Origin of the sequence: Bradyrhizobium sp. 155 (assembly GCF_023101105.1) — a bacterium.
GTDB lineage: Bacteria > Pseudomonadota > Alphaproteobacteria > Rhizobiales > Xanthobacteraceae > Bradyrhizobium > Bradyrhizobium canariense_D.
Map to the genome: position 1 here is coordinate 1312573 of NZ_CP064704.1, position 223624 is coordinate 1536196.

General features: G+C 63.4%; 226 protein-coding genes, 1 tRNA gene and 8 pseudogenes (1 of these 235 cut by a window edge). 144 read left to right on the top strand and 91 right to left on the bottom strand.

All coding sequences use genetic code 11. From position 1 onward, the window contains the following. Positions 1 to 1138 precede the first annotated feature (1138 nt). On the bottom strand, positions 1139 to 1339 hold the full coding sequence (locus IVA93_RS06395; protein WP_039798712.1) for a hypothetical protein: 201 nt from the start codon (positions 1337 to 1339) through the stop codon (positions 1139 to 1141). Between IVA93_RS06395 and IVA93_RS41110 the strand changes: the two genes are divergently transcribed. From IVA93_RS41110 to IVA93_RS06425, 7 genes are all read left to right on the top strand, one after another. After that, positions 1286 to 1429 (top strand): hypothetical protein, encoded by a 144-nt coding sequence (locus IVA93_RS41110; RefSeq protein WP_198293341.1) that lies wholly within the window; start codon positions 1286 to 1288, stop codon positions 1427 to 1429. The genes IVA93_RS06395 and IVA93_RS41110 overlap by 54 nt on opposite strands. A gap of 337 nt (positions 1430 to 1766) precedes the next feature. Further along, positions 1767 to 2252: a hypothetical protein gene (locus tag IVA93_RS06400; protein ID WP_247361062.1), complete on the top strand. Its 486-nt coding sequence runs from the start codon at positions 1767 to 1769 to the stop codon at positions 2250 to 2252. 49 nt (positions 2253 to 2301) lie between these two features. Then, positions 2302 to 4305, top strand: coding sequence for a caspase family protein (locus IVA93_RS06405; RefSeq protein ID WP_247789715.1), 2004 nt, complete (start codon positions 2302 to 2304; stop codon positions 4303 to 4305). Between the two features lie 506 nt (positions 4306 to 4811). Next, positions 4812 to 5204 carry a YbgC/FadM family acyl-CoA thioesterase gene (locus tag IVA93_RS06410; protein ID WP_247789716.1) on the top strand — a complete coding sequence of 131 codons (393 nt, stop codon included), beginning with the start codon at positions 4812 to 4814 and terminating at the stop codon, positions 5202 to 5204. Between the two features lie 43 nt (positions 5205 to 5247). Beyond that, positions 5248 to 5706, top strand: coding sequence for a YbgC/FadM family acyl-CoA thioesterase (locus IVA93_RS06415; protein ID WP_247367512.1), 459 nt, complete (start codon positions 5248 to 5250; stop codon positions 5704 to 5706). Positions 5707 to 5783: 77 nt separating this feature from the next. Beyond that, entirely contained in the window at positions 5784 to 6251 is a 468-nt protein-coding gene (locus IVA93_RS06420; protein WP_018453738.1) for a nuclear transport factor 2 family protein, read from the top strand. A gap of 323 nt (positions 6252 to 6574) precedes the next feature. Next, positions 6575 to 7783 (top strand): site-specific integrase, encoded by a 1209-nt coding sequence (locus IVA93_RS06425; protein ID WP_247789717.1) that lies wholly within the window; start codon positions 6575 to 6577, stop codon positions 7781 to 7783. A 33-nt stretch (positions 7784 to 7816) separates the two neighbouring features. Here IVA93_RS06425 and IVA93_RS06430 read toward each other — a convergent pair whose 3' ends face one another. Both IVA93_RS06430 and IVA93_RS06435 read right to left on the bottom strand, forming a co-directional pair. Further along, the gene (locus IVA93_RS06430) at positions 7817 to 8794 is read right to left on the bottom strand and encodes a ParB/RepB/Spo0J family partition protein (RefSeq protein ID WP_247789718.1); all 978 of its coding nucleotides are present in this window, start codon (positions 8792 to 8794) and stop codon (positions 7817 to 7819) included. Positions 8795 to 8797: 3 nt separating this feature from the next. Next, the gene (locus IVA93_RS06435; protein ID WP_247789719.1) at positions 8798 to 9112 is read right to left on the bottom strand and encodes a hypothetical protein; all 315 of its coding nucleotides are present in this window, start codon (positions 9110 to 9112) and stop codon (positions 8798 to 8800) included. Between the two features lie 285 nt (positions 9113 to 9397). On the opposite strand from IVA93_RS06435, the gene IVA93_RS06440 reads away from it, so the two are divergent. Next, entirely contained in the window at positions 9398 to 9814 is a 417-nt protein-coding gene (locus IVA93_RS06440) for a hypothetical protein (RefSeq protein WP_247789948.1), read from the top strand. Between the two features lie 55 nt (positions 9815 to 9869). Here the strand turns inward: IVA93_RS06440 and IVA93_RS40895 are convergent. The 3 genes and pseudogenes from IVA93_RS40895 to IVA93_RS06455 all read right to left on the bottom strand — a co-directional run. After that, a pseudogene (locus tag IVA93_RS40895) lies at positions 9870 to 10268 on the bottom strand (hypothetical protein); the annotation flags it as partial. Further along, on the bottom strand, positions 10261 to 11673 hold the full coding sequence (locus IVA93_RS06450; RefSeq protein ID WP_247789720.1) for an AAA family ATPase: 1413 nt from the start codon (positions 11671 to 11673) through the stop codon (positions 10261 to 10263). The gene IVA93_RS06450 and the pseudogene IVA93_RS40895, both read right to left, overlap by 8 nt. A 2-nt stretch (positions 11674 to 11675) precedes the next feature. After that, positions 11676 to 12122, bottom strand: coding sequence for a hypothetical protein (locus IVA93_RS06455; protein ID WP_247789721.1), 447 nt, complete (start codon positions 12120 to 12122; stop codon positions 11676 to 11678). Between the two features lie 244 nt (positions 12123 to 12366). Here IVA93_RS06455 and IVA93_RS06460 point away from each other — a divergent pair, with 244 nt between their 5' ends. From IVA93_RS06460 to IVA93_RS06480, 5 genes are all read left to right on the top strand, one after another. Next, the gene (locus tag IVA93_RS06460) at positions 12367 to 13107 is read left to right on the top strand and encodes a hypothetical protein (RefSeq protein ID WP_247789722.1); all 741 of its coding nucleotides are present in this window, start codon (positions 12367 to 12369) and stop codon (positions 13105 to 13107) included. A 177-nt stretch (positions 13108 to 13284) separates the two neighbouring features. Continuing rightward, the gene (locus IVA93_RS06465; protein ID WP_247789723.1) at positions 13285 to 13530 is read left to right on the top strand and encodes a hypothetical protein; all 246 of its coding nucleotides are present in this window, start codon (positions 13285 to 13287) and stop codon (positions 13528 to 13530) included. A 51-nt stretch (positions 13531 to 13581) separates the two neighbouring features. After that, positions 13582 to 13848 (top strand): hypothetical protein, encoded by a 267-nt coding sequence (locus IVA93_RS06470; protein WP_247336604.1) that lies wholly within the window; start codon positions 13582 to 13584, stop codon positions 13846 to 13848. Continuing rightward, a complete protein-coding gene (locus tag IVA93_RS06475; protein WP_247789724.1) occupies positions 13849 to 14193 on the top strand; it encodes a hypothetical protein in 345 nt (114 codons plus the stop codon). It abuts the gene before it with no gap. After that, positions 14190 to 14420, top strand: coding sequence for a hypothetical protein (locus IVA93_RS06480; RefSeq protein ID WP_247363418.1), 231 nt, complete (start codon positions 14190 to 14192; stop codon positions 14418 to 14420). The genes IVA93_RS06475 and IVA93_RS06480 overlap by 4 nt, the downstream gene beginning before the upstream one ends. 95 nt (positions 14421 to 14515) lie before the next feature. Here IVA93_RS06480 and IVA93_RS06485 read toward each other — a convergent pair whose 3' ends face one another. Continuing rightward, positions 14516 to 14749 (bottom strand): hypothetical protein, encoded by a 234-nt coding sequence (locus tag IVA93_RS06485; protein ID WP_247789725.1) that lies wholly within the window; start codon positions 14747 to 14749, stop codon positions 14516 to 14518. Positions 14750 to 15183: 434 nt separating this feature from the next. Here IVA93_RS06485 and IVA93_RS06490 point away from each other — a divergent pair, with 434 nt between their 5' ends. Then, complete coding sequence (locus tag IVA93_RS06490; RefSeq protein WP_247565824.1) at positions 15184 to 15912, top strand: Crp/Fnr family transcriptional regulator; 729 nt, start codon at positions 15184 to 15186, stop codon at positions 15910 to 15912. A gap of 599 nt (positions 15913 to 16511) precedes the next feature. Here the strand turns inward: IVA93_RS06490 and IVA93_RS06495 are convergent. From IVA93_RS06495 to IVA93_RS06520, 5 genes and pseudogenes are all read right to left on the bottom strand, one after another. Further along, positions 16512 to 16781, bottom strand: coding sequence for a DUF1488 family protein (locus IVA93_RS06495; protein ID WP_247565826.1), 270 nt, complete (start codon positions 16779 to 16781; stop codon positions 16512 to 16514). 607 nt (positions 16782 to 17388) lie between these two features. Beyond that, positions 17389 to 17637, bottom strand: a complete 249-nt coding sequence (locus IVA93_RS40900) for a hypothetical protein (RefSeq protein WP_346771678.1) — start codon at positions 17635 to 17637, stop codon at positions 17389 to 17391. Positions 17638 to 17675: 38 nt separating this feature from the next. Continuing rightward, positions 17676 to 17846 (bottom strand): hypothetical protein, encoded by a 171-nt coding sequence (locus tag IVA93_RS06505; protein ID WP_198293343.1) that lies wholly within the window; start codon positions 17844 to 17846, stop codon positions 17676 to 17678. Between the two features lie 175 nt (positions 17847 to 18021). After that, a pseudogene (locus IVA93_RS06515) lies at positions 18022 to 18389 on the bottom strand (response regulator transcription factor). Between the two features lie 746 nt (positions 18390 to 19135). Continuing rightward, on the bottom strand, positions 19136 to 19345 hold the full coding sequence (locus IVA93_RS06520) for a hypothetical protein (RefSeq protein ID WP_247789727.1): 210 nt from the start codon (positions 19343 to 19345) through the stop codon (positions 19136 to 19138). A 330-nt stretch (positions 19346 to 19675) separates the two neighbouring features. Here IVA93_RS06520 and IVA93_RS06525 point away from each other — a divergent pair, with 330 nt between their 5' ends. The 3 genes from IVA93_RS06525 to IVA93_RS06535 all read left to right on the top strand — a co-directional run bounded on the left by IVA93_RS06525 (position 19676) and on the right by IVA93_RS06535 (position 23021). Continuing rightward, positions 19676 to 19933 (top strand): PepSY domain-containing protein, encoded by a 258-nt coding sequence (locus tag IVA93_RS06525; RefSeq protein WP_247294906.1) that lies wholly within the window; start codon positions 19676 to 19678, stop codon positions 19931 to 19933. Positions 19934 to 21604: 1671 nt separating this feature from the next. Next, positions 21605 to 21820, top strand: a complete 216-nt coding sequence (locus IVA93_RS06530; protein ID WP_247336637.1) for a hypothetical protein — start codon at positions 21605 to 21607, stop codon at positions 21818 to 21820. A gap of 955 nt (positions 21821 to 22775) precedes the next feature. Further along, complete coding sequence (locus IVA93_RS06535; RefSeq protein ID WP_247336640.1) at positions 22776 to 23021, top strand: hypothetical protein; 246 nt, start codon at positions 22776 to 22778, stop codon at positions 23019 to 23021. A gap of 158 nt (positions 23022 to 23179) precedes the next feature. Here IVA93_RS06535 and IVA93_RS06540 read toward each other — a convergent pair. After that, a pseudogene (locus tag IVA93_RS06540) lies at positions 23180 to 23595 on the bottom strand (hypothetical protein). A 170-nt stretch (positions 23596 to 23765) separates the two neighbouring features. Between IVA93_RS06540 and IVA93_RS06545 the strand changes: the two are divergent. Beyond that, on the top strand, positions 23766 to 24491 hold the full coding sequence (locus tag IVA93_RS06545; protein ID WP_247789728.1) for an AbiU2 domain-containing protein: 726 nt from the start codon (positions 23766 to 23768) through the stop codon (positions 24489 to 24491). Positions 24492 to 24654: 163 nt separating this feature from the next. Further along, positions 24655 to 24900, top strand: a complete 246-nt coding sequence (locus IVA93_RS06550; RefSeq protein WP_247789729.1) for a hypothetical protein — start codon at positions 24655 to 24657, stop codon at positions 24898 to 24900. A gap of 390 nt (positions 24901 to 25290) precedes the next feature. Here IVA93_RS06550 and IVA93_RS06555 read toward each other — a convergent pair whose 3' ends face one another. Together IVA93_RS06555 and IVA93_RS06560 are read right to left on the bottom strand one after the other, a co-directional pair. Then, entirely contained in the window at positions 25291 to 26004 is a 714-nt protein-coding gene (locus tag IVA93_RS06555) for a type 1 glutamine amidotransferase (RefSeq protein ID WP_018453739.1), read from the bottom strand. A gap of 23 nt (positions 26005 to 26027) precedes the next feature. Then, positions 26028 to 26954: a LysR family transcriptional regulator gene (locus IVA93_RS06560; RefSeq protein WP_018453740.1), complete on the bottom strand. Its 927-nt coding sequence runs from the start codon at positions 26952 to 26954 to the stop codon at positions 26028 to 26030. A gap of 151 nt (positions 26955 to 27105) precedes the next feature. On the opposite strand from IVA93_RS06560, the gene IVA93_RS06565 reads away from it, so the two are divergent. From IVA93_RS06565 to IVA93_RS06605, 9 genes are read left to right on the top strand one after another with little or no spacing between them, the layout of a single operon-like run. Continuing rightward, positions 27106 to 28062 (top strand): N-carbamoyl-D-amino-acid hydrolase, encoded by a 957-nt coding sequence (locus IVA93_RS06565; protein ID WP_083926347.1) that lies wholly within the window; start codon positions 27106 to 27108, stop codon positions 28060 to 28062. A 35-nt stretch (positions 28063 to 28097) separates the two neighbouring features. Beyond that, positions 28098 to 28922: an ABC transporter substrate-binding protein gene (locus IVA93_RS06570; RefSeq protein ID WP_247294020.1), complete on the top strand. Its 825-nt coding sequence runs from the start codon at positions 28098 to 28100 to the stop codon at positions 28920 to 28922. Next, the gene (locus tag IVA93_RS06575) at positions 28919 to 29776 is read left to right on the top strand and encodes an amino acid ABC transporter permease (RefSeq protein ID WP_018453743.1); all 858 of its coding nucleotides are present in this window, start codon (positions 28919 to 28921) and stop codon (positions 29774 to 29776) included. Before IVA93_RS06570 ends, IVA93_RS06575 begins: the two co-directional genes overlap by 4 nt. Further along, entirely contained in the window at positions 29773 to 30537 is a 765-nt protein-coding gene (locus tag IVA93_RS06580) for an amino acid ABC transporter ATP-binding protein (protein WP_018453744.1), read from the top strand. The genes IVA93_RS06575 and IVA93_RS06580 overlap by 4 nt, the downstream gene beginning before the upstream one ends. 14 nt (positions 30538 to 30551) lie before the next feature. After that, positions 30552 to 31367 carry an ABC transporter substrate-binding protein gene (locus tag IVA93_RS06585; protein ID WP_026232589.1) on the top strand — a complete coding sequence of 272 codons (816 nt, stop codon included), beginning with the start codon at positions 30552 to 30554 and terminating at the stop codon, positions 31365 to 31367. Continuing rightward, complete coding sequence (locus IVA93_RS06590) at positions 31354 to 32238, top strand: polysaccharide deacetylase family protein (RefSeq protein ID WP_018453746.1); 885 nt, start codon at positions 31354 to 31356, stop codon at positions 32236 to 32238. The genes IVA93_RS06585 and IVA93_RS06590 overlap by 14 nt, the downstream gene beginning before the upstream one ends. Positions 32239 to 32246: 8 nt before the next feature. Next, the gene (locus IVA93_RS06595) at positions 32247 to 32897 is read left to right on the top strand and encodes an aspartate/glutamate racemase family protein (RefSeq protein WP_247294022.1); all 651 of its coding nucleotides are present in this window, start codon (positions 32247 to 32249) and stop codon (positions 32895 to 32897) included. A 22-nt stretch (positions 32898 to 32919) separates the two neighbouring features. Continuing rightward, positions 32920 to 34503 (top strand): ABC transporter substrate-binding protein, encoded by a 1584-nt coding sequence (locus IVA93_RS06600; protein WP_018453748.1) that lies wholly within the window; start codon positions 32920 to 32922, stop codon positions 34501 to 34503. Continuing rightward, positions 34500 to 35873, top strand: coding sequence for an amidohydrolase family protein (locus IVA93_RS06605; RefSeq protein ID WP_018453749.1), 1374 nt, complete (start codon positions 34500 to 34502; stop codon positions 35871 to 35873). Before IVA93_RS06600 ends, IVA93_RS06605 begins: the two co-directional genes overlap by 4 nt. Here the strand turns inward: IVA93_RS06605 and IVA93_RS06610 are convergent. Then, positions 35863 to 36777, bottom strand: a complete 915-nt coding sequence (locus IVA93_RS06610) for a LysR substrate-binding domain-containing protein (protein WP_018453750.1) — start codon at positions 36775 to 36777, stop codon at positions 35863 to 35865. The genes IVA93_RS06605 and IVA93_RS06610 overlap by 11 nt on opposite strands. 272 nt (positions 36778 to 37049) lie before the next feature. Between IVA93_RS06610 and IVA93_RS06615 the strand changes: the two genes are divergently transcribed. From IVA93_RS06615 to IVA93_RS06660, 10 genes are all read left to right on the top strand, one after another. Beyond that, positions 37050 to 38084, top strand: a complete 1035-nt coding sequence (locus IVA93_RS06615; protein ID WP_018453751.1) for an ABC transporter substrate-binding protein — start codon at positions 37050 to 37052, stop codon at positions 38082 to 38084. Between the two features lie 23 nt (positions 38085 to 38107). Continuing rightward, on the top strand, positions 38108 to 39142 hold the full coding sequence (locus tag IVA93_RS06620) for an ABC transporter ATP-binding protein (protein WP_026232591.1): 1035 nt from the start codon (positions 38108 to 38110) through the stop codon (positions 39140 to 39142). Continuing rightward, entirely contained in the window at positions 39139 to 40014 is an 876-nt protein-coding gene (locus tag IVA93_RS06625) for an ABC transporter permease (RefSeq protein ID WP_018453753.1), read from the top strand. Before IVA93_RS06620 ends, IVA93_RS06625 begins: the two co-directional genes overlap by 4 nt. Further along, positions 40011 to 40817, top strand: coding sequence for an ABC transporter permease (locus IVA93_RS06630; protein WP_018453754.1), 807 nt, complete (start codon positions 40011 to 40013; stop codon positions 40815 to 40817). The genes IVA93_RS06625 and IVA93_RS06630 overlap by 4 nt, the downstream gene beginning before the upstream one ends. Before the next feature lie 8 nt (positions 40818 to 40825). Further along, the gene (locus IVA93_RS06635; protein WP_018453755.1) at positions 40826 to 41962 is read left to right on the top strand and encodes an NAD(P)/FAD-dependent oxidoreductase; all 1137 of its coding nucleotides are present in this window, start codon (positions 40826 to 40828) and stop codon (positions 41960 to 41962) included. Positions 41963 to 41981: 19 nt separating this feature from the next. After that, complete coding sequence (locus IVA93_RS06640) at positions 41982 to 42278, top strand: (2Fe-2S)-binding protein (protein ID WP_018453756.1); 297 nt, start codon at positions 41982 to 41984, stop codon at positions 42276 to 42278. Further along, positions 42275 to 43693, top strand: a complete 1419-nt coding sequence (locus tag IVA93_RS06645; protein ID WP_018453757.1) for an FAD/NAD(P)-dependent oxidoreductase — start codon at positions 42275 to 42277, stop codon at positions 43691 to 43693. The genes IVA93_RS06640 and IVA93_RS06645 overlap by 4 nt, the downstream gene beginning before the upstream one ends. Then, entirely contained in the window at positions 43690 to 44811 is a 1122-nt protein-coding gene (locus IVA93_RS06650) for an NAD(P)/FAD-dependent oxidoreductase (RefSeq protein WP_018453758.1), read from the top strand. The genes IVA93_RS06645 and IVA93_RS06650 overlap by 4 nt, the downstream gene beginning before the upstream one ends. Before the next feature lie 14 nt (positions 44812 to 44825). Continuing rightward, a complete protein-coding gene (locus IVA93_RS06655) occupies positions 44826 to 45173 on the top strand; it encodes a RidA family protein (protein ID WP_007596366.1) in 348 nt (115 codons plus the stop codon). A gap of 171 nt (positions 45174 to 45344) precedes the next feature. Then, complete coding sequence (locus IVA93_RS06660; RefSeq protein WP_018453759.1) at positions 45345 to 46958, top strand: ABC-F family ATP-binding cassette domain-containing protein; 1614 nt, start codon at positions 45345 to 45347, stop codon at positions 46956 to 46958. 187 nt (positions 46959 to 47145) lie between these two features. On the opposite strand, the gene IVA93_RS06665 is transcribed toward IVA93_RS06660, so the two are convergent. Beyond that, positions 47146 to 48480: a dicarboxylate/amino acid:cation symporter gene (locus IVA93_RS06665; RefSeq protein WP_018453760.1), complete on the bottom strand. Its 1335-nt coding sequence runs from the start codon at positions 48478 to 48480 to the stop codon at positions 47146 to 47148. Positions 48481 to 48604: 124 nt separating this feature from the next. On the opposite strand from IVA93_RS06665, the gene IVA93_RS06670 reads away from it, so the two are divergent. From IVA93_RS06670 to IVA93_RS06705, 8 genes are all read left to right on the top strand, one after another. Beyond that, a complete protein-coding gene (locus tag IVA93_RS06670; protein ID WP_018453761.1) occupies positions 48605 to 49918 on the top strand; it encodes a solute carrier family 23 protein in 1314 nt (437 codons plus the stop codon). Positions 49919 to 49998: 80 nt separating this feature from the next. Then, a complete protein-coding gene (locus tag IVA93_RS06675; RefSeq protein WP_018453762.1) occupies positions 49999 to 50835 on the top strand; it encodes an SDR family oxidoreductase in 837 nt (278 codons plus the stop codon). 52 nt (positions 50836 to 50887) lie between these two features. Continuing rightward, positions 50888 to 51694, top strand: coding sequence for an NAD-dependent protein deacetylase (locus IVA93_RS06680; protein ID WP_018453763.1), 807 nt, complete (start codon positions 50888 to 50890; stop codon positions 51692 to 51694). 141 nt (positions 51695 to 51835) lie between these two features. Beyond that, positions 51836 to 53920, top strand: a complete 2085-nt coding sequence (locus IVA93_RS06685) for a hydantoinase/oxoprolinase family protein (protein ID WP_018453764.1) — start codon at positions 51836 to 51838, stop codon at positions 53918 to 53920. Between the two features lie 2 nt (positions 53921 to 53922). Beyond that, a complete protein-coding gene (locus IVA93_RS06690; RefSeq protein WP_247789730.1) occupies positions 53923 to 55581 on the top strand; it encodes a hydantoinase B/oxoprolinase family protein in 1659 nt (552 codons plus the stop codon). A gap of 39 nt (positions 55582 to 55620) precedes the next feature. Further along, positions 55621 to 56619 (top strand): TRAP transporter substrate-binding protein, encoded by a 999-nt coding sequence (locus IVA93_RS06695; protein WP_018453766.1) that lies wholly within the window; start codon positions 55621 to 55623, stop codon positions 56617 to 56619. Between the two features lie 9 nt (positions 56620 to 56628). After that, on the top strand, positions 56629 to 57222 hold the full coding sequence (locus IVA93_RS06700) for a TRAP transporter small permease subunit (protein ID WP_018453767.1): 594 nt from the start codon (positions 56629 to 56631) through the stop codon (positions 57220 to 57222). A 34-nt stretch (positions 57223 to 57256) separates the two neighbouring features. Next, complete coding sequence (locus IVA93_RS06705) at positions 57257 to 58561, top strand: TRAP transporter large permease (protein ID WP_018453768.1); 1305 nt, start codon at positions 57257 to 57259, stop codon at positions 58559 to 58561. A gap of 52 nt (positions 58562 to 58613) precedes the next feature. Here the strand turns inward: IVA93_RS06705 and IVA93_RS06710 are convergent, their stop codons facing one another. Further along, positions 58614 to 59258, bottom strand: coding sequence for a glutathione binding-like protein (locus IVA93_RS06710; protein ID WP_018453769.1), 645 nt, complete (start codon positions 59256 to 59258; stop codon positions 58614 to 58616). Between the two features lie 116 nt (positions 59259 to 59374). On the opposite strand from IVA93_RS06710, the gene IVA93_RS06715 reads away from it, so the two are divergent. Beyond that, entirely contained in the window at positions 59375 to 60019 is a 645-nt protein-coding gene (locus tag IVA93_RS06715; protein WP_018453770.1) for a TetR/AcrR family transcriptional regulator, read from the top strand. A gap of 121 nt (positions 60020 to 60140) precedes the next feature. Here the strand turns inward: IVA93_RS06715 and IVA93_RS06720 are convergent, their stop codons facing one another. Further along, positions 60141 to 62108, bottom strand: a complete 1968-nt coding sequence (locus IVA93_RS06720) for a methyl-accepting chemotaxis protein (RefSeq protein WP_018453771.1) — start codon at positions 62106 to 62108, stop codon at positions 60141 to 60143. 190 nt (positions 62109 to 62298) lie between these two features. Beyond that, positions 62299 to 63264, bottom strand: a complete 966-nt coding sequence (locus IVA93_RS06725) for a 2-hydroxyacid dehydrogenase (RefSeq protein ID WP_018453772.1) — start codon at positions 63262 to 63264, stop codon at positions 62299 to 62301. Between the two features lie 144 nt (positions 63265 to 63408). Between IVA93_RS06725 and IVA93_RS06730 the strand changes: the two genes are divergently transcribed. The 4 genes from IVA93_RS06730 (at position 63409) to IVA93_RS06745 (ending at position 66174) form a co-directional block, all read left to right on the top strand. Then, the gene (locus tag IVA93_RS06730; RefSeq protein ID WP_026232592.1) at positions 63409 to 63777 is read left to right on the top strand and encodes a YciI family protein; all 369 of its coding nucleotides are present in this window, start codon (positions 63409 to 63411) and stop codon (positions 63775 to 63777) included. Then, a complete protein-coding gene (locus tag IVA93_RS06735) occupies positions 63774 to 65090 on the top strand; it encodes an RNA polymerase sigma factor (RefSeq protein ID WP_018453774.1) in 1317 nt (438 codons plus the stop codon). The genes IVA93_RS06730 and IVA93_RS06735 overlap by 4 nt, the downstream gene beginning before the upstream one ends. A 95-nt stretch (positions 65091 to 65185) precedes the next feature. Continuing rightward, entirely contained in the window at positions 65186 to 65722 is a 537-nt protein-coding gene (locus IVA93_RS06740) for an SRPBCC family protein (RefSeq protein ID WP_018453775.1), read from the top strand. 38 nt (positions 65723 to 65760) lie between these two features. Beyond that, entirely contained in the window at positions 65761 to 66174 is a 414-nt protein-coding gene (locus IVA93_RS06745; protein ID WP_204512222.1) for a VOC family protein, read from the top strand. A 96-nt stretch (positions 66175 to 66270) separates the two neighbouring features. On the opposite strand, the gene IVA93_RS06750 is transcribed toward IVA93_RS06745, so the two are convergent. From IVA93_RS06750 to IVA93_RS06760, 3 genes are all read right to left on the bottom strand, one after another. Next, on the bottom strand, positions 66271 to 66624 hold the full coding sequence (locus IVA93_RS06750; protein WP_018453777.1) for a hypothetical protein: 354 nt from the start codon (positions 66622 to 66624) through the stop codon (positions 66271 to 66273). Positions 66625 to 67058: 434 nt separating this feature from the next. Beyond that, entirely contained in the window at positions 67059 to 67496 is a 438-nt protein-coding gene (locus tag IVA93_RS06755) for a hypothetical protein (protein ID WP_018453779.1), read from the bottom strand. A gap of 81 nt (positions 67497 to 67577) precedes the next feature. Beyond that, complete coding sequence (locus IVA93_RS06760; RefSeq protein WP_018453780.1) at positions 67578 to 68366, bottom strand: SDR family NAD(P)-dependent oxidoreductase; 789 nt, start codon at positions 68364 to 68366, stop codon at positions 67578 to 67580. Between the two features lie 157 nt (positions 68367 to 68523). On the opposite strand from IVA93_RS06760, the pseudogene IVA93_RS06765 reads away from it, so the two are divergent. From IVA93_RS06765 to IVA93_RS06785, 5 genes and pseudogenes are all read left to right on the top strand, one after another. After that, positions 68524 to 68887, top strand: a pseudogene (locus IVA93_RS06765) (nuclear transport factor 2 family protein). 159 nt (positions 68888 to 69046) lie between these two features. Continuing rightward, complete coding sequence (locus IVA93_RS06770; RefSeq protein ID WP_247294054.1) at positions 69047 to 69448, top strand: YciI family protein; 402 nt, start codon at positions 69047 to 69049, stop codon at positions 69446 to 69448. 38 nt (positions 69449 to 69486) lie between these two features. Continuing rightward, complete coding sequence (locus IVA93_RS06775) at positions 69487 to 69849, top strand: YciI family protein (protein WP_018453783.1); 363 nt, start codon at positions 69487 to 69489, stop codon at positions 69847 to 69849. Positions 69850 to 69945: 96 nt separating this feature from the next. Beyond that, complete coding sequence (locus tag IVA93_RS06780; RefSeq protein WP_085348908.1) at positions 69946 to 70686, top strand: TetR/AcrR family transcriptional regulator; 741 nt, start codon at positions 69946 to 69948, stop codon at positions 70684 to 70686. A gap of 120 nt (positions 70687 to 70806) precedes the next feature. Then, positions 70807 to 71292, top strand: coding sequence for a DUF2852 domain-containing protein (locus IVA93_RS06785; protein ID WP_018453785.1), 486 nt, complete (start codon positions 70807 to 70809; stop codon positions 71290 to 71292). Positions 71293 to 71496: 204 nt separating this feature from the next. Here IVA93_RS06785 and IVA93_RS06790 read toward each other — a convergent pair whose 3' ends face one another. Continuing rightward, on the bottom strand, positions 71497 to 72660 hold the full coding sequence (locus IVA93_RS06790; protein WP_018453786.1) for an acyl-CoA desaturase: 1164 nt from the start codon (positions 72658 to 72660) through the stop codon (positions 71497 to 71499). Positions 72661 to 72974: 314 nt separating this feature from the next. Between IVA93_RS06790 and IVA93_RS06795 the strand changes: the two genes are divergently transcribed. Beyond that, on the top strand, positions 72975 to 73742 hold the full coding sequence (locus tag IVA93_RS06795; protein ID WP_247294056.1) for a serine acetyltransferase domain-containing protein: 768 nt from the start codon (positions 72975 to 72977) through the stop codon (positions 73740 to 73742). Between the two features lie 35 nt (positions 73743 to 73777). Here IVA93_RS06795 and IVA93_RS06800 read toward each other — a convergent pair whose 3' ends face one another. Next, positions 73778 to 74296, bottom strand: coding sequence for a DUF2231 domain-containing protein (locus IVA93_RS06800; RefSeq protein WP_018453788.1), 519 nt, complete (start codon positions 74294 to 74296; stop codon positions 73778 to 73780). A 496-nt stretch (positions 74297 to 74792) separates the two neighbouring features. Between IVA93_RS06800 and tolQ the strand changes: the two genes are divergently transcribed. From tolQ to ftsH, 10 genes are all read left to right on the top strand, one after another. Next, a complete protein-coding gene (gene tolQ / locus IVA93_RS06805; protein ID WP_007596319.1) occupies positions 74793 to 75509 on the top strand; it encodes a protein TolQ in 717 nt (238 codons plus the stop codon). 43 nt (positions 75510 to 75552) lie between these two features. Further along, a complete protein-coding gene (gene tolR, locus IVA93_RS06810) occupies positions 75553 to 76002 on the top strand; it encodes a protein TolR (RefSeq protein WP_018453789.1) in 450 nt (149 codons plus the stop codon). 3 nt (positions 76003 to 76005) lie between these two features. After that, a complete protein-coding gene (tolA, locus tag IVA93_RS06815) occupies positions 76006 to 76968 on the top strand; it encodes a cell envelope integrity protein TolA (protein ID WP_018453790.1) in 963 nt (320 codons plus the stop codon). A gap of 41 nt (positions 76969 to 77009) precedes the next feature. Then, the gene (gene tolB, locus IVA93_RS06820; protein ID WP_026232593.1) at positions 77010 to 78356 is read left to right on the top strand and encodes a Tol-Pal system beta propeller repeat protein TolB; all 1347 of its coding nucleotides are present in this window, start codon (positions 77010 to 77012) and stop codon (positions 78354 to 78356) included. Between the two features lie 242 nt (positions 78357 to 78598). Beyond that, positions 78599 to 80929: a putative bifunctional diguanylate cyclase/phosphodiesterase gene (locus tag IVA93_RS06825; protein ID WP_018453792.1), complete on the top strand. Its 2331-nt coding sequence runs from the start codon at positions 78599 to 78601 to the stop codon at positions 80927 to 80929. A 162-nt stretch (positions 80930 to 81091) separates the two neighbouring features. Next, complete coding sequence (locus tag IVA93_RS06830) at positions 81092 to 81856, top strand: N-acyl amino acid synthase FeeM domain-containing protein (RefSeq protein WP_026232594.1); 765 nt, start codon at positions 81092 to 81094, stop codon at positions 81854 to 81856. Between the two features lie 236 nt (positions 81857 to 82092). Then, the gene (gene pal / locus IVA93_RS06835) at positions 82093 to 82581 is read left to right on the top strand and encodes a peptidoglycan-associated lipoprotein Pal (protein WP_026232595.1); all 489 of its coding nucleotides are present in this window, start codon (positions 82093 to 82095) and stop codon (positions 82579 to 82581) included. Between the two features lie 187 nt (positions 82582 to 82768). Next, a complete protein-coding gene (gene ybgF / locus IVA93_RS06840; protein WP_018453795.1) occupies positions 82769 to 83827 on the top strand; it encodes a tol-pal system protein YbgF in 1059 nt (352 codons plus the stop codon). A 74-nt stretch (positions 83828 to 83901) separates the two neighbouring features. Continuing rightward, positions 83902 to 85017 carry a tRNA lysidine(34) synthetase TilS gene (gene tilS, locus IVA93_RS06845; RefSeq protein WP_018453796.1) on the top strand — a complete coding sequence of 372 codons (1116 nt, stop codon included), beginning with the start codon at positions 83902 to 83904 and terminating at the stop codon, positions 85015 to 85017. Positions 85018 to 85231: 214 nt separating this feature from the next. Next, positions 85232 to 87154, top strand: coding sequence for an ATP-dependent zinc metalloprotease FtsH (gene ftsH, locus IVA93_RS06850; RefSeq protein ID WP_007596301.1), 1923 nt, complete (start codon positions 85232 to 85234; stop codon positions 87152 to 87154). A gap of 330 nt (positions 87155 to 87484) precedes the next feature. Here ftsH and IVA93_RS06855 read toward each other — a convergent pair whose 3' ends face one another. Both IVA93_RS06855 and IVA93_RS06860 read right to left on the bottom strand, forming a co-directional pair. Further along, on the bottom strand, positions 87485 to 88669 hold the full coding sequence (locus IVA93_RS06855) for a glycosyltransferase family 87 protein (protein ID WP_018453798.1): 1185 nt from the start codon (positions 88667 to 88669) through the stop codon (positions 87485 to 87487). 62 nt (positions 88670 to 88731) lie between these two features. Continuing rightward, positions 88732 to 90246 carry a hypothetical protein gene (locus IVA93_RS06860; RefSeq protein WP_204512217.1) on the bottom strand — a complete coding sequence of 505 codons (1515 nt, stop codon included), beginning with the start codon at positions 90244 to 90246 and terminating at the stop codon, positions 88732 to 88734. A gap of 298 nt (positions 90247 to 90544) precedes the next feature. On the opposite strand from IVA93_RS06860, the gene IVA93_RS06865 reads away from it, so the two are divergent. Beyond that, on the top strand, positions 90545 to 90709 hold the full coding sequence (locus IVA93_RS06865) for a Flp family type IVb pilin (protein WP_007614256.1): 165 nt from the start codon (positions 90545 to 90547) through the stop codon (positions 90707 to 90709). Between the two features lie 229 nt (positions 90710 to 90938). Here IVA93_RS06865 and IVA93_RS06870 read toward each other — a convergent pair whose 3' ends face one another. After that, entirely contained in the window at positions 90939 to 91922 is a 984-nt protein-coding gene (locus tag IVA93_RS06870) for a phosphatase PAP2 family protein (RefSeq protein WP_018453800.1), read from the bottom strand. Positions 91923 to 92190: 268 nt separating this feature from the next. On the opposite strand from IVA93_RS06870, the gene IVA93_RS06875 reads away from it, so the two are divergent. Further along, entirely contained in the window at positions 92191 to 92871 is a 681-nt protein-coding gene (locus tag IVA93_RS06875; RefSeq protein WP_026232596.1) for a helix-turn-helix domain-containing protein, read from the top strand. Positions 92872 to 93022: 151 nt separating this feature from the next. Here the strand turns inward: IVA93_RS06875 and pyk are convergent, their stop codons facing one another. Both pyk and IVA93_RS06885 read right to left on the bottom strand, forming a co-directional pair. Then, a complete protein-coding gene (pyk, locus tag IVA93_RS06880) occupies positions 93023 to 94459 on the bottom strand; it encodes a pyruvate kinase (RefSeq protein ID WP_026232597.1) in 1437 nt (478 codons plus the stop codon). Next, a complete protein-coding gene (locus IVA93_RS06885; protein ID WP_018453803.1) occupies positions 94456 to 95049 on the bottom strand; it encodes a DUF1036 domain-containing protein in 594 nt (197 codons plus the stop codon). Before IVA93_RS06885 ends, pyk begins: the two co-directional genes overlap by 4 nt. A 177-nt stretch (positions 95050 to 95226) precedes the next feature. Between IVA93_RS06885 and IVA93_RS06890 the strand changes: the two genes are divergently transcribed. The 3 genes and pseudogenes from IVA93_RS06890 to IVA93_RS06900 all read left to right on the top strand — a co-directional run. Then, positions 95227 to 95529, top strand: coding sequence for a DUF1244 domain-containing protein (locus IVA93_RS06890; RefSeq protein WP_007596287.1), 303 nt, complete (start codon positions 95227 to 95229; stop codon positions 95527 to 95529). A 209-nt stretch (positions 95530 to 95738) separates the two neighbouring features. Then, on the top strand, positions 95739 to 96011 hold the full coding sequence (locus IVA93_RS06895) for a DUF2312 domain-containing protein (RefSeq protein WP_018453804.1): 273 nt from the start codon (positions 95739 to 95741) through the stop codon (positions 96009 to 96011). Positions 96012 to 96071: 60 nt separating this feature from the next. Beyond that, positions 96072 to 96479: pseudogene (locus IVA93_RS06900) on the top strand (DUF1801 domain-containing protein); the annotation flags it as partial. 26 nt (positions 96480 to 96505) lie between these two features. Here the strand turns inward: IVA93_RS06900 and IVA93_RS06905 are convergent. From IVA93_RS06905 to IVA93_RS06915, 3 genes are all read right to left on the bottom strand, one after another. Next, positions 96506 to 98128: a peptidoglycan L,D-endopeptidase MepK gene (locus tag IVA93_RS06905; protein WP_371258498.1), complete on the bottom strand. Its 1623-nt coding sequence runs from the start codon at positions 98126 to 98128 to the stop codon at positions 96506 to 96508. 287 nt (positions 98129 to 98415) lie between these two features. Continuing rightward, positions 98416 to 100596: a L,D-transpeptidase scaffold domain-containing protein gene (locus IVA93_RS06910; RefSeq protein WP_026232599.1), complete on the bottom strand. Its 2181-nt coding sequence runs from the start codon at positions 100594 to 100596 to the stop codon at positions 98416 to 98418. 362 nt (positions 100597 to 100958) lie between these two features. Beyond that, positions 100959 to 102452: a sigma-54-dependent transcriptional regulator gene (locus tag IVA93_RS06915; protein ID WP_018453808.1), complete on the bottom strand. Its 1494-nt coding sequence runs from the start codon at positions 102450 to 102452 to the stop codon at positions 100959 to 100961. A gap of 127 nt (positions 102453 to 102579) precedes the next feature. On the opposite strand from IVA93_RS06915, the gene IVA93_RS06920 reads away from it, so the two are divergent. From IVA93_RS06920 to IVA93_RS06970, 11 genes and pseudogenes are all read left to right on the top strand, one after another. After that, a complete protein-coding gene (locus IVA93_RS06920) occupies positions 102580 to 104487 on the top strand; it encodes a M3 family oligoendopeptidase (protein WP_018453809.1) in 1908 nt (635 codons plus the stop codon). Positions 104488 to 104697: 210 nt separating this feature from the next. Then, positions 104698 to 107583, top strand: a complete 2886-nt coding sequence (locus IVA93_RS06925) for a patatin-like phospholipase domain-containing protein (RefSeq protein ID WP_247789732.1) — start codon at positions 104698 to 104700, stop codon at positions 107581 to 107583. A 185-nt stretch (positions 107584 to 107768) separates the two neighbouring features. Further along, positions 107769 to 107921: an aa3-type cytochrome c oxidase subunit IV gene (locus tag IVA93_RS06930; protein WP_007596280.1), complete on the top strand. Its 153-nt coding sequence runs from the start codon at positions 107769 to 107771 to the stop codon at positions 107919 to 107921. 137 nt (positions 107922 to 108058) lie between these two features. Then, on the top strand, positions 108059 to 109186 hold the full coding sequence (locus IVA93_RS06935; RefSeq protein ID WP_018453811.1) for a Re/Si-specific NAD(P)(+) transhydrogenase subunit alpha: 1128 nt from the start codon (positions 108059 to 108061) through the stop codon (positions 109184 to 109186). An 11-nt stretch (positions 109187 to 109197) separates the two neighbouring features. Then, a complete protein-coding gene (locus IVA93_RS06940; RefSeq protein WP_018453812.1) occupies positions 109198 to 109515 on the top strand; it encodes a proton-translocating transhydrogenase family protein in 318 nt (105 codons plus the stop codon). A 42-nt stretch (positions 109516 to 109557) separates the two neighbouring features. Then, entirely contained in the window at positions 109558 to 110955 is a 1398-nt protein-coding gene (locus IVA93_RS06945) for an NAD(P)(+) transhydrogenase (Re/Si-specific) subunit beta (protein WP_018453813.1), read from the top strand. Between the two features lie 170 nt (positions 110956 to 111125). Then, positions 111126 to 111923: an alpha/beta hydrolase gene (locus IVA93_RS06950; RefSeq protein ID WP_018453814.1), complete on the top strand. Its 798-nt coding sequence runs from the start codon at positions 111126 to 111128 to the stop codon at positions 111921 to 111923. Continuing rightward, positions 111877 to 113358 (top strand): sodium:proton antiporter, encoded by a 1482-nt coding sequence (locus tag IVA93_RS06955; RefSeq protein ID WP_026232601.1) that lies wholly within the window; start codon positions 111877 to 111879, stop codon positions 113356 to 113358. The genes IVA93_RS06950 and IVA93_RS06955 overlap by 47 nt, the downstream gene beginning before the upstream one ends. A gap of 110 nt (positions 113359 to 113468) precedes the next feature. Next, positions 113469 to 113724, top strand: a pseudogene (locus tag IVA93_RS06960) (ionic transporter y4hA); the annotation flags it as partial. Between the two features lie 34 nt (positions 113725 to 113758). Beyond that, positions 113759 to 114043 carry a cupin domain-containing protein gene (locus IVA93_RS06965; protein WP_018453817.1) on the top strand — a complete coding sequence of 95 codons (285 nt, stop codon included), beginning with the start codon at positions 113759 to 113761 and terminating at the stop codon, positions 114041 to 114043. Positions 114044 to 114135: 92 nt separating this feature from the next. Continuing rightward, positions 114136 to 115098 (top strand): hypothetical protein, encoded by a 963-nt coding sequence (locus tag IVA93_RS06970; protein ID WP_247789733.1) that lies wholly within the window; start codon positions 114136 to 114138, stop codon positions 115096 to 115098. A 27-nt stretch (positions 115099 to 115125) separates the two neighbouring features. Here IVA93_RS06970 and IVA93_RS06975 read toward each other — a convergent pair whose 3' ends face one another. Together IVA93_RS06975 and rpsU are read right to left on the bottom strand one after the other, a co-directional pair. Further along, positions 115126 to 115776, bottom strand: coding sequence for a tetratricopeptide repeat protein (locus IVA93_RS06975; RefSeq protein ID WP_026232602.1), 651 nt, complete (start codon positions 115774 to 115776; stop codon positions 115126 to 115128). 125 nt (positions 115777 to 115901) lie between these two features. After that, positions 115902 to 116216: a 30S ribosomal protein S21 gene (gene rpsU / locus IVA93_RS06980; protein ID WP_007614218.1), complete on the bottom strand. Its 315-nt coding sequence runs from the start codon at positions 116214 to 116216 to the stop codon at positions 115902 to 115904. A 260-nt stretch (positions 116217 to 116476) separates the two neighbouring features. On the opposite strand from rpsU, the gene aqpZ reads away from it, so the two are divergent. Continuing rightward, entirely contained in the window at positions 116477 to 117199 is a 723-nt protein-coding gene (gene aqpZ, locus IVA93_RS06985; protein WP_018453820.1) for an aquaporin Z, read from the top strand. Between the two features lie 36 nt (positions 117200 to 117235). On the opposite strand, the gene IVA93_RS06990 is transcribed toward aqpZ, so the two are convergent. Further along, the gene (locus tag IVA93_RS06990; RefSeq protein ID WP_018453821.1) at positions 117236 to 118342 is read right to left on the bottom strand and encodes a 5-(carboxyamino)imidazole ribonucleotide synthase; all 1107 of its coding nucleotides are present in this window, start codon (positions 118340 to 118342) and stop codon (positions 117236 to 117238) included. Then, positions 118339 to 118827, bottom strand: a complete 489-nt coding sequence (gene purE, locus IVA93_RS06995) for a 5-(carboxyamino)imidazole ribonucleotide mutase (RefSeq protein ID WP_007614214.1) — start codon at positions 118825 to 118827, stop codon at positions 118339 to 118341. The genes IVA93_RS06990 and purE overlap by 4 nt, the downstream gene beginning before the upstream one ends. 141 nt (positions 118828 to 118968) lie before the next feature. On the opposite strand from purE, the gene IVA93_RS07000 reads away from it, so the two are divergent. Then, on the top strand, positions 118969 to 119730 hold the full coding sequence (locus IVA93_RS07000) for a GGDEF domain-containing protein (RefSeq protein WP_018453822.1): 762 nt from the start codon (positions 118969 to 118971) through the stop codon (positions 119728 to 119730). Here IVA93_RS07000 and IVA93_RS07005 read toward each other — a convergent pair whose 3' ends face one another. From IVA93_RS07005 to IVA93_RS07015, 3 genes are all read right to left on the bottom strand, one after another. Next, a complete protein-coding gene (locus IVA93_RS07005; RefSeq protein ID WP_007614211.1) occupies positions 119731 to 119982 on the bottom strand; it encodes a hypothetical protein in 252 nt (83 codons plus the stop codon). Between the two features lie 22 nt (positions 119983 to 120004). Beyond that, positions 120005 to 120223: a hypothetical protein gene (locus tag IVA93_RS07010; RefSeq protein ID WP_007614210.1), complete on the bottom strand. Its 219-nt coding sequence runs from the start codon at positions 120221 to 120223 to the stop codon at positions 120005 to 120007. A gap of 118 nt (positions 120224 to 120341) precedes the next feature. Then, positions 120342 to 120548, bottom strand: a complete 207-nt coding sequence (locus tag IVA93_RS07015; protein WP_007596255.1) for a YdcH family protein — start codon at positions 120546 to 120548, stop codon at positions 120342 to 120344. Between the two features lie 69 nt (positions 120549 to 120617). On the opposite strand from IVA93_RS07015, the gene IVA93_RS07020 reads away from it, so the two are divergent. Continuing rightward, entirely contained in the window at positions 120618 to 120764 is a 147-nt protein-coding gene (locus tag IVA93_RS07020) for a hypothetical protein (protein ID WP_240543946.1), read from the top strand. A gap of 111 nt (positions 120765 to 120875) precedes the next feature. Next, positions 120876 to 121055 carry a YdcH family protein gene (locus IVA93_RS07025; RefSeq protein ID WP_007596254.1) on the top strand — a complete coding sequence of 60 codons (180 nt, stop codon included), beginning with the start codon at positions 120876 to 120878 and terminating at the stop codon, positions 121053 to 121055. Between the two features lie 167 nt (positions 121056 to 121222). On the opposite strand, the gene IVA93_RS07030 is transcribed toward IVA93_RS07025, so the two are convergent. Beyond that, on the bottom strand, positions 121223 to 122326 hold the full coding sequence (locus tag IVA93_RS07030) for an NAD(P)/FAD-dependent oxidoreductase (protein ID WP_018453826.1): 1104 nt from the start codon (positions 122324 to 122326) through the stop codon (positions 121223 to 121225). A 202-nt stretch (positions 122327 to 122528) separates the two neighbouring features. On the opposite strand from IVA93_RS07030, the gene IVA93_RS07035 reads away from it, so the two are divergent. The 6 genes from IVA93_RS07035 (at position 122529) to IVA93_RS07060 (ending at position 130318) form a co-directional block, all read left to right on the top strand. Continuing rightward, positions 122529 to 125216 (top strand): sensor domain-containing protein, encoded by a 2688-nt coding sequence (locus tag IVA93_RS07035; protein ID WP_018453827.1) that lies wholly within the window; start codon positions 122529 to 122531, stop codon positions 125214 to 125216. Between the two features lie 137 nt (positions 125217 to 125353). Then, on the top strand, positions 125354 to 126811 hold the full coding sequence (locus tag IVA93_RS07040; protein WP_026232603.1) for a glycerol-3-phosphate dehydrogenase: 1458 nt from the start codon (positions 125354 to 125356) through the stop codon (positions 126809 to 126811). A gap of 75 nt (positions 126812 to 126886) precedes the next feature. Next, entirely contained in the window at positions 126887 to 128056 is a 1170-nt protein-coding gene (locus IVA93_RS07045; RefSeq protein ID WP_026232604.1) for an ABC transporter ATP-binding protein, read from the top strand. Further along, entirely contained in the window at positions 128053 to 128967 is a 915-nt protein-coding gene (locus IVA93_RS07050) for an ABC transporter permease (protein ID WP_018453830.1), read from the top strand. Before IVA93_RS07045 ends, IVA93_RS07050 begins: the two co-directional genes overlap by 4 nt. Before the next feature lie 4 nt (positions 128968 to 128971). After that, entirely contained in the window at positions 128972 to 129784 is an 813-nt protein-coding gene (locus IVA93_RS07055) for an ABC transporter permease (RefSeq protein WP_018453831.1), read from the top strand. A 12-nt stretch (positions 129785 to 129796) separates the two neighbouring features. Continuing rightward, entirely contained in the window at positions 129797 to 130318 is a 522-nt protein-coding gene (locus IVA93_RS07060; protein ID WP_018453832.1) for a DUF6622 family protein, read from the top strand. Here IVA93_RS07060 and IVA93_RS07065 read toward each other — a convergent pair. The 4 genes from IVA93_RS07065 to IVA93_RS07080 all read right to left on the bottom strand — a co-directional run bounded on the left by IVA93_RS07065 (position 130293) and on the right by IVA93_RS07080 (position 135612). After that, positions 130293 to 131144 (bottom strand): carbohydrate ABC transporter permease, encoded by an 852-nt coding sequence (locus tag IVA93_RS07065; RefSeq protein WP_018453833.1) that lies wholly within the window; start codon positions 131142 to 131144, stop codon positions 130293 to 130295. The two genes, IVA93_RS07060 and IVA93_RS07065, sit on opposite strands and share 26 nt — an antisense overlap. Continuing rightward, the gene (locus IVA93_RS07070) at positions 131141 to 132013 is read right to left on the bottom strand and encodes a carbohydrate ABC transporter permease (protein WP_018453834.1); all 873 of its coding nucleotides are present in this window, start codon (positions 132011 to 132013) and stop codon (positions 131141 to 131143) included. Before IVA93_RS07070 ends, IVA93_RS07065 begins: the two co-directional genes overlap by 4 nt. A 76-nt stretch (positions 132014 to 132089) precedes the next feature. Continuing rightward, positions 132090 to 133475 carry an ABC transporter substrate-binding protein gene (locus tag IVA93_RS07075; RefSeq protein WP_018453835.1) on the bottom strand — a complete coding sequence of 462 codons (1386 nt, stop codon included), beginning with the start codon at positions 133473 to 133475 and terminating at the stop codon, positions 132090 to 132092. Positions 133476 to 133683: 208 nt separating this feature from the next. Then, positions 133684 to 135612 (bottom strand): AsmA family protein, encoded by a 1929-nt coding sequence (locus IVA93_RS07080; protein ID WP_026232605.1) that lies wholly within the window; start codon positions 135610 to 135612, stop codon positions 133684 to 133686. 289 nt (positions 135613 to 135901) lie between these two features. Between IVA93_RS07080 and IVA93_RS07085 the strand changes: the two genes are divergently transcribed. The 3 genes from IVA93_RS07085 to IVA93_RS07095 are packed head-to-tail and all read left to right on the top strand — an operon-like array spanning position 135902 to position 137933. Then, positions 135902 to 136609 (top strand): CoA transferase subunit A, encoded by a 708-nt coding sequence (locus tag IVA93_RS07085; RefSeq protein WP_018453837.1) that lies wholly within the window; start codon positions 135902 to 135904, stop codon positions 136607 to 136609. A 15-nt stretch (positions 136610 to 136624) separates the two neighbouring features. Continuing rightward, positions 136625 to 137275 (top strand): CoA transferase subunit B, encoded by a 651-nt coding sequence (locus tag IVA93_RS07090; RefSeq protein ID WP_007596236.1) that lies wholly within the window; start codon positions 136625 to 136627, stop codon positions 137273 to 137275. A gap of 22 nt (positions 137276 to 137297) precedes the next feature. Further along, positions 137298 to 137933 (top strand): GNAT family N-acetyltransferase, encoded by a 636-nt coding sequence (locus IVA93_RS07095; RefSeq protein ID WP_018453839.1) that lies wholly within the window; start codon positions 137298 to 137300, stop codon positions 137931 to 137933. A 13-nt stretch (positions 137934 to 137946) separates the two neighbouring features. On the opposite strand, the gene IVA93_RS07100 is transcribed toward IVA93_RS07095, so the two are convergent. After that, positions 137947 to 138963 carry an AraC family transcriptional regulator gene (locus IVA93_RS07100; protein WP_018453840.1) on the bottom strand — a complete coding sequence of 339 codons (1017 nt, stop codon included), beginning with the start codon at positions 138961 to 138963 and terminating at the stop codon, positions 137947 to 137949. Positions 138964 to 139165: 202 nt separating this feature from the next. Here IVA93_RS07100 and IVA93_RS07105 point away from each other — a divergent pair, with 202 nt between their 5' ends. Further along, positions 139166 to 139786, top strand: coding sequence for a response regulator transcription factor (locus IVA93_RS07105; RefSeq protein ID WP_026232606.1), 621 nt, complete (start codon positions 139166 to 139168; stop codon positions 139784 to 139786). A gap of 150 nt (positions 139787 to 139936) precedes the next feature. Further along, positions 139937 to 141613: a mucoidy inhibitor MuiA family protein gene (locus IVA93_RS07110; RefSeq protein WP_018453842.1), complete on the top strand. Its 1677-nt coding sequence runs from the start codon at positions 139937 to 139939 to the stop codon at positions 141611 to 141613. 192 nt (positions 141614 to 141805) lie between these two features. Here IVA93_RS07110 and IVA93_RS07115 read toward each other — a convergent pair whose 3' ends face one another. The 5 genes from IVA93_RS07115 to IVA93_RS07135 form a co-directional block, all read right to left on the bottom strand. Next, a complete protein-coding gene (locus IVA93_RS07115; RefSeq protein WP_247789734.1) occupies positions 141806 to 143161 on the bottom strand; it encodes an esterase-like activity of phytase family protein in 1356 nt (451 codons plus the stop codon). A gap of 84 nt (positions 143162 to 143245) precedes the next feature. Next, positions 143246 to 144142, bottom strand: coding sequence for a carbohydrate ABC transporter permease (locus IVA93_RS07120; protein ID WP_018453844.1), 897 nt, complete (start codon positions 144140 to 144142; stop codon positions 143246 to 143248). Further along, positions 144135 to 145091 carry a carbohydrate ABC transporter permease gene (locus IVA93_RS07125; protein ID WP_018453845.1) on the bottom strand — a complete coding sequence of 319 codons (957 nt, stop codon included), beginning with the start codon at positions 145089 to 145091 and terminating at the stop codon, positions 144135 to 144137. The genes IVA93_RS07120 and IVA93_RS07125 overlap by 8 nt, the downstream gene beginning before the upstream one ends. 167 nt (positions 145092 to 145258) lie before the next feature. Then, positions 145259 to 146602, bottom strand: a complete 1344-nt coding sequence (locus IVA93_RS07130; protein WP_018453846.1) for an ABC transporter substrate-binding protein — start codon at positions 146600 to 146602, stop codon at positions 145259 to 145261. An 88-nt stretch (positions 146603 to 146690) separates the two neighbouring features. Further along, the gene (locus IVA93_RS07135; RefSeq protein WP_026232607.1) at positions 146691 to 147734 is read right to left on the bottom strand and encodes a C-terminal binding protein; all 1044 of its coding nucleotides are present in this window, start codon (positions 147732 to 147734) and stop codon (positions 146691 to 146693) included. 252 nt (positions 147735 to 147986) lie between these two features. On the opposite strand from IVA93_RS07135, the gene IVA93_RS07140 reads away from it, so the two are divergent. Then, complete coding sequence (locus IVA93_RS07140) at positions 147987 to 149672, top strand: methyl-accepting chemotaxis protein (protein ID WP_026232608.1); 1686 nt, start codon at positions 147987 to 147989, stop codon at positions 149670 to 149672. 156 nt (positions 149673 to 149828) lie between these two features. Here IVA93_RS07140 and IVA93_RS07145 read toward each other — a convergent pair whose 3' ends face one another. Both IVA93_RS07145 and IVA93_RS07150 read right to left on the bottom strand, forming a co-directional pair. Then, positions 149829 to 150806: a Bug family tripartite tricarboxylate transporter substrate binding protein gene (locus IVA93_RS07145; RefSeq protein ID WP_018453849.1), complete on the bottom strand. Its 978-nt coding sequence runs from the start codon at positions 150804 to 150806 to the stop codon at positions 149829 to 149831. A gap of 97 nt (positions 150807 to 150903) precedes the next feature. Beyond that, positions 150904 to 151839 (bottom strand): DMT family transporter, encoded by a 936-nt coding sequence (locus tag IVA93_RS07150; RefSeq protein ID WP_007614154.1) that lies wholly within the window; start codon positions 151837 to 151839, stop codon positions 150904 to 150906. 105 nt (positions 151840 to 151944) lie between these two features. Here IVA93_RS07150 and IVA93_RS07155 point away from each other — a divergent pair, with 105 nt between their 5' ends. Then, positions 151945 to 152334, top strand: a complete 390-nt coding sequence (locus IVA93_RS07155) for a hypothetical protein (RefSeq protein ID WP_018453850.1) — start codon at positions 151945 to 151947, stop codon at positions 152332 to 152334. Positions 152335 to 152351: 17 nt separating this feature from the next. Here the strand turns inward: IVA93_RS07155 and IVA93_RS07160 are convergent, their stop codons facing one another. Next, positions 152352 to 152957 carry a TetR/AcrR family transcriptional regulator gene (locus IVA93_RS07160; protein ID WP_018453851.1) on the bottom strand — a complete coding sequence of 202 codons (606 nt, stop codon included), beginning with the start codon at positions 152955 to 152957 and terminating at the stop codon, positions 152352 to 152354. A 73-nt stretch (positions 152958 to 153030) separates the two neighbouring features. Between IVA93_RS07160 and IVA93_RS07165 the strand changes: the two genes are divergently transcribed. Further along, positions 153031 to 153435 carry a hypothetical protein gene (locus tag IVA93_RS07165; protein WP_018453852.1) on the top strand — a complete coding sequence of 135 codons (405 nt, stop codon included), beginning with the start codon at positions 153031 to 153033 and terminating at the stop codon, positions 153433 to 153435. Between the two features lie 86 nt (positions 153436 to 153521). Continuing rightward, positions 153522 to 153926, top strand: a complete 405-nt coding sequence (locus tag IVA93_RS07170) for a VOC family protein (protein ID WP_018453853.1) — start codon at positions 153522 to 153524, stop codon at positions 153924 to 153926. Positions 153927 to 153954: 28 nt separating this feature from the next. Here the strand turns inward: IVA93_RS07170 and IVA93_RS07175 are convergent, their stop codons facing one another. Then, a complete protein-coding gene (locus IVA93_RS07175; protein ID WP_018453854.1) occupies positions 153955 to 154887 on the bottom strand; it encodes a DMT family transporter in 933 nt (310 codons plus the stop codon). 366 nt (positions 154888 to 155253) lie between these two features. Between IVA93_RS07175 and IVA93_RS07180 the strand changes: the two genes are divergently transcribed. Together IVA93_RS07180 and IVA93_RS07185 are read left to right on the top strand one after the other, a co-directional pair. Then, positions 155254 to 156546 carry an adenylosuccinate synthase gene (locus tag IVA93_RS07180; protein ID WP_247789735.1) on the top strand — a complete coding sequence of 431 codons (1293 nt, stop codon included), beginning with the start codon at positions 155254 to 155256 and terminating at the stop codon, positions 156544 to 156546. Positions 156547 to 156583: 37 nt separating this feature from the next. Continuing rightward, positions 156584 to 158209: a hypothetical protein gene (locus tag IVA93_RS07185; protein WP_018453856.1), complete on the top strand. Its 1626-nt coding sequence runs from the start codon at positions 156584 to 156586 to the stop codon at positions 158207 to 158209. 156 nt (positions 158210 to 158365) lie between these two features. Here the strand turns inward: IVA93_RS07185 and IVA93_RS07190 are convergent, their stop codons facing one another. The 3 genes from IVA93_RS07190 to IVA93_RS07200 form a co-directional block, all read right to left on the bottom strand. After that, on the bottom strand, positions 158366 to 158728 hold the full coding sequence (locus IVA93_RS07190; RefSeq protein WP_018453857.1) for a hypothetical protein: 363 nt from the start codon (positions 158726 to 158728) through the stop codon (positions 158366 to 158368). A 173-nt stretch (positions 158729 to 158901) separates the two neighbouring features. Further along, positions 158902 to 159129 carry a hypothetical protein gene (locus IVA93_RS07195; RefSeq protein WP_018453858.1) on the bottom strand — a complete coding sequence of 76 codons (228 nt, stop codon included), beginning with the start codon at positions 159127 to 159129 and terminating at the stop codon, positions 158902 to 158904. Positions 159130 to 159166: 37 nt separating this feature from the next. Then, positions 159167 to 159412 carry a cysteine rich repeat-containing protein gene (locus IVA93_RS07200; RefSeq protein ID WP_026232611.1) on the bottom strand — a complete coding sequence of 82 codons (246 nt, stop codon included), beginning with the start codon at positions 159410 to 159412 and terminating at the stop codon, positions 159167 to 159169. A gap of 132 nt (positions 159413 to 159544) precedes the next feature. Here IVA93_RS07200 and IVA93_RS07205 point away from each other — a divergent pair, with 132 nt between their 5' ends. Continuing rightward, the gene (locus IVA93_RS07205; protein WP_085349175.1) at positions 159545 to 159970 is read left to right on the top strand and encodes a DUF5413 family protein; all 426 of its coding nucleotides are present in this window, start codon (positions 159545 to 159547) and stop codon (positions 159968 to 159970) included. Positions 159971 to 160031: 61 nt separating this feature from the next. After that, positions 160032 to 160589, top strand: coding sequence for a DUF4112 domain-containing protein (locus tag IVA93_RS07210; protein WP_247294068.1), 558 nt, complete (start codon positions 160032 to 160034; stop codon positions 160587 to 160589). 79 nt (positions 160590 to 160668) lie between these two features. Here the strand turns inward: IVA93_RS07210 and IVA93_RS07215 are convergent, their stop codons facing one another. The 4 genes from IVA93_RS07215 to msrA form a co-directional block, all read right to left on the bottom strand. Next, on the bottom strand, positions 160669 to 160962 hold the full coding sequence (locus tag IVA93_RS07215; protein ID WP_007596188.1) for a hypothetical protein: 294 nt from the start codon (positions 160960 to 160962) through the stop codon (positions 160669 to 160671). Positions 160963 to 161173: 211 nt separating this feature from the next. Further along, positions 161174 to 161338: a DUF3309 family protein gene (locus IVA93_RS07220; RefSeq protein WP_083926348.1), complete on the bottom strand. Its 165-nt coding sequence runs from the start codon at positions 161336 to 161338 to the stop codon at positions 161174 to 161176. Between the two features lie 108 nt (positions 161339 to 161446). Beyond that, positions 161447 to 161866, bottom strand: a complete 420-nt coding sequence (msrB, locus tag IVA93_RS07225) for a peptide-methionine (R)-S-oxide reductase MsrB (RefSeq protein WP_018453863.1) — start codon at positions 161864 to 161866, stop codon at positions 161447 to 161449. 15 nt (positions 161867 to 161881) lie between these two features. Further along, entirely contained in the window at positions 161882 to 162586 is a 705-nt protein-coding gene (msrA, locus tag IVA93_RS07230; protein ID WP_018453864.1) for a peptide-methionine (S)-S-oxide reductase MsrA, read from the bottom strand. A 245-nt stretch (positions 162587 to 162831) separates the two neighbouring features. Between msrA and IVA93_RS07235 the strand changes: the two genes are divergently transcribed. Then, a complete protein-coding gene (locus IVA93_RS07235) occupies positions 162832 to 164529 on the top strand; it encodes a caspase family protein (RefSeq protein ID WP_247789736.1) in 1698 nt (565 codons plus the stop codon). A gap of 94 nt (positions 164530 to 164623) precedes the next feature. Here the strand turns inward: IVA93_RS07235 and IVA93_RS07240 are convergent, their stop codons facing one another. The 3 genes and pseudogenes from IVA93_RS07240 to IVA93_RS07250 all read right to left on the bottom strand — a co-directional run. After that, positions 164624 to 165739: an ATP-dependent DNA helicase gene (locus IVA93_RS07240; protein ID WP_018453866.1), complete on the bottom strand. Its 1116-nt coding sequence runs from the start codon at positions 165737 to 165739 to the stop codon at positions 164624 to 164626. Between the two features lie 89 nt (positions 165740 to 165828). Beyond that, on the bottom strand, positions 165829 to 166482 hold the full coding sequence (locus IVA93_RS07245) for a NapC/NirT family cytochrome c (protein ID WP_018453867.1): 654 nt from the start codon (positions 166480 to 166482) through the stop codon (positions 165829 to 165831). Beyond that, positions 166479 to 166787: pseudogene (locus IVA93_RS07250) on the bottom strand (nitrate reductase cytochrome c-type subunit); the annotation flags it as partial. The pseudogene IVA93_RS07250 and the gene IVA93_RS07245, both read right to left, overlap by 4 nt. Positions 166788 to 166809: 22 nt before the next feature. Between IVA93_RS07250 and IVA93_RS07255 the strand changes: the two are divergent. Then, positions 166810 to 167700 carry an acyltransferase family protein gene (locus IVA93_RS07255; protein WP_018453869.1) on the top strand — a complete coding sequence of 297 codons (891 nt, stop codon included), beginning with the start codon at positions 166810 to 166812 and terminating at the stop codon, positions 167698 to 167700. A gap of 98 nt (positions 167701 to 167798) precedes the next feature. Beyond that, complete coding sequence (locus IVA93_RS07260) at positions 167799 to 169004, top strand: LLM class flavin-dependent oxidoreductase (RefSeq protein WP_018453870.1); 1206 nt, start codon at positions 167799 to 167801, stop codon at positions 169002 to 169004. Between the two features lie 28 nt (positions 169005 to 169032). On the opposite strand, the gene IVA93_RS07265 is transcribed toward IVA93_RS07260, so the two are convergent. Continuing rightward, a complete protein-coding gene (locus tag IVA93_RS07265; RefSeq protein WP_018453871.1) occupies positions 169033 to 169614 on the bottom strand; it encodes a hypothetical protein in 582 nt (193 codons plus the stop codon). 320 nt (positions 169615 to 169934) lie between these two features. On the opposite strand from IVA93_RS07265, the pseudogene IVA93_RS07270 reads away from it, so the two are divergent. The 10 genes and pseudogenes from IVA93_RS07270 to IVA93_RS07315 form a co-directional block, all read left to right on the top strand. Further along, positions 169935 to 170282 (top strand): annotated as a pseudogene (locus IVA93_RS07270) (DUF2200 domain-containing protein); the annotation flags it as partial. 122 nt (positions 170283 to 170404) lie between these two features. Beyond that, entirely contained in the window at positions 170405 to 171193 is a 789-nt protein-coding gene (locus IVA93_RS07275) for a helix-turn-helix transcriptional regulator (protein WP_026232612.1), read from the top strand. 77 nt (positions 171194 to 171270) lie between these two features. Further along, positions 171271 to 172437: a cytochrome P450 gene (locus IVA93_RS07280; RefSeq protein WP_247294072.1), complete on the top strand. Its 1167-nt coding sequence runs from the start codon at positions 171271 to 171273 to the stop codon at positions 172435 to 172437. Positions 172438 to 172797: 360 nt separating this feature from the next. After that, a complete protein-coding gene (locus tag IVA93_RS07285; protein WP_247789737.1) occupies positions 172798 to 173757 on the top strand; it encodes a sulfonate ABC transporter substrate-binding protein in 960 nt (319 codons plus the stop codon). 38 nt (positions 173758 to 173795) lie between these two features. After that, positions 173796 to 174749: a sulfonate ABC transporter substrate-binding protein gene (locus IVA93_RS07290; RefSeq protein ID WP_018453876.1), complete on the top strand. Its 954-nt coding sequence runs from the start codon at positions 173796 to 173798 to the stop codon at positions 174747 to 174749. 8 nt (positions 174750 to 174757) lie between these two features. Then, on the top strand, positions 174758 to 175924 hold the full coding sequence (gene ssuD, locus IVA93_RS07295; protein ID WP_245288374.1) for an FMNH2-dependent alkanesulfonate monooxygenase: 1167 nt from the start codon (positions 174758 to 174760) through the stop codon (positions 175922 to 175924). Further along, the gene (ssuC, locus tag IVA93_RS07300; RefSeq protein ID WP_018453878.1) at positions 175921 to 176727 is read left to right on the top strand and encodes an aliphatic sulfonate ABC transporter permease SsuC; all 807 of its coding nucleotides are present in this window, start codon (positions 175921 to 175923) and stop codon (positions 176725 to 176727) included. The genes ssuD and ssuC overlap by 4 nt, the downstream gene beginning before the upstream one ends. 20 nt (positions 176728 to 176747) lie before the next feature. Continuing rightward, the gene (locus IVA93_RS07305) at positions 176748 to 177584 is read left to right on the top strand and encodes an ATP-binding cassette domain-containing protein (protein WP_018453879.1); all 837 of its coding nucleotides are present in this window, start codon (positions 176748 to 176750) and stop codon (positions 177582 to 177584) included. A gap of 31 nt (positions 177585 to 177615) precedes the next feature. After that, entirely contained in the window at positions 177616 to 178197 is a 582-nt protein-coding gene (locus IVA93_RS07310) for a flavin reductase family protein (RefSeq protein WP_026232615.1), read from the top strand. 98 nt (positions 178198 to 178295) lie between these two features. Further along, the gene (locus IVA93_RS07315; protein ID WP_007596165.1) at positions 178296 to 178451 is read left to right on the top strand and encodes a hypothetical protein; all 156 of its coding nucleotides are present in this window, start codon (positions 178296 to 178298) and stop codon (positions 178449 to 178451) included. A gap of 30 nt (positions 178452 to 178481) precedes the next feature. On the opposite strand, the gene IVA93_RS07320 is transcribed toward IVA93_RS07315, so the two are convergent. The 10 genes from IVA93_RS07320 to IVA93_RS07365 form a co-directional block, all read right to left on the bottom strand. Next, complete coding sequence (locus tag IVA93_RS07320) at positions 178482 to 179630, bottom strand: M20 family metallopeptidase (RefSeq protein ID WP_085349193.1); 1149 nt, start codon at positions 179628 to 179630, stop codon at positions 178482 to 178484. A gap of 164 nt (positions 179631 to 179794) precedes the next feature. After that, positions 179795 to 181045: a vanadium-dependent haloperoxidase gene (locus tag IVA93_RS07325; RefSeq protein ID WP_018453883.1), complete on the bottom strand. Its 1251-nt coding sequence runs from the start codon at positions 181043 to 181045 to the stop codon at positions 179795 to 179797. A gap of 290 nt (positions 181046 to 181335) precedes the next feature. Beyond that, on the bottom strand, positions 181336 to 182721 hold the full coding sequence (gene flbD, locus IVA93_RS07330; protein ID WP_026232617.1) for a sigma-54-dependent transcriptional regulator FlbD: 1386 nt from the start codon (positions 182719 to 182721) through the stop codon (positions 181336 to 181338). 44 nt (positions 182722 to 182765) lie between these two features. Beyond that, complete coding sequence (fliN, locus tag IVA93_RS07335) at positions 182766 to 183116, bottom strand: flagellar motor switch protein FliN (RefSeq protein ID WP_007596160.1); 351 nt, start codon at positions 183114 to 183116, stop codon at positions 182766 to 182768. Positions 183117 to 183119: 3 nt separating this feature from the next. After that, a complete protein-coding gene (locus tag IVA93_RS07340) occupies positions 183120 to 183740 on the bottom strand; it encodes a FliH/SctL family protein (protein ID WP_018453885.1) in 621 nt (206 codons plus the stop codon). Next, on the bottom strand, positions 183740 to 184831 hold the full coding sequence (gene fliG / locus IVA93_RS07345; RefSeq protein WP_018453886.1) for a flagellar motor switch protein FliG: 1092 nt from the start codon (positions 184829 to 184831) through the stop codon (positions 183740 to 183742). The genes IVA93_RS07340 and fliG overlap by 1 nt, the downstream gene beginning before the upstream one ends. 17 nt (positions 184832 to 184848) lie before the next feature. Beyond that, on the bottom strand, positions 184849 to 186456 hold the full coding sequence (gene fliF, locus IVA93_RS07350; RefSeq protein ID WP_085349194.1) for a flagellar basal-body MS-ring/collar protein FliF: 1608 nt from the start codon (positions 186454 to 186456) through the stop codon (positions 184849 to 184851). Between the two features lie 192 nt (positions 186457 to 186648). Continuing rightward, positions 186649 to 186924, bottom strand: a complete 276-nt coding sequence (sciP, locus tag IVA93_RS07355; protein ID WP_002714638.1) for a CtrA inhibitor SciP — start codon at positions 186922 to 186924, stop codon at positions 186649 to 186651. Positions 186925 to 187278: 354 nt separating this feature from the next. Further along, positions 187279 to 187986: a flagellar hook assembly protein FlgD gene (locus tag IVA93_RS07360; protein ID WP_018453889.1), complete on the bottom strand. Its 708-nt coding sequence runs from the start codon at positions 187984 to 187986 to the stop codon at positions 187279 to 187281. Positions 187987 to 187999: 13 nt separating this feature from the next. Further along, positions 188000 to 189643, bottom strand: a complete 1644-nt coding sequence (locus IVA93_RS07365) for a flagellar hook-length control protein FliK (RefSeq protein ID WP_026232619.1) — start codon at positions 189641 to 189643, stop codon at positions 188000 to 188002. Positions 189644 to 189990: 347 nt separating this feature from the next. On the opposite strand from IVA93_RS07365, the gene mnmA reads away from it, so the two are divergent. The 4 genes from mnmA (at position 189991) to IVA93_RS07385 (ending at position 192639) form a co-directional block, all read left to right on the top strand. Further along, complete coding sequence (gene mnmA / locus IVA93_RS07370; RefSeq protein ID WP_247542152.1) at positions 189991 to 191172, top strand: tRNA 2-thiouridine(34) synthase MnmA; 1182 nt, start codon at positions 189991 to 189993, stop codon at positions 191170 to 191172. A 42-nt stretch (positions 191173 to 191214) separates the two neighbouring features. Next, a complete protein-coding gene (locus IVA93_RS07375; protein ID WP_018453892.1) occupies positions 191215 to 191853 on the top strand; it encodes a class I SAM-dependent methyltransferase in 639 nt (212 codons plus the stop codon). 44 nt (positions 191854 to 191897) lie between these two features. Further along, the gene (locus IVA93_RS07380) at positions 191898 to 192254 is read left to right on the top strand and encodes a hypothetical protein (protein WP_018453893.1); all 357 of its coding nucleotides are present in this window, start codon (positions 191898 to 191900) and stop codon (positions 192252 to 192254) included. A 308-nt stretch (positions 192255 to 192562) separates the two neighbouring features. Continuing rightward, positions 192563 to 192639, top strand: a tRNA-Met gene (locus IVA93_RS07385). Here IVA93_RS07385 and IVA93_RS07390 read toward each other — a convergent pair. After that, positions 192596 to 194254, bottom strand: a complete 1659-nt coding sequence (locus IVA93_RS07390; protein ID WP_083926350.1) for a recombinase family protein — start codon at positions 194252 to 194254, stop codon at positions 192596 to 192598. The genes IVA93_RS07385 and IVA93_RS07390 overlap by 44 nt on opposite strands. 12 nt (positions 194255 to 194266) lie before the next feature. Further along, entirely contained in the window at positions 194267 to 194596 is a 330-nt protein-coding gene (locus IVA93_RS07395) for a hypothetical protein (RefSeq protein ID WP_157642898.1), read from the bottom strand. Positions 194597 to 194721: 125 nt separating this feature from the next. On the opposite strand from IVA93_RS07395, the gene IVA93_RS07400 reads away from it, so the two are divergent. From IVA93_RS07400 to IVA93_RS07420, 6 genes are all read left to right on the top strand, one after another. Further along, entirely contained in the window at positions 194722 to 194952 is a 231-nt protein-coding gene (locus tag IVA93_RS07400) for a helix-turn-helix transcriptional regulator (protein WP_018453895.1), read from the top strand. Between the two features lie 1282 nt (positions 194953 to 196234). Continuing rightward, positions 196235 to 197623, top strand: coding sequence for a DNA primase family protein (locus IVA93_RS41115; protein WP_371258503.1), 1389 nt, complete (start codon positions 196235 to 196237; stop codon positions 197621 to 197623). 721 nt (positions 197624 to 198344) lie between these two features. Continuing rightward, positions 198345 to 198518: a ParB N-terminal domain-containing protein gene (locus tag IVA93_RS41120; protein ID WP_524536865.1), complete on the top strand. Its 174-nt coding sequence runs from the start codon at positions 198345 to 198347 to the stop codon at positions 198516 to 198518. Between the two features lie 166 nt (positions 198519 to 198684). Continuing rightward, positions 198685 to 198927, top strand: coding sequence for a hypothetical protein (locus tag IVA93_RS07410; protein ID WP_018453897.1), 243 nt, complete (start codon positions 198685 to 198687; stop codon positions 198925 to 198927). 54 nt (positions 198928 to 198981) lie between these two features. Next, on the top strand, positions 198982 to 199251 hold the full coding sequence (locus IVA93_RS07415) for a hypothetical protein (RefSeq protein ID WP_018453898.1): 270 nt from the start codon (positions 198982 to 198984) through the stop codon (positions 199249 to 199251). Positions 199252 to 199546: 295 nt separating this feature from the next. Then, entirely contained in the window at positions 199547 to 199807 is a 261-nt protein-coding gene (locus IVA93_RS07420; protein WP_247486012.1) for a hypothetical protein, read from the top strand. A 271-nt stretch (positions 199808 to 200078) separates the two neighbouring features. Here the strand turns inward: IVA93_RS07420 and IVA93_RS07425 are convergent, their stop codons facing one another. The 6 genes from IVA93_RS07425 to IVA93_RS07450 all read right to left on the bottom strand — a co-directional run bounded on the left by IVA93_RS07425 (position 200079) and on the right by IVA93_RS07450 (position 203740). Beyond that, positions 200079 to 200450: a hypothetical protein gene (locus IVA93_RS07425; RefSeq protein WP_157642900.1), complete on the bottom strand. Its 372-nt coding sequence runs from the start codon at positions 200448 to 200450 to the stop codon at positions 200079 to 200081. Positions 200451 to 200596: 146 nt separating this feature from the next. Beyond that, a complete protein-coding gene (locus IVA93_RS07430) occupies positions 200597 to 201136 on the bottom strand; it encodes a pilus assembly protein N-terminal domain-containing protein (RefSeq protein ID WP_083926341.1) in 540 nt (179 codons plus the stop codon). Between the two features lie 553 nt (positions 201137 to 201689). After that, on the bottom strand, positions 201690 to 202061 hold the full coding sequence (locus IVA93_RS07435) for a DNA ligase-like domain-containing protein (RefSeq protein WP_346015432.1): 372 nt from the start codon (positions 202059 to 202061) through the stop codon (positions 201690 to 201692). A gap of 9 nt (positions 202062 to 202070) precedes the next feature. Continuing rightward, positions 202071 to 202241, bottom strand: coding sequence for a hypothetical protein (locus IVA93_RS07440; protein WP_198293343.1), 171 nt, complete (start codon positions 202239 to 202241; stop codon positions 202071 to 202073). Between the two features lie 172 nt (positions 202242 to 202413). Beyond that, positions 202414 to 202782: a response regulator transcription factor gene (locus IVA93_RS07445; protein WP_018453903.1), complete on the bottom strand. Its 369-nt coding sequence runs from the start codon at positions 202780 to 202782 to the stop codon at positions 202414 to 202416. Positions 202783 to 203530: 748 nt separating this feature from the next. Further along, on the bottom strand, positions 203531 to 203740 hold the full coding sequence (locus IVA93_RS07450; protein ID WP_247789727.1) for a hypothetical protein: 210 nt from the start codon (positions 203738 to 203740) through the stop codon (positions 203531 to 203533). A 330-nt stretch (positions 203741 to 204070) separates the two neighbouring features. Between IVA93_RS07450 and IVA93_RS07455 the strand changes: the two genes are divergently transcribed. Next, the gene (locus IVA93_RS07455) at positions 204071 to 204328 is read left to right on the top strand and encodes a PepSY domain-containing protein (RefSeq protein ID WP_247294906.1); all 258 of its coding nucleotides are present in this window, start codon (positions 204071 to 204073) and stop codon (positions 204326 to 204328) included. Positions 204329 to 206588: 2260 nt separating this feature from the next. Here IVA93_RS07455 and IVA93_RS07460 read toward each other — a convergent pair. After that, on the bottom strand, positions 206589 to 207629 hold the full coding sequence (locus IVA93_RS07460; RefSeq protein WP_247541965.1) for an AbiJ-NTD4 domain-containing protein: 1041 nt from the start codon (positions 207627 to 207629) through the stop codon (positions 206589 to 206591). Positions 207630 to 207920: 291 nt separating this feature from the next. Here IVA93_RS07460 and IVA93_RS07465 point away from each other — a divergent pair, with 291 nt between their 5' ends. The 5 genes from IVA93_RS07465 (at position 207921) to IVA93_RS07485 (ending at position 211407) form a co-directional block, all read left to right on the top strand. Then, the gene (locus tag IVA93_RS07465; RefSeq protein ID WP_247789738.1) at positions 207921 to 208574 is read left to right on the top strand and encodes a hypothetical protein; all 654 of its coding nucleotides are present in this window, start codon (positions 207921 to 207923) and stop codon (positions 208572 to 208574) included. 183 nt (positions 208575 to 208757) lie between these two features. Further along, entirely contained in the window at positions 208758 to 209150 is a 393-nt protein-coding gene (locus IVA93_RS07470) for a hypothetical protein (protein ID WP_247541968.1), read from the top strand. Positions 209151 to 209173: 23 nt separating this feature from the next. After that, positions 209174 to 209656: a hypothetical protein gene (locus IVA93_RS07475; protein ID WP_247789739.1), complete on the top strand. Its 483-nt coding sequence runs from the start codon at positions 209174 to 209176 to the stop codon at positions 209654 to 209656. Positions 209657 to 209699: 43 nt separating this feature from the next. After that, entirely contained in the window at positions 209700 to 210599 is a 900-nt protein-coding gene (locus IVA93_RS07480) for a DUF5677 domain-containing protein (protein ID WP_247541971.1), read from the top strand. Between the two features lie 538 nt (positions 210600 to 211137). Then, on the top strand, positions 211138 to 211407 hold the full coding sequence (locus tag IVA93_RS07485; RefSeq protein WP_018453910.1) for a hypothetical protein: 270 nt from the start codon (positions 211138 to 211140) through the stop codon (positions 211405 to 211407). Between the two features lie 104 nt (positions 211408 to 211511). Here the strand turns inward: IVA93_RS07485 and IVA93_RS07490 are convergent, their stop codons facing one another. The 4 genes from IVA93_RS07490 to IVA93_RS07505 all read right to left on the bottom strand — a co-directional run bounded on the left by IVA93_RS07490 (position 211512) and on the right by IVA93_RS07505 (position 215801). Continuing rightward, positions 211512 to 212240 carry a DUF72 domain-containing protein gene (locus IVA93_RS07490; RefSeq protein ID WP_018453911.1) on the bottom strand — a complete coding sequence of 243 codons (729 nt, stop codon included), beginning with the start codon at positions 212238 to 212240 and terminating at the stop codon, positions 211512 to 211514. Between the two features lie 45 nt (positions 212241 to 212285). Then, complete coding sequence (gene ku / locus IVA93_RS07495; RefSeq protein ID WP_018453912.1) at positions 212286 to 213215, bottom strand: non-homologous end joining protein Ku; 930 nt, start codon at positions 213213 to 213215, stop codon at positions 212286 to 212288. Between the two features lie 968 nt (positions 213216 to 214183). After that, positions 214184 to 215083 carry an SMP-30/gluconolactonase/LRE family protein gene (locus tag IVA93_RS07500; RefSeq protein ID WP_026232624.1) on the bottom strand — a complete coding sequence of 300 codons (900 nt, stop codon included), beginning with the start codon at positions 215081 to 215083 and terminating at the stop codon, positions 214184 to 214186. Positions 215084 to 215141: 58 nt separating this feature from the next. Next, complete coding sequence (locus tag IVA93_RS07505; protein ID WP_026232625.1) at positions 215142 to 215801, bottom strand: GntR family transcriptional regulator; 660 nt, start codon at positions 215799 to 215801, stop codon at positions 215142 to 215144. A gap of 227 nt (positions 215802 to 216028) precedes the next feature. Between IVA93_RS07505 and IVA93_RS07510 the strand changes: the two genes are divergently transcribed. The 7 genes from IVA93_RS07510 (at position 216029) to IVA93_RS07540 (ending at position 221218) form a co-directional block, all read left to right on the top strand. Next, positions 216029 to 217045: a TRAP transporter substrate-binding protein gene (locus IVA93_RS07510; RefSeq protein WP_018453915.1), complete on the top strand. Its 1017-nt coding sequence runs from the start codon at positions 216029 to 216031 to the stop codon at positions 217043 to 217045. 75 nt (positions 217046 to 217120) lie between these two features. Further along, positions 217121 to 217630, top strand: a complete 510-nt coding sequence (locus IVA93_RS07515; RefSeq protein WP_018453916.1) for a TRAP transporter small permease — start codon at positions 217121 to 217123, stop codon at positions 217628 to 217630. 58 nt (positions 217631 to 217688) lie between these two features. After that, a complete protein-coding gene (locus IVA93_RS07520) occupies positions 217689 to 218969 on the top strand; it encodes a TRAP transporter large permease subunit (RefSeq protein ID WP_018453917.1) in 1281 nt (426 codons plus the stop codon). A gap of 32 nt (positions 218970 to 219001) precedes the next feature. After that, positions 219002 to 219496 (top strand): type II 3-dehydroquinate dehydratase, encoded by a 495-nt coding sequence (locus tag IVA93_RS07525; RefSeq protein WP_026232626.1) that lies wholly within the window; start codon positions 219002 to 219004, stop codon positions 219494 to 219496. A gap of 14 nt (positions 219497 to 219510) precedes the next feature. Further along, entirely contained in the window at positions 219511 to 220167 is a 657-nt protein-coding gene (locus IVA93_RS07530; protein WP_026232627.1) for a hypothetical protein, read from the top strand. Between the two features lie 336 nt (positions 220168 to 220503). Further along, positions 220504 to 220665, top strand: a complete 162-nt coding sequence (locus IVA93_RS07535) for a DUF2934 domain-containing protein (protein ID WP_018453920.1) — start codon at positions 220504 to 220506, stop codon at positions 220663 to 220665. A gap of 268 nt (positions 220666 to 220933) precedes the next feature. Next, positions 220934 to 221218: a DUF2934 domain-containing protein gene (locus tag IVA93_RS07540; protein WP_039798852.1), complete on the top strand. Its 285-nt coding sequence runs from the start codon at positions 220934 to 220936 to the stop codon at positions 221216 to 221218. Between the two features lie 286 nt (positions 221219 to 221504). Here IVA93_RS07540 and IVA93_RS07545 read toward each other — a convergent pair whose 3' ends face one another. Continuing rightward, on the bottom strand, positions 221505 to 222236 hold the full coding sequence (locus IVA93_RS07545; RefSeq protein WP_018453922.1) for a DUF3750 domain-containing protein: 732 nt from the start codon (positions 222234 to 222236) through the stop codon (positions 221505 to 221507). Positions 222237 to 222357: 121 nt separating this feature from the next. On the opposite strand from IVA93_RS07545, the gene IVA93_RS07550 reads away from it, so the two are divergent. Further along, a complete protein-coding gene (locus IVA93_RS07550; protein ID WP_007595982.1) occupies positions 222358 to 222618 on the top strand; it encodes a hypothetical protein in 261 nt (86 codons plus the stop codon). A gap of 159 nt (positions 222619 to 222777) precedes the next feature. Here the strand turns inward: IVA93_RS07550 and IVA93_RS07555 are convergent, their stop codons facing one another. Continuing rightward, positions 222778 to 223008, bottom strand: coding sequence for a hypothetical protein (locus IVA93_RS07555; RefSeq protein ID WP_018453923.1), 231 nt, complete (start codon positions 223006 to 223008; stop codon positions 222778 to 222780). Between IVA93_RS07555 and IVA93_RS07560 the strand changes: the two genes are divergently transcribed. Further along, on the top strand, positions 223007 to 223624 hold the 5' portion of the coding sequence (locus tag IVA93_RS07560) for a DEAD/DEAH box helicase (RefSeq protein ID WP_018453924.1). 2499 nt of this gene lie beyond the right edge of the window; 618 of the gene's 3117 nt are visible here — the first part of the coding sequence; the start codon lies at positions 223007 to 223009; its stop codon lies off the right edge, out of view. The two genes, IVA93_RS07555 and IVA93_RS07560, sit on opposite strands and share 2 nt — an antisense overlap.

Consider the following 223624-nt stretch of genomic DNA (forward strand, 5'->3'; position numbering starts at 1 on the left):
TCGCGAGGGACAGCGCGCGCACGGCCCGGTGGTTCGTCGCCGATCCGGGGCGCCTCGGGCGCGAGCCCGGACACGCGCAGCAACTCCGACATTTGCTCATCGTCGGTCGCGGAGACGTCGCAAGACTCCGCGAAGCTCCTTCCAGCCCTCTTGCATGTCCATGCGCGCGATCGTTCATACGCGTATCTCGCGAGCGAGCAGTAGTCTCTGTTCTCAATCTCCTGCGTCGTCCACGTGGTTGGGGTTGTGGCAGCGATCAGCGAAAGAAAGTTGAGAGTTGCAGTCGAACCCGTGCCGGCCTCATTCCAAGGATCAAGCACGAACACATTCTGTTTAGCGGCGAAAGCCCGATGGAAGAAGGGTCCGGCTGCTTGAGCAATTTCGCCCTCCGGGTCGACAACGACGTCGGCTTGATCATCAAGCCCGCTACCGAAAAGAAACGGCGCAATCGCGTTGGTAAATTTGCCGCCGCCGACGTCACCTACAATGGGCTGACTAAGATCAGCGTTGTATCGGGAAGGGCTCAAAGTCGTTCTTGCTCTCCCACCCGAACCCGACAAACATTCCCGACGACGACAGCAGCTCGGAATCGTCTGCCTCGTCGCGGGTCGCCCATCGGGCTGTCCCATGAACTGACATGCTGAATTCCCCAACCCGCCCAAGGGCGGCCCCACGCAATTGGCATTTAGATTGGCACCGTCATATTCTCACCGCCATAGAAACATCCGCCGGTTGCATAGCGCATTTTTTCATGAGACAGTTGGGTCCGGGTAGCTGAGTATCCTGGAGCCGCCCAATGGCGATCTCCAGCCTCAATCACAGCTTTTTTGGCCGGAGCACCCATGCTGCCGGCTCCGCCAGCTTTTTGCCCGCTACGCCACCGGTCAAGACCGTTGCATGGAAATCATCAGCCGCCGGATGCCTAACGACCGGTCCGGCCTTATGAGGGGGGCTGGATCAGGAAGAGCAGGCCGAGCGCAAGAATGCCTGCGTTATCGACAAGGTGGTGGTGGCCCTTCCCTTAGAGCTGACCCACGATGAAGATGAAAACGTCAGCATTGTATATGCCTTCTGCCACCGAAGGACGGGCCTCCTGGGCGGCCGCCATCCACGCTGGGCCAAAAGACCTCGATAATCCTCACGCCCACATCATTTTCAGGGATCGTGACCGAGAACCGGCAAACGGGTTGTGATGACGACCGAGCGTGGCAGTGCCGAGCGCTTCCAAGAGGGATGAGAGCAGGAAGCCAATATCGTCCTTCAGAGGGCCGGATATGACATAAGGATGGACCGGCGCAGCCTGGCAGATCAAGGCATCGACCGCGAGGCCCAATTGCATGTAGGCCCCGCACGGAGCACTACCGCGAACGATACCAGGAAGCTTATTCCGCGAGCCAGTTGCACGGCCTCGCACGGGTTTTGGCCATGAAAGCGGAGGGCGCCGCGCCGCGACGGATTCGACACGCTCGGAAGCGGCGGATTAAACTTCTTGGCAAGATCTCAGAGTCCCTCGAAAGGCTGTTCGACGGACCTGCAGGACAAAAACGACAGGACGAAGGACGAGAGATGGCAGATGACAGGAAAACAATACCATTCGGCCGGTAGAACAACAGCAGCGCCAGGCAGAGGCCGAGCAAGCGGAATCGCACAAGGCCGAGATGGAGGCCTATTTGGAGCAGCGCTCGTGCGAGCGCGGTGTTGATCGAGTAAGATCGCGATAACTGGCACGCGACACTTTATTGGAGTTAGTTCCTGCGGAGCACGTCATGGTTTATTTGCTGCTTTTTGTGATTTCTGCCGCTCTGACGATTTTTCTGACGTTTCGATCGGAGCTTCCTTTCGTCGGAAAGCTAGGAGTGAACATCGCCATTGCAACTTTTGCATTCTATTGCCTACTTTTTGCGAAAGGCGTCTTCTTCAACCCATTCAATACCGGCGACCCGACCATTCCGTTCGGCGACAAGCTGTCTGACTTCTCACCTTTGCACCTGCTGGCGGCTATCTTTGGTGCGCTCCTTGGCATCGTCGGCAGCGTGTATTTCAAGCTCGGTACCCTTCGTGCTCCTTTGGCTGCATTTGTCCGCCCCGCGTGCTGCGCACCCATGACTCTCATACCGGTCATCAAGCTCGCAGAGTCGGCCAATGACACATCGCTGCTTGGGGTTGCGACTCTTTTCTTGCTGGCCTACCAGACCGGCTTTTTTTGGGAAACGTTGCTTCGCACAACGACGCGAACCAAAGCTAGCAGGTAGTATGCGTCCCCCTCGTTTTCTCACCGCGAGGCTATGGCGACTGCTCGTCATGGCCGCAGCATTGTACTGCGAAAGCGCTCTCGCCTGTCCGCAGGTGCCAGCCGATGCCAGATTCACGGTGGTAAGGTGCGATGATCAACCCGCACCAACTCCTTGGTCCCAGCTTCTCAGGATACTCTTTGGCCTCGACGCCCGCGCAACGCGTCCCCTTAGAGTAGCCGTGGTAGCTGGCATAGACCGCTATCCGCAGATGGCCAAAGAGCCCACGCTTCCACCCGCAGGAAAGGATATAGAGAATCTTATCGATCTCTTCGCGAATTTTCTGGCCTACGATGTAGTGATCGTTTCCAAGAATGAGGCTGTGGAGCCCACTCAATTTGTTCGGCTCTTTTCAGAGTACCTACCATCGATCCTTCAAAATCGTTTTGGTTCACAAGTTGTGTTTGCATACAGCGGACATGGAGGATTCTGGGCCAACGAGTCGTATATTCTTACACAACGTGCCGAACGCTTGATTATTGACAGTCAGAAGAGCGCAGACGACGCTATTTCCATGACCGATTTGCGATCGATGTTGAGGCCAACGATTATTGCGTCACACCAATTCCTTGCCCTGCTGAACTCGTGCGAAGGCGGAGCGTTTCTGCGGGATAGGTTGCGGTTCGGGCAACCGTCTTTCAAGGACGAAGCCGCCGTCGCAGCCACAGCTGGCCGCGAGCAAGACATCGTGTACGCGGGACCTAAGGGGATGGGGAGCGTGTTCTTCGAGACCATCATCTCCATTTTGCGAACGAACAAGCCGCCGGTCTGGATGTCAGCGAGCGGGCAAAATCAGCCACCCCAAGGAAATCCACCAGATCAGCCTGCGGCGACGCCAGATGGGATGATCACGCTGACCGACCTGATGTCCCAAGTACGAGGTTTGGTAAACCGCTATGAAAACTACCGCGTTCTTCCCCAATGGGGCCCGATCCTGGATAGCAGGCGAGAAAGCGACTTCGTCTTTTTTGTCGATGCGCCGAAAGTCAAGGAAGCACTAAAGCGAACACACTTCAAAAGCGCGCGCGCTGTGTTTGGCGTGAACGAAGTGCCGACGCCCCCTGCGTGGCCTCTCACCAATCTGTTCTCGATTGAAGAGGCCCAATCTCTCGCAAAAGAAGGCGATTACGAAGTCCTTGGTATGAAGGCCGGCAGGCGTTCCCAGATTTGCTTTATCGAATCGACGGGCGTTGCATACGGAAATTCATTGTTGGAAAAGAACCAGTTCCGCATGTGGCAGATGCGATTGTTCGGCACAGGGAAGCAGACAAAACTTCGCTACATTCCGTTTCAGGATGCGCTTCCAAACACCGCAGCCGGCTTCTGGTACCTGGTCGATGCGGATGCCCTATCAACACTCCGTCCAGCAACAGGTATCGAATTCGTCGTAGATCGCGCAAGTAATGACAATTCGATGAGGGTGAAGATCGATAAGCCCACAGAACGAATTCAAGAAGGGATTGGCATAGAGCTCAAGTATAGAAATGGGAATCTGTTTGACGAAATCTCGAATGGTCGATGGATTTCGGTTGCGGGGTTTGAGCGAAGCCAGCCCCTCCCGTTAACGCCCACCTTGGTGGAAATGAATCCGAAAACACTTGCCTTCTTGAACAGTCGAATATCCGGATCGATCGCTATAGCCAAGATCCTCGGTGTACAAGAGGACTTCGTCAAGCGTACGGCCGCAATGAAGGATCTGGTCAGGTACGATACCGAGCCAAGCTCCCAAAACGTGTCCGACATTGCCAAACGGGGAGAGTTCAAACAAGATAACCCGTTCACGAGTCGCCACGAAAACGCGGGGTACCAAGCCCTGCCATACGATCAACAGTTGCTCATCCAACGCTTGTCAGAAAAAGATTGGTTGGCAATTCTGTCTGCATATGACGTGGAACGGGAAATCTTCGGTGAGCAAATTAGCCTTTTTGGATTCACACGCGCATTTGCCAAACTCCGTGAGGCATGTGCGCCGAACAATCCTTCTCATTTTCCGCCTCTGCCAAAACGTACATAACGCGACCTAGCAGCCCGAACCGGCGCGCCGCAACCATTGAGTAGTGGGACGGAGCTGCGCCATTCCATATGTACAGGCAGAACGCCCTGGAATCGACAAAGCATCCCTACCACATGCCCGCATGCGTCTTGGGGCTTTGTGCTCAGTCGGGCGATAGCGTACTTTATCTACGCCGCGAGCCGCGGTATCTGCCCTTCGGCCAACCGAAGGAATTGAGTGTTGCAAGCCCGGGATTTGGACTTCCCTGGGAACATTCGAAGCCGCAGTTGGATCGCAGACGTTGCGCTCTTGCCGCTCGGCAAGAGCGTTTGATTTTCAGTCCGGTTGGGTTGGCACGATGGCAGCCCGGCGCCGCTGTAGATCCCCAAAGTGCAGGCAGCATTCACACGGTAGGCGCTGAATTTTCAGATTGCAAGAGCCGAGCCCAAGAGCTTTGACGATTGCTCAGTAAATTGCCTGTATGCAAGACAATTGGTTCTCGGGACCACAATTGGGGGGATCGTACCGTGACAGCTTCTCTTGATGGCGAAATTCGCGGCGGTCACCATCATATGCAGGTCCGCGTCTATTTCGAAGATACGGACTCCGGCCATATTGTTTATCACGCGAATTTCTTGCGCTTCATGGAACGCGGCAGAACAAATTACTTGCGTTTGCTCGGAACGAATCAGCGAGAGCTCCTCAAAGAAGCGCAGAACGATGCGCCAGGCTTTGCCTTTGTGGTCCGTTCGATGACCATCGATTTTCTAAAACCGGCAATCTTGGACGACCTGCTTGAGGTTGTCACAGTTCCAGAAGAGGTGAGGGGCGCATCGATTGCCTTGCTCCAGGAATGTAGGCGCGGAGACGATCTTTTAGTCACGGCCCGCGTACGCGTGGCATTTATCTCGGGCGGATAAGCACAGCGCATCCCGAAGTCACTGCGGCTCGCCATGGAAGGGCATGGATAAATCTACGCTTGTTCACGCTATAGCCCTCCAACGCCCCAATGAAATCAAGGCGCTGTGTTGCGATGTTGGCAAGCCAGAGTTTTCCGGCATCGTCTATCACGCCAACTATCTGCGCTTCATGGAGCGCGGGCGGACCAATCATCTGCGGCTGATGGGCGCCGAGCAGCAGGCATTGTTCGAGCAGGCCGGGGCGGAAGAGGCAAGCTTCGCCTTCGTGGTGCGCTCGATGCATCTCGATTTCCTCAAGCCTGCCCGGATGGACGACGTGCTCGATGTCGTGACCTGGCCGGTCGCCGTGAAGGGCGCCTCCATCATGCTGGCGCAGGAGGTGCGGCGCGGCGAAGTCGTGCTGGTCAAAGCCGAGGTGCAGGTCGCCTTCATCAGCGGCGGACGTGCCCAGCCGATCCCGAAATCGATCCGCGCCTTGATGAAGGCTGATCTGATTTCGTGATCGGGCGATAGCGGACGGCCTCTCGACTCCTCCGCGCGCGGCGATAGATTGCACTCCCGCCAACCGATGAGGCCCTCATGTCGCGCCCGCCGCTCCCGCCCTTTACCCGTGAGACCGCAGCGCAAAAGGCCCGCATGGCCGAGGATGCCTGGAATTCGCGCGACCCGGTGCGCGTCTCGCTCGCCTATACCGAGGACAGCCGCTGGCGCAATCGCTCCGAGGTTTTTCAGGGGCGCGAGGCCATCGTCACGTTCCTCACCCGCAAATGGGAGAAGGAGCACGACTACCGCCTGATCAAGGACCTCTGGGCGTTTGACGAACACCGCATCGCGGTTCGCTTCCAGTACGAATGGCACGATGCGAGCGGCCAGTGGTATCGCTCCTACGGCAACGAGCAGTGGGAGTTCGACGAGCACGGCCTGATGCGGCGCCGCGAGGCCTCGATCAACGACATCGCGATTGCGGAGAAGGACCGGCGGTTTCACTGGCCGGCACCGGGGCCGAGGCCTGCGGATGTGGTGGGGCTGGGGACGGATCCGTTCTGAGGCCTATCAAGACGAGCTTGTCGCTTTCTTCCCTCTCCCCTTGTGGGAGAGGGTGGCTCGCCGCGAAGCGGCGAGACGGGTGAGGGGTCTCCCTCAGCGAGCACCTCTCGCGATTGAATCCGCGGATAGAGACCCCTCATCCGGCGCTTCGCGCCACCTTCTCCCACAAGGGGAATAGTTGACCCTCACCGAGCCGCATCGTATATCACTGCCCAACCATAACCTATTGTAATTCCTTAAGTCTACCTCACTGAGCCTCACCGAGCCGCATTAGGCCACAGTGCCAGTTTAGGGACACTTTGAGGGTCACCGAGGGCAGGATCATGGCGCGCAGCATCTATTCCAACAATCTGAAAAACCGAACCAACCGACTCAAGCTGCCGATCAAAAAGAAGCCGTACAAGGTCCTGATCGCGCCCGGCATCTTCCTTTGCTATCGCAGGAACACAGGTCCCGGCACGTGGAGCGTCGAAGCCGGTTGGTTGAAGCGCTTCGCCATCGCCGACGACTACGAGCCCGCGAACAACGGCAGCGTGCTGACCTTCTGGCAGGCGCAGAAGAAGGCGCTGGCAATGGTCCGTGGCAGCGAGGGCGACAGCGACAAGCCGGTGACGGTCGATGAAGCGCTCACCGCTTACGAGACCGATCTCAAGATTCGTGGCGGCGCGATCTACAATGCGACCTCGGTCCGCAACCATCTGTCCCCGGCGATACTGTCCAAGGTGGTGATGCTGCTCACCGAGATCGAGCTGTTGAACTGGCGCAACGGGCTGGTCACCAAAGGCTTGAAGCTGTCGAGCGCCAACCGCATCGGCAAGAGCTTTAAGGCCGCGCTGGCGCTGGCGGCCAAGCGCGACAGGCGGATCACCAATAGCGCCGCATGGAAGAACGGCCTGAAGCCGCTGAAAGCCAAGGGCGGCAGCAACCCGCCGCGTGACAACTACTATCTGCCGGACTCCGACATCCTCGATGTCGTCCGCGAATGCTATGTGGAAGATGCCGACTTCGGCGCCCTGATCGAAGTGCTGGCGGTGACCGGCACGCGCGAGAGCCAAGCGCTCAAGCTGTGGCCTCATGATATTCGCGACGAAGACGCCGAGAAGCCGCGCCTGATGCTGTGGTGCTCCAACAAAGGCAAGGACCGCGACCCCGAACAGCGGCAGGTCGCGATCACACCGGCTTTGGCCGCGATGCTGCGCAAGCGGGCTGAGGCACGCGGCGCCAAGCAACCGCTGTTCGATCGCATCTGGAATATGGCCGCGCGGTTCCGCGTCGTGCTGGAACGGCTCGACCTCGACCTGACGCTGACGCCGTACACGTTGCGGCATAGCTCGATTATCCGGCAAATCCGCGCCAACACCCCGCTGCGCATGGTCGCCTACGGGCACGATACCTCCGTTGCCGAGATCGAGCGCACCTATGCGAGATACCTTGATGATGTTTCCGACGACCTCACCCGCCGGGGGATGCTCACCGAGCCGGCGAAGCCGGACAACGTCATCCAGCTCGCCGATGTCGTGAAAGCCTCCTAGATCGCGCTGCGCAGTCCGCTGGTGCCATTCTTATCAGCGGTCATCGATGTCCTGAGCTGTCCGCTGCAATCGCATCGACGCCATCTCAAGCGCCTGCACCACACAGCCATGGCACTCCTCGTCGATCTGGTTTGCGGCGTGCCACTGCTTGATGCGCGCGCAGAATTCTTCGGTGTTGTTCATCAACTCGACGTGGAAGTTGCCCGCCTGCTTGATGACGTCCGCATCAGGCTTCGGTGGCCTGCGCGGCGACTCGATGGGGGGCTTCGTGTCCGCCTTTAATTTGCTGAAGAAAAGCTTGCGCTCTGCGGCGGTCATCTGTGCGACAAGGCGAAGCGCCTGCTCGACGATCATGTCGATCTTCAGCGGCTTGCGCGCGCTAACCTTCTCCCCACCCTTCGCGCGCGCTGCCAGATCGCGCTGTTCGGCGACCGGCAACTTCGCCAGCGCATCCAGCTCTGCGCCTTTGTCGAGGCACGTATTGATGATGTCGGGTAACACCTCGATGCGCTTCGCGCGGGTCGCATCGCGTTGCACCGCAGTCTCTGACTTGCCGGTCCTACGCGCGGTGTCGGCGGTGAAACGATCCGTCTTCAAGTTCGCAATTTGAGGACTTGATCCCTTGCGGTCACCGCCGTGCTTCGTTTCCGGATACAGCCGCTCATAGATCGCCTTACGGCGGTCGATATGCAGCGCGCGTTCGGCTGGCGACAGCTCGCTGCGTGTCAGATTCTCGTCGATCTCAATCAACGTCGCTTCGTCTTCAGAGCACTTGTCGAGGATGACGCAGGCGATCTCGCGCCAGCCCAGCTTTTCAGCCGCTGCCAACCGATGAGCGCCCGCGACGATCCAGTAACCGCGACCGGCGCGCTTGCGGAGCGTGACGGGATGGATCAGACCATTCCGCATCATGCTCTCAGCCAGCACGTCGACAGCCTCCTGTCGAAGCGCCCGGAGGCGCTCCGCAGGGACATCGATGCCCGACAACGCGATGGTTGTGCTTTGGATCACAGGCTAGCGCACCTGCGAGCCCTGCTGCTGCTTACGCAACTCGCGCTGCTCCTTGTGCTGCTGCAAGAACTTGTTGAACGCGTCCTGCGTGCTCTGCTGCGAGAACATCACGCGCCATTCAGCGGCGGCCTCCACCGTGATGCGCACGGCGCGACCCAGCCGGATTTCCTTCGGGCCGAGTCCAGCTTCGCGCAGCAGGCGATAGAAGCTCTCCGAAATGTTTTCCATCGCGCAGAACTCCAAGATCGTGAAGCTCGTGCGCGGAATGTTGTTGGCGATGGCGGCGGCGGCGTTCGCGGCCTTGGTTTTGCTTGCCATGGAACTTGCAAATCTCCTCAACGAATGACGCTGAGCAGTTTAGAGCCGCATGGGGTTGCTGGGGAGTCGGTTATCCATCACCACGTGGCCGCAACATGTCTTTTGAAACAGCACGACTACGGAGAAACTACGGGGAACTGCGGCGCCGCTGATAAAGCTGGCGGCGGCAAGAAGACGAAGCCCGCCAACTTGGCGGCCTTCTGATAACACTGCCGCTAAGAGCGGCCACGTAGACTTTCAGGTCGGTAAACTCTACAGCCGGACATGAGACGGCGCGATTGGACCATGACCGTCGAGCTGCGGTGCGGAGTCTCCCGTGCTCGCGCCTCGACATCTGTCCCAAATGGGACGGATGTCGAGGCAACGAGCCTCACCGAGCGCGCCGAAGCGGCGGTTGCCGAGACGCCCGAGGACACGAACGTCGCCATCGCCAAGCGGCTCGGCGTCAGCGAGATGGCCGTGCGTAGCGCGCGGAAAGCCTCGACAACTTCGTCACGTGACGAAATGTCGAGCCGCACCAAGCGCGCCAAAGGTTTTCTGCTTTGGAGCGGCCAAAGCAACTTCGCCAGCTACTACGTTGCGCAAGCCGGTGCGGACCTGGACGCCGGAAGGTCACCGGCCTCATCCACTCCGACCGGATCACCCTCGGCGCCGCCGGCATGGGCGCTGCGGCCAGTTCTGCGGCCCGCTGATCGAAGTTAATCTGGACCGGCTGCCGGGCAGCGGTGGCATCGACCAACGCGTCCAAGGACTCCGCTCGGCGTCCTAGGATACGTTCAAAGCGGCGGCTCGGCTGGCCGCGCTTGTACCGGATCACGCGCCGCTCGCTGGCGAGCTGTTCGAAGTACGGCAGGTGCGGACCTGTCCGCAACTTCGCCATCTGGCGAAGTTGGAGCAGGTTCTTCACGTTTGCCGGCGCCCGACATTCAGATTGTTTCATTCGACCGCCCCATTGCTCCACCTTCTTTTCGACCTCCCCGACTGCTCCGCTCCACCCTGCTCCCCTAAGAAGGGGGGAGCAGGTGGAGCAGAGCGAGGGCATCAGCTTGCTCCACTTTGCTCCGCCTAGGTGGAGCAGGTGGAGCAGATTGGGCTGCTCCAGTTTGCTCCAGCTCGCTCCACTGAAGTGGAGCAAGTGGAGCAGTGTGCTAGTCATCGTCACCCGCGACCTCGACGAACGTCTTCATCTTGCGCCGTTCGTCCGGCTTCCCGACCTCCACCAGGGCGCCGCTCAACAGCCAAATCTTGATCAGTCCGGCGACCTTGGCACGCTCCTGCTTCACTGCGAGGCTGAGGTTGAGCGCCTTGGCGACCGGCAGGCCAACCCAGTCCTTGGCCTGACTATTGGCGCGCCACTGGCCTGCCTTGATCGCGGCAGCGGCCCTCTCGAAGTCGCCGCCGGTGATGCCGTCGAGCGGGTCCGGCCATTCCCATTTCGTCGCGACGCCGACACTATCGCCACCGACGCCGCCGGTCGGATTGTTGCCGAGATCCATCGACACCAACTTGAACCAGTCGCGCTTCTCGGCGGGCGGCGCCATGTTCGGCTTGTCGTCGAGAACAGAAAAATAGGACCGGCGGTTCTCGACGCCGCACTTCTTGGCTTCATCCTCCGTCATCCTGTTGAGCACGCGCGCCGAGCGGCAGGCGTCGGCGAACGATCCGCCGCCGCGCGCGCTTTCGACCGTGACCTGCTGATCACCCTTGCGGACGTGGTGAACCAGTTCAATGGCGCAGTCAGCCCGATCGGCCACCTTACCCCACTCCTTGACCACCATGTCGATCGCACCATTCAGGTTCTCTGGCACCCGGTGGCAACTAACAAAGGGGTCGATGATCACGACATCGATGGCCTTGTCCTTGATCTCCTCGATCAGGGTCTCGACCACGGGCCAGCAGATCGTCGCTTCACCGTCCTCCATCTGGGCGACCATCAGCGGCTGATCCCGGCCGCTGGTCACGAACAGCCGATCGCAGATGTCGTCAGACGTGAGGCCGTAGTGCTGTGCCGCCGCTTGAATGCGTCGCATGATCTCCTCGTAAGGGTCCTCCAAATTAAAATACCAAACGCGCAGTTGTTCGGTCTCGGTGCCGAGCAGCGGGACGCCGGAAACCATCGCCAGAGTCTCGCCGATCAATAGCGACGACTTGCCGACCGCGCCCGGCGCGATGGTGGCGCTGACGAATGGCCGGATCAGGTGACGGCCATAGAGCCAATCGCGCATCGGGATGTTTTCCGGCTCAGTCCACTGATAGGGCACCGCGCGCACATTCACGCCGAAGATGCCGAGGCCATGGGACGGGTCGCTGAGCTTCAGCTTCTTGCGCGCGGCCTTGATGAGTTCCTTGAAATCAGGATCGCCATTGCGGGCATAGGCGATGCAGTAAAGGCCAATCAGATGATCTGACGCATCTTCGCGGATCAGGTCCTCGATGACCTCCGTCATCTTGGCAACCCACTGGCCGGGCTGCTTGCTCTCCTCCAGCAGCCGATGACGCTTTTCCATCTTGATCTTGGCGAGCTTTTCAGCCTCTCGGGCCTTATCATCCACCGTCGCCACGATCACACCTCCTTCATGATGCGTTCAACGTCGCGGATGTTGACACCGATGATCGCGCAGACCGGCTCGAAGTCGTCGTCCTCGTCGCGCGGGCCGATGCCGTAATAGGGTTCGATCGTGATGCCCAGCTCCAGCGCCGCGACGATGACGGCGCCACGACCAACGTATTGTCGTGCCCAACGCTCGATGTCGTGCTTCAGCGTGCCGTTGATCGGACACGTCTTCGGCTGCACTGACTTCATCCGCCGGCACAGGTTCAGGAAGGTCTTGGCGATCTCGACTTGGTCTTGCCGAACCCGCTCGCGGCGACGGACGCCACGGTAATCACGATAGGCGGCCAGCCCGTTCGTGCAGACGGTGAACCCGCCGATGGTGTGCAGCTCGTCGTCGGGCGCCTGCAAAGTGGCAGTAGACACTTCGACCGCAGTCGATGTATGTTCGTCATGCATTCGTCTTTCCTTTCACTTCGGCTTCTGTCCCGCCCCGGTTGCCAGACCGGCGGCGGGATTCTTTCGCTCGCTCAAAGCAGCCCTCACCGAGGTGTTTCTGAACCTCACCGAGCCGCACTGAGCCCCACTGATCCGCCATAAGTTGTTGAAAACATTGGCTAAATCGTCTTGACTATTAGTCGGGCTCGTGGTTTTCCGCAAGAGGCAACTCTGCCTCCGCCGAAGCATTTGGGAAATCCGAACCATGTTTTGCCTCACGCCGATCCCGCCTCACCAATTCGACGTTCTCATCGGCAAGACCGAGCACAACCGCAAAGCCATGAAGAAACGCGGCCAGTTGCAGCCGCTCATCGTGCCGAGCCCGGAGCAGCGCGCGGATGGCCTGTGGCGCGATCAGATTTTCATCGCGGCCGACGCCGTGATCGTCAGCGCGCTTGATCTACTGGTCGATGCCGGTGCTGCCCGCGCTGCGGTCGATCATGCGATGCGCGATCTGGAGTTCGAAATCATCTCGCGGCTGAACGATCTCGACGATGGCAAGCCGGTGCAGCTCTGCTTCGCGCACGACGGCAAGCACTGGGTCGTGCTCTCCGCTGGCACCGTCATCGATGCCATGCAAGCGGTCGCGCAGCACTTCAAGAACGGCGCCGGTGCCGAGCCGCCGAAGGTCAGTTTCTATTGTATCCGCTTGCATGACGCGCTGGCGACCGTGCGCGCTCGCGCCGCGCAACATGAGATCGATTTTCCTGACCGTATCTGGCCGACACCGGAAGAGCTGGACGCTGGCGCGGGCCTGCTCGCGGCTGCGATTGCGCCGCGCATCTCGCCTGTGATTGAGAAGTGGCAGACGATGCGTCAGCGCGACGCGTTTGATCGTCGGTTCAAGCTGGAGCGTCGCGACCTTGTCGATGAGCCAGTAGGCGCCGGCCTTCTCGGCCAGGAATCTGCACTCGTCCCCAATAGCAGGCAGGCAAAGGCCTTCTGAGCCAGCCCGCGCGGAGGGCGTGGTGCGGGGGATCGGAAGCCGGCGACGCGGGGGGGGGAGGTTTAGAAATGGCCCAGCAAAGCCCCGAGAACCGCACCGGCTGGTCCCTATGCAATGGGATCAGATTCCCGGAAGGGGGTTGCCCATCTTGACGGCATTTAGCCCCGGAGGCCCACCGTGAAAACCAAGGCGAAGGCGCACCTTGCACCGACGGCCGCCGCCCTGCGCATGCGGGAACACCGCGCGCGCCAAGCGAAGGGCGCTACGCGAATTGCCATCGATCTCGACTGGAGCGACGTGGATTGGCTTCGCAGCCAGGGCGTGTTGCTGGAATGGGATGAGGGCGATCGGAAAGAACTCTCAAAAGCTTTGAAGCTGGCGCTGCAGAAACTGCACCGCAAGTTACAGCGTAACGAAGGTTGAGGTCGCGATCTGCTATTTGAAGGTCGACTTCGAAATAATGAGGAGACGACAATGGTCGTCAAGTTATCAGCGACGGACCTAGAAACTGGCCGCCGTTTGGTTGCCCGCAAGATGGGGCGCTCGGTGGTTCGCATTTTGCCGGAAGCCGATGATTTGGTTGCCATCAATCGGATAACCAAGCAAATCCGCGAACTGCTCTGGCGCCGCGATAATCCTGGCAACATGCGCGCGTGTCGCGCGCTGGTCCGCGAGCAAGCTCGGCTGTCGCTTGCGTATGAGCGACGCCATGGGAAGGCCCCCAACATCAAGCACGTGTAAATGACGAACGTCCCAACTCTCGAAGAGCGCCTTGCGATCGAAGCGAAGGTTTCGCCCCAGCGGCGAGCCGAGATCGAAGGCCTCGTCAAATCGCTGGCACCGGTGATCGGCGATTTCGTGCTGAAAGCAATCACGCCCTTGAAAGAGCGGCTCAGGGAACTCGAGTCGCGCCCGACACTGCGTTACTTGGGCATTTGGGATGCATCGCGGACGTATCCGCCGGGGTCCTTCGTCACACACGGGGGAAGTGTCTGGCATTCCGACCTTGACTCGACTGGGGTCCGGCCTGGTGAAGGCGGAAACAGAATTTGGAAATTGGCAGTTAAGCGCGGAGGCTCGAAATGACGTTCGAAGAGGCACAGCAATTGTTTATCGATCGTCGGAACGAGGCATTGGTCAAGCATGGAAATTACCTACTGCGCGACAAAGGCATGAGCGTTGATGATGCGGCATTTCGCAAATCGATGCTCCGCTATGCCGGTGATCTCGAAGAGTGGCGCATGTGGGCAACGCAGGAAATCGCCATCCGCGCGTTCGGTGCGACGACGGCGCAATCGACGGAACGACACTAGATGCATCCCTCGCACGTCGTCAGGAACGGCAGCAAAAGCACCGAATGGATGGCGACGGTGGCGGCGGCGTTATCGGTTGTTGCGGCGGCTCTGACTCAGTGGCTTGTCCGGATAGCCAAATGGGATCGGGCTTTTGCTTGCTGTTCGCGGACAACGGCGAAAACACGCAGCCCTGGCACGGAAAGTTGGTTGTTATCGTCTACAAAGCCACGGCGTCGTAGACCCTCAACAACCACCGGATCATCGTATCGCGTTGAGCCGCCGCCGAACAACTTGATCAGCAGCCTTTGTTCAAGCCTATCCAAGTCGTCCCAGTTCGCATCGGCCATAGTAGTCCGCCCTGTCTGTTGGGCTATCCACGCTGCGCGCGAGTCAATGCTTAGTAACGGGACGTGATTCGGGCGGCTTGGTGGCGGGGGCATCGTTTGTCCATTGGTCAACGACGCACCGACCGCATGGGGAGGCCCGCATAGAGATCAAAAAACCGAAAAAGTGGCATCGATGTAGGTGTCGCCTTGTCCCGCGTGCGGTCCTGGCAGTCGGCCTTAGCGATTGATGCAATCTGCGGTACTTTCTTAACCTGGATCAATGGGCTCGCGCTTAACTAACCAAAGCGACTGAAGTCGCAGGACCGGTTTCATTCCTGATAAGTTATTGTCTATGCCCGGCAGATACCATTGGGCGCCGGCGCTGAGAGTTCAAGCGACTCCCGCCTATCAGGCCGGAGTGGCTGTCGTCATTCAGGTCGCATGAGGGTGATCCGATGCCGGCAAATCTTGCGTCAGCGCTCATTACGAAACTCGCTGTATCGAACCACCTGGATGGCGAAGACATCCGCGCCATTCAGAGCCTGCGGATTCGTGAGCGGCATCTTGGCGCCCGTGAAATCATCGTGGCGGACGGCAGTCGTCCCGGCGAGTGCTGTCTGATCGTTGAGGGATTTGCCTCGCGGTCGAAAACCACGGCCGACGGAGAGCGACAGGTCCTGTCCTTGCATATTCCCGGCGACATACCTGACCTTCAAAGCCTTCACCTCGGGATCATGGACCATGATCTGGTCAGCCTCTCGCCTTGCACGCTTGGGTTCATTTCGCATGCCGAGCTGACGGAGGTAACGGCGCGACAGCCGCACCTGGCCGCGGCCTTGTGGCGAGAGACGCTGATCGATGGTTCTATCTTTCGAGAATGGATCGTGAATGTCGGGCGGCGGGCCGCGCTGCAGAGAATGGCTCACCTGTTGATCGAAGTGCACGAGCGGCTTCAAGCAATCGGGCGCACTCGCGGCGGAGAGTTTAGCTTGCCCATCACTCAAGTTGATCTTGGCGATTGCTTGGGGCTTTCAGTGGTCCATACGAACCGTACACTTCAAGCTCTGCGCGGGGAACGGTTGGTCGAAACGGACAAATCCGGCTTCAACTTGCTCGACCAGGAACGCTTGGAAGAGCTGGCAGGGTTCGATCGCACCTATCTCCATCTGACGCCAAGCGGTTAGAAAACTCAGCGCCTCACAGCCTATCAGGCCAATCTGGAAAGTAAGGCCGCCCTCAGTGGGCGACCTCTTCGAAAACTGAAACAAGCGCCGCTCGTGGTCCAATGGGTCGGTTGGCGCACTGCAACGGCAGGTCGTAAGTTCAGGCGGATGCGCTAATTTGCCGTTATGTATCGTTGATACTTCGCGCTGCGGCTGCTGACGCTCCGGTTAGGAACCTGCTCTCAGTAGTTGGTTTGTTGTCTCGCTCGGTCATCCGAGCTGGCGGAGCGGCCCCGGCCTATAACAGCCCCCTGAAGCCGGGGCCGTCTCCGCGCGGTCCGGGTGGGCCTGCTTACGGCCACAGTGGCCTATAAACCGATGGAGCGGTGCCCTGAAGAGCTATCCTGTTGACCCCGGACGTTGGCGGGAATGCGGTGAGGTCGCTTGTCCAGAAAGCTCGATCATGGCCCTGGATGCCGAGGACGAGCTAGAAGCTTTGCGGATTGGGAAAAAATGGCGGCCATGCTCAACAAGGCAATTGCGGCCGACCGCAGGGTATTGGCGAGGCTGCATCCGCCAAGATCGACCATTCGTTGACCTAGACAGGAAGGCCGAACGCGCTAGCGCGGCGTAAGCTGATGCGTTCGCACAACGGGCATCGTTGCGCCGGTGTCGTATTGTTCACTTGCGATCCGCTCAATCGTCGAGCGATGCCTCTTGAACGTCTCGATAACGTCGCTTGGGCTGGTTCCGTCTGCCGCAGCGCGATCCCGCAGGGCGGTTATATCCACTCTACAATCAATGCGGTCGTCGCCCGCGAACATCGCAAAGAACAACGCTTCGTTGTTCGCGGCATCGAACTCGCCAGATGGATCAGAGGTAAGTGGCATCTCGGGAAGTCCGTCGCTCAGTCTTCGATAAATCGCGGCCGAGCTGGGATGAAGCTCACCCTCATCGCAGCTCAGCCTTCAGCACAAAGAACGGCCCCAGGCCAAGGTGGCACGACCTAGGCTGAGGCCGCTCCCGGCTACCGAACCGGTAGCCTCATGCGTCTGAAACGCATGCAGAACCAAGAGTGGCTGATGGGCATCGTTCCTATCGCGGGTTCTCGATCGCTCCGGCCAATGATGCCCGGTCGCTTTCCGAGATGGCCAGTTTAATTTGAGCAGCCGCCTGCCTTGCTGTTTTAAGGTGCATCCGGGAACCTTCCCACTTAACCTGCATTAAGGGCCTGAAACGGCTCATTGAGGGATTGGCCTATGGGCGCGGAGCGTATGCACCCACCGAAATATTGGCTTATGCGTGCGGAGGAGTTCCACACTAAAGCGGATAACTGCCAATATCCGAGCACCAGAGACTCGCTCCGTCAAGCTGCGAAGAACTTCGAGGAGTTGGCTCGCCAAGCGCAGATGATCTTCGATCTCACCACCCAATCGGATGAGCGCGGCCTGGAAGCCCGCCGGGTGGCACAAGAACACGCGGACGATCAGCGCGCAATCACGGACCAGCTACGGCAACGGATGAACTAAGGCCGCCGCAGCGGACGGCCTCTTTCTTTGCCCGCAAGCAAGCGCGAAACAGATCAGGCCCAAGCTCGCCGCGTTCAAAAGGATTGACGAAGACACCTTCAGGACGCCGCGCCAGCAGACGTTCCAAATTTGTCTTCCGCATCGACAGGGGAAGCATGCGCAGGTCGTCACCGCCTTCGGCGAGAACAGGATAAATGAAGCCTGCTTGTGCAACCAATCGCCAAGTATTCTACGGCTGTTCTTCAAGGATCAAGTTCACCGTCTCTTCTTGCCTGCTCGCCTTTTTGACTTCAGAACGTCGGCTTGGCTTTTGAAGGCGCGTGCTAAGGCTTGTAGTTCCTGAGATCCCTCAGCATCTGCGACTGCCTTTGCAGCGCGCGCGGCCTTTTCAGCTTGCTTCCGCAGTTGTTTGATCTCCTTCGCCATCGAACACTCCGTTGCGCATCGGACGTTTAGCCGCAGATAATCATATCATCTCGCCGCCCGTGGATAAGTCGGGTGTCAGGGTTAGACCGGACCCGGGAGAGCGCAAGGTTGGACCGGCCTTTTGGACCCCAAACCGACGTAGCGCCCCCGAACGTTCTTGTTCTGGCTGCGCCTGCTAAGCCTGAGCTTTCGATAGGGCATTCAGCAAGTCATCCTGTGCGAACGGCTTGCGTAAATAGGCGATGCATCCGGCGTCCATCGCCTCATTGCGCGTGGCCTCGTCGTCGCTCGCGGTCATGAAGATGACCGGCCACGTCGATCCCGATGCCGCAAGCCGGCGCTGCAGCGCGATCCCCGAAATTCCCCGAGGTGAATGTCAAGCAGCAAGCAGGTTGCCGTCTGTACGCTGTCGCTCTCAAGCAACGCCTCGGCCGAGGGGAAGGTACGGCTCTCGATGCCGTGGTGCGCTAACAGCCGCGCCACGCTCTTCAGTAGGCCCGGATCGTCATCAACCACGATCACGACTGTCGGCTGCGCCATCATATCCGTGTCCCAGCCCCGAGGGAGAGCATATTGGGCTCCTGGGTTTCGGAAACCCTTGATCTGGATCAACGGAATCTAGTCCGCCCTGAAAACACACGACGAACGGATCGTCGGCTTTAGAAGCACTAGAATAGGACTAGACGCGAACGCAGGAGAGTGGCTTACGCATGTGCACTTCCGGTGATGGCCCATCGCTACCGTTGGGGCGGTGCCGCTACATGTCGGCTCAGAGCGGTAGACCGGAAGTTTGCAGTTGAGCGCTAGACCGACGCTTTTGACCGGCAGCAGTCGCTTGCGGTGCTCATTCACTTGGGATTTCAGCTCTTCGCCCATGCGGACACCCGCGCCCTTGTTCGGTCGGCTGCAATCGCAGTGTCTAAACCTTCGTATGTAGTTCTTTAGTCGGATTTGACGTGCACTGAGAAATCCAAATCGGTAAGCATGCGCTTGGGACATGTGGGCGGGTGCGGATGATCAGGGCAGCACGGCAAAGCTCTGAAGAGTGCCGCAAACTCGCGGCTGAATGTCGAGCACTCGCCAACATTGAAGGTACGACAAAGCGGGTCGCCAACCTGCTTTTAAACGTGTCCCGAACCTACGCTGGCCTTGCCGCCACCCTCGATTTGCTTGAACAGGTCCAGAACGAGGAGGCACATCGGCTCTCGCACCAGCGTAGGTCAGATCCACCGGAACCATAGGTGTGCTATTTGTTCCGCTTCAGCCGGTAAGCCGCGTGGCCGCTCCGCCTATTCCGGCACATCCGCTCTCGGCCTTGCATGCACCCGTTCATTGACCAAAACCTCGGTCATGGCATCTCGGAGGCTGTCGCGATCGAGGATGCGCAGCCGGTCGACGGTGGTCCCGGCATCGCAGTCGCGCGTGAGATAGTCGGCCAACGCGATCATGGCGTCCTCATAGCTCTGCTCGATCTTCTCGGCGGGGGTCAGGCACGCCATGCTCAAGCAACTCCACGTAGTGGAAGCGCCAGTTGGACCGCAAAGGGTCGGCTAGCATTCGCTTCGATGAAGGCCCTCTGTGAGGGCCATCCTTGATGCGACCTCAGCTTGTCGCAAATAGTATTCCGCTGACGGCACGCCGCTATCTCCCAGGCCCGAATGCGGAATGACTCGCGAGAGCGGTATCCGTTCCGTATTTTGTGCAAAGGCACACAGCGGATTGGTTCCGCGCAGCAGAAGCCGAACTGGGCACGGCCACTTTTTGCAGCAAACCGTGAGGCAACGAATATCCGCTCGCCTCGTTGGAGGTGATCCAGATAGGAGATCACTATGCGCAAACTCGCCGCAGCCGCCTTGGCCTCGATCTTGTTGGCTCCGCCATTCGCCTATGCTGATCAGCCTGGGCCAGATTGGATGCCGATGGACCAGGTCATGGCGAAAGTTAAGCAATCTGGCTATTCGCAGGTCACGAAGCTGGAAGCCGATGATGGCCGATGGGAGGGTGAAGGCATCAAGGACGGCAAGAAGATGGATTTCCATGCCGATCCAAGGACTGGTCAGATCACCTCAGAGAAGCAGGACGATTGACGCCGTGACAGGCCGCCAACTCACGGGGCCTTACTCTCTTCGTGCGGGCAGCACGCCAGCGGCTACGGTGGGCTCGCTTCCGGGCCTGACGTCGGCGCCGCGCTGCCCGCATGCCTTGCAGACGAAGCGCGGCTCAAGATCGCAGAGCCTGACTTCGTCTGGCCACTGGCCAGACCGTTCGCAGCGTAAGTCCGCTTGCGCGGGCCTTTGCGCATAGGCATCGCGAAATTAGGGCGGCGGAAATCAGTTCGGAACGGCGCCGAGCTACTGCTGGTCGTGGGTGTGGACAGAGGCGGCCAACTGAGGCGGCCTTAATTCAGCTTGTGGCGGAGTTTCTGCTGTAGCCCGCGTTGATCGTTCGCATATTCCTCAGCCACTAGGCGAGCTTCAGCTGTGCGTCCGATTTGCTCAGCGCTTCGCGCGAGGTCGTCGTAGTTCTTGGCAACACTGCGAAGCGCATCTCGCGTTTCGGGATACTCGCAGTTGTCTGCCTTGGCGCGAAACTCCTCCGCGCGAGCCCGCCGGTATTTGCCGAGTGCATGCGCTCGATGCCCATGGCCAATCCCCTGATATGGTCCTTCCCGGGCAACGGGTTGTAGCGGTCCCGGCCCACTGAGGCGGTCTTACTACTCGATGCGGTTTCTACGCCAGACGTCCCTGATCTCACAGGCGAGGATTATCAATATCGTCAGCACCACGACAGGCGCGGCGAGCGTTGCCATCATCGTAAGCATCTTTGCAGCTTCCCGAGCAACAATGCTCGGAAACATGCAGACCGGCCGTTTGTTCCAAAAATGAAACCCGGTCCCTGCGATCAACCGGCCGGCTAGTTCGGAAACAGGCCAGCCGCCCCCAGTGCGATGAGAACGGAAGCCGAAAACGAATTGGCTGCAAGAGCATGCACCCGGACATCCGACATGCCAATCTGTGCGACCAAGCGTCTTCGAGAGTGTGAGCTGCCTCCTACTGCTGCTACGGGTTGATTGGGAACTCTCCGTGTTCAGATCATGCTCGCACTCCCCGGTCGTCGCGGTCATCCCTTGTTCAGAGAGGAACCTCTACGCTGCCTGCGGAGACTACAGTCAACGGGAGAAACCAGATGAAATTCAGATACGCACTTTTCGCATTGGCCGCCTTAGGTGGCGCAGTGCTTTCGCCCGGAGCCGCTTCAGCAATGCCGCTCGCCCCCTTGGGACAGCTCCAGTCCTCCAACATCGAGAATGTTGCAGTGGTTTGCGGTTCGCGCGGCTGCGTTCGCACAAGGCCCGTGTATCGGCGAGGGGCCTACGTGGTCCGCCGACCCTATGTACGTCGCGGCTACGGATACCATCGGGGCTATCGTCGGTACTGATCTTGAAAGAGGGCTTCGGCCCTCTTTTTCGTCAGGCGAGACGCTCGAAATCCACGCCACGCGCGCTCGCCCATGGGGCATCGATCTAGCACGTCGGCCGGTTAGCTGCTGCCTGGGCGACGGCGGCATGCCCCAGCGCATCAGGGTCATCTCGGTCCCGGCTTCCATGTTGTGGCTAATGTTCCAGTTCAGGAACGAGTAAGAAAAAACGGCATGCCTTTGAATTGTGGGCATGAGTCTCGCAACTGCCTTCATTACTGCTAGCATCCTCGCCGTTCTTGCGATCTACTTTTCGGCGGCTATCCTGCAGGGAGGGAGCGATGTCCTATACGATCGGATTTCTACGTAAGAACGAACGAGATGTTTGGGCGACCGAAACGCCGACAGCTCATCAGGCGGTCGCTATGATTGCGACACTTCAGGAGAGCGCAGAAGAGATCAGGTTCATCAGTTCGCCTCAAGAAGGTGAGATGGGCATCGAGATGCTTCGGCTGTTGGCGAAGGAAGAAGCTGAAGAATTGCCGAAGGGACGCTAACGCCATAGAAGATCGGCTCGAAGCGAGGAGGAAGGCGCGATCGATTGGGCTGCAATCTCTGGCGATGTGGCAAGCTACTGTATGGGCTATCCGCATTTCGAATAAAGATGGGTGGATTGTCCTTGTCATGGCCGCACGTCATAGAGCCTTACCGAATTTCAGCCGTAACGGTGTGGGCAATTCCGCAGATGTTCGAAATCCCCCGCTGTGATCACTGCGAAGACGGGTTCGCCCCAGAAGAGCTAACCATCCTTCTCCGGTGCATGGAAATCATGGTCCGCCGAGCTGTCGCGAAAGCTACCGCTCGGTGGTAACTGATGTCCCAGCGCATCAGCGTTATCTCAGTCTAGGTTTTCGTGTTGGCAGATTACGGGTGCGGGGCTGTCAGGGAAGACGCCGGGCAGGCGGTAGGTTGCCGACGTAGCGCTTGATCACGCGAAACAGCGCGCGGACGGCTTCTTGGTGGTGATCCAATAGAGATTGCACACGCCATCATTTCCCCGCGCCCTGCTTGACCCGAATTAACTTGCGGGGCCGCCCCACAAAGCGCACCCTTTCAGCATCACCGCCTCGACCCCTTGGCTGCGTTCGGTGACTGAGAGTGTTGCGCTCCCGGCCTATAAAGCGGGTGCGTCATGTCCGAGCCTCGAAAACCTATATTGCCGCAGCGGCCGAACCATGAGGCGCAGGTGCTTGCTAGCCAGCTCCAATGCGTATTGCTGCGGCCCGCGCGGGCTTTGAGCACTGGACACTCCGCTGCACAAGCTGCGGTCGCATCGACCAAATGCAGGTGGACACTGACCCGTTGAACTCCGGGGCGCTGGGCTGGATCCAAGGCGAACTGAGGCCACAGCCTAGAATCTGCGATAACCGAATATGAAAAGCAAATGCGAGCGAGTTGCTGACGCGGACGTAGTGGCCGGTCGGCGTAGCAACAGCGTAGCAGGAGGCTCCCATGTCACGATTTGTCGTCTGCTTCATGAAAGACGTGCTTGGCAATAACGGCCGCGAGCGCGAGGTCTGCCAGAGTTCTATCGAGATCGACGCCGCCGACGAGGGGGTGGCCACCGAGACAGCAAAGCGAAAATTCTGCGCCTTGCAGTCTCTGCGCGACTGGTCACTGCATGCCGACCGGATCAAGACGATCTCGGCGGCCGATTTTCTATCTTGGACGTCTGGTATCGACAACCACAAACTGTGATCGCCATCGGCTCGAGTTGATCGGTCGCCGTCTCGCGGCTTAGAAATTCCAGCGTTGAGGAAGTCTGCTGCCAAATAAAAGTGCATGACGCTGCGGAGAAGACGAGCACGCTGTTGGAGAGTCGGCCGGAGTTCAGTAAGACGCCCAATCTAGGCACTTCACCACTCTCCCGGCGACCACGTCGACGGCGGGGTCGCTCGCTGAAATCTTCGTCGGTCGCAGCGCGACGAGATGGCTGCGTTTGCACGGATTAGCGCCGCACCTCCGAACAATCCTTGCACCGCATGTACCGCTCCAGCTCATGAATCGCCGTCGTCTTGGGCCGTCGGACGTCATCCAGCGCGATGGTCTGATGGCTGTCGCAGCCGAGGCAGTTCACTTCAAGATACAGGTAACCGGCGTTGAGCACGTCGCCGAGTGCCGGGGACGGCTGCGCGGGTCCCTGCAAGCCGAGCATGCGTTTATTCCATGCGTCGCAGGCGAGCCGATCCGCTACCTTGCGCGCTTCCGTCGCCCGCTCTGCCGCTGCCCGGATCGATGCGCCGTAGATGGTCTCGCGTGATTTGGTGCCCATGCAACAGGATCGCCGGACGGCGCGCAACAGGCAAGCCGCTACAGATTGGGGTGGATGGCCTGGAAGGCACAACGAGAGCTGGAAAGGCGGGGATAAACTGGTGCCGGTCTGTTGCCAGCCGCCCGCGCTTAGGCCCCCATCGCGCCATGTCGAAGCGTAGTCGGGTTAAGATGAAACAGAAGAAAACGCAGAAGAAGAAGAAGCTACAGATTAAGAACCTTCCGAAACCAGAGCGGATCAGGCTTGCCAAAGCCAAAATGATAAAGGTTCTCGATCACTTGCTCTATGTAGTCGAACTGCACGCCAACAACTCGTTTGTGGTGTTCTCACCGGAGCTTGCTTCTCAAATCACCCGCTCCTATGCAGCGAACGCATTCAATGTGTTCCAGCGCAGCATGTACCAAATCGAGATCGTGCGGCTCTGCGCGGTCTGGGACGGCGTCGATCTCGAAAAGGAGAACATCCCAACCGTCGTCGAACTGATCAACGATGAGGCGATCATCGAAACGCTAATTGACGAAACGCGCAGCCACCATCAAGATCCTAGGGACAAGCAATTCGCAGACGAACGCGCTGCGCTGGCTCGATCTGCATTGCTGCAAGCAATCGCGGGCGTCCGCGCGGTTCTCAGTTCAACGCGACTGGCCTCAATCATGAACATCCGCGACAAACACCTTGCGCATTCGCTGGAAACCACGCGCCGCGAGAAGAACGGATCTATTCAGCCGATGAAGTACGGCGACGAAACGGAGTTGCTGAATGCGACAATCCCAATCGTCGAAGACCTCTACTGCTGGGTAAACGGCACGAGTTTCTCGATAGAGAACTCGCAGGAAATAGATCAGCGCAACGCCGAGGCGCTGTGGACGGGCTGCAAATTTGTGGGCCTCCGGTAAGGTGGGACCTTGAGCGTGCGCGCCCTGTCGACCGTCTTGTCGCTCACGCTCCTAGAACACCACCTTGATACAATCGTAGTTTTTCCCTCGACACGATATCGCGCGTCAACAGCTCGACCGCGTCACGATCGATGCGGTAGGCTCTGGCGCGGGCAATGATCTGATGTTCACAGGTCTGGGGGAACGTCAGGATATGAAGGGCTTTTTTGTGGGGCTATTCTGCGGCGCCATTGCCGTTGCCAGCGTTTGGGCGGCTATCAACTGGTGGAAGCCTCAACGCTTGCCCGCCGACGACGCGCTGTACGATCATTGTCTCGCGGGTAACGGCGGCAACGCGGTCGCCTGCGATGCATTCATGCGGGTGTATGCCCGCGCGAAGGCAAAGGACGCTGCTTTAGAAAAATATTGAAAGAGGGAAGCGCGAAGATGGTTGCCTCTGGGGCTAGCAAGCGAGAGATCGTGGAGTGGGCTATTAAGATCGGGGCGGTTGGCTCGCAAATAAGCGACGCTGCGGGCATAACCCTTCAGGACCTTCAGGCCGACCGATACTAAGTTGCGCGCGCATCGGGGTCGCGTAGGGGGACGCGCGTGGTGCGGTCTGGGCTGTTCGACGCATTCGCGTATAGTCAGCGCTCGAACGCATCAGCGCGCCCCTGCGAACCCCACGCGCAGGGAACACGGTGAAAGGGACACTATTGGGACGCCCGGTTTGGTTTCCCTTGACCGTTCAAGTGGTTACGGAGAGCTTCACTCTCCCACAAGGGGAGAAGGGACGAGTCTGCGTGGCGAGAGCTGCGGACTACGTTGCCGTACGCTTCGCCAGAAACCTTGCAATCGCGCCACCAAGCTTGGCGTGATCCATCGGCTGCGCCAGTGATTCCCTCGCGGTGGCAACGACATCCTCCGGCGCCTTGCCGATGCGCAGCTCGCAGCACACTTGCGCAAACTCCACGTCGAACTCCGGATGCGGCTGCAGGGTGAGCGTCGCGCCGTTGGCGTAGAGCAGGCCGGCATGCGGGGTGAAATCGGAGGAGAGGATCGTCAGCGCATCGTTGGGCGGCTCCATCACCTGGTCCTGATGCGAGCAGGCGATGGCGACCGCTTCGCCGTCAACGACGCCGTTGTCCGGCAGCACCTGATAGACGTGCCGGCCGATGCCCCAGCCCTTCTCCGACTTGCGCACGGTGCCGCCGAGCGCCTGCGCGATCAACTGATGGCCGAAGCAGACGCCGACCATGGGTGTCCTGTTGGCGTAGGCCGTGCGCACGAAATCTTCCAGCGGCGCGATCCAGTCGAGCCCGTCATAGACGCCGGCGGCCGCGCCGGTGATCAGCACCGCCTCCAAATTGCGCGGATCGGGCAGCGCATCGCCGTTCGGGATGCTGACGATTTCGACCGTAGCTGTCGGATCCTCGGCGCGGACCATGCGCTCGAACATGTCCGGGAATGAACCGTGGCGCTCGCAATATTTTTGTGGGACCTGTCCGGTCTCGATGATGGTGATGCGTGCCATGTGCCCTCCGGTAAAGGTCAAGCTCAGTCGCTTCCTGCCCCATGTTGTTGGTGTGGCGCTGTGCGCTCCAGCAGCGCACTCTCTTTCCGGACCTCGTTGAGAAACGCCTTGGCCAGGCGCGACAGCGGCTCGGCTTCCGACCATAGCATATAGGCCACGGCGTGCGTCGTCGGCGCGAACGGCCGTACGGCGAGGCCGGTCCCGCCGTTCTGCCGTGGCGAGAAGGGATCGACCACCGCGGCGCCGACGCCAGCGGCGGCGAGCACGCAGGCCGTGTTGCAGTAGCGCACCTCGACGGTCGGCTGGAACGGCGCGCCGGCGCGTGCGAAACTGTCGCGCACGGCCTCGCCAAGCCGCGTGCCGCGCTCGAGCCCGATGAAGGGCAGGCCGGACAGGTCGGCTGCCGAGATCACCGGCCGGTCGGCGAGCGGGTGCTGCGGCGGCAGCACGCAGACCATCTCGCCGGTGTGCACCACCTCATGGGCGATGCCCGGATGATGTGTCAGCCCGAGCGCGAAGCCGAGCTCGGCGACGCGGTTGAGCACGCCTTCGATGATGCCCTCATAGCGCCGCACGTCGAAGAACACCCGCGTCTCCGGGCGGCGGCGCAGGAAGCCTGACAGCGCCGCGGGGATGATGCTGTAGGCGAGCGGCGGCGTCGCGACCAGCGCGAGATGCCCGGAGCGGTTCTCGCGCAGATCGCGCACGCGGTTCTCGAGCTTTGCGTGCAGCGCGAAGATCGCCTCGCTCTCCTTGTAGAGCGCCATCGCTTCCGTGGTCGGAAACAGCCGGTTGTTGACGCGCTCGAACAGCGCAAAACCCGCCTGCGCCTCCATCGTCTTCAGCGCATTGCTGACGGCAGGCTGCGACAGCGCCAGTTCGTCGGCGGCCGCAACCGTGGTGCGGTGGCGGATGACGGCGCGGAGAATCTCGAGCTGGCGCAGGTTCATATCACTGCCGATTATACTCTGGGCCAAAACATCATAGCAGAACGAATTGATTTTGCAGCCCCGCTTCCGCGTAATGGCCGCGGATTTGCACGTCGCATCAAAGGGTTCATCCGCCCATTGAGGCGCCACTGCGCACAGATTGGAGGCAATCTTGGTTCGTGTCCTTCGCGCTGCCGCCGCACAGATGGGGCCGACGCAAAAAGCCGATCCGCGCGAGCATACGCTGTCGCGGATGCTTGCGCTGCTGGAAGAGGCGGCCGGCCGCGGCGCCAGCCTCGTGGTGTTTCCCGAGCTTGCCTTCACCACATTCTTTCCGCGCTGGTTGCTCGAAGGCGACGCGCTCGACCATTATTTCGAACGCGGAATGCCGAACCCGAACGTCGCCGCCTTGTTTGACCGTGCGCGTGCGCTGCGCGTCGGCTTCTATGTTGGCTATGCCGAGCTGACGCCGGATGGACGCCGCTACAATTGCGCCATCCTGGTTGACCGCGACGGCGAGCTGCTCGGCCGCTATCGCAAGGTGCACCTGCCGGGCTCGGTCGAGCCGCGACAAGGTGCGCGCTACCAGCAGCTTGAGAAACGCTATTTCGACTATGGCGACCTCGGCTTTCCGGCCTTCCGCGCCGGCTCGGCCTGGGCCCACGCCATTATGGGCATGATGATCTGCAACGATCGCCGCTGGCCGGAATCCTGGCGCGTGCTTGGCCTGCAGGGCGTCGAGCTTGTCTGCATCGGCTACAATTCGGCGGCCTATGATCCCAATGGCGGTAGCACGGAAGATGCCTCCTTGCGCACCTTCCACTCCACGCTGGTGACGCAGGCCAACGCCTATATGAACGCGACCTGGGCGATCTCGGTGGCGAAGGCGGGCGAGGAGGACGGCTCCGGGCTGATCGGCGGCTCCTGCATCGTCGATCCCAATGGCCGCATCGTCGCGCAGGCCGCAACGCTGACCGACGAGGTGATCGTCGCCGATATCGATCTGGACCTCTGCCGCCAGGGCAAGGACAAGATGTTCAACTTCGCCGCGCACCGGCGGCCGGAGCAATACAGGGTGATCACCGAACGCGCCGGCGTCATCGAACCCGCGGTTCTCGACGCGGACTGACAGGACGTTCCAGCAACGTTGGCAAAGGAGCCGATATGACGCGCCTCTCGTATTTCCTCGGCATCGCAGCGCTGACGGCCGCCACGTCCGCGCAGGCGGCGGAGCTTCCGGCCGAGATCAAGCAGGCGGGCGCGTTGAAGCTCACGGTCAACTCGACATACGCGCCGATGGAATATCGCGATCCCGCAACGAATGAGCTCGTCGGGCTCGACGTCGATCTGGCGAACGAGCTCGCCAAGCGCCTCGGCGTGAAGATCGTCTGGAGCGAGACGCCGTTCGCCGAATTGATCCCGTCGCTCCAGACCAGGCGCGCCGACTTCATCATCTCCGGCATCTCCGATCGCGCCTCGCGGCGCGAGACCGCAGATTTCGTCGATTATCTCGGGACCGGCCCGCAGTTCTTCGTGATGGCGGAGAACGAAGCCAAGGCTGCGACCGATCTCTGCGGCAAGAAGGTCGGGACCACCCGCAGCACCAGCTTCCCGGTCGAGATCGAGAAGTGGAGCAAGCAGAATTGCGAGCCGGCCGGCAAGCCGGCGATCCAGTACGTGCCGGGCGAGAACTCGATCGACGTTCGCAACCAGCTCAAGCAGGGCCGTATCGACGCCGCCGTACAGGGCAGCGAGACGCTGCCTTATGCGCAGACGCAGGAACCCGGCAAATACCGCGTGATCGGCGAGCCCTTTGCCAAAGGCTATCAGGGCATCATGTTCCGCAAGGACGATGCGGCGCTTCGTGAAGTGGTGACCGAGAAGCTCATCGCGATGATCGCCGACGGTTCCTACAAGGCCGTCCTCGACAAATGGAGCCTTGGCGGCAACGCGGTCGCCCAGCCCATGCTGAACGCGGCGCCGCAATGAAGCCGGCACCGGCACTCGCGGAGGGTTTTCCCGATCTGTCGGGAATGCGGGTCGCGCGCGAGCCGCACTGGTTTCGCTGGCTCAGCGCGGCGCTGATCGTCCTCGTGCTTGCATTGATCGGGCGCGCTTTTGCGGGCGGCCAGATCGAATGGTCTTATGTCGGCCGCTTCCTGACCGCAAAGGTGATCATAGAGGGCATCGTCAACACCATGGTGATGGCGGTGCTGGCGATGGCGCTCGGTATCTTCCTTGGCGTCGTCGTCGCGATCATGCGGCTGTCGCCCAACCCGGTACTGAAGACCGTTGCCGCCGGCTACACTTGGTTGTTCCGCGGCACGCCGCTGATCCTGCAACTGCTGCTGTGGTTCAATCTCGCGCTGGTGTTTCCGACCATCGGCATTCCCGGCCTGTGGAGTGCGCGCGCCGTCGACGTCATGACGCCGTTCCTTGCCGCGCTGCTCGGGCTCGGCATCAACCAGGGTGCCTATACCTCGGAAGTGATGCGCGCCGGCATGCTGTCAGTCGATATCGGGCAATATGAGGCCGCGCAGGCGATTGGCATGGGACGCCTGCGTGCGCTGCGCCGGATCGTGCTGCCGCAGGCGATGCGGGTGGTGATCCCGCCGCTCGGCAACGAGTTCATCGGCATGGTGAAGGCGACCTCGCTCGCCAGCGTCATCCAGTATCCGGAACTGCTGCACAACGCCGAAAACATCTACTACGCCAATTCGCGCGTGATCGAGCTCCTGATCGTGGCCGGGCTCTGGTACCTGCTCGTCGTCTCAATCCTGACGCCGCTCCAGATGCTGCTCGAACGCCGTTTTGCGCGCGGCACATTGCGGCTCGCGCGATGACAAGACCCCTCGTCGCGATTCGCTCCGTCGCCAAGAATTTCGGCGAGTTCCAGGCTCTCAAGAGCGTCACGCTCGACGTCTGGCCCGGCGAGGTGATGTGTCTGATCGGCGCCTCCGGCTCGGGCAAGACCACACTGCTCCGCTGCATCAACCAGCTCGCGGCGATCGACAGCGGCGGCATCTGGCTCGACGGCGAGCTCCTGGGCGTGCGCGAGCAGGGCGGACGACTGCATCGGCTCAGCGAGCGCGAAATCGGGCGGCAACGGCTGAAAACCGGCATGGTGTTCCAGCGCTTCAACCTGTTTCCGCACAAGACCGCGCTCGAAAACATCACAGAGGGTCCGCTCCAGGTTCAAGGCCGAAAATCCGACGAGGTGCGCGCTGAGGCGATCGAGCTGCTGCGGCGCGTCGGATTGTCGGCCAAAGCGGACGCGTATCCCGCCCAGCTCTCCGGCGGCCAGCAGCAGCGGGTCGCGATTGCCCGCGCGCTTGCCATGAAGCCGATGCTGATGCTGTTCGACGAGCCGACCAGCGCGCTCGATCCCGAGCTCGTCGGCGAGGTCTTGGCGGTCATGAAGGAGCTGGCGCGGAGCGGCATGAGCATGATGGTCGTGACGCACGAACTCGGCTTCGCGCGCGAGGCCGCCGACCGCGTCGTCTACATGGACCAGGGCGCGATCATCGAGCACGGGCGCGCATCCGATGTGTTGGGCGCGCCGCGCGAGGAGCGTACCAAGGCATTTCTTTCGGCAGTGATCTGAATGGGGGCGTATCGATGAAGAGACTTCTGGTTACGGCGGCACTCGTTGGCGCCATGAGCGCTCCGGTCATGGCAGTCGAGCTGCCGGCGGAGATCGCCAAGCGCGGCAGCATCAAGGTCGCGCTGGTGCCGAACTATCCACCGATGGAGTTCCGCGATCCCGCCACCAACGCGTTGTCCGGCTTCGACATCGATCTCGGCGAGGCCATCGGCCGCAAGCTCGGCGTCAAGATCGAGTGGCAGGAGACCAGCTTTGCCGAGTTCATGCCGTCGATCTCGACCGGGCGGGTGGACGCCATCCTGTCCGGCTTCACGGACTATGCCAGCCGGCACGAGATCGCGTCCTTCGTCGATTATTTGCGCAGCGGCCCGCAGTTCTTCGTGCAGCAGTCGCGCAAGGCGGAGTTCAAGGACGCAGCCGCGCTCTGTGGCAAGAAGGTCGGCGCCAGCCGCCGCACCATGTTCCCCGCGCAGATCGCGGCCTGGAGCGAGAAGAATTGCGGCACCAATCCGATCCAGTTCGTCGGCACCGACGGCTCGGCCGACGCCCGCACCCAGCTCAGGCAGGGCCGCATCGATGCCGCCGCCCAGGGCAACGAGACGCTGCCCTACATCATGGACCTCGAGCCCGGCACCTATGCGACCGTGGGCGAGCCCATCGCGCAGCAATTCACCGGCATCGCTCTGCCGGTCAAGGAAAAGGCGCTGCAGCAAGCCATGCTCGAGGCGGTCGATGCACTGATCGCGGATGGCACCTATCGCACGCTCCTCGCCAAGTGGAAACTGACCGACAACGCACTCGAAAAGGCGACCATCAATGCTGGACAGTAAGGCACTCCAGAGCATTCCGCTCGTTCCGGCCAACACCGCGGATCCTGCACCGGAATACCCCTGGCCGAAGCCGTACAATTCGGCGATGTTCCTGTCGTTCGACGTGGACGCGGAGAGCGCCTGGACCAGCAAGGACGCGGTGCACGCCCAGCGGCTCATCACCATGAGCTATGGCGGCTATGAGGCGCGCGTCGGCACGCCGAAGCTCCTGGAGCTGCTCGAACAGCTCGATCTCAAGGCGACCTTCTTCGTCACGGGATGGTCGGTCGACGCGCATCCGGCGATGGCCGAGGCCATTCTCAAGGCCGGTCACGAGATCGGCCACCACGGCTATCACCATCTGTTGCCCGATCCCGGCGATCCCTGGATCGAGGAGGAGCTCGAGCGCGGGTTCGAGGCGCTCAAGCGCCGGCTCGGCGTCAGGCCGACCGGCTACCGCGCGCCCTACGGCGAATTCACCGAGGAACTGCGGGTGGCGTTAGTGCGCCACGGCATCGTCTACACCTCCTCGTTCCGCGACGACGTGCGGCCCTATCGCCATCGTCTCGCCGACGGCAAGCCGGGCACGATCGAGCTGCCGGTGACCGCCAGCTATGACGACTGGATGCACGGCCTGTCCGCGCGCTTCAGTCCGCGCTCGATTTTCCCCAAGGAGCATGTGCTCTCGATCTGGAAGGACGAGCTCGACGAAACCAGAGACTGGGGCGCGATGGTGACGACCGTGCTGCATCCACAATGCAGCGGTCGACCGATGCGGCTGCGCCTGCTGCGCGAATTCCTGACCTACGCAAAGTCGTGCCCGGATGTCTGGATCACGACCGGTGAGAAGATCGCGGCCAACTTCCTGCGCCACGAGGCCGGAAAAAGTTGAGCCACGCCATGACCCGTATCCTCGTCATCAACCCCAACTCCTCCGCATCGGTGACGGCGGCGATCGACGACGCCGTCGCGCCGCTACGCATCGCCGGCGGACCCGCAATCGAGGTCGTCGGCCTTGCCGGGGGGCCGCCGGGCATCAGCTCGCAACGCGACGCCGACAGCATGGTGATGCCGCTGGTCAACCGTGTGTCGCGCGCCGATGCGGATGCCTTCGTGCTCGCCTGCTTCAGTGATCCCGGCCTGCATGCGGTGCGCGAGGCGGCCGGCGGGCGCCCGGTGATGGGCATCGCCGAGTGCGGCATCTTTCGCGCAATGATGCTGGGCGAGCGATTTGGCGTCATCGCGCTGTCGCCGTCGAGCATTCGCCGCCAGCAGCGGATGGTGCGGCTGATGGGCATCGACAGCCGCTATGCCGGAAGCTGGTCGGTCGGCGCGAGCGCGGCGGAGACGGCAGGCGCGGACATCCGGGGACGGTTGATTGAAGCCGGCCGCGCGCTGGTCTCGCAATGCCGTGCCGATGTCGTGGTGATGGGCTGCGCCGGCATGGCCTCGCACCGCGCGGCGATTGCGGATGCCATCGGTGTGCCCGTGGTCGAGCCGGCGCAGCAGGCGGTGGCCGCTGCGATCGGCGCGGTCTTGTTGAACACGTAAGATCCTTCAGGAGCCTCTTGCAATGCCCGTCTCCCGCCGTTCGCTCCTCAAGGCCGTAGCCGCGGTGCCGGCGCTGTCATTTCCGGGCATCCTGCGCGCCGAATCCCAGACCACGCTACGCTTCATTCCGGTGATCGACCTCGCCTTCGTCGATCCCATCTATTCGACGGCACAAGTGTCGCGAAACCACGGCTTCATGGTCTACGACACGCTCTACGGCATGAGCTCTTCGCTCCAGGTCTCGCCTCAGATGCTGTCGGGCCATGTCGTCTCCGGCGACCGGCTGCAATGGGACCTCAGCTTGCGCGACGGTCTGTTCTGGCACGATGGCGAGCGCGTGCTCGCCCGCGACTGCGTCGCGAGCATCCGCCGCTGGGCCGCGCGCGACGGCTTTGGCGGCGAGCTGATGGAGGCGACTGACGAGCTGTCGGCCACTGACGACCGCACCATCCGCTTCCGCCTCAAACGTCCATTCCCGCTGTTGCCGCAAGCGCTGGGCAAGGCCGCGATCAACGCGTGCTTCATGATGCCGGAGCGGCTGGCGGGCCAGGATCCGTTCAAGCCGCTCACCGAAGTGATCGGCAGCGGCCCGTTCCGCTATCTCGCCGACGAGCGCGTGCAGGGTGCGCGCAACGCGTATGCCAGGTTCGAGCGCTATCAGCCGCGCACGGACGGCAAACCGGATTGGACAGCGGGCCCGAAGATCGTGCACTACGATCGGGTGGTCTGGACCACCACGCCCGATGCCGGCACCGGCGTCGCCGCGCTGCAGACCGGGGAGCAGGACTGGCAAGAGACCACGCCACACGACCTGCTGCCGATCATCAAGGCGGCCGGCGACATCGAGACGCGGATCCTCGATCCCCGCGGTTACGCCTGCATGCTGCGCCTCAATCATCTTCAGCCACCGTTCGACAATCCTGCCGTTCGCCGCGCGCTCCTGGGGGCCATCGATCAATCCGCCTTCATGACCGCGGTGGCCGGTACCGATCCGAACTTCCAGGTCTCACCGATCGGCTATTTCGCGCCGAATACGCCGATGGCCAGCGATGTCGGCCTCGATGTCTTCCGCGGCCCGCGTGACTACGCCAAAGTGAAGGCCGATCTCAAGGCCGCGGGGTATAATGGCAAGAAGGTCGTGGTGCTCGTGCCCACCAACTCACTGGCGCAGAAGCCGCTTGGCGAGATCGCCGTCGACTCCTTGCGCAAGGCCGGCATGAACGTCGAATATGCCGGGCTCGATTTCGCCGTGGTGCTGCAACGCCAACTCAAGAAGGACCCGATCGGGCAGGGCGGCTGGAGCGCGGCGGTCGGCAACTGGCAGGGCATCGACTGGCTCAATCCGGCCGGCAACACCAATATCCGTGGTGAGGGCAAGGTCGCCGGCTGGTATGCGAGCGAGAAGATGGCCGGGCTCCGCAGCCAGTGGCTGGCGGCCTCCGAGCTCGCGGAGCAGCAGCGCATCTGCCGTGAGATCCAGGCGGTGGCTTTCCAGGAAATCCCCTATATTCCGATTGGCCTGTACAAGCAGCCGACCGCCTATCGCAAAGCCATCACCGGCATTCTCGACGGCACCGCCGTCTTCTGGAACGTACGCCCCGCATGAGCATGATCGCAATCTTCGGCAGCTATGTGCTGTCACGCAAGGACGGCGCGCAGGACGTGTTGCGCGACCATTGGGTTCTGGTCGAAGGCAAGAAGATTGCCGCGGTCACGCGCGACAAGCCGCGGGCGGACGAGGTGCATGACCGTCCCGGCCGCTTCGTTCTGCCGGGCCTGTTGAACCTGCACAATCACTGCTTCTCCGAAGCGCTGGCGCGCAGCCACACCGAGGACGGCAACGGCCGCCGCAACAATCAGAGCATCGTTTACACGGTGCTTTTGCCGCTGACCAAGCGCGGTGCAGATATCTTGTCGGCGGAAGAGCGCATGGCGGTCGCGCGGCTCGGCATCCTCCAACTCCTGAAGGGCGGCGCCACCACGGTGATGGAGCCGTTCCGCAACTCGATCCCGGAGATGTTCGATGCCGCCGAGGAGATGGGCATCCGCTTCTACGGCGCGCCCTATCTGTTCTCGACGTCGGACGCCAAGGCCGGCCCCGACGGCGTGGTGCACTATTCCGGCGATGACGGCACAGCCGACATGGCGACCTGGGATGCACTCTACCAGCGCTGGAATAATCGCGGCGACGGCCGCATCGGCCTTGCGATGAGTCCGCATGCCACCGACACCTGCGGGCCTGATCTGTTGAGGGCCTGTGCCGCGCGGGCACGCGAGCTCGGCGTGCCCGTCACGACGCATATGGCGCAGAGCCGCGCCGAGGTCGAAACCATCGGCAAGCGCTATGGCGGCCGCACGCCGGCGCAATATCTCGACTGGCTCGGCCTGCTGGCGCCCGACCTGATGGCGGCACACTGCATGTTCAGCACCGATGACGATCTCAAGCTGATGGCCGCGCGCGGTATGACGGTTCTCAACTGCCCGCGCGTGTTCGCGCGCGCCGGCGTCACCGCGGCCTTCAGCCAGTTCGCGGAGCACGGCGTGCGCACGGTGGTCGGCACCGACGGCTACAACATGGACCTGCTCGGCGAGCTCAATGCGGCGTCGCTGATCTCCAAGATCACCTCGGCGCGTGCCGATGTCGCGAACGCGCCCGAGTTGATCGAGGCGAACACGGCAATCGCGGCCGATGTCATCAAGCGGCCCGATCTCGGCCGTATCGAGCCGGGCGCGACCGCCGACCTCACGATCGTCGATCTCACCCATCCGCATCTTCAGCCGCTGTTCGACCCGCGCCGCGCGCTGATCGCGCTCGCCAATCGCGCCAATATCGATCAGGTCATGGTCGACGGCCGCATGCTGGTCGATGCCGGCCGCTATCTCGGCGCCGACGAGGCGGCGATCACGGCTGCCGGCACCGCTGCGATTGGCAAGATCTGGGACCTGCCGGAGGCACAGGCGGCGTTCAACGGCTGAGGGGTGGCTCGTCGAATTCGGCGAGCGCCTTGCGTATGGTCTCGACCAGATCGAGCGCTACCGGCGAGGGGCTGCGCTGTGCCGGAAAGACCGCCGAGAATTCGAAGTCGATGCGCGGCAGGAAGCGGCGCACGACGACGCCGCGGGTGGAAAATTCCTGGGCGGTGAAGGGATCGCAGATGGCGACGCCAAGTCCTGACGACACCATGCCGCACATGATCTCCGACAGCGTGGTCTCGACCCTGAGCACGCGGCGGACATCGTGGCGATGGAAGACCTGGTCGACGAGGTGGCGGCTCGACGAGCCCGCCGACAGCGAGATGAAAGTCTCGCCCTCGAAGTCGCGGGGCTCCAGCACTTCCTTTTCCGCGAGGCGGTGACCGGTGGGCAGTACAGCCACACGCGCGGGCGCCGGCAGCTTCTGGCTCGGCAAGCCCGAATGCGCGATGGGCACCTCGGCAAAGCCGACGTCGCACTGATTGTTCAGTACCCAGTCGACCACGATCGGCGAGATCACGCCGAAGAAAGCGAGGTTGAGGTTCGGCCGCTCCCTCAGGAAGTGCCCGGTGAGCCGCGGCAAATAGCCATTCGACAATGCTGGAAGTGCCGCGATCCGCAGTGAGCCGGTGCGGCGGCCGCGGATTTCCTCGGCTGCCGCGGTGATGCGTTCGAGGCCGACGAAGGAGCGCTCGACTTCGGTGTAGAGTGCCATGGCCGCAGCGGTCGGCACGAGGCCGGTGCCGCGCCGTTCGAACAGCTCCATCTTCAACAGCGCCTGGAGGTCGCGCAGCAACCGGGAGACCGCCGGCTGCGTCACGGTCATCAGCGCCGCCGCCTCCGTCACGCTGCCGGTCAGCATCGTCGCCCGGAAAGCCTCCACCTGCCGCGAATTGATCCGGGCCATCCCCATTTCCATTCATAATATTTAGGCATGCAGAGGCTGCCATTATTCATTGGACGATGGAAGCCGGAGTTTGCGATCTTTTTCATCAGTGCTGGAGACGGCCCGCTTTTTCGGCAGATTGGAGGGGTTTAAACCTCCGGATCGCGCCAAAATTCGCCGCGCAAGGGCTGGAGCCCTAGTCGGAGAGGGATCTGCGCGGAAGGAAATGCGGAAGGTTCAGCCAACGAGACTCGTCGGCACGTCACCTCATCCCGGTATGGAGATCGGACCACATGAAGACTTTTCGCCTTCTGACAGCGGTCAGCATCGCGGCCCTCATCGCCGCCCCCTCGGTTGCCACGGCTCAGCAAAAGACGCTCTATGTCGCCGGCTATGGCGGCTCGTTCGAGAAGACCATCCGCGACGAGGTGATCCCGACTTTTGAGAAGGAGAACGGCGTCAAGGTCGAGTACGTCGCCGGCAACTCCACCGACACGCTGGCCAAGCTCCAGGCGCAGAAGGGCAACCAGCAGATCGACGTCGCCATCGTTGACGACGGCCCGATGTACCAGGCGATCCAACTCGGCTTCTGCGGCAAGCTCGATGGCCTGCCGACCGATCTCTACGACACCGCGCGCTTCAAGGACGATCGTGCGGTCGCGATCGGCATCGTCGCGACCGGCCTGATGTACAACACCAAGGTGTTTGCGGAGAAGGGCTGGGCGCCGCCGACCTCCTGGAACGATCTCAAGGACACGAAATACGCCAAGCAGCTCGTGATCCCGCCGATCAACAACACCTATGGCCTCGAAGCGCTGGTGATGCTGTCGAAGATGAATGGCGGCGGCGAGTCCAATGTCGATTCCGGCTTCAAGATCTTCAAGGAGCAGATCAATCCGAACGTGCTCGCCTATGAGCCGTCGCCGGGCAAGATGACCGAGCTGTTCCAGTCCGGGCAGGCTGTGATCGCGGTGTGGGGCACCGGCCGCGTGCAGAGCTTTGCCAATACCGGCTTCCCCGTCGATTTCGTCTATCCGAAGGAGGGCGCCGCGACGTTGCTGACGACCGCCTGTCCGATCACCAAGCCGAACGCCTCGCCGCTTGCGTCTAGCTTCGTCAAGATGCTGCTCGAACCCAAGATCCAGCTCGTGATGCTGAAGGATTACGGCTACGGCCCGGTGCTGAAATCGCTGGTGATCCCGCCCGAGCTCGGCAAGATGGCGCCGATCGGCGAGCGCGCGGCAAAGCTCTATAATCCGGACTGGACCGTCATCAACGAGAAGCGCGAGGAATGGACCAAGCGCTGGAATCGCGAGGTCGAGCGCTGATCGGTCATCCCGGAGACAGTGCGATGGCCTATCTCGAGCTCGAAGGGGTCGCCAAGCAATTCGGAGCGCAGACTGTCGTCGACGACTTCAGTCTCGCGGTCGGGAAGGGGGAGTTCGTCTCCTTTCTCGGCCCCTCCGGCTGCGGCAAGACCACGACCCTGCAGATGATCGCGGGCTTCCTCGATCCCACCCGCGGCGCGATCCGGCTGCAAGGCAAGGATCTGACCGCGATCCATCCGGCCAAACGCGGGCTCGGGATCGTGTTCCAGAGCTACGCGCTGTTTCCGCACATGACCGCGGCCGAGAATGTCGCCTTCGGGCTCGAGATGCGCAATGTGCCGCGCGGCGAACGGACCGAGCGCGTTCGCGCAGCGCTCGCGATGGTCGGGCTTGCCGGCTACGAGGATCGCCATCCGCGTCGCATGTCCGGCGGCCAGCAGCAGCGCGTGGCGCTGGCGCGCGCGCTGGTGATCAAGCCGAGCGTGCTGTTGCTCGACGAGCCGCTATCGAATCTCGACGCCAAGCTGCGCGAGGAGATGCAGATCGAGCTGCGCCAGATCCAGCGTACCATCGGCACCACCACGATCCTCGTCACCCACGACCAGAACGAGGCGATGTCGTTGTCCGACCGCATCGTGGTGATGAGCCAGGGCCGGATCGAGCAGATCGGCACGCCGCAAGAGACTTATGAGAAGCCGGCCTCGGCCTTCGTCTCGCAGTTTTTGGGAAAGACCAACGACTTTGCCGCGACGATCGATCGGACCAGTGCGCCTGGGCGATTGATTGTCGGCTCGTGGAGCGCGCCTGCGCATGTCGGGCGCAGCGGTCCCGTCACCATTAGCATTCGCCCCGAGCGGATCGACTTTGGCGACGCGGGCCTCAGCGCAAAGATCGTCACACGCATCTTCCAGGGCAATCACTGGCTGTTCCAGTGCGAGAGCGAATGCGGCCCGGCGACCGTGATCCGCCAGAATGACGGCCGGTCGCAGCCGGTCGAAGGCGAGGCCGTTCACCTCACCTGGCGGCCCGAGGACATGAGCGTGAGGGGCGTCGCATGAGCGCTTCCGCCGAGGAACGAAACGCACGCACGCCCTGGGCGCTGACGGCGCCCGCTTTGATGCTGTTCGTCGGCGTGCTCCTGATTCCGCTGGCAATGACCGTGATGCTGTCCTTCCATGATTGGGGCCAGTACAAGGGCATCGAGCCGGTCTTCATCCTCAAGAACTGGCATGAGATCGTAACCGATCCCTATTACGCCGAGATGTTCGGGCGGACGTTTCGCATCGCGATCCTGACTACGCTGCTCACCGCCGTGCTCGGTGCACCCGAAGCCTACATCCTCAACCGCATGAGCGGACGCTGGAAGAGCGTTTTTCTCCTGGTCATCCTGGGGCCGTTGCTGATTTCCGTGGTGGCGCGGACGCTCGGCTGGGCGCTGCTGTTCGGCGGCAACAACGGCCTCGTCAATAAGCTGCTGATGTCGGCCGGGCTGATCCGCGCGCCTATCCCCTTCATGTTCACCGAAACCGGCATGGTGGTCGCACTCGCGCACGTGATGATGCCGTTCATGGTGCTGTCGGTGTGGGCGGCGCTGCAGCGGCTCGATCCGCAGATCGAGAATGCCGCGATGTCGCTCGGCGCCGGCCCTGCGACCATCATCCACCGCATCATCATGCCGCAGATCATGCCGGGCGTGCTGTCTGGGGCGATCATCGTGTTCTCGCTCTCGGCCAGCGCGTTTGCGACGCCCGCCATCATCGGCGGCCGTCGACTCAAGGTCGCGGCGACGCTGGCCTATGACGAGTTCCTCAACACGCTGAACTGGCCGCTGGGGGCGGCGGTCGCCACGCTGCTGCTGGCCGCGCTGGTCTTGATCGTCGTCGGCAGCAACGCACTGATCGAGCGCCGTTACGCGGAGGTGTTCCGATGAGCCGGAATGGCCCGCTCGCGCTGATCTTCCACACCATCTTTGTCATCGTCATGGTGGCGCCGATCCTCGTCGTCTGCCTCGTTGCGTTCACGCCTGAAGGCTTCCTGTCGTTGCCGACAAACGGTTTTTCGTTGCGCTGGTTCAGGGCGATCGCCAACTATCCCGAATTCGTCCATGCTTTCTGGGTCAGCCTTGGCCTGGGCGCACTATCGTCGTTCGTCGCGCTATTATTCGCGGTACCGGCGGCGCTCGCGATCGCGCGCTATCGCTTCCGCGGCCGTGATGCGCTCGCGGCCCTCTTTCTCTCGCCGCTGATGATCCCGCATGTCGTGCTCGGCATCGCGTTCCTGCGCTTCTTCACCTCGGCCGGGATGGGCGGCAGCTTCGCCGCGCTGATCATCGCGCATGTCATCATCGTGTTTCCGTTCGCGCTACGGCTGACCCTGGCGGCGGCGACCGGCATGGACCTTTCGGTCGAGATGGCGGCGGTCTCGCTCGGTGCCGGCGGCTGGACGCTATTCCGCCGCGTGACGCTGCCGTTGATCCTGCCCGGCGTCATCAGCGGCTGGGCGCTCGCCTTCATCCAGTCCTTCGACGATCTCACCATGACCGTCTTCCTCGCGGGACCCGGCACCGAAACACTGCCGGTGCGCATGTTCCTCTACATCCAGGACAACATCGATCCGCTGGTGACGTCCGTCTCGGCCTGCGTGATCGCGATCACCATGACCGCCCTCATTCTGCTCGATCGCTTCTACGGGCTCGACCGCGTGCTCGCCGGCAAGGGCGATACAGGGCGATAGGAGAATCCATGCGAACAGATTACGACGTCGCCGTCGTCGGCGGCGGATTGCTCGGCTCCGCCATCGCCTGGGGCCTGGGAAGACTCGGCAAGAAGGTGGCCGTGCTCGACGAAGGCGACATCACCAAGCGCGCCTCACGCGCGAACTTTGCGCTGGTTTGGGTCCAGAGCAAGGGGCTCGGCATGCCAGCCTATACCGTCTGGACGGTGCAGGCGTCACAGGCGTGGAGCAGGCTCGCCTCGGAGCTGAAGCAGCAGACCGGCCTCGATGTCTCGCTTCAGCAGAACGGCGGTTTTCATCTGACGCTTGGCGAGGACGAGTTCGGTCAGCGCGCCGAGCTGGTCAAGCGCATGCACAACCAGACGGGTGCCGCCGATTACAAGATGGAGATGCTGCCGGCATCCGAGGTGAAGAAGGCGCTGCCGCTGATCGGGCCCGAGGTCTCCGGCGGCAGTTATTGTCCACTCGACGGTCACGTCAATTCGCTGCGCACGTTTCGTGCGTTCCACACCGGCTTCAAGGCATTCGGCATCGACTATCTTCCGGAGCGCCCGGTCTCGGCGATCAGCAGGAGCAGCGGCGAATTCTGCCTGACGACGCCGCAGGGCGAGCTCCGTGCCGCCAAGATCGTGCTCGCCGCCGGCAATGCTAACCAGACCCTGGCGCCGATGGTCGGTCTCCACGCCCCGATGGGCCCGACCCGCGGCCAGATCGTGGTGACCGAGCGCACCATGCCCTTTCTGCCGCATCCGCTGACCACGATCCGCCAGACCGACGAGGGCACGGTGATGATCGGCGACAGCAAGGAAGACGAGCTCGACGATCGCGCGCTGAAGCACTCGATCAGCGCCGTGATGACGGATCGCGCCCAGCGCATGTTTCCGCATCTCGCGCGGCTCAACGTGGTCCGGAGCTGGGCCGGCATCCGCGTCATGCCGCAGGACGGCTTTCCGATCTACGACCAGTCGGAGACGCATCCCGGTGCCTTCGTCGCCTGCTGCCACTCCGGGGTGACACTCGCCTCCAACCACGCCTTCGAGATCGCGCGGATGGTTGCGCAAGGCGCGCTCGAGCCCGAGCTGGTCGGCGCGTTCTCGGCCAGCCGTTTTGGCGCCGCCGGTGCCGCGAACAACAGCGGCTACTAGGGACATTGAAGGAGCCAGGATGTTCAAACGATCCGAGCAGGACAAGCGGCCAGCGGTGCAAATCTTCGTCGATGGCGTTGCCGTCGCGGCGCGGCAGGGCGACACCGTCTCCGCCGCGCTGCTGGCCTCGAGCTGCGATGCACGCCGTTCGACCGCAGTCAGCGGGGCGCTGCGTTTGCCCTATTGCATGATGGGCGTGTGCTTCGATTGCCTCGTCACCATCGATGGCGTCGGCAACCGACAGGGCTGCCTGGTGCCGGTCACCGACGGCATGCAGATCGAGATTCAGAAGGGCAAGCGGGAGATCGGGAAATGACTGTGGCTCCCAAGCGCGAAGAATATGACGTCGTGGTGATCGGGGCCGGGCCTGCCGGCCTTGCCGCCGCCGCGACGGCCGCCGAAGCCGGCCTGTCCACGCTGCTGCTCGACGAGAATATCGGCCCCGGAGGCCAGGTGTTTCGTGCCATCGCCTCGACGCCGGTGACCGACCGCAGCCAGCTCGGTGAGGACTATTGGGTCGGTACCGATCTCGTGCAGGCGCTACGCGCAGGCAACGCGGAGGTCATTCAGCGCGCAACGGTCTGGAGCCTCGATCGCAATCTCGATATCGCCGTCTCGGTCGGCGGCGCGTCCGCCTTCGTCAAGGCCAGGCGCGTGATCCTCGCGACCGGCGCGCTGGAGCGGCCGTTTCCGATTCCCGGGTGGACGCTTCCGGGCGTGATGACCGCGGGCGCCGCGCAGACCATGTTGAAAACATCGGCCCTGGTGCCGGATGGCCGCACGGTGATCGCGGGGCAGGGGCCGCTGCTCTGGCTGCTCGCCGCGCAGATCTTGCGTCTCGGCGGTCGCATCGATCGCATTCTCGACACCACCGAGCGCGGAAACTATTTCGCCGCACTCCCCCACGCTTTCGCTTTCCTGACCTCGCCGTATTTCGCCAAGGGCTTGTCGATGATGCGCGAGGTGAAGGCGAAGGTGCAGGTCGTCTCAGGTGTCAGCGAGCTTGCTGCCTCTGGTGACGGCCAACTCGCGAACGTCAGCTATGTCGCCGGCGGCAAACGCGAGACCGTCCTTGCGGATCTCTTGCTGCTGCACCAGGGCGTCGTGCCCAACGTCAATCTGGCGATGGCGGCCGGAATCGAGCATCGCTGGGATGATTTGCAATTGTGCTGGTCTCCGGTGCTGGATGCCAGCGGCAATTCGTCGGTCGCCGGCATTGCGATTGCTGGCGACGGCGCCGGCATCGGCGGGGCGAACGCAGCCGTAGTGCGCGGCCGCATCGCGGCACGCGCGGCAGTGGAGGCGTTGGCGCCTGCGGCTGCAAAAAAATCTGCGCCGATGGCGAGCCTCCGCGCCGATCTCGCCAAGGCCGAACGTGGTCGCGTTTTTCTCGACACGCTGTTCCGGCCGGCGCCGCAGTTTCGCATTCCCGCAGGCGACACCATCGTCTGTCGCTGTGAGGAGGTCACCGCAAAGGATATTCTCGACGCCGTCGCGATCGGCGCGACCGGGCCGAACCAGCTCAAGGCCTACCGCCGCACCGGCATGGGGCCGTGCCAGGGCCGGCTCTGCGGCCTCACCGTCACCGAGCTGATGGCGCAGGCGCGGGGCAAGAGCCCGCAGGAGATTGGCTATTACCGGCTGCGCGCGCCGGTCAAGCCGATCACGCTCGCCGAGCTCGCCGCCGTTCCGAAGAGCGCAGACGACATCAAGGCGGTGGTGCGCGGATGACGAAAAACGTGGATGCGATCGTCGTCGGCGGCGGCATCCACGGGTGCTCGACCGCGCTATATCTGTGTCTCGCCGGCCTCAAGCCGGTGCTGATCGAGAAGGACTATGCCGGCCGGCACGCTTCCGGTGTCAACGCCGGCGGCGTGCGCCAGCTTGCGCGGCACATCCCCGAAATCCCGCTTTCGATCCGCTCGATGGGTATCTGGGAGAAGATCACCGATCTCCTCGACGACGATTGCAGCTTTGAGAGCTATGGCCAGGTCCTCGTCGCCGAGAACGAAGAGGAACTCGCGGTCTGCCGCGCACGTGTGGCCGAGCTCAACGCGCTCGGCTTCACCCACGAAGAGCTGATCGATGCCGCAGAGCTGCGGCGCCTCGTGCCGGCGGTGGCCGAGACCTGTCCCGGCGGCGTGGTCTCGCGCCGCGACGGTGCGGCCAATCCCGCGCAGGCGACGACGGCGTTCCGTCGCAAGGCGGAGCAACTAGGTGCGACCGTGCGCGAGGGCATTGCCGCCACGAATATCCGGCACACCGATGGTCTCTGGCATGTCGATGTCGGCGCCGAGAGCTTTGCCGCGCCGGTGCTCGTCAATGCCGCCGGCGCCTGGGCCGGGACCATCGCAGCCGCGCTCGGTGAGCCCGTTCCGGTCGAGACGGTGGCGCCGATGTTGATGATCACCTCGCGCGTGCCGCATTTCATCGATCCGGTCGTGATCCTGCGCGGCCGCAAGCTGTCCTTCAAGCAATTCAAGAACGGCACGGTGCTGATCGGCGGCGGCCATTTGGCTACGCCCCATCAGGATCGCAACGAGACGGTGTTGGACTGGAAAAGCCTCGCGACCAGCGCCCGCACCGTGTTCGAGCTGTTCCCGGTCATGCGCGACGCGACGATCATGCGGGCCTGGGCCGGCATCGAGGCCAAGACCAAGGACGATCTGCCCGTGTTTGGACCGAGCAGCCGGCACAAGGGCCTCTATCACCAATTCGGTTTTTCGCTGCACGGTTTCCAGCTCGGCCCCGGCGCGGGCGCCGTCATGGCGGAGCTGATCGTCAACGGCGGCACCCAGACCCGCATCGGCGATCTCGGCATCGACCGTTTCCACCCCTCCACGCTCTAGCAAAAGAGGACATCATGAGCATTACCCGCAGCATCCGCACGCCCATCATGCACCGCGCCGTCGAAGCCAACGGCTTCGTCTTCATTGGCGGCACCATCGCCGACGACACCTCTGTGTCGATGGGCGAGCAGACCCGCAACATCCTCGGCAAGATCGCCGGCTATCTGAAGGAAGCGGGCACCGACAAGTCGCGCGTCGTGAGCACCTCGATCTTCGTCACGGACCTTTCCAAGAAGAAGGAGATGGACGCGGTCTGGACCGAGTTCTTCGGCGACAATCTGCCGACCCGCGCCACCGTCGGCGTCGCCGATCTCGGCGGCAGCGCGCTGATCGAGGTCGTGGTCACCGCGCTCAAGGGTTGATCGCGCGGGCCTGCGGCGGACGTCGGCGCTCCGCGCGCCGTCGTTCCTCAGAGCCTCGCCTTGATCTCGCCCTTCGATGGGATTAGTTAGAGAGCCCTCAAACAGGATATTCGAGATCCATGGATTTGACCCCGACCGCAAAGCCGACCTGCCTTGCTCACGGGGAATTCCATGCCTGCTTCCATCATCCTGTCCAACCTGTCGCTGTCCTCGCCTGACGGCCGCTCTCTTTTTTCCAATATCGATCTGACGTTCGGCGCCGAGCGGACCGGCCTCGTCGGCCGCAACGGCGTCGGGAAGACGACGCTGCTTGCGTCGATTTCGCGAGAGCACATTCCTCAATCGGGGCGCGTTGCTATCAACGGAACCGTTGGTCTGTTGCGCCAGGACGTCCAGCCCCTTGCGGGCGCGAAGGTGATCGACCTGTTCGGTGCGCGAGCCGCGCTCGATGTGCTTCGCCGTGCCGAGCGCGGGGATGCCTTGGCCGAGGAGGTTTCCGAGGTCGATTGGACCCTCGAAACACGGCTTACGTCCGCCCTTGCGCGTGTCGGGTTCGACGTCGCTCCGGAGATCGAGCTCGACCGCCTGTCGGGCGGGCAGGTCACGCGGGTTCGTCTGGCCGCGCTGATCTTTGCGGAGCCAGACTTCCTGCTGCTCGACGAGCCCACCAACAATCTCGATCGGGAGGGGCGCAAGGCGGTGATCGATTTCCTTGCGTCTTGGCGCGGTGGGGCGATCGTCGTCAGCCACGATCGGAGCCTGCTCGAAACCATGGATGCGATCGTCGAGCTGACGTCGCTCGGAGCTACGCGATACGGCGGCAATTGGAGCAGTTATTGCGAGCAGAAAGCCGTTGCGCTCGCGGCTGTCAGGCACGACCTCGCGCATGCCCAGAGGCGCCTGTCCGAGATCGACGGGAAAGCGCAGGAGGCCGCGGAGAGGAAAGCGCGCAAGGACGGCGGGGGCAAGAAGAAGCGCGCCAAGGGCGACATGCCGCGCATCCTGGCCGGCGCACGCAAGGACCGTAGCGAAGACACCGGCGGCAAGACCGCGCAGATCGCCGAGCGGCGGCGTGCGGATGCGCTTGAGGCCCTTGATACGGCGCGCCGGCGCATCGAGATTCTTCAGTCGCTGTCGGTGAAGCTGCCCTCGACCCGGCTGCCAGCGGGCAGGGAGGTGGTTTGGCTCGATTGCGTCAGCGCCGGCTATCGGCCGGACCGGGAAGTCTTGCGCGATCTATCGCTCGCGATCGTTGGTCCGGAGCGCCTGGCAATTGTCGGACCCAACGGTTCCGGCAAGACGACGCTGCTGAAACTCGTCGCCGGCGAACTACGTCCGCTCTCCGGCACCATGCGGGTCAGGCCGGATCTTGCGCTGTTCGATCAGAAGGCCAGCCTGCTCGATCCCGCGGTCTCCATCCTGGATAACTTCAGGCGCTTCCATCCGAAGGCGGGTGCAAATGAATGCCATGCGGCGCTGGCCCGGTTCATGTTTCGAGCCGATGCCGCCTTGCAGATTGCGGGACATTTGAGCGGCGGGCAGATGTTTCGTGCAGGCCTTGCCTGCGTGCTGGGCGGAGCGATGCCGCCGTCGCTGCTGATCCTCGACGAGCCGACCAATCATCTGGACATCGAATCCATCGAAGCCGTCGAAGCGGGCTTGAGGGCCTATGACGGCGCGCTGCTCGTCGTCAGTCATGATGAGGCGTTTTTGCAGGCGATCGGGATTACCCGACGGCTCGATCTTGCTGCCCCGAGGCAGCGCGCCGGTTGCAGGATCATTTGATCCCGCTTTGCGGTTCGGCACGACGACAATTTTCAAAAACCCGACGCCCTGCCCCCAGCGCGTCGGGTGGAAAAAGATGAGTATCAATCCGTGATCCCAACGCAGCAGTTGTGACTCGCGTCGCTCCAATTTACCACTCCGGGAAACTACCGCGTTGGAACCGGACGCCGCCCAACCTGCGCGCGGCCTAGGAGGCGGCGCTGCCGCCCGGTTCGAGCGCCTCACCCATCTCCAGCGGATGGGCCATGGTCTCGTGCAGCGCATCGCGGTCGAGCTCGCCTTCGGAGATGCTGATGACGACACAGGCGACGCCGTTGCCGATCAGATTGGTCAGCGCGCGGCACTCGCTCATGAACTTGTCGATGCCGACCAGGATCGCAATCGACTGGATCGGGATGTCGGGCACGATCGAGAGCGTCGCCGCCAGCGTGATGAAGCCCGCCCCCGTCACGCCAGAGGCGCCCTTCGAGGTGATCATGGCGATGCCGAGAATGCCGAGCTCCTGCCAGATGGTCAGATGGGTATTGGTCGCCTGCGCCAGGAACAGCGTTGCCAGCGTCATGTAGATGTTGGTGCCGTCGAGGTTGAAGCTGTAACCGGTCGGAATGACGAGGCCGACCACCGAACGCGAGGCGCCGAGATGCTCCATCTTCTGGATCATCTGCGGCAGCACCGTTTCTGATGACGAGGTGCCGAGCACGATCAGCAGCTCGTCCTTGATGTAGGCGATGAAACGCAAGATCGAGAAGCCGGCGAGCCGCGCGATTGCGCCGAGCACGACCACCACGAACAGGATGCTGGTGAGATAGAACGTGCCGATCAGGGCCGCGAGGTTGAGCAGCGAACCGAGGCCGTAGGCACCGACGGTGAACGCCATCGCGCCGAACGCTCCGATCGGGGCGACGCGCACGATGATGCGGATGATGCCGAAGAACATCTTTGCGGCCTTGTCGATCGCCTCCGCAATGGGCTCGCCGGCCTTGCCGAGGAACGCGATGGCGAAGCCCGACAGGATCGAGATCAGTAGCACCTGCAACAGATCGCCGCGTGCGATGGCGCCCAGATAGCTGTCGGGGATGATCGCCATCAGATGGGCGACGATGCCTTCTTCCTTGGCCTTGGTGACGTAGGTCGCCACCGATTTCGGGTCGATCGTGGCGGGATCGATGTTGAAGCCGTGCCCGGGCTGGAGCACCTCGCCGACCAGCAGGCCGACCGCGAGCGCCACGGTCGAGACCGTCTCGAAATAGATCAGCGACTTCAGCCCGACCCGACCGACGCGCTTGAGGTCGCCCATCGAGGAGATGCCGTGCACCACGGTGCAGAAGATCACCGGCGCGATCATCATCTTGATCAGCGCGATGAAACCGTCGCCGAGCGGCTTCAGGGCCTTGCCGAGATCGGGATAGAAATAGCCGACGAGCACCCCGAGTGCGATCGCGATCAGCACCTGAATGTAGAGGATCTTGTACCAGGGCTGGTGCCGGCGGTGGACGGCTGGCTGGATCGCAATGTGTGTCATAGAATAGGCCCCGGACGTATTGATCTTGTTTGATTTGCATCATGTGATGGCCGCTGCAGAAGCGACAATCACATTTTTATCTGTTCGCACGAAGATCTGTCGCTGCACCGCAACTGGGGGGAACATGCCGATTGCAACGGGCTCCGATGAGCGAGCGCAAGGCTATTTTCCGCGTTGGATTCTGAAGTCCTCCGGCGTGATCATGCCCGAGCAGCGGCTGCCGCTTGGCCAGACCGTCGTCTCCGGTCTCCAGCATTGCGTCGCAATGTCGGGCTCGACGATCATCGCGCCGCTGCTGATGGGGTTCGATCCCAATGTTGCGGTGCTGTTTTCCGGCATCGGCACGCTGATCTTCTTCGTCATCGTCGCGGGGCGCGTGCCGAGCTACCTCGGCTCGAGCTTCGCGTTCATCGCGGTCGTGATCGCCGCCACAGGCTATGCCGGGCACGGGCCGAACCCGAACCTGTCGGTTGCGCTTGGCGGCATCGTAGGAGCCGGCGTCCTCTACGGCCTGATCGCGCTGGTCGTGATGTGGTCGGGGGTTGGCTGGATCGAGAAGCTGTTGCCGCCGGTCGTCACCGGCGCTGTGGTCGCCGCGATCGGCCTCAACCTCGCGCCGGTGGCGGTCAAGGCAGTGAGCGCCAATGCGTTCGACACAGGAATCGGGCTCGCGACCGTTCTGATCATCGGCGTGGTTGCCGTTGGCGCGCCTGGCCTGTGGCGCCGCCTGCCGATCATTCTCGGCGCGATCGGCGGATATCTTTTGTACCTGCTGTTCGCGAACGGCCTCGGCTTCGGCAGGCCGATCGACTTCACGCAAGTTTCGGCTGCGTCGTGGATCGGCCTGCCGAGTCTTACCACGCCGACCTTCCAGGCCGATGCAATCGTCCTGATCGCGCCGGTCGCGATCATTCTCGTCGCCGAGAACCTCGGTCACATCAAGGCCGTCGGCGCCATGACGGGCCGGAGCCTCGATGACTATCTCGGCCGCGCCTTGCTTGCCGACAGCCTCGCGACCATGGTGGCCGCCTGCGGCGGCGGCACCGGCGTCACCACCTATGCCGAAAACATCGGCGTCATGGCGGCGACGAAGGTCTATTCGACCTTGCTGTTTGCCTTCGCGGCGATGGTGTCGATCGTGCTCGGCTTCTCGCCGAAATTCGGCGCGCTGGTCCTGTCGATCCCGGGTCCCGTCATCGGTGGGCTCTCGATCGTGCTGTTCGGGTTGATCGCCGCAATGGCCGGCCGGATCTGGGTCGAGAACAAGGTCGGCTTCTCAAGTCCGGCAAACCTGATCACCGTCGCGGTCGCGCTCACCGCAGGCGCCGGCGACCTCACGCTCAAATTCGGCGCCTTCACGATCGGCGGGATCGGCACCGCAACCTTTGGCGCCATCATCCTGTACCAGATCCTGACTTCGCGACTGGCTCGCCGCTAGGAGTGAATCCCAGCGGTGCGCCGACGGATGGAACAAAACGCCGGTTCCCTCCATGTTGATGTGTCCCCCGGAGAAGAACGATGCCACATATCGACCGCTCGACCACCTTTTCTTCGCGCCTCGTCGGCCAATACGCGCTGGTGACGGGCGCCTCGCAAGGCATCGGCCGCGCCGTCGCCATTCGGCTTGCCCAGGAAGGCGCGACCGTCGCCATCAACTATGTCGATCATCCGGAAAAGGCAGAGGAGGTGCTCGCGTCCGCGCGTACGGCATCGAGCGATCGCCGCCACGGCAAGCTCGACCATATCGTCGTCAGGGCCGACGTCAGCAACGAGCAGGACGTAGCCGCGATGTTCGAGACGATCCTGGCGCGCTGGAAGCGTCTCGACTGCCTGGTCAACAATGCGGGCTTCCAGCGGGAATCGCCGAGCGAGGCGCTCGACATCGACACCTATCGCCGCATCATCGACGTCAATCTCAACGGCGCCGTGCTCTGCGCCCAGAAGGCGCTCGCGCATTTCGTTGCGCGCGGCGCAGGCGGCAGCATCATCAATTGCTCCAGCGTCCACCAGATCATCCCGAAACCCGGCTACCTCGCCTATTCCATCAGCAAGGGCGGCATGGCCAATCTGACACGCACGCTGGCACTCGAATTCGCCGGCCGCGGCATTCGCGTCAATGCGGTCGGTCCAGGCGCGATCGACACCCCAATCAACGCGGCCTGGACCGGCGATCCGGAAAAGCGCGGTGTGGTCACCAGCCACATTCCGCTCGGCCGTGTCGGCACGCCGGAGGAGATCGCCGGCGTGTTCGCCTTCCTCGCCTCGGATGAGGCCAGCTACATCACGGGGCAGACCATCTATGCGTGCGGAGGTCTGACGCTGTTTCCCGAATTCCGCGAGAACTGGGCAAGCTAGCGGGCTTCCTCGCCATCTGGCAAAACCGGCCTGCGCAGACTACATCTGCGTCATGGCAAATCATCCGCTCCGCGATTTCGTCGGACGGCACGAAAATCTGTTCGTGCTGACCGGCGCTGGCTGCAGCACCAATTCGGGCATCCCCGATTATCGCGACAGTCACGGCAACTGGAAGCGGACCCAGCCGGTGAACTTCCAGGCTTTCATGTCGGAAGAGCATACGCGTCGGCGCTATTGGGCGCGCAGCCTGATCGGCTGGCGGCGGTTCGGCCAGGCGAGGCCGAACGATGCGCATCACGCGCTCGCCCGGCTCGAGGCGAGCGGGCGTTGCGGAATGCTGCTGACCCAGAACGTCGACCGGCTGCATCAATCCGCCGGCCACCGCCAGGTGATCGACCTGCACGGCCGGCTCGATCTGGTCCGCTGCATGGGCTGCGGTCAAAAGACCCCGCGGAGCGAATTCCAGAAGACGCTCGGCCACGCCAATGCGGAATGGTTGACGCTCGACGCGGCCGATGCGCCCGACGGCGATGCGGACCTGGAGCATGCGGATTTTTCGTCGTTCAAGGTGCCGGCCTGCGAATCCTGCGGCGGCATCCTCAAGCCCGACGTCGTGTTCTTCGGCGAGACCGTCCCGCGCGACGTGGTCGTGACCGCGCAGGATCATCTGGCGCAGGCGGACGCCATGCTCATCGTCGGCTCGTCACTGATGGTCTATTCCGGTTTCCGCTTTGTGCAGGCGGCCGCGCAACGGCAAATCCCGATCGCTGCGGTCAATCTCGGACGCACCCGCGCCGATGATCTCCTCACGCTGAAGGTCGAGGAGCGCTGCGAAGCGGCGCTTGCATTCCTGCTCTGATCGCGCGGCCTGCGAACACGCCTTGCCTATTGCATGGGTGCCAAGCAGAATAGCTGGACGGCAGCATGTTCCTGTCATCCATGGCATGGAAATTGCTGCGCTTTTGTCCTCGGTCTTGACGATCAGCACGGAGAGTTTGGAATGCTTGAGGGAGCCGAGGTGCGGCTTGCCGTCGATATCGGTGGCACGTTCACCGACATCGTGCTGGACGTGGGCGAGGTGCGCAAGACGCGCAAATTGCTGACGACGCCGCAGCGGCCGGAAGAGGCGGTGCTGGACGGCATGCGGCTCATTCTCGCTGATGCGCGCGCCTATATCAGCGACATCGACGTCTTCATTCACGGCACGACGCTCGCGACCAACGCCATCATCGAGCGTCGCGGCGCCAAGACGGCGTTGATCGCGACCGAGGGCTTTCGCGACGTGCTCGATATCGGCACCGAGAGCCGCTACGACCAGTATGACCTCTCCATCGACAAGCCGAAGCCGCTGGCGCCGCGATCTTTGCGCTTCACCGTGCCCGAGCGCATCGACGCGCATGGCGCCGTCCGCCTCCCGTTGGACGAAGCGGCGGTGCGCGCGCTCGCGCCAAGATTGCGCGCGCTGAACGTCGAGAGCGTCGCAATCGCGTTCCTGCACTCCTACGCCAATCCCGAGCACGAGCGCCGCACGGCCGCGATCATCAGTGAGGAGATGCCCGGCATTTCCGTGACCGTATCGTCCGCGGTGTGCCCGGAGATCCGCGAATATGAGCGCACATCGACTGCAGTGGCCAACGCCTATGTGCAGCCGCTAATCGATGGTTATCTCGCTCGCATGTCCGACGCCTTGCAGGTCGAGCAGTACCGCGGCGCGATCTATCTCGTCACCTCCGGCGGCGGTGTCACCTCGATCGAGACGGCGCGGCGCTTTCCGGTGCGCCTCGTCGAATCCGGTCCTGCCGGCGGCGCCATTTTCGCGGCGCAGATCGCGGCGCGTCTCGGCGAGAGCAAGGTGCTGTCCTTCGATATGGGCGGTACCACGGCAAAGATCTGTCTGATCGAAAAATACCAGCCCGAGACCTCGCGCGTGTTCGAGGTCGATCGCGCAGCGCGCTTCCTGAAAGGTTCGGGTCTGCCGGTGCGGATTCCCGTGATCGAGATGGTCGAGATCGGCGCCGGCGGCGGCTCGATCGCCCATGTCGATGCGATGAAGCGCGTCACGGTCGGTCCTGAGAGTGCCTCGTCGGAGCCCGGGCCCGCCTGCTACGGCCGCGGCGGCCTGCGCCCGGCCGTGACGGATGCCGACGTCGCGCTCGGCATGATCGATCCGGACGACTTCGCGGGTGGCACGATCAAGCTCGACCCTGAACTCTCGAAGCAGGCGCTGCTGCGCAGCGTCGGCGAGCCGCTGGGTCTGTCGGCAGAGACTGCGGCCTATGCCGTGCACGAGGTCGTCTGCGAGAACATGGCGAGCGCGGCGCGCGTGCATGCGGTCGAGCGCGGTGAGATTGTCGGTCAGCACACGCTGATCGCCTTCGGCGGCGCGGCGCCTCTGCATGCGGCGCGCGTCGCCGAGAAGATCGGTGTCTCCCGCGTGATCGTTCCTTCCAATGCCGGCGTCGGCTCGGCCGTTGGCTTCCTCGCGGCTCCGATCGCCTACGAGCTGGTGCGCAGCCGTCATGTGCGGCTCGACGATTTCGACACCGAAGGGGTCTCCGATCTGCTCCAGGAGATGGTGACCGAAGCGCGTGCGCTGGTCGAGACGGGTGCGGCAGGCGCGCCGGTCCGCGAGCGCCGCGCGGCCTTCATGCGCTATGTCGGTCAAGGCCATGAGATCTCGATCGAACTGCCGAACCGGCGGCTGGCGACGGCCGATCTGGCCGGCCTGCGTCAGAAGTTCGAGGCGGATTATGCGGTGATGTTCGAGCGGCCGATCCCGGGTGCGGCGATCGAGGTCTTGAGCTGGTCGGTGCTTGCGACGACCGAGGCGCGCAATCCGCCTATTGTCGCGGCCGTTACGCGCAAGCCCGCCGGGAAGGCGACCGGCAGCCGCAAGTTCTTCGATGGCCGGGTCGGGGAGGTGATCGAGATCCCGCTCTATCGCCGCGAGGACATGGCGCCAGGCGCGACGATTGCAGGTCCCGCCGTGATCGCGGAGGACGAGACCTCGACGTTCGTCTCCAACAGTTTTGATGCCCATATCGACGGTGCCGGCAGCATCGTCATGGAACGGAAGGCGGCCTGATCATGAGCAAGGCAAGCGGCGCGAGCCTGATCGACCTTCAGATCATGTGGCACCGGCTGATCGCCGTGGTCGAGGAGCAGGCGCAGGTGCTGCTCCGCACGGCCTTCAGCCCGATCGTGCGCGAATGCGGCGACCTCTCGGCCGGCGTGTTCGACCTCAAGGGACGGATGCTGGCGCAGACGGTGACCGGCACGCCCGGCCACGTCAACTCGATGGCGGAATCGGTCAAGCACTTCATCGCCCACTTTCCGATCGAGACGATGAAGGAGGGCGACGCCTACATCACCAACGATCCCTGGATGGGCACCGGCCATCTCAACGATTTCGTCGTCACCACGCCCTGCTTCAAGGACGGCAAGCCGGTCGCGCTGTTTTCCTGCACCAGCCATCTCATGGACATCGGCGGCATCGGCTTCGGACCCGACGCCACCGACGTGTTCATGGAGGGGCTCTACATCCCCATGCTGAAGCTGATCGACCAGGGCGTCGTCAACGAGACGCTGATGGCGATGATCCGCACCAACACGCGGCTGCCGATCGACACCGAGGGCGATACCTATTCGCTCGCCGGCTGCAACGACGTCGGCTGCGAGCGCCTGGTCGAGATGATGACCGAGTTCGGCATCGACTCGCTCGATGCGCTCGGCGACTACATCTGCGACCGCTCGCGCGAGGCCGTGCTGGCCGAGATCGCCAAACTGCCGAAAGGCAGCTGGCGCAACACCATGGTGGTCGACGGCTATGATGAGCCGGTCACGCTGGCCGCCGTGCTGACGATCTCGGACGAAGGCATCCACGTCGACTTCGACGGCACCTCGGCCGCGTCCAGGTTCGGCATCAACGTGCCTCTGTCCTACACCATCGCTTACACCGTGTTCGGTCTCGGCTGCGTCGTCGCCTCCCAGATTCCGAACAATGCCGGTTCGCTCTCGCCACTGACGGTGTCGGCTCCCAAAGGCGCGATCCTCAATGCGCCAAAGCCGGCGCCGGTCGCCTCGCGCCACATCATCGGCCAGATGCTGCCCGATGTCGTGTTCGGCTGCCTGCGCCAGATCATTCCCGAGCGCGTGCCCGCGGAAGGCACCTCGTGCCTGTGGAATCTCAACGTGCGCGGCCAGACCCGCTCGGGCGCCGGCGGCAATTACGGATTTTCGATGGCGGTGACCTCCAATGGCGGGACCGGCGCGCGCTTCGCGAAGGACGGGCTGTCGGCGACCGCCTATCCCAGCGGCGTGCGCGGCACGCCGGTTGAGATCGCCGAGACGCAGACGCCGCTGATCTTCTGGCGCAAGGAACTGCGTCCGGATTCCGGCGGGGCAGGGCGAACCCGCGGGGGCCTCGGCCAGATCATCGAGGTCGGCAGCGGTGTCGATGGGCCGTTCGACATCCTGGCGGCATTCGATCGCATCGATCATCCGCCACGCGGACGTGATGGCGGCAAGAACGGCGAGGCCGGCTATGTCGGCCTGAAGTCCGGCAAGAAGCTGCGTGGAAAAGGCTTTCAGCAGGTGCCGCCGGACGACCGGCTGGTGGTGCTGACACCAGGCGGCGCCGGCATCGGCGATCCCCGGGAGCGCGCGCCGACAGCCGTCAACGACGACATCGAAAGCGGCCTCGTGTCTGCCGACAATGCGGTTGAAATTTATGGGCACACGCGATGACGCTTCAGGCGTCGTGCGCGTAGCAAACGGAGGGGCTCAATGATCACGCGACGGACTTTTACCGCGGGCGCAGCGACGCTGCTCGCAGCCGGCCACATCTCGACCCGCGCGCGAGCGGCGACGGTAAGCTGGGACATGTCGACGGTATGGCCCGACGGCAATTTCCACACCCAGAACGCGTTTGCCTTCGCGGAAGAGGTGAAGAAGCAGACGGCTGGCTCGGTCGCGATCACCGTGAAGGCCGGTGGACAGCTCGGCTTCAAGGGCCCCGAGCATCTGCGCGCCGTCCGCGACGGTCTGGTGCCGCTCGCCGACGTCCTCAATATTCAGCAGGTCGGCGACGAACCCTTCATGGGCGTCGAAAGCATTCCCTTTCTCTGCGGCTCCATGGACGAATTGAAGGTGCTGCACAAATACGTGCGGCCCGAATACGAGAAGGTCGCCGCGCGCAACAACCAGAAGATCCTCTACATCGTGCCCTGGCCGACGCAATATCTGCATCTCAAGGTCAAGGTCGCCGATGTCGACGGCTTGAAGAACATCAAGATCCGCGTGCCCGACAAGAACGCCGTCGACATGCTGGCCGTGGTCGGCATGGCGCCGGTGATGATTCCGTGGGGCGAGACCATCCCGGCGCTGGCGTCGGGCGCGGTCTCCGGCGTATCCACCTCGTCGGTGTCGGGCGTCGACGGAAAATTCTGGGAATTCCTGAAATACATCTACCCGACCAACCACGTCTGGTCGTCGCAGATGCTCACCGTCAACCTCGATTCCTGGAAGGCGCTGAGTGCCGATCAGCAGCAGCTCGTCGCCGGCATTGCCGCGAAGATGGAGCCGGGCTTCTGGGCGAACTCGCTCAAGGCGGACGTCGACAGCCTCAACCGGCTCAAGGAAGGCGGCATGGAGGTGGTGCCGGTCTCGGATGCCATGATCACGGACATTCGCGCCAAGACCGCGCCGCAGCTCGACGCTTTCGTCAAGCGCGTGCCGGCGGCCGACAAGCCGGTGCGGGCCTATCTCGCGGAAATGAAGCGCTGAGGACTTGCAGTGGCGGATGTTTTGCCTGCGTCGTCCCATAGTCTCAACGCGGCGGCGCCGGAGCCGCTGCGCATCCTGCTCGACGGCATCGACCGTCTTGGCCGGCTGGACGGCTGGATCGGTGGCGGCTGCCTCTTGATGCTGACGCTGCTGATGCTGTGCGAGGTCGCAACGCGCTTCCTCTCGAACTTCCTGCCGTTCTTTCCGCCCACAATCTCGATCGCGTGGGAGTATTCCTCCTATCTGATGGCGGCGTCCTTCACCTTCGGCGCCGCCATGACCCTGCGCGTCGGCGGCCATATCCGTGTCGTGCTGCTGCTGAAGAACGTCCCCGCTCCGTTTCAGCGCGCGATCGAAATCCTGTCGGCCGCCGCCGGCTTCGCCTTCATGGCCTTCCTGACATCGTCGATGGCGAAGTTCGCCTTCGGCGCCTATGTGCGCGGCCAGGTCTCGACCTCGAGCGACACCCCGCTGTGGTTTCCACAGGCCGTCGTCACCTTCGGCATGCTGCTGCTGACGCTGCAGTTCCTGGCGCGCGTGATCCAGGCCGTGCTCGGCCTGCCGCTGGAGGACCACCGCATGAAGGCCTCGCCCGTCGAATGATCGCCCACGCGCCAGCCAGCAGACACCGGATACCATGACCATCGAAGTCATTGCTCTCTTCGGGATCCTGTTTGCGCTTCTGGCATGCGGCGTATGGATCGGCCTGACGCTTGCGCTCACCGCAACGCTGCTGCTGGCGATGTTCCGCTCAATCCCGCTCGACAAGCTGCTGCCGCAATACGCCTGGAACATCTTGACGACGCAGGAACTGCTGGCGCTGCCGCTGTTCATCCTGATGGGCGAGTTGCTGTTTCGCACCCGTCTGTCACGTTCTCTGTTCCAGGGGCTCGCGCCCTGGGCGGGGCTTTTGCCGGGTCGTCTTCTGCATGTGAACGTGATCGGCTGCACCATCTTCGCCGCAATCTCCGGCTCGTCGGCGGCGACGACGCAGGTGATCGGCCGCATGTCCCTGAACGAACTGCTGCGCCGCGGCTATTCCCGCGACATCGCGATCGGCTCGCTCGCCGGCGCCGGCACGCTCGGCTTTTTGATCCCGCCATCCAACATCATGATCATCTACGGCGTGCTCGGCGACGTCTCGATCCTGAAACTGTTCACGGCCGGGGTGCTGCCCGGACTGCTGCTGGCCGCCACCTTCATGGGGTGGGTGATGCTGCACACGACCCTTAACCCCGGCATGGTGCCGGAGGCGGAAGCCAAGCTCTCGCAAGTGCCATGGCGCGAACGGTTTGCGGCGCTCAAGGACCTCGCGCCGGCGCTGTTCCTGATCGCCTGCGTGCTCGGCTCGATGTATGGCGGGCTGGCGACGCCGTCGGAGGCCGCCGCGGTCGGCGTGTTCGGCGCGGCGCTGGTCGCCTGGGCGCAGGGCTCGATGTCGCAGCAGGTGATGCGTGACGTGCTGATCGGCTCGGTCGTGACCTGTTCGATGATCGCGCTGATCGTGCTCGGCGCCTCGATCCTCGGCAACGCCGCGGCCTTCCTCGGCATCCCGCAGGCAGTCGCCGCCTTCGTGAAGGGCTTGGGGCTATCGCCGTTCATGCTGATCGTGGTGCTGATTATCTTTTATCTGATCCTCGGCTGTTTCCTCGATGGCTTCTCGATGATCGTGATGACGCTGCCGATCGTGCTGCCGATCGTGAAGGGCGCGGGCTTCGACGAGATCTGGTTCGGCATCTTCCTCGTGCTCGCGGTCGAGATGGCCCAGATCACGCCGCCGGTCGGCTTCAACCTGTTCGTGATCCAAGGCCTGACCGACGACGGCCTCGGCTACATCGCGCGCGTCACGATGCCCTATCTCCTCATCATGGTCGGATTCGTGCTGCTGCTGACGCTCTGGCCCGGCATAGTCACGATCCTGCCGAGGGTGTTGTACGGATAGATTGCGCCGTCCCGGCCGCTCAGCCGGGACGGCGCGCCTCAATCGTCAAAGCTTACGCCGCGGCCTTCTTCCGCGCCTGCTCGGCCTTGTACAGCTCGAACTCTTCCGCGATCGCCTTGGCGATCGAGGGCCGTTGACGCAGGCGTTCGTAATAGGCCTTCACGTTCGGCCATTTGGCGAGCTCGATCGGCGGCGTCGCCATGGTCCAGTTGATGACCGTGACGAGATAGGCGTCGGCGACGCTGAATTGGTCGAGCAGGAAGTCGCGCCCCTTCAGGTAATTGTCGAGATAGTCCAGCCGCGACAGGTTCTTCTCCAGCGCGTAGGCTTTCGTCTCCTGCGGCGCCTTGCGGTCGAGCACCGGGATGAACAGGCCCTTGTGCAGCTCGGTGCCGATGAAGCAGAGCCATTGATGCAGTCGCGTGCGCTCGATGCCCGCTGCGGCTCCGAGACCCGATTGCGGGAAGCGGTCGGCGATATATTGCAGGATCGCGGCGTTCTCGGTCAGCACCACGCCGTCGTCCGTCCGCAGTGTCGGCACCAGGCCGATCGGGTTCACGGTTCGAAAGTCGGTGCCGTCGCTCAGCACCGTCTTGGTCGGCGGATCGACTTCGAGATAATTGGCTTCGGCGCCGGCTTCATACAGCGCGACGCGGCTCGCCATCGAACAGGCGAGCGGCGAGAAATAAAGATCCATCTTGAGCCTCCTTGGGCAATTCTTCGATGTGACTTTTGGAGTGGCGCTCAACCTGGCCAGATTGATTTTTGTACTGTCTTGCATATTATGGAGTTGGTCAAGGATTAAATTGCGAAATGGTACAAAAATCGAAGCCGCCAGCTGCTGCCACTGAGCCCAAGCGCCGCGGCCGTCCGCGCGCCTACGAACCCGAGGTCGCGCTCGGCAAGGCGCTCGACCTGTTCCGCACGCAGGGTTTCGCCGCGACCTCGCTCGACGATCTCAGCGAAGCCACCGGCATGAATCGCCCGAGCCTCTATGGCGCCTTCGGCGACAAGCGCGAGCTCTACATCAAGAGCTATCAGCGCTACCGTGAGGACGCGCGCGCATCCATGGTGGAGATCTTTCGACAGGAGATGCCCGTGCGCCAGCGGCTGGAGCGTATCTTCGCCTCCGCGCTGAACATCTATCTGTCCGGCGCAACCGGCCCGCGCGGCTGCTTCACCGTGGTCACGGCGGCCTCCGAAGCGGTCGGCGATCCCGACATCCGCGCCATGGTGCTCGATGGCCTTAACGAACTCGACAAGGCGTTTGCGAGTTGCTTCCGCCGCGCCAAGGAGAAAGGCGAATTGCCCGAAAGCGCCGATCCCGCCGTGCTGGCGCAGCTCGCTTCAGCGACCGTGCACTCAATTGCCATTCGTTCGCGCGCGCGCGTGTCGCGGAAGGATCTCGAGGCGATCGTGAAGGGAGCGATCGACGTGATGGTGGGACGAAAGAGCTAGGCGGTTGCGTGGCGCGAGCTAACGTCGTCCTGGCGAAAGCCAGGACCCCTAGCCACCGAATCTGGTTTGGCGAAGATTCGGAGTTGCCGCCGTCGCGCCGCAGCTCCTCCCTGTAGCCCGCCTACGCCGCGCGAATATGCGCGAGGAAGCGGTCCACCTCGTCCCGCAGCCGCTGCGATTGCTTTGACAGCTCGATCGCGGAGCCCAGCACCTCCTCCGCTGCTGTTCCCGTCGCGGCGATGCCGGCGGTGACGCCTGCGATGTTTTGCGAGACCTCGCCGGTGCGGGCGGCTGCCTGCTGCACGTTCTGGGCGATCTCCTGCGTTGCGGTGCCCTGCTGGCCGACGGCGGCGGCGATCGCGGCGGAGATCTCGTCGACCTCCTGGATCGTTGCGCAGATCGACTGGATGCCGTCCACTGCGCCGGTGGTCTCGCCTTGTACCGCCGTGACCTGGGCGCCGATCTCCTCGGTCGCTTTGGCGGTCTGGGTTGCCAGCGCCTTCACCTCGGAGGCGACCACCGCAAAGCCGCGGCCGGCTTCGCCCGCGCGCGCCGCCTCGATCGTCGCGTTGAGTGCCAGCAGATTGGTCTGCTCGGCGATGCCGCTGATGAAGGAGACGACGTCGCCGATTTTTTGCGCGGCGTCGGCCAGACTTTGCACGCGCTCGTTCGACCGTCGTCCGTCGCTCGCGGCTTTGCCGACCACCGCGGTCGCGTGCGCAAGGCGCCGGCTGATCTCGGTCATGGACGACGACAGCTCTTCCGCGGCGGCAGCGACCGTCTGCACATTTTCCGAGGCGAGCGCCGAGGCCGACGACACCGTGCCGGTCTGCTGCCGCGACCGCTCGACGATATCAGACATCGAGCGCGCCGTGTTCTCCATCTCGACCGCGGCCGAGGAGACCGTGGTGACGACCTCGCGGATGCTGGCTTCGAAATTGTCGGCGAGCGCGGCGAACGCGCGTCGCTTCTCCGCTTCGGATTGCGCCTTAGTGTCGGCCTGTTCGGCCTGGAGCCGGTTGAAGTTGACGGCGTTGTCGCGGAACACCGCGACAGCCTTGACCATCGCGCCGACCTCGTCATTCGCCTTGCTGACGGGGACGGTGACATCGAGGTGTCCGTCGGCCAGCTCGCGCATCACGCTGGTGATGGAAATGATCGGGCGCGAGATGCTGCGGGCGATGAGATAGCCGACGATGGCGGCGAGCACGAGCCCGAGCGCGGCGATGCCGAATGCCAGCAGCCAGGCACGGTCGGCGGAGGCCACATAGTCGGCATTGTCCATCACCAGTTCGACGGCGCCGAGCGGCTTGCCGGAAAAATCCCTGATCGGTCCGAGCAGCGCCGCTACCGGCGTCGTGTCGAGCTTGGCCTGCCGTACCGTGAAGTCGCCGCCGGCGGCGCGGCCGTAATCGGCCGCATCGAAGAAGCTCTTCCCCTTCAGCGTGCCGCCGAACAGCTTGAAGCCGCCGCCGTCCGCGAGATGGAAGGCGATGTCGACATGGCGGTTGGTCTTGAAATCGTCGAGGAAGGACTGGCCGAAGGTCAGGCCAAACTCCACTGAGCCGAGATGCTTGCCGCCTTGCGCGATCGGCACGACGCCGCGGATGCCGAGCCCAGCCAAGCCGCCCTCGAGGCCGACCACGACCTTGCGCTCCTGGTTGGCCATGATCACGGTTTTGCGGAAGCCCGAGAGGTCGTCGCCAAATTTAGCAGGCTGGTGCACGCGCAGGAACGAGGTCGCGGGCGCCACGTGGAACTGGAACTGTTCGACGCCGTACTCCGATTTGGTCGCAGCAAACACCGGCCCGAACAGGCTGATCAGGGCATTGCGATCCTGTTTGGCCATCGCGTCCTGCGTTGCCGGCATCGCGGCGACGACGGCGCTCATGGCGGCGGCGCGCTGGGATTCCTCGGCAATTCGCGACTGGAGCGCGTCGTAATGACTGCGAAGCTCGCGCTGGTCGGCCCGGTCGATGATGCCGGAAATGATCCACATCGCCCCGAGCACGGCGAACAGGGCGGTCGCCGCCGCCGTCACCGCCAGCGCAACCGTGATCCGCATCCTGAGGCCGAGCGTGAAGCGCATGTCCGACTCGTTCGTTGAGCGTTGATTAAGGAGACCTATCAACTTCTCGCTAAGAGAGGGTGAACGGGATGCCGGCCGAGCGGGTGCCTTCGGGGGTGACGGAGTGACCAAAGAAGTCTGGTGTCGTCCTGGCTTTCGCCAGGACGACACGGAGGGTAGGGAGCGGTCGTGCCTTTTTCAGGCGTGCGGCCTAATACCCCCGCGTCCGGTCCACCACGTTCTCCAGCACACCACACGCCTCGAACCGCGCGATCTGCTCGGCGACATAGGCCGAGATCGCGTCGGCGTCGGTGTCGGCGGCGTTGTGCGGGGTCAGCAAAACCTTGGGATGGGTCCAGAACCGGCTGTCCGCCGGCTGCGGCTCCTGTACGAAGACGTCGAGCGAGGCGGCGCCCAGCGTGCCGTCGTCGAGGCAGGCCAGGATGTCGGCTTCATTCTGGAGGCCGCCGCGGCCGGCGTTGATCAGCACGGGCGCACCGAGCGGGCTCTTGCGGTTGAGCTTGGTGAAGACGTCGCGGTTGAGGATGCCGTGTGTATCAGGCGTCAGCGGCAATAGGCTGACGAGAATATCGGTCGTGCGCAGGAACGCGTCGATTTGCCCGGCGCCATGGAAACATTCGACACCCGCGATGATACGCGGGCTGCGGCTCCAGCCGGCGACGCGGAAACCAAGCCGCCGCAGCACATCGGCCGCATCAGTACCGAGCGTGCCCAGGCCCATGATACCCACCGTGACGGCGCTCGCTGGCCATTGATAGGTCGGCTCCCAGCGCTTTTCGCGCTGCGACTGGCGCAGATAAAGCTCCTGGCGGTGGTGCATCAGCACGTGCTGCACGACGTATTCGGTCATGCGGCCGGTCAGATCAGGCACGGCCACGCGCACCAGCGGCACGTTCGGAAGGCTCTTGTCCGCCATCAGCGCGTCGACGCCGGCGCCCAGATTGAAGATCGCACGCAGATTGGGGAAAGAGCCGAGGTCGCCCGGCACCGGCTTCCACACCGCGGCATAATGCACCTCGGCCGGATCGAGCCCGGCATCGGGCAGCAGCACCACGCGGCGGCCGCCGCAGACGGCGTCGAACCGGGCCTTCCAGCGCTCAGGCAGCCAGTTCTGCTGCGTGCTGTTGATCAGGACGGCCAGGGTGCCAACGGTCATTCGAAGTGCCTCTTTAAGTTCCGCTTTTGAAGGCCCTCCTTGGCACGATCTGCCGGATTTTTCTTGCAATTTTTTTCCGCAGCCATGTCGGGGCAAGGCATACTGGATCGTCTTCAAAACAAGCGCTCAGAGAAGGTACTGCCCATGCTTTATGCGATCCTTTGCTATCACGACGAGGACTTCGTCGGCTCATGGAGCAAGGACCAGGACGAGACCGTGATGAAGAAGCTCGCCGTGGTGCAGGAAGGTCTCGCGAAGCAGGGCAGGCTCGGCCCGGTGGCGCGGCTGCTGCCGACCACTGCGGCAGCGACGCTGCGCAAGGAGGACCCGCCACTGGTGCTCGACGGCCCCTACGCTGAGACCAAGGAGCAGTTGCTCGGCTTCTATATCGTGGATTGCAAGAATCTCGATGACGCACTCGATGTCGCCCGCGACCTCGGTGCCGCCAATCCCGGCGGCGCCTACGAGGTGCGCCCCGTCGGCGTGTTCAGTCCCGGAGGGAATCTGAAATGAGCGAAGCCGATACCGCCTGGATCGAGACCGCGCTGACCTCGGCGCGCCCCCAGGCGGTCGGCGCGCTGCTGCGCTATTTCCGCGATCTCGACACCGCCGAGGAGGCCTTCCAGAACGCCTGCCTGCGCGCGCTGAAGACCTGGCCGCAGAACGGACCGCCGCGCGATCCCGCCGCCTGGCTGATCATGGTCGGCCGCAACGTTGCCATCGACGAGGTGCGCCGCACCCGCAAGCAGCAGCCGCTGCCGGAGGACGACCAGGCGATCTCCGATCTCGACGACGCCGAGGGCGCGCTCGCCGAGCGGCTCGACGGCTCGCACTACCGCGACGACATCTTGCGGCTGATGTTCATCTGCTGCCATCCAGGGCTGCCGGCAACGCAGCAGATCGCGCTGGCGCTCCGCATCGTCTGCGGCCTGACGGTGAAGCAGATCGCGCGCGCCTTCCTGGTGTCGGAAGCGGCGATGGAGCAGCGCATCACGCGTGCCAAGGCCAAGGTCGCGGAGGCCGGGACGCCGTTTGAAACGCCGGGCGCGGTCGAGCGCTCGGAGCGGCTCGCCGTTGTCGCGGCGATGATCTATTTGATCTTCAACGAGGGCTATTCGGCGAGCGGCGACACCGCCGAAATCAGAAAGCCGCTGTGCGAGGAAGCGATCCGGCTGGCGCGGCTGCTGCTGCGGCTGTTCCAGAGCGAGCCGGAGATCATGGGACTCACGGCGCTCATCTTGTTGCAGCATGCGCGCAGTGCCTCGCGCTTTGCCGCGGATGGCTCGCTGATCCTGCTGGACGACCAGGATCGTTCGCTGTGGAACGGCACGATGATCGCGGAAGGCCTCGCGCTGATCGACAAGGCGATACGCCATCGCCGCAGCGGGCCCTACCAGATCCAGGCCGCGATTGCTGCGCTGCATGCCCGCGCCTCCACGCCTGAGGAGACCGACTGGGCGCAGATCGACCTGCTCTATGGTGCGCTGGAGGTGGTGCAGCCCTCGCCGGTGGTGACGCTCAACCGCGCGGTCGCGGTTTCCAAGGTGCGCGGACCGCAAGCCGCGCTCGACCTGATCGAGCCGCTGGCGCCAAAGCTTGCCAACTACTTCCATTTCTATGGCGTGCGCGGCGCCTTCCTGATGCAGCTCGGCCGCAACGACGAAGCCCGCATCGCCTTCGACCGCGCCATCGCCCTCGCCAACACGTCCGCAGAAGCCGCTCACATCCGCATGCATCTCGATCGCCTGATCCGGGACAGCCAGCCCAAGGGCGCCAATGGCGGCGCCAGGCAAGACGCTAAGGTCGAAGGCGCAAAGGTGAAGTAGGGAGCGCCTGCCTGGGGCATAACAAATTTTTCCGCTTCGCCTTGTCGGGCCCGGTCCCCTCCCTTCGTCCTAGGAGCGTATCCAGGGAGCCATTCATGCTGAAAGCCATTGCCGTCATCGCCATCCTGCTCGCGGTCGGAATCGTGGGCGTGCTCGGCTTTGCCCTGACGAAGCCCGACACATTCCGCGTCGAGCGCAGCCTCGCCGTGAAAGCGCCGGCCAATGCAGTCTATCCCTTGGTTGCCGATTTCCATCGCTGGACGGCCTGGTCCCCCTACGAGAACCGCGATCCTGCGATGAAGCGGGCGTTTGGCGGCACCGCGCAAGGCAAGGGCGCGACCTATGCCTGGGACGGCAACAACAATGTCGGCGCCGGCCATATGGAGATCCTCGAGGCGAGTGCGTCGTCAAAACTACGCATCAAGCTCGATTTCGAGCGGCCTTTCGAAGGCCACAACACCGCCGAGTTCACCTTTGTGCCGCAAGGCGATGCCACACTGGTCACGTGGGCGATGTCCGGTCCGGCCCCGTTCCTGTCCAAAGTCATGCAGGTGTTCGTCAACATGGACAACATGATCGGCAAGGATTTCGAGGCGGGCTTGGCCAGCCTGAAGAAGCTCACCGAGAAGTAGCGCCGTCACCCCGAACCAAAGCAAAAAGGAGAGAAACGATGCTCAATCCCTATCTGTTCTATCAGGACACCTGCGAAGCGGCGTTCAATTATTACGCCAAGGTTCTCGGCGGCAAGATCGACGCCATGATGCGTTCTTCGGACGCACCGCCGGACATGGCTGCGGCGCCCGGCCGCGAGAAGACGATCATGCATGCGCGGATGTCGCTGCCCGACGGCAGCGTGCTGATGGCCTCCGACGCACCAAGCGAACATTTTCACAAGCCGCAGGGCTTTTCGATCTCGCTCACGGTCGCGGACCCGGCGGAGGGCGAGCGCAAGTTCAACGCGCTCGCCGATGGGGGCAACGTCACCATGCCCTTCAGCAAGACGTTCTGGGCCAAGGGTTTTGGCATGTGCGTCGACAAGTTCGGCATTCCCTGGATGGTGAACTGCCCGGCCGAGGAAATGTGACAGGCGCGATCGCCTGACGCGCTGAACGGCGATCCCCTCTCCTCTACGATGCGGGAGAGGGGCGCCCATGAGGACGTCGCGTCGACCGCGTGCCCCTCAGCGGATCGATCCGGTCACGTCATTGCTCGGTGGCTGGGAGGAGGGAACGCAGCGCGGACAGATCACGAGCTTTGTCCCGAGCTGCCTGTCATTCTCCGCTTCGATTTCGTCATGGATTGCCCACCACGCCGGGGAGTACGGGCGCAAGGTGCCGAGGACTCTCTCCCGCTCCTGATTCGGATCACTCGCCGCGGGAGCTTGGGTCGCCACGCGACGCTTGATGCCGGAGGGACGGTTCGGATCCTGACCGAGGCCGTCCCATGCGATCGGACGGCGATCCTGCGCAGGCGCGACCACGCATCCCATGAGCGTTGCGCAAAAAGTGAGCAAGACGAAGCCGTGTCGGATCATGCCGGACCCTTGGGTGTTGTATGCGACGCGCCAAGTCCGCTTACCGAAGCTTGCGTCGCACCGCTCAAATGGAACCTAAGGGAAACGCGTGGCCGACATGGCCGAATATGAATTCTGCTGTCGCACCACATTGCGAGAGCAGTGAGGCCGCTTCGTGAAATGATGCGGACCGCATCGCACAACAACTGGCGCAATATTAGGCTGTGAACTCCGGGACAGAATCGTTATTTATTCCGTCATAAATTCTAAAAACTGGGGCGGGCGGACTTGGAAGGGGAGCGACCGATGGCGGCGGCGCTGCAGATCAACTTTGCACTTTGGGGTATGCTCATCTGCGCGAGCATGGAATTGACCGAGTTGATCCAGAGTTTTTACTAGAGCTCTCGAAGCAGGTGACCGGCGCAATTTTGCCGGGCACTCGCGTCCGTCGATCATCACCGGCAGCGCGGATAGATCGCGGCGAGGTCGCGTCCCTTCAGCAGAAGCAACCGCGACGAGAGGCCGCCGCGGCGACTGATCCAGTCGCGCACCGGGCCGGGATAGGCCGCAAGCACCGCATCGGATGCTTCCGGCTCGGCGTAGAAGCGTCCGCGCCGATCGACCGAGCGCGCCGCATGGAAGCCGAGCACGGCGCGTTTTGTCACACAAATCCGCTCGCCCGGCACGATGCTCAGTACCAGTGTGCAGGCGGACAGGCAGGGACCGTCGATCACCACGCGCTCGCCGCTCTCGCGCACCTTCTCGAACAAATCGAGGAACGGCCCGACCTGTCCACCGGGCGACTGGATGATGCGGATTTCGGCCGAGGCAGGTGTGGCGGCGAGCAGCGCGGATGCGAGGATCAGGGCCCTGAGAAAGGTGACGCGCCGCATGAAGCCTCCGCGAATTCGAGTCCGTAGGATAGGCCGACGAGAAGAGGTGGTAACGCTTCGCTAGGCCAACCTACGCGGTGCCTACCCGTTCCTCCGCTCGCCGCGCAGCGTCGGCAGGCCGATGCCTGCCGCATCGAAGCCGCCATCGACGGCCAAAATTTGTCCGGTGATGTAGCTCGATCGTTCCGAGCACAGGAAGTAGATGGCTTCGGCGAGTTCCTCTTCCAGGCCGTAGCGGTTGAGCGGAATGGCGTCGTGATAATCGGCGCGGATCTCGCTGGTGTGCACCTGCTTCGCCATCGCGGTGTCGACCGGTCCCGGCGCGACCGCGTTGACGCGGATGTTGAGGGACGCGAGCTCAACCGCGAGCTGCTTGGTAAGGTGCGCGAGGCCGGCCTTGCTGGTGCCGTAGGCCGAGCGCAGCGTCGAGGCGCGCACTGCCGAGATCGAGGTGATGTTGACGATGGCGCCGCCATTGCCGTCGCGCATCAGCGGCACCGCCGCCTTGGTGCAGAGGAACGGGCCGGTGAGGTTGACCTCGAGCACGCGCCGCCAATCGGTCTCCGACGTCTCCATCAGCGGCGCGAACACGGCAACGCCGGCATTATTGACGAGCGCATCGAGCCGGCCAAACCGCTGTTCGACCGTCGTCATCGCGGCGGCAACCGCGGCTGCGTCCGAGACGTCGCAGGTCAACGCCAGCGTGGCCTCGTCCCGGCCGATCTCGGCGACCGCGCAGCCGAGCAACTCGCCCTCGATGTCGATCAACGCCACCCGCCAGCCCTCGCTCAAAAACTTCTTCGCGGTCGCAAGCCCGATGCCACGCGCGGCTCCGGTGACGAGGGCAACGCGGTGCGGGGTAGGGGGCATTGGCTGATCGGTCCTTATGAAAGATTGGGTCGCGCAAACGCGAGCCTCTTTTTACTTCGCTTTCGTCCCGACGAGGAAGGCCTTAACTCGAAGGCACGATGTCGGGACGGTCCTCGATGGATCGTCTTCCAGGGGATCATTGCCAGGGAGATCCGCAATGTCCAACCACGAGCGCCAGATTCGAGACCTTTTCGCCGCTTTATCTCGGCAACGACCGGCAACGGGTCGCCGACGCGTTGGCGGACGATTTTCGCTTCACCAGCCCGTTCGACGACGATCTCGACAAGGCGGCTTATTTCGAGCGTTGCTGGAGGGACACCGGCTGGATTGCGCGGCACGACATCGAGCGGATTTTCGTCCAAGGCGACGAGGCCTTCGTCACCTATCTCTGCCTGGCGACAGATGGCAGGAGCTTTCGCAACACCGAGTTCTTCACCTTCGCCGGCGGCAAGATTCGCTGCATCGACGTCTATTTCGGCGCTGCCCGGCAGGACGGGCGTTTCCTGCCGCAGGCGCGCTAGGGCCAGCCAATAATCGCCAGAATAATTTTCGTCACCTGTCGGTTTCGTCAAGGTTCCTTCGTCTTGGAGGTGAGGGTGGGCGGCCCGGGCCGTCGCTCCGCCCATCCGGAGTGGCGCCTCGGCGCGCAACCCGAACGAAAAAGCACGCAAGGAGTGCTCATGCGATTCATGATGCTGATGATCCCGCTCGGCTACGAGACCGCGGCGCCCGACGTTCAACTCGATCCCGAGCGGGTCGCTGCGATGATGCGCTACAACGAGGCGCTGAAGGACGCCGGCGTGCTGATCACGCTCGACGGCCTGCACCCGCCCTCGATGGGCGCGCGCGTCTCGTTTGCGGCCGGCAAGCCCATCGTGACCGATGGTCCGTTCGCCGAGGCCAAGGAGGTCCTGGGCGGCTACTGGATGATCGAGGTTGCCTCGCGTGCCGAGGCGATCGCCTGGGCCAGGCGGTGTCCGGCCGCACCGAACGAAATCATCGAGATCCGTCAGGTGCAGGAGATGAGCGACTTCCCGCCTGACGTGCGGGAGGCCGCCGGTTTCGGCGACCTGAAGAAATAGCCGCAGCTTCGTCTATCCATCACCAAAGGAGAGAACCGATGAGCACCGACACCTATCTCGCCGTTTTCCTCGGCAGCAAGACCAGTTCCAAATGGACCGCATGGAATGCGATGCCCGAGGCCGAGCGCAAGGCGAAAGAGCAGGAGGGCATGGCGGCGTGGAAAGGCTGGGTCGAAAAGCACCAGGGCGCGATCGAGGCCATGGGCGGCCCGCTCGGCAAGACCAAGAAGGTCGACGGCAAGGGCATCGCCGACATCGCCAACGAGATGGGCGCCTTCACCGTGGTGCGCGCAGCGTCCCATGAAGCCGCGGCGAAGATGTTCGAGAACCACCCGCACTTCACGATCTTCCCCGGCGAACGCGTCGAGATCATGCCGGTGCTGCCGATCCCTAGCGGCTAGGATCTCGGGCCGCCTCGCCGGACCGGGAAGAATACGGGCTGATCAACCCGTCGCCGCTAGTGACCTTCACCGCCGGCTCATGTAAAGGTCGTTCACATGAGCTGGCGCAAGGAGACGCGCCGCGCCGAGCGCGGCTATCACCACGGCAATCTGAAGGAAGCCCTGTTGCAGGCCGCCCTCGGATTGATCGCCGAGAAGGGCGCGGCCGGCTTCACCTTTGCCGATGCCGCGCGCATGGCCGGCGTCAGTGCGGCGGCGCCGTACCGGCATTTTCGCGACCGTGAAGAACTGCTGTCCTCGATCGCGCAGCGCGGCTTCGAGCAGTTTGAATCGCGCCTGACCGCGGCTTGGGACGACGGACGGCCCGACACCGTCACGGCGTTCGAGCGTGTCGGCAGGGCCTATCTCGCCTTCGCCCGCGAGGAGCCCGCGTTCTACAACGCGATGTTCGAATCTGGCCTCCCGGTGGATGCCAATCCGGCGCTCCAGGCGGCCAGCGAGCGTGCTTTCAACATCATTCGTGCCGCGGCGGAGCGGCTTGCCGCGCTGGCGCCGCCGGGCACGCCGCGGCCGCCGGCGATGATGATGGCGCTGCACATCTGGTCCATGGCGCATGGCGTGGCCTCGCTGTTCTCCCGCGGTGACGCCGCGCGTCGAAAGCTGCCGATGTCGCCGGACGAGCTGCTCGAAGCTGAGGTGCTGATCTATCTGCGCGGTCTCGGCTTCCCGACCGATCGCCGTCCCCCGGCGAAAAGCGCCGAGCCGCCGCCGGTGCCGCCGGAGGCATCCTCCGGTTCAGGCGTGCCGCCCGGTGGTCCCTGGGGCAAGCCGAAATAAAGTTACCCAAATAATTGCCCCGCCCTGTCAGGCGGTCGGCTTGACAAAACCGCGGGATGATCTACCTATGTAAATGTTATTTACATTCACAACGGCGCTGATGCCGTCATGGAGAGGGAAATGGCCTACACCGCTGATGTCAATCGATGGCGCGGCCCTTCGGACCAACAATACGAGCGCCCCCACATGCTCAATACGCCCTGGCATCCCGGCTGGATCGCCGTGACCATCCTCGGCTTCATCATCTGGTGGCCGATCGGACTTGCCCTTCTCTTTTTCACACTCGGGAGCAGAAGAATGTCGTGCTGGAGCAACCAGGATCGCTGGCAGAACAAGATGGAGCGGATGCAGTACAAGATGGATCGTATGCGCGGCCGCATGGAGCGCCACGGTTTCGGCTTTGGCTTCGGTCCGCCCTCGAGCGGCAACCGCGCCTTTGACGAGTACCGCACCGAGACATTGCAGCGGCTCGAGGAGGAGCAGGTCGAGTTCAAGAACTTCCTCGACCGTCTGCGTCACGCCAAGGACAAGGAAGAGTTCGACCAGTTCATGGCGCAACACAAGACACGCCCGACCCCGCCGCCGACCGACCAGCAGCAAGGTTGATCTCAAGCTTGATCTCGGGACTGACGCCTCTCAAAGCCGTCAGGCGCATGCCCCCAAAGTCCTGATGGCCCCGAGCCGCCCGCCTGCGCAACCCGCAGGCGGGCGGTTTGATTTTGGGAATGCGCGTCAGGCTGCCGCGACCGTCCGGATTGCCTTGGTTTGGAAAAGTCTTGATCTGGAAAGTCCTGGTCCAGAGAGACTTGGTCAGCGCGCCGTGGCGAGCTGCGCGCGAACCGACTCCAGGAAGTGTTCGTAGGCATAGTCCACGATCTCGTTCAGTGATCGCGTTCGCGCAAACATCGCCTTGGCCTCGGCGAGAAACTCGTCGCGGGTCGGAATCTTCGGCAAATGCAGATGCGTCAGTGCATCGACACCTTCGTGCGCGCGACTCAGGATGTCGTGCAGCGTCGGCAGTTGCAACTGGGCCAAATCGGCTCGGCGGAGCGCCGACGAAATCGCATGCGCCAGGGTCTGCGCATCGAACCGTCCGGCAAGCTCGCGGGCCGCCCGGTTGATGACGCGTGCGCCAAGCGGCTGCTCGTTGCGCAGCACCTGCTCGGGTGGCGACTTCATGTTCCAGACGATGCCGAACCAGGACAGCACCTTCAGGATGTAATAGGTGACGTCGATTTCCCACCAGCGAAAACCCTGCCGCACGCTGCTCTGGTAGGCGTGGTGATTGTTGTGCCAGCCCTCACCGAGAGTGAACAAGGCCAGCAGCCAATTGTTGCGTGAATCATCGCCGGTCACGTACCGCTTGCGTCCATGCACGTGGGCGAGGGAATTGATGCAGAAGGTCGCGTGATAGACCAGCACGGTGCTCCACAGGAAGCCGACGACGAGACCGGACCATCCGCCAACCAGGAAGCAGAGCGCAGCCAGCGTGACGGCTGGCAGGAGTTCCAGGCGATGCAGCCACATCAACTCCGGATAGGCGGCGAAATCTCCGACTTTCACGAGGTCGGTGCCATCGTGCTCCCTGTAAAAAATCCAGCCGAGATGACTGTAGAGGAAGCCTCGATGACGCGGCGAATGCACGTCGTCTTCGGTATCGGAATGCAGATGATGATGTCGATGCTTGGCCGCCCACCACAAAACGCTTTTCTGCGCGGTGCTTTGCGCAAGCCAGGCCAGGATGAACTGAAACACTCGACCGGTCGCAAAAGCCCGATGGGAGAAATAGCGGTGGTAGCCTGCTCCGATCGCAAACATACGGACGACATAGAGTGAGGCGCAGATCGCGATGGCCTGCCAGGTAACGCCGGTCCAGATCGCAGCAATGCAGCCGAGATGGACCAGCAGGAACGGCAGGGCGGAGGGATACATGATGTCGTCGTGTTGGTCGTCAGCGGGGGCGTTGGGCGACATGTATTGGCGTGACCTTGGAGGACGGGGATTCGGGATTCGCTTCGGCAGCACTGAGGGCCGCTGTGTGCGACAATCCCGGGGATGGCGGACCACTGCGGGGCTTTGAACGAGATGCTTTGCCTGAGCAACCCGGGCCAGCGCGGCAGCACGAACCTGAGACCATAGCTACGGGCGGAACTCGGCTGCCTCCATATATATGATCCCGACTGCTTGGCATGCAAGCTCGTAGCCTCACGGGGTGCGTGGCGCGCGGGCTGCCGACGGCCTATAGCCGACAGTGAAAAGGAAGCGTCAAAATACCGCAGGCAGCAACGATGGCGGAAGCGGCGATGATGGCGAGCGAAACCCTCTGGCAGAAGATCCGCGACGAGGCGCAGCGCACCGCGGCAGCCGACGCCATATTCGGCAAGGCTCTTGTCGGACTCATCCTCGTCCATGACGATTTTACCGCCGCACTGTCCGACCTGATCGGACGCCGGCTTGGCGACAGCGAGGTCGAACGCGCGCGCTTCACGACATTTTCCCGCGACGCCTTCAATGGTCAGCCGGATCTGATCGAGGCGGCCGGCCGCGACTTGCAGGCCATCGTGCTTGGCGATCCCGCCATCAGCGGAGTGTTGGCGCCGCTGCTGCACTTGAAGGGCTACGTCGCCTTGCAGGCGTGGCGCGTCTCGAACTGGCTCTGGCATCACGACCATGGTGACGCGGCGCTGCTGTTTCAGAACGAGGCGTCGAACGTCCTGCAGGTCAGCATTCATCCGGCGGCGAGCTTGGGATCGTCGGTGTATCTCGACCACGCCACCGGCATCGTGATCGGTGCCGATGTGGTGATCGGCGACGAGGCCACCATCCTTCAGAACGTCAGCATCGGTCGTGGCACGGAACTGCCGGCGCGCTCGCCTCGCATTGGTCGCGGCGTGTTCATCGGCTCCGGCGCGACAATTCTCGGCAACGTCAGAATCGGCGATTTTGCAAAGATCGGCGCCGACACCGTCGTGACGAGCGACGTGCCCCGGGGCTGCACCGCAATCGGCAATCCGGCGCGGCTGACCAATTGCCCAGAGCCCGCTTCCGCGGCCTGACTCGCCGTCACGTCATCAGGCGACGTGCTCCTCGTTCACGCGGCGCGGCGGCGGCTCTCGCCGCCATGACGCGGGCTGACCGGCTCCGAACTGGTCTGGCCCGGCGCGTCCAGCACCGCGACGTGATGCCGGTAGACCAACTCCCAGCCCTTCCAGCCCGTGAAAAGCAGAATGCCGACCACGACCAGGGACAGCGCCACGCCCCACGGCTTGATTGCAGCTTCCGCGCCTTGCGCGTAGCGGAGGTAGAAATTGATCAGGGCCAGCACGACGGCTACGAGATTGCCGATCATGTGATACCAGGCGTCATTGAGGCTGCGGATGCGGGCGTCGCTGAAGAAGTCGGTGAAGCCGGCCACGGCCGCAACGAGCGCCATCACAATACCGGCGCCGATCAGCCAGATCGCGGCTCTGGCCCAAAAGCCGTCACCGGTGCCGATGAAGGCGAGATCGGCGATGGGCGCGCCGACCAGGAAGGCGACGGGGAACGGGATGATCATGGGGTGGAGCGGATGATCGCCGACCGCGGCGGTCGTCTTGGGGTTGATGCTCATGGCAAAACCTCGCGAGAAGTGATTTTCCAGACAATTTTTCGGACGGAGGCTGGTTCCTCTGACCGGGATAGCGGGCTCCGCTCCTGATGCGCACGGGAAAGCGGAACTCTGCTGTCCCGGGCGCAGCGCACCGTCCCGTCGGGAACACGGCCCGCCCGCCGCGCCTCCCATCCCCCTGTGCGACCTCCCTTTCCCGCACTCAAATTCGTCTGCGGTAACCCAGCATTAACCATCGCCGGGCTCTGGTAATTGCGGACAATCGCGCGCCCAAAGCCTGAAGTCTGAGCCTTGGGGTCGGGCCCATAGTTTTGACATCTTGGCAGGGAATGCAGGCGGCCGGCTTTGGACGAGCCCTGCACCCCAGAAAGACAAGGCTTTGAGCGGGCTTGCCGGCCGCGCCGGTTCTAGCGCGGCTATTGGGGAACCGGCGGCCATTTGCTGGCCGGGACATTAGGTCGGGACATCAGGTAACGATCGCCTTGAGAGGATACTGCTTATGAATCCGGCCGACGTGGCTCAGTCAGCCCTTCCGGTTGCCGCTTCCGCGGACGTGTCGCTGATCGCGCTGTTCTGGCAGGCTCACTGGATCGTGAAAGCGGTGATGCTGGGGCTTCTCGCCTGCTCGGTCTGGGTCTGGGCGATCGCCATCGACAAGATCTTCCTGTTTGCCCGCACCCGCCGCTCGATGGACCGTTTCGAGCAGGCTTTCTGGTCCGGCGAGTCGATCGAGGACCTCTATCGCACGCTCTCGGCCAAGCCGACACATTCCATGGCGGCCTGCTTCGTCGCCGCGATGCGCGAGTGGAAGCGTTCGTTCGAGAGCCAGGCCCGCTCGGTCGCAGGCCTTCAGATGCGCATCGACAAGGTCATGAATGTCTCGATCGCCCGCGAGGTCGAGCGGCTGGAACGCCGGCTGCTGGTGCTCGCCACCGTCGGCTCCGCAGGCCCCTTCGTCGGCCTGTTCGGCACCGTCTGGGGCATCATGTCGAGCTTCCAGTCGATCGCGGCGTCGAAAAACACCTCTTTGGCGGTGGTGGCCCCTGGCATCGCGGAGGCGCTGTTTGCGACCGCCGTCGGCCTTATCGCCGCCATTCCTGCCACTATTTTCTACAATAAGTTCACCTCCGAGGTGAACCGGCAGGCCCAGCGGCTCGAAGGCTTCGCCGATGAATTTTCAGCCATCCTGTCGCGCCAGATCGACGAGCGGGGCTGACGGACGGCATGTATAGTGTGAAGGGCAATTTGGGCACCAGACCATGGGCATGAACGTTGCGAGTTCGTCCGGAGGCGGTGGGCGCCGTGGCCGGCGCAAGCCGGTCGTGGCCGAAATCAACGTCACGCCGATGGTGGACGTGATGCTGGTGCTGCTCATCATCTTCATGGTCTCGGCGCCGATGTTGACGGTCGGCGTGCCGCTCGACCTGCCGCAGACCCAGGCCAAGAGCCTCGAAAACAACGACCAGAAGCCGATCCAGATGTCGGTGGACATCAAGGGCAAGGTGTTCATCAACGACGCCGAGATCGCGATCAACGAACTGATCCCCAAGCTGAAGGCGATCACGGACGCGCGCGGCGGGCTCGAGGAACGCATCTATTTGCGTGCCGACAAGAAGGCGGATTACGGGACGGTGGCCAAGGTCATGGGCCAGTTGTCCGGCGCAGGCTTCAAGAAGCTGGCGCTCGTCACGGAAGCGGATCAGGGGTAAACCGTGAAGGTGAAGGTCGACAAGACACTCGTTGCGTCGATTGCCCTCCACGTCCTCGTGCTGGGATGGGGGCTCGTCACCTTTAGCAGCAGGGCTTTTGTGCCGGCGGAAGAGTCGCTGCCGATCGACATCATCTCCACCGATCAACTCGCGCAGATGATGTCGGGGCAGAAGACCGGCGACAAGAAAGAGCCGAAGCCGAAGGTCGAGAAGATCGCGGAAGCCAAGCCCGAGGAAGACGCTGTCGGCAAGGTCACCGAGAAGAAAGAGCTGATCAAGACCAACTCGACGCCGGAGCCGCCGCCAAAACCCGTGGAGAAGCCGGTCGAGAAGAAGCCCGAGCCGCCCAAGCCCGTCGCTGAGGCGAAGCCCAAGGAAGAACCGAAGCCGCCGGAAAAAAAGCCTGACCCGGCCAAGGAAGATCCGATCGCCGAGCTGCAGAAAAAGCTCGAAACCAAGAAGCCGCCGCCCAAGCCGCCGGAGCAAAAGGTCGCGGCGGTGCAGCCGCAACAGCAGCTGCCGAAGCCCAAGGAGCGCAGCTTCGATCCCGCGCAGATCCAGCGCGATCTCGACAAGCGCGCCGCGACCCGGCACGAACTCGCCGGCTCGACGCTGAATGCGTCGGCCTCGCTGGGATCGACGACCGGAACGGCCGCCAACAACATTGCGACCTGGCGGGGCGCGTTCCAGGGGGCGGTGAAGCGCTGCTTCACGCCGACCTATAACGGCCAGGATGCGGATCAATACGAAGCCGACATCGACATTCCCATGAAGATCGACGGATCGCTCGCGTCCGAGCCGATCGTCGTCGCGGTGAGGGGACCGTCGCGATCGATCGCACAGGCGGTGGCGGAGAGTGCCAGACGCGCCATCGTGCAGTGTCAGGTCTATTCGTTCATGCCGAAGCAGCAATACGAGAGCTGGAAGCTCATTCCGATGACTTTCGGCCTGAAAGACATGTTGTGACATCCGAACAAAAGAATTTTGCGATGAATGACGTTCGATCGATGAACCGCCGCCGCTTCATGACCCTGACCGGATCGACGCTCGCGATGCTGGGGGGCGGACAAGCCTTGGCCCAGCAGCCGCAGGGACGGCTCCGCATCGATCCCACCGAGTTTCGGCCGATTCCGATTGCGATCACCAATTTTGTGCCGGGCTCGCCGGCCGACGGTGACGTCGGCAACGGCGTCACCCAGGTCATCACCAACAATCTGAAGCGCTCGGGCCTGTTTGCGCCGGTCGACCAGGCCGCCTTCATCGAGCGCATCAGCAACATCGACGTCGCGCCGCAGTTCGAGAACTGGAAGACCCTGAACGCGCAGGCCCTCGTCACCGGCCGCATGACGCGGCAGCCGGACGGCCGCCTCAAGGCTGAATTCCGCTTGTGGGACGTCGTCACGGGCCAGCAGCTCGCCGGCCAACAATATTTCACCTCGCCGGAATATTGGCGTCGCATCGCCCACATCATCTCCGACCAGATCTATGAGAAGCTGACCGGCGAGAAGGGCTATTTCGACAGCCGCGTGGTGTTCGTTGACGAGACCGGGCCGAAAGAGCGCCGCGTCAAGCGGCTCGCGATGATGGACCAGGACGGCGCCAATGTGCGCTATCTGACCCGCGGCTCCGACCTCGTGCTGACGCCGCGCTTCTCGCCGAACTCGCAAGAGATCACCTACATGGAATTTGGCCAGGGCGATCCGAAGGTCTACCTGTTCAACATCGAGACCGGCCAGCGCGAGATCGTCGGCAACTTCCCCGGCATGACCTTTGCGCCGAGGTTCTCGCCGGACGGCCAGCGCGTCATCATGAGTCTGCAGCAGGGCGGCAATTCCAACCTGTTCGTGATGGATCTGCGCTCGCGCTCGACCACGCGCCTCACCGACACGCCCGCGATCGACACCTCGCCTTCCTACTCCCCGGACGGCACCCGCATCTGCTTCGAGTCCGATCGCGGCGGCAGATCGCAGATCTATGTCATGGCCGCGGGCGGCGGAGCGGCGCAGCGCATCTCTTTCTCCAAGGACGACAACAACGCCACCTATTCGACGCCGGTGTGGTCGCCGCGGGGCGATTACATCGCCTTCACCAGGCAAGGTGGCGGGCAGTTTTCGATCGGCGTGATGAAGCCGGACGGCTCCGGCGAACGGCTTCTCACCTCCGGCTATCATAACGAAGGTCCGACCTTCTCGCCGAACGGCCGCGTGCTGATGTTCTTCCGCGATCCGGGCGGCAGCGGCGGGCCGTCGCTGTTCTCCGTCGACATCTCGGGGCGCAACGAGCTGAAAGTGCCGACGCCGGGCTTCGCCTCCGACCCGGCATGGTCGCCGCTCTTGTCCTCGACATCGGGCTAGCCGCCGCCCCCGGCGCGCGATGATTTGACCGCGCGCCTTTTCCGAAAACTTGGCGAGATGTTTCCCCGCGATAATTGTTCTTTAAGGTTGCACTAGGCAAACTTTTCCCATGGGTTTGTTTCTATTGATGTATTCCGACTATTGGTCATTCAAAACAACTCGACTTTAACGATGTTCCCTCAGAAAGACTTCATACCGGATCGGTAAAACTGCGCTCCAGACAGGACGCGCGTAAACACCAGATGCAGTTTGCAAGTCAGAGCGGAGAGCCGGAACAGCGGCCGCCGAAAACTTCGGCGGCGCAAATCGATTCGCTGTTCGAAGCGCCTGGCCCGTTGCTGGCGGGACTCATTTTCGTGTCGATTGGTGCGGCCCTCACCGCGCTGAGGACGGGCGAGCCGCTGATCTGGGCGTGCGTCGCACTTCTGATCCTGGCCGGGACCGCGCGGGCGATCGACCTGCGCCTCTATCAGGCACGTCACGCGGTCATGACCGTCGAGGCGGCCGCACGCTGGCAGAAGCGCTATCAGATCGGAGCAAAGATCCAGGCGGCTGCGATCGGCATCTGGTGCGCCACCACCCTGTTGGCCACGGACGACGCCGTGGCCCACATGATCGCCTTGTCCGTCACGACCGGAATCGCGGCAGGCGGCGCGGGCAGGGCATATGGCCGGCCTGCGATCTTCCACCTCCAGGCCGTGCTGATCTTCGGCCCGGCCGTGCTTGCCTTGGCGCTGCGTGGAACACCCTACTACATCGCGATGGCGCTGGTCAGCGCCGCGTTCCTGATGGCGATCATGCAGCTCTCGGTGAATCTGCATCGAATCTTCATGGGAGCGGTCGTGGCACGTGAGCGTGAAGCCGCGCTCGCCGGCCAGTTCGATACGGCTCTGAACAACATGCCGCACGGCCTCTGCATGTTCCGCGTCGACGGACAGCTGGCGGTCATGAACCACCGCTTCGGCGCAATGATGAATCTGCCGGAAGGTCTCGCGCAGCGCGGGGTCAACGCGCGTGACATCGTCGCGGCGTGCGTGAGCGCGGGATCCATCTCCGCTGGGAGCGGCGAGCGAATCGTCGCGGACATCGAGAGTTCGCAAGCCAAGGAGATCATCACCGCCGATCCCGATACGCAGCGAAACCGGTCGTTGTCCTGGACTGTCCAGCCGATGGCTGACGGTGGCGCGGTGGTGCTGCTCGAGGACATTACCGAGCGACGTAGCGCCGAGGCCAAGATCACGCATCTGGCGCGCTACGACGACCTCACCGCGCTGCCCAACCGCGTTCATTTCCGCGATGAGATCGAAAGGCTGCTGGCGATCTCGCACGGCGCCGAGCGCCTGTCCGCGCTGCTGTTCGTCGACCTCGACCAGTTCAAGCAGGTCAACGACACGCTCGGCCATCCCTGCGGCGACCAGCTCCTGTGCGCGGTCGCCAACCGTCTGCGCGAGATGCTGCGCCCCGAGGATTTCGTCGCCCGCTTCGGCGGTGACGAATTCGTCGTGTTCCAGGAGAACATCTCCTCGCCCGAGGACGCCGCTGCGCTGGCGCGCCGGATCGTCGAACGGCTGAGCGAGCGTTACCGCATCGACAATCATCTGGTCGAGATCGGCGCCAGCGTCGGCATCGCATTGACCTTGCCGGAGGGCATCAGCGCAGACACGCTGCTCAAGAATGCCGACATGGCGCTGTACCGGGCCAAGGCCGACGGCCGCGGCACCTTCTGCTTCTTCCGCGACGAGATGGCGGCGACCGTCGAGGCGCGCCGCATCCTCGAGCTCGATCTGCGCAAGGCGCTCGCCAACGAGGAGTTCGAGCTGTTCTATCAGCCGCTGGTCAATCTGAAATCCGGCAAGATCACGACGTGCGAGGCGCTGCTGCGCTGGAATCATCCGGTGCGCGGCACGGTCTCGCCGATCGACATCATCCCGGTCGCCGAGGACATGGGGCTGATCGTCGATCTCGGCCGCTGGATCCTGCGCCGCGCTTGCATGGAATGCATGAAATGGCCGGAGGGCGTCAGCGTCGCCGTCAACTTCTCGCCGCAGCAATTCCACCAGCGCGACGTCTTGAGCGAAATCCGCTACGCGCTCGAGGTTTCGGGGCTCCCGGCGCATCGGCTGGAGATCGAGATCACCGAATCCTCCCTGTTGCGCAACACCCAGCTCACGCACGACATCCTGTCGCAATTGCATGCGATCGGCGTGCGCATTTCGCTGGATGATTTCGGCACCGGCTATTCGAGCCTCAGCTACCTGCACAATTTCCCGATGCAGAAGGTGAAGATCGACCGCTCCTTCCTCGAGGGCATCGATGCCGACCGGCCGCTGACGCTGCTGCGCGGCGTAGCGCGGCTGTCGGCCGATCTCGGCATGGCGGTCGTGGTCGAGGGCATCGAGACCAATGATCAGCTCGAGTTGATCAGCGCCGACGGCACCGTGACCGAAGGGCAGGGCTATCTGTTCAGCCGGCCGGTGCCGGCAGTCCGGATTCGCCAATTGCTCAATGCCTCGCATGGCCGCCGCGGGGCTGAGGACCACATCGTCATGGTGTCCTCGCGATCGATCGCCTGATCTTTCTCCGCCTCGCTCCTTCAACGCATTTAGCTCTCGTTCGCCCGTGTTTTTGCGGGCTGCAAAGGTTAACCCTAACGTTTCTAAGCCTTTGCAATTCCGTTAATGAACCATTAATCTCCTCACACTCGCAGAAGTTGCTTTGGAGTGTAGGGGTACTGGATGACGTCTGGAGCTGAACCGCAAACGGTGCTCCTTCCGCGGGGAGCCGCTCTGTTTGACCGCATCGATTACCGCCTGATCGAAACTCCCGAGGACCGAGACAACCTCTATTTGATGCGGTACCGGGCCTATCTGCACGCCGGTCTGATCGAGCCGTCGGAGTCGCGGCGCGTAACCGATCGCTTCGACGATGCGCCCAACACCTGGAATTTCGGGGTCTATGTCGATGGAGAGCTCTGCAGCTCCGTTCGCATTCACGTCCTGACGTCGGACTGGCGGATGTCCTACACGACCGAAGTGTTTGGCGACGTGCTGCATCCCCGCCTCGACCGCGGCGAAGTTCTCATCGATCCATGCCGGTTTGTTGCCGATCCCGAAAAGCACCAGCGTTTTCCGGAGCTGCCCTATCTGACGGTGCGGCTGGCCTTTGTGGCCTGCGATCATTTCAACGCCGATACCGGGCTGGCCATGATCCGGACCGACCACCAGGCGTTTTATCGTCGCATCTTCCTGCACGAGACCATTTCACCGGAGCCACGCGGGTTTCCGGGCTGGCCCACCAAGAAGGCCGTGCTGATGGCGTCCGATTTCCGGAACCAGCGGGAAAAGGTCCTGACGCGCTTTCCGATCATGCGCTCCAGCGCGTTTGAGCGGCGCATGCTGTTTCAACGCAGCAGCCCCCGCCAGGCTGCCGCGCGCCCGGTGTCGCTGGCCACGCAGCGGCCCCCGGACGTAGCCGTCTCGGCAACGGGTTCTGCCCGCTAGGCCCCACGCGACGAGCCTAAAATTCCAGCAAAGGCCGCGGTTTTTGCCGGTCGTTGCGGCTTGCCTTCACCGTCGCGCCACATTTACAACCCATTAACCATGACGGTTGCTTTTCGCTGGTTGGGGGCATTTGACCGGCTGTGGCAAGGTTCCATCAAGGTTGACGGAACGTTCGCTTAACCAACCCCCTGTAGACCGGACAGCAGTGGACGAAACGTGAGCGTGGAGGCTCCGGAATGAAACATCCTATGCGCATCCTCCAGGGATTGAAGCTGGCCGCGGTGCTTGCCGTCGCGTTGTCGATGGGTGCCTGCGCCAACAAGAACTCTGCCACGGATGCGATGGCCAACGCGGCGACGCCGGGCAGCCAGCAAGACTTCGTCGTCAATGTCGGCGACCGCGTGTTCTTCGAAAGCGACCAGACCGATCTGACCCCGCAGGCGATCGTGACCCTGGAGAAGCAGGCGCAGTGGCTCCAGAGCTATCCGCGCTACAGCTTCACCGTCGAAGGTCATGCCGACGAACGCGGCACCCGCGAATACAACATCGCGCTCGGCGCTCGCCGCGCCCAATCGGTGCGTTCGTTCCTCGCCTCGCGCGGCATCGATCCGAACCGCATGCGCACGATCTCGTACGGCAAGGAGCGGCCGGTGGCCGTTTGCAACGACATCTCCTGCTGGTCGCAGAACCGCCGCGCCGTCACCGTGCTGAACGCGAGCTCCTGACGATCGGTCAGGCGCCGTTCATCTTCAGATAGCGATTATGCCGGCGCCCTCTCGGGCGCCGGTTTCGTTTCAGCGATCTGTGACAGAAACCCGTTTGTTACAGTCACAGTTTTGGCGTACTCCCCTTCAATGTGTGGCGCGTCGAATGTTCGGTCGCAGGCCATTTCGCTTTCGTCGTCAGGGCAAGATGTCATCCAGATTTAAGGTCTTCACCGGCACCGTGGCGATCGCCGCGCTGCTTTCGTTGTGCTCGCCCGCCCTCGCACAATCGGACGATGCAGATCCCGAGATGCGGATCGAGCGGCTGGAGAACCAGCTGCGCCAGCTCACCGGTCAGAACGAAGAGCTGCAATATCGCAACCGCCAGCTCGAAGAGCGGCTAAGAGCGCTCGAGGGCGGCGCGCAAGCTTCGCCCGGCCAGACGCCGGTCCAGCCCAATGTCGCGGCCATGCCGCCCGCACAAGCCGCGCCGGCCTATCGCCAGCAGCCGCCGCACCAGCAAGCGGCCCAGCCGAATTACGAGCAGCCGCAGATCGCCTCTCCGGCACCGATCGTTCAGGAGCAGCCTGCGCCCGGCGCGCCGGGCACGCGCCGCCGCGGCGATGCCTTCGACCCGAACCAGAGTCCGAATGCGCCGGGTGCGCCGCGCGCGCTCGGCGGCGGGCAGCAACCGATGCCTGCAGGTGCCCCGAGCGGCGCGCCCGGCGGCCGTGGCGCCGGCGAACCGCTTGATCTCGCCAACAGCGGCCCCCGCTATCCGCAGGCGGTCGGGCCTCAGGCTGCGCAGCCCGGCTATCCGCCGGTCTCATCCGGCTCTCCCGCGCCATCAGGCGGCACGGGCCTTGCGACCCTGCCGCCCTCGGCAACGCCGCGCGACGAATTCGACCTCGGAATCGGCTACATGCAGCGCAAGGACTACGCGCTGGCCGAGCAGACCATGAAGAATTTCTCGCAGAAATATCCGAGCGACCCGCTGCTCGGTGACGCGCAATACTGGCTCGGCGAGAGCTATTTCCAGCGCCAGCAATATCGCGACTCCGCGGAAGCCTTCCTCGCCGTCACCACGAAATACGACAAATCCGCCAAGGCACCGGATGCCCTGCTGCGGCTCGGCCAGTCGCTGGCGGCGCTGAAGGAGAAGGAGGCGGCGTGTGCCGCCTTCGGTGAAGTCGGGCGCAAATATCCGCGCGCTTCCGCCGGCGTCAAAGCTGCGGTCGACCGCGAGCAGAAGCGGGTGAAGTGCTGAGGCGCGGCGATTGATCCTGACAAGACGGATGGCGCTGCGCTAAACAGTGTCCATCCGCGGACGATTGCAGTGTCATGTCAGAGGACAATTCACCGATCTCGGCGCGTGAGGCCAAGCGCCTCTTCGCAGGCCTGAAAGGCGCGCAGGGACTGCTGCTCGCGGTCTCCGGCGGGCCCGACTCGGTGGCGCTGATGTGGCTTGCGGCGCGCTGGCATCGCAGCCTTTCGCGCGGCCCGCGTCTCACCGTAGTCACCATCGACCACGGCTTGCGGCCGGAGGCGGCGCGCGAGGCGCGCGCGGTCAAGCGTCTCGCAACCGGGCTTGGCCTGCCGCACCGGACCGTGCGCTGGCGCGGGGCAAAGCCGAAAACGGGACTGCCGGCCGCCGCGCGCGAAGCTCGCTACCGCCTGCTTGTGCAGGCCGCGCGCCTCGCCGGTGCGAGCCACGTGCTGACCGCCCACACCCGCGACGACCAGGCCGAGACCCTGTTGATGCGGCTTGTGCGCGGCAGCGGATTAGCCGGGCTGTCGGCGATGGCCCGTCTCACCGAGCGCGACGGCGTCGTTCTTGCGCGTCCACTACTCGATGTTCCGAAGTCGCAGCTGATCGCGACCTTGAAGCGGGCGAAGATCGGCTTTGCCGACGATCCCACCAACCACGACGCTGCCTTTACCCGGCCGCGGCTGCGTGCGCTGCTGCCGCAGCTCGCGGCGGAGGGCGGTGATGCCCGCAGCCTGGCTCGGCTCGCGGCAAGGCTGGCGCGCGCCAATTTGGCCGTCGAGGTGCTGACCGATGGAGCCGAGCGCTTCCTCCGTTTGCGGGATCGCGGCGATGCGCCGCAGGCCGGCGTTCGAAGCTTCGAGGCCTCCGGGTTTGCCGCCCTGCCGGAGGAGGTCCGGCTGCGGATCCTGCTGCGGGCCATCAACGCGTTCGGGCATGAGGGGCCGGCGGAACTCGGCAAGGTCGAATCCCTCCTGGCCGTGCTCGATCAGGCCATTGCCGCAAGTGCCCGCGCACCCGCAAATGGCCGGCCGGCCCTGAAGCAGACGCTTGCGGGAGCCTTGATCAGCCTTGCCGGGGGACGTATCCGCATCGCCCCGGCGCCGGCCCGGCGCAAGGGTGGATCAAGGGTGGATAAGGGCGGATCATGGCACCGGCCATTTCGAGACCGCGCCGTGAGGACACCTTAACCAGGCAGGAAAAACCCGGATCCGGGCGCCATTATTTCAGCGGGAATCGGACTAAGATGGGCTAAATAGTCCCATCTCGTTCCCTTGGCAGCGACCGGAGCGACACCTAGATTGTATGCGTCTAACCGAGAGGATTCCTTGGGGATTTCCTCGCGCTGCCCAAATAACTGCCCAAGGCTCAGGCCGCGATCCGCGCGACCACGAAGGAAGATCGATGAACGCCAATCTGCGCAATTTCGCCCTCTGGGTCATCATTGTCCTGCTGCTGTTGGCGTTGTTCACGCTCTTCCAGAATCCGGGTCAGCGCGCCTCCTCGCAGGACATCGCCTTCTCCCAGCTCCTGAGCGAGGTTGACCGCGGCAATGTGCGCGACGTCGTAATCCAGGGGCCGGACATTCACGGCACCTTCACCAACGGCTCGAGCTTCCAGACCTATGCGCCGAGCGATCCGACGCTCGTGAAGCGCCTCTATGACAGCAAGGTGCAGATCACCGCGAAGCCGCCCGGCGACAACGTGCCGTGGTTCGTCTCGCTGCTGGTCTCCTGGCTGCCCTTCATCGCGCTGATCGGCGTGTGGATATTCCTGTCGCGGCAGATGCAGGGCGGCGCCGGCAAGGCGATGGGCTTCGGCAAGTCGCGCGCAAAAATGCTGACTGAAGCGCATGGCCGCGTCACCTTCGAGGACGTCGCGGGCGTCGACGAGGCCAAGCAGGACCTGCAGGAGATCGTCGAATTCCTGCGCGACCCCGGCAAATTCCAGCGCCTCGGCGGCCGAATTCCGCGCGGCGTGCTGCTGGTCGGACCTCCCGGCACCGGCAAGACCCTGATCGCGCGTGCGGTCGCGGGCGAAGCCAACGTGCCGTTCTTCACCATTTCGGGTTCTGACTTCGTCGAGATGTTCGTCGGCGTCGGCGCCAGCCGCGTCCGCGACATGTTCGAGCAGGCTAAGAAGAACGCGCCCTGCATCATCTTCATCGACGAAATCGACGCCGTCGGTCGTCACCGTGGCGCCGGCCTCGGCGGCGGCAATGACGAGCGCGAGCAGACGCTGAACCAGTTGCTGGTCGAGATGGACGGCTTCGAGGCCAACGAGGGCGTGATCCTGATCGCCGCGACCAACCGTCCCGACGTGCTCGATCCCGCGCTGCTGCGTCCCGGCCGCTTCGACCGTCAGGTCGTGGTGCCCAACCCGGACGTCGTCGGCCGCGAGCAGATCCTCAAGGTCCACGTCCGCAAGGTGCCGCTGGCGCCGGATATCAACCTCAAGACCATCGCGCGCGGCACCCCGGGTTTCTCCGGCGCCGACCTGATGAACCTCGTCAACGAAGCCGCGCTCACCGCCGCCCGCCGCAACAAGCGGATGGTGACCCAGGCCGAGTTCGAGGAAGCCAAGGACAAGGTGATGATGGGCGCCGAGCGCAAGTCGCTCGTCATGACCGAGGAAGAGAAGCTGCTGACGGCCTATCACGAGGGCGGCCACGCCATCGTCGGCCTCAACGTCGTCGCGACCGATCCGATCCACAAGGCGACCATCATTCCGCGCGGGCGTGCGCTGGGTATGGTCATGCAGTTGCCCGAGCGTGACAAGCTGTCGATGTCGCTGGAGCAGATGACCTCGCGCCTTGCCATCATGATGGGTGGCCGCGTCGCCGAAGAGCTGATCTTCGGTCGCGAGAAGGTAACCTCGGGTGCGTCGTCCGACATCGAACAGGCGACGCGTCTGGCGCGCATGATGGTGACGCGCTGGGGCCTGTCCGAGGCGCTCGGTACCGTGTCCTACGGCGAGAATCAGGACGAGGTTTTCCTGGGCATGTCGGTGTCGCGCACCCAGAACGCATCGGAAGCGACGGTTCAGAAGATCGATACCGAGATCCGGCGCTTCGTCGAAGAAGGCTATAACGAGGCAACGCGTATTCTCACCGAGAAGCGCGCCGATCTCGAAGCTCTCGCCAAGGGCCTGCTCGAATTCGAGACGCTCTCCGGCGACGAGATCATCGACCTGCTCAAGGGCAAGAAGCCGAACCGCGAATCCGTGCTCGAGCCGACCACACCGCGCGCCTCGGCCGTGCCGCCGGCCGGCAAGTCGCGCCCGCGACCCGATCCGGATCCCGGCCTGGAGCCGCAGCCGCAGGCGTAATCGCGTACGGCAGATCGAATTGAAAAACGCGGCGGAAACGCCGCGTTTTTTGTTGGTGATGGTGATTTGCGGGTGGTGCCAACTCAGCGCCCGTCATTGCGAGCGCAGCGAAGAAATCCAGAATAGATCCGCGGTGACAGTCTGGATTTGCTTCACTGCGCTCGCATTGACGATTTTGATGCAGTTGCACTGGAAACTCAGAAGTACGGCAGGCAAAGGTGCCTAAGCGCCGGGCCCACCATCTCTCGCCAATCACGCTAGAAGTGGTGGCACACGCTCCGGAGTTTGCGTCATCACTTCGGCGCCCGCATCGCCAGCCGCAGATTGGATTCAGGAATGCGGCGACATTGCCGGCTCGCCAGACCCTGCCGGACTGCGCAACGCGCCGAACACGACGCCGATGAGAGCGACGATGAGGAGCGGCGATAGTCGTCCCGCCGGAATATACACCGCCGGGCTGAGCAACGGCACCATCCAGATGCCGAGCCCGATCAGCCAGTCGCGAAAGCGTGGAGCATCGATCGATGCGGCAAGCCACAGCACGACGGCGACCGTCAGCAGCGTCGCGTCATAAGGGCCCGAATGCGGGGCTGCCAGCACGGTTGCCGCAAGCAGTACGATCAGCTTGTTGTTGGTACGGAGCGAGGAGCGAAAGACCGCGAACGTTGCCGCCGCGCTCGAAAGGATCGCGGCCAGCTGCAGGATGGAGGCCAGCCGCTCCGGCAGGCCTAGCAGCATCGCGCAGGCCCACACGCTGTGACCCCAGATGCGGCCATAGGCCAGCCATTTCGCGTCGGGGCTGACCAGATTGTTGTACGCCTGCGGTATCCACCAGAGCCACAATTCGACGCCAAAAATCATGGCACTTGCAGCCGCCAATGCGAATGCCGAGCATGCAGCAGCGCACAGGCTGCCATAGCGGCGCGCCCCCATTAGCGCGAGCGGGACGAGCAGGAAGAATTGCGGCTTGAAACTCAGCAGCCCGAGGATTGCCCCGGCCAGGAGCGGTCGCGGTCCGAGCAGCCTGACGCCCGCGACCAGCAGTGCGGCAACGAGAAAGGCGCATTGTCCATCGGCCAGGTTGAGAGATGCCGATGGCGAGACCAGCACGGCCGCGATGATGTAGGGCGTCAGTTGCGGCTGATCGGACCGGTTGCGAAGCGCCCAGGCCAGGAAGCCTGCGGTCGCGGCCTGGAATGCGACATAGGAGCCGATGAAGCCAAGCGGCGCGAATGGCAGCAGCAGAACGAGGAAGCCGGGCGGATAGAACCATGGACGGAACTCCAGAGGCACCGTGAGCCATGATGCGAACGACTGGTTGAGATAGGCCGTGAACGCGTCACCATCGGTGACCAGCGCAAGATTGCCGGCGAGCGACGATTTGACGGCGCCGTAAAACACCATCCAGTCGGTGCCGGGAGCGACGTGGTTCAGCCCGATCCAACCGGGATGGGTGAAGGTGGAGATCAGGACGCCCCAGGCGAAGAGCGTTGCGATCGAAAACGCTGGCAGCATCACGAGAGGAATTCCGATCCAGCGGCGCGATGGACCGGATATCGGCTGCTGAGCTGACGCGCTCACTTGACGGCTTCCCTCGAGGACTCCGCTTCCGGCATCGCGCCGGCCTCTGTGCCGCCGGTTCGCACGTGGATCACGGCGATGTTGTCCGCGTAGAGCCGCTTCCAGCCCTTGATGTGGTCCAGCACCTGGGCGGCCGGTGCGTCCGCGACCATGAGCGTGGCGTCGATCTGGTACGCGTCGAGCAGCCGCGTCAGACTGTCGAGCTTCTTGAGCTCCACGGCCTTGAAGACGTCCATGGCGAAGGTTTCGCCGTAGAGCTCGGCGCGGCCGTCGATGAAGACCGGGATGTCACGCGAGATCAGATAGCCGCCGAACTGGTAGGCGTTGAAGATGCGTTGCGCCTTGCGTTTCTCGAGCAGATCGACGGCGGCGACCGGTGTCTGATCCATCGTGAAGGTGAAGCGGTGATGCGCCATGTAGAGTGAGGTCGAGGTCCAGCCTGCGGCCACGATCATCAGCGCGCCGGTCGCGGTGACGTAACGGGCAGCCCAACTCTCGCCGCCCTGCGTGCCAGGCTGCGGCAGCGCAGACCGTTCGCCGAGGGGCTTGGCCAGCACCAGCGGCACCAGGAAGGCGAAGGCCTCGATGCTCCTGACGTGGGTGAGCGCCATCCAGGTCAGAAGCAGGATCAGAAGAATACGCGGGGGCGAGAGCGTCAGGCCGCGATACAGCCCGATCGCAATCAGGCCGAACAGCGCGCCTTCGAATGCGTTGAAGGAGGCGAAGTTCGCGGGCGCCCACTCGGAGATGATCGTCAGCAGCTCGCCCAGATTGAGGATGTTGATCGCGCCGAGCAATGTGCGCCAGCCATAAGGCGTGACGCAGCTTGCGGCGAGTGCCGCAACACCGAACAGGAACCAGCGCGACAGCAGTCGGACCTGCTTGCCGGACTCCATGCCCCAGAGCGCCACAAATGACATCGGGCCGATCAGGGCCAGGCCCAGCACGAAGCCGCCATGCAGGTTCGACCACAGGGACATCAGCGGCAGCCAGTACCATGACGGGGCGCCCTTGCGGTCGGCTGCGGCCATCAATACGCCGACCCACGCGATCATCACGGGCAGCGCCAGCATGTGTGGCCGCGCCAGAACGTGGTGCAGCGACAGCAACAGCGCGAACATCGCGAACAGGACCGCTCGCGGAATTTCCAGATGGGCCTCGAGCAGGCCGACCAGCATCGCCGCCGACAATGCGACCGCAAGCGCGGTGAGGACCACCGGGCCGGCCCAATCCCATTGCGCATAGGAGAGGGCGAACAGGACCTGCGACAGCCATGAGGTCGAAACCCAGGGCGCCCCCGGACGGGTGAAGGAATAGAAGTCCGTGTAGGGAAGCGCCTGGTGATCGAGGATCCATTGTCCGATCTTGATCTGCCAGAGCGAGTCGGAGTCCTGAAGCAGCGTGTCGCCGACATACGCGAAGAAGAGATAGGCGCCCGCACCGACGCACAGCGGCACCAGGGCTCGCGCACGACCCTGCACCGTGATGCTGTTGGCAAAGGAAAGGGACATGCCGCCTCGTCGTCCTGGTGTTTTTGTCGTTGTGCCGAGCGATCGACATTGGACCACGGCGGTCATAATTCCGGGTAAACCGGTGAGGCGGGGCCGGCTTGATGTCTCGACAATTTAACGGATCGTTTTAGATTTCGGTTTACCATCGACGCATACACGCAAACCGCTCTGTGTTTCCGCAGTCGAATTAACTGCGGCGCAATTCTTTGCCTCTACGTTCGGTTCCATGGTCAAGCGGCGCTGGGAAGCCCAAAAGACCAGATCAGTTGTAGCCTCGTGTACTCATTTGGAGCTCTTTATGAAGAACCTCGTTGCGCGTTTTGCGAAAGATGAATCCGGCGCCACCGCTATTGAATACGGTCTGATCGCCGCCGGCATTGCGCTGGCGATCATCACTGTCGTCAATAACCTGGGCACCACGTTGAACGCCAAGTTCACCTCGATCTCGAGCAGCCTCAAGTAACGCTGTACGAATCGCGAATTCAAAGAGCCCCGTCCTTGACGGGGCTCTTTTCTTTTGGCGGACGATTTCCGGATCTGGGAAGTCGTGAAGCTGTAGCAAGCTTGTAGGGCGGCAAAGCGTCTGCCGCGGCTCCGAAAGCGCAGGCGTTCCCACCGTCGAGAACATTGAACATTGAAAGTTGCCGGCGGGCACGCCGCTACGCGCGGACCCTAGGGCAACTTGTCGGCTGTCATTCCGCGAGGCCGGGCTGCCAGACCGCCGACGGCGCAGGCGCGGCAGACGTCTGCTGCGCGCGGCGGTGCCATTCGAGATAGAATTTCGCCGCCCAGATCGACGCTGCGGCGACTGCGATTCCGCCGGCGACGTCGATGACGTAATGCGCGCCGATCACCGGTGTTGCCGCAATCATCAGCAGATTGAGCGCAGCCGCGATGCCGCCGAGGCCGCGCACCGGCCACAGCGCCCACATGTAGAGCACGGCGGATGCGGCGTGGAAGCTCGGAAACGAGACAACGCCGGCGAGGAAGAACAACTGGAGCTCGTGCAGGCTACCGTCGCGAAGCGCGAGGATGTCGCGCAACTGCCCGGCATAGACCGCGGTGTTGATTTCGGGAAAATGCGCGGCGGACAGCTGCAGCCCCCAATAGGTGCCGATCGCGGGCACGACGGCGGAGATCGCGATGGTGACCGCGAGCGCGAGGCTCATCGCGAGCATGAACAATTGCAGCCGCATATAGTGCGCCGTCAGTGCCAGCACGACGGGAATGCCGAGCAGCGGCAATTTGATCAGCCCATATCCGCGAGCCAGGCAGTCCGCGAGCCAGGGATGGTCGTTGACGTATCGCGCGATCGGTTCGGGATCGAGGCCGAGTGCACGGTCGATCGCAAGCAGCGCCTGGTCCTGCAGCGGCCAGTTCAGCTTAGCCGCGACATAGCTGAGCGGTCCGACGATGGCGCAGGTGAGAATGATCTGTCCGATCGTTCCGAGCGAAAACAGCAGCTTCGGGTCGGCAAGCTCGCCTTTGACGATGCGGTGGCCATAGGCCAGCGCGAGCAAGACTGCAGCAACTGCCAGCGTCACCCAATAGGCGACTGGTTCGAGGCTCAGGCCGGTGAAGGCGAGGCCCAGCGCCAGCAGGCTGCCCATGGCTGCGATGGGAAGCCAGTTCAGGTGGAAGAGCTGCCAGGCGGTCCGGGCGTCCGTGTCGACCATGCTGCACCGAGGTGGGATCGCGATACCGCAGCACAGTCGCGGAGCAGGTTTAAGATGGCGGTAACGATCGTGGTTACCCCTTCACCAAAGCAGTTCGCGACGTTTTTAGCTGTTTGAGCTCGCGTTTTTTTTGCGTGACGCTTCATGCATTTGCACCTTGTCATCCACTCTGAATAGTTGTTCAGTCCTTGCGGGGCGATTTGCGATATCAGTGACGAAGCGTTCGGCCGCAAGGCGTGCGACCGGCGTGTGGGACAGGAAGCGCGCCATGGTTTATCGGCGGACGCATCAAGTGGTGAAGCGCCTTGCGGCCCGGCGCAGTGCGATACTGGCGGCGGCGCGGGAGGCGGCGGCGGAAGGCGGGATGGCGGCGGTGCAGATTGCGCCAGTCGCGGTTCGCGCCGGCGTCGCTGCGGGTACGGTCTACCGCTACTTCCCCTCCAAGGCCGATTTGATCTCCGAGTTGATTGCCGAAGTCTCCCGCGACGAGCTCACGGCGATCCGGCGAGCCGCCGATGCCGCGCCGGGGCCGTCCTCGGCGCTGGCGGCGGCGGTCACCACCGTGGCTGTCCATACCCTGTCACAGCGCAGGCTCGCCTGGGGCATCCTGGCCGAGCCGGTCGATGTCGATGTCAGCGCTTCACGTCTCGCCAGCCGGCGCGAGATCGCGGGCGAGATGGCCTCGCGGATCGACGCCGCCGTGCGCGCCGGCCACCTGCCGGCGCAGGACACGGCCCTTGCTGCCACCGCGCTGCTCGGCGCGCTGCACGAGGCCCTGGTCGGACCGCTCGCGCCGGACAATCTCGACGATCCCGCCAGGATGCGCGATGCCGTGCAGACCGTGACGCTGCTGGCGCTCCGCGCGGTCGGCGTCATGGACGCCCGCGCCAGGGGGCTCGTCGTGCAGCAGACGCTGCTGCCGACGGCGAAAGCGCTGGTTGGGGCCTAAAACGTCATCCTGATCGACCGGCGGACCTGATCGCGCCCAGGCCGTTGCTCGAGCTCGCCTTTTCAAAAAACCTCAGCACATCCGCCGGACCCGCCGGCTACTGTGCATGGGGTTGTTTTCGACATTTTTTGTTTGCCGGGTGCCGGCGGAGCTAGATATTCGCTTCGCCCTCGGGGCCGACCGAGGCGATGCGCACCATGTTGGTGGTGCCGGGGATGCCGAGCGGCACGCCGGCGACGATGATCACGCGCTGGCCCGCCCGGACGAAGCCGTCGCGGAACGCGATCTGGCCGGCGCGGCTCACCATGTCGTCCTGGTCGCGCGCATCTTCTGCCACCACGCAATGTATGCCCCAGACGACCGACAGCCGGCGTCCCGCCGCGACGTTCGGCGTGATCGCCACGATCGGCGGCTTCGGCCGCTCGCGCGCCACGCGCACGGCGGTCGATCCCGAACTGGTCCAGCAGATCAGGGCCGGCAGGTCGAGCGTCTCGGCGATCTGCCGCGCAGCGTCCGCGATGGCATCGCCGGCGGTGGCTTCCGGGGCCGGGCGCTGTGCGGTGATGACGGAGCGATAAATCGGGTCGCGCTCGACCTCCTCGCCGATGCGATTCATGGTCGAGACGGCCTCGACCGGGAATTTGCCGGCCGCCGATTCCGCCGACAGCATGATGGCGTCGGCACCTTCGTAGACGGCGGTGGCGACGTCGGAGACCTCGGCGCGGGTCGGCACCGGCGACTGGATCATCGATTCCAGCATCTGGGTCGCGATCACCACCGGCTTGCCGGCGCGCCGCGCCATGCGCGTCATCTGCTTCTGCAGGCTCGGCACGCGTTCCAGCGGCAGCTCGACGCCGAGGTCGCCGCGCGCCACCATCAGGGCGTCGGAGGCGTCGATGATGTCGGCGAGGCGATCGATCGCCTGCGGCTTCTCGATCTTGGCCATCACCGCCGCACGGCCGCGGATCATCTTCTTGGCCTCGAGCACGTCGTCGGCGCGCTGCACGAAGGACAGCGCGATCCAGTCGACGCCGGTGACCAGCGCCGCTTCGAGATCGGCGCGGTCCTTCGGCGTCATCGCCGAGACCGGCAGGTCGGTGTCGGGCAGGCTGACGCCTTTGCGGTCGGACATCCGGCCGCCGACCACGACGCGCGTCACCGCGTGCTCCTTCGAGGTCTCCTCGGCGATCAGCCGCACCTTGCCGTCGTCGAGCAGCAGCGCGTGGCCCGGCCGCAGCGCGGCCAGGATCTCCGGATGCGGGAGCTGGACGCGGGTGGTGTCGCCCGGCGCCTTGTCGGAATCGAGCGTGAAGGTCTGGCCATTCTGGAGCTGGACCGCGCCTTCGGCGAAGGCACCGAGCCGGAGCTTTGGCCCCTGGAGATCGACCAGAATGCCGATCGGCCTTCCATAGCTGCTCTCGACGTTGCGGATCGTCGCCACCAGCTCGCGCATCTTGTCATGCGGGGTGTGGCTCATGTTGATGCGGAAGAGGTCGGCGCCGGCCTCGAACAGGCGGCGGATCATCGCGAGGTCCGAAGAAGCGGGTCCAAGGGTCGCGAGAATCTTGATACGGCGAAGACGCCTCATGGCTTATTTCCAGACGGGGGCGAGGGAGCTGGCGGGAGGCCAGGCGCGGCGGGGGGCGTACCACCGGGCGGGCCATTGGGCAAACCCGGGACCCCCGGGCCAACAGGGCCGGGGAGGCCTGGCACGCGCTGCTGCTTTGACGGCTGTTCGTTGGCATCGGTGAGCTGCACCGTCCAGGCCCGCTGCTCGCCGGTATCGACCTCGAAATAGCCGGTCCGGTCATAGCCGCGCGCAAGGCAATCCTCGGTGCCGCGGATGGTGAACTCCTTATCGCGCGAGCACATGAAAGCCTGGCCCGACCATTCGCCGCCGCGGTCATAGTCGATGGCGTAGATGTAATAGAAGCGGGCCACCAGAGTTCCGCGCAGCAGGGTCTCGCAGGAGCGCGACGAGATGTTCCACCAGCCTTCGGTGGTCCAGCCCTCGGCATCCTTGTAGCCGAGCGCGATGCCGACCCGGCTCGATGTGTTGTTGCAGAGCCGGAAATCGGCGGAAGCCGGGCTGGCCCAGAGGTACAGCAGGCCAACCACCAGCACCGGGACCAACCGGGCGAGCAGGCGAAGGCGGGAGCGGGGAGATTCGGCGATCATTGTCGCGGAAGCTATATCAGATCATTGACGATTTGGCGTAGGGCCCAGGAACTGCCTGAAGCCGGCTTCGCGCCCGTTTGCGCCGCGATATGGCAAAATCTGTGACAGGCCCCACCTGATCTCGTAAGGGTGACCCATCCAGGTCACAGCCAATTCGCAAAGCCGAGGGATCCAGCCATGGCAATTGACGACAAAACCAGAACGGAACTCGAGGCTGCCGCTTTCCGGCGCCTGGTCGATCATTTGAAGACGCGGACGGACGTCCAGAACATCGACCTGATGAACCTCGCAGGCTTCTGCCGCAACTGCCTGTCCAACTGGCTCAAGGACGCCGCCGACGCCCAAGGCGTCGCCTTGAGCAAGGATGAGAGCCGGGAAGCCGTCTATGGCATGCCCTATGAGGCCTGGAAGTCGAAATACCAGGGCGCGGCCACGCCTGAGCAGCTCGATGCCATGAAGAAGGTTCATCCGGGGCACTGAACGGCCTCGCCGGCAGCCTGATATGCGGTGCCTTTGAGTCGCATCACACAACCGCTTTCTTCGACACGCCGCAGGAAGGTGTGGGCGCGCTGTGGACGAGCGCGATGCTGCCTTGAACGCGAGAGGTCCGAACCCTAAGGGTCTAACCAGCACGCGCGGTGAGGATGCCGGCGTCACCTCGTTTTGCCAGTTCCATTGGGAGTACCAAGATGGCCCCCTCCGCCGCCGTCCGCGACGACGAGCCCGCGACGAAATTTGCCAAGGACCAGCTCAAGTCCATCATCGAGCGCATCGAGCGGTTGGAGGAAGAGAAGAAGGCGATCTCCGACGACATCCGCGACGTATTCGCCGAGGCCAAGGGCAACGGCTACGACGTCAAGGCGCTGCGCACCATCGTGCGCATGCGCAAGCAGGACCCGAACGAGCGCGCCGAGGCCGAGACGATCCTTGAGACCTACATGCAAGCACTGGGGATGATCTGAGCTATCGGTGTCGTCCTGGCTTTCGCCAGGGCGACACCATGCCGATCGAAGGAGACCGCGGTGACTGCGCCGCCGCTGCCGCGCGAGGTAAGCCGTGCCTACGATGCTTTTCCGGCGTCGATCGGCAAGCGGCTGCTTTGGGTACGCGAGCTGATCTTCGCGGCCGCCGCGGCGCATGAAGGCATCGGCCGTCTTACCGAAACGTTGAAATGGGGCGAGCCTGCTTATCTGACCGAAGAGACCGGCAGTGGCAGCACGATCCGGCTCGGCCGCCTGAAGGACTCCGCGCACGCCGCGATTCTGTTCAACTGCAAGACGACGCTGGTCGATACCTTTCGTGAACGCTTTCCCGATCAGTTCGAATATCGGCAGACCAGGGCGTTGCTGTTGCCGGTGTCGGGCAAGCTGCCGAAGCAGGACCTATCGGTCTGCCTGTTGCTGGCGTTGACGTATCATCTGGATCGACGGAGAAGCGTTAGCGGCGCGCGAAGACGTCAGCGCAGCGAAGCCGTCCGTACGACGAAGGACGTCGTCTCGAGTTTGGCGGTGGCGGTGCCCGAGAAACTGTCGCAGGACAGGCCCTGCATCGGATCGTCGGCAAAACCCATGGCGATCACGGACTGCGGCTTGACGAAGTAGGCGCGCATTGCGGCGGTGTCGAGCTCGCCCATCAGCGTGACCGACATCGCGCGGCTGGCGCTCGGCGACAGCATCACGATCTTGAGCCAGATGCTTTCGCCCTTGGCTGCGGAGAGCCGGGTCGCGGTTGCGACCATGCCGTCGATGCGCTTGCCGACCACCGTGTTGATCTCGGTCGCGGGCGCAACGTTGCGCGATGCGGCGGCGGGACGGGCGGAGCGCGGGATCGGCGCAGAGGCGGCGACGACATTGGCGCGGTCGACCGGGGAGGCGGACGCCGGGGCGTAGGCCAGCGCCTGATAGGCGGCGCTGGACACGCTCGCGGTCGGCTGCGGATCGGTGGCGGCGGCAAGCGCCTGCCGTGCCTTCAGCGCAGCAATTTGGGCCGGCGTCGCCTGCTGCGGCGCAGTCGGGGTATCCCAGAAGCCGCGGGCATTGATGATGTCGGCGGGGGTCTCGGGCTTGGCGTCAGCAGATTTGCCGGCGGCCGGCTTGTCAGCCACGGGGGCCGGCTTCGGCTTGGCAAGCGCGACGATCTGCGCATCGGCCGAGGCGAGCTGGATCGTCGCCGCGACTGACGGCTTGGCGCGCGGCGTCGGCACCGGATCGGCCGGCTTGGTCGCGGCGGCGACCACGGTCGGCGCGACAGTCTTCGCGGACGGGGCGGGCGCGCCCTCGTCATCCTCGTCGTTGCTCGCCGCGGCCGGAGCCGACTTGCCCTTGAACAGGGCGGCAAAGAAATTCGACTTGCTGCCGGAATCCTCGCCGCTGCCGCGCCGCTCGATCTCTGCCTTGGCGAGCTCATAACCCTTCAACGGCGTGCCGTCGGTCGGGAGGTGGACGGTGCGTCCGTCCGGGAAGACCCGGGCGAGCTGGTCATGCGTCATGCGCGGCCAGTGCCGGATGCTGCCGGTGTCGAGATGTACGAACGGCGAGCCGGAGGTCGGGTAGAAGCCGACGCCGCCGCGCTGGAGGCGCAGGCCGGCGAAGCGGATCTGCTCCAGCGGCACGTTCGGGATGTAGAAGTCCATCGCATGCCCCAGCATGTGCTGGCTGAAGCGCGCCACGCCGGAGGAGCGGCGGCGGAGCATGGAGTTGGTCGCGGGCGAGCGGTAGGCGGAGATGATCTGGATCGGCTGCTTGCCGTCGACGTCGCGGTAGACTTCCCAGAGGATGTCGAAGAGGTGACGGTCCATGACCGTCTCGTCCTGGCTGCGCCAGTCGCGCAGGAAGTGGTTGAGCTGCTTCAGCGCCGCTTCGTCGTAGCGTCCGTCGCGCTTGAAGGTGACGGTGAGGTCTTCGCCGGAATGGGTGTGGTGGAAGGAGAGCGTCTTGGTCTCGTTGAGCGCGGCGGCGTTGTGAACTGAACCCGCGGCAGCAAGCAGCAATACGGCAGCGAGGCCGATTCTGGATCCGGCCTTCACTCCCGCATGGGACAACGACAGCACAGCGAATTGGCGTGCGATTCCAGTCAGCACGTTAGAGCCCACCCAGTCGACGAGCGTTCAAAATGGACTCTCCCGCTAACCCCGTTAGCGCGCGAAAGAGGATGAACGCTTTGTTAAAGCGAGAAGGTTAATTCGAGGTTGACCTTCCCGCCCCCAAACCAAGTCAGATCGCGAACCTAACCGGGTGAGTGTGGCAAAAAAACGCCCGCTGCCTGAGGTCAGGTGGAGAATGGTTAACGTTAAGCGACCCCATCCAGAGGATGAGGTCGCTGATTTTACTGCAGAATTTCAGGAAATCAGGCGCCGGGCGGCCTGGCTCAGCGGGTGAATACCCGCTGCTGCTGCGGCCGGCGGCCGACCGGGGCCGGCGGCGGGGTGGGCGCTCCGAACAGCCGCTCGAAGAAATTCGGCCCGGACGAGCCGCCGTTGTTGGCCGCCAACACCCCGTTCGGCAGTGTCGTCGCCGGGCGTGAATAGCTCGGCTGGGAGTGCGCGACGACGTTCTCGAGATCCTTGCCGCGACCGTTCTTCAGGATGTTGATCATGGTCGCGTCGCGGCCATAGACGTCCTTGCGGAATTGCAGCTTGCCGCCATCGTCCACGAATGCGGTCTGATAGGTGATGTTGACCGGGATCGGGGTCGGGAATTTCAGGTCGATCTCGCTCTTGCCGTACATGCTGCGGATGCGTTCCGGCGTGTACTTCTCGTTCGGCATCGCGATGTTGAGCAGGACCGAGGCGTACTGATCCGGGTTCTGCACGCGCATGCAGCCGTGGCTGAAGGCGCGTTCGTCCCGGGCGAACAGGTTCTTGTCCGGCGTGTCGTGCTGATAGACCAGGAACTTGTTGGGGAAATTGAAGCGGATGCGGCCGAGCGCGTTGGCTTCACCGGGCGGCTGCGAGATGTGCACCGAACCATCGCGGTTCTGTTCGAGCTTGAGGCCCATGCGCTGGAGCACTGTCGGGTCCTGCTGAAGCGCCGGCAGATATTCGTTGTAGACGATCGACGGCGGCACGTTCCAGGTCGGATTGACCGTGATGTACTTCATCGTCTCGGTGAGCAGCGGGGTCGCATGCGTGCCGGGCTTGCCGGTGACGACGCGGGTGGTCCAGACCTGTTGGCCGCGCTGCATCACCTTCAACGTGTAGTCGGGAATGTTGAGGATGACATAGGCATCGCCCAGCGAGGGCGCGCCCAGGTCGCGCGGCAGCCAGCGCCAGCGCTCCATGTTCACCAGCACCACGTCGATCTGCTTGTCGCGCTTCGGGGCGTTGATCGCCCTCACCGTCTTGTCGTCGAGGATGCCGGTCGCCTTGAGCTCGGCGCTGTTCTGGAATTTGCGCACGGCTTCGGCGACCGCCGCGTCATAGCGGGTGTCGCTGGCGTTCTCGGTGATGCCGAGCTTGGCGCGCAGCTGCGGCACGCGCGGATCTTCAACGACGATTTCAGCCTGCTTCTTGCCGGCCGGGGTGTATTTCAGCGCCGGACCATCGGCGATCTCGATCACCGGGCCGTTGCCCTGGCCGCGGAGCTCCGCGAGCTTCGCCTTCAGCTCCTTGTAAAGTTTTTGCGGCGGATTGTAGCTGTCGAGCGCCGCGGAGGCGTCCGCCGCGGTCGTGACCTTGGCGAGCACCTCGTTCGGATCGACCGGATGCTCGGGATAGAGGATGTCGCCGCTGACCTGCGACCAGTGCATGCGGCCGCTCTGGGCCTGGCGCGCATAGTCGAACATGCTGGCGGTGAGCTTGAGCTCGGCATCGGCGAGCGTATCGGGTGTCGTGGCGGCCGCGAAGTCCGGCACCGGGTAATCGGCGGGATTGAGACCGTCGGACGCCGCGTCCTTCAGCCGTGCGATCACGCCCTTGGCCGCAGCGGTCAGGCTGCCGCCCTGGCTCCAGACCGGCGCGAAGTCGCGTGCACCGTAGAACTTCTCGATCGCAGCGCGTTCGTTCTTACGGTCGAGATAGCGCGAGGCCTTTGCGCCAATGATGTCCTTGAGCTTGTCGGCGACCGGCTGGTCGGCCGCGGGAACGTTGCTCGCGGCCCTCACCGGCTCCGAGGCCGGAGCCGCAGCGGTGGCGGGCGCGGCCGGCGTTGGGATCGCCGTGTCGGCCTTGGCAGGTTCGGTCTTGGCAGGTTCAGTCTTCGCCGTCTCGCTCTTCGTCGCCTCGGCGGCGGGCGTGGTGGCGACGTCGGAAGGCTTGGTCTCGACCTTGTCCGGCGCGGGGGCGGATTCGGCCTTCAGGGGTTCCTTGGCGGGCTCCTTAGCAGGGTCCACCACCGTGGCGGTGGTGTCGAGCTTGATGTCTGATGCGGTCGGGGGCGGGACGTTTGCGGGTTCGGGGCGCGGGATGGCGGCTTCGATCGCGAGCTCGGCAGCGCTGCTGTGCGCCTGATCCTGCGCCAGGGCTGAGCTGGCCGATACCGTGAGGAAGGTCGCCGCGACCGTGATCAAGACACGGTCAAAGCCTGCACGGTGGTTCAAACAGTCACGCATTGTGTCGCACCCCTCGGGTGAACTGTCCCCCGTGGAACAGCTTCGTTATCGCCTATTGAGCTTCGGCTAAACCGCGCCGGCCTCTCGAAAGTTGCACGCCTGCACGCAACGATTCCTACGCAGACGAATCTTACGCGGACGATATACAGGCCCCGATTTCGCAGCCAGCGCTACCCGGGACAACTCACGACAAACTGACTTCAAGCACGCCTCTTGGCAACGGATTGTGCGCTTCTGCCACGCGCTTTTCCCTGTGTCTGTCACTTCCAAGTCACGGTTCAAATCGCAGTCGAATTCCGTCGTCATACGAACGGCTTACAGTCGTATCGCTCCGCCCGGACGAACCGCCGTTCGCGTCCGGCTCAGTGCGTCTCCTCACCGCTTTTGCCGCCATGGCCGGGAACTCCGGCTTCATCGAGTTTGCGGTAGAGGGTGGACCGGCCGATTTTGAGGCGGCGGGCGACCTCCGACATCTGCCCGCGGTAATGCGAGATCGCGAAACGGATGATCTCGTTCTCAATGTCTTCCAGCGGCCGGACGTCGCCGGTCGCGGTCAGCATTGAGAGGGCACCCGCCATGGGCAGCGGCGCGATCGGTATTTCATTACCTGACACCACGGAGGGGGCCGCGATCGGCTCCAGCATCAGCGGCGCGGTCGGAATGTCTGTTCCCGGATGCGGCTGCGAGGCGATCAGAGGGAAGTCGTCGAGGCCAAGCTGGTCGCCCTCGCTCATCACCACGGCGCGATAGACCGCGTTTTCGAGCTGGCGAATGTTGCCGGGCCAATCGAGCTGGGCAAGGTGCGCAACGGCCTCGCCGCTGATGCCGGTGATGGGGCGGTTCTCCTCGGCGGCAAAGCGCGCCAGGAAATGCCTGAGCAGATGCGGAATGTCCTCGCGCCGGGCGCGCAGCGATGGGATCGTCAGCGGCAGCACGTGCAGGCGATAGAACAAGTCTTCCCGGAAGTGGCCCTGCTTGACCCGCTCGAGCAGCCTGCGGTTGGTCGCCGAGATGATGCGGACGTCGACCTTCACGGGTTTGCGGCCGCCGACCGCCTCGACCGCGCCTTCCTGGAGCGCGCGAAGCAGCTTGACCTGCGCGCTCAGCGGCAGCTCGCTGACCTCGTCCAGGAACAGCGTGCCGCCATGAGCTTCGACGAACTTGCCGGTGTGGCGTTCGGTGGCGCCGGTGAAGGCACCCTTCTCGTGACCGAACAGAATGGATTCGACGAGGTTGTCGGGGATCGCGCCGCAATTGACCGCGACGAACGGCTTGGCCTTGCGCTCGCCGCTGCCATGAATGGCACGCGCGAACATCTCCTTGCCGACGCCGGACTCGCCCTCGATCAGCACCGGGATCGAGGAGTTTGTTGCTTTCTGCGCCGCGCGCATCACGCCCGCCATCGCCTCGGCGCGTGTGATGATGTCGGAGAAGGTCAGCCGGCCTTCGCGGCTGTGACGGATGCGCTGCAGTTCGCCCTTGAGCGCGGACGAATTGAGCGCGTTGCGAAGCGAGACCTGGAGCCGCTCCAGGCCGACCGGCTTGACCACGAAGTCGGCCGCACCCGCGCGCATCGCCGAGATCACATTGTCGATGCCGCCATGGGCCGTCTGCACGATGACGGGGATGCTGAGACCCGCTTCGCGGATTTTCGCCAGCACGCCCATGCCGTCGAGGCCGGGCATCACGAGATCGAGGATGACGCCGTCGATGGCCGCGTCGGGGGCGGTGAGGGCGGCGATCGCCGCATCGCCGGAGTCCACCACGATCGTCTCATAGCCGCATTTCTGCACCATGTTTTCGACCAGCCGGCGGGCTACAGCGTCGTCGTCGGCGATCAAAATACTGGCAGCCATGGTGTTCCCCGCACGCTACTACTATCTGTCTCGAATCGGGGCACTCTGGCCGAAGCCGATTAACGCACTGTTAAATCCTGATGCCCCCGCCCGCCGTCGCGATTGTTGAACACAGGTTTCCCACACAATGAATTCGAGCTCCAAGCTTGCACTCAAAAAGTCTGCTCTCAAAAAGTCTGCTCTCCGCAAACCAGGCACCAAGCAATCGGTCATCAAGGCAAAGTCCTCCAGACCTTCACCCGCAAAGCCTGCGAGCAAGACCGGCAAGCTTCCGGAGTGGAACCTCGCCGACCTCTATTCCGGGATCGATGCGCCGGAAGTGGCGCGCGATCTCGCAAAGATGGATGCCGATTGCGTCGCGTTCGAGACGGACTACAAGGGCAAGCTCGCAACAGGAACAGCAAAGGAAGATGGCGGAAAATGGCTCGCAGAAGCCGTGCGACGCTATGAGGCGATCGACGACCTCGCCGGCCGGCTCGGCTCGTACGCTGGCCTCGTTCATGCCGGCGACAGCGTGGACCCCAAGATTTCAAAGTTTTACGGCGACGTTTCCGAGCGCCTGACGGCGGCATCGACGCATCTGCTGTTCTTCGCGCTCGAGCTCAACCGGATCGATGACGATATTTTGAACCGCGCGATGCAGGCCACCGAGCTCGCGCACTACCGTCCCTGGATCGAGGATCTACGCAAGGAGAAACCGTACCAGCTCGAGGACAAGCTCGAGCAGCTCTTCCTGGAGAAGGCGCAGACCGGCTATTCCGCCTTCAATCGGCTGTTCGACCAGACCATTTCGAGCCTGCGCTTCAAGGTCGGGCCCAAGGAGCTCGCGATCGAGCCGACGCTCAATCTGTTGCAGGACCGCGACGGCGCCAAGCGCAAGGCCGCGGCAGAGGCGCTCGCAAAGACCTTCAAGGCCAATGAGCGCACCTTTGCGCTGATCACCAACACTTTGGCCAAAGACAAGGACATCTCCGATAGCTGGCGCGGCTTCAAGGACGTCGCAGATTCCCGGCACCTGAACAACCGCGTCGAGCGCGAGGTGGTGGATGCGCTGGTCGCCTCGGTGCGCGCAGCCTATCCAAAATTGTCGCATCGCTACTACGCGCTGAAGGCACGCTGGTTCGGCAGGAAGCGCCTGGCCTATTGGGACCGCAACGCGCCGCTGCCTTTTGCTGCGACCGACGTGATCGGCTGGGGCGATGCGCGAAACATGGTGCTCTCCGCCTATCGCGGCTTCTCGCCCAAGATGGCTGATATCGCCGAGCGCTTCTTTGCCGACCGCTGGATCGACGCGCCGGTACGTCCGGGCAAGGCGCCGGGGGCCTTCTCGCATCCGACCACGCCGTCCGCGCACCCCTACGTGCTGATGAACTACCAGGGCAAGCCGCGCGACGTGATGACGCTCGCCCATGAGCTCGGCCATGGCGTGCATCAGGTGCTGGCGGCCAGGAACGGCGCGTTGATGGCGCCGACGCCGCTGACGCTGGCGGAGACCGCGAGCGTGTTCGGCGAGATGCTGACCTTCCGGCGGCTGCTGGCGCAGACCAGGAGCGCAAGGCAGCGCCAGGCGCTGCTCGCCGGCAAGGTCGAGGACATGATCAACACCGTGGTGCGGCAGATCGCGTTCTATTCCTTCGAGCGCGCGGTCCACACCGAACGCAAGAACGGCGAGCTCACCGCGACGCGGCTCGGCGAGATCTGGCTCTCGGTGCAGGGCGAGAGCCTTGGTCCGGCAATCGAGATCAAAGCGGGCTACGAGAACTACTGGATGTACATCCCGCACTTCATCCATTCGCCGTTCTACGTCTACGCCTATGCATTCGGCGATTGTCTCGTGAACTCGCTCTACGCCGTCTACGAGAACGCGGCCGAAGGCTTTGCCGAGCGCTATCTCGACATGCTCGCCGCCGGCGGCACCAAGCATTATTCCGAACTGCTGCGGCCGTTCGGGCTCGATGCCAAGGATCCAAAGTTCTGGGACGGCGGCCTGAGCGTCATCGCCGGCATGATCGACGAACTGGAAGCGATGGGCTGAGCCGAACCGCCTTCAGCGCTGCAGCGAGCAGGTCGGGTCGGCCGTCCGAGTGTCCCGTTGTTCCGACAACGGGGGAGGCGGGTTGTAAAGATCCCGCCATGCACATTGAACGTTTGTGCCCGGGACCGGACTAATTCTTGCAGGCGGGTTCGACCTGCAATGCAATCTGTGATCGTTGATCGTCGCGTGTGCTCGGCCAGGGAGGCGAACATGGCCAGGATCAGTGCCCCAGACCCCAAGGTGGAGCCGCCACGGGCTGTGGGGGAACAGCAGCTGTGGGGGACGCAGCACCGGAAGATCGTCAAGCGCGAGCTCGCAGCCATCAACAACCGCCGCCTAGCCCAGGGTATGGATCCCGTTGCATACCCTGGCGACGAAAAGGCGATCGACACGGTCGGCCTTGCGCTGTCAGGCGGCGGGATCCGATCCTCCGCAATCTGCCTCGGCGTCTTGCAGGCTTTCAATCACCACGGGCTCATCAAGCACATCGACTATCTGTCGACCGTATCGGGCGGCGGTTACACCGGCTGTTCGTTTACGGCGACCATGACGCGGGCGCAGAATTTCGTCTTCGGAAGCACGCCGACACCTGGAGCCGAGAGCGCAAATGAGATCAGTGACACGCCTGCGGTGGGCCATATCCGGAATTACTCGAACTATCTCGTTCCGGCCGGCGCGCGCGACCTGATCACCGGCGTCGCAATCGTCGTGCGTGGACTCGTTGCCAATCTGAGCCTGACGCTGCCGGTTGTACTGCTCGTTGCAGTGATCACGATCCTGTCCAACGCCGCACGCTCGTCACTCTATACGACCAATTTCTTCGGCCTGAGCGTCGACGACACCCACAATCTTGGTCCCCTCTCCAGCCTGGGATTGATGCCTGCCTTCTTTCTTGTCGGCCTTGTTGTCGCTTTGCTGCTTTTGTTGGTCGGGCGCCTTTTCAAAGTCGGGCGGCGCGAGCTGTTTCGGTACCTGGCCGGTCTTGCGTTTGCGATGGGTCTCATCTGTGCGATCGCCAGCTGCCTGAATGTCGATCACTTTGGCCTTTCGCTTGCAGCGGTCCTGCTCGGCCTTGCGCTTTTCTTTGGCTGGGCAGTGCTGCGATCGATTTCGTCGACCAAGGGAGGTGAATTCCGCGGCTATCCGTCGACGGTCGGCGCGACCTATCTCGTTCTGCTTGCCGCCATCTGCTTCTTCGAATTTCAGCCCTTCATGATCGCCCAGATGTTCGATGTCGCCGACGCTAACACGACTCAGTCCGGCGGCATCATTGGCGGCGTTGCAATCAAGTGGGTCCAATCGCTTGCGGCCATCACTGCGCCGGTTGCGGCGGCTGTCACGCTGTTCCGGCAGCAATTCGCCGACCTGCTGAAGGGCGCCGGCGCCTCGGACCTGGGATCACGCCTGCTCGCCCATGCGGCGAAAGCAGCCGTGCTTGTCGCGGGACTGGCGCTGCCCTTGCTGATCTGGGTCGGATATCTCTATCTTTGCTATTGGGGCATCGCGAACGACAAGACCCTCGACGCCGCCTACCGTCAATACCCCATGATCGAGGAGTGGGGAGCGGCTGGCGTGCAACCCGTGCCGCCCGCGGCCGGTGTCGATGTCAAGGGAAATGTCCAGTTTGACTCGGCGACCCGCAAGCTCTCGGCCGAAATCACCAATCGCGAAGCGAAGGTCGTCGTCTCCAAGCCGGTGGGGCCGATCTCGCACATTCCCGCATGGCTGTTTTCCGTTGCGTCATTGCAGTCCCCGGACAAATTCACTTGGTCGAAGTACCAGTTCGGCAACAGTGTCAGCTGGCGGATGATGCTGCTCTACTTCTTGTCGGGCTCGGCCATGTTCGGCCTGTCGTGGGTTCTCGGGCCGAATGCCAATTCGTTGCACCGGCTCTATCGTGATCGCCTCAGCAAGGCCTTCTTGTTCAATCCGCTCTATTACGCCGACGGGGAGCCGTCGCGGAACATGCCGAGCCTGGACCAGGGGAGGGATTTCCTTCCGCTCGACGAGGAGAAGCTGAGCGGTCTGTTACATCAGATGGTCTACGGGGTCGATCCAGCGGGAGCGATGACGGTCGCGACATCGAAAAAATGCAGCCTGGCCTCGCCATATCCCATCATCAACGCCGCGCTGAACATCCAAGGATCCGACTTCGCCAATCGGCGGGGACGGAACGCGGATTTCTTCATATTCTCGCCGCTGCACGTCGGCAGCGAGGCCACTGGCTATGCGAATACACCGGCATTCGAGAAGGTCGCGCCGGGCCTCGATCTTGCGACCGCGATGGCAATCTCCGGGGCCGCTGCTTCGTCGAACATGGGCTCGGGCTCGATCCGCTCGCTGACCCCGACCCTGGCGCTCCTCAACGTGCGCCTGGGGTACTGGTTGAAGAACCCGCGCTGGGTCTCGACAAAGGACAAGCCGCAGCACCACTCGACCCCTTTGTTTCTATGGTCTGAGATCTCGGGCCGGCTTTACGAGAATGCCGATGCGGTCTACCTGACGGACGGCGGACACATCGAGAATGTCGGTGTCTACGAGTTGTTGCGACGACGCTGCAAGGTGATCATCGCGGTTGACGCCGAAGCCGATGCACCCATGAATTTCTCATCCCTGGTGACGCTGCAGCGCTATGCGCGCATCGATCTCGGGATCATCATCGATCTGCCGTGGACGCCGATCCGCAACACCACGCTCGAGTGGATGAAGTGCAACGCAACCAAATCCCCGGCCCGGCGCACGGCGGGCGGACCGCACGTGGCGGTCGGCACCATCGACTACGGCTCGGGGGAAAAGGGGTACCTCGTGTACATCAAGTCGTCCCTGACCGGAGACGAGAACGACTACATCCGCGACTATGCACGCCGCAACGACACCTTCCCGCATGAAACCACCGGTGACCAGTTCTTCTCGGAGGAGCAGTTCGAGGTCTACCGCGCGCTGGGTTTCCACATGAGCCACGGTTTTCTCACCGAGGATGCCGGCGCGGATGCAATCGTCGTCAACGTTCCGGGAGAACGCTGCGCAAAGCGAAACTTCTGCGACAGCAAGGTGGAGCCGATCGGCGCAGTCCGCCGTGCGCTCGGCCTGCGCTGAGAGGCCTCGGCTCGTGGCATCGGAGACCGCCTCTGACGGGCGGATCACCGGTCTGAGCCGAATTCCCGCCCATTGGAATTCCAAATGACCTGATTTGCCGGGAAACCGCGCCTCCGTGCCGTTGCCCTGCCCGGAAGTTTGCGGTATCCCAGCCACGAAATTCGACTTTCGACTGGGGACAATTCATGGCTGACCATAGCGAAGTGGCGTACAGCACCGCCGACGGCAACGACTACGTTGCCCACGAGCAGACCTACGAGGGCTTCATCAAGCTGGTGAAGTACGGCACGGTCTCGGTCGCGCTTATCGTGATCCTGATGGCGATCTTCCTGACCTGATTCATCCCCTGCAGCACCGCCAGTGTCGTCGGTGCCTATAAAATTTGCAATCAAGCCGGATTGAAAACCGGTATCCAACGTTGCGGGAGTAACGCTAAGTTCGCGTGCGCGCTTCTTCCCGCGTCGCCGGAGGGCCTATGAAGATCGCCGTTGCCAAGGAAATCGATCCGTCGGAGCCGCGGGTCGCCGCTTCGCCGGATACGGTGAAGAAGTTCAAGGCGTTGGGCGCCGAGATCGCCGTCGAGCCGGGCGCCGGCCTCAAGTCGGGCCTGCCGGACTCCGAATTCACCGCCGTGGGCGCCACCGTCAGCGCCGACGCGCTGAAGGACGCCGACATCATCATCAAGGTGAAGCGCCCTGAAGCCTCCGAGTTGGCGCAGTACAAGCGCGGCGCGCTCGTCATCGCCATCATGGACCCCTACGGCAACGAGGCCGCGCTGAAGACGATCGCCGATGCCGGTGTCTCCGCCTTCGCGATGGAATTGATGCCGCGCATCACGCGCGCGCAGGTGATGGACGTGCTGTCCTCGCAGGCCAACCTCGCCGGCTACCGCGCCGTGATCGAGGGCGCCGAGGCCTTCGGACGCGCCTTCCCGATGATGATGACCGCGGCCGGCACGGTGCCCGCCGCCAAAGTGTTCGTGATGGGCGTCGGCGTCGCCGGCCTCCAGGCGATCGCGACCGCACGCCGTCTCGGCGCCGTCGTCACCGCGACCGACGTCCGGCCCGCCACCAAGGAGCAGGTCGAATCGCTCGGTGCAAAATTCCTCGCCGTCGAGGACGAGGAATTCAAGAACGCGCAGACCGCCGGCGGCTACGCCAAGGAAATGTCCAAGGAATACCAGGCCAAGCAGGCCGCGCTCACCGCCGAGCACATCAAGAAGCAGGACATCGTGATCACCACCGCGCTGATTCCGGGCCGGCCGGCGCCGAGGCTCGTCACGGCTGACATGGTCAAGTCGATGAAGCCGGGATCAGTGCTGGTCGATCTCGCCGTCGAGCGCGGCGGCAATGTCGAAGGCGTCAAGGCGGGCGAGGTCGCTGATGTCGGTGGCATCAAGATCGTCGGCTACACCAACGTCGCCGGCCGCGTCGCGGCGTCGGCCTCCAGCCTCTACGCGCGCAATTTGTTCAACTTCATCGAAACGATGGTCGACAAGACCAGCAAGGCGCTGGCCGTGAACTGGGACGACGAGCTCGTCAAAGCGACCGCGCTGACCAGGGACGGCGCCGTCATCCACCCGAACTTCCAGCCGAAAGCGTAAGGAGAGCCGCCATGGAGCATGTTGCACAGGTCGTCGACCCCTTCGTCTTCCGGCTGTCGATCTTCGTTCTCGCCGTCTTCGTCGGCTATTTCGTGGTGTGGTCGGTGACCCCGGCGCTGCATACGCCGCTGATGAGCGTGACCAATGCGATCTCCTCGGTGATCGTGGTCGGTGCGCTGCTCGCGGTCGGGGTCGGCATGATCTCGAGCGGCTCGGGCTGGGCGCGCGGCTTCGGCTTCATCGCGCTCATTTTCGCCTGCGTGAATATCTTCGGCGGCTTCCTTGTCACCCAGCGCATGCTGGCGATGTACAAGAAGAAGGTGAAGTGAGCGGCGTTCACCTCGGGGTGACAAAGACAAAGGGGACCTGAGATGAACGCCAATCTGGCTGCAGTTCTGTATCTCGTGGCAGGTGTGCTGTTCATCCTGTCGCTGCGCGGGCTGTCCAGCCCCGCCACATCGCGGCAGGGTAATTTCTTCGGCATGATCGGCATGGCGATCGCGGTCGCCACCACGCTGGCCAGCCATCCGCCGGCGGACGGCCTCGCCTGGATCCTCGTGATCCTTGGCATCGCGATCGGCGGCAGCGTCGGCGCAGTGATTGCCCGCCGGGTGCCGATGACCTCAATGCCGGAACTGGTCGCCGCGTTCCATTCGCTGGTCGGCATGGCCGCGGTGCTGGTCGCGGCCGGTGCGTTCTACGCGCCGGAGGCCTTCGACATCGGCAGCCCCGGCAACATCCATCCGCAGAGCCTGGTCGAGATGTCGCTCGGCGTCGCCATCGGCGCGCTGACCTTCACCGGCTCGGTGATCGCGTTCCTGAAGCTGTCCGCGCGCATGAGCGGTGCGCCGATCATCCTGCCGTTCCGCCACATCATCAACATTGCGCTCGCGATCGCGCTCGTCGTCTTCATCGTCGGGCTGGTCATGACGGGCAGCGCGCTCGACTTCTGGCTGATCGTCATCATCGCGCTGGCGCTCGGCGTCCTCATGATCATCCCGATCGGCGGCGCCGACATGCCGGTCGTGATTTCGATGCTTAACTCGTACTCGGGCTGGGCCGCGGCCGGCATCGGCTTCACCCTCGGCAATTCCGCGCTGATCATCACCGGCGCGCTGGTGGGATCAAGCGGCGCGATCCTGTCCTACATCATGTGCCACGCGATGAACCGCTCCTTCATCTCGGTCATTCTCGGCGGCTTCGGCGGCGAGACCGCGGCGGCCGGCGGTGGCGGCGGCGAGCAGAAGCCGGCCAAGCTCGGCTCGGCCGACGACGCAGCCTTCATCATGAAGAACGCGCAGAAGGTCATCATCGTGCCCGGCTATGGCATGGCGGTGGCACAGGCTCAGCATGCGCTGCGTGAAATGGGCGACATCCTGAAGAAAGAAGGCGTCGAGGTGAAATACGCCATTCACCCGGTCGCCGGCCGCATGCCCGGCCACATGAACGTGCTGCTGGCCGAGGCCAACGTGCCCTATGACGAGGTGTTCGAGCTCGAGGACATCAACTCCGAATTCGCGCAGGCCGATATCGCCTTCGTGATCGGCGCCAACGACGTCACCAATCCGGCGGCCGAAGAGGACAAGACCTCGCCGATCTACGGCATGCCGGTGCTCCAGGTCTGGAAGGCCGGCACCGTGATGTTCATCAAGCGCTCGCTCGCTTCCGGCTATGCCGGCATCGACAATCCGCTGTTCTATCGCGACAACACCATGATGCTGCTCGGCGACGCCAAGAAGGTCACCGAGAACATCGTCAAGGCGATGTAGCGCGGAGGCAAGCGGGCCATTGCCAATGCGACGCGCGAGCAGCGCGTCGCGTGGCACACCGCTCACCAGGCGGCGTGCGGCTGCCGTGACGTTCCGGCCCGCCTCGGGCGATGTCATGAAATTGCTGCCGAGCCGGTGCAAACCCTGAACAGGGGCCGGGTCGCGTCATCATGACCATCGTCAAATGGATCGCCATCCTGCTCGTGACCGTCTATTGCGCCGGTCTCCTCGTGCTGTATGTCAGGCAGCGCGAGATGCTGTTTCCGATCCCGCCCGTCGGTCGCACCACGCCGGACGCCGCAGGCTTCCCCGAGGCCGAAGAGCACGTCCTGACTACCTCCGATGGCGAGAATGTCATCGTCTGGCACGTGCCGGCGAAGCCAGGCCGCCCCGTGATCCTGTATTTTCCGGGCAATGGCGATTATCTCGCTGGTCGCGTCAGCCGCCTCAAGGCCATGACGGCGGACGGCACCGGCCTGGTCGCGCTGTCCTATCGCGGCTATGCCGGCTCGAGCGGGGCGCCGAGCGAGGCGGGCCTGCTGCGCGATGCCGCGGCCGCCTACGCCTTCACCACCGCGCGCTACGCGGCGGAGCGAATCGTCGCGTGGGGCTTTTCGCTCGGGACCGGCGTGGCGGTCGCGATCGCCTCGGAGCATCGTGTTGGAAAACTCATCCTGGAAGCGCCCTATACATCGACGGCCGATATTGCAGCTTCATCGTTCTGGTACGTTCCGGTCCGCCTGCTGATGCGAGATCCATTTCATTCCGACGAGCGCATCCCGCGCGTCACTGTGCCGCTATTGGTGATGCATGGCACCGATGACCTTGCCATTTCCATCGTGTTCGGAGAGCGTCTGTTCGCGCTTGCGCACGAACCGAAGGAGTTCGTTCGCTTTGCGGGCGGTGGACACGACAATCTCGATGCGTTCGGTGCGATTGAAACGGCGAGGCACTTCATTGCTTTCTAGACGGCTTGTCGTTCGGCGCGCGAGCGGGTTCATCGCCGCGATCCTCGTCGTGTTGTTGCCACAGCACGCATGGGCGGCGACCGGGCTCGACGGCGCGGCGATGCGCTGGCCGTATGCGCTGCCCTTTGCCGGCCTCCTGCTGTCGATCGCTCTCGGGCCGCTGCTGTTTGCAAAAGTCTGGCACCATCATTACGGCAAGATCGCCGCGGCCTGGTCGCTGCTGGCACTCGCCTCGCTCGTCATCCTGGCCGGGAGCATGGCGACGTTGGCGGCGCTCGTTCACGCCATGCTCGCCGAATATCTCGGCTTCATCGTGCTGCTGTTCTCGCTCTATGTCGTGGCTGGCGGCATTCTCGTGACGGGCGACATCAAGGCGACGTCGGCATCAAATGCCGGCATCCTCGCGCTCGGTACGGTGATGGCGAGTGTCGTCGGCACCACGGGGGCGGCCATGATCCTGATCCGCCCTCTGATCCGCGCCAACCGACCGCGGCGCTACAACGCCCATGTCGTCATCTTCTTCATCATCCTGGTCGCCAATGTCGGTGGCGCGCTGAGCCCGCTCGGCGATCCCCCGCTGTTCGTCGGCTTCCTGCATGGTGTCGACTTCTTCTGGACCACGCGGACCATCTGGCTGCAGACGGCGATCGTTGCCGGACTGCTGCTCGCGATCTTCGTCGTCATCGACGTCTGGCGCTTCCGCAGCGAACCCTTGCTCGGCGCCGCCGGCGCCGCGAAGCCGGTCCGCATCCGCGGCCTCGTCAACCTGGTGCTGATTGCAGCCATCGTCGCGAGCCTGCTGGCCTCGGCGATGTGGAAGCCCGGCATCGCTTTCGACATTCTCGGAACCAGGCTGGAGCTGGAAGATATCGCCCGGAACGCGGCGCTGCTGGCCATAGCGGGCCTGTCGGTGTGGTTGACGCCGGACGAGCACCGGCAGGCCAACGGCTTCACCTGGGAGCCGATCCGCGAAGTCGCAAAGCTGTTCGCCGGCATTTTCATCGCGATCATCCCGGTCATCGCCATGCTCGATGCCGGCCATCACGGCGCGTTCGCCTGGCTGTTGTCGGCCGTGACCGCTCCGGACGGCACGCCGCGCGAGGTTGCCTATTTCTGGTTCACCGGTCTGATGTCGGCGTTCCTCGACAATGCGCCGACCTATCTGTTGTTCTTCGAGCTCGCCGGCGGCGACCCGCAGATGCTGATGCACGAACTCTCGGGCACGCTCGCCTCCATCTCCATGGGCGCAGTCTACATGGGCGCGCTTACCTATATCGGCAATGCGCCGAATTTCATGGTGAGCAGCATCGCCAGCGAGAACGGCATCGAGATGCCGAGCTTCTTCGGTTATTTCCTGCGCGCCAGCGCGGTGCTGATCCCGCTGTTCGTGCTGCTGACGCTGCTGCCGTTCGCTCCGATCCTGCGCTGGCATTGAATCTGCCGCGCGATTGCTACTGCTCGGCTGAGACAATTGGAGCCGATGGATGAGCGCGCACAATCCGACGCCTCGATCGGCCTGGATCTTTCCGGCGCTGGCCGTGCGAGGCGCATCTGTCGGGCCGGGCCTTGGTGCTCAGCGTCGTGCTGCTGCTGATTGCGCTGCTGGCGGTCGTGTTGCTGTCCAAGAAATTCTCGCTGGTGGTCGATGCCGTCGCGGCCAGGATCGGCGCGCCGCCTGCCTTTGCTCCTGACCTTCTTCCTGAGCATGCTGACCTTCGGTACGGGCAGGACCAATGTCCTGTTCGGGCTGGTCCATAAGGTGGTATTTGCCGTCTACGTGTTCGTGGTTTTCGTGCCCTGAACCGGTTTTCCGGATATGCCCCAGGAGAGTTCCGATGCTTGCCGCCGAGTCCGAGGTTCAGGTCGACAATGAGCAGGTTCGGGTGACCGAGTGGCGGCTCGCGCCAAACAGCGCCACCGGGCATCACACCCATGGCATGGACTACGTCATTGTTCCCGTGGTCGGAGGGGAAATGACCATCGTGGCGCCCGATGGCGAGCGGTCCAAAGCACAGCTTGCGGCCGGGAAATCCTATTTTCGCAAGGCCGGCGTCCAGCACGACGTGCTTAACGAAACCGCAACCGAGATCGTGTTCCTTGAGGTTGAGCTGAAGTCGTAAGTCCGGCGTACCCCTTTGCCATTGATCCGTCGCAGTTGATCCCTCACTATGCCTCAAAGTTCCCGCATCAGATCGCGCGGGGAGTGGCCGGAATGCTGAAATACATCGCTAAAATCTCGATGGACATCTTCCCCTCGGTGCTCGCAACGATCATCGGGGCGTATATCGTTAATCATTACATCAACGCCAAGCCGGCGGCGGATGCGCCCGCGGCCGTGAGGGCGCCCGCCGAGGCCGGCAAGAACGGCAAGCCCGCCGATGTGGCCAACCTCCCCGCGCCCGGCGTCAAGGCCAAGGGCATCTCCGAGAAGAACGTGACGGACAAGCCGGCGGCCGAGAAGGCTGCCGATCATCCGGGCGCGGAGTCGAAGACCTCGACGGCGGACGTGGCACCGGCCGAGGCCGCCCCGCGCGGCAAGCCGTCCGGTCGCGAGAAGGCAGTCGCCAAGTCCACGCCGGCCGTCAGTGCAGCCGCTCCCGCCGCCCCGGTGGTGGAGGCCAATTCGGCGCCCGCTGCTGCCGCGCCGGCCGCAACCCCCGACGCCAACGATCTCGTGCGCGCCGCGATCGAGCGCCTGCGCAAGTCGCCTGAGAGCAAAGCGGCTGAGGCCAAAGCTTCCGACACAAAGGCTGCCGACACAAAGGCTTCCGACAATAAGTCTTCCGAGACCAAGGCGCCCGAGAAGACTCAGGAGCCTGCGGTGCGTGAAGCCGCCCGCACTCCGGAGGCCCCGCGTATCATTCCCGTGGATACGTCATCGGTGCGTCCGTTGCCGCCGCCGATCACGGTCTCGACACCCGCAGCCGAGGCCTATGGCAATGGCGGCTCGTCGCAGCCGAGCCCGCCCTACACGGCGTCGGTCGGCAACGAGAACCCGAATCGGCTGACGCCGCCGGCTGATATTCCGGTCCCGATGATTGCGCCCCCGCTCGATCTGCGCGCCGATGCCGGCGCGTCGATGCCGCGGCCGAAGACCAATGTCGCCGACGACATGCTGTCGGGCGTTAAGTCCATGTTCCACTCCGTTCTGCCGAAGAGCGTCACCCCGGATTAAGACGGCGCCCGCGCTGCGCCAGACTCGTCAGCCGCCGACGCGGGCGAGGCCGCTGCGGGCGGCGTCGTCGCGTGGGCGAAGCGAGACCGCCTTGGTGTAGGACGCCGCCGCCTTGGTCCTGTCGCCCAGCCGTTCATAGGCTTGCCCGCGTATGGTCCAGACTTGGGCATTGTGGGGATCGGCCTCGGAAGCCTCATCCAGATCGGCCGCGGCCTCCTTGACCTTGCCGACGGCGAGATAACTGGTGGCGCGGCCGAGCAGCGGCTCGACCTTCTGCGGGTTAAGGCCGCTCGCGGCACTGAAATCGGCGATGGCGAAGTCGTGCTGGTTCTTGCCCTGGTAGATCAGGGCGCGGCCATAGAGCGCCTGCGCGTTGTACGGATCGAGTCCGACCGCGTGATTGAATTCATCGAGCGCGGCCGCCGTCTCGCCGGACTTTGCCAGAGCCTGGGCCTTTGCCGTATGGGCTTGGGCTTCGCTGACATTGCCGGCGCTGACCACGTTCTCAGCGGTCGTGGCCGCCTTGGGTGCCTCCTGCGGCTTCTCCTTCTCCGGCGTCAGCGACCCCAGGTCGAAGGAGCAGCCGCATAGCGAAATCCCCATCAAGGCCAGCGCAAACGGCTGCTGCAAGATCTGCCGTAGCCGCGCCAAGCCGCGCTTGGGGAGAGGGGAGGCCATCTACGGTTCGCTCGCGCTAGTGCCGCATCGGTAGTGCCCCATCCCAGCAAGGCACCGCTCACAAAACAATAACGCGGGCCAGGGGCCCGCGTCATCGAAAACTGAAATCTCTCAAGTCGGGTAAATCAGCGCGGTCCGCGCGGACCAGCACTTGCACCTGCGCCTGCACCCGGGCCGCCGCGACCGCCACGATCACCGCCGGGGCCAGCACCGAACACCGGCTTCGGCTTCATCGGCAGCAGGCCTTCGCGCTGCAGCTTCTTGCGGGCCAGCTTGCGTGCGCGACGCACGGCTTCGGCCTTTTCACGGGCCTTCTTCTCGGAGGGCTTTTCGTAGTGACCGCGGAGCTTCATCTCGCGGAAAATACCCTCGCGCTGCATCTTCTTCTTCAGCGCCTTGAGGGCTTGATCGACATTGTTATCGCGAACGAGAACCTGCACGCGGCATCCTCTTCAGTGGATCGGATTTGAATTCTGGTAAGTCAAAGGGGATGGCGAAACGCACAAGCCCTTAACCTTGAGGGCGCGGATGTATCAGACAAAACTTGGGATGTCCACCGGCCAAGCGGGTTTTCGGGCCAAGTTCAGCCATTAAATGAGGCAAAATACCTCTGTGCGGCCCTGATTTGGGAGATTTGACGCCAAGGGTGGGGCCGTTTCCGGAGCTTTGTTCCGGAATCTTTGAAAGCAGGGGACGACACATGGATATGAAGAAATACGCGGCCGAAGCTATCGGTACCTTTTGGCTCACATTCGCAGGTTGCGGAAGTGCGGTGATCGCAGCCGGCTTTCCGCAGGTTGGCATCGGTCTGGTCGGTGTCTCCCTCGCGTTCGGACTGAGCGTGGTCACCATGGCCTATGCGATCGGCCACATCTCAGGCTGTCATCTCAATCCGGCCGTCACTGTCGGTCTTGCCGCCGGCGGACGTTTTCCGGCCGGACAGATCCTGCCTTATGTGATTGCGCAGGTCGCCGGCGCGATCGTGGCCGCGTGGCTGCTCTACGTCATCGCAAGCGGAGCTCCCGGCTTCGACGTCAGCAAGGGGTTCGCGTCCAACGGGTACGATGCCCATTCTCCCGGCCAGTACAGCATGATCGTGTGCTTCCTCACCGAGGTGGTCATGACCATGATGTTCCTGTTCATCATCATGGGCGCGACTCACGGCCGCGCGCCCGCCGGCTTTGCGCCGCTGGCGATCGGGCTCGCGCTGGTGATGATCCATCTCGTCAGCATCCCCGTCACCAACACCTCCGTGAACCCGGCGCGTAGCACGGGGCCCGCGCTGTTCGTCGGCGGCTGGGCGCTGTCGCAGCTCTGGTTGTTCTGGGTTGCGCCACTGATCGGCGGCGCGCTGGGCGGGGTGATCTATCGTTGGCTCAGCGAAGAGCCCACTGGCGTCGTCGCGGGCGCGAAGACGGCATAACTGCAAAGCGGGATCGCGGCATGCGCCGCGGTCCCGTTATTTGCCGGTCGTGGGTCGCACTTCGGTGACATGTCCCATCTTGCGGCCCGGACGCGGCGCGCCCTTGCCGTAGATGTGCACCGTTGCGCCCGCGACGCTCAGCCACTTGTCATATTCGTTGATCTCGTCGCCGATCAGATTGGTCATGGTGACGACTTCGCCGTGGCGCACGGGCTTGCCGAGGGGCCAGCCGGCAATGGCGCGGATGTGCTGCTCGAACTGCGAGACGGACGCACCGTCGAGCGTCCAATGTCCGGAATTGTGCACGCGCGGAGCGATCTCGTTGACCAGCACCTTGGGTCCGGTGCCGTTGGCGAGCACGAACATCTCGACGGCAAGCACGCCGACATAATCGAGCGCGCCCGCGATCTTGCCGGCGATACTGCGCGCTTCCTCGGCGAGCACGTCCGGGATCCGGGCGGGCGCACGGGAGATCTTCAGGATGTGGTCGCGGTGCTCGTTTTCGGTGACGTCGAAACACTCGACCTGGCCCGTGGCCGAGCGGGCGGCGATCACGGAAATCTCACGCTCGTACGGCACGAAGGCTTCCAGGATGGCCGATTTGGTGGCGAGACTGGTCCACACTTTCGCGACGTCGTCGCCCTCGCGGATGATGGCCTGGCCCTTGCCGTCATAGCCGAAGCGACGGGTCTTCAGCACCGCCGGAAGGCCGATCCTGGCGATCGCCTCGCGCAATGACGGGACCGAGGTGACGTCGGCGTAGGCTGCGGTGCCGATGCCCAGCCGCGTCACGAAATCCTTCTCGGCGAGCCGGTCCTGGGTGGTCTCGAGGATCTTGCGGTTGGGCAGCACCGGGCGGCGCGCATCCAGCACCATCGCGGCCGCGGACGGCACGTTCTCAAATTCGTAGGTGATGACGTCGACGTCGTTGGCGAACAGCTCGAGTGCTTCGACATCGGCATATTCGGCGCAGGTCGCATTCAGGACGACGTCGAAGGCCGGTGAGTCCGGATCGGGCGAGAACACCTGGCAGCGCAGGCCAAGCCGGGCCGCCGCCATGGCCAGCATCCGCCCCAATTGTCCGCCGCCGAGGATGCCAATGGTGTCGCCGGGCTTCAGCTTCACCTGCTTTGCGTCAGTCACGCCTTGTCCTCCGGGCGCTCGGCCACGGCCTCGGTCTGCGCCTTGCGCCAGGCGGCGAGGCGATCGGACAAGGCCGGGTCGGACAAGGCCAGCACGGCCGCCGCCAGCAACGCCGCATTGATGGCGCCCGCCTTGCCGATGGCGAGGGTGCCGACCGGGATGCCTGCGGGCATCTGGACGATCGAATAGAGCGAATCGATGCCCTTGAGCGTCCTGGATTCGATGGGGACGCCGAACACGGGCAATTCCGTCAGAGCCGCCGCCATGCCGGGCAGGTGGGCTGCGCCACCCGCGCCGGCGATGATGACCTTGTAACCAGCCGTCTTGGCGCCTTTGGCGAACGTAAACAGCCGGTCGGGGGTGCGGTGGGCCGAAACGATGCGGGTGTCGGCGGCAACGCCGAGCCCTGCGAGCGTGTCGGCGGCATGCCGCATCGTGTCCCAGTCCGACTGGCTTCCCATGATGATGGCGATCGGCGCGGTCATGACGTGAATTGTTCTCGAAAAACAGAAAGATAGGCCAGACTAAAGGTTCCGGCCGGTGGCTCGCAAGGCGGTGGCAAGGAGAAGGGAATGAACTATCCTGTCTTGGTGAATCCCCGCAAGCCTTCATTGAGCAGGATGCCCATGAAGAAACCAAAAAGGGCAAGCGCTGCGAAGGCCAAAAAGGGCCCGAAGCCCAGTGCCGGCCGCTCCAAAGTTGCTCTCAAGCGTCCGGCCAAGCGTCGGATCAAGGGTCCGGCGCGGCGTCCGACCAGGCCGTCGCAGCGGGCAGCGTCTGCCGATGACGGGGCCAAAGCGGCCATCGAGCCGGCCATCAACGCGACCATCCGCGAGCTCCGGAGCAAGCTCAGGGGGGCGCTGCGGCGGGTCGCGGAGCTCGAGGCGGCTGCCGACACCGATTTCCTGCTCGAAATTCCGAACCGGCGCGGCTTCGAACGCGAGCTCGCCCGCGCCGTCGCCTACATGAAGCGCTACCGCGCCAGCGGGGCGCTGATCGTGCTCGACGTCGATCGGTTGAAGCCGATCAACGATTCCTTCGGCCATGCGGCCGGCGACGAGGTCCTGAAGGCGATTGCCACCACGCTGACGCGGCAGATCCGCGCTTCGGACGTGGTCGGCCGGCTCGGCGGCGACGAGTTCGCGCTGCTGCTCTGGAATCTCAGCGAGACCGACGCCAAGGCGAAGGCCGCGGCTTTCGAGCAGGCCATCGACGAATTGTCCTTTGTCTTTCGCGGCCAGCACGTGAGCGCGGGCGCTTCCGCCGGCGTCGCCCTGCTCGGAGTGCAATCCGACGCCACGCGCGCCCTGGAGGAGGCCGATGCCGCGATGTATGTGCGCAAGGCGCACCGGCGGCACGAGCCGCACATCAGGCTCGTCAGCAGCTAGTTAAAGCGTGCCGAGGTCTTTCGGTACGTCGCCGAAGCTGCGGAGCAGTTTTGCGTCCCCGAATTCGCCGGTCATGGGATCGCCGCTGCGGCTGAACGCGACCGCGCCGGTGTGGCCGGCGCCGTGCGACATAATCTCGGCGCGCCGTAGCGCGGCCGCCGCGCTCTGGCATTCCTCGGCCGCACCCGCGACCGGCGATCCGTCCTCGTCGGTCAGGAAAGGTAATGCAACGTAATAGGTGACATCGGACATGGTCGGCTCCGATAGCTGACAGTCAGGCGGCGCTGCTCTTGCTCCGCATCTTGCTGCGCGAGGTCTCCGGAATGCAGCCTGCGGAAACCGCCGCCTGCAATTCTTCCAGCTCGGCCTCCAGATATTCATTGGCCATGATCAGCGCCTTGATGGTGCTGCGCAGATTGCCGTCGCACATCGCGATCGCCTGATCGCAGGCTTGTTCATAATGGCTGTTGTCGAGAAGGGCGGTTGCCGACATCTGCATTTTCCTTAGACGGTTTCCCCGGGGTGTTGGGTGCTCAAATGTTCTTATTTTGTTCCTTTCGAGTCAAGCGGATTTACGTGCGGCGGGGCCGCCGTAAAGTTCTACCCGTGGATCAGGCGATGATGTCGGGCGTGATCTGGTCTTCGATGAACGCGATACGGTCACGCAACAACAGCTTGCGTTTCTTCAACCGCTGTAACCGCAACAGGTCGGGGGCGGGCGATTGATGCAGTGCATCGATCGCCACATCGAGATCTCGGTGTTCCTGGTGCAACCGGGCGAGCTCGGATTCGAGTTCGCGCGCATCTTCATTGGTCATGTCTGCGGTGGCCGAAAAACCGATAGGCGTGAGATTAAGGCTGTGGATGCCCTGTGGAAACTATCGTCCTTGCGCGCCGTGATCGCAAGCGATCTCGGGCTGTCGCGCGCCGATCTCCCGCGAGATATTTCTGCGGTCGCTCCGGCGTTGCGCAAGCGCATTGATATCACGGATTTTTCCCGCGTGGTTCCCTTACTCACGCTTCGTTACATATGAATTTCTAAAAATGACAGCGCGACGACTGATATCCATCGACAGAACAAATCGGTGATGTACACTTCCTCGTCCGGTCGAATCCAAGGTTCACCCCTACCGAGGAGGTTTCGAATGACAATTCAGGCACATCTGGTTGAATTGGAACGGAAGCACAAAACTCTCGAAAACGAATTGCACGAAGCTCTCGTGCACCTTTCAACAGACGACCTGCAAATTGTTGAGTTGAAGCGCCGGAAGTTGATGGTCAAGGACCAGATCGAGCGTCTCAGGCACGGCGACACGCTCCACTAGTAACCCCGTAACAGCGTAGAGTTGATCGCACCCTTTCAGGCAGGGATGGGAGCCTTTGCGCTCATCCCTGCTGCAAGGCGCGCAGCGTGCAAGGATTTGCGCGGCTCCAGCGTCTTGTCTGGACGCAGTTCTTTACGCGCAACCGGAATCCAATTCGCTTTAAACCACTAGATGTTTGCGAGCTCGGCGACGTGATCCGCGATCGCGAGCGATGACGTCAATCCGGGCGACTCGATGCCGAACAGATTGATCAGGCCTTCGACGCCGTGATCGCGCGGGCCCTGCATCAAGAAATCCTGCGTGGCCACCGCCGGCGGCACGATCTTCGGGCGGATGCCCGAATAGCTCGGCATGAGAGCACCGTCAGGCAACGTCGGCCAGTATTTGCGGATCGCCGGGTAGAAGCGCTCGGCGCGTGACGGGTCGACCTCATAGTCGATCGTCTCGATCCACTCGACGTCAGGGCCGAAACGGGCCTGCCCGGCCATGTCCAGCGTCAGATGCACCCCTAGGCCACCGGGCTCGGGCACCGGATAGATCAGGCGCGAGAACGGCGCCCTGGCATTGCAGCTGAAGTAGTTTCCCTTGGCGAGGTAGGCCGTCGGGATCCGTTCCAGCGGCATGCCCTCGATGTTGCGCGCCACGGTGGTCGCCGAGAGCCCGGCGGCGTTGACGAGGAGGCTGCATTGCAGCGTCATCGGCGCTTCGCCGCCCGCCTCGATCTCGATGACGCCGGCGGTCGCCTTGGCACGGATCAGCGGGGTGTGAAACGCGAAGGCCGCGCCCGCGTCCTCGGCTTCGCCGCGCAGCGAGAGCATGTAGGCGTGGCTGTCGATGATGCCGGTCGACGGCGACAGCAGCGCGGCGTCACAGGCGAGCGCCGGCTCCAGCGCACGTGCCGCATCACCCGTGAGCAACTGCATGTCGAGCACGCCGTTGGCCTCGGCATGCGCCTTGATCGATTGCAGCTTCTCGGTCTCTTTCGGATTGGTCGCGACGATCAGCTTGCCGCAATTCCTGTGCGGGATGCCGCGCTCGGAACAGTAACGATAGAGCGCGTGCTTGCCGTCGACGCACATGCGCGCCATCCAGCTTCCGGCGCGGTAGTAGATGCCGGCATGGATCACCTCGCTGTTGCGCGAGGAGGTGATGGTGCCGATGGCCTCGGCTTGCTCGAGCACGATCACCTCGCGCCCGGCTTGCGCCAGCTTTCGAGCCACCGCGAGCCCGATCACGCCGGCTCCGATGACGACGCAGTCCACCCTATCCATGGTCGTGCAGGACGTCCGCTCGAAGCGACGATGGCCCCACGCCTGGGGAGGGCGACGCGGGGGCTTTTTCCGTTAAGGAAGCATTTATCATGTCAGGGCAATTGCCGTATTTGATGCCACATTGTTCCGTTGCGCGTACAGGCGTTTACCCGATCCAAACTCGCGAGGCCAGACAATCCGACGTTGAAATCGCGGGTGGCTGATGGCTGAGAAGAACTGGCACGCGGGCAGCGCGCTTCCGATTGCGGTGCAGGCCGTCGTGTGCCTGGCCGCAGCGGTCGCGCCTGCGCGCGCCTTTGCCCTCTCAGACAGCTTCACCCCTCCGAGCTATCTCGGCGAGCTTGATCCCAACGTGATCTGGGAAGCCCTGATCGCGGGAATTGTGATCTGTTCGTTCTTCGCCGCGATCGCGCTGTGGATCCATTCCTCGCTGCGCCGGACCAGGCGTCTGCAGCTGCGGCGCAATGCCTTCGTCTCCTCCGCCATGAACAATCTCAACCAGGGCGTGGTGATGACGGATGCGCAGCGGCGCGTCATCTTCTGCAACGACCGCTATATCGAGATTTACGGCCTGGCGCGGTCGGATCTCTGGGCCAACATGAACGGCTACGAACTCCTTGAGCTGCGACGCAAGCGCGGGGTGCTCGGCGCCGCCTCCAACGACGAGTTCTACGAGAAGGCGGCAAGCACCAACGGCTTGATCACCGAACTGCCGGACGGGCGGGCCATCCTGGTGAAATATTTCGTGCTGCCCAACGGCGGCTCGGTGACGACGCATCTGGACGTCAGCGAGCAGCGCAGGCTGTCGCGGCAGCTCGCCTCCACCAAGCAGTTCCTGGAAACGGTGCTGGACAACGTGCCGGCCTGCGTGGCCGCAAAGAACATCGAGGATGGTCGCTACATCTTCGCCAACAGCGCCTATGAGCGGTTCTGGGGCTTCTCGCGCGACCATGTCGTCGGCAAGAACGCGCGCGAGCTGTTTGCGCCGATCTCGGCGGACAGCATCGAGGCGACCGACCGCACGGCACTCGATTCGCCGGACGGCCAGTTTCGCAACGAATTCGAGGTCGACCGCGCCGGTGAGCGACGCATGGTTGCCTCGATCCGGATCGTTGTCCGCAACGAGAGCAACAAGCCCGAATTCCTGATGCTCGTGTTCGAGGACATCACCGATCGCCGCTCGCTGTCGAAGGAGCTGGAGAGCACGAAGAAGTTCCTCGAGCTCGTGGTCGACAACATCCCGGTGGCCCTGATCGTCGAGCAGGTCAAGGACGGCCGCTACCTGCTCGCCAACCGCAGCGCCGAGACGATCCTCAACCGCAGGCGCGAGGAAGCCACAGGCCTGACCGCGTCCGACATCTTCAATCCCAAGGAAGCCAAGCTGATCATCGCGCGCGACGAAGCCGCGATCAAGAAGCGTGGGATGATCACCGAAGAGCACCCGATCTCCACAAAGGACGGGCTGCGGCTGTTCCTCACCCGCCGCGCCACCGTGCTGAGCGACACCGGCGAGCCGCAATATCTGATCAAGACCCACGAGGACGTCACCGATCGCCGGCAGACCGAGTCGCGCATGGCGCACATGGCCTATCACGACGGCCTCACCGATTTGCCGAACCGTGCCGCTTTCCTGCAGGCGTTGACCCAGATGATCGAGGCCTGCGAGGGCACCGGCGAGGAGTTCGCGGTTCTGTGCGTCGATCTCGACGGTCTCAAGGAGGTCAACGACGTCTTCGGTCATGCGCACGGCGACAAGCTCCTGGTCGAGGTGGCCCAGCGGCTCCAGGACTCCGCGCGCGGCGGCGTGGTGGCGCGCCTGTCCGGCGACGAGTTCGGCCTGATCATCGACGGTAAGCAGCCGGATGCAGGTCTCGCGCTGGCGCAGCAGATCGGTGATGCCGTCGCTAAGGAATTCCAGATCGACGGCCGCCCGGTCCGCGCCGGCGTCACCACCGGCATGTCGATCTTCCCGCACAACGGCGCCGACGCCGCCTCGTTGCTCGCCAATGCCGGCGCGGCGCTGTTCCGCGCCAAGCAGAAGTCGCGCGGCACGATCAGCCTGTTCCAGCCGGAGATGGACCAGCAGATCCGCGATCGCCGCGTGCTGCACCAGGATCTCTCGATGGCGATCAAGAACGGCGAGCTCTCGCTCGCCTTCCAGCCGCAGGGAGCAGCGGGCCACAGCGTCGCCGAGAGCGAGATCATCGGCTTCGAGGCGCTGGCGCGCTGGCAGCATCCGGTGCGCGGCCAGGTCTCCCCGGCCGAATTCATCCCGATCGCGGAGGAAAGCGGCCTGATCGTCGAGATGGGCGAGTGGATCCTGCGCGAAGCCTGCCGCGAGGCCGCGTCCTGGCCGAAGCCGCTTCAGATCGCGGTCAACCTGTCGCCGGCGCAGTTCATGCACGGCGACGTGGTCGGGCTCGTGCATTCCATCCTGCTCGAGACGGGTCTCGCACCCGGTCGGCTCGAGCTCGAGATCACCGAGGGCGTGCTGATCGAGGACTTCGATCGCGGTCTGGCGCTGCTGCGCCGGCTCAAGGCGCTCGGCGTGCGCATCTCCATGGACGATTTCGGCAGCGGTTATTCCTCGCTGAGCTATCTCCAGGCGTTCCCGTTCGACAAGATCAAGATCGACCGCGCCTTCATCATCAATCTCGGCCGCAACCCGCAATCGGCGGCGATCGTGCGCGCGGTGATCGATCTCGGCCATGGCCTGGAAATGTCGATCGTCGCCGAAGGCGTCGAGACGCTGGAACAACTCGCCTTCCTCGCCGCGGAAGGCTGTGACGGCGTGCAGGGCTATCTGCTCGGCAAGCCACTGCCGATCGGGAAATATGCCGGCCTCGTCGGTCGTGCCGAAGTCATGGAGCTTGCGCTCAAGACCGGCTAGAGCGTTTTTCGAGCGCAGCGGATGCGGGTTCGCGTCAAGAGAACGCGCCAAACCAGAATCTAGAGCCCCGTTCCGATTTCATCGGAAGGGAAATGGCTCTAGAGATGGCGAGCGTTTCGCTCCCATTCGACGGCTTCATGGCGGATTACGATTTTGCGATCATCGGCGGCGGCCTGAACGGTGTCAGCCTCGCGCGCGATGCCGCCGGCCGCGGCCTGCGGGTCATCCTGTTGGAGCAGGGCGATCTGGGCGGCGCGGCGTCGTCGGCAACGCCGCGGCTGATCCACGGCGACCTGTCGGTTCTGGAACGGCGCGGCTTCCGCCGGGTGCGCCGGGCGCTCGCTGAGCGCCGGATCTGGCTCCGGATCGCGCCGCATCTGGTTCGGCCGATGCGCTTCGTGATCCCGGCGCATTCCGACGAGCGCCCACCATGGCTGCTGCGCGTCGGCCTGCTCCTCTACGACAGCCTCACCAGCCGGAGCGGCCTGCCTGCAACGGCGACCCTCGACATCACGCATCATCCGGTCGGCAACGCGCTGAAACGACCATTCGGCACGGCCTTCGAATATTCGGATTGCGTCGTCGACGATTCCCGACTGGTGGTGCTCACGGCACTGGATGCGGCCGAGCGCGGCGCCGTGATTCGGACTGGAGCGCGCTGTGTGCGCGCCGATCGAACCGACACATGGCGGCTCGCGGTGGTCGACCGCGGCCATCGTCGCACGATCACGGCCCGGGCACTGGCCAACGCCACCGGCGGCTGGACGTCGATGGTCGCCGAGACCGTGCTGCGGCAGCCGCAACCCGCCGTGGCGGCGATGCAGATGAGCCAGATCATCGTCCCGCGATTGTTCGATTCCGATAACGTCTACGTCTTCCAGAACAGCGATGGCCGGCTGATCTTCGCGAGTCCTATCGCGCGCGATTTCACACTGATTGGAACAGTCACGCACGATTTCACCGGCGATCCTGCGATCGTCGCGATGCGGGGGGCCGACGTCAGCTATCTCTGCGAAGCGGCCAGTCGCTATTTCCGCGAGCGCGTTGCCCCGACCGACGTGGTGCGCGCGGTCTCCGGCGTCAACCTGACGCTGGCGTCCGCGCGCGGGCGTGATGGCACGACGCTGTTCGACGCGCGACGGCGCAAGGCGCCGCTGATCACGATGTTTGGCGGTGACGTCACCACCTCGCGCCTGCGGGCGGAGCGCGCGGTGACGAAGTTGACGCCGTTCTATCCGATGTCGCCGCCCTGGACCGCAGGCGCGGCGCTGCCGGGCGGAGATTTTGCCTGGGATCGTTTCGACACCGAGGTCGATCTTGCGCGTGACCGCTGGCGCTTTCTCTCGGAGGCGCAGGCCCAACGCCTCGTCGCGGCCTATGGCTCGCGGCTATCGGCTGTGCTTGCCGAGGCGAAGACCCGGGACGATCTCGGCCCCGCCTTCGGTCCCGAACTGACCGGGGCCGAGGTGCGCTATCTCATGACCCACGAATGGGCGCGTTTTCCCGAGGACATCCTGTGGCGCCGCTCCAAGCTCGGCCTGACGATGTCAGCGGGGGAATGCAATGCGCTGGCTGCGTTCATGGCGAATGCGTGAACGAACGGCCTCTAACCGGTTGAGTGAGGGACGATCGGCCGCTAGCGTGCGGCTTGATTGGGGTTGGCAGGAACCATGACTGACGAGTTGCCCAGAACAGACGCGGCTGCGGCTGCGGTCGGAGAGACGCAGCTCGCGGCCGGCGAGCCGTTGCTGCGCATCGAGGGCGTCGCCAAGACGTTCGGGACGTTCCGGGCCGTCGATGGCGTCTCGCTCGACATCAAGGCCGGCGAGTTCTTTGCGCTGCTCGGGCCCAGCGGCTGCGGCAAGACCACGCTTCTGCGCATGCTCGCCGGTTTCGAAGCGCCGGATCAAGGGCGCATTCTGCTCGGCGGCAAGGACATCGCGCAGGCGCTGCCGCATGAGCGGCCGATCAACATGATGTTCCAGAACTACGCGCTGTTTCCGCACCTGTCGGTGCGCGACAACATCGCCTTCGGCCTGAAGCGCGCCGGTATGGCGCGCGCAGACATCGCCACGCGTGTGGCGGAGATGGTTGCGCTGGTGAAGCTCGACGGACTCGAGAAGCGCAAGCCCGACCAGCTCTCCGGGGGACAGCGCCAGCGCGTGGCGTTGGCGCGTGCACTGGCGCGACGCCCGCAGCTCCTTCTGCTCGATGAGCCGCTCGCAGCGCTGGACAAGAAGCTGCGCGAAAGCACCCAAGGCGAACTGATGGAGCTTCAGCGCCGGCTCGGCATGACCTTCATCATCGTCACCCACGACCAGGAAGAGGCGATGACGATGGCGAGCCGGATCGGCGTGATGAGGGACGGCAGGCTGGCGCAGGTCGCGAGTCCCCGCGAACTCTACGAGGCGCCACGCTCGCGCTGGATCGCGGAGTTTGTCGGCGACATCAACCTGTTCGACGCCAAGTCCAAATTGCGCGACGGTCATCGTCTGGTCATAGGCACGCGCGATGCGGGACCGCTGGTGGTGGCGGAGCCGCGCGAGCCGTTCGGTGAGGTCAGATTATCGGTTGCGATCCGCCCCGAGAAGGTCAAGCTGTCGCGCCGTGGGCCGGCGAGGGAGGCCGGTCATGAGACGGCGATCAACCAGCTGGACGGCGTGATCGCCGACATCTGCTATCTCGGCGGCACCACCACTTACAAGGTGAAGCTCGAGGCCGGCGGGACGGTGCAGGCGTCGGTCGCCAACAGCGCGCGCCTTGACGTCGACGCCTACAGCGTGGGCCAGCCTGTCGTCGCCTGGTTCACGCCCGACGACTGCGTGGTGCTGCCGTCATGAGCGGGCGCCGCATTTTTGCGCGACCGGCTCACTTTGCCGCGATCGCGCCCTATGTCTGGATGGTGCTGTTCTTCCTGGTGCCGTTCGGCTTCGTGCTGAAGATCAGCCTGTCGCAGACGGCGATCGCGCAGCCGCCTTACGAGCCGGTGTTCGACCTGATGGCGGGATGGGGGGCGCTGAAGGCCGCCTTTGCCGCGCTGTCGATCGACAATTTCAGGCTGCTCGTCTCCGACGATATCTACGTGTTCGCCTATGTGCGTAGCCTCACCGTCGCCGTCACCGCGACCGCGCTGTTGCTCCTGATCGGCTATCCCATCGCCTACGGCATGGCGCGGCTGCCGGCGCGCTGGCAGGCCGTGGCGATGGTGCTGGTGATCGTGCCGTTCTGGACCTCGTTCCTGATCCGGATCTATGCCTGGATCAACATCCTCCAGCACGACGGCCTGCTCAACCAGATACTGCTGGCGCTGCATCTGGTTAGTCAGCCCGTGGTGTGGCTCTCCACCGACAGCGCGATGTATATCGGCATCGTCTATTCCTACCTGCCGTTCATGATCCTGCCGCTCTACGCCACGCTGGCCAAAATGGAGCCGGTGCTGGAGGAGGCCGCCTCCGATCTCGGCGCGCCGCGCTGGCAGGTGTTCTGGCTCGTCACCTTCCCGCTGTCGCTGCCCGGCGTCGGCGCCGGCGTGCTGCTGTGCTTCATCCCCATCGTCGGCGAGTTCGTCATTCCGGATCTCCTGGCCGGCTCCAATGCGCTGATGATCGGCCAGACCTTGTGGCTCGAATTCTTCACTAACAAGGACTGGCCGGTCGCCTCCGCCGCGGCCATCGTGTTGTTGGTGGTGCTGCTGGTCCCGCTGCTGCTGTACGAACGGCTGCAGAAGCGGCAGCTGGAACAGGGGCGGTGAGGCGATGCGCAAGGTCTCCCGTCTGTCCCGCTTCAACGTCGCCTCGCTTTCGCTGGGTCTGGCCTTCCTCTATCTGCCGATCCTGATCCTCGTGATCTATTCCTTCAATGCCTCGCGGCTGGTGACGGTGTGGGGTGGCTGGTCGCTGCGCTGGTATCACGAGTTCTTCAATGACCGCGCCATGATCGAGGCGGCCTGGATGAGCCTGCGCGTCGCGGTTTCGTCGGCAACCATTGCGACCCTGATCGGCACGCTCGCCGCCGTGGCGCTGTCGCGCGGCGAGCGGTTTCGCGGCCGCACCCTGTTCTCCGGCATGCTCTATGCGCCGCTGGTGATGCCGGAGGTGATCACCGGACTGTCGCTGCTGCTGCTGTTCGTGGCGCTAAACGCGGAGCGCGGCTTCTGGACGGTGACGATCGCCCATACCACGCTGACGATGTGCTTCGTCGCCGTCGTCGTGCAGTCCCGCCTCGGCTCGCTCGACCGCTCCTTGGAAGAGGCCGCGATGGATCTCGGCTACGACCCCCTGCGCGCGTTCGTGGCCGTAACGCTGCCGCTGATCGCGCCTGCGATCGTCGCGGGCTGGATGCTCGCCTTCACGCTGTCGCTGGACGATCTCGTGATCGCGAGCTTCACCACCGGCCCCGGCTCGGCGACGCTGCCGATCCGGATCTATTCGGAAGTGCGGCTCGGAGTGAAGCCCGAGATCAACGCGATCTGCACGCTGGTGATCGCCTTGATTGCTGTTGTCATCGTCATCGCCTCGCTCGCCTCGAAACTGTCGAGCTCGCAGGGCGAGAGCGCGGCGCCGCTATAACGGGAGGCGATGATGACGTTTGCCTATCAGGTCCTGGTGCATACGCCGCTCTGGGTCTGGACCTTGCTCGCCTATCTGGTCTGGCAGGGCATCAAGGCGATGCAGCCGCGCAAGACGCCGATCTGGCGTGCGCTGATCGTTCCGATCGTATTCATCGTCTGGGGCATTTCGCGGATTGGCTTCGGACATCAGGATAGCGCGTGGCCGCTGGTTGCCTGGGGCGGGGCCGCATTGGTGTTGTTGCCGATCGGCGTATTAACGTCGCGTCCGTTCGACGTCGATCACAAGACAGGCGAGATCATCCGCGCGGGTGGCGCCTTTGCGCTGATCCGCAACCTCGTCATATTCTCTCTGCAGTATGCGGTCGGCGTGATCTCGGCGGTCGATGCGAGCGACCGTGCACTCGCACTCGTCGTCGGCCGCGCGATTTCGGGCGCGACCGCGGGCTATTTCATCGGCTCGATGATCGCGCTGCTGGTTGCCTACCAAAGAAAGCGCGCCGTGGATCTCAGGACTTCACCGCACCGGCCGTGAGCCCGCCCACCATGTAGCGCTTGAAGGCGTAATAGACCGCGGCCGGCGGCAGCGCGTAGATGAAGCCGGTGGTCATCAACAGCTCCCACGGCGAGTCGTCGGCGGCGAGGAAGTTGCCGAGCGCGACCGGCAGCGTGATATCGGTGTCCTTGGACAAGAGCAGGAACGCGTAGAGATATTCGTTCCAGGCCAGCAGCACGGCATAGGTGCCGATCGCGACCAGCGAGGGCATCATCAGCGGCACATAGACCAGGCGGAACAGCTGCAGCGTGGTCGCGCCGTCCATCACGGCGGCCTCGTCGAGCTCGACCGGCAGCTTGTCGGACGCCTGCTTCAGCACCCAGATCGCGTAAGGCGAAGCGATTGTCACCATCGCCAGGATCAGCGACCAGTGATTGTTGAGCAGGCCGTAGTTGCCCATGGTGCGGTACATCGGCACGGCGAGGAACGCCGCCGGGATGAAGTAGGTGAACAGCGCGAGATTCATCACCCAGCGGCCGCCCGGCGCCTTAAGCCGCGAGATCGAGAATGCGGCGGCGGTCGCGACGAACAAGGTCAGCGCGCCTGCGGCCAGCGCGATCACCGTCGAGTTCCAGAACTGGATCCAGAAGTCTCGCAGGAAATAGTGCTCCTGGTAGAACACGATGTGAAAGTTGTGCAGCGTCGGATGATCCGGCCACAGCTTGCCCGAGAACGCGTCCTCCTTGGGCGAGATCGCGAACAGGAACATGTGGTAGATCGGAATCATGGTCCAGATGAAGACCGGGATGCCGATCAGCAGGAGCTTGGCTTCGGTGCCAACTTCGCGGAGGGTGGGAAGCTTCATCGCGACAACCGTTTCATCATGAAGTATATCAGCGGCAGCACGAGCGGTATCGCGCAGACGATAGAGGCCATCGCAAGCGAGAGCTGGTCGAGCCGGAGATAGCGGATGCCGAGTGTCGACAGCACGTGCGTGAGGTCGGCCGGCCCGCCGCCAGTGAGCAGATAGACGCTGTTGAAGTCGCCGAGCGTCCAGATCATCGAGAGCAGCGTGCAGGTGACGTAGAGCATCTGCATCGACGGCCAGGTGATGAAGCGGAATTTCTGCCACGGACTGGCGCCGTCGACCTCGGACGCCTCGTACAGATCCTGCGGGATCGCGAGCCGCCCGGTCAGCAGGATCAGCGTCCAGAACGGCAGCGACTTCCAGATATGCACGGCGATCGCCATGGTCAGCGCGACCGTCGGATCGTTCAGCCAGTTCGGCCCGTCATCGCCGGTGAGAGAGAAGATGAAATGGTTGACCATGCCCCATTCGGGATTGAGCATGAAGCGGACCGACAGGATGGTCGGGATCGACGGCACCGCCCAGGGCAGGATGAAGATCACCGACAGCCATTTGATCCAGGGGCGCTGCTGGGCGAAGAAGCCGGACAGGAACAGCGCGATCAGCATCTTCACGTTGATGCCGATGACCAGGAAGATCAGCGTGTTGACCGCGGCGCGCGCGAAGATCGGGTCGTTGTACAGCGCGACATAGTTCGCCGGACTGCGCGCCAGCCACAGGCCGTAGCCGACGGGATAGACGACGAAGGCCAGGAAGACGAGTAGATAGGGCACAAGCAGCAAGATGCCCCAGACCTGCTGCGTGGTCAGGCGCGCCGACAGGGGAGGGGCCGGAATTGTGTCTGAGCCGGAAAGTGTGATCGCCATATCGCATACCCACCGAAAGCAACCGGTCGCGGAGAGCCGCGACCGGTATTAGCATATACCTTATTGCAGTCCGAGATCAGCCCGCGACCGCCTTGATGCGGGCGATCAGCTCGTCGACCGCCTTGTCCACCGGCACCTTCTCGCTGACCACGCGGTTCATCGCCTTGGCCCAGACGTTCTCGTTGTTCAGGATGGTGAACTTCCAGTTCTTGGTGAAGTCGAACGCGGCGGTGCCGCCCTTGAACTGCGAGTAGACCGCCTTGCGATGCCGGTCAGCCTGCCAGAACGGGCTCTCTTGGCTTTCCTTCGTCACCGGGAACCAGCGGCCGAGCGCACCCTCGATATAGGGGCGGACGTTCTCTTCCTGGAGCAGGAAGGCGATGAACTGCTTGGCCTCGGCCTTGTTCTTGGCCACGGAGAAGACCAGCCCGGTCTTGACGTCCGAGCGGTAGCGGATCGTCGAACCGTCCGGAGCCTTCGGGAAGGACGCGGTGATGATGTCCTCGCCATAGGCCTTCTTGCCGGCTTCGCGCTGCTCGGGCGTGAGCGTCTGGTTCTGGGAATCCTCGAACCACTTCGCCGCGATCGAGATCGTGAAGTTGTGGGTCATCACGATGGTCTTGTTGTGGAACGCGACGTTGTTGTCGGGATCCTTCCAGGTCGTCGAGGACGGCGGGGTGCAGCCCTTGATGTAGGTGTCGGTGTAGTCCTTCATCGCCTTGATCAGGTTCTCCCGGACCTTGGGATCGTCGACCGTAAGCTTGCCGTCGTCGTCGACCAGCTTGACGTGATAGGCATCCATGAAGGTGTAGAACGACTGGAAAGCGTCGGTGGATTCCACGCCCATCGGCTGGCCGACGCCGTAGACGCGCTGGCCGGTCGCCTTGCGGATCCCCGGTTGCACCTTGTCGCACCAGAACGTCCAGTAGCCTTCCCAGTCGGTCGGGATGTCGGCGAGCTTGAAGCCGGCCTTCTCAAGCATGTCGTTCCAGATCTCGACATGCATGCTCTGCTGCTTCAGCGGGAAGCCGTAATAGGCCTTCTTCTTGGTGACGTCGTTATAGAGGATCGACGCATCCAGCGTGTTCTGCACGAACCGATCCTTGATCGGCTCCATGATGTCTGAGAGGTCCTCGAGCCTGCCTTCGTAGGCCCACTTGCCCTGGACCTGCACGTCGTAGGTGTCGGAATAGGCAACATCGGGCACGGTGCCTGAATCGAGTGCGGCGACCGTCTTCGGAATCATGTCCTGGATCGCGTACTGCGACAATTCGACCTTGATGCCGGTCTTGGCTTCGAACTTCTTGATTGTCTCGAGCAGCGCGTCGTCTTCGGAGCGGTAGAAGCCCTTGCCCCACCAGACCGTAATCGTCTTCTGCTGCGCAAATGCGGGTGCAGCGGCTGCAAACAGCCCGGCCGCAGCGACCGCCAGTGATACTGCGCCAATAACCTTGGATTTCACGTTTTTCTCCCTCAAACGGCCGGTGTTTTTAACCGGTCGTATAAAACACTAGCGCATGGCCGCTATCCGATCTAGCGGCTTCTTGTCAGACATAGGTCGTGGGGTGTCGGGCGAGAGGAGATGCTTAATGTGCGCATCGATCCAATCGCCGCATCAATTCGCCCTGATCAATTCGCGCCGATCTGCTGGCGCCGCTTGATCGCCGTCCTTAATTGGACTTCGCGCCTTCCTTGGCGTTCTCCGCCGTCGGCGCTTCGGCCGGTGCGGGACGTTTTCCGGTGCCGGTGATGCGCTCAATCGCGGAGCGCACCGCGTCGCCCGGCTTGCGGTCTTTCAGCATGTCGAGCAGGGGCGCAGAGGCCGGCGAACGGCGGATCAGGCTTTCCGGATCGGGGAAGACGAGGGGGTCGTCCCAGGGGCCCTGCACCACGAAGGGCAATTCGAACCCCGACGCGCTGTTGAGGCTGGCCACGCCCTTCATGTCGTATTCGCGCGTCGGCACCGAGGCGGTACCGGTCATGGTGATCTTCGCCGCCGGTCCTTCGACGCGGATGTCCTCGGCGGTGGCGACGCCGTCGGAGAACTTCACCGCGATGGTGAGATTGTCGTAAGGGGTAGAGCCGTTGCGGAAATTGCCGCCGCCGGACAGCGGCCGCCGCTCGAGCCGCTTCAGGAGCTGCTCGGCATTGAAGCCCGCGATCGCGCCGTCATGCCCGGTCACTGTGGCGCTGCCGTCGAGCGACTGCACGAGGCCGAACGGGCTCGAGCCGGACGCGAGGAGCGAGACGTTGATGTTGCCGCGCCCGGACAGCTTGTTGATGCCGAACAGCTCGGAGGCGCAGGCCTGAAGGTCGACGTCGGTGAACTGGAATTGCGCCTTGATGTCGGCGACGGTGTCGGAGCGCGCGATGCCGAACGAGCCCTTGGCGATGCCGCCATAGACCTGGGCCTCGCCGACCGAGAGCGCCAGCGTGCCGTTGCGGAGATTCGCGCCGATCGCGGTGCGGCCGAGTTTCGACGTCCCGACCGTCAGCTTGGCGGCCGACAGGCGCATGTCGAGGTCGGTGGTCGACAAGGCGTTGAGATCGAACAGCTGCCTGTTCCAGTCGCGCGCGCCGCTCGCGAGCAGGCGGAAAGTCGAGATATAGGGGGTGAAGTCGAGCGCGTCGGCTGCGAGCGTCGCCTGCAGCGTCTGCCGGCCGTTATTGGCGTAGGTCATCACGCCCTCGGCGGTGTTGCCGTCGAGCTCGACATTGACGTTGGTGAGCGCGATCGACGCGCCGACGACATTGGCCCGCGCCTTCAGCGCGAAACGGCCGAAGCCGCCGCTGGCGGGCTGCGGCTGGCCGGTCCAGCGCAGCGCGTTGCGCAAGGACGGGCTGTCGATGGTGAGCGTACCCTCCATCATCGGGCTGGTGCGATTGGCGACGCTGCCGTCGAAGGCGAGCTTGAGCGGTGCGCTCGCGATCCGCGCCTTCAACCCCGAGCGCTCGCCGGAGAGGGCGGCGACGAAATCGGAAAAGCTGATCGAGCCGTCGACCCGTTCGCCCCGCCAGTCGAATTGTCCGGTCGCAGCGAAGGAGCGCGAGATCGAGGGCCAGGCCAGCGACAGGTCGACGTCCTCGAGCTTCTCGGTGCCGTGCGTGGCGGCGTCCTCGTAATTGAGCACGCCGTCCTGGATCCGGATCTCGGAGAACGACACTTGATTCTCGGCGCCAGGCTTCATGGTGCGCGCGATGGTCTGGATGAACGGTGTCCAGTTGCTTTCACCGTCCGGCTTCAGGCTGACATGGATGCGCGGCCGCAGCAGCGTCAGGTCGGCGATCTCGAACCGTTGCAGCAGCAGCGGCAGCAGCCGCAGGTTCGCGGTGAGAACGTCGACATGGAGCGCGGGATCGCTGGTGCCGCCGCCCTTCAGCCCGACGTCATGGAAGGAGATGTAGCTTGCCGGCAGCACCGAAATGTCGATCGCGCCTGCGACGTTGACCTCGAGTCCGGTGACGTCGCGGATCTGCGTTTCCACGGCCTTGCGCAGTGCGTCGCGGTTGATGAGCCATGAGGTCGCGATCAGGGCGATCAGCGCCACGCCGAGCAGCGCCGCGATCGGCGTCCCGAGGCGCTTCATTCCTTGGGCCATGGTCAATGGCATGTCCTGATCGAGTTGGTCGCTGGAGCCAGAAGGCGGGCTGGGAAACCTGCGCGCCCCACGCCCAAGACCTATTGTGTTAAGTGCCGCAACTTGATGGGTTTTCTTGTCGCTTTCAAGGCCGCGGGAACGGTTGCGCCCACGGCTTGGGCAGCTTCTATCACCCGGGGGCGGAGCGGAGAACCCCGTATCATTGACGGCTTCGGACGATTTCGCCTAATAATCGCCGCCACTAAGGCGCGACGCCTGCAAGCCGAAGGTTCACTCGAAGGTAATTTGCATGAACAAGGTCTATCCCGACGCCAAGTCGGCTCTCGAGGGCGTTCTGAAAGACGGCATGATGATTATGTCGGGCGGCTTCGGCCTCTGCGGCATCGCCGAGACGCTGTCGGACGCGATCCGCGACTCCGGCGTCAAGGACCTGACGGTGGTCTCAAACAATGCCGGCGTCGACGGCATTGGCCTCAGCCGCCTGCTCGAAACCCGCCAGATCAAGAAGATGATCTCGTCCTATGTCGGGGAGAACAAGCTGTTCGCCCAGCAATTCCTCGCCGGCGAGCTGGAACTCGAATTCAATCCGCAGGGCACGCTGGCCGAGCGCATCCGCGCGGGCGGCGCCGGCATTCCGGCCTTCTACACCAAGACCGGCGTCGGCACGCTGATCGCCGAAGGCAAGGAAGTGAAAGAATTCGACGGACAGAAATACCTGATGGAGCGCGGCCTGTTCGCCGACCTCGCCATCGTCCACGCCTGGAAGGGCGACACCGCAGGTAACCTCATCTATCGCAAGACCGCGCGCAACTTTAACCCGATGATGGCGACCGCCGCCAGGGTCACGGTGGCCGAGGTCGAGCATCTGGTTCCGGCCGGTGAACTCAATCCCGACCACATCCACACGCCCGGTCTTTTCGTCAAGCGCATCGTCGAGGTCGGAACGGCCAAGAAGCGCATCGAATTCCGCAACACCCGCCCGCGCACGGCAGCTTGAGATCAGGAGACTAAGATGGCCTGGACCCGTGAACAGATGGCTGCGCGCGCCGCGAAGGAACTGCGTGACGGCTATTACGTCAATCTCGGCATCGGCATTCCGACGCTGGTCTCGAACTACATCCCGGACGGCATGGACGTCAGCCTTCAGAGCGAGAACGGCATGCTCGGCATGGGCCCGTTCCCGTACGAGGGCGAAGAGGACGCCGATCTCATCAACGCCGGCAAGCAGACCGTGAGCGAACTGCCGTCGACTTCGTATTTCTCGAGCGCGGATTCCTTCGGCATGATCCGTGGCGGCCACATGGATCTGTCGATCCTCGGCGCCATGCAGGTGGCCCAGAACGGCGATCTCGCCAACTGGATGATCCCCGGCAAGATGGTCAAGGGCATGGGCGGCGCGATGGATCTCGTCGCCGGCGTCAAGCGCGTGGTCGTGGTGATGGAGCATTCGGCCAAGGACGGTCCAAAGCTCCTGAAGCAGTGCAATTTGCCGCTGACCGGCGAGCGCGTGGTCGACATGGTCGTGACTGACCTGGCCGTCTTCACCATCGACAAGCACGGCAGCGGCGGCATGGCGCTGATCGAGCTCGCCGACGGCGTCTCGCTCGACGAGGTCAAGGCCAAGACCGAGGCCGAATTTCGCGTCGCACTGAAGAACACGTAAGGTTTTCGCGAAGGGGGCGCGCATGACGATACGGTCTGCGCGTCCCGAAGACGCCGATTTCATCGCACAAACCATCCTTTCATCGCAGCGCGGCTACCGGCCGCGCGGCTGGTTCGACGTTGCGCTCGGTTGGCCTGAAACACAGTGCCGCGATTTCATCGCGCACGTCGCAGCCGCTCGCGCGGTGTCGATGTGGCACGTCTCGCAATTTCTGGTCGCCGAGATCGATGGCAAGCCTGCTGCCGCCTTGTGTGCGCTACCGGCGGCCGGCACGGGACCAGCGGCTTGGCGTGCGATCGAGGAAGTCGCAGCCGCGTCCGGAATCGCCGCGGCAGAGCTGGAGGCCATCCGTCAACGCGGCGGCTACACCCGCGCCTGCTGGGTTCAGGGCGGCGAAGGCGATTGGATGATCGAGCATGTCGCGACCGATCCCGCCTATCGCGGCCGCGGCCTGGTGCAGTCACTGATCGCGCATGCGCTGGAGAAGGGGCGAGCGGCTGGATGTGCACGGGCGACAATATCGTTCCTGATCGGCAACGAGCCCGCCGAGCGCGCTTATACCAAGGCCGGCTTTGTCCTTGCCGAGGAGAAGCGCGATCCTGCCTTCGAGGCGATCATCGGTGCGCCGGGCTTTCGCATGTTTGCGCGGGTGATGTGATCGGTCTTGAAAATCAAGCCGCCGTTGCCGCCAATGGCCGGGCGCCTTTGCGCCATGCGGTGATGGTGCAGCCGAAATGGCCGCGAAACCAGCGGGCCATGGCGCTCTGTGCGGAGAAGCCGAGCTGCACGGCGATGTCGGCCAGCGGCCGGCCGGGGTCGTCGATGAGCTGGACCACGAGATCGGCGCGCTGCGCGTCGAGAATGGCCGAGAAGCTGGTGCCGGCTTCGGCGAGGTGGCGGTGGATGGTACGCCGGGTGCAGGCGAGGTGTTCGGCGACGCGCTCGACCGTGCAGTCGCCGCCGGCGAGCAGGAGACGCACGACCTCGTCGACCTTCTCCTCCCAGCTTGCCGGCCGCGTCTCGATCGCCTCGATCCGCTTGCGCAGATAGCTCGCGATCAGCGGATGCGCGCTCGGGATCCGGCGCTCCATGTCGTGTGCCGACAACAGGATCGAATCGGCCTCCGCATTGAAGGTCACACGGCAGCCGTAGAACTCGCGGTAGCGTTTGCGGTCGAGCGGCGGTGGGTAATGCAGGTGAACTTCCTGCGGCCGCCAATCGCTGCCGAACAGCGACTGGATGATGCGGTGGACGCTGCCGAGCGCCATGTCGATCGACTGGCGCGGCGCGGTCGGCTGCCGGCCGCGCAGGTGCTGCGTGACGGTCACGGTCTGCTTGTTGCGGGTGACGTCCAGCTTCATGCCGTCGTGATGGATCGGGATGAAGCGCGAGAAGGCTTCGATGGCTTCACCAACGGTCGCCTGTTCGCGCACGATCAGGCCGACCGCGCCGAAATTGGTCAGCCCGCCGCGTTCAGCAAGCCGCAAGCCGAAATCTTCGGCGCCGGACGCCTCGGCCGACAATTCGAGCAGACGGCGGAGACCGGTGACGGCAATGGGCGTGTCGGGCTTGTCGAGGCAGGCCAGCGGCAGCCTGACCTTGCGCATCATGTGTTTGGGGTCGAGCCCGACCGACCGGGCGACCTCCGGGTAATAGCTCAAGCCCGCGCTGCGAATGAGGTCGGTCATGCGACCCGTTCCTGCCGGACATCCCGCAGATGTCCCGAAATGTAAAGTTTCTGTCCCGATCCGTCAAATCCGGGAACCGGGTGGAACATACATAAGTAAAACCGAAGCACGGGCGTGAATGCCGTGCATATGACGGCGCGGCGCGACGAGGCCCCGCTGCCGTCTCGGACCATTTGACCCAAGACATTGCTGGATCGGAATTATGCCGGGGAACATGCTTTCCAAGGGTGAGGTATTCGTCATCGACACCGATGCCGCCTCCCGCGAACAATTGTCCACCGCGCTTCAACAAAGCGCATACAACGTGATCTGCTTCGCCGACGGCGCGTCTCTGCTCTCGGAGGCCAAGGCGCGGATGCCGGCCTGCGTGCTGCTGGAGATGCCGCCCGATCGCTCCGGTCTCGACGTGCTCAAGCGCCTGCGCGAGGAAAACTGCATGGCGCCGGTGCTGGTGACCGCGACAAACGGCAGCATCGCCATGGCGGTGGATGCCATCAGGAGCGGCGCGGCCGACTTCATCGAGAAGCCGTTCCGCACCCGCGACATCGTCGACCGGATCGATGCCGCCATCGACGAGTTCGCGCAGCCGGGCTCCAACCGGCAGCGGTGGTTGCCCGGCTGCGAACCCCTGTCCGCGCGCGAAGGCGACGTGCTCGAGCATCTCGCCGCGGGCCTGACCAACAAGGAGATCGCCCGGCGCATGCATCTGAGCGCGCGCACGGTCGAGGGCTATCGCGCCGGCATTCTGAGGAAGGCCGGTGCGAAGAACGTGACGGACCTGCTTCGCCGCATCTTCGCGCAGGGTTCTACCCCTCAGGATTAAGCGCTCCGTCGCGGGCCTTGCTGCCGCCGCGGCGGCGCCCCACGGAAACCCCAATCGAACCAGTTCCTCCCCTGCCGCGTCCAACCGTGTTGGCGAGGCATTGGATCGCGCGTCCGGCTGGCGGCGGCGATGACTTGGAGGAGGGACTTGATGCGCATCACCGCAAAATGTTTGGCAACGACGAGCCTGGTTCTGGTGACCACGGCATTCGCGTCGTGGTCATGGGCCGCCGAATTGGACGCCACATCGGCGATCGATACCGTTACGGTTTACCCCGATGGCGCGACCGTCACCCGCGTCATCGCGGTGGACCTGCCGTCTGGTGACTCGACGCTCATTGCCAAGGACTTCCCGCTTGGTCTCGACACCTCCTCGATCCGGGTGGAGGGTGAGGGGGGAGCGAAGCTCACCATCGGTACGATCGATGCGCGAACGCCGCGTGCGGCGCCGGTCAATCTGCCGGAGCTGGACAAGCGCATCGAGGCGCTGAACGACCAGCGCGCCGACCTGCAAGGCGCGATCGACTCGGCCATTGCGCGGCGCAAATTCGCGGAGCACTTTGCGGAAGCCTCTCCCGCGGGCATCGGCGACAAGGGCGAGGCGCGGCCGATTGCCGAATGGCGCACGGCCTTTGCCGCCGTTGGCGACGAAATTGCGAGCGCCGATACCGCCGTTCGCGACGCCACGCGCAAGATGCGCGAGATCGATCGGCAGATCGCCCAGCTCGAAGTCGAGCGCAAGGCCAAGCCGCCGAGCAAGCTCGAAGTCCGCATGGACATCGCGGCGCCGGCAGCAACCAAGGCGACGTTGCGGGTCACCTACAATGTGCGTAATGCGCGCTGGCTGCCGCTCTACGACGCCCGGCTCGATACCGGCGCGAAGGACCGCAAACCGCAGCTCGAGCTTGTCCGCCGCGCCGAGGTCACGCAGGCGACCGGCGAGGACTGGTCGAACGTCGCGCTCGGCGTCTCCACGGTCCGCATCGGCCGCGGCGGCAGCGCGCCGGAGCTGAATTCGCTGGTCGCGCAGTATCCGCAAGTGCCGAAGCCGCGGGCGCTGGGCTCAGTTTCGGATTCGGCAATGCCTGCGGCGGCGCCCATGCAGCAGCGCAAGATGGAAACTTCCGCGGCCAAGGCGGCGGACGATATCCGCGAACGCGCCGAAGAGCAGCAGGCGGTCGCCGAGATCGGTGACTTCCAGGCCACCTACAAAATTCCCGGCCGCGTCAGCCTCGGGGCCGCCGAGGGCGCCAAGAGCCTGCGCATCGCCTCGATGACCGTGCCCGCCGATCTCATGGTGCGCGCGGCACCGGTGATGGACCCCACCGCCTTCCTCGAAGCGAGCTTCAAGCAGACCGACGACACGAGCCTGTTGCCGGGCAAGGTCGCAATCTATCGCGACGGGACTTTCGTCGGCCGCGGCAAACTCTCGGCTTCGGCCAAGGACGATATCGTGCGGCTCGGCTTCGGCGCCGACGACAAGGTCAGGATCGAGCGCGCGGTGCTCAAGCGCAACGAAGGTTCGGCCGGTCTCCTGGTCACGACGTCGAAGACCGACGAGCGATCGTTCAAGACGACGATCCGCAATGGTCACGACTTCCCGATCAAGGTCGCGATTGAGGATCAATTGCCGGTCAGCGAGAACGAGGACATCCTCGTCGAGATGCTGCCTGCGACCACGCCGCCGACCGCAAGCAACATTCGCGACCGGCGCGGCGTGCTGGAATGGTCGTTCGACGCCAAGCCCGGCGAGGTCAAGGACATCAACTTCGTCTGGCGCATTCGCTGGCCGAAGGACAAGAGCATGGTGATCGTGCCGGCGGGTTGATGTGCGGCGCCGAGGTGCGAGTTGTCTTTACCTCGTGCTCGCTCACTGTCCGTCATGTCCCGCCTAGTGCGCAGTTACGCACGAGGGCGGGGCATCTAGTACGCCGCGGCCTCACGATTTGATCGCTGGCGCCGCGGCGTACTGGATCGCCCGGTCGAGCCGGGCGATGACCCGCGTTGAGAGAGCGCTGGCTTACTTCGCCTTCAGGAAGTCCGCGACATCGAGCAGCATGAACTCGTCGTCGTCGGCCTTGTTGGGATCGCGGCTGGACGAGAACGGCAGATTGTTGTCATTGCCGACGATGATGTGGGTTTCGTCGACACGATCGACGTTCTCGATGGTGAAGAACGGGAACGTGTAGACGCCGTCATTGAGCGGCTTCTTCGCCTTCTTGTCGGGATCCCTGATCTTCAGGAGGTCGATGTAGCCGATCTTGCGCACGGGCTTGCCGACATTGGCGTCGGTGAGCTCGATCTTGTAGACGCGCTTGAACTTGGCCACGTCGGGGAAGCAGTTCTCGCCGCGGGTGCCTTGCGGGCAGGCCTTTTCGGGCGTGCCTTCGCCGTTGTCGCGCTCGATGATCAGGCCGGCGCTCGGGTCGATCATGTTGAAGTCGCCGATGGCATTGCCGTTCTGCTCGAACACATACTGCCAGTAGCGGCCGGTGAATTTTTCCGCGGCGACGTCGAATTCGAGGATGCGCGAGGCTTCCTTGCCGTCGACCTTCTCCCAGTCCTTTTTCTCGGCATCCCAGAGCGGCCCCTCGAGCAGGCCGTAGAGAAACTTGCCGCCTTTCGAGGCGGCGAAGCCCTCGTAACCCTTGGAGCGTCGGAGGTTGACGTTGGTGTAGGTCGCACCCGGCGCGCCCGGGGTCGCCACCGCCCAATGATCCGGCGATCGCACGGGCTTACCGTCGGCGACCGTCTCGAATACGGCCAGAATCTTGCCGGTCTTGTCGGCCTTCAGGATGTAGGGGCCGAACTCGTCGCCGATCCAGAAGGTGTCGCCGATAATCTGGAAACCTTCGGTGTCGAAGTCGGAGCCGGTGAGGTAACGCCTCTCGGTGTCTTCATGCACGATGCGGAACGGCACGCGTCTGTCGGGATCGTGCAGGAACACGGTCTCCAGCCGCTCGATCTTGCCGCCGGCCCAATCCATCCTGTAGCGGTTGAGGTACAGCATCGAATCTGGCGAATTGGCGCGCGCGCCCATGCCGTTGTCGGTGATGACCCAGAAAGTGCCGTCCCCCATCGACTTGATACCGGAATGGCCCTGCAGCGGCTGGCCCTTGAACGGCAGCGACACGCCGGTGGCCCGCTCATAGGACTTGCCCATCACCGTGCCGAGCGCGTCGACCCGCTTCCCGGTGGTGTATTTACCGGATGTCTTGAGATCGGCGGGAGCATCAGCCGGCGCGTCGATGAACGTGGCGGCCGGCATCACGACGTGGCCGGCGAGCTTGGCGGGGAATTCGCCTTCGCTCTGCGCCAGCGCGGAGCTCGCGGTCAGAATGATCGCTGCGACGGTACTAAGCAAAGTCGCGCGCATGTGCGTCTCCTGTTAACGGAGGCCGTCTTATGCGGACCGCGCATTGCAGTTTTGTGAAACCGGGCCAAACGCCGCAGCCGACAGCTACTCCTTGACCGCGCCCGTCAGCGACGACACGTAGTAATCGACGAACAGCGAGTAGAAGATCGCAACCGGCAGCGAGCCGAGCAGCGAGCCCGCCATCAGCGCGCCCCACTGATAGACGTCGCCGGTGACGAGCTCGGTCAGGATCGCGACCGGCACCGTCTTGTTGGCGCCGCTCTGGATAAAGGCGAGCGCGTAGATGAACTCGTTCCAGGACAGCGTGAAGGAGAAGATGCCGGCCGAGATCAGGCCGGGCACCGCCAGCGGCAGCGTGATCCGCCGCAGGATCTGGAGCCTGGTGGCACCGTCCACCAGCGCGCATTCCTCGAGCTCGTAGGGGATCGACTTGAAATAGCCGATCAGGAGCCAGGTGCAGAACGGCACCAGGAAGGTCGGGTAGACCAGGATCAACGCAAGCGGGCTGTCGAACAGGCCGAACTGCACGACCACGGTCGCGAGCGGAATGAACAGGATCGACGGCGGCACGAGATAGGCCATGTAAATGCCGAGGCCGACATAGGGACTGCCGCGGAAGCGCAGGCGCTCGATCGCATAGGCGGCCAGCGTGCTCGCGATCAGCGACAGCGTAGTCGCCCCGACCGCGACCAGCATCGTCGTCCACAGCCAGCGCGGATAGGCGGTGTCGAACAACAGGTGCTTGATGTGGGCCAGCGTCGGCGAGGAGATCCAGAAAGGGTTGTGCTCCTTGTAGTTCATCAGCTCTGCGTTCGGCTTGAAAGACGTGATCGTCATCCAGTAGAACGGAAATAGGAGGATCAGCACGAAGCAGCCGAGCGGCAGATAGATCATCATCAGCCGCCGCAGCCCGGAATCCCAGGCCATGGTGTCCGGCGGCGTGGTGGCGACGGCGGCCGGCTCGGCGGCGGTATCAGTCATTGCTCTCTCCCTGCTGCCATTTGCGGCGCGCCAGGCCGAAATAAGAGAACAGCGTTGCGAACACGAGGAACGGGATCATCGACACCGCAATCGCCGCGCCCTCGCCGAGCTCGCCGCCCGCAATGCCGCGCTGGAAGGCCAGCGTTGCCAGCAAATGGGTTGAGTTGCCGGGGCCGCCCCGGGTGATGGCGTAGACCAGCTGGAAATCGGTGAAGGTGAAGATGATCGAGAAGGTCATGACGATCGCGAGGATCGGCATCATCATCGGGAAGGTGATGTAGCGGAACCGCTGCCAGGCGCTGGCGCCATCGAGCATCGCGGCTTCGTAGAGCGAGGGCGAAATGGTCTGCAGGCCCGCCAGCAGCGAGATCGCGACGAAGGGAATGCCGCGCCAGATATTGGCGGCGATCAGCGAGAAGCGCGCCGGCCAGGGCGAGCCGAGGAAGTCGATATTGGTGGTGCGCCAGTGCAGCACGTCGACCAGAAGGTAGGAGATGATCGAGAACTGCGGATCGTAGATCCACCAGAACGCCAGCGCCGAGAGCACCGTCGGCACGATCCAGGGCATCAGGATGATCGCACGCAACAGGCTCTTGAACGGAAAATGGTTGTTGAGCAGCAGTGCGAGCCAGAAGCCGAGCGCGAACTTTCCAAAGGTCGCGATCCCCGTGTAGACCACGCTGTAGAACACCGCGTTCCACCACAGGGAATCGGTGAGCAGATACTGGAAATTCTCGAAGCCGACGAAGACGCCTTTTCTGCCGATCGTCGTGTCGGTGAAGGCGAGCCAGATGCCGAGGCCGAGCGGATAGGTCAGGAACACCGTGAGCAGCCCGATCGCAGGTGCGAGGCACATCACGATCAGGAACGGCTTGTAGTCGAACAGGCGCACCAGCCAGGAGGGTTGCCGGTGCACGAGGGCAGGAGAAGAGAGTGTGGTCACGGACATCGGTTTGTTGTCCCGTCTCTGAAAGTCACCAGGCCCGTCACTGCGAGGAGCCCGTAACAAAATTGCGAAGCAATTTTGCACTGGGGCGACGAAGCAATCCAGGCTGTAACTGGGAAGACAGGCTGGATTGCTTCGCTTCGCTCGCGATGACGCGCTTTTGGCCAGCGCTACTTCTGCCGCCGGAAGTACCGCTTGCAGCGCTGCTCGGCTTCCGCGGCTGCGGCTTCCGGCGTGGCAGCGCCGGTCGCGACGGATGCGAACATCTGAATCAGCACGTAGTCGGCGCTGACGGCACCGGTCGCGGTCGAGATCGGGCCAGCATAGCCGTCATAGTAGATGGTGTTCATGGTGTCCTTGAAGATCTTGATCTTGGGATCTTCGCTCCAGACCTTGGCCTCCGCGTAAGCCGCGAGCGGCTGGGCCCAGTAGCCGGAATTGGCGTTGAGCCACGGCTCGTACTGGTCCTTTTCCAGCATGTATTGCAGGAAGGCCTTTGCGGCGTTGGGGTACTGGCTGTGCTTGAACAGCATGGCGTTTAGCGTCAGGCCCGCCATCGGCGAGACCTTGGCGACACCCTTCGGCAGCAGTTGATGTTCGCTGTCGTCGGCGATCGCCTTGGTCGCCGGATCGTTCTTCAGTGAAAAATACAGCGAGACGCCGTTGGCGGTCAGCGAGATCTCCTGCGCGGCGTAGGCGCGGTTGTTGCTGACGTCGTTCCATGACGTCGTGCCGGCGATGAAGGTCGGATAGAGCTGTTTGACCCAGTTCAGTGCGGCGATCGTCTCCTTGCTGTTGATGACGACGTTCCCCTCTTCGTCGAGCAGCGCCGCGTTGTGCGACCACAGCGCCCAGTTCGCAAAACCGTTGCCGTCGCCCTTGGCGTTGCCGAGCGCCAAGCCGGCCGGCTTGCCGGCCTTCTGAAGCTTCTGGCAGAGATCGAGGATTCCGGCATGGTCTTCCGGCACCTTGTCGAAGCCGACCGATCGCAGGATCGACTTGCGGTAGATCAGCGGACCCGCGGTCGCGCCGAACGGCAGTCCGATCCAGGCGTCGCTCTTGTTCTTCTTGCCGTAGCGCTGCGCCAGCGGCAGCCAGCCGCCGTACCGCTTGCCGACATAGTCGGCGACGTCGGTCAGCTCGATCAGCTTGTCGATATAGATGTGCGGCGCATCGGAGAAGCCGATGATAATATCGGGGCCGGCACCGGAATTCGCGGTCACCGCGGTCTGCTGGTTGATGTCCTCCCAGCCGACGAAGTCGACCTTGACCTCGACCCCGGTCTCCTTGGTGAATTTGGCCGCATTGGCGCGGAACACGTCCTCGTCGGCCTGGACGAAACGTACCGGTCGCAGCATGCGCAGGGATGCGCCTTTCTCGATCGGCAGTTTCGGTGTGGGGACGTCCGCGGCCTTGATCGCGGATTGCGCATTTGCCGGAGCACCGGTTGCCGCGATTGCCGCAGCGGACAGGCCCAGCGCCAAGGCATCACGACGCGTGATGTCGTTCCTCATCGGTTCCTCCCTATATGTTTCCCTTCCCGGCGTTGATCGCCGGTGAAGGGTCTTTCCGGTTGCCGGCGCGCCTTCGCGGCCGTCCCGTCTAGCTGTTCGGGCCGCGGTCCATGCTGACAGGCTGCCAGCGGCGGAGCGCGGTGTCTTGCAGCACCGACGGATTGACGCAGCTTACCGGCCACATGCCCTGAAGCACCAGTGACAATTCGTAGCCCACCCGGCGCTTGCGCGCCTCGTCAAACCGTGCCGAGGCGGAGGCGACGTGGGCGGTCAGGGTGACATTGTCCATGCCGAGCAGCGGATTGTTGTGCGAGGGCGGCTCCTTCTCCAGCACGTCGAGGGCGGCATGGGCGATCCAGCCCTCCTGAAGCGCCTTGATCAGGCTTTCCTCGTCCACGGTGGCGCCGCGACCCGTGTTGATGAAGACGGACCCCTTCTTCATCTGCCGGAAGTGCTTCTCGGTGAGCATGTGATGCACCTCGGGCCGGGCGGGGGCGTGCATCGAGACGAAGTCGGATTGCGACAACACCTCGTTCAGCGTCGCCGGAATCACGCCGTGGTCGGACATCAGCGTTTCCTGGATGAAGGGATCGTAGGCCATCATCCGCAGGCCGAAGGGAGCTGCGCGTTTCGCAACCGCACGCGCCACGCGGCCGAACGAGATGAAGCCGAGCGTCTGGCCCATCAGCCGCGGTATCTTCGACAACGCCGGCCGGCCCTCGGCCCAGCGGCCGCTACGCACCATCCGGTCCTGCTCGACCAGCCGGCGGAAGCCAGCGAGCAGCAGCATCATGGCATGGTCGGCGACCTCCTCGATGAAGGTGTCGGGGATGTTGGTGACGGGAATGCCGCGCGCGGTCGCGGCCTTGATGTCGACGCTGTCGACGCCGACCGAGCCCAGCGTGATGACCTTGCAGCTCTCCAGCGCGTCGATGATGGTCTTGGTGATCGGGATGCCCTTGGCGTAGATGGCGTCCGCTGTCTTCGCGGCGGCGATGAACCCGGCCTCGTCGGCCGGCGCCTCGACGATCTCGGCGTCGATCGGATCGAGCGCCTCGCGCTCGTAGGAATAATCGCTGCTCGCGACCGTGAAGCTCGCGCCCTTCGGCGTCACCACCCTGTATCTCGGCATGTCCTGCTCCCGATTTGGTTTCTTGTTGTGACCCATGCTTTGCGCGGGCCTTTGCGTCTTTTACGCGAAATCGAGGAGGTCGCGTACAATTCCCGGTTGTCATTGAGGCGATTTATACGACTGGTTCGACGTCTTCTCCGGGCTTCTACGGGGCGCCCCGTAACAGCTTGCTAAGGGGTCACCCCCTAAAGGTTAATTTGATTTCGATCGATTCACTCGCGCGTCCTTATCCCTGTGTTGCCGGAGCATCCCGTGAAATTAAGCAATATGAAGATCGCCCCCAAGCTCGGCATCCTCGTCGGCGTCACCTTGTTCGGACTGTGCATTTCCGGGATCCTCGCCGGATACCTGATGAAGCAGGAGATGGTGAACGCGCGCATCGATCAGGCCAAGGCGATCGTGGAGATGGGGCGCAACTACGCCGCTGCCCTCAAGAAGCGGGTCGACGCCGGCGAGCTGACGAAGGATGCGGCGATGGCCGAGATTCGTCGCTACGGCAATGCAATGACGTATGACAACGGTGCGGGCTATTTGTTCGGCACGTCCTATGACGGCATCACCCAGCTCGCGCCCGATCCGAAGCAGATCGGCAGCAACCGCATGGATGTCGTGACCAACGGCCGCAAGCTGTCTGCCGAGTTGATGGACGGGGTCAAGGCCAATGGTTCGATCCTGCTGTATTATGAATATGTGAAGCCCGGCCAGGAGAAGCCGATCCGCAAGCTCGGCTACGCGGTCGCGGTCCCCGGCTTCGACATGTATCTCGGCACCGGCGCCTATCTCGATGATATCGACGCCAAGATGGGTCCGGTCTACTGGCTGCTCGGCTTGGCCATGCTCGGTATCGTCATCGTCGCCGGCAGCGTTGCCTGGCTGATCGGTCGCAGCATCAGCCGCCCGCTCGCCCTGCTCGGAGCCCGCATGAAGGATCTCGCCGAGGGCAAGCTCGACGGCGACATTCCGGGCGTCGGCCGTGGTGACGAGGTCGGCGCAATGGCGTCGACCGTCCAGATCTTCAAGGACAACGCTGTCCGCATCCGCGACATCGAGAAGAGCGAAGCCGATGCCAAGGATCGCGCAGCGGCGGAACGTCGCAGCGTGATGGAGGGCATCGCCAGCGACTTCGAACGCAGCGTCAATGGTATCGTCCGCTCGGTCTCCTCGGCTGCGACGGGCATGCAAGCCACTGCGCAATCGATGACCGCGACCGCCGGCGACGCCTCGTCGCGTGCGGCGACGGTCGGCGCGGCCTCGCAGAGAGCGTCGGGCAATGTCGGCACGGTTGCCGCGGCTGCCGAAGAGCTGTCGAGCTCGGTTGCGGAGATCTCGCGCCAGGTCACCCGCTCGACCGAAGTGGCGAGCCGCGCTGTCAACGACGCCGAGCGCACCAATGCCACGGTGCAGGAACTCTCCACCGGCGCCGAGAAGATCGGCGAGGTGGTCAAGCTGATCCACTCGATCGCGGCACAGACCAATCTGCTCGCCCTCAACGCCACCATCGAAGCGGCGCGTGCCGGTGAATCCGGCCGCGGCTTCGCCGTCGTCGCTTCCGAAGTCAAGGCGCTGGCCAACCAGACCGCCAAGGCCACCGAGGAAATCTCCGCCCAGGTCGCGGCGATGCAGACATCGACCAGCGATGCGGTCGCCGCCATCGGCGGCATCACTCAGACCATCGCCGAGATGAGCGAGATCACCGCGGGCATTTCCGCGTCGATCGAGCAGCAAGGCGAGGCGACCCGCGAGATCGCCCGCAACATTCAGTCGGTCGCGGCCGGATCGAACGAGATCAACGCCAATATCGGCAGCGTCACCTCGGCCGCGGAAGCGACCGGCACGGCGGCAAGCGACGTGCTCACCAACGCTCGCGAGCTCGACAGCCAGTCCGGCGCGCTGCGCAGCGCAGTCGACGGCTTCCTCGCCAAGGTGCGCGCGGCGTAGGTCGCCACACCAAAGCGACGCCATCTCCTCTATCGTCATGCCCGGGCTTGTCCCGGGCATCCACGTTCTTGGACACCGGACGCTTTGATCGACGTGGATGGCCGGGACAAGCCCGGCCATGACGGAGAATGCCGAGCGCGCGGCTTTCGCGAGCCCCTACTGCTTCTCGATCCCTGCCTCGCGGATCAGCTTCTCCCACAACACCAGCTGTTCGTTCACGAACGTGCCGAGCTGCTCGGGCGTGCCCGAAAACGCGTCCATGCCGAGGGTGGCGAGCTGGGCCTTGATCTCCGGCTTCTCGACGATCTTCCGGATCTCGGCGTTGAGTCGCGTCACGATCTCCTTGGGCATGCCGGCGGGGCCAAAATAGCCCTGCCACGACGAGATGTCGAAGTCCGGCACGCCGGCCTCCTGCATCGAGGGCAGGTTCGGCACCAGCGACGAGCGGTCCTTCGTCGTGACGGCGAGCGCGCGTAGCGCGTTGCCCTGGACATGCGGCAGGCCGGTCAGGATGTCCACGAACATCATCGAGACGCGGCCGCCCATGACGTCGTTGAGCGCCGGCGGCGAGCTCTTGTAGGGCACGTGCAGGAGGTCGAGCCCGGCATTGTGTGCAAAGGTCGCCCCCGACACGATCGCCGAGGACGAGCCCGAGGCGTAGCTCAGCTTGCCCGGATTGGCCTTGCCGTAGGCGATGAGCTCGCCGACGGTCTTGGCCGGCACCTCCGGGTGGATCACCAGCATGAAGGGCAGGTCGCCGGTGCGCGCGATCGGGGTGAAGTCCTTGACCGGATCGTAGGTCAGGCTTTTGAGCAGATAGGGATTGGCCGAATGCGTGGTGTTGGTGGTCACCAGCAGCGTGTAGCCGTCGGGCGCGGCGCGCGCGACATAGGTGGCGGCGATCATGCCGTTGGCGCCCGCCTTGTTCTCGATGACGATGCCGACGCCGAGGGCCTGCGACAAATGCTGCGAGATCAGCCGCGTCGTGGTGTCGGTGCCGCTGCCGGCGGCGAACGGCAGCACCAGCGTGATGTTGCGGCTCGGATAATTGTCGGCCTGCGCAGCGGACGCGGCGGCGAGACAAAGGGCGCCCGTGCCGATGGCACGCAGGTTTCGGATCAACGCTGAAAGCATGTCTGGTCGTTCCCTCTTTTTTGGTTGGCGGGGAACCTAGCGTCTCCTCGTCGAAATCGGAAGGCGCGAGTTTGTCGCCTCGTCTCGCGTCGCGGAATTACTTCACCGCAGAACCCTGGCGCGAGGCGATCACGACGCCGGCGAGCACCAGCAGGTAGCCGATCAGGTGGAAGGGCTGAATCTTTTCGCCGAGCAGCAGGATCGCCATCGCCGAGCCGAACACCGGCACCAGATGGAAGAACGGCGCGGCGCGGTTCGGGCCGATCAGCGCCACGCCCCGGTTGAAGAAGAGATAGGCCAGCGTCGAGGGAAAGATCAGGATGTAGCCCAGCGTCGCTAGCGTCACCCCGTCGAGTTGCAGGACGCGACCACTCCAGGCCTCCCAGATCGCGGTCGGCAGCAGCATCGTCGCGCCGCAGCAGGTGGTGAAGGAGAGAAAGGAGAGCTGGTGGATCTTGGGCCGCCGCGGGATGAAGGCAGAGTAGATCCCGAACGCCACCAGCGAGGAGGCGAACATGATGTCGCCCCTGTTGAAGCTGATGCTCGCGAGCGCGGCGAGATCGCCGCGCAGGATGATGATCAGCACGCCGAGAAGCGAGATCCCGATGCCGGCGAGCTGCGCACCGGTCAGCCGCACGCCGAACAGCACCAGCGACCACAGCGCCACGAACAACGGTCCGGCCGACTGGATCAGCAGCGCGTTCAGCGCTTCCGTGTACTGCATCGCCCAGTACGAGATCGCGTTGTTGAAGGCAAAGCCCACCAGCGACAGGAACAGCATCAGCGGCAGGCTCTTGCGCAGATTCGGCCAGTCGCGCTTCAGATGCGGCCAGGCGAAGGGCAGGAGGATCAGGAACACGCCGAACCAGCGGATCGTGGTCACCGTCAGCGGCGGCACATGCGCGCCGACGTGGCGCGCGAGCACGATGTTGCCGGCCCAGAACAGCGAGCTCAGGCTGAGCAGCAGATAAGGCTGGTTGTTGAGCCAACTGGCCGGATTGGAGGCCGGTGGCGCGGGCGAAGCGATCGTCATTGGCGTTGCATACGAGCTTGCGCCGGATTTGCGTCGTGACACAAGTCATGCGACCGCAATGCTACAATGCAGGCATGACCAGAGGAGGCGGCATTGGCGGTTAATATGTTGAACATCGATGGCCTTGATCGGCTCGATCGGCATGCACCGGTGGTGATGTTGAACCTGATGCGCTTCCACGCGCACTCCGGCGACGGCGACGGTTCCGGCTGGGACGCCTATCTGCGCTACAGTGCGGTCACAGTGCCGATGATCAAGGCACGCGGCGGCACGCTGCTCTGGACCGGCGAGGCCAGGGCCGTCGCGCTCGGCCCGCAGCAGGGCAACGACTGGGATTTCGCGGCGCTGGTCTATTATCCCACCGTCACGGCTTTCATCGACATGATGACCTCGAAGGCCTACGAGACGGAGGCTGATCCGCACCGCGTCAACGCCTGCGCCGAGCACGTCATCATTGCGACCAGCGAAGCGTACAGCAAGTTCAAGATGAAGTAGCGCCGCCTGCTGCCGGCTTACTTCAGCCCGTCCACAGCCGCGTGGCACGCCGTCTGCAGCAAGCGACAGACCTCCTCCGTCGACCGCTGCCGGCTCAGCGCTGCAAACGTCGGATAACTCGTCAGCACGAAGATCAAATCAACCGTGTCCCGCATGGCGCGCTTTGCCGCGTGCTTGCCCACGATCCGCGACAGCAGCGCGGTCAGCAATTCGCGCCGTCGCTCGTTACGCTCGATCAGCGCCTCGCCGAATTCCGGATCGGTCGCGATGGCCTGGTTGAGCCCGCCGATGGCGGGATCGCGCCCCCAGAACGTACAGAAGATTTCGATGACGCGGTCGAGCGCGGCGCGCGGATCCGCCATCGTCATCACCTCGGCCAGTTCGAACAGTCCGCCCTGGTGCGCGATGTCGTCGAACACGGCCTCCAGCAATCCCCGCCGCGATCCGAACTGGTTGTAGACGGTCAATCGCGTGACGCCGGCCGCCTTGGCGACCACGTCGAGGGAGAAGTTCGCAATGCTCGCGTCCTCGCGTAGGAGTCGCGCGCCGGCCGCGATGATGCGCTCGCGCGTCGCCGCCGCCGCGGAAGCCCGCGCGGAGCTCACATAATTGCGCTTCGGCATCGCCTTGCCATTCTGTTGACGTATTGACTATACATGTAGTATATCTAATTTAGAAGCCGGTTCGGAGCTTGCCATGCAAACTGCCCTCGTGATCGCCTTGTCACTTCATGTGTTGTCGTCCGTGTTCTGGGCGGGATCAAGCTTTGCGCTGGCCCGCATCGGCGGAGTTGCCGGTGAGCAGCTGGTCTTTCCACAACTCGGCGCGGCGACGATTGCCATCCTGACCGGCGGCTATCTCGGCCATCTCGTTCATTCCCACAGCTTCGGCACGACCGAGCAGGTGCTCGCCGTCGGTGCTGTCTGTGCACTGATCGCGGCCGCTATTCAGGCTGTCATCGGTCCTCGTGCGCTCGCGGCCTTGCGTCGCGGCACCGGCAAGCCGGAGGACCTCCGTGCACGTATCGCCGCCGCCCAACGTGCGGCGGCCGGCCTGCTGGGCATGGCCGCGCTCTGCATGGGCGCCGCGCGCTACATTTGAATGCAGTCCAGGGAGGAGTGTTGAGAGCTCTCTGTTCCCAATGTCAGACCATAGCGCGGCTTCCAGCCGCTTTCGAAGGAAAAGCAATGTCCAAGATGATTCTGGTCAACCTGCCGGTACGCGATCTCGCCGCATCGACAGCGTTCTACGTAGCCCTGGGTGGCGCGGTGAATCCTCAATTCTCCGGAGCAAATTCGACGTCGCTCATGTTCACGGACGCGATCGGCGTGATGCTGCTGACCCACGACCGGTATCGTGAATTCACCAGCCGCGAGATCGGCGACGCGCGGCGCCACAGCCAGGCTATGTTCGCTCTCACGGTCGACGACCGCGATGCCGTCGATGCAACGCTGGCGCGCGCGGTGGCTGCGGGCGGTCGCGCCGATCCCAATCCGGCGCAGGATCTCGGCTTCATGTACAACCGACACATTGAAGACCCCGATGGCTATGTTTGGGAGATGGTGTGGATGAACCCGTCGACAAACGCTTGATCGCAGCCGATCGAACCGGGCCCCAAGCCTAGCTCGCCTGCTTCCGTGACGCCACGAACACGCCGGCCAGCACCAGCGCGAAGCCGATGAAGTGGAACGCCTGCGGGTGCTCGCCCAGAAACGCCATTGCCATGATCGAGCCGAACACCGGCACGACATGGAAGAACGGCGCGGCGCGGTTGGCGCCGATCAGGCGGACACCGCGATTGAAGCAGAGATAGGCGAGCGTCGAGGGGAATACCGCGACATAGAAGAGGGTCAGGAGGTTCGGCCCGTCGAGCTTCATCCCGGGACGCGCGGACAACTCCCAGATCTCCAGCGGAATGAGACAGGCAGCACCGCAGCCGAACGTGAAGGCGAGGAACGACAGGCCGTGCATCGGCGGCCGCTTCAAGGTCAGCACCGAATAGAGCGCGAAGATGATCAGCGCGACGACAAAGATGAGGTCGCCCTTGTTGAAGTCGATGTTCGACAGCGTGGTGAAGTCGCCATGCAGCAGGATGATCAGCACGCCGCACATCGACAGCAGCACGCCGAAGGCCTGCGCTACGGTGAGGCGGACGCCGAGGATGGCGAGCGACCACAGCGCCACGACCAGCGGCGCGGCGGATTGCAAGAGGAGAGTGTTGAGCGCCTGCGTATGCTCCAGCGCCCAATATTGCAGCGTGTTGAAGGCGCCGATGCCGGTGATCGAGAGCGTGACCATCAGGCCGAGCTTGCCGCGGATCGCGGGCCAGTCCTGCGCAAGGTGTTTCCAGGCGAACGGCAGCACCAGCAGGAAGGCGAAGAACCAGCGCAGGAACGACAGCGTCACCGGCGGGATGTGACCGGCGGCGAGCCGGCCGACGATGGCATTGCCCGCCCAGCACAGCGCGGTGATGCTGAGCAGCAGATAGGGCTGGTTGGCGATCCAGTTGTGGCCGGACGTGGCGGCGCCGGTGGTCTCGTCGGTGGCGGACATTGGATTGTTGTGGCCCCGCGTCATGCGCCAAGCCTCCAGCCCGGTGGCACCCGGGCCGGTTCAAACCCGGCCCCGTTCAAAGACACGGAAATCGAGGTTGCATCAACGGGGGCCGGATGCATCGCGACCATGCAGCGGCGGAAGCAGCCTCTCACGCTTTGGTCGAAGCATTGCACCCGCCGCGAAGGTTTCTGGATTTTCAGGGGATATCAAAGGCTTGGAGTGCGCTCGCGGCCTCGAAAAAGTCCCGTTCTTGCTTGCCTAGAGAGGCTGCATCCTTTATCCGGTTGGCTGCCTCGCGTTCGAGCGGCCCCGGCCGTGATTGGGCTGGGCGCATCTGACAGATTGCATAGGGATTACCCGCGAATGGCCAATGTTGTCGTCGTCGGCGCCCAGTGGGGCGACGAAGGAAAGGGCAAGATCGTCGACTGGTTGTCGGAGCAGGCGGACATCGTCGTCCGTTTCCAGGGCGGCCATAACGCCGGCCACACGCTGGTGATCAACGGCAAGACCTACAAGCTGGCGCTGCTGCCCTCGGGCGTGCTGCGCGAGCAGAAGCTGTCGGTGATCGGCAACGGCGTCGTGTTCGATCCCGCCGCCTTCCTCGACGAGGTCACCAAGCTGCGGTCGCAGGGCGTCGCGGTCGGCCCGGACAATCTGCGGGTCGCCGAGAACGTCACCCTGATCCTGCCGCTGCACCGCGAACTCGACGCGCATCGCGAATCCGCCAATGCGGCGACCGCGATCGGCACCACCCGCCGTGGCATTGGCCCGGCCTACGAGGATAAGGTCGGCCGCCGCGCCATCCGCCTGATGGACCTCGCCGATCTCGACACCCTGCCGCACAAGATCGACCGGCTGCTGGCGCATCACAACGCATTGCGCCGCGGCCTCGGCCTGCCGGAGTTCGACGGCAAGGAGATCGTGAAGGAATTGACCGCGCTCGCGCCGCAGCTCCTGCCCTATGCCGAGACGGTGTGGCGGCTGCTCGACATCAAGCGGCGCGAGGGCAAGCGCATGTTGTTCGAAGGCGCGCAAGGCGCCCTGCTCGACGTCGATCACGGCACCTACCCTTACGTCACCTCGTCCAACACGGTGGCGGCGCAGGCGGCGACCGGCTCGGGCCTCGGCCCCGCCGCGGTCGGCTATGTGCTCGGCCTCTGCAAGGCCTATACGACCCGCGTCGGCCAGGGCCCATTCCCGACCGAGCAGGACAACGAGACCGGCCGCAAGATCGGCGAGCGCGGCCGCGAGTTCGGCACCAATACCGGGCGGCCCCGCCGTTGCGGCTGGTTCGATGCGGTTCTGGTTCGCCAGGCGGTCCGGACCTGCGGCATCAACGGTCTGGCGCTGACCAAGCTCGACATCCTCGACGGCTTCGATTCGATCGAGGTCTGCACCGGCTACAGGCTGGACGGCAAGGAGATCGATCATTTCCCGGCGGGCGAAGGCGCCCAGGCCCGGGTCGAGCCGATCTACGAGACCATCGAGGGCTGGAAGGAGCCGACCGCCAATGCGCGGTCCTGGGCCCAGCTGCCGGCCCAGGCGATCAAATATGTCCGCCGGATCGAGGAATTGGTGGGGTGCTCGGTGGCGCTGCTTTCCACCAGCCCCGAACGCGAGGATACTATCCTGGTACAAAATCCGTTTGAGGCTTAACGATCTCTTACCGGGACGCGCGTATAATTGAGTAGAAATGGCTGATTACTACCCGCTGATCGCCCGCGCTATTGCCGCCCTGGACCCCAACGCTCCCGGCGAGAGCCGTCGCGCGCTCTATGAGCGGGCGCGCACGGCGCTGATCGCGCAGCTCCGCAGCGTGCAGCCGCCGCTCTCGGAATCCGAGATCACCCGCGAGCGCCTCTCGCTGGAAGAGGCCGTCCGCAAGGTCGAATCAGAGGCGGCCCAGCGTGCCCGCGAGGCCTCGCGCCCCGCTGGCGGCGCCCGCAGCAGCGGCAGCGGCGACGCCTTCCGCCGCGCCAGCACCCGCGCCACCGAGGGCAACTCGCCCGCGCCGCAAACGGCTGCCCCGCCGCGCACCCGTCCGGCTCCGCCGCCGCCGCGGGCTGACCGGCCCTCCTTCAATGTCGATGACCAGGGCGACGCCCCGCGTGCGCCGCGGGCCCCGCGTTTCGACGCGCCGCGGCAGCCGGGTCCGCCGGCCCCGTCGTCGATGCCGGAGCCTCCGCCGGTCGGACGTGATCGCGCTGGTGGGCGCCGTCCGCCGGACATGGGACCGCCACCGCCGCTGCCGCCCGCACCGGGCGTGCGCGGCTTCCGCGACATCACGGCGGACGCCAACGAGCTCGGCGGCGCCGCCGCGCAGGCCAACCGCGCGGCGCGCCGCACCTACGCCAACGTGCCCTCGCCCTCGCCGGAATTCGACCGGCTCGAGCCGAGCCTGGAGAATCGCGGCGCCGGAGCCGACGCGCCGTATTCCTACGACGAATCGATCGAGGAAGCTGAGCGCTACGCGCCGCCGTCGCAGCCGCCGTCGCAACGTCCGCACATCCCCGTTCTCGACCGCGAACCCAAGAAGAAGCGCGCCCGCACCGGCCGCGCCTTTCCGTTCAAGAGCGCGATCGCCGTCGGCATCGTGCTGATCCTGGTCGGTGCCGGCATCCTGTGGGGCAAGCAGCTGGTCCAGACCGCGACCAACCTGTTGAAGTCTTCGCCGACGCAGGTGGTGGAGGCGCCCAAGGATTCGTCTCAGCCGCAGAGCAAGCCCAAGATTCCGGATCGCGTCGGCCAGCCCTCGGCCAGCGACCAGCCGGTCGCGCCGGTGGCGCAGAAAGTCGTGCTCTACGACGAGGATCCATCCGATCCGAAGGGCAAGCAATATGTCGGCTCGGTGGTGTGGCGGCTCGAGCCGATCAAGGCGTCGGGCAACCAGAAGGCCGACGTCGCCGTGCGCGCCGACATCGAGATTCCCGACCGCAAGTTCAAGATGACGATGTCGTTCCGCCGCAACACCGACTCCTCGCTGCCGGCGAGCCACACCGCGGAGCTGACCTTCGTCCTGCCGCCGGACTTTCCGGGCGGCGGCGTTTCCAACGTGCCGGGCATCCTGATGAAGTCGAACGAGCAGGCACGCGGCACGCCGCTCGCAGGCCTCGCGGTCAAGGTCACCGACGGCTTCTTCCTGGTCGGCCTCTCCAACGTCGATGCCGACCGCAGCCGCAACGTCCAGCTGCTGAAGGAGCGCTCCTGGTTCGACGTGCCCTTGGTCTACGCCAACCAGCGCCGCGCCATCATCGCCATCGAGAAGGGCGCTCCCGGCGAGCGCGCCTTCAACGACGCCTTCGCGCAGTGGGGCGACTAGATCTCTACTCCGTGAGACCTCGGCCTGCATGGTTCGAGACGCCAGCCTTGGCGGGCTCCTCACCATGAGGGTTTGATATCTCGCCGCGAAACGAGACCTCATCCTGAGGGCCCGCCCCTTGGGCGGGCCCTCAGGATGGCCGCAGATACGCTCTCTCTATTGCGCGGCTGCTTCCCGCTTGCGCGATCCTGTCGCGGCGGCGTGCTCGCGGTCCATCACGGCGCGACAGCCCGGGCTGACCTGAGCCTTCTTCTGCACCATGCAGGCCCTGATCCTGGGGATGTCGGGGATCTCACTGGAGCACAGCCGCATCGCATCGCCCGAGCACATCTGCTGCGCTTCGGACGAGAACGCGAAGCTTGGCGATGTCGGGATTGCGATGGCGGTGGTGGCGAGGGCGAAGAGAGTTGCGATCGTCTGATTGCGTGTCATGTAGAATGCGTCCCCGAGTTCCGTGGGCTTGAGCCACTTGGTTTTGGGGCGCCGCACGCGGCTTGACCTGCCGCATGTCTCAGCCATCACGCCGGGACCTCAATCCCGCATGTGGTTGCTCGATCTCTGGTGATGTTCGAATCGAAAAGTGCTGCGCCGCCCGAGCCAAGTATGCGCCATTGTTGCGCGACCGCAATGGCAGGCAAAAAGGAATTCGCAATTGTTGCGCGCACGTCACGCACAACGCGACTCGCGTGCGATCAGATCAACCGATCGGAGGATACGCTCGCTTGTTCCACATCGCTTGCGCCAAGCGCTGCATGCTCTTCGACCGCCGTAACGCCCTTTGCCGTGAGCTCGAACAGATCTCCGTCCTTCATCACATAACCGTCGGCGATCAGCTCGCCTATCTTGCCGTGCCGGTCGTCGGCAAAGGCGATGGATTGGCTGATGTCCCTGAGGATCGAGAGCTGTTCGTCGCGCAACATGGCTTCACTCTCCGTTCGCCGGGGATGGTTCCGGTCCTCACATGCCGTGGCTCTGAAAGACCTTGCTGCAAGACCGCGACAGTTTGGTCCGGTTGGCTTGCAGGCAGGCCTGCACCGCACCGTCATTGCCGAGGTCCTTGCGGCAGAAGCGCGAGGCGTCCCGCGAACAGGCCTGCTGCTCCTGCGGCGAACCCATATGGCCTTGTGCGAGAGCGGGCGCGTTCGACAGGCCGCTCACGGCCGTCAGTGCGATCGTCGCCAGGAAGAACAGTTTGCGGGACATCGGCGGCTCCAAATCTGAGAGGTGAATTTCAAGTCCGTCGCTATGCCGCTTGTTCCCAGCGCAGAGCCCGCACCCCCGCTATTCAAGGTTCCCGCGGCGCTGCTATAGTAAGGTGAAGGATGAGGGTGCCTGATGAAACGCTATCTCGTGTTTGCGCTGGTCGGCCCGTTCGTGGGCGGGTTCCTGCTGCTGCTGACGACGACCTATCAGTCCGGCTATTGGACCCAGACCAGTCTCGCTGAGGTCGGCAAGCTGTTCGCGGTGTTCTTCAAATCCTTGCAATACAGTTATCTGTTCGGCTTCCTGCCCTCGCTGATGATCGGTGCGGTCGACGATATCCTGGTCCACGTCCGCCGGATCGGCCCGGTGCTGCGGATGCTGCTGGTCGGCGTGTTCGCCTTCATCCTGGCCTCGCTGACCTACAGCTCGCGCGGGCCGGACTCGGGCGCGGTGCAGTTCATCCTGTACGGCCTCGTCGGGTTCGTGCCGGCGGTGATTTCATCCTGGCTCGTGCATAAATATGTCGCGGAGCCGCAGCCGGCGGCGGCACAGACTTGAGGGCGCGACCTTCGATCACGCCGCAGCAACCTCCGCCGCGCTGGCGCGTTCCCTACAGGCCATGACCATGTCCGATGACGATATTCTTGCTCCGCGTCGATCCCGTTCGGGAAGCCGCTCGGGTGCGGCCTCTTCGGGCACCGACGGGCGTGGGCCGATCATCGATCAGGACGGTCACGAGATCCGGCCCGAAACGCTGGGGCAGGGCTTTCGCGAATTTCGCTTCGAGTTCGGGAAGGACAGTCCCTTCGCCGGCAACCCGTTTGGCAATCTAACGCGCGAGCAGCGGATCGCGCGGATCGAGGCGATCGCAAAGCTGCTCGACGTCGCCTTCGTGCTGCCCGGAACCAACATCGGCTATGGCATCGATGGGTTGATCGGGTTGATCCCCGTCGTCGGCGACATCATCACCACCGCGATCTCGCTCTGGCTGGTGCAAGAGGCGAGGGCGCTCGGGGCGCCCTGGTACATCACCGCGCGCATGCTCGGAAATGTCGCCCTCGACGGCGTCGTCGGTATCGTCCCGTTCGCGGGCGACGCATTCGACGTCATGTTCCGTGCCAACATGCGCAACGTGCGCCTGCTCCGCCGCTGGCTCGACAAGCAGCCTCGCATCTGACACGCCCCAAAACGCAAAAAGCGCGACGGCCTTTCGGGCCATCGCGCTTTCAGCGCACATCGGAGCGCGTGACGAAAACTTACGCCGCGTCGGCAGCGTCGGTGCTGGCTTCCACCGGCTTGCGGTGGCGGGGCAGCGGGAAGGCTTCGCTCTCATAGAGCGACCGGATGCCGTTCTGGTCGAAGCGCGCTTCTTCGACTTGGAGATAGGCGCCGTTCAGCGAATCCGTCGGCAACTGCTCCATCGCGAACTGGACGGCTTCGGCCGCGGTGCCGAACCGGCGATAGGTGAAGCCTGCACGCTTCTTCTTGCGGATCGCAGCGGGGAAGAGTTCGGCGGAAGTGTTGAAGTTGAACGGACGCAGTGGACGCATGGTCAAAGACCTCGTGATCTCTCTGGGGCTTTAAGCGCGTGGGGTTGGGACGGGCAGAGGCCACGATTGAGTGGGCGCCGCACATGTCATTTTCGTCCTCTAATATAGCCCGTTTTGACAAAATTGCGACCCCCGCGATGCGAGATGATGAATCTGCGCATGGCAGCTCCGCAGCCCGGGAAATTGCAGGAATATCAGCGACTTGAATGGTCTACAGCTTGCCAAGGAGCAGCAGCACGAGCAGCACCACCAGGACGAGGCCGCCGATCCCCATGCCGGAATGACCCATTCCGTAGCCGTAGCCGCCGAAGCGGCCCGACAGGCCGCCGACGAGATAAATGATCACCAGGATGATCAGGATGGTCCCAAGCGTCATGGCATCCTCCCTGGCGGCCGCCGCCACGCCATGGCCAGCCGCACCACCAGGGAAGAAAAGCACATCGCGGCGCCGGGTTCCATGACGGAACTCGGCGCCGCGCAAGGTTTATTTGGGTTCGAGCTTCAGCGCGGCGGAATTGATGCAGTAACGCAAGCCCGTCGGTCCCGGGCCGTCGGGGAAGACATGGCCGAGATGACCGCTGCACTTGGCGCACAGCACCTCGGTACGGATCATGCCGTGGCTGACGTCCCGCTCCTCTTCGATATGGCCCTCGACGGCGGGTTGGGTGAAGCTCGGCCAGCCGCAGCCGGAATCGAACTTCGCGTCGGACTCGAACAGCACGTTGCCGCACCCGGCGCAGGTGTAGGTGCCGGCGCGGTGGTCGTGCTCATATTCGCCGGAGAAGGGACGCTCGGTCGCCTTCTCGCGCAGCACCGCGAATTGCATCGGCGACAACTCGCTGCGCCATTGCTCTTCGCTCTTGATGACCTTGTCGTCCGTGGTTTTCGTCTTGGTGTCGGGCATGGGTCTCCCGTTTTTTCAGTTGGTGGCCTTGCTGGCGCTCACCAGCGTCGGCTTCTCGATATAGTTATCCGCGAACAGCTTTTTCAGGTTCTCGACCTTCGGAAGGTCGTTGTAGGCGATATAGGGCTGGTTCGGGTGCAGGGTCAGATAATCCTGGTGATAGGCCTCCGCCGGATAGAATGCCTCCAGCGCGCCGACCTTGGTCGCGATCGGCTTGCTGAAGACCTTGGCGCCGTTGAGCTGGGCGATATAGGCCTCGGCCACCTTCTTCTGTTCGTCGGACGTGGTGAAGATCGCCGAGCGATATTGCGGACCGGTGTCGGGGCCCTGCCGGTTGAGCTGGGTCGGGTCGTGCGCCACCGAGAAGTAGATCTGCAGGATCTTGCCGTAGGAGATCTTCTTGGGGTCGTATTTGATCTCGACGGATTCCGCGTGGCCGGTCCGGCCGCTCGAGACGGTCTGGTAGTCGGCCGTCGCCTTGGTGCCGCCGGCGTAGCCGGAGACCGCGTTGACGACGCCCGCGGTGTGCTGGAACACGCCCTGCACGCCCCAGAAGCAGCCGCCGGCGATCACGGCGGTCTGGATCCCGCTTGCGGGGGCCACATCAACGGCAGGAGCGGGGATCACGACCGCATCCTCTGCGGCGCGGGTCGGCGCGGCAAAGGCCAGCGTCAGTGCGGTGGTTGCGGCGAGCAGGGACAGGACGGCAGGTCGGCGCATGGCGATCCTCTTTCGGAAGGTCTGACAGTCTAGGGCGGTTGGGGCCGGGCGAACAGCCTGCCCGGCATTTTCGGACATTCGAGATACGGGCGGACCGGGCGATTGTTACGGCCGGAGGGACACGAGTCCGTGAAACGCGCCGCCTCCAGCGGCCCGGCTTGGCGACGACCGGAACTCCGCGCTAGATGAACCGGCGCGATCGGTGATCGACTTAAGAGAATCGTGGCTGGAGCTGACCTGACAACATGCTGCGCGTGGCATCCCTGACCCTCGTCGTCGTGCTCGCCATCCTGGCCGGCTGGAGCTCGCTCGCGGCGGCCGAACCGCAACCCGGCGACGACCTCGCCATTTGCCGCGACCGCCAGGCGGATGCACAGGCGAGGGCGCAGGCCTGCGACAAGCTGCTCAACGCCGACCGGCTCACCGGCAAGGACAAGGCCATCGCGCTCTCCGTGCGCGGTAACACACTGCTCAACAAGCGCGACTACGGCCACGCCATCGAGACCTTGTCCATGGCCGTCGACCTCGATCCCGACAACGTCGTCACGCTCAATTTGCGCGGCCTCGCCTATGAGCGGACGGGCCAGGACGATCATGCGATGGCGGACTACGACCTCGCGCTCCAGAAGCGCCCGACCTACGGTGTCCCCTACAACAACCGCGGCGTCATCCAGTTGCGCCGGGGTGCGCTGCAAAGCGCGCTCGACGATTTCAACCTGTCGATCAAATACGCGCCCAGGTTCCTGCTCGGCTACACCAACCGCGCCCTCGTGCGCACGCTGATGCAGGATTTTGACGGCGCGATTGCCGATTTCGCGGAGGCCGAGAAGATCGAACCGGCCGCGCAGCAGATCACCGGCAACCGCTGCATCACCTACGGCATGATGGGCAAGTTCGACCAGGCCTTCGCCGACTGCAACGGCCTAATCGAGAAGCAGCCGAAGAACACGTACGCGATCAACAATCGCGCCGACGTCAACATGTTGAAGGGCGATTTCGACGCCGCGCTGAAGGACTACAACACGGCCATCCAGATCAACCCGAACAACGTCCGGGCACATTCAGGTCGCGGCCAGATCTACGAGCGCAAGAAGGATCTCGCCCAGGCCCGTGCCGACTATCGTGCGGCGGCCTATTCGCTGACGAAGTTCGACGAGCTCGACGTCGCGCGCGCCCGCGCGATCGCGCAGGAGCGATTGGCCGCGCTGACCCCGCAGGCACCGGCCGGATCCACGGGGCGCCGTGTGGCGCTGGTGATCGGGAACGGCGCCTACAAGAACGTCCACGCCTTGCCCAATCCGCCACGCGACTCGAAAATGATCGCAGCCGCGCTGCGCGATGTCGGCTTCCAGACCGTGATATCCGTCAGCGACCTCACCCGCGACAAGTTCTTCGAAGCGTTGCAGACGTTTGCCGCCGAGGCGGAGAAGGCGGATTGGGCGGTGGTCTATTATGCCGGCCACGGGTTCGAGATCGGCGGCGTGAATTATCTCGTTCCCGTCGACGCCAAGCTCGCCGCCGACAGGGACGCCGAGACCCAGGCGGTCGCGCTGGAGCAGGTGATCGCGGCGGTGGGCGCTGCGCGAAAAGTGCGTCTGGTGATGCTGGATGCCTGTCGCGACAATCCGTTCGCGCCGACCATGCAGCGCACGCTGTCGCTCAAGCTCGTGGACAAGGGCTTTTCCAACATCGAGCCGGGCGCCGGCTTCATGGTGGTCTACGCCGCCAAGCACGGCGAGACCGCGATGGATGGCGACGGCGGCGCCGACAGCCCGTTCGCCACCGCGCTCGCTCGCGAGATCAAGATGCCGCGCGTCGAGATCCGAAAACTGTTCGACATCGTTCGCGACGATGTCTGGCTTGTGACCAAGCACGAGCAGCAGCCGTTTTCCTACGGCTCGCCGCCGGGGCGCGAGGATTTTTATTTCGTCGCGGGGAAGTGACTTCGTAGCCCGGGTGGAGCGCAGCGAAATCCGGGAATCACGATCGCGGAGCTAACCCCGGATTACGCTGCGCTCCATCCGGACTACCGCAGTTTCAAACCACGATGCTCAGCCGCTTCGCCGCCCGCGTGATGCCCGTGTACAGCCACCTCGCCCGGCTCTCCTGAAACGCAAAGCTCTCGTCGAACAGCACGACGTCGTCCCATTGCGAGCCCTGCGACTTGTGCACGGTCAGCACGTAGCCGTAGTCGAACTCGTCATAGGGCTTGCGCTGCTCCCAGGCGATCGCCTCGACGCCGCCCTCGAAGCAATCGGCGCGCACCGAGACCTTGGTCACCTTGTGGCCGAGATCCTCGTCCGGCGACAGTCTCATGCTGAGAATGCGGGATTTCGAGCGCGAGGTGTTGCGCGACTTCACGCGCCACAGCCCGCCGTTGAACAGGCCCTTCTTGCGGTTGTTGCGCAGGCAGACCAGCTTGTCGCCGGCGACGGGGAAGATGTCCTCGATGTTCTGGCGCTGGCGCACCCGCATGTTGTACGCGCGTCGCGTGTTGTTGCGGCCGACCAGCACCTGGTCGGCGGCCATGACGCGATCAGGGTCGAGCTCCTTGCGCGACACCACCTCGCTCTCGCCGTAGCGGCCGATGTCGAGCTCGCGGCCCTCGCGGACGTCCATCGACATCCGCACGATCGGATCGTCCTGGGCCTGGCGGTGCACCTCGGTCAGCATCGCGTCGGGCTCGGTATTGGTGAAGAAGCCGCCGCCCTGGATCGGCGGCAGCTGCGCGGGATCGCCCAGCACCAGCAGCGGGCAGTCGAACGACATCAGGTCGCGGCCCAGTTCGGCATCGACCATCGAGCATTCGTCGATCACGATCAGCTTGGCCTTGGAGGCCGGGGCGTCGTCCCACAGCTCGAAGCTGGGCTGCTCCTCACCGGATTCGCGGGTGCGGTAGATCAGCGAATGGATGGTGGAGGCTTCGTCGCACCCCTTGTTGCGCATGACCAGCGCCGCCTTGCCGGTGAAGGCGGCGAACTTCACCTCGCCGTCGACGCCGTCGGCGATGTGCCGCGCCAGCGTGGTCTTGCCGGTGCCGGCATAGCCGAACAGGCGGAACACCGGCGGCGTGCCGTTGCGGCCGGGTTTGGCCTTGAGCCAGTCGCCAACGGCCTTGAGCGCGGCATCCTGATGCGGGGTGAATGTGGCCATGTCTGTCTTGAGGAGGGGGCGAAAACGGAGCGATTCGCCAGCCCCAAAACTAACCATTCGCACCGCTGGTTCAAGCCGGGCGGGGCGCCCTATTGCCAGCCGGGAACGCCGCGCATGTCGGGCAGATGGTGGGCGATGCCCTTGTGGCAGTCGATGCAGGTCTTTTCCTTGGTGAACAGGAAGCGCTGGTGCGCGACCGAGGCGCGCGGCGACTGCTTGGTGATGTCCATGGAATCGGCGCTGTGGCAGTTCCGGCATTCCAGCGAATCGTTGGACTTGAAGCGCGCCCATTCATGCGCCGCCAGTTCGAGCCGGTGATCCTGGAATTTCTCGCGGGTGTCGATCGTGCCGAAGATCTTGCCCCAGACCTCCTTGGAGGCCTGCATCTTGCGGGCGATCTTGTCGGTCCAGTTGTGCGGCACGTGGCAATCCGGACAGGTCGCGCGCACGCCGGAGCGGTTGGCGAAATGGATGGTCGACTTCAGCTCGGCGAAGACGTTGTCCTTCATCTCGTGGCAGCCGGTGCAAAATTTTTCGGTGTTGGTCAATTCCAGCGCGGTGTTGAAGCCGCCCCAGAAGATCACGCCGGCCATGAAGCCCGCCAGCACCAGCACGCCGAGCCCGAACACCGAGCTCGGACGGATCAGCACCTGCCAGAGCTCGCGCGCGAAGTCCCAGCTTCGCGCGACGAAGCCGCGTCTGGCCTTCAGTCCCTCGCCGGGTTCATCAGCGGTCGTCGTCATCGGCGGCCACCGGGGCTTGCGCGCGACAGCAGCGTGTCGATGTCGGTGAAGTCGTTGCTGACGGGCGGATTGGCGGTGTTCTGCGGCACGTGGCATTCCGTGCAGAAGAAGCGGCGCGGCGAGATCGAAGCCAGAAACTGGCCGTCGCGGTCCATGAAGTGGGTGATCGAGACCATCGGCGCCTGCGATTCCGCGATGCGCGCCCGCGCATGGCAGGACAGGCACTTGTTGCCGTTGAGGTCGATCTGATAGCCGTCGATCGTGTGCGGGATCACCGGCGGCTGCTCCGGATAGTTGCGCACGGGTTGGCCGATCCTGTTCACGCCCATGTACTTCATCGCGATCTGGGCGTCTCATTTCCCGAACGGCGGCTGGTCCCGCAGCTGGCCACCGGTGCTGCCGAATTTCCCCCTGACCCATCTCTGGTTCATCTATGTGCTGCTGGAGCTTTATGTCGTCGTGCTGCTGCTGCGCGGCGCATTTGTCTGGCTAGATGCGTCAGGCAGGTGGCGAGCGGTGATTGACCGCGTCTTCGCCGGGATCATGAAAAGTCCGCTGGCCCCCCTTGTTCTGGCAATCCCGATCGGCGCCGCCTTCTGCCTCGACCAACGCTGGATCAACGTGACGGGCGTGAGGACGCCGGATCAATCGCTCGTCACCAACGCGCAGGCCTGGATTGGCTTCGGCACCGCCTTCGCGATCGGCTGGCTGCTGCATCGGCAGATCGATCTGCTGCGACTGATTGAGCGGCGCTGGCTCCCGCATCTTCTGCTCGCAATCACTCTGATCCTGATCAGTTTCGTGCTGGTTGGGGCGATGACGTCCGCGCCGGGGGCACTGAAACTGCCTTTCGGCTTCGCCACGCTCCGGCTTGTCTCCGTGATCCTGTATGCGCCGGCGATATGGATTTCGACCTTTGCGGTCATCGGCCTCGCGCTCCGCTTCATGTCCGGCTTCAGCCCGACCTGGCGCTATCTCGCCGATGCATCCTACTGGGTCTATCTGATCCACCTGCCGATCGTGATGGCGCTGCAGGTCGCGCTGTCGCAGCTCGACTGGCCCGGTCTGATCAAGTTCGGTGTTCTTCTCGTCGTCGCGCTTCCTCCGATGCTGGCGAGCTATCATCTGCTGGTGCGCTTCACCTTCATCGGCGTGGTCCTGAATGGCCGCCGCGCCGAAAAGCACCTTCTCCCGCAAGGCGGAATTGCGACTGCGTAGACAGCGCCGCCCCGCCCATTAAGATGCCCGCAACAAAAACATAAGCGGCAAGAAAATTTGCAAGAAAACTTGCAACAAAACCTGGGAGAGACGGCGTCATGAAGTTCGGCATCTTCTATGAGCTGCAACTGCCACGGCCGTGGGTGGCCGGCGACGAGCTCAGCCTCTATCAGAACGCGCTGTCGCAGATGGAACTCGCAGACAGCCTCGGCTACGACCACGCCTGGGTTGTCGAGCATCACTTCCTCGAAGAATACTCGCATTCGCCCTCGCCGGAATCGTTTCTCGCAGCCGCGAGCCAGCGCACCAAGAACATCCGGCTCGGCCACGGCATCCTCCAGCTCACGACCAACCACCCCGCACGTGTCGCCGAGCGCGTCGCGGTGCTCGATCTGCTCTCCAACGGCCGCTGCGAATTCGGCATGGGCGAGAGCGCCTCCATCACCGAGCTCACGCCGTTCGGCCGCGACATGGAGACCAAGAAAGAGGTGTTCGAGGAGGCCGTCGCCGCGATCTTCCCGATGTTCAAGGACGCAGGAAGCGAGCACCACGGCAAATATTTCGACATCCCGTTGCGCAACGTCGTGCCAAAACCGGTGCAGAAGCCGCATCCGCCATTGTGGATGGCCTGCTCGCAGCTGCCGACCATCGAGCGCGCCGGCCGCCAGGGCTTTGGTGCGCTCGGCTTCCAGTTCGTCAGCGCAGACGCCGCGCACGCCTGGGTGCACGCCTATTACAACGCCATGACCAAGCGTCTCGCCAAGCTCGCCGACTACGAGATCAACCCGAACATGGCGCTGGTGTCGTTCTTCATGTGCGCAAAGACGGACGAGGAGGCGCGTGCGCGCGCCGACGGCGCCACCTTCTTCCAGTTCGCGCTACGCTTCTACGGCGCGTCGCAGAATCGCCAGCGTCCGGCGCCCTATACCGTCAACATGTGGGACGAGTACAACAAGTGGAAACGCGACAATCCCGAGGCGCAGGAGGCTGCGCTGCGCGGCGGACTGATCGGCTCGCCCGAGACGATCCGCAGGAAGCTAAAGCGCTTCCAGGGCTCGCATATCGACCAGGTCATCCTGCTGAACCAGGCGGGCAAGAACAGCCACGAGCACATCTGCGAATCGCTGGAGCTGTTCGGCCGCGAGGTGATGCCGGAATTCCAGAACGATCCCGCGCAGGCGGCCTGGAAGCAGGGCGTCATGAGCGGCGAGATCAAGCTCGAGGAGATCGACACGCAGGCGTTCACCGACCGCTATGGCAAGCTCGCGATCAACGTTCCGCCGGCGAAGGCGGCGGCGGGGTAGGGTCTTTCGCCGCTGCGGCCGGCTGAGTTTATTTGGATTGGGTTTTCGTCTGGATGTTCTGAACGGCTCCGCCCGCCGGAGTCCACTGCACGCGGCCATCCAAAGCGGAGAAGTTTAGACCACCGCCGGTCCCGAAGAGAACCATGTGACCCGAGCTGACGGAGTCCACAGCGAGCGTCGCACGGGGAAGTTTTGCAGCATTGTACATCGTCAAGGACGCATCCTGATGATCGTTCAGGGACAGCACTGCCCGCTGACCCTGCTCCGTATCGAGGAGCGACACCGAAGGTACGCCATCCTGGCGAAGCCCGATGCTGAGACGCACCTTCTCGCGGCTATCCAAGAGCGAGATGTGCGGCGTTCCGTCGGAAGTGGATGAGATCAAGGCGACGATTTTGCCGGTGCCATTTCGTAAGGCAATTGTTTCCACAGACAGGGTCTTGGCCTTGACTGTATCGGCATTAGCGGTCGCATGCCATTGCGATGAAATGATCGCCGCAGCCGCCAGGATCGTAGCCCCCAAAACGCTCCAACTCATAGCCTTCAGTGACCGGTCCTGCCGCTGGATATGCGATGCGAGATTTTCAAGCGTGGGTTCGACCTTGAACATAGCTGCGCCTTTGCCTTGGAGTAAGCTTCACATCCGAGCATACCCTGCTGGGTGCGAATTCTGCTAACCTAGCAGGGGGTGCCGGCAAAACACTGTCGAGACAGTCACCTCAGCGGCCGCCCGGAACGTGGTTGCGCTGGCACGATGCAGAGTGCCGCAACTGCCTTGAACGCTCAGTGACCGATATCACTGGCGCTTTGATGGAGCGCATTTGCCGCCGTATATTGCTTCGCGGGGCTTCTCAGTCAGAACCTCTACAGGCAACTCCATCGATGATATCGTATAAGGCCTTCGGCCGCAGCGAGATCCATGGAGTGGTTATGGCGAAACACAGGATCTATACCACCAGCTTCGCAAGCGTTTACCCGCTTTACGTTGCGAAGGCGGAGAAGAAAGGACGTACCAAAGCAGAGGTCGATCAGGTCATCTCCTGGCTGACGGGCTATGGTCAGACGGAATTGGAAGCTCAACTGGAGCAGGGGACGGACTTCGAAACCTTCTTTGCGAAGGCCCCAAAGATCAATCCTTCGCGAACCCTGATCACAGGCGTGGTTTGCGGCGTCCGGGTCGAGGACGTCAAAGAACCCACGATGCGAGAGATCCGCTACCTGGACAAGCTGATCGATGAGCTGGCCAAGGGAAAAGCAATGGACAGGATTCTGCCAAAAGTGCTTCCTGAGCCCCTTCGTCCGCCGGCTCGGCGACGTGGCAGGAGATATCGGGCGACACCCGCCTTCCGCTGCGCGGCCATTGCTGATAAATTTCGTCAAAAGGCGATGGGGAGAAAACGATGCGCCCTCGCGGGACGCCCGCAAATCCGGCAGCTGGGGATGTCACGCCCGCCGTGCTTGCCATCGGTCGCCCGGATTTCCCTGATGTCCTGATCGAGACGTTGCGTCGGCAGGCCGGGGTCGGGCATTGCATGGTGTTCGCGCTGAGCCGCGCGGGCGCCGCACACTGCCTGCTCGATGCCGGCAACATCCCGATCGGCGGCGATCTCGGCGCTGCCTATGCCGGCCAGTTCCACCAATCCGATCCCAACCGCGATGCGCTGTTCGAAGGCGAGGGCCGCGCCACGCTCGTGCTGCCCGCCTTCGCGCCGCGCATGTACGGCGCCCGCTACCGAAAAATGTTCTTTGTGGATTCCGGCATCGTCGACAAATGCGCGACCGCGATCTGGGTCGACGACACCTGCTTCTACGTCAATTTCTATCGCATCGCTGTCCAGGGCCGCTTCAGCGCCCCCCAGCGTGCGCGGCTTCAGGCCATCGCACCGGCCATCAGTGCGAGCGTGGCACGCCATTTCCAGCACGGCTCGGCTGCGACGACCGAGCAGTCTCTCGCCGCGCTCTTCGCGACGCGCGCGCCGCTCGCCAGCCTCACCCCGCGCGAGCAGGACGTTTGCCGGCGCATCCTCTCCGGCTTCAGCTCCGAGGCGATCTCGCAGACGCTCGGCATCAGCCTGCATTCGACGCTAACCTATCGCAAGCGCGCCTATGAGCGGCTCGGCATCTCGTCACAAAGCGAGCTGTTTGCGATCGTGCTGCGCCTGCTCGCCGGCCCGCGCGGCCTGAACTGAAGCTGTCCCAATCGCTGGGGACAGACGGCGCCTCCTGAAGCCGCTAACCTCGGTGGCGAACAGCAATGGAGCGAAGCTTGAGCACCGCGCCGCGCATCGACATCGACCCGGCCGCATTCTGGGCCGATCCATATCCGATGCTGGCAACGATGCGCAAGGAGGCGCCGATCGCCTTCGTGCCGCAGCTCGGCTCGACACTGCTGACGAGCCGCGACGATATCTCGATCTCCGAGAAGCAGATCGACGTGTTCTCCTCGCACCAGCCCGCGGGCCTGATGAACCGGCTGATGGGCCACAACATGATGCGCAAGGACGGCGAGGCGCATCAGGTCGAGCGCCGCGCGATGTTTCCAACGGTGTCGCCGAAGACGGTGAAGGCGCACTGGGCCGCGCTGTTCCAGGCCCATGCCGACCGCATCATCGAAGCGATCGAGCCCGGGCGGATCGATTTCATGCGCGACTTCGCGTTGCCGTTCTCCGGCGAATGCCTGAAGTCGATCACCGGCCTCACCAATATCGGCTTTGCGGACATGGACGCCTGGTCACAGGGCATGATCGAGGGCATCGCCAATTACAGCGGCGACGCGGCCGTCGAGGCGCGTTGCCATGCAGCGACGTCGGGCATCGATGCCGCGATCGACGACATCCTGCCGGTGATGCGCAAGCATCCCGACCAGAGTATCCTCGGCGTGCTCCTCGCGTCCGGCATGGCGATGGAGAGCGTGCGCGCCAACGTCAAGCTCGCGATCTCCGGCGGCCAGAACGAGCCGCGCAAGGCGATCGCCGGCACGGTGTGGGCGCTGCTGACCCATCCCGACCAGCTCGATCTCGTGCGCAAGGGCGAGGTGACGTGGCTCCAGGCCTTCGAGGAATATGCCCGCTGGATCTCGCCGATCGGCATGTCGCCGCGGCGCATCGCAAAGCCGTGGACGATCCGCGACGTCGCGTTCGAAACCGATGAACGCGTATTCCTCATGTTCGGCTCCGCCAACCGCGACGAGAAGCATTTTGAGCGCGCCGACCAGTTCGACGTGCGGCGTGATACGGCCAAGAGCGTCGCGTTCGGCGCCGGTCCGCATTTCTGCGCCGGCGCCTGGGCCTCGCGCGCCATGATTGCCGACGTCGCACTGCCGACCTTGTTCGCCCGTGCCGGCCGGCTCGAGATCGCCGACGACGAGCCGGTACGGATCGGCGGATGGGCCTTTCGCGGGCTGCAGAATCTACCGGTGAGATGGCTGCATTAGGCCGGCAGGGACCGGTCCATCCGCAACGCCGCCACGATGCCATCCTGCTCCTGTTTTGCCCGACGAGTCAAGGTCAATTTCGGATAAGCGTAAGTCATTGTTTTCGCGCGCCCCGGCTACTGTGCATGGGGTTGTTTTCGCGATTTTTAATTTCTCGGCTCGGTTGCGTGCGTTTTTCACATTCGCGTGCGGAAAAATATCCCCTGCGTTCGCTCCGTGGATCGAAAGATTAATCATGCGCTCCGCCACGTGCGCAGTGCATGCATCGCTATTTTTCCGCGCGTCTCGACACCTCCGATAAGCCGCCCCATCATTCCCGAGCACGAATGAAGGACGGCCGCACGCGGCCGGGAGTGTCGGATGCAACGTCGGGATTTTCTCAAACTATCCGTTGGAACTGCGGCAGCCGCCGCATTCGTTTCGCACGCCAACGCGCAAGCAACGTCACAAGGCGCGAAGGACATTCGTGTCGGCTACCAGAAGACCGGCGTGCTGGTTATCACGCGTCAGCAGGCCGCCCTGGAAAAGCATTTCGCGCCCCTGGGCATCGACGTGAAATGGGTCGAGTTCTCGTCGGGGCCTCCGATGATGGAGGCAATGAATGTCGGTAGCATCGATTTCGGCGCGGTCGGCGACTCCCCGCCGGTGTTCGCCCAGGCCGCGGGCGCGGCGATCGTCTATGCCGCCGGCCAGCCCATCACCAACGGGCAGGGCATCCTGGTGCCGAAGGATTCGCCGATCCGCGGCATCGCCGACTTGAAAGGCAAGCGCGTCGGCTTCACCAAGGGCTCCAGCGCCCACAACATCGTGGTGCAGACGCTCGAGAAAGCCGGCCTGACCTATGCCGATATCACGCCGGTCTATCTGACGCCGCCGGATGCCGGGCCTGCCTTTGCCAATGGCAGCATCGAGGCCTGGGCGATCTGGGATCCGTATTTCGCGATCGGCGAGACCAAGCAGGGCGGCCGCATCCTGATCAATGCGCGCGAAGTCACCAAGACCAATTCCTTCTTCATCGCCAACCGCGAATTCGCCAGGAATCACGGCGCCATCCTGCAGCAGATCATCGATGTGACGACCGCGGCTGGTCAATGGGCCGAACAGCACCGCGACGAGGTCGCCAAATCGCTCGCCGCGGTCACCGGCGTTCCACTGGACATCCAGACCGTCGCCGCCAATCGCGCGAATTTCGTGGTCGGCCCGGTCACCGACGACATCGTCACGACCCAGCAGGGCGTCGCCGACCGCTTCCACAAGCTCGGCCTGATCCCGAAGCCGATCGTGATCCGCGACATCGTCTGGCGCAACCCGGCAGCCTGATCGTGCCAACCAGCCTTCCCATTCAAAAGGGTTTGAACATGAGGCGTATCATCCAGCGTCTGATCGCAGCCATCGTGCTGTCGATCGGCATCGTCGCCGCCGCGGTCGGCACCTCCTACGGACAGGACAAGGTCGTCCGCATCGGCTACCAGAAATACGGCAAGCTGGTGCTGCTCAAGAGCAAGGGCACGCTGGAGCCGAAGTTAGCTGCCGACGGCTACAAGGTGGTGTGGACCGAATTCCCCTCCGGCCCGCCGCTTCTCGAGGCGCTCAATATCGGCGCGATCGATTTCGGCAACACCGGCGAAGCCCCGCCGATCTTCGCGCAAGCCGCCGGCGCGCCGATCCAGTATGTCGCCTACGAGCCGCCGGCGCCGAAGGGCGAGGCGATCCTGGTGCCAAAAGACAGCCCGCTGAAATCGGTCGCCGACCTCAAAGGCAAGAAGGTCGCGCTCAACAAGGGCTCCAATGTCCACTACCTCCTGGTCAAGGCGCTGGAGAAAGCCGGCGTCAAATATTCCGAGATCGAGCCGGTGTTTCTCGCACCAGCCGATGCGCGCGCCGCTTTCGAGCGCGGCGCGGTCGATGCGTGGGTGATCTGGGATCCGTTCCAGGCCGCCGCGGAAGCCGCGACCGGCGCCCGCACGCTCGCCGACGGCACCGGCATCGTCGCCAACTACCAGTTCTATTTCTCCTCGAAGAAATTCCTCGAAACCAATCCGAGGATCGTCGACGCCGTGCTGGCCGAGCTGAGCGCGGTCGATGACTGGGCCAAGGGCGACATCCACGCAGTTGCCGAGCAGCTGGCGCCGTCCATCGGCCTGTCAGTCCCGGTGGTCGAGGTCGCGCTGAAGCGGCAATCCTACGGCATCAAGCCGCTGACCGATGCCGTCATCGCCAATCAGCAGCAGGTTGCGGACGCGTTCTTCGCGCTCAACCTGATTCCCAAATCCATCAAGATTTCCGACGTGGCCCGGAAGCCAGGATCATGAGCAAACAAATGAGCAAGCAAGCGAACGCCAACATCCTCTGGTTCCTGCCGACCCATGGCGACGGCCGCTATCTCGGCACCGGCATCGGCGGCCGCGAGGTCAATTTCAACTATCTGCGCCAGATCGCGCAGGCCGCCGACCAGCTCGGCTATTTCGGCGTGCTGCTGCCGACCGGGCGGTCTTGCGAGGATTCCTGGATCGTCGCCTCCTCGGTCGCGCCGTTCACCGAGCGGCTGCGCTATCTCGTGGCGGTCAAGCCCGGCCTGCAATCGCCGAGCGTGGCCGCGCGCATGACCGCGACGCTGGACCGCATCACCAACGGCCGGCTCCTGGTCAACGTCGTCACCGGCGGCGATCCCGTCGAGAACAAGGGCGACGGCATCTTCCTCGCCCATGACGAGCGCTACGAGGTCACCCGCGAGTTCCTCAACGTCTATGGCGAGCTGCTCGCCGGCAAGACCGTCAATGTCGAGGGCAAGCACATCCATGTCGAAGGCGGCAAGCTGCTGTTTCCGCCGGTTCAGTCGCCGCGTCCGCCGCTCTATTTCGGCGGTTCGTCGGATGCCGGTATCGACGTCGCCGTCGACACCGTCGACAAATATCTCACCTGGGGCGAGCCGCCGGCCTTAGTCGCCGAGAAGATCGCGAGGGTGAGGGAGGTCGCAGCAACTCGCGGTCGAAAACTATCCTTCGGCATCCGGCTCCACGTGATTGTCCGCGAGACCAATGACGCGGCCTGGCGTGCGGCGAATGAGCTGATCAAGCACGTCAGCGACGAAACCATTGCGACCGCGCAGAAGAACTTTGCGCGGATGGATTCGGTTGGCCAGCAGCGCATGGCGCAGCTTCACGGCGGCAAGCGCGACAAGCTCGAGATCGCGCCGAACCTGTGGGCCGGTGTCGGCCTCGTGCGCGGCGGCGCTGGCACGGCGCTGGTCGGCGACGCCCAGACGGTCGCGGCCCGCATTCGGGAGTATCAGGACATCGGCATCGATACCTTCATCATGTCGGGCTACCCGCATCTGGAAGAAGCCTATCGTTTCGCCGAGCTGGTGTTTCCGCTGCTCTCGCTGGAGCAGCCCAGCAACGTGACCAGGCTGCACTTCAACGGTGGTCCTTTTGGTGAAACGGTCGGCAGCGACTTCCGTCCGCAACAGAAGGTGTCGCAGTCATGAGTCTGATCGACAGCGTTTCACTTCCCCGCAGTTTGCGCCTGCCGCGCGTCGACGGCCTGATCCAGTGGATCGTGCCGCTCGCCATCATTGCGATCTGGCAGGTCGCCAGCGTCACCGGCTTCGTGCCGACGCGGGTGCTGCCGGCGCCGAGCGACGTGTTGCTTGCGGGCTGGAAGCTGCTGCTCTCCGGCGAGCTCGTTCGCAACATCTGGGTCTCGTTCTGGCGCGCCTCGATCGGCTTCCTGATCGGCGGCAGCATCGGCTTTGCCTTCGGCCTCGCCAATGGCCTGTCGCAGCTGTCGTCAAAGCTCACCGACACCACGCTGCAGATGGTGCGCAACGTGCCGCATCTGGCGCTGATCCCGCTGGTCATCCTGTGGTTCGGCATCGACGAGAGCGCGAAGCTGTTTTTGGTCGCGCTCGGCGTGTTCTTCCCGATCTACCTCAACACGCTGCACGGCATCCGCACCGTCGACCCGCAGCTGATCGAGATGGGGCGGATCTACGGCATGAGCGACGGCGAGCTGTTCCGCCGCGTGATCTTCCCGGGCGCGCTGCCCTCGATCTTCGTCGGCATCCGCTTCGCCCTCGGCATCATGTGGTTGACCCTGATCGTCGCGGAGACCATCGCGGCGTCCTCGGGGCTCGGCTACATGGCGATGCAGGCGCGCGAGTTCATGCTGATCGACGTCGTGGTGCTCTCGATCCTGATCTACGCGCTGCTCGGCAAGCTCGCCGACAGCGCCTCCCGCGTGCTGGAGCGCCTGACGCTCTCCTGGCACCCCGCTTATTGGAAACGCTGAGCAGACATACTGGGAATCACATGCAGACAGCCCTTCGTACCTCCCTTCCGGACACCGAACTCGCCAGCCGGGCCAATTTCGCGCCTCACGCCCGCGTCGTGCGCGAGGAGCGCCCGGTGCAGACCTCTGGCCTGCCGCTCAGCATCTGCGGCCTGCGCAAATCCTACGGCGACAACGAGGTGCTGCGTGGCATCGACCTGCAGATCCCCGCCGGCCAGTTCGTCGCCATCGTGGGCAAGAGCGGCTGCGGCAAGAGCACGCTGCTGCGCCTCATCGCCGGCCTGGAGAAGTTCGAAGCCGGCAGCATCTCGCTGGGCGACGCGGTGAAGCCCGAGGATATCCGCGTGATGTTCCAGGAGCCTCGGCTGTTGCCCTGGGCCCGCGTTCTCTCCAATGTCGAGGTCGGCCTTGGCCGCGATCGTCCATCCAGTGATGCGCATACACGCGCCGATAAGGCGTTGACCGAAGTCGGACTGACCGACAAGCGCGACCAGTGGCCCTCGGTGCTGTCGGGCGGCCAGAAGCAGCGCGTGGCGCTTGCCCGCGCGCTGGTCTCGCGCCCCCGCGTGCTCGCCTTCGACGAGCCGCTTGGCGCGCTGGACGCGTTGACCCGCATCTCGATGCAACGGTTGCTGGAGCGCGTCTGGCGCGACCAGGGCTTTACCGCGATCCTGGTGACCCACGATGTCGCCGAGGCGGTCGCGCTGGCCGACCGGGTGCTGGTGATCGAGGAAGGGCGGATCGCCCATGACGTCGTGGTTAACACGGCCCGGCCCCGCCAACGCGGTTCGGCCGAGCTCGCGGGTCTCGAAGGCTCGATCCTGAGCCACCTTTTGTCGGCGGACGATCGTACCTAGATAGACAGGGACCCCGCTTGGGGACGAAGCCATGAATGTAGTGCCCCGCGATCTCATGACCGAAAATGCCGTCTCCTCCGCCGATTTCCGCGGCGCCATGCGCCACCTTACCGGCGGCGTCAGCGTCATCACCGCCGGACGGGGCAAGGACATCACCGGCATGACCGTCACCTCGGTCAGCTCGTTCTCGGTCGATCCGCCGACGCTGATCGTCAGCATCAACCGCGACGCCTCCTCCTTCCCGCTGATCCGGCGCCACGGCGCCTTCGGCGTGAACATCCTCGCGGCCGATCAGCTCGACATCGCCGAGCGCTTTGCCGGCAAGGGCGGGCTCAAGGGTGCCGATCGTTTCGCGGGCGCCAGATGGGTGACGGCGGTCTCGGGTGTTCCGCTGCTGGTTGGCGCATTGTCCGCCGTCGATTGCGAGGTCGAAGAGATCTTCGAGCGCCATTCGCACGGGATCATCATCGGGCGTGTCAGAGACGTCAGGAATTCGACCCGCAACGCTGCGCTGGCCTATTGGCACGGCCAGTACGTGGCGGTGGATCAGGACGAAGACGCACTCCGGCTTGCGGACGTCAGCGTTCCCACCCAGGTACGGCGCGGCATTTGATCGCCGCCGGCGACAGGCCGTGCAGGCTGGCGTTTTCCTCCTCATCGCTCTAGAAGCGCTGCCTGAGCCTCCCGCCGGGACAGCAATGGAGCGCAATGATGAAACGCGTCGCGACCTGGGCCTTCTATGCGGTCGGCGCGCTCGCGATCGCCTATCTCGCGCTCTATGCCTATGCGATGTTCAGCGGCCATCCGATCGTGCCGGGCGACCCCATCCAGATCTTCCGCAGGCCGGATGCGCCGAGCTATTCGTGAGGTTTTCGCGGGCGGGCGCGGCACCTGTTTTTACCCCCGCAAGATCGCCAGCGCCAGCGCCTGTGCGCGCGGCACGATGCTGTCGAGCTCGAGATATTCCTCCGGCGAGTGCGCGAGCCCGCCGACCGGGCCGAGCCCGCAGATGGTCGGTGTCCCGACCGCGGCGGTGAAGCCGGAATCGGCGCAGCCGCCGGAGAACTCGCCCTGGAGCGTGGTGAGGCCGGCCTGCCTTGCGGCGGCCTGATAGTTCTCGAACAGCGCCCTTGAATCGGCGCTCTGTACCACCGGCACGAACTCGCCTTTGACCGTCAGCGTCGCGCTGGTGCCAGGAACGTAGGACGTCGCGATGATGGTCTCGATCGCGGCCATCACCCTCGCGCGGTCCGCCGGATCGACGTAGCGCAGGTCGATCTGTCCTTCGGCGTAAGGCGCCGTCGTGTTGACGGACTGCCCGCCCGAGACGAGGCCGACATTGAGCGTGATGCCCTTGTCGAGATCAGTCAGCGCGTGGATATGGACGATCTTGTGCGCGAGCTCGCCGATCGCGCTGACGCCGGCGGCGAAATTGGCGCCGGAATGCGCGGCTTTGCCGGTGATCGCGACATGCATGAAGATGCCGCCCTTGCGCCCCGTGACGATATTGCCGGTCGGGCGGCCCGGCTCGGAATTGAACACGGCGCGCGCGGCGCGCCCTTCGCGCTCGATCACCGGCCGCGAGGAGGGCGAGCCGATCTCCTCGTCCGAGGTGATCAGCAGCTTGATCGGGTGCGGGTTGCCGCCGAATTTGTGGAACGCGGTTGCGACGAATATGTTCATGACGACGCCGGACTTCATGTCGGCAACACCAGGACCATAGGCGCGCTTGTCTTGAATCGTGAACGGACGCCGCGCGGCCTCGCCCTTGCCGAACACGGTGTCGCGATGTCCCATCAACAGCACCGGCTTCTCGTTGCTGCCGGGCTTTGCGACTTCGGCATGGATGGCATCGCCGAATGTGGCATGGCTTTCGCGCCGGAACGGAATGCCATGCTCGGCGAAATGCCGCTCGAACCGCGCCCCGACCGCATCGACGCCTTCCTTGTCATACGACCCGGAATCGATGTTCACGACATCGCGCAGCAGGTCGATCATCGCCTGCCGCTGCGTCGCCAGCCAGTCCGTGATTTGAGCTTGAGACATGTTGACCCTCGCGTGGTTCTCACGCGGGTTATAGGGCCTAGCGCCGGTGTGACCTAGTCGGAGAACGCGGTGCGGCCATGTCGCCGGTCCACGGAATTGGACGCACCGTGCCTTCCACGTCGTCCCGGCTTTCGCCAGAACGAAGTTGAGCGTGTGGCAACCGGCTAACGCCTCGGCTCCGCCATCGCTTCCACGCCGCGAAGCTGCGTGGCGACGGTCAGCGCGCCGATCTTCCGGCCCATCTCCTTGCCGATCTCGGTCGAGAACCGATAGTGAAAGCCGGCCCAGATACGGGCGTTGGAGACTTCGTCGCTATAGTCCTGGAGCCGCGTCCATTTGCGGGTGACGCCTGGTGCCGTGGGGCTGGTCACCGAGAACTCGCCGAAATCTCCAACGATGGTCTGGAGCACGGTCGAAATCGCTGCCGACGTAATGCAGTGAGCACAGGGATATTCCGGATGCATCGGCGTGTCCCCCAGCGGCAGCCAGGATGCGTCGCGAGGCGTCGCTGCGTTCGATGTCAGGTCGGCGTTGCGTATGGCCGTGATCGGCCGCCAGAAATTGTAGTGGTACTTCGCGTCGAAAACGGCGACGAAGGCGTCGTTGCCGGCAATTGAGGTCAGCGCGTACAGCCGGGCGCAGTCGACGAGATCCATGCCCTTGGCCGTTGCCGCCTGCCTCACGATCGGATTGTAGGTGCGGGCACCGACAAAGAACCAAAATCGACCGACCGTGGTTTGCTCGGGCGTCCGGATCACACTTGTTCGGCTGCCGACCTCGCGGATTTCGTTGACGTCCCGGGTCCACAGCTCTGAACCGAGCGCCGGCGGCGGGCCGGGGCGATACTGAGATCCGGACGTCATGACCCAGGGCGTCGTCGCGCCCGCGATCGAGAACAGCGGGACGGTCGTCGGAACGTAGGCACCCGCCGTTGTCAGGGGCCGGTAAGTTTCAAGGGCGGCGCTGCCATCGTTCTCACGAAGCGCGATGATCTGCATCGCGGCCTCCTTGCCGAGGCCGATGCCCGCGATCTTGGACTCGCCGTCGGCGATCGGCACCAGAGAACTCGTCAGCGCCGCATCCAGCTCCGGCTTGAGGTCCGGATAGAGCGACAGCAGCACGTCGTGAGCCGCAACTGCGGCCGCAGCTTCCCGCGACGTCGAACGATCCGCGGATAGGGCAAGCTTGTAAGGCGCGTACCGGCGATCGATCGCGTTGACCGCCTCGAACATCGCGACGTGCATCATAGACAAGGCACGGCTGTGGGGCGCTGGAAGGATTTGCTTTTCAGTGGCGATCGCGTCGGCCTTTGCATTCCAATCCATGATCACGTCGGCGCGCGCAAGCGGCGCCGACGCTGCGAGCAGCGTTACAATCAATGAGAGGCGGAAGATGGTCCACGACGAGTTCTTCATGGGATGCCCTTTCGATGTAAAGGACGTTTCGCGAGACCAATGCGGCTCTGCCCGACATCACGTCGCGCGGCTCGAGGACTTTAACCATCTTGTTGTGGTTTGATTGTGAACTGCTTCACGCGGCGGAAGAGTAGCTCCGAATGAGTCGGCGTGGCTTACCGTTCGCACTGAGTAATGGATCCTGACTTTCGCCGGAAGCCACGGATTGTGGTGACTGCTTTGCGTTCTTCTCAAAGAAAAATGCCCGGGACCATCCCGGGCATTCGTTTCTCTCAGTCAGCGTAGAGCGCCTACGCCCCCACCATCGGCATGCGTGGATATTCACCCGGCGTTCCCGCTGGCGTGATCGGAATGCCGCCGTCGGAATATTCGTTGAGCTTGTTGCGCAGCGTACGGATCGAGATGCCCAGGATATTGGCGGCATGGGTCCGGTTGCCGAGGCAGTGCTTCAGCGTCTCCAGGATCAGGTCACGCTCGACGTCGGCGACGGTGCGGCCAACCAGGGCCCGCGTCACCTGCTCGGCGGCCATGGTGGCATGGGCCACGGCCGGCACGGTTTTGGCGAGGTCGAGGCGGTCGCCGTCGGGCGTGAGGATCGCATCGGCGCCGATCTCGTCGCCCTGCGCCATCAGGACTGACCGGTGCATGGTGTTTTCGAGTTCGCGGACGTTGCCCTGCCAGCGGTTGGTGGACAGCACCCGGCGCGCTTCCGCCGAGATCGGGCGCATCGGCACGCCATTGGCTTCGGCGTATTTCTTCACGAAGTGCTGGGCGAGCTCGAGAATGTCGGCGGGACGCTCGCGCAGCGGCGGGATCTTCAGGTTCACGACGTTGAGCCGGAACAAGAGGTCCTCGCGGAACGTGCCCTCGCGCACCGCGTCCACCAGGTTGCGGTTCGAGGTCGCGATGATGCGGATGTCCACCGGGACGGGCTTGGTGCCGCCGACACGGTCGATCACGCGCTCCTGGATGGCGCGGAGCAGTTTCGATTGCAGGCGGACGTCCATCTCCGAGATTTCGTCGAGCAGCAGCGTGCCGCCGGTTGCCTCCTCGAACTTGCCGATGCGGCGGGCGATCGCGCCGGTGAAGGCACCCTTCTCGTGGCCGAACAGCTCGGACTCCAGCAGATGCTCGGGGATCGCGGCGCAGTTGATCGAGATGAACGGGCGCTTGGCGCGGGCCGAGCGGGTGTGGACGTAGCGAGCCAGCACTTCCTTGCCTGTCCCGGATTCGCCGGTGATCATCACCGAAGCGTCCGAGCCTGCGATCTGCTGGGCGAGCTTGATCACCTTGGCCATCGCCTCGTCGCGATAGACCAGCTCGCGGGAATCGTTGGCGACGGCAGCCAGCACCGCCGCGATCAGTTCCGGGTCCGGCGGCAGCGGGATGTATTCCTTGGCGCCGGCGTGGATCGCGGCGACCGCGGCGCGGGCGTCGTTGGTGATGCCGCAGGCGACGATCGGCGCGTGGATGTGCTCGGCCTCGAGCCGCATCACGAGATCGCGGATGTCGAGGGCGACGTCGACCAGCAGCAGGTCGGCACCCTTGCCGCCGCGCAGCACGCGCATTGCCTGTTCGTTATCCTCGGCGTGGGTCACGGTGGCGCCGTTCGCCATCGCGATCTTGGTGGCGGTGGTGAGCTGGCCCTTCAATGTGCCAACGATGAGAAGCCGCATATCAGTCTCCTGTCCGTCTGGACGCGCTGCCGCGCGTCGTCGCTTTAGGCGCGTTCAGTCTTGATGATTTCGGTCATGGTCACGCCGAGCTTGTCCTCGACCAGGACCACTTCGCCGCGGGCGACCAGCTTGTTGTTGACATAGATGTCGATGGCCTCGCCGACGCGCCGGTCGAGCTCGAGCACGGTCCCGGGTCCGAGCTTCAACAGCTCGCTGACGTCCATCTTGGAGCGGCCGAGCACGGCCGAGACCTGCACCGGAACGTCGAACACGGCCTCGAGGTCGGCGGCGGCGCGCGTCGCGTATTCGTCCTCGTTGTAGCCGACGTCGGTGCCGGTAGGCGGCATCGGGCCGTTGAGATCGGGCAGCGGGACCTGTCCGTCAGTGTCGCTCATGGCTTAACTCCCCCTGCGGGACGCAACATAGCGTCCCACCATTTCGTCGATCTTGGCCGTGATGGCGGCGCGCTCCAGCACGACGCCGCCATCGGCCCATTCGATCCGGCAGTCGCCGGTGGCAATCTCGGGTTCGGCCAGAATCACCAGCCGGCCTTCGAAGCCGTTCTGCCTGGCCAGGCGCTCGATGTTCTCGCGCGCGGAATCGTAGAGCGCGTCGTTGATGCGGACGACGAGATGCGGCGTCGCGACCAGATGCGAGAAGCAGTCCTTGACCAGCGCGACGATCTCGCCGAGCGGCTCGGCGGCGACCAGATCGGCGCACAGCTTGCGCGCCACCGCGACCGCGACGTCGACCGCCTCGGTTTCCATCTTGGATTCGATGTTGCCGATGCCCGAAGCGATGCCGCGGATGGCGATGTTGATCTCTTCCATGGCGAGCGCGACACGGCGGTCGCTCTCGGCCTTGGCCTCGCGCTGGCCGGCGGCGAAGCCGTCCTGATAGGCGCGCGCCTCGGCTTCCGCGACCTTCTGGGCGATCTCGGCCGCGGTGGCGGCCTTCTCGCGCGTCCGGTCGGGCGCGGCGAAGTCGTTGTCGAACAGGAATTTTGCCGGAGCGGCCATCAATACACCAGCTCGTCGTCGGCGCGGTTCTTGGTCAGCATGATCTCGCCCTTGGCGGCGAGATCCTTGGCGAGGTTGACCAGCAGCGCCTGAGCCTCGTCGACGTCGCGCAGGCGGACCGGGCCCATCGCCGCCATGTCGTCCTGGAGCATTTTTGCCGCACGCGAGGACATGTTGCCGAAGAAGAAGTTGCGGACGTCCTCGTTGGCGCTCTTGAGCGCGACGCCGAGCTTGTCCTTGTCGACGTTGCGCATCAGGGTCTGGGCGGAGCCGGAGTCGAGCTTCACGAGGTCGTCGAAGGTGAACATCAGCGCCTTGATCCGCTCGGCCGATTCGCGGTTGTCCTCTTCCAGCGAGGTGATGAAGCGCGTTTCGGTCTGGCGGTCGAAATTGTTGAAGATTTCCGCCATCACCTCGTGGGCGTCGCGTCGGCGGGTCTGTGACAAATTGGACATGAATTCGGTGCGCAGCGTCTTCTCCACGCTCTCGATCACCTCCTTCTGCACCGCCTCCATCTTCAGCATGCGGTTGACGACGTCGAGCGCCAGGTCCTCCGGGAAGATGCCGAGCACGCGCGCGGCGTGTTCCGGCTTCAGCTTCGACAGCACCACCGCGATGGTCTGCGGATATTCGTTCTTGAGATAGTTGGCGAGCACCTCTTCCTGCACGTTGGAGAGCTTCTCCCACATGTTGCGGCCGGCGGGGCCGCGGATTTCGTCCATGATGCCGTTGACGCGCTCGGGGGCCAGGTATTGCTGGAGCAGCCGTTCGGTGGCGTCGAAATTGCCCATCAGCGCGCCGGAGGCCGACATCCGCGAGACGAATTCGAGCAGCATGTCCTCCACGGTGTCGACCTCGACAGTGCCGAGCGTCGACATTTCCAGGGAGAGCTGGCGCACCTCGTCGTCGTCGAGCAGCGACCAGATCTTGCCGCCATATTGCTCGCCGAGCGCCAGCATCAGGATCGCGGCGCGCTTCGGCCCCGCCACCGCTTCGGTCTTCGCGCCTCCGCGGCTGCCCGCACGCTGACCGAGCGTGGAGATCACGCTGGTGATGTCGTTGGAATTGGCGTTTTGCAGGGCGGCGGCCATATCAGATCACTTCTCGATTATTTCGTGGGTTCGGTCAGCCATTGGCGGATGATGGCGACGGTCTCGTTGGGATTGCGCTCGGCGAGTTCGCCGACGCGATGGACGGATTGGGCATGGACCTGGCCCTGGACCGTGGCGACGTCGATCGCGCTCGCGGCGCCGCTCGGCAAGAGCGCCTGGCTGGCAGGCGCGGCCTCGTCGCTCGCCGGACCGGTGAGGGCGCCGGAGATGGCGGCTGCGACTTCGTCGGATGCCAGGATGCGCTTGACCAGCGGCCGGACCACCAGGAACAGCACGACCAGGCCGAGCAGCATCATCACGCCGAGCTCGACGAAGTACATGACGTCGTCCTTGGTGAACTGGAGCATGCCGAGTAAGCCGCTCGGCTCGGCGATCGGGGGGGTGGAGGGGGCATCGGCAAAGCGCAGATTGACCACCTCGACCTGATCGCCGCGCTTCTGGTCGAAGCCGATCGCCGAGCGCACCAGCGTGGCGATGCGGTCGAGCTGCTCCTTGGTGCGGTCCTGGTAGGCCAGATCGCCCTTCTCGTTCTTGGAGTAGATGCCGTCGACCAGCACCGCGACCGAGATGCGGTTGACCCGGCCGGCCTCGGTCACCTCGGTCTTGGTGGTGCGGGAGATCTCGTAATTGTTGGTCTCTTCGCTCTTCTTGCTCTGGTCCTTGGCCGCAACGCCGCCGTTCTGCTGGTTGCCCGGCAATTCGTTGTTGACGGTGACCTGGCCGTTGTTGTCGGCGGTCATGCTCTGCTCTTCGCGGGTCTGGCTCGAGCGCAGCACGCGGCCTTCGGGATCGTACTTGTCCGAGGTCTGGGTGACCTTGTTGAAGTCGAAATCGGCGGAGAGCTGGACCCGGGCGCGTCCCGTCCCCACCACGGAGGAGACGATGTCCTCGACCTGCTTGCGCATCCGCTTCTCGAAGGCGGTGCGGCGCTCGTCGCCGATCTGCTGGTCCGGATCGGTCTGGGCGCCGTCGGCGAGCAGCTGCCCGGTCTCGTCGACGATCGAGACCCGCTGCGGCTTCAGCCCGTTCACGGCCGAGGCGACGAGGTGGCGGATGGCGCGGATCTGCTGGGCTTCCAGCGCGCCGCGGACCCGCACCACGATCGAGGCCGACGGCTCCGGCGCCTCGCGCGAGAACAGCGGGCGCTCGGGCAGCACCAGATGGACGCGGGCGGCCTGGATGCGGTCGATGGCGCGGATGGTGCGGGCGAGCTCGCCTTCCAGCGCGCGGAGATGGTTGATGTTCTGGACGAAAGAGGTGGTGCCGAGCGCATCCGACTTGTCGAACACCTCGTAGCCGACGCCGCCGCCCTTGGGCAGGCCGCCCTCGGCGAGCTTCATCCGCAGCCGGGTGACCTTGTCCTTGGGCACCATGATGATGGTGCCCTCGTTGCGCAGCTCGAACTGGATGCCCTGACGCTCCAGGTCCTTGATGATGCCCGAGGAGTCCTCGACGCTGAGGTCGGTGAACAGCGTCGTCATCTGCGGCGTGGTGACGCGCATGATGACGAACGCGAAAAAGCCGACGAGCGCGGCGGTGACCGCGATCATCGCCCCGAACCGGGCGGCTCCGATACCCTTCAGAAAGTCCGCAAGACCTTGCAAGCAACCGCCCCGACAGATTCGGCTGCTTTCACAGGAAAGGCCGACTGGGCAATTATTGCCTAGGTGATGGTTTCGATATGGTTAACGAAGGTTAAGAGCTGCGACAAAAGTCGCGCCAAAACGAAGCATGAAAAAAATCGGCCTCGCAAGACGAGGCCGATTTTCGTCAAAAGCCGCAGATTTCCGGATTGCCTACTGGCGATATTGTTGGATACGGGTGGTGCGAAGTCCCGCCAGACCATGCTGGTCGATCGAAAACTGCCAGGAGAGGAATTCGTCAACCGTCAGCGTGTAACGGCTGCAGGCCTCCTCGAGGGAGAGAAGACCGCCACGAACTGCGGCGACGACCTCGGCCTTGCGGCGGATGACCCAGCGTTTGGTGCCGGGTGCAGGCAGATCCGCAATCGTCAACGGACTACCGTCCGGCCCGATGACGTATTTTACCCTCGGGCGATGGGGTTCTGTCATGGCGTACTCACAAACTCTCAACCACTGAACTCACTCAGGAACCCTACGCGCGCCGGCTTAAAAATCCGCTAAGCCTAAGGCTTCAATACAATTCTCGTTGAAAATGGCTGGAACGCAGCCGACTCGGCCGGCGGGACGGTGCGTCCAGGCGGGCCGAAGGGGGTGTTCGTAAATACTTTACTAACAAACGAGGCCTGCGCGGGGTGTCGCAGAGCCTCAATTGTCGTCCTGGCGAACGCCAGGACCCATTACCCCAGGGAGGAGTCGCTACAACGACTCGGGGTTACTTCGTCGAACCAAACGACTTCGGTGGTTTCGCCAGGACGACACCGAATATCCAGCGGCATTCCGCCTTTAATTGCTGGCCGTCGCGATGATGCTCTTGACCTGGCTCAGCGTGTAGCTGGCGCCGTCGATGGTCAGCAGCGGCGGCGACTGGGTCAGGTCGACGGATGACACCGTGCCCTGCACCTGCGCGGCGATGCCGACATTGTTGTTGGCGACATCCTTGCCCGTGGCCGAGATCGTGTACTTGCCGTCGGGCCATTGCGTGCCGTCATTGCCCTGGCCGTTCCAGGTGAACGGAACGTCGGTGCCGGCGCCGGCGGTGTATTTGCCGGTGAACACGGTCTGGCCGCTGGCATTGGCGATGGTGATGTCGACCGTGGCGTCGCTCGGCACGTTGAGATGCCAGGTCGCCGACGAATTCGTCATGGTCCCGGTGGTGCCGTCGACCAGGGCGGTCTTGCCGACGAAGCCCAGCGCCTGGGTCGCCTGCGTGGTCTGCTGCAGCGTGACGAGCTGGGACAGCGAGTCGTTGGTCTTGAGCTGCTGCTCGACCCCGGCGAACTGCACCAGCTGCTGGGTGAACTGGTTGGTGTCGAGCGGATCGAGCGGGTTCTGGTTCTGCAGCTGCGTCGTCAGCAGCGTCAGGAAGGTCTGGAAGTTGCCGGCGAGCGTCGCGCCGGTGGTCGAGCCCAGGCTTGGGTTCGACGAGGATTTCGGCAGGTCGGTCGTGCCCGAGACGACGGACGGGGCGGTGGCGGCATTCGTGGTGGTCATGATCGAATACTCCTCACACTCTGATGTCGACGCCGCTGCTCGATCCGAGCATGCGGCCGTAGCTGCGCCCGACCGGGGCCGCGGGAACTGCGTCCTCGTCGCTGACGATCAGCCGGCGGGCATTGCCGCCATTGTCGTTGTTCTGGCCGGAGTTCTGGCCCGATGAATTCTGGTCGCGCAGGCTGAAGGACAGCCCGTTGCTGCCGGTCTTGAGGCCGGCATCGTCGAGCGCGCGCTGCAATTGCGGCGCGTCCTGCCGCAGCATCTGCAGCGTCTCCGGCTTCTCGACGGTGAGATGCGAGGTGACCTGTCCGTTGCGGTCGACATTGATGCGGACGTCGATGCGGCCGAGGTCGAGCGGATCGAGGCTGATGTCGAACCGGGTCTTGCCCGCGCGTGCGGCGGCGGCAATTTCGATCGGCACGCCTGTGATCGGAATGGCCGTATTGGTGGCTGCGGTCGCCGTGAGCGTCGCGGTCGATGCGGTCGCGGCCGAAGTCGTATTGGTCAGCGACGCCTGCACGGCCGAGGCCGCCTGCGCGCCGGTGTCGGTGGTGGAGACAGCGGCCTGCGTGCCCGCATGGGCATGCGGTGCTGCCGTCGCCGGTGCCGCATCGGCGGTGCGGTCGGAAGTCCCAGCCTTGGCGTCGGTCGCGTTCGCGTCGATCGGCGGCTTGTCGGCGTGCGGATGCGCCGCGTTGGCGGACGCTGCCGTCGCCGAGGTCTGCGCGGCGTTGGCCTTGCCGGTGTCCTGGCCGATATTGGAGACGTCGCTGGCGCCTTGCGCAGTGACTGCGGCCTTGAACGAGGTTTTTGGCGTGCCCTGGTCGACGGCGGCGATCAGGCCGCCATTGGTCTTGGCATCGGCCGCGGTCGAATCGGTGGTCCCGGTCGCGGTATCGGCCAGCACTGCCGAGGTGTCGGCATCGACCTTGGCGCTTGCGGTCTTGGCGCTCTTGTCGCCCGGCGTCGCGGTATCGGTCTTGGTGCCGGCGATCTGCGCTGCGATGGATGCGCTGGCGGCGATGCCGGCGGCGGCAATCGTCAGCGGCGAGGAGGCGGAGCCGGCGGCTTGGTTTGCAGCCGCGTTGGAATCGACCGGCACGGCGACCACGAGTGCATTCGGATCGGATACGGCGGCCTGCGTCGCGTCGACTTGCGCGGCGGCGGCGGTATCGACGGCGGCGGCGAGGCCATCGATGCCGCCGGCCTTGTCCGCATTGGTCTCGTCGGATTTGTCCGCAGATTTGTCGGCCGATTTGGCGTCGGACGCCTCCGGCTTGTCCTTGGTCTTGCTATCAGCCTTGGCCGCATCAGCCGTCGAGTCGTTCTTGGCGTCGCTCTTGGCGTCGTTCTTGATGTCGTTTTTGGCGGGCGCGGAATTGTTGGCGTCGTCGCTGGCCTTGCTCTGCGAGGACTGGTCGCTCGCTGAGCGATCGCGCGGGCTCTTGTCGGAGGCGGAGGACGAGGAATCGGTGCGGCGCGGGGAGTCCTGCACGGAGGACGCCGCGCTGTCGCTGATCGCCTGGGTGTTGCTGTCCACCAGCGAGCCAAAGGAGTCGTTGGACGTGTCTTTCGGCGCTTGCGACCGGGCAGGCTTTTGCTGCGCGCTTGGGACTTGCACGCTTGCCACGACATCTGACGTTCGACCGACCACAGGCAACCCCTTGGAAACATCTTCGCCATGAGAGGTAGCAAGGAGCGGGCCACCCTTGTGGTAGGAATTTTATCCAATCAAATCAATGCGTTGACGAATTCGCGCCCCGCCGCGGAGCCTCCCAAAGCCCCGCCATTTCTGCCTCCCCGGCAAGAATTGCCGTAAACCTTGCGGGGTCCGTGATTGCTTCACCGGAAGGCCGCCTGTATTAAAGAGAGAGCTCTCAACCGCTTTCGACCGGGCAGGCCGCGCCCTTCGGGAACTCTCGGTTCCCGGGGATTGCCTTTGTCCCGCCGGAAGCACCCAGCGGATCGCCCAACGCCGCCGTCCACAACGCTTTAAGGCCCATGCTCAACAGTCTGGATCTCGAAGGCCGTCCTGAGGATACCAGGGTCGTCGTTGCCATGTCAGGCGGCGTCGATTCATCGACGACGGCTGCGCTTTTGAAGGCGGAAGGCTACGACGTTGTCGGCATCACGCTGCAGCTCTATGACCATGGTGCGGCGACCCATCGCAAGGGCGCCTGCTGCGCCGGCCAGGACATCCACGACGCCCGCGACGTCGCCGCCAAGCTCGGCATTCCCCATTACGTGCTCGACTACGAGGATCGCTTTCGCGAATCCGTCATCGACAATTTCGCCGACAGCTACGCGCTCGGCGAGACGCCGGTGCCGTGCATCGAGTGCAACCGCTCGGTCAAGTTCCGCGACCTCTTGAAGACCGCGCGCGAGCTCGGCGCCACCGCGCTTGCCACCGGCCATTACGTTGCCTCGTGCCGCCGCGACGACGGCTCGCGCGCGCTGGTGTGTGCCGCCGACGCCGATCGCGACCAGAGCTACTTCCTGTTCGCGACCACGCAGGAGCAGCTCGATTATCTGCGCTTTCCGCTCGGCGACATGACCAAGCCCGAGACGCGCGAGCTGGCGCGGCGCTTCGGTCTTGCCGTCGCCGACAAGCACGACAGCCAGGACATCTGCTTCGTGCCGACCGGGCGCTACACCGACATCATCACCCGCCTGCGGCCGAACGCGATGGACCCCGGCGACATCGTCGATCTCGACGGCCGCGTGCTCGGCCGGCACAACGGCATCGCCAATTTCACCATCGGCCAGCGCCGCGGCCTCGGCATCGCAGCCGCCGCGCCGCTGTTCGTGGTGCGGCTGGAGGCCGCCAACCGCCGCGTCGTCGTCGGCCCGCGCGAGGCGCTGAAGATGCACCGCATCGTGTTGCGCGACGTCAACTGGATCGGCGATGGCGACATCGACCGCGCCATCGGCAATGGCCTCGAAATGTTCGTGCGCGTGCGCTCGACCCGCGCGCCCCAGCCGGCGTGGCTGCGCGGCGCGAACGGCCATTACGAGGTCGAGCTCGTCGCCGGCGAAGAGGGCGTTTCGCCGGGACAGGCCTGCGTGTTCTACGACGCACCTGGCGGCCAGGCCCGCGTGCTCGGCGGCGGCTTCATTCAAAGCGCCGCCGCGAAGGCCGCAAGCAGCACGACGAGGCCGCTCGCAGAAGCGGTCCGCGGCTAAGCGCATGATGCGCAAAATAAGAATCTAGGCAGGGCAGGGGGCATGGCAGCAGACATCTCGCGGGCCGGGGTCGAGAAGGCCTATGGCCGCTGGGCGCCGGTCTATGATCTCGTGTTCGGCAAGGTGTTCGACGCCGGCCGGCAGTCGACCATCGCCGAGGCCGATCGCATCGGCGGCCGCATCCTCGACGTCGGCGTCGGCACCGGGCTGTCGCTCTCCGACTATGCGCGCACCACGAAGATTTGCGGGGTCGACATCTCCGAGCCGATGCTGCGCAAGGCGCAATCGCGCGTGCGCGCGATGCGCTTGAGCAATGTCGAAGTACTCTCGGTGATGGACGCGAAGAACCTCGCCTTCCCCGAAAACTTCTTCGACGCGGTGGTCGCACAATACGTCATCACCGCGGTGCCCGATCCCGAAGGCACGCTCGACGAGTTCATGCGCGTCTTGAAGCCCGGCGGCGAGCTGATCCTGGTCAACCACATCGGGGCCGAAAAAGGTTTGCGCAAACTCTCCGAGCTCGCGTTTGCGCCGCTCGCCCGCCGCCTCGGCTGGCGCCCGGAATTTCCATGGCAGCGCCTGGTCGACTGGGCCGCAAAACACGGCGGCGTTACGCTGGCCGAGCGCCGCCCGATGCCGCCGATGGGCCACTTTTCGCTGATCCGCTACCTCAAATCGTGATCGGGGGTGCGGAACACGCGGGCTGACCCGCGCGTTTCCCTCCCATGCGCACGACATCAAACATCATTCTGGCCAGCCTCCTGATCGCCGCCTCCGGCGGCGCGATCGCGCAGGCTCCGCCCGCCCCGGCGACGCCGCCGCAAGCGACCGCGCCGCCATCCCCGCAGCATGCGACCAATTGCACGCCGCAGGACCGCCCGAACCGCTCGGCCGACGGCACCACCACCGGCCAGTCCCGGGAACCGCTCGGCGACAAATTGGCAAAATCGGACGGCGTGCTCTGCCCGCCCTCCGGCGTCGATCCCGAGATGCACGCCCCGGCGCCCAGCACGAACGGCGCCATGCCCGTCATCCCGCCCCCCGGCAGCCCCGGCGGCGACCCGACGGTGCGGCCGAAATAGCTCGTCGCGCCGAAGCCTTGGCGTAGGCGGAGCCTGTTCCGCATCCCAATCTCGTCGTCATGCCCGGGCTCGTCCCGGGCATCCACGTTCTTGTGGCCGGCCGGGATGGCCGGGACCAGCCCGGCCATGACGGATTCAGCGCCAAAAGGCCCAAATCCCCCGCCGACATGTCCCGCCGAAGCTTTAGCGAAGGCGGAAGCCTTGGCGAAGGTGGAAGCTTTGCCAAACTCGGATTGACAGCCCGCCGCCCCCTTCCTTATATGCCGCGCGTTCGCGAGGTCGGCTTGTTTCGGCCCTCGCGACCCTGTGGCGGGGTAGCTCAGCTGGTTAGAGCACGGGAATCATAATCCTGGGGTCGGGGGTTCGAGTCCCTCTCCCGCTACCAACGTTCCCCCCGACATAGCCATGTTCGGAAAGAGGCCCGGATTGCCGCACAACGCGGCGAGGCGGCCCTTGATGTCGATCCGAACGCACCGGTCATCTTCTGCGCTGGCTTTGGTCCCGATGCCGCCCGGTCGGCTTGGGCTGGCATGCACGATGATCGCCGTCACCAGCTCGCGGATGGTCGCAAACTCGGTCGGCGTGCCGCGCTTGAACTCGTCGGCTAGTTCCACAACAGCGCGCTTGTAACGGTCGAGCGCCTTGGGGTGCAGCGCGATCACGTTGTCGCTTTCCTTAGCAGCATCGAGCCGGGCGATGACCTTGGCCTTCTCAGCCTCAAGCTCCTGCATCCGGGCGACGAACTGTTCTGGCGGCATGCCCGAGATCACGATGGAGTCAACGATCCGCTTCATCTCGCGCCCGATCTCGCCGAGCCGCCGTTCCAGCCGGGAGCGTTCGGTGCTCGCCTCTTTCTTGAGCCGCTTGCGCTCGGCGTTATAGGCATCGACAAATTCAGTGATCACCTCGGGATGGGCGAGGTGCTGGCGGAGCCCCCTGACGGCGAGCGCCTCAATGTCGTCGAGATAAACGCGGCGACCATTTCCGCACGATCCGCTTTCCCTATGGGTTGAGCACTGCAAGCGGAGACCTTTCGCGTCGCTGCCGATTGACGCCATGCCGCCGCCGCACGAACCGCACCTGATCAAACCAGAAAAGACCCGCTTCGGCGCGCGCGCCTTTTGCGCGGTCGCCGGCGTGGCGTCACGGCGGCGCTCGGCCTTGACAGCTTGCGCGCCCCTGAACGTCGCATCATCAACGATGCGCAGATGCGGCGCCTCGACGATCTTGTATTGATCCTTTGGATTGGGACGCGAGAGACGCTTGCGCGTCACAGGGTCCTTGATCATGCGGACCTTGTTCCAGACGATCCGGCCGGCATACAGATCGTTCAGGATCAGCCCGCCGCCGCGCGACACGTTGCCGTTAATCGTTGATGCGTTCCATTGGCGCCCACGCGGCGGCCGCATACCACGCTTATTGAGATCGTTCGCGATCATGCGCGGCGTCTTGCCCGAGATGTAATCGGCGAAAATCTCGCGCACGATCTCGGCCTCGGCTTCGACGATCTCCAACTCGCCCGGCTTGCCCCGCACCGCGCGATAGCCATAGGCTCGGCCGCCGGCGTGCCGGCCATCGCGGATCACCCCCTCAAGTCCGCGACGTGTGTGGATCACGAGGTTTTCGATGAACATCTCGCTCATCAGCGCACGCAACGCGCCATCGAGCTTGCCGACCTTGCCGGACACGGTGTGCATTGACACGCCAAGGTGATCGAGATGCTTGCGGGCAGTGTGATAGTCGGCCTGATCGCGAAAAACGCGATCCAAATCTTCGGCGACAATCACATCGAATAGCCGTGCCTCGGCGGCGCGCATCAAGGCCTGGAAGCCGGGACGGTTGATCGCGCCGGTGCCTGAGATGGCCCGATCCTCAAACGTCGAGATCACCGCCATGCCCTCGCGACTGCAAAGGTCGCGGCACGATGCTACTTGATCGTCGATCGACTTATCGCTTTGCAGGTCGGAGGAGAAGCGGGCGTAAATGGCGGCGCGGATCATCGTCTTCGCTCGTCACAGGTTGGATGCTTGGCGGGTCGCGATCTCCGCCTGATGATCCTCTCGTGCCAGCCGTTTGGCAAGCTCCCGCACATAGCGGAGAATAGCCTCGTCTGCCCGATCCAGCGGTATCGTAGGAGTCATGCTGCCGTCAGACGCAATCGCGGCCGGCGCCCGCAACGGGCGATCCAGCGTCAACGACTCATCATCCTGATGATTGCGCTCCACCAGGAGCATCAAGCAAAACGCGCTGCTTCGCACAACGTCCAGCGAAGTTACGCCATGACGTGCAACGACTTCCAAAGACGCGTTGATAGCGCAGCGCCCTTGTTCATAAGACATCATATGGGGTGAGTTTTGAACAGGCGCTGTGGTTCCACCTTGTCGACAAGCAGCAAAGCCGGTGTATTTAGTTAGCTCCTTCGAGCGTTGTCCATTGCTGGCGCGTCTCGTCTAGAACAGGAGCTGACATGCGCAAGCCCAAACTGGTGCCTTTCCCCAATCTGAATGAGCGCGGCGTTCTGCTGGGTCGCCGGCAGATTGATCGCCTCGAAGCCCAAGGCAAATTCCCGAAACGCGTTCCGATCGGTGCCAACCGCGTGGGTTGGGTCACCGATGAGGTTGATGATTGGGTCAGTGCAGCGATTGCACGGCGCTCGCGCAATCTTGCGGCGCAAGCCCTGGCTGAGCGCGTCGCCTAGTCGCGGAAAGAAAAGGCGGCCTGCCAGCCGCCTCTCAATCGTCATCTCAGGAATTTTTAGAATGTTTGTCACTGATATAACGGCGCCCGCGTGCGCGCAAGCCAGCAGCACGAACCCGCAGGCCATCGGCCCGATTGAGTTCCTGACGGCGCTGTTCGCCTTCACCGAAGAGCCTGTCTACATCTGCTCATTCACCAACGAGCGCGGTGAAGGTGCCGAGCGGCACATCATGACGCGCATGCCGTCGCAGATCAGCGGGTTCATCAACAAGTGGGACAAACCGGGCCGGGGCCTGTTCTTCTGCGTCAGCGCGGTCGACCAGAGCGCGACCAAGCGCAACAAGGAGACGGTGTGCAAGACGACGTGCCTGCATGCCGACATCGATTTCAAGCTGGTCGACATCAAGGATGAGACCGCGCGCGAGGAGTGCCTGCGTCAGCTCGCGCGGCTGAGGTTTCCGCCGAGCGTGGTGGTGTTCTCCGGCGGCGGCCTGCACTGCTACTGGCTGTTCAAGGAGCCCGTCGAGACGCAAGCCAACATCGAGCGCATCGAGGCGGCGCTGCGCCAGCTCGTCGACGTGATCGCGGGCGACCCGCAGTGCTGCGAGATCGCGCGGGTGCTGCGCGTGCCCGGCACCCACAACACCAAGGACGGCGCCTGGACCGAGGTCGAGGTGCTGGTGTTCGAGCCGAGCCGCCGCTATGAACTCGACGACCTGGAGGAATGGTTCGCCGAACAGTCGCCGGTCCTGCTACTTCGTGAACGCGAGCTTGGCAAGACGGTCAGCGAGATCGATCCGTTCGCAGAGTACGCCAAGTCCATCGGCCACAAGCCGCCGATCGATGTTGAGCAGCGCTTGGCGCAGATGATTTACATGGGGTCTGGCGAAAGTTCGATCCATCAAACGCAAATCCAATGCGCCGCCGCGATGCTGTCGCGCGGCATGGCGGTTGATGAAGTTGTTCCGATCATCATGGAGGCAACGCGCGTTGCGGCTGGCGTGTATGGCTCGCGATGGAACTGGCGCATCGAGGAGCGCAACATCCGCCGTGACTGCGAAGGCTGGATCAAGAAACATCCGCCCGAAGTCAAAAAAGCCGACCGGCCGACGCTGAAGACCATGGAAGGCGGTAAAGGCGAGCAACAGCAACAGATGGTCGCCAGAGGCGGCGCGCCGTCCAAAATTGTGAAGCCGACCGATATCATCAAGAATAAAAAGGATGTGCCAGCCGTCGTGGTCGGTGCCCTGATCAATGCCGTGCGCCAGGATGGCCGTGACATCATGCTGACCGAAGGTGAAGTCTGGATTTATGAGGACGGCATCTGGCACATCTTGACGTCGGCCGAAGAGCAATGGATGCGCTCGCTGATCCACACTGGTTTCGAAGCATTGAATGAGCCGAAGAAAACATCGGCACTCAACAACACCTGGAAATTGCTGACCGAGCATCCCGCTCTGTTCAAGCGCAAGGTCGAATGGGCCGACGCCAAGGTCATCGTATGCGCCAATGGCGTGCTCGACATCGACACGCGCCAATTCAGCCCGCACGGCCCGCATTGGTTTGCACGCCGCAAGATCACGACTGCATACGATCCGACCGCGACGTGCCCGCAGTTTCTGGCACTGCTCGCTTCCATGTTCTCGCTGCACCCTGCTGGCGAAGCGGCAATCGAGATGTATCGCGAATGGCTGGGCGCCGCGCTGGCGATCCCGCGCCTGACCCGCGAGCAGCGCAAGGCGTTGCTGGTGGTCGGCCTGTCGCGTTCCGGCAAGACGGAATTGTCGAGCTGCGCGCGTGAACTGATCGGCGAACCGATTGCTTCGCTTTCCGTGTCCGAGATCAGCGAGACGTTCGGCATGCAAGCTTTCATCGGCAAGTCGGCGTGGATACGCGACGATGCGGTCAACGAGGGCGACCGGCTCGATCCGCAGCGCTTCAAGGTGATTGTGACCGGCGAGCCGATGTCGATTCGCCGCATGAACACGCAGGCGCTGGAGACGCGTTTGCAAATCCCCGTCATGTTGACCGCCAACAGCCTGCCGCGCGCCCGCGACCATTCCGACGCGGTCTATAACCGCTCCATCGTGCTGAAGCTCAATAAAGTGGTCAGCGAGCGCGAGGCGACTGAGATGCGAGCCCGCCTCGGCGTGCCAGCGGGGCTCAGCATCGGCGCGCACATCATGGCGACCGAAGCGCCGGGCGTGCTGAACTGGGCGCTGGACGGCCTCGCCAAGCTGCTGGAGCGGGGGTTGTTCAATGTCCCCGACGCCGTGAACAATGACATTCGCGAATTCAAGGAGGGCAACAACCCAGTTGCGGAATTCGCGCGCGCCGCGCTGATCAGCTCGCCCAATATCAAGGTCGAGCGCTCCGACTTGCTGTGCGCGTATCATGGTTGGCTGCGGGAGGAGGAGGGCGACGAAGCCCGCGCCAGTGGTGCCCGCTGGTTTTTTCCGAAGCTGCGGCAGGCCATCGAGGGCATCGGCGACCAAAAGAGCAGCGGCGCCCGGTTCCTGACCGGTGTCGAGATGACCGATGAGGGTCTGCGCCATTGGGAAACGCACAAGGATGGTCAGCAACTCAAGGGCGGCTCGGCTGGCTTCTCGACGATCAAGGACGAGGTCAACCGCATCTGGATCGACGACGACGCTGATCCGCCGCCGTTCTAAACTGCCCGGGCATCATGCCCTTTGAAGTGCCCTGAGCAGGCAGCGGCGGTTGGGCGAGCACATTCGAAGTGCCCCGCAGCCAGAAGTGCCCCACGACGTGCCCTCGACGAAACCGAGGCTAAATCAACAGGATGACAAGGCCGAGGGCACAAGGGCACTTCTTCTTTTCAAGGAATGGAAAAACAGAAAAAGGGAGAGAATAGAAGGAATGAAGACGAAATATCAGAATGCCAAGGAAGCGGGTGGAATTGAAGTGACCTGCCCTTGTGACCTGCCCTTCGGCCGGTCGGTGCGCCAACGACGACCTGCAAAATCGGACCGCCGCCTCGATGGCTGGTCCGGCTGGTGCGCGATCGTCCGGAGGACTGGACCACTGTCAGAGAGGTCGGGCGGTAAGATCATTGAGGCGCGCCGGCCGCCCACCCAGGCACTTTTGCCACCGCGCCGGAAGGGGCCGGACAGACCCCACGCGTCGTGTCGCCGTTGCAAAATTTCCACTAAGACAGGAGTTCCATAAGTGACCGCGAAATCATCGAGAGCGCCAGCGCGAGGAGCGTGCAACTCGCCTGACGATGGTGCAGGTGGCTTGGCCGAAGTAAGAGTGGTCAAACTTCGGGGTAAACTGGTTGGGGGCGTCGCCCCCGATGAGGTGACGGAGAGAAACGCCGTTCGCGTTTCAATTCGCCTGATCGAGCCGCTTAGCTGCAACAGGCCGAGCAACGTGTCACGGTATGTTGCCATGTTGCGAGCGGGTGAACGCGCGCCACCGATTTTGGTAATCCGGCAGTCCGGCAGTCGATACCGCTACCGAATATTCGACGGAGCGCATCGGCTTCGCGCAGCCAAGCGCGCTGGGCGAAAAACCATCACGGCGCAGATTATTGCTTTCGAATGACACGCGCGCGGCGCAGCGGATCGAAAGCCGGTGACACCCCGGGGGGGGTGGACTCGAAACCGGCCTGCGAAGCCGCGAGAACCGCACCGTCTGGTCCTTGTGCGGTGGGATCAAATTTTGGAAGGGGGTTGCCCATCTTGACGGCATTTAGCCCCGGAGGCCCACCGTGAAAAACAAGGCGAAGGCGCACCTTGCACCGACGGCCGCCGCCCAGCGCATGCGGGAACACCGCGCGCGCCAGGCGAAGGGCGCTACGCGAATTGCCATCGATCTCGACTGGAGCGACGTGGATTGGCTTCGCAGCCAGGGCGTGCTGCTGGAATGGGATGAGGGAGATCGGAAAGAACTCTCAAAAGCTTTGAAGCTGGCGCTGCGGAAACTCGCAGGGTTACGGCGTAACGAGGGTTGAGATCGCGATCTGCTATTGAGAACGTCGAGATCAAACACGTTGAGGGCAGGACAAATGGTCGTCCGGTTGACTGCGAGCGAGCTGCAATATGGGCGACGGTTCGCCGCAAAAAAAGCAGCGGGCCTGGTGGTTCGGCTTCCGGCCGAAATTGACGATCTAATTCCTATCGCTCGGCTGGAAAAACGCATCCGCGAACTGCTGTGGCAGCGCGACGACCCCGACAACGTTTCGGCCGCGCGCATACTGGTTCGCGAACAGTCCCGGTTGCAGCTTGCCTACGAAAGGCGACATGGCAAGGCAGCGGACACGAAGCGCATGCCATGAACGGTCCAACTCCCGAAGAACGTCGCGCAGTGGAAGCCAGAATTTCGCCACGGCGGCGAGCTGAGATCGAGGGCTTCGTCGCGGCGCTCGCTCCGGAAATCGCCGATTTCGTTGTGGCAGCAATTTCGCCGCTGAAAGAGCGGATCGCGGCACTCGAGTCGCGCCCGACAATGCGCTACCTGGGCATTTGGAATGCATCGCGGACCTACCAGCCGGGGTCCTTCGTCACGCATTCCGGTTCGGTTTGGAATTGCGAGGTGGAAAACACCGGGGTTCGGCCGGGTGACGGCGGAATTTGGCGACTGGCTGTGAAGCGCGGTTCAAAATGAAAATTTTAGACGATGCAAATGCCGAGTTGTGCCGCCATCGCGATCTTGCGCTCACCGCCTATGCGCGCCGTCTGCTTGCTCGCGGTGCCGACATTGACGGAGAAGAATTTCGCGCGGCGTTGCGCAAATACGCCGTCGAGCTGGAGGCGTGGCGCAGCAAAGCGATGGACCGCTTGCGGCAATTTGTGCAGGCGATGACGGAGCGGCCATCCGCGACGTTGCATTAAATGGCCGATCATCGAGCACGGATGACCGCCCGTCAGATGCTTTACCAACGGTCCAAGAAAATTCGGATCGAGCGTCGGCGACGGTTCAAGTTGTTGACGCGATGACACTACCGGTGGCCTAGCGCAGATGCCATAATCTGCGACATCTTGATCGGACTGGCGCGGCGGAGGTGCCTGCGCCTGATGATCTTGAAGGCCCCGACGTGCAAAACGTCGGGGCCACGTACCTAAACGGCCTGCGCGTGTCCCGCAACCAGTGCAAGCCGTGAAACTATTGCAACACCGCCGGCCGCAGTTGGATGGTGCGCATGGAACTCCCAGCAATTGTGCCCTTGCATGTGACTAGATCATTTTCCCTGAGCGATAAGACGTAACTCTTGATCGCTTCAACGGCTCTGACGTAGCAGAAGGCGGCGACGAGTCCGGGGCGAGATTTGGTTTGGATCACATAGAAACCATCACGCTCAGAAACATTATAGACCGGCAACCTCCATTGCACGATTTTGCCGATGATCTCCCGCTCTTTCTCGTCGCGCTGAAGCTGCGTTGCGTTGGAAAAAAAAGAGAAGGTGTCCGCAAGCTCGCCGGTCGGCGCAAGATCGGAGGCGGCTGCGAACTCAACATTGGCGTCCGTTCCAACCACGCCCCTCTGTTTCGGAACGAGTGTGTAAATGACGATGGCGACAATCGGCAAAACCCGGTGAAGCCAACCATTCACTGATGGATGGCGAGTTTAGCCCCCGAGCGCGTGCTGCTGGGACCACAACGCGAACCTTAGGTTACGCGACTTTACTGATAATTTTTTTCGATGAAGCCACCCCCGCGCAGAGGTTTACGTACCGTTATCGAGCTGGGTTTAGGCTGACTGCTCTCGCCGCGACCACAACCGTACTCGTCGCAATCAAAGCCGACAAAATCCGGTTCCTCCGCCAAGCCATAGATCTTTACAAGGTGCCCTCCGACGACGAGCTGCAAGCGACTGATCACACGACCGTCGGCGGTTCGGGCAGTCACCACCGTTGTGCCTGTGCCCCTCCCTTTGAAGGTGAAGGTTCGATCTGACACAGGGCTGATTTCCACGATATTCTCGTCCGGGGTGCCGATCTGCGTCACGGCTTCATCAAACTGGAAAATTCGCGCCTGACCGGGCTGAAGTCTGATCGTCTTTGCGTTGTCGAAGACTTCCCGTGGGGATTGAGCCAACGCGCCGTCGGCGAGCAGCATCAACGCGGCAACTGCAAAGCATCGCCACAGCTCTGAACGCAGCATAAGAAATCCTCCTGAAACAGAAGACCGAAGCCCTTCGTTATCGTTCGAAGTCTGGGTCATGACAGATTAGTCGTGTCGGCATCTCCGCTCCGAGTTCGGAAATCAGCTTGCCATCATGGCGCCTGGAAGCATATCGAAGCCTCTCAGTAAAATCGCAGCAGCTTCGGCTTTTGTCGGGATCGGCTTCACATTGGGCGCGAGTTTCGTATTTGCGCGCGGGAACGAATTCCGCATTAGCACCATTGCGAGGCTGAGCTGCGACCAGCCCTGAAGTCAGGAAAGTCGATACAATGATTAAGGCAGCGCATTGCGCCATTCTTCCCTGAGACTCTGAAACATGCGTCATGAGAAACTGCTCCCTGTAAGCAATCCTTGTTGGGCGCAAGCGGTAGGGGAACGCGGCGAGAATTTGAGGATCTATGGAAAGGCGCTTTTATTAAATAATTTAGATCGACGTGTATTAAATCACATACTACGCACAAATCAATTGAATTAAATCCAATAGAAGGACTTAAGTTAATGGAGCTCGTCGCGCCTCGTCGAGGAATGGCTCACGTGCCTACGGGCTACTAGGTACTCCGGACCTCGCCTTGTGAGCGCATCGGCTCTTGCTCTAGGCGGTACGATCTCTACTGAGTTGCTCTACAACTCCCGACAACTGCCGCTTCAGCGCCGGGTGCCGTCGGTTTTTCACCTTGATCCAATACTTGCTCCGTCCGGCCTGATACTGCCGGTCTCGACGCTTTGACACCAACCCTTCCAGCCCCAATTTGCAGGCCGCTCGAAACAGATCAGGCCCAAGCTCGCCGCGTTCAAAAGGATTGATGAAGACACCTTCAGGACGCCGCGCCAGCAGACGTGCCAAGTTGCTCTTTCCGCAGCGACAAGGGCAGCATGCGAAGGTCATCACCTCCTTCGGCGAGAACAGGATAAATGAAGCCTGCTTGTGCAACCAATCGCCAAGTATTCTACGGCTGTTCTTCAAGGATCAAGTTCACCGTCTCTTCTTGCCTGCTCGCCTTTTTGACTTCAGAACGTCGGCTTGGCTTTTGAAGGCGCGTGCTAAGGCTTGTAGTTCCTGAGATCCCTCAGCATCTGCGACTGCCTTTGCAGCGCGCGCGGCCTTTTCAGCTTGCTTCCGCAGTTGTTTGATCTCCTTCGCCATCGAACACTCCGTTGCGCATCGGACGTTTAGCCGCAGATAATCATATCATCTCGCCGCCCGTGGATAAGTCGGGTGTCAGGGTTAGACCGGACCCGGGAGAGCGCAAGGTTGGACCGGCCTTTTGGACCCCAAACCGACGCGCCCCCGAACGTTCTTGTTCTGGCTGCGCCCGCTAAGCCTGAGCTTTCGATAAGGCATTCAGCAAGTCATCCTGTGCGAACGGCTTGCGCAAATAGGCGATGCACCCGGCGTCCATCGCCTCTTTGCGCGTGACCTCATCGTCGTTCGCGGTCATGAAGATGACCGGCCACTTCGATCCCGATGCCGCAAGTCGGCGCTGCAGCTTGAGTCCCGAAATTCCCCCGAGGTGAATGTCAAGCAGCAAGCAGGTTGCCGTCTGTACGCTGTCGCTCTCAAGCAACGCCTCGGCCGAGGGGAAGGTACGGCTCTCGATGCCGTGGTGCGCTAACAGCCGCGCCACGCTCTTCAGTAGGCCCGGATCGTCATCAACCACGATCACGACTGTCGGCTGCGCCATCATATCCGTGTCCCAGCCCCGAGGGAGAGCATATTGGGCTCCTGGGTTTCGGAAAACCCTTGATCTGGATCAACGGAATCTAGTCCGCCCTGAAAACACACGACGAACGGATCGTCGGCTTTAGAAGCACTAGAATAGGACTAGACGCGAACGCAGGAGAGTGGCTTACGCATGTGCACTTCCGGAGATGGCCCATCGCTACCGTTGGGGCGGTGCCGCTACATGTCGGCTCAGAGCGGTAGACCGGAAGTTTGCAGTTGAGCGCTAAGACCGACGCTTTTGACCGGCAGCAGTCGCTTGCGGTGCTCATTCACTTGGGATTTCAGCTCTTCGCCCATGCGGACACCCGCGCCCTTGTTCGGTCGGCTGCAATCGCAGTGTCTAAACCTTCGTATGTAGTTCTTTAGTCGGATTTGACGTGCACTGAGAAATCCAAATCGGTAAGCATGCGCTTGGGACATGTGGGCGGGTGCGGATGATCAGGGCAGCACGGCAAAGCTCTGAAGAGTGCCGCAAACTCGCGGCTGAATGTCGAGCACTCGCCAACATTGAAGGTACGACAAAGCGGGTCGCCAACCTGCTTTTAAACGTGTCCCGAACCTACGCTGGCCTTGCCGCCACCCTCGATTTGCTTGAACAGGTCCAGAACGAGGAGGCACATCGGCTCTCGCACCAGCGTAGGTCAGATCCACCGGAACCATAGGTGTGCTATTTGTTCCGCTTCAGCCGGTAAGCCGCGTGGCCGCTCCGCCTATTCCGGCACATCCGCTCTCGGCCTTGCATGCACCCGTTCATTGACCAAAACCTCGGTCATGGCATCTCGGAGGCTGTCGCGATCGAGGATGCGCAGCCGGTCGACGGTGGTCCCGGCATCGCAGTCGCGCGTGAGATAGTCGGCCAACGCGATCATGGCGTCCTCATAGCTCTGCTCGATCTTCTCGGCGGGGGTCAGGCACGCCATGCTCAAGCAACTCCACGTAGTGGAAGCGCCAGTTGGACCGCAAAGGGTCGGCTAGCATTCGCTTCGATGAAGGCCCTCTGTGAGGGCCATCCTTGATGCGACCTCAGCTTGTCGCAAATAGTATTCCGCTGACGGCACGCCGCTATCTCCCAGGCCCGAATGCGGAATGACTCGCGAGAGCGGTATCCGTTCCGTATTTTGTGCAAAGGCACACAGCGGATTGGTTCCGCGCAGCAGAAGCCGAACTGGGCACGGCCACTTTTTGCAGCAAACCGTGAGGCAACGAATATCCGCTCGCCTCGTTGGAGGTGATCCAGATAGGAGATCACTATGCGCAAACTCGCCGCAGCCGCCTTGGCCTCGATCTTGTTGGCTCCGCCATTCGCCTATGCTGATCAGCCTGGGCCAGATTGGATGCCGATGGACCAGGTCATGGCGAAAGTTAAGCAATCTGGCTATTCGCAGGTCACGAAGCTGGAAGCCGATGATGGCCGATGGGAGGGTGAAGGCATCAAGGACGGCAAGAAGATGGATTTCCATGCCGATCCAAGGACTGGTCAGATCACCTCAGAGAAGCAGGACGATTGACGCCGTGACAGGCCGCCAACTCACGGGGCCTTACTCTCTTCGTGCGGGCAGCACGCCAGCGGCTACGGTGGGCTCGCTTCCGGGCCTGACGTCGGCGCCGCGCTGCCCGCATGCCTTGCAGACGAAGCGCGGCTCAAGATCGCAGAGCCTGACTTCGTCTGGCCACTGGCCAGACCGTTCGCAGCGTAAGTCCGCTTGCGCGGGCCTTTGCGCATAGGCATCGCGAAATTAGGGCGGCGGAAATCAGTTCGGAACGGCGCCGAGCTACTGCTGGTCGTGGGTGTGGACAGAGGCGGCCAACTGAGGCGGCCTTAATTCAGCTTGTGGCGGAGTTTCTGCTGTAGCCCGCGTTGATCGTTCGCATATTCCTCAGCCACTAGGCGAGCTTCAGCTGTGCGTCCGATTTGCTCAGCGCTTCGCGCGAGGTCGTCGTAGTTCTTGGCAACACTGCGAAGCGCATCTCGCGTTTCGGGATACTCGCAGTTGTCTGCCTTGGCGCGAAACTCCTCCGCGCGAGCCCGCCGGTATTTGCCGAGTGCATGCGCTCGATGCCCATGGCCAATCCCCTGATATGGTCCTTCCCGGGCAACGGGTTGTAGCGGTCCCGGCCCACTGAGGCGGTCTTACTACTCGATGCGGTTTCTACGCCAGACGTCCCTGATCTCACAGGCGAGGATTATCAATATCGTCAGCACCACGACAGGCGCGGCGAGCGTTGCCATCATCGTAAGCATCTTTGCAGCTTCCCGAGCAACAATGCTCGGAAACATGCAGACCGGCCGTTTGTTCCAAAAATGAAACCCGGTCCCTGCGATCAACCGGCCGGCTAGTTCGGAAACAGGCCAGCCGCCCCCAGTGCGATGAGAACGGAAGCCGAAAACGAATTGGCTGCAAGAGCATGCACCCGGACATCCGACATGCCAATCTGTGCGACCAAGCGTCTTCGAGAGTGTGAGCTGCCTCCTACTGCTGCTACGGGTTGATTGGGAACTCTCCGTGTTCAGATCATGCTCGCACTCCCCGGTCGTCGCGGTCATCCCTTGTTCAGAGAGGAACCTCTACGCTGCCTGCGGAGACTACAGTCAACGGGAGAAACCAGATGAAATTCAGATACGCACTTTTCGCATTGGCCGCCTTAGGTGGCGCAGTGCTTTCGCCCGGAGCCGCTTCAGCAATGCCGCTCGCCCCCTTGGGACAGCTCCAGTCCTCCAACATCGAGAATGTTGCAGTGGTTTGCGGTTCGCGCGGCTGCGTTCGCACAAGGCCCGTGTATCGGCGAGGGGCCTACGTGGTCCGCCGACCCTATGTACGTCGCGGCTACGGATACCATCGGGGCTATCGTCGGTACTGACGTAAAAGAGGGCTTCGGCCCTCTTTTTTCTTTTCTGCTAACCTCGACCGCGCTCACGCTACGGATAACGACGCGAGGTCGGGCGAGTGGCGCACGAGCAGGTTCAATGACCGGATGGATGGCGGCTTAGTTCGTCCTGATACGTGGGCTTACCTAAACCGTCGTGCTCTTGCGGTCCCTCGCTTTGAAGAGCCTACCGAATTCCGTCACACCTGCATGAGCAAATACGCGGATGCTCGAAATCCCCCGCTGCGATCACTGCGCAGAAGAGTTCGCGCCAGAAGATCTGACCGCTATTGCGCCACTGGGGGTGTCGGCCGCGCGCTGGCTGCTGGCTTGATTGAACAGCCGAGCCCTGCGGGTGCCCAGGTTTCTGGCAACGAGCCTTGACGACCGATCGAGAGCGATCTAGCTCGATGGTGCGCGCAGCCAAGGTTGCCCTCGCCCCTCGCCAACCCACAAGCGAGCTAGCGGGATCGCCACAACAGTGGAATCTTCCTTCGAGAAGGAACCCACATTGTCATGGCTTCAATCAAAATCCGTGAAGATCGCGTTCGTCGTCAACTCGCCAAGCGGGGTATGCGTCTCTGCAAGACGCCGCGCGATCCTGGCTGCGGGAATACTACGGTTCCGGCTATATGGTGGTGGATGCCACCAATGTCAGTATCCGGGGCTGCAACAAGCGGGCGTACGAAGACAAGCTCGAAGACGTTGAGAGGTTTGCGTTCGGGCCTCGATAGCGGGCGGCTATTGGCCGACGTGAACTGCGACCACGGATGTACTGGCGCAGAACGCGACGAGAGGGGCGATCCGGGACGCATGTATTCGCGACCTCTGATCGCCCGCCGGACGATGCCGCATGTGCCACGGCACAAGGGCTCAGCGGTGTGACTAACTAGCCCGTGTCCGTTACATCCTGCGAACAAGACTTTTGATCCAGATCATCGAGTTCTCGATAGCCCAGTTGGTCTGGTGATTCGTGAGGCTTGGCATGGGTGCCGCGCCGGGTCCGTGTCCAATCGGATTGCGGACCTTCGAAAAGAAGTGCTTCAGCGCCTCCATCTCCCAAACCTCAAGGAGTTTCGCGCCCATCAGGTTATCGATGTAGTTGTGAGCGCCTTTCTCGTTGCCTTTGGTCAGCTGTTTTTCGTCCGAGATGATCTTGATGGTGCTTTCCAGTGAGTGGGCAGCATAGCGCGCCGGATCCCGCCCGCCCGTATCACGCAGATCAATAGCCTCTTTCATGTCGTGATCGACGTTATGCCACTTCGGCTCCGCCACCAGTTTCCAGAAAGGCGTCTCAATCTCCTGCGCGACTGTTTGGTCCTCAGAGATCTGAATAAAGCCGTTGTGGTAGTGCAGCTGGCAGTTCGCTTGGCGGAAGCGGGCATTTAGCTCGGTCACTGCCATCTGAAACTTAGCGTTCAAACTGACGTTTGCCGCTCGTACCGCATCGGCGCTGTTGCCGGGTATCCGCAAGCCGGTGCGTGGGTTGACCCTTTGATCAAATTTCTCAGCTACTGCGATATTTTCCGCAAGCTTAGTGTTCAGGCCCGCCACGAAATACTCGTGCTGACGGAAGCCGATTTCGAGGAGGCTGAGGCGCTCCTTGATAAAGCGGTCAGCCGATATTTTGCCGTCAAACGATTCCTGCATCCACTTTTCGCACACCTGCACCGTGGTATATCGGCCGCTCCACCACTGATTTTTGGCATCGTAGTAGCCCCATTGCTGAGGAGACAATTCCTTCAGGCCAAGCTCTCTTGCCAGCAAGTCGTGTATTTGCGTCCAAAAAATCTTGCCTTGCGCATTCTCGGTCCCGTTCACATGGTACGGGCAAACGTCGTTCAAGAGTTGGAAGCCTTGCACGAGAAGGCGGCGCTGCTCCTCGTAAAACGTCTCCCACATAAGGGGCTGTGTGTAACGGTGGGCGAAGATATCGGTTAACATCGTATTTTCCGTAACCTGCTTGCGAATCTCAGCTTCTACGGTGGCACAATGCAGGGTAGCAACGCGAGGATTGGGAGGCTAGTCCCGGTTATTCACAGGGCTACGGCGCGCGTGCGCGCAAGTGAGCGAGACCGGCAACGCCGGTTGGTCATGCGAGAAGGGCTTAGGCTTGGGGCGTTGAGGAGGACAACCAACCGGCACTTGCAGCAATTTTGGCGTGAGTTAAGATTGATTCCGCTATAGCAGGGTGCCTCGATGCAATGCTCTCAGTGTCAAAGACCTGCTTATCGGTTGTCGCTGATCTGGACCATATTGCTCGTTGCTTCTTGCCCGACGCAGGCTGAGGATCAGCCGAAGCGCTTCCTGGAAATTCCAGCAGAAAACGACAGCCTCACGTTTGATTTGAAAACTGTGCAGTTCCTTTCGTCGGGAAGATTTACGGTCATTTCAACGCGCATCGACAATCCCGACGTGATGAAGCAGCAACTAAAGTCACTCGGGGTATTGAAGAATTATTGCGGCCAGCGCGATGGGAAATATCCTGCTCCGGCGGACCTTCTTCAACTTGGGCCGCCTGATCTACCGATTGAACAAATCGAGGTGAAGAGTAGTCAGACCAAAGCTGGTGGCATGACCTACGCCTTCAAAATGGTCTCGTGGAAGTATCCTTACGTCAGGTTGGCAAACCCGGCTTACTTACATTGCAAGCAATGGGGCCGGTCGGAGAATGATCTTTACGTGGAAAGCCATAACTTGATCGCCAACGGGCTTAGGACGAAAGAGCTGTACGATTGCAAGCGAGGCCTGTCAGGATCGTTTATGCACGACGATGACGATATATCAAAAGCCTTCACCGCACCCGTACGCAAGGACACAAACGGTCTGGCGTGGTATCGCGCTGTTTGCCGTGCCGTAATGCAAGAAGAACCATATCTGCCGGAGTAGCGGGCGGCGGAGCTGATTGGCGTGCCCGCATCTTCGGGGTCGAGGCCTGTGAATTGCTGGGACAATGGGCTCAATCCTCGCATTGCTACCCAGCATTGTGCCATCGTTGCACTCCGTGATTCGCGAGGAATTCCGCCCAGTCCGAGTCACTCACCTCATCTTGCAAGCGAAGGCCATCGGGGTATGACAAAAGCCAAGGACGCTGTCGTTTGGACCAATAGTTCGACGCATGAAGTGCGTGTCGCAGCGAAGGGAGAACATCGGCCGGACACCAGAGGTGGCGCTTGGGGCGACCCTATCGGCGCGTCGTACCTACAGTGGCAGGAAATGAACGACAGCCAGCGCGTCCACCTGATGCTTGAGACCGCCATCGATCTGGCGACGCAGGGCTTTGATCTGAGCGCGGTGCTTCGGGAATTCTCAGAGGTAGAAGAATTCAGGGCGCTTGGTTCAAACAGTTACCCCATGTGCCGTGCGTTAACGAAGGCGCTGATCGGACGATCTCTAGAACCGAACGACATGACGTTCGAGGAGCTGCTAGAAGCGTACCGTCCGGAGTTAGGACAAGGCCAATGATTTCGCTTGATGAGGGACAACAGGTGCTGCACTGGCGCGACGGCGCGTGGCATCGCATCGCTTGGCAAGACTGGATGAGCTTTCGCGCGCTGAACGCTGATTTTGCGTCGCTGCCCTACGTGACCGCTGGCGAACATCGCTTCGTGGTTTGTATCGTCGAAGACGGTCGCCTCTTCAACATCCTTCCGCACCGATACCTGATCGATAAGGGCGGACGCATCGCCGATGATCGCTATTTCGGCGTGCTTTCCGATGCCGAGATCGAAAGCTATCAGGCACTGAACAAGCGGCACTATGAATACCCGCAAGCTAGTCCGCTGAATAAGGAAGAGCAGACCAAATTCGATGCGATCAGAGATCGTCTGTGGCACTCATGGTTGCCGCCTGTCGAGGCCGTCCGCGAATTGACCCGCGCGGCCGTCGCGCTGCCGGACGAAAATGACGCGGCTTGGAACGTGCTGGAGGCCTGCGGAATCTCGCGTGGCGTGTCCGAGCTGCGATCTTAACGCAGCATCATCGAATGACGCGCTGAGCCTTGGCCCCGACATTATGACCGAAGCAAAAGGACCATTCCCCGCTGTCGAGCGGGCGACCGTAGACCCGGTCGCAATTGCCGCCTTCACACGCGAATGGGACTTCATGGTCCTCGCCTCGGAGCTGTTGCGAGAGGTGACATCCTACGTCAGCGTGGCGGCATGTGTTCTCGGACCGGCACCGGCATGGACACGCGATCAGGCTGCGGTCGGCGGCAACATGGTGCGGCTTTCCAAGTTGCTCTCTGCGTTCCTCGACCAGACCGTACAGAAAAGGATGGAGACCAGCACGATCCTGAGCCGACTGGCGTTCGAGACCATCGTCAATGTCCGCTATCTGATCGCGGACTTCTCCCCAGAACTGGTTAGCTCCTTCGTCCGTCATTCGCTGAAGCACGAGCGCAGGCTGCACGACACAATCCAAGCCAACATCCGAGAGCGCGGCGGAGAAGTCCTTCACATCGAGCAGCGCATGCTCAATTCTATTGATCGGGCCGCGCGGATGGCCGGTGTCATGCTCGACAGCGTTGATCTTAAGGACCGAGCACCTTGGGGCGGCAAAGACCTGCGTCAGAAGGCGGCGGCTGTCGGGCTGCAGCAGCCGTATCTGGCCGTCTTCGGAGGCATGTCCCACAACGTGCACGGCTCTTGGCACGACCTGTATCAATTCCATTTGGAATCGGATGAAGCCGGTGCGTTTACTCCGAATTTCGAGTGGGGTCGGCCGCGCCCGCAGCCGCTCTTCGCGCTCGGACATCTCGCGCTTTCCGCAGTGGCAGAGTTTCTGATCTTTATTGGAGGTGAGGCCGCGTTCGATCAGTTGCGCCAACAATTGGGCGACCTCGGCGCACGCATCGAGTCGGTGGACCAAGCGCACGAGAGCTACCTGTCGGGCAAGACTTGGCCCGCGATCTAACGCGCTTTTGCAAAAGAATCTGTTTTTTACACCCGCTTGACACCAATACGCCGACGCATTGATTGTTGTGTTATTAAGGCTCGCAACTCTCCCACAAGGGGAGAAGGAAGGGCATACCAGCTACCAACAACCGTTAGGCCACAGAGACCAAAAACTCGGCCGAAAACGGTCGGGGGTAACGTAGGTAGCGCTCTCCCGCTACCAAAAAATCAGGCACTTCCTGCTAACCTGCGATCCTCGGACTCTCTTGGTACCACATTAGTCCCACCAATTCGCAAGCTGGCGAGCATGAAGCTACGCGCTGCGGAGGGGAAGACGGCGGGGTACATTTAGCGGTTTAGCGCCCGGAGTCGAAGCGTGGCCGCTTCTCAGCGGGCAGAACCCTACGGCTGAGCCGTGCTGCAGCCGACGCGATTGTGCCAGAGCCGCGGAACACGGGGACAAACCTCAGCTCTGCCGATTGCGAATCCCTGCTGCGTGCTAACCGCTCGGAACGAGAAGACGGGCCAAAGGATTCGTCCGGGCAGGAGCAAGCTCGATGCTGATGACGAAGGAAAGACGGCCGGCGATCCGAACGCTGCGCGGCTGGGCGCTCAGCGTGCTGCAGGAGGCGGGCGCCATCCACGAATGCGAGGAGCACGGCTGGGCGAAGGACCGGGCCGACCCGCATGCACGCGAGCACGCATTGGATATAGCCAGGCAGGAGCCACCCGAGGGCTTATCTCCGGATCAGGCCGTCGGGCAAGTGCGCGAGGTTTTGCATTCGATCGGCGATACGTGCCCGGAGTGCCCGCCACGTCCCGATTAGGTCCCCTGCGCTGTCGCGCCGCTCGAATGGCGTGCGAGCCTCAAACGCCTTTGGCAAACTTGGACGACGTAACGGATATCAGCGGACTATTGCCAAAAGGCCCTTCAAGCGAGCAAGTCTAGTGCGTTCTCGATCGCTGCGCCGGCTGCGGTGTTGTCGAAGATGCACCAGGTCTCACTAGATGACGACGCAGCACCGAGCCGCAGCTTCAGCGATCGCAGGAACGCCCCGTCGTACGCGGAGTAGTAAATGCGCGGCGCTCCATGCAATCGAAAATAGCGCAGACTAGGCCACCCGCCCGGCAGGTCGGCATCGGTCCCCCGCGCCGGATCCGCGGCGACACGGGCAATCCGACGTTCCCCGAGCCAGGCGCCGACCTCGGGCGTAAACCAGCTGACGTGACGCGGCTCGCACGCGAGAGCGGCTGAGGTCTTTTCCTGCAGCGCGCGGAACAGGAACTCCGCATCGGACTCAACGAACATTTTGCGAGGCGCAAACTGAACGAGCAAAACCCCGAGCTTCGCACCAAGTCCGGCGCTCTCTTCGATGAACCGATCGAGTTCACCCTGCGCAAGCTGTGACGAGTGAGTAACAGACTTCGGCACCTTTACCGAAAAGCGGAAATCATCTGGCGTCGCGTTCGCCCATTTCTCATAGGTCGAACGCCGGTGCGGCTTATGAAATGATGAGTTGATCTCGGTGGCGTTCAACACCCGCGCGTAGCGTTCAAGCTGGCTACCTACCCCGCCAACTCTTTCCTTGCAGACTCGCGGAACATTCCATCCCGCTGTGCCGAGCCGCAGCTCAGCCTTGACATGCGCGGCCTCTTCCATGTCAGTCCGAAACTGCCATCGGGTATCACCGGATGTTTCACAATCTCACGCCGACTTCCGCCGCGTCCCTGCTGTCGGCTTCTTCGCCGCCGCTTCCTTAGCCAGCTTCTTACCGGCGATCGGCATCAGCATCTCCTTCTGAGCCGCGGCAGCCTTCTTCGTCTTCTTGGCAGGCTTTTTCGGAGCCTCGGTCTTTGCTGCTGCCCCGCCGACGCTCTTGCGTAGCGCGTCCATCAGATCGACGACGTTCTCGCCTTTCGGCCGATCCTTCGGCACGATCGGCTTGCCGGTGCGCTTCTGGTTGATGAGCTCGATCAGCGCGCTTTCATAATGGTCCTCGAACTTCTCCGGCTCGAATGATCCCGCCTTCTGGTTCACGATGTGCCTGGCCAGATCGAGCATGTCCTTCGTCACTTTGACGTCCTGGATCTCGTCGAAGTATTCCTGCTCGCTACGAACCTCGTAGGGATACCGCAGCAAGGTGCCGACCAGACCCTTGTCCATCGGCTCGAGCGCAATGATGTGCTCTCGGTTGGTGAGCACCACGCGCCCGATCGCAACCTTGTTCATCTCGCGGATGGTCTCGCGGATGACCGCGAAGGCGTCGTGGCCGACTTTTCCGTCCGGACGGATGTAGTAGGGGCGAATTAGGTAGCGCGGATCGATCTCGGCCTTGTCTACGAACTCATCGATCTCGATGGTCCGCGTGGATTCCAGCGCGATCTCCTCAAGCTCCTCCTTGGTCACCTCGATGAACTGGTCCTTCTCGAGCTGGTAGCCCTTAACGATGTCCTCGTTGGGCACCTCGTCGCCGGTGTCGGCGTCGACTTTCAGGTACTTGATCCGATGACCGGTCTGACGGTTGAGCTGGTTGAAGGAGATCTTCTCGCTCTCCGACGTAGCTGGGTAGAGCGCCACGGGACAGGTGACCAACGAGAGACGCAAAAAGCCTTTCCAGTTCGCGCGGGGGGCCATGGTACGCAAAACTCCATAAGGGGACTTGGACTCAAGACGAACGGCGCGACACAGTTCCGACACCGCCCGCAGGTGTCCACCGCAAATTGATGCCAGATCCCGGTCAAGCGCCCGGAATAGATGGCGGGCAGTCTTAACCCAACGAACAAAATAAGAACGTGTATCGGTGACGCAATCCCTGGCACTCCGCGGTGATTAGACCTCTGTGGAAAACGGCCAATCCCTTGCTCTAGGGAAGCGGCAACCCAGCCCGTCGGGCAACACACCCTTCTCCCGTCAATCCCTCTCCACAAAAATATTCCACTTTACCGAAATTCGGAAACGGCGTATGTGTCGCTCATCCCGGCTCATCCTTGAGGGGCGATCTCGTTGTCGTCTTGATTGCGAGCCGGGCTTGCGATGGACGCGGCAGCGTCGGTACGAGATGGTGCGGGCAGGGCGGGTAGACCCTGTGAGCCCGCAACCGCGTGCGGACGAGCGGCGCTGCTAGGCTTCGTCTCGCCTGTAAGTTTTCGGCTTCGTCGACAGGGCTGGAAAAACTGCGGCGAAATGGCGGGCCGTGCGTACGGCAAAACCGTGTGGTCCTGGCCGTCGTTGCTACGGTCAAGCTTTCGCGGAGGTGTGTGCGAGCCCAACCGGGCAGACAGCATCATCCAAATTCGCGAGGCGAGGGAGGCCAAAGAGAACTCGGCTCCCGGGAGAGCACGGCATAAGCCGTCCAACCGTCGCGCAGGGAAGGCCGAGTGATTGGCTACACCTGTATGCTGCTGTGCGGTTTTCCTGCGTGTGCTTTTCGCGCAGCGGACCGCGGGTGCCAGCCGGCACCCGGCCTTCCCTGCGCCCTCTTGGATATGAGGGCGGAGTGACGAAGCAAAGCTCGGGCGAAACGCGCCGCGAGAACGAGAAATCATGTCCGCTGTTTGAATGCCTGGTCGCGTCATGTGCCGCGACGTCTCCGTGGCAGGCGCTCAGGATGAATTGCCGAAGCGATGCTCTGGAAGTCCCTGTGCAATGCCATCAATGGCCAGAACATGACCCGCCTGGGGTTCGCGGCCCAGTTGCTCGCGATCAAGAAACTTTCTCGCCGTCGTCACGAACAGGGTCTTCAGATCGGCTCCGCCGAAGCATACGCAGGTCGGATTGGTCGCCGGCACCGGAATGACGGTATCGATCCGGCCGTCCGGCCGATAGCGCACCACCCGGCCGCCGGAGAAGAATGCGGTCCACAGTCCGCCCGCAGCGTCGATGCACGCGCCGTCGGGCCTCTCGCCGGAGGCGCTGTAATCCGCGAACAGCCGTCTGTTGCTAATCGCGCCGTCATCGAGATCGAAGTCGAACTGCCAGGTGCGGTAACGCCTCGTGTCCGTGAAGTAGAGCGTGCGATTGTCGGGCGAGAACGCGATGCCGTTCGTCACGATGACATCGCCGAACATGCGCGTTGTCCGGCCGTCCGCGTCCACACGATATAGCGCTCCGTTCGGCCGATACAGCTGGTTGTCCATGGTGCCGATCCATAGCCGGCCCCGGGCGTCGACGCGCCCGTCATTCAAGCGGATGTCGGGGCCGCTTTCGACCTCGCAGAGCTGACCTGGAGGATCGTCATCGGACGCGCGGCGATAAAGCCTCAGATCCTGCGCGAGCAGGTGGGAGCCATCCGCCGTCAAGGCCTGACTGCCGAGGAAGTTGCATGCGTACGGAATAACCTGATGCGCGCCTGTCGCCGGATCGAAGGATTGATGCAGCCGCCGGTCGATGTCGACCCACCACAGCTTGCGGGAGCTGTCGCACCACAATGGCGTTTCGCCGAGGATGTCGCCTGTGGCGACCGCGGTCTCGACCCGATGCGCGGGAATCATGTCAGGAGTCATCCCGAAATCCGATTGCAGCGACGAGCGCTCTCTCCGAACGACGTCAGGCCGCGGACGATCAATCCTCGTTCCAGGAGGCGAGGGCGTGCGCGACGCACCCGTTGATGTGGTCGGTAAGCACGGTTTTGGCGCCTTTGATGTCGCGCTTGAGGGCGCATTCGAGCAGCGCCTTGTGCTGGTTGATCGTCTCCGCGCCGCGGTAGCGCAGCGCATAGCGGAAATATTTGTCGAACACGATCGCGTGGGTCTGCATCAGCTCGCGCGAGCCGCAACTCGAGATGAGAGCCTGGTGGAATTCGCCGTCGTAGCGTTTGCGCAGCTCGGGATCGTCCCCCTCCTTGAGGACGGTGCGTTCGGTGGCCGCCAGCTTGTGATGCGCGGACACCACGCGGCCCTCCCACTCGACGTCGCCGGCACGAAACGACTCGGCCATTGCATGCTGCTCCAGCAGGATGCGCAGGCCGGCGAGTTCACGCAGGTTCTGGATGGATATCGGCGCCACCTCGAAGCCGCGCTGGCCCTCCGCGACCACGAATCCCTCGGAGGTCAGACGATTGAGGATCTCGCGCAGCGTGGAGATGCTGACGCCGTAGTCCTCCTTCATGGCGTCGAGCTTGAGACGTCCGGACGGCGTCAGCACGCCGAAAATGATGTCAGATCGAATCCGCTGATAACCGCTGTCGCCCGCCGACAAGGGGCGCCCCTCGAGTGACGTCATGCTCTCCGATCCCGCAATATGCGCGCAACGCCCCGTGGTGGGCGGCCGAACCATCAATGTTACCAGCAATATAGCAAATCCATAACAACAGATGTATTCGAAAATCTCAGATGAACAGAGATTTATCATTTGACCGAGAAATGTAGTTATGTTTTTTGATTGACCTGAGGGTGCAGAAAAGAATGGCTCGAGCCGCCGTCGTGCCCCGATCGAACAGGGAGGTCAAAATGAGCTTGTTGGTACGGGCGCTGTCTGCGACGGCGATCTGCGTGGCGCTGACGGTCGGTGCATCCGCTGAGGACATTCAGGAGCGCACGATCAGGTGGGGACACCTGAACAACACCGATCACCCCGTCAGCGCGGGGGTGCAGAAATTTGCGGAGATCCTGCTGGCGAAGAGCGGGGGCAAGATGAAGATTCGTGAGTTCGCGGCCTCGCAGCTCGGCAACGAGCTGCAGCAGCAATCCGCGCTGCGCGGCGGCACGCAGGAAATGCTGTCGGCCTCGACGACGTCGCTCGCAACCGTCGTGCCGGAGTTCGGCCTCATCGACTTTCCATTCATCGTGAAGACCATCGAGCAGGCGGATGCTCTCGGGACCGGCAAGTTCGGCACGTCGATGCTCGATACGTTGCCGTCGAAGGGGCTGATCGGTCTGGGCTATTGGGGCCTCGGCTTCCGCAACGTCACCAACAGCACGCGGCCGATCACCAAGGTCGAGGATTTCAACGGCCTCAAGCTCCGCGTCATTCCGAACCCGGTCTATCTCGAGACCTTCGGATCCTTCAAGGCCAATCCCGTTCCGATGGCCTTCGGCGAACTCTATTCGGCGTTGGAGACGCGCACCGTCGATGGCGAGGAGAACCCCTTCACGGTCATTCTCTCCAACAAGTTCTACGAAGTGCAAAAATACGTTTCCGCCACCAATCACACCTTCACCCTGAACATTATCCTGGTGAGCAAGGCGTTTTGGGACAAGCTCTCGCCGACCGAGCAGCGCCTGATGCGCGAGGCGTATGAGGAAAGCCGAGGCTATCAAAAGGAGCAGACCCGCCTTCAGACCGAAAAGGCCCTCTCTGAATTGCAGGCGAAGGGCATGCAGTACAACACCGTCGCGCCGGAAGAGCTCGATCGCATGCGCAAGACGGCGCAGCCGGTGGTCGACAAGATTGCCGCCAATCTCAAGCCGGAGGCGGTCAAGCTGTTCAACGACGAGCTCGATCGCATCCGCAAGGACGTGAAATAGTCGACCTCGTCAGCATGCAAGAGCAGAGCCGGCCAGTCGGCCGGCTCTGAACCCGACTTTGCCCGGACGGCACGCATGGCGCGAATTCTCGACCTCTATTGCACCCTGTTGAAGGGCATCATCGCCGCATGTCTTGCGGTGATGGTGGTGCTGGTGTTCGGCAACGTTGTCCTGCGCTACGGCTTCAATTCCGGTATCGCAATTTCCGAGGAGCTGTCGCGCTGGCTGCTGGTCTGGTTGACCTTCCTCGGCGCAATCGTCGCGCTTCGCGAGCACGCCCATCTCGGCGTCGACACTCTCGTCCGGATGCTGCCGGCCTCGGGCAAGCGCATCTGCTTCGTCATCAACTATTGCCTGATGCTGTTTGCCGACTGGCTGCTGCTTTCGGGAAGCTGGCGCCAGACCATCATCAACATCGAGGACCGCGCGCCGGCCACCGGCCTGTCGATGGCTATCTTCTACGCAGTGGGCGTGGTCTTCGGCGTGTCCGCCGCAGTGATCCTTCTCTACGACCTCGTCCGCGTGCTCACGGGACAGGCCAGCGAATCCGACATGGTGGCCGTCAAGGAATCGGAAGAGCACTGATGTCTCATCGAACCATGTCAGGCGGCGCTTACGTCCAGCAATCCACCGGGATCGCGTCATGACGGTCGCCGTCTTCACCTTCTCGCTGCTGGGCGCCATGGCGCTGGGCATGCCGATCGCCTTTGCGCTTATCGTCTGCGGCGTGGCCCTGATGAGCACGATCGACATGTTCGACGCGCAGATCGTGGCGCAGAACGTCATCAACGGCGCGGACAGCTTTCCGCTCATGGCCATTCCCTTCTTCATGCTCGCCGGCGAGGTCATGAACAAGGGTGGTTTGGCCAAGCGAATCGTCAACGTTGCGCTCGTCGCGGTCGGCCATTTTCGCGGCGGCCTTGGTTACGTCACGATCCTCGCGTCCTGCATCCTTGCGTCGCTCTCGGGCTCCGCGGCAGCCGATGCCGCGGCACTGGCTGCCCTGCTGGTGCCGATGATGGTGGCGGCGGGCCACAAGAAATCCTATGCGGCGGGTCTGGTCGCGGCCGGCGGCATCATCGCGCCCGTGATTCCGCCCAGCATCGGATTCGTCATTTTCGGTGTCGCCGCGGGCGTGTCGATCTCGAAACTGTTTCTGGCCGGGATCGTCCCCGGGCTGTTGCTCGGGGCGGGGCTCTGCCTGGCCTGGTGGTGGGTGGTCCGCCAGGAGAACCTGACGCCCCCGCCAAGAGCATCGCTCTCGGAAATGGTGAAAGCGGTGGTCGACGGCTTCTGGGCGTTGATGCTGCCGGTCATCATCGTGGTCGGCCTGCGTTTCGGCATCTTCACGCCGACGGAAGCCGCAGTGGTCGTCGCCGTCTATTCGCTGTTCGTTGCGACCTGCATCTATCGGGAATTGAAGCTGTCGCAGCTTTACGAGGTGTTCGTCTCCTCGGCCTTGACGACGAGCATCGTCATGTTTCTCGTGGCAGCCGCGCTGGTGTCGTCCTGGCTCATCACCGTGTCCGAGATTTCGGCACAGATCGTCACCCTGCTCAAGCCTTTCATGGGCAACAACACGCTCCTGATGCTGGCGATCATGGTCGTGGTGGTGATCGTGGGGACGGCTCTCGACATGACGCCGACCATCCTCATCCTCACGCCGATCCTGATGCCGATCGTCAAGGCGGCGGGCATCGATCCCGTCTACTTTGGTGTCCTCTTCATCATCAATAATGCGATCGGCCTCATCACGCCACCGGTCGGTATCGTGCTGAACGTGGTTTGCGGCGTCTCCAGGATCAGCATGGAGGACATCATCAAGGGCGTCTGGCCCTTCTTGATTGCGCAACTGATCGTCCTGTTCGCGATGGTGCTATTCCCGGGGCTGGTGACGATCCCGGCCAAGTGGTTCAGCGGCTAGACGCGTCGGCAACAAAAGAAGGACAAGCGAAAATGGCCGCAAGGATCATGATCCTCAACGGACCCAATCTCAATTTCCTCGGCATCCGCGAGCCCCACATCTACGGCTCGACGACGCTCGGGGAGATCGAGGCGAGCTGCAAGGCGCTGGCCGACCAGCTCGGGGTTTCGATGTCGTTCCATCAATCGAACATGGAGGGCGAACTCGTCAGCCTGATCCAGTCCGCCCATGGCAACGCGGACGCCATCATCATGAACCCCGCGGCCTATTCATTCACCTCGATCGCGCTGATCGATGCGCTGAAGATTTTCGAGGGTGTAAAGATCGAGGTGCATATCTCGAACATCCACGCGCGGGACGAGCTGCACCGCCACTCGATCACGTCGAGCGCCTCCACGGCAGTCATTTGCGGCCTGGGTCCCTATGGTTATCTCGCCGCGATGCTCGCGGCGGTCCAACGGCTAGGGCAATTGCCTGCGACCATCGCGCCAGCTCTGCACGGGCTTGCGGCCGGCGGCAAGGCGTAGGCATGGAGGGCGGGATGCGCGGCACGGGATTTCTCGCCATCTGGAGCGACGTCGAGGCTCACGACCTGACCGACTACCGGCACTGGCTGACGCGTGAGCACACGACCGAGCGCGTGACGACGAAGGGCTTCCTGGCATCGCGTGTCTTCCGCGCGGCAAGGGACGACATCAACCGCTTCTTCATTCTGTACGAGCTGGGGACGCCGGAGGTCCTCGACGGCGAGGCTTATCTGGCGCGCCTCAACGCACCGACGCCGTGGTCCCGGCGCATCATGCCGAAGCTTGGCAATTTCATGCGGGGCGGCGGCGTCATGATTGCGCGGGGAGGGCGGGGCGAGGGCGCATCGATCGTGGCGCTGCGGATCGAGACGTTGCCGAAGGATCCCCAGGGTCTGGCTCAGGCGCTCGTTGCGTGCGACGGGGTTGCCGCGGTGCAGATCGGCGCGACCGACGAGGCGCGGACATCGGTGCGGACGACCGAGAAGGGCATGCGGAAGAACGAGGGCTTTTTCGCCGGACTTTTGCTGATCGAGGCGCTCGACGTCGCGTCGTTGCAGGGCGCCTTGCGGAAAGCCGCGGAAATTGCCCCCGACGTCATGGCCGGGGCGAGCGAGCCGGAAGTTTATCAAAGCATGTTTGCGCTCGAGGCCCGTATCGCAGATTTCGGCTGATGACAACGTTCTCGCTCGCCGCGGTGACTTGCTCGAGCTTGCGCCGCCTGCTGCCCGACGTCAGATTCGTCTGGATTGCCGGCTGACGTGGCATCCCGATACCTGAGGAACGCTCCGCGTCAGGAGTGCACCGCTCCATCCCGGGGCCTGTAAAAGGCGGCGAGAGCGGGCTTCGTTCGAGCTCGCGTGTTCGCCGCTCCGGGCTAGGAACTCTTGCGCACCATCGAGGCTTGACTCAGCGGGCCAGCGTCGCCGCCGATTTGCTGGCCTGCACGGCCCCGCCTCCAAGCCCCCATACCCCCCAGGGTGGGGCCGTGTCTCTTCGCAGGAGATGCAATGCCGGAGCCGACCGATCACGACATCAGAGAACGCGCGCACCGCTTGTGGGAACAGGCGGGCAAGCCGGAAGGCCGCGAGGACGAGTTCTGGCACGCGGCCGAGCAGGAGTTGCGCAACGAGGACAAGTCGAACCCGATGCGGACGCCGGATACGCTGTGACCAACAAGGGCTGCCCATTCTGCCACGGTCTGGGATGGGTCTGCGTAAACCATCCGCTCCGCGCCTGGAGCGAGGAATTGGGCGGCTGCCGCTGTGGTGAGGGCATGCCCTGCACCTGCAACACGACGGAAGATCCCGAAACAAGAGTGGTGATCGTCGAAGCTGACACGACCTGGCATTGAAGGCGGAACAGAAGCCTTCCAGCAGGAATTGAGGTTGTGAGCAGCACGGGCTGCGACGCAGGCCGGTGGCTACGGCGGGGTTTGCGGTGGATGAGCAGCAAAAGATAGAGCACCAGATCGAACTCGCAACGCGAGCGGCTGCGCTCGTTAAAGACGAAACCACCGTCCAGCGATTCAGGAGTTTCGCCGAGGAGCTGAAGCAAAAGCTCCTTCGCATGATGCGGCGCGGCAAGGTACGAGCGCGCGCGTACGAGCTCTGGGAGCAGGCCGGTCGCCCGGCCGATCGCGATGTGGAGTTCTGGGTCGAAGCGGAACGGCAGATCGAAGAAGAGCGCGATCAGCGGAGGTCCTCGGATTCAGAGAAACGATAGTAGCTGGCGCTGCCGGTAGCCACATCGGCAGCGAACAAGCTCGGCCGCGCGTTCCTGGACAGAGAAAAAGCCGCCGAGCTCTTCACCCTGGCGGCTTCAAAAGTTTCGTAGCTGTTGGTCGCCTCTCCAGCCTCATGCGTACCGCCGTTACCTTGTTTGCGGCCATGCAAGATCAATCTACGCGACGGCGCTCGATTCTGCTGTGACCTGAAGCACACATTGGAAGGACGATGTGTCGGGAAGCTTGGGAGGGCGCCGACTTTGATGGGACGGCCCCGTCATTGGCCTATGCGCCGGCCGCGACACCGAGGCGGCCTATGCCTGGAAGCTTCAGCGCGGGGCGGCGGATGTCGAGGCCGAGCACCGCGCCGAGGAAATTGATCTCGACCCCTTCGACCCAGCCGATGGTCATGCCGAGATAGCCCGACAGCGAGGCGTAGAGCCCGGTGCCGGACGCCGTGATGCCGGCCCAGCGTCCGCTGTAGGGAAAGTCCTTGCCGATAGCGGTCGGCGGCAGCACGGCACGCAGCTCGGGAACAGCATCCAGCGCCGCCTGCACGAAGGTGTTGGAATTCGGTCCCGGCCAGGCGCTGTAGTCGCCATAGGCGCGGAACTTGTAATTCTCGATGACGGCACGGATCTTCGGAATCAGCGCTTCGGCCCGCGCGCCATCGACGGCGACCACCGTTTCCGGGAGGGCTCCGAACCAGCGGCCGTCGGGCGGAAAGCCGTTGCTGCGAACAGGGTCGCCCCAGGCCGTGTAGTCGTATCGGCTATAGGTTGTGGCGCCCTTCTCCTTGACGACGATCCAGGTGTGGACGGCAAAAATACTGCGCCAGCGCACGGTGCGCGCGGCGAACACTCGGATCAGCGCATCCGGATTGGCCGATGCGGGCGGCAGCAGGCCGGCGCTGGAGCGATCCGCCGTCTGCCAATTGCCGCGGCCGTCGCCGCGCAAATAATAGCGGCCGGCCGACACGCCGATCGGCAGGAAGATCAGCAGCAGGAACAGAATCAAGGATTTCCTCAAGGGCAAACGGCGATCAGGCGGGACGATGCCACCAATATAGTTCGCAAGGCACGCCGCGCCAGCGCTCTCCTGCTCTTGCATTCGGGTGGTGCGGCCATATGTTGCCTCCATGAGGAAGTTGTCGCTCGTCGAGGACCAGGCCATCCAAGCGCGAATCGCGTACATCGCGGGCGCCGAGATTTTCGATCGCCTCTTCGCCGGCATCCGGTTCGACGAAATCGACGGCAATCTGCTGTTTGCCATTGCCAGCGACGAAGACTGCGCGGCCGAGATCGAGGACGAGTTCTCGCACCAGCTCGCTGTGGTCGCCACGCACATCCTCGCGCAGAGCGTGGACGTGGTCGTGGTGCTGCCGAAGGTTCTGCAATAGCCGCCTGCCCGTTAGCCTTCTGCCCGTTCAGGCCGCTTGCCTTTGCCCCCTGTCTCTGCTTTTCAACGCAATTGCAAAATTGTAATGACGTCAGTGGGCGCTCAAGCCCGAGGCGCGTTATCGACGGAGCTCGACGGGAGGGCTCGTCGTCGCTCGCCTCTATTTGCGAAACAAAGTTGGATACACATTGGCGCCCACCAGCAAAGCCCGGGCCACGACCGGCGCGATAAAGACAAAAAGCAAGAGCTCGACAAGCGTAGGCTCGATAAGCAAGAGCGCGAAGAGCACGAGTTCGAAAAGCAAGAGGTCGAAAAGTACCAGCTCGACAAGCAAGCGCCCGGACAAGAGCGCCTCGCGTTCCGCGGTCGCCTCCTCATCGCCGCTCGGCATGCTGGCGCTGCATCTGCTCGAGCAGTGGGAGAAGTCCGGCCGCGACGGCCTCGTCTTCCTCTGCGACGACGAGAGTAGGGCGGAGCGGCTGGGCGGCGTGATCCACGCCCTCGATCCCTCGGTCGACGTGCTGGTGTTTCCGCGCCTGAACACGCTGCCCTTCGACGGCCTCGAGCCCTCCCGCGAGATCGCGGGCCGGCGCAGCTCGGTGCTGCGGCGTCTCGCCAAGACAAAGAAGCCCGTCTTCCTGGTGTCCACCGCGGAAGCCATCATGGAACGGCTGCCGCTGCCGGCGAGCTGGTCGCGGTCGAGCCTCACGCTGAAGGTGGGCGCGCCCTATTCCGAGACCGAGCTGGAGACGCGGCTGGAAGCTCTCGGCTACGATCTCGACGAAGAGGCGGAGTATCCGGGCGGTGTCCTGTTCCATGGCAAGACGTTCGAAGTGTTTCCCGCCGGCGCACTCGCTCCCTTCCGGATCGAGCATTCCGGCGACACGATCCGCAAGATCGTCGCGGTTGATCCTATCGAGCACGAGGTCGTCTACGAGACCCCGGAATTGATCATAGATCCCATGTCCGAGCGGATCGCTCTGGGAGCTACGCGCGGACAGCGGGCG

Bases quoted from the DNA above. Each gene is read 5' to 3' on its own strand.
- IVA93_RS41110 (WP_198293341.1), top strand. From the start codon at position 1,286: ATGGACCGGCGCAGCCTGGCAGATCAAGGCATCGACCGCGAGGCCCAA.
- IVA93_RS06395 (WP_039798712.1), bottom strand. From the start codon at position 1,339: ATGCAATTGGGCCTCGCGGTCGATGCCTTGATCTGCCAGGCTGCGCCG.
- IVA93_RS06400 (WP_247361062.1), top strand. From the start codon at position 1,767: ATGGTTTATTTGCTGCTTTTTGTGATTTCTGCCGCTCTGACGATTTTT.
- IVA93_RS06405 (WP_247789715.1), top strand. From the start codon at position 2,302: ATGGCCGCAGCATTGTACTGCGAAAGCGCTCTCGCCTGTCCGCAGGTG.
- IVA93_RS06415 (WP_247367512.1), top strand. From the start codon at position 5,248: ATGGATAAATCTACGCTTGTTCACGCTATAGCCCTCCAACGCCCCAAT.
- IVA93_RS06420 (WP_018453738.1), top strand. From the start codon at position 5,784: ATGTCGCGCCCGCCGCTCCCGCCCTTTACCCGTGAGACCGCAGCGCAA.
- IVA93_RS06425 (WP_247789717.1), top strand. From the start codon at position 6,575: ATGGCGCGCAGCATCTATTCCAACAATCTGAAAAACCGAACCAACCGA.
- IVA93_RS06435 (WP_247789719.1), bottom strand. From the start codon at position 9,112: ATGGCAAGCAAAACCAAGGCCGCGAACGCCGCCGCCGCCATCGCCAAC.
- IVA93_RS06440 (WP_247789948.1), top strand. From the start codon at position 9,398: ATGACCGTCGAGCTGCGGTGCGGAGTCTCCCGTGCTCGCGCCTCGACA.
- IVA93_RS06455 (WP_247789721.1), bottom strand. From the start codon at position 12,122: ATGCATGACGAACATACATCGACTGCGGTCGAAGTGTCTACTGCCACT.
- IVA93_RS06460 (WP_247789722.1), top strand. From the start codon at position 12,367: ATGTTTTGCCTCACGCCGATCCCGCCTCACCAATTCGACGTTCTCATC.
- IVA93_RS06470 (WP_247336604.1), top strand. From the start codon at position 13,582: ATGGTCGTCAAGTTATCAGCGACGGACCTAGAAACTGGCCGCCGTTTG.
- IVA93_RS06475 (WP_247789724.1), top strand. From the start codon at position 13,849: ATGACGAACGTCCCAACTCTCGAAGAGCGCCTTGCGATCGAAGCGAAG.
- IVA93_RS06480 (WP_247363418.1), top strand. From the start codon at position 14,190: ATGACGTTCGAAGAGGCACAGCAATTGTTTATCGATCGTCGGAACGAG.
- IVA93_RS06485 (WP_247789725.1), bottom strand. From the start codon at position 14,749: ATGGCCGATGCGAACTGGGACGACTTGGATAGGCTTGAACAAAGGCTG.
- IVA93_RS06490 (WP_247565824.1), top strand. From the start codon at position 15,184: ATGCCGGCAAATCTTGCGTCAGCGCTCATTACGAAACTCGCTGTATCG.
- IVA93_RS06495 (WP_247565826.1), bottom strand. From the start codon at position 16,781: ATGCCACTTACCTCTGATCCATCTGGCGAGTTCGATGCCGCGAACAAC.
- IVA93_RS06505 (WP_198293343.1), bottom strand. From the start codon at position 17,846: ATGGCGAAGGAGATCAAACAACTGCGGAAGCAAGCTGAAAAGGCCGCG.
- IVA93_RS06520 (WP_247789727.1), bottom strand. From the start codon at position 19,345: ATGGCGTGCCTGACCCCCGCCGAGAAGATCGAGCAGAGCTATGAGGAC.
- IVA93_RS06525 (WP_247294906.1), top strand. From the start codon at position 19,676: ATGCGCAAACTCGCCGCAGCCGCCTTGGCCTCGATCTTGTTGGCTCCG.
- IVA93_RS06530 (WP_247336637.1), top strand. From the start codon at position 21,605: ATGTCCTATACGATCGGATTTCTACGTAAGAACGAACGAGATGTTTGG.
- IVA93_RS06535 (WP_247336640.1), top strand. From the start codon at position 22,776: ATGTCACGATTTGTCGTCTGCTTCATGAAAGACGTGCTTGGCAATAAC.
- IVA93_RS06545 (WP_247789728.1), top strand. From the start codon at position 23,766: ATGAAACAGAAGAAAACGCAGAAGAAGAAGAAGCTACAGATTAAGAAC.
- IVA93_RS06550 (WP_247789729.1), top strand. From the start codon at position 24,655: ATGTTCACAGGTCTGGGGGAACGTCAGGATATGAAGGGCTTTTTTGTG.
- IVA93_RS06555 (WP_018453739.1), bottom strand. From the start codon at position 26,004: ATGGCACGCATCACCATCATCGAGACCGGACAGGTCCCACAAAAATAT.
- IVA93_RS06560 (WP_018453740.1), bottom strand. From the start codon at position 26,954: ATGAACCTGCGCCAGCTCGAGATTCTCCGCGCCGTCATCCGCCACCGC.
- IVA93_RS06570 (WP_247294020.1), top strand. From the start codon at position 28,098: ATGACGCGCCTCTCGTATTTCCTCGGCATCGCAGCGCTGACGGCCGCC.
- IVA93_RS06575 (WP_018453743.1), top strand. From the start codon at position 28,919: ATGAAGCCGGCACCGGCACTCGCGGAGGGTTTTCCCGATCTGTCGGGA.
- IVA93_RS06580 (WP_018453744.1), top strand. From the start codon at position 29,773: ATGACAAGACCCCTCGTCGCGATTCGCTCCGTCGCCAAGAATTTCGGC.
- IVA93_RS06585 (WP_026232589.1), top strand. From the start codon at position 30,552: ATGAAGAGACTTCTGGTTACGGCGGCACTCGTTGGCGCCATGAGCGCT.
- IVA93_RS06590 (WP_018453746.1), top strand. From the start codon at position 31,354: ATGCTGGACAGTAAGGCACTCCAGAGCATTCCGCTCGTTCCGGCCAAC.
- IVA93_RS06595 (WP_247294022.1), top strand. From the start codon at position 32,247: ATGACCCGTATCCTCGTCATCAACCCCAACTCCTCCGCATCGGTGACG.
- IVA93_RS06600 (WP_018453748.1), top strand. From the start codon at position 32,920: ATGCCCGTCTCCCGCCGTTCGCTCCTCAAGGCCGTAGCCGCGGTGCCG.
- IVA93_RS06605 (WP_018453749.1), top strand. From the start codon at position 34,500: ATGAGCATGATCGCAATCTTCGGCAGCTATGTGCTGTCACGCAAGGAC.
- IVA93_RS06610 (WP_018453750.1), bottom strand. From the start codon at position 36,777: ATGGCCCGGATCAATTCGCGGCAGGTGGAGGCTTTCCGGGCGACGATG.
- IVA93_RS06615 (WP_018453751.1), top strand. From the start codon at position 37,050: ATGAAGACTTTTCGCCTTCTGACAGCGGTCAGCATCGCGGCCCTCATC.
- IVA93_RS06620 (WP_026232591.1), top strand. From the start codon at position 38,108: ATGGCCTATCTCGAGCTCGAAGGGGTCGCCAAGCAATTCGGAGCGCAG.
- IVA93_RS06625 (WP_018453753.1), top strand. From the start codon at position 39,139: ATGAGCGCTTCCGCCGAGGAACGAAACGCACGCACGCCCTGGGCGCTG.
- IVA93_RS06630 (WP_018453754.1), top strand. From the start codon at position 40,011: ATGAGCCGGAATGGCCCGCTCGCGCTGATCTTCCACACCATCTTTGTC.
- IVA93_RS06635 (WP_018453755.1), top strand. From the start codon at position 40,826: ATGCGAACAGATTACGACGTCGCCGTCGTCGGCGGCGGATTGCTCGGC.
- IVA93_RS06640 (WP_018453756.1), top strand. From the start codon at position 41,982: ATGTTCAAACGATCCGAGCAGGACAAGCGGCCAGCGGTGCAAATCTTC.
- IVA93_RS06645 (WP_018453757.1), top strand. From the start codon at position 42,275: ATGACTGTGGCTCCCAAGCGCGAAGAATATGACGTCGTGGTGATCGGG.
- IVA93_RS06650 (WP_018453758.1), top strand. From the start codon at position 43,690: ATGACGAAAAACGTGGATGCGATCGTCGTCGGCGGCGGCATCCACGGG.
- IVA93_RS06655 (WP_007596366.1), top strand. From the start codon at position 44,826: ATGAGCATTACCCGCAGCATCCGCACGCCCATCATGCACCGCGCCGTC.
- IVA93_RS06660 (WP_018453759.1), top strand. From the start codon at position 45,345: ATGCCTGCTTCCATCATCCTGTCCAACCTGTCGCTGTCCTCGCCTGAC.
- IVA93_RS06665 (WP_018453760.1), bottom strand. From the start codon at position 48,480: ATGACACACATTGCGATCCAGCCAGCCGTCCACCGCCGGCACCAGCCC.
- IVA93_RS06670 (WP_018453761.1), top strand. From the start codon at position 48,605: ATGCCGATTGCAACGGGCTCCGATGAGCGAGCGCAAGGCTATTTTCCG.
- IVA93_RS06675 (WP_018453762.1), top strand. From the start codon at position 49,999: ATGCCACATATCGACCGCTCGACCACCTTTTCTTCGCGCCTCGTCGGC.
- IVA93_RS06680 (WP_018453763.1), top strand. From the start codon at position 50,888: ATGGCAAATCATCCGCTCCGCGATTTCGTCGGACGGCACGAAAATCTG.
- IVA93_RS06685 (WP_018453764.1), top strand. From the start codon at position 51,836: ATGCTTGAGGGAGCCGAGGTGCGGCTTGCCGTCGATATCGGTGGCACG.
- IVA93_RS06690 (WP_247789730.1), top strand. From the start codon at position 53,923: ATGAGCAAGGCAAGCGGCGCGAGCCTGATCGACCTTCAGATCATGTGG.
- IVA93_RS06695 (WP_018453766.1), top strand. From the start codon at position 55,621: ATGATCACGCGACGGACTTTTACCGCGGGCGCAGCGACGCTGCTCGCA.
- IVA93_RS06705 (WP_018453768.1), top strand. From the start codon at position 57,257: ATGACCATCGAAGTCATTGCTCTCTTCGGGATCCTGTTTGCGCTTCTG.
- IVA93_RS06710 (WP_018453769.1), bottom strand. From the start codon at position 59,258: ATGGATCTTTATTTCTCGCCGCTCGCCTGTTCGATGGCGAGCCGCGTC.
- IVA93_RS06715 (WP_018453770.1), top strand. From the start codon at position 59,375: ATGGTACAAAAATCGAAGCCGCCAGCTGCTGCCACTGAGCCCAAGCGC.
- IVA93_RS06720 (WP_018453771.1), bottom strand. From the start codon at position 62,108: ATGCGCTTCACGCTCGGCCTCAGGATGCGGATCACGGTTGCGCTGGCG.
- IVA93_RS06725 (WP_018453772.1), bottom strand. From the start codon at position 63,264: ATGACCGTTGGCACCCTGGCCGTCCTGATCAACAGCACGCAGCAGAAC.
- IVA93_RS06730 (WP_026232592.1), top strand. From the start codon at position 63,409: ATGCTTTATGCGATCCTTTGCTATCACGACGAGGACTTCGTCGGCTCA.
- IVA93_RS06735 (WP_018453774.1), top strand. From the start codon at position 63,774: ATGAGCGAAGCCGATACCGCCTGGATCGAGACCGCGCTGACCTCGGCG.
- IVA93_RS06740 (WP_018453775.1), top strand. From the start codon at position 65,186: ATGCTGAAAGCCATTGCCGTCATCGCCATCCTGCTCGCGGTCGGAATC.
- IVA93_RS06745 (WP_204512222.1), top strand. From the start codon at position 65,761: ATGCTCAATCCCTATCTGTTCTATCAGGACACCTGCGAAGCGGCGTTC.
- IVA93_RS06750 (WP_018453777.1), bottom strand. From the start codon at position 66,624: ATGATCCGACACGGCTTCGTCTTGCTCACTTTTTGCGCAACGCTCATG.
- IVA93_RS06755 (WP_018453779.1), bottom strand. From the start codon at position 67,496: ATGCGGCGCGTCACCTTTCTCAGGGCCCTGATCCTCGCATCCGCGCTG.
- IVA93_RS06760 (WP_018453780.1), bottom strand. From the start codon at position 68,366: ATGCCCCCTACCCCGCACCGCGTTGCCCTCGTCACCGGAGCCGCGCGT.
- IVA93_RS06770 (WP_247294054.1), top strand. From the start codon at position 69,047: ATGCGATTCATGATGCTGATGATCCCGCTCGGCTACGAGACCGCGGCG.
- IVA93_RS06775 (WP_018453783.1), top strand. From the start codon at position 69,487: ATGAGCACCGACACCTATCTCGCCGTTTTCCTCGGCAGCAAGACCAGT.
- IVA93_RS06780 (WP_085348908.1), top strand. From the start codon at position 69,946: ATGAGCTGGCGCAAGGAGACGCGCCGCGCCGAGCGCGGCTATCACCAC.
- IVA93_RS06785 (WP_018453785.1), top strand. From the start codon at position 70,807: ATGGCCTACACCGCTGATGTCAATCGATGGCGCGGCCCTTCGGACCAA.
- IVA93_RS06790 (WP_018453786.1), bottom strand. From the start codon at position 72,660: ATGTCGCCCAACGCCCCCGCTGACGACCAACACGACGACATCATGTAT.
- IVA93_RS06795 (WP_247294056.1), top strand. From the start codon at position 72,975: ATGGCGGAAGCGGCGATGATGGCGAGCGAAACCCTCTGGCAGAAGATC.
- IVA93_RS06800 (WP_018453788.1), bottom strand. From the start codon at position 74,296: ATGAGCATCAACCCCAAGACGACCGCCGCGGTCGGCGATCATCCGCTC.
- tolQ (WP_007596319.1), top strand. From the start codon at position 74,793: ATGAATCCGGCCGACGTGGCTCAGTCAGCCCTTCCGGTTGCCGCTTCC.
- tolR (WP_018453789.1), top strand. From the start codon at position 75,553: ATGGGCATGAACGTTGCGAGTTCGTCCGGAGGCGGTGGGCGCCGTGGC.
- tolB (WP_026232593.1), top strand. From the start codon at position 77,010: ATGAACCGCCGCCGCTTCATGACCCTGACCGGATCGACGCTCGCGATG.
- IVA93_RS06825 (WP_018453792.1), top strand. From the start codon at position 78,599: ATGCAGTTTGCAAGTCAGAGCGGAGAGCCGGAACAGCGGCCGCCGAAA.
- IVA93_RS06830 (WP_026232594.1), top strand. From the start codon at position 81,092: ATGACGTCTGGAGCTGAACCGCAAACGGTGCTCCTTCCGCGGGGAGCC.
- pal (WP_026232595.1), top strand. From the start codon at position 82,093: ATGAAACATCCTATGCGCATCCTCCAGGGATTGAAGCTGGCCGCGGTG.
- ybgF (WP_018453795.1), top strand. From the start codon at position 82,769: ATGTCATCCAGATTTAAGGTCTTCACCGGCACCGTGGCGATCGCCGCG.
- tilS (WP_018453796.1), top strand. From the start codon at position 83,902: ATGTCAGAGGACAATTCACCGATCTCGGCGCGTGAGGCCAAGCGCCTC.
- ftsH (WP_007596301.1), top strand. From the start codon at position 85,232: ATGAACGCCAATCTGCGCAATTTCGCCCTCTGGGTCATCATTGTCCTG.
- IVA93_RS06855 (WP_018453798.1), bottom strand. From the start codon at position 88,669: ATGCTGCCAGCGTTTTCGATCGCAACGCTCTTCGCCTGGGGCGTCCTG.
- IVA93_RS06860 (WP_204512217.1), bottom strand. From the start codon at position 90,246: ATGTCCCTTTCCTTTGCCAACAGCATCACGGTGCAGGGTCGTGCGCGA.
- IVA93_RS06865 (WP_007614256.1), top strand. From the start codon at position 90,545: ATGAAGAACCTCGTTGCGCGTTTTGCGAAAGATGAATCCGGCGCCACC.
- IVA93_RS06870 (WP_018453800.1), bottom strand. From the start codon at position 91,922: ATGGTCGACACGGACGCCCGGACCGCCTGGCAGCTCTTCCACCTGAAC.
- IVA93_RS06875 (WP_026232596.1), top strand. From the start codon at position 92,191: ATGGTTTATCGGCGGACGCATCAAGTGGTGAAGCGCCTTGCGGCCCGG.
- pyk (WP_026232597.1), bottom strand. From the start codon at position 94,459: ATGAGGCGTCTTCGCCGTATCAAGATTCTCGCGACCCTTGGACCCGCT.
- IVA93_RS06885 (WP_018453803.1), bottom strand. From the start codon at position 95,049: ATGATCGCCGAATCTCCCCGCTCCCGCCTTCGCCTGCTCGCCCGGTTG.
- IVA93_RS06890 (WP_007596287.1), top strand. From the start codon at position 95,227: ATGGCAATTGACGACAAAACCAGAACGGAACTCGAGGCTGCCGCTTTC.
- IVA93_RS06895 (WP_018453804.1), top strand. From the start codon at position 95,739: ATGGCCCCCTCCGCCGCCGTCCGCGACGACGAGCCCGCGACGAAATTT.
- IVA93_RS06910 (WP_026232599.1), bottom strand. From the start codon at position 100,596: ATGCGTGACTGTTTGAACCACCGTGCAGGCTTTGACCGTGTCTTGATC.
- IVA93_RS06915 (WP_018453808.1), bottom strand. From the start codon at position 102,452: ATGGCTGCCAGTATTTTGATCGCCGACGACGACGCTGTAGCCCGCCGG.
- IVA93_RS06920 (WP_018453809.1), top strand. From the start codon at position 102,580: ATGAATTCGAGCTCCAAGCTTGCACTCAAAAAGTCTGCTCTCAAAAAG.
- IVA93_RS06925 (WP_247789732.1), top strand. From the start codon at position 104,698: ATGGCCAGGATCAGTGCCCCAGACCCCAAGGTGGAGCCGCCACGGGCT.
- IVA93_RS06930 (WP_007596280.1), top strand. From the start codon at position 107,769: ATGGCTGACCATAGCGAAGTGGCGTACAGCACCGCCGACGGCAACGAC.
- IVA93_RS06935 (WP_018453811.1), top strand. From the start codon at position 108,059: ATGAAGATCGCCGTTGCCAAGGAAATCGATCCGTCGGAGCCGCGGGTC.
- IVA93_RS06940 (WP_018453812.1), top strand. From the start codon at position 109,198: ATGGAGCATGTTGCACAGGTCGTCGACCCCTTCGTCTTCCGGCTGTCG.
- IVA93_RS06945 (WP_018453813.1), top strand. From the start codon at position 109,558: ATGAACGCCAATCTGGCTGCAGTTCTGTATCTCGTGGCAGGTGTGCTG.
- IVA93_RS06950 (WP_018453814.1), top strand. From the start codon at position 111,126: ATGACCATCGTCAAATGGATCGCCATCCTGCTCGTGACCGTCTATTGC.
- IVA93_RS06955 (WP_026232601.1), top strand. From the start codon at position 111,877: ATGCGTTCGGTGCGATTGAAACGGCGAGGCACTTCATTGCTTTCTAGA.
- IVA93_RS06965 (WP_018453817.1), top strand. From the start codon at position 113,759: ATGCTTGCCGCCGAGTCCGAGGTTCAGGTCGACAATGAGCAGGTTCGG.
- IVA93_RS06970 (WP_247789733.1), top strand. From the start codon at position 114,136: ATGCTGAAATACATCGCTAAAATCTCGATGGACATCTTCCCCTCGGTG.
- IVA93_RS06975 (WP_026232602.1), bottom strand. From the start codon at position 115,776: ATGGCCTCCCCTCTCCCCAAGCGCGGCTTGGCGCGGCTACGGCAGATC.
- aqpZ (WP_018453820.1), top strand. From the start codon at position 116,477: ATGGATATGAAGAAATACGCGGCCGAAGCTATCGGTACCTTTTGGCTC.
- purE (WP_007614214.1), bottom strand. From the start codon at position 118,827: ATGACCGCGCCGATCGCCATCATCATGGGAAGCCAGTCGGACTGGGAC.
- IVA93_RS07000 (WP_018453822.1), top strand. From the start codon at position 118,969: ATGAAGAAACCAAAAAGGGCAAGCGCTGCGAAGGCCAAAAAGGGCCCG.
- IVA93_RS07005 (WP_007614211.1), bottom strand. From the start codon at position 119,982: ATGTCCGATGTCACCTATTACGTTGCATTACCTTTCCTGACCGACGAG.
- IVA93_RS07010 (WP_007614210.1), bottom strand. From the start codon at position 120,223: ATGTCGGCAACCGCCCTTCTCGACAACAGCCATTATGAACAAGCCTGC.
- IVA93_RS07015 (WP_007596255.1), bottom strand. From the start codon at position 120,548: ATGACCAATGAAGATGCGCGCGAACTCGAATCCGAGCTCGCCCGGTTG.
- IVA93_RS07025 (WP_007596254.1), top strand. From the start codon at position 120,876: ATGACAATTCAGGCACATCTGGTTGAATTGGAACGGAAGCACAAAACT.
- IVA93_RS07030 (WP_018453826.1), bottom strand. From the start codon at position 122,326: ATGGATAGGGTGGACTGCGTCGTCATCGGAGCCGGCGTGATCGGGCTC.
- IVA93_RS07035 (WP_018453827.1), top strand. From the start codon at position 122,529: ATGGCTGAGAAGAACTGGCACGCGGGCAGCGCGCTTCCGATTGCGGTG.
- IVA93_RS07040 (WP_026232603.1), top strand. From the start codon at position 125,354: ATGGCGGATTACGATTTTGCGATCATCGGCGGCGGCCTGAACGGTGTC.
- IVA93_RS07045 (WP_026232604.1), top strand. From the start codon at position 126,887: ATGACTGACGAGTTGCCCAGAACAGACGCGGCTGCGGCTGCGGTCGGA.
- IVA93_RS07050 (WP_018453830.1), top strand. From the start codon at position 128,053: ATGAGCGGGCGCCGCATTTTTGCGCGACCGGCTCACTTTGCCGCGATC.
- IVA93_RS07055 (WP_018453831.1), top strand. From the start codon at position 128,972: ATGCGCAAGGTCTCCCGTCTGTCCCGCTTCAACGTCGCCTCGCTTTCG.
- IVA93_RS07060 (WP_018453832.1), top strand. From the start codon at position 129,797: ATGACGTTTGCCTATCAGGTCCTGGTGCATACGCCGCTCTGGGTCTGG.
- IVA93_RS07065 (WP_018453833.1), bottom strand. From the start codon at position 131,144: ATGAAGCTTCCCACCCTCCGCGAAGTTGGCACCGAAGCCAAGCTCCTG.
- IVA93_RS07070 (WP_018453834.1), bottom strand. From the start codon at position 132,013: ATGGCGATCACACTTTCCGGCTCAGACACAATTCCGGCCCCTCCCCTG.
- IVA93_RS07080 (WP_026232605.1), bottom strand. From the start codon at position 135,612: ATGGCCCAAGGAATGAAGCGCCTCGGGACGCCGATCGCGGCGCTGCTC.
- IVA93_RS07085 (WP_018453837.1), top strand. From the start codon at position 135,902: ATGAACAAGGTCTATCCCGACGCCAAGTCGGCTCTCGAGGGCGTTCTG.
- IVA93_RS07090 (WP_007596236.1), top strand. From the start codon at position 136,625: ATGGCCTGGACCCGTGAACAGATGGCTGCGCGCGCCGCGAAGGAACTG.
- IVA93_RS07095 (WP_018453839.1), top strand. From the start codon at position 137,298: ATGACGATACGGTCTGCGCGTCCCGAAGACGCCGATTTCATCGCACAA.
- IVA93_RS07100 (WP_018453840.1), bottom strand. From the start codon at position 138,963: ATGACCGACCTCATTCGCAGCGCGGGCTTGAGCTATTACCCGGAGGTC.
- IVA93_RS07105 (WP_026232606.1), top strand. From the start codon at position 139,166: ATGCCGGGGAACATGCTTTCCAAGGGTGAGGTATTCGTCATCGACACC.
- IVA93_RS07110 (WP_018453842.1), top strand. From the start codon at position 139,937: ATGCGCATCACCGCAAAATGTTTGGCAACGACGAGCCTGGTTCTGGTG.
- IVA93_RS07115 (WP_247789734.1), bottom strand. From the start codon at position 143,161: ATGCGCGCGACTTTGCTTAGTACCGTCGCAGCGATCATTCTGACCGCG.
- IVA93_RS07120 (WP_018453844.1), bottom strand. From the start codon at position 144,142: ATGACTGATACCGCCGCCGAGCCGGCCGCCGTCGCCACCACGCCGCCG.
- IVA93_RS07125 (WP_018453845.1), bottom strand. From the start codon at position 145,091: ATGTCCGTGACCACACTCTCTTCTCCTGCCCTCGTGCACCGGCAACCC.
- IVA93_RS07130 (WP_018453846.1), bottom strand. From the start codon at position 146,602: ATGAGGAACGACATCACGCGTCGTGATGCCTTGGCGCTGGGCCTGTCC.
- IVA93_RS07135 (WP_026232607.1), bottom strand. From the start codon at position 147,734: ATGCCGAGATACAGGGTGGTGACGCCGAAGGGCGCGAGCTTCACGGTC.
- IVA93_RS07145 (WP_018453849.1), bottom strand. From the start codon at position 150,806: ATGCTTTCAGCGTTGATCCGAAACCTGCGTGCCATCGGCACGGGCGCC.
- IVA93_RS07150 (WP_007614154.1), bottom strand. From the start codon at position 151,839: ATGACGATCGCTTCGCCCGCGCCACCGGCCTCCAATCCGGCCAGTTGG.
- IVA93_RS07155 (WP_018453850.1), top strand. From the start codon at position 151,945: ATGTTGAACATCGATGGCCTTGATCGGCTCGATCGGCATGCACCGGTG.
- IVA93_RS07160 (WP_018453851.1), bottom strand. From the start codon at position 152,957: ATGCCGAAGCGCAATTATGTGAGCTCCGCGCGGGCTTCCGCGGCGGCG.
- IVA93_RS07165 (WP_018453852.1), top strand. From the start codon at position 153,031: ATGCAAACTGCCCTCGTGATCGCCTTGTCACTTCATGTGTTGTCGTCC.
- IVA93_RS07170 (WP_018453853.1), top strand. From the start codon at position 153,522: ATGTCCAAGATGATTCTGGTCAACCTGCCGGTACGCGATCTCGCCGCA.
- IVA93_RS07175 (WP_018453854.1), bottom strand. From the start codon at position 154,887: ATGTCCGCCACCGACGAGACCACCGGCGCCGCCACGTCCGGCCACAAC.
- IVA93_RS07180 (WP_247789735.1), top strand. From the start codon at position 155,254: ATGGCCAATGTTGTCGTCGTCGGCGCCCAGTGGGGCGACGAAGGAAAG.
- IVA93_RS07185 (WP_018453856.1), top strand. From the start codon at position 156,584: ATGGCTGATTACTACCCGCTGATCGCCCGCGCTATTGCCGCCCTGGAC.
- IVA93_RS07190 (WP_018453857.1), bottom strand. From the start codon at position 158,728: ATGGCTGAGACATGCGGCAGGTCAAGCCGCGTGCGGCGCCCCAAAACC.
- IVA93_RS07195 (WP_018453858.1), bottom strand. From the start codon at position 159,129: ATGTTGCGCGACGAACAGCTCTCGATCCTCAGGGACATCAGCCAATCC.
- IVA93_RS07200 (WP_026232611.1), bottom strand. From the start codon at position 159,412: ATGTCCCGCAAACTGTTCTTCCTGGCGACGATCGCACTGACGGCCGTG.
- IVA93_RS07205 (WP_085349175.1), top strand. From the start codon at position 159,545: ATGAAACGCTATCTCGTGTTTGCGCTGGTCGGCCCGTTCGTGGGCGGG.
- IVA93_RS07210 (WP_247294068.1), top strand. From the start codon at position 160,032: ATGACCATGTCCGATGACGATATTCTTGCTCCGCGTCGATCCCGTTCG.
- IVA93_RS07215 (WP_007596188.1), bottom strand. From the start codon at position 160,962: ATGCGTCCACTGCGTCCGTTCAACTTCAACACTTCCGCCGAACTCTTC.
- IVA93_RS07220 (WP_083926348.1), bottom strand. From the start codon at position 161,338: ATGACGCTTGGGACCATCCTGATCATCCTGGTGATCATTTATCTCGTC.
- msrB (WP_018453863.1), bottom strand. From the start codon at position 161,866: ATGCCCGACACCAAGACGAAAACCACGGACGACAAGGTCATCAAGAGC.
- msrA (WP_018453864.1), bottom strand. From the start codon at position 162,586: ATGCGCCGACCTGCCGTCCTGTCCCTGCTCGCCGCAACCACCGCACTG.
- IVA93_RS07235 (WP_247789736.1), top strand. From the start codon at position 162,832: ATGCTGCGCGTGGCATCCCTGACCCTCGTCGTCGTGCTCGCCATCCTG.
- IVA93_RS07240 (WP_018453866.1), bottom strand. From the start codon at position 165,739: ATGGCCACATTCACCCCGCATCAGGATGCCGCGCTCAAGGCCGTTGGC.
- IVA93_RS07245 (WP_018453867.1), bottom strand. From the start codon at position 166,482: ATGACGACGACCGCTGATGAACCCGGCGAGGGACTGAAGGCCAGACGC.
- IVA93_RS07255 (WP_018453869.1), top strand. From the start codon at position 166,810: ATGTACTTCATCGCGATCTGGGCGTCTCATTTCCCGAACGGCGGCTGG.
- IVA93_RS07260 (WP_018453870.1), top strand. From the start codon at position 167,799: ATGAAGTTCGGCATCTTCTATGAGCTGCAACTGCCACGGCCGTGGGTG.
- IVA93_RS07265 (WP_018453871.1), bottom strand. From the start codon at position 169,614: ATGTTCAAGGTCGAACCCACGCTTGAAAATCTCGCATCGCATATCCAG.
- IVA93_RS07275 (WP_026232612.1), top strand. From the start codon at position 170,405: ATGCGCCCTCGCGGGACGCCCGCAAATCCGGCAGCTGGGGATGTCACG.
- IVA93_RS07285 (WP_247789737.1), top strand. From the start codon at position 172,798: ATGCAACGTCGGGATTTTCTCAAACTATCCGTTGGAACTGCGGCAGCC.
- IVA93_RS07290 (WP_018453876.1), top strand. From the start codon at position 173,796: ATGAGGCGTATCATCCAGCGTCTGATCGCAGCCATCGTGCTGTCGATC.
- ssuD (WP_245288374.1), top strand. From the start codon at position 174,758: ATGAGCAAGCAAGCGAACGCCAACATCCTCTGGTTCCTGCCGACCCAT.
- ssuC (WP_018453878.1), top strand. From the start codon at position 175,921: ATGAGTCTGATCGACAGCGTTTCACTTCCCCGCAGTTTGCGCCTGCCG.
- IVA93_RS07305 (WP_018453879.1), top strand. From the start codon at position 176,748: ATGCAGACAGCCCTTCGTACCTCCCTTCCGGACACCGAACTCGCCAGC.
- IVA93_RS07310 (WP_026232615.1), top strand. From the start codon at position 177,616: ATGAATGTAGTGCCCCGCGATCTCATGACCGAAAATGCCGTCTCCTCC.
- IVA93_RS07315 (WP_007596165.1), top strand. From the start codon at position 178,296: ATGAAACGCGTCGCGACCTGGGCCTTCTATGCGGTCGGCGCGCTCGCG.
- IVA93_RS07320 (WP_085349193.1), bottom strand. From the start codon at position 179,630: ATGTCTCAAGCTCAAATCACGGACTGGCTGGCGACGCAGCGGCAGGCG.
- IVA93_RS07325 (WP_018453883.1), bottom strand. From the start codon at position 181,045: ATGAAGAACTCGTCGTGGACCATCTTCCGCCTCTCATTGATTGTAACG.
- flbD (WP_026232617.1), bottom strand. From the start codon at position 182,721: ATGCGGCTTCTCATCGTTGGCACATTGAAGGGCCAGCTCACCACCGCC.
- fliN (WP_007596160.1), bottom strand. From the start codon at position 183,116: ATGAGCGACACTGACGGACAGGTCCCGCTGCCCGATCTCAACGGCCCG.
- IVA93_RS07340 (WP_018453885.1), bottom strand. From the start codon at position 183,740: ATGGCCGCTCCGGCAAAATTCCTGTTCGACAACGACTTCGCCGCGCCC.
- fliG (WP_018453886.1), bottom strand. From the start codon at position 184,831: ATGGCCGCCGCCCTGCAAAACGCCAATTCCAACGACATCACCAGCGTG.
- sciP (WP_002714638.1), bottom strand. From the start codon at position 186,924: ATGACAGAACCCCATCGCCCGAGGGTAAAATACGTCATCGGGCCGGAC.
- IVA93_RS07360 (WP_018453889.1), bottom strand. From the start codon at position 187,986: ATGACCACCACGAATGCCGCCACCGCCCCGTCCGTCGTCTCGGGCACG.
- mnmA (WP_247542152.1), top strand. From the start codon at position 189,991: ATGCTCAACAGTCTGGATCTCGAAGGCCGTCCTGAGGATACCAGGGTC.
- IVA93_RS07375 (WP_018453892.1), top strand. From the start codon at position 191,215: ATGGCAGCAGACATCTCGCGGGCCGGGGTCGAGAAGGCCTATGGCCGC.
- IVA93_RS07380 (WP_018453893.1), top strand. From the start codon at position 191,898: ATGCGCACGACATCAAACATCATTCTGGCCAGCCTCCTGATCGCCGCC.
- IVA93_RS07390 (WP_083926350.1), bottom strand. From the start codon at position 194,254: ATGATCCGCGCCGCCATTTACGCCCGCTTCTCCTCCGACCTGCAAAGC.
- IVA93_RS07395 (WP_157642898.1), bottom strand. From the start codon at position 194,596: ATGATGTCTTATGAACAAGGGCGCTGCGCTATCAACGCGTCTTTGGAA.
- IVA93_RS07400 (WP_018453895.1), top strand. From the start codon at position 194,722: ATGCGCAAGCCCAAACTGGTGCCTTTCCCCAATCTGAATGAGCGCGGC.
- IVA93_RS41115 (WP_371258503.1), top strand. From the start codon at position 196,235: ATGCTGACCGAAGGTGAAGTCTGGATTTATGAGGACGGCATCTGGCAC.
- IVA93_RS07415 (WP_018453898.1), top strand. From the start codon at position 198,982: ATGGTCGTCCGGTTGACTGCGAGCGAGCTGCAATATGGGCGACGGTTC.
- IVA93_RS07430 (WP_083926341.1), bottom strand. From the start codon at position 201,136: ATGACCCAGACTTCGAACGATAACGAAGGGCTTCGGTCTTCTGTTTCA.
- IVA93_RS07440 (WP_198293343.1), bottom strand. From the start codon at position 202,241: ATGGCGAAGGAGATCAAACAACTGCGGAAGCAAGCTGAAAAGGCCGCG.
- IVA93_RS07445 (WP_018453903.1), bottom strand. From the start codon at position 202,782: ATGATGGCGCAGCCGACAGTCGTGATCGTGGTTGATGACGATCCGGGC.
- IVA93_RS07450 (WP_247789727.1), bottom strand. From the start codon at position 203,740: ATGGCGTGCCTGACCCCCGCCGAGAAGATCGAGCAGAGCTATGAGGAC.
- IVA93_RS07455 (WP_247294906.1), top strand. From the start codon at position 204,071: ATGCGCAAACTCGCCGCAGCCGCCTTGGCCTCGATCTTGTTGGCTCCG.
- IVA93_RS07460 (WP_247541965.1), bottom strand. From the start codon at position 207,629: ATGTTAACCGATATCTTCGCCCACCGTTACACACAGCCCCTTATGTGG.
- IVA93_RS07470 (WP_247541968.1), top strand. From the start codon at position 208,758: ATGACAAAAGCCAAGGACGCTGTCGTTTGGACCAATAGTTCGACGCAT.
- IVA93_RS07480 (WP_247541971.1), top strand. From the start codon at position 209,700: ATGACCGAAGCAAAAGGACCATTCCCCGCTGTCGAGCGGGCGACCGTA.
- IVA93_RS07485 (WP_018453910.1), top strand. From the start codon at position 211,138: ATGCTGATGACGAAGGAAAGACGGCCGGCGATCCGAACGCTGCGCGGC.
- IVA93_RS07490 (WP_018453911.1), bottom strand. From the start codon at position 212,240: ATGGAAGAGGCCGCGCATGTCAAGGCTGAGCTGCGGCTCGGCACAGCG.
- ku (WP_018453912.1), bottom strand. From the start codon at position 213,215: ATGGCCCCCCGCGCGAACTGGAAAGGCTTTTTGCGTCTCTCGTTGGTC.
- IVA93_RS07500 (WP_026232624.1), bottom strand. From the start codon at position 215,083: ATGACTCCTGACATGATTCCCGCGCATCGGGTCGAGACCGCGGTCGCC.
- IVA93_RS07505 (WP_026232625.1), bottom strand. From the start codon at position 215,801: ATGACGTCACTCGAGGGGCGCCCCTTGTCGGCGGGCGACAGCGGTTAT.
- IVA93_RS07510 (WP_018453915.1), top strand. From the start codon at position 216,029: ATGAGCTTGTTGGTACGGGCGCTGTCTGCGACGGCGATCTGCGTGGCG.
- IVA93_RS07515 (WP_018453916.1), top strand. From the start codon at position 217,121: ATGGCGCGAATTCTCGACCTCTATTGCACCCTGTTGAAGGGCATCATC.
- IVA93_RS07520 (WP_018453917.1), top strand. From the start codon at position 217,689: ATGACGGTCGCCGTCTTCACCTTCTCGCTGCTGGGCGCCATGGCGCTG.
- IVA93_RS07525 (WP_026232626.1), top strand. From the start codon at position 219,002: ATGGCCGCAAGGATCATGATCCTCAACGGACCCAATCTCAATTTCCTC.
- IVA93_RS07530 (WP_026232627.1), top strand. From the start codon at position 219,511: ATGCGCGGCACGGGATTTCTCGCCATCTGGAGCGACGTCGAGGCTCAC.
- IVA93_RS07535 (WP_018453920.1), top strand. From the start codon at position 220,504: ATGCCGGAGCCGACCGATCACGACATCAGAGAACGCGCGCACCGCTTG.
- IVA93_RS07550 (WP_007595982.1), top strand. From the start codon at position 222,358: ATGAGGAAGTTGTCGCTCGTCGAGGACCAGGCCATCCAAGCGCGAATC.
- IVA93_RS07555 (WP_018453923.1), bottom strand. From the start codon at position 223,008: ATGCCGAGCGGCGATGAGGAGGCGACCGCGGAACGCGAGGCGCTCTTG.